Source organism: Methanococcus mangrovi, assembly GCF_054506835.1.
On the sequence record NZ_CP197114.1, the window covers coordinates 920,790 to 1,151,475 of the forward strand.

Genomic DNA, 230,686 nt, shown 5'->3' on the forward strand with positions numbered 1-230,686 from the left:
AGAGACCTTGTAGCGGTTGTTGGGGAAGAAGCATTAACCGAAAGAGACAGATCATTCTTGAAATTCGCTGATGCTTTCGAAAACAGTATCGTTACTCAAGGAGTAGATGAAGACAGAAGCATCGAAGAAACACTTGATTACGTCTGGGATTTATTAACAATATTACCTAGAGAAGAACTCAAGAGAGTTTCCGATGAATTAATTGAAAAATACTTACCTAAAAAATAATTCAGAAGCTGAATTATTCCCATTTTATTAAACTAGGGGGATAGCAATGGCAGACGTAAACCCTACAAGAATGGAACTTCTAAAGTTGAAAGGAAAAATTAAACTCGCACAAAAAGGGCACAAACTCTTGAAACAAAAAAGAGATGCCCTTATGATGGAGTTTTTTGAGATCCTTGATCAAGCTTCTGGAATAAGAGATAAAGTAAATGATGCTCTTTCAAAAGCATACAAAGACTTGATAATGGCTCAAGCAGTAATGGGTACTTTATCAGTCAAAGAAGCTTCATTTGCAGCTAAAAATGATAACATCGACCTAGATGTGGACATGAGAAACATCATGGGTATCGATGTTCCAGTATTTGAAATTTCAAACGTAAAAAGAGACATTTCAAACAGAGGTTACAGCCCTTACGGAGTTTCCTCAAAATTGGATGAAGCTGCAAAGAACTTCGAAGAAGCTTTAGAACTTATTACAGAACTTGCAGAAATCGAAACTTCGATAAAATTACTCGCTCAGGAAATTATCACAACAAAAAGAAGAGTTAACGCTCTTGAATATGTTGTAATTCCAAAAATGAACGCAACCAAAAAATACATCGCTATGCGACTTGAAGAGATGGAGAGGGAAAACTTCTTCAGATTGAAAATCATTAAAGCGAGAATGGACGCTAAAGAAGCTGAAGAAGCATAATTCAACATCGTTGGTGGTTTTATGTTCAGAATTACTGGAAAAATTAAGGAAATTGAAGATAAAATTGAAGGCAAAAAACAGGAAGGGGCTAAACTAGAAATAGTCGGTCAAAAAGTTCCAGTTTTTGCAGCAGAAACTGTTGAAATTAAAGCAGGCGAAATTAAAGCAGTGAATATTAACAAAATTTGCTTGCCTAAAAAAACAGTTTTAATGCCTTCCGCATACATTCAGCATAAATTAGGTAACATGGTATCTTTAGGAGAAGAAACTCCCGTTCCTTTCGAACATGAACGATGTCTCGAATACGCAATCTTTGTTGCAGTAAAAGAAGGAACAATTAAAGAAGGAGAACTCATTGGAACCATTGTAGTACTTCATGCTGAATAATTAAATACCATTAATACTAACTTTTTTTAACTTTTCGATAAAATTTACGTGAAACAATGGATAAAGAAATTTCGCAAATCAGAGATTTGGGAAATCAGCAAACGCAGGACGTTGGCTCGATTTATAAATTTCTGCACAATTTAAAATCCAATTTTAAAAGAAAAACATTAAACGAACTTTTAAAAGAAGATAAACCGCATTTAATAGTAAACGGGCAAAGGCATAGAATTAAGAAAAAAGAACTCGAATTCATAAAAGAAAATATATCTGGCGATATACGTCTTCCAATAATATTAGAAGTTGATTCAAGTTACGATTCAGGAACTGTAAAAATAGAAGGAATCGAAGAAGTGAAGTTGATATCAAAAATTTTAGGAAAAAAGGTCAGCCTTTTTAGCGAAGAAAATGTCCTTTATATTTACAAACCCGAATTAAGGGAAGTTAGACGAAAACTACCAACTACAACACAGTACTTGTTTAGAGTAGGCCTTAATTAGTGATAAAATGCTAAAAAAGAAAAAATATTATGGAAGAGACCCATTAAAGAAACTTATGAATGATCCGGAAAAAAGCGAAAAAATTTATAAGATACTCTTCTTAGTAAATATATGGGTTTGGTTCTCAATGTTTATTGGTGCGGTTATCTTTGTAATATGGGCCTACAAATTCCTATCAGCGTAATTCAGGTGGTTTTATGAACGAATATGTATTGTACTTCACCATGATTTCATTAGTGTTTGGTGCGTTTTCTGCGTTAAAATTAGCATTTAGAAAAGAAACTTCAAACGTACTTATCGGAGAAGGCCTGATGGCTGTAATAATTGCTACATTTTTAGTAATTTTGGCAGAAATATACTCAATTGCATATGTAGAAACTGTAGCACTGTTACTATTAGTATGCGGTCCAATTGGAACGATTGCATTTTCAAAATTTATGAAAAAAGGAAGTTCTGCAGAATTATAAATAAACTGACATTTTTGATATTTTTTGATAAAAAAAGAATTTATTTTTAGGTTTGGTTTTAATTTATTTTTTTAACCAGTTTATGCTGTTGCTTATCCCATCTTTAAATGAATCAGCGCTACTTTTTTTATGCTCAGAATTACTTTTTTGAACTTCTACTTCAACTGCAGGTTCTTCATTTGCTGAAGCTGAAATACTCTGTTCCCTATCTCTTTTTTTCTGTTCTAATTTTTCTTTATCAAGTTCGAAGTCTTCCTCTACCCTTATCACGTGGTCTGCAATATTTTGAATTGCAGTACTAAACCCAGGTTCTGCTCCAACAACAATAATCTGTTTTCCGCGTTCTTTGGCTTTTCGAATTGCAGGTAAAAAATCTGCATCTCTCGTCATGTAGACAATTGTATCAATATTTTTATTAAATATCAATTCAGTTCCTTCAACAGCCATTTCAACATCGACATCTCCTGCAGAGATTCTTGGCTCAAATCCCTGATTTGCAATGGCTTCAATTAATTTATCTGACGCGTATTGGTTTAAATAAACCCTACCAACAACAATATCGCCAAACTGTTCTAATGCATCCCTTACTTTATCGAGATCAACATTGAATTCTTTTCTTAACATGTTTGGTCCATCAATAAGTAAAGCCATCTTATTAGTCCCTTTTTTGCTGGTTTTTACGTAAAATTTCTTTAAGTTGCCCAGTTTTTTCCACATCTATCTCACGACCAAAATTTAAAAAATAATTAAGTAAATAACTTATTCGCATCTAAACTATTTAAATATAAAACTTTTTTTCATATTTTTCCCTAAATTCATCAATATTTTTAGAAGTATTGTCTAATGTAAGGGGAGTTACTGATACGTTTCTTTTATTCCGAACAGCATATACATCAGTTCCTTCTTCTTCATCCATCACAGGATATCCATCAAGCCAGTAGTAATTCCTGCTTCTTGGGTCGGTTCTTTCTTCAACGTGCATCGAATACATTTTTTTAGCGAGTCTTGTAATCTCTACAGGAGTATTTTCCGTAGCATTGTCCGGAACATTTATATTTATCACGTCACACGGGAATTCATCGTCAACAAACTTCTTAAACACGTTTCTAACAACCCTTGCAGCAGTCATAAAATCGATAGGACTTTCGCCTTCTTTAAATTTTAAGTGATCCGTTGTAACTTGAAGCGAACATGCAAGTGATTTTGCACCGTGATGTGCACCTTCGAATGCGGCTCCAAGCGTTCCCGATGTTGTAATTTCGGTTCCAAGATTTTCACCGATATTTATTCCTGAAATTATATAATCTGGAACTTTCTTTAAAACCTGGTAAATTCCAAGAACTACACAATCGGTAGGTGTTCCAGATATTGCGTAGCCTTCAGAACAGTCGGAAAGTTTTGTTTTAGTAATTCTTAGCGGCTCAAACAAACTTATTGCTCTTCCAATACCGCTCTGCTGATTAGTGGGTGCAACAACAGTAACATTTGCATCAAATTCTTCAGTTATTACATTTTTAAGTGCTAAAAGGCCATTTGAATAAATCCCATCATCGTTTACAAGCAATATATCCATTGTCATAAAAAAATCACCATTAATACATTTATCGTCTCACCAATATTTATATAATATCTACCAAATGCTAAAAAAACCCACCAATTGAATTTTATAATTCTAAATTCCCACTAAAAATATAAGTATATACTTAAAGACCCGATATGTGCTTTTAGGCCTATCAATAGGCAAGTTAAAGAGGTAGCTACACGCATACCCCATTTATCTTAATTATATTGCATAATAACAACTTTAGATTTTCACTAAATTTCAATTTAAAACTAAAATTTTATTATATTACTATATTAAATTATACTATTTTTAAACTTCATTTTTTAAAACTTGATTTTCAAAATATAAATAAAGTTAATTTTTTAAAAGTAACATCAAAAGTATATATAGTAGCCGATTTCATATAGTTATTAAAGTTATTTTGATAATGGATTTATGGTGTATTTATGAAAAAAAGGAATATTACAGAATTTCAAATACTCTCAGAAGTTGTTAGAAGACAGCCCCATATAAAACAGAAAGAAATTGCAGACATTCTTGGAATAACCGTTCAAGGTGTTTCTGAACACATGCGAAATCTGATAAAAGATGAACAGATTAAAAATAGGGGAAGAGGAGAATACGTAATAACTGAAAAAGGTATGGCTTCACTAAAAACCTGGATTTCAGATTTTAAAAATTATTTAAACGATGTAAATCAAAATTTATACCGCTACAAGGATGTATGGCCAGCAATTGCTATTGAAGATATAATTCCTGGAGAAACTGTTGGAGTATACATGAAAAAGGGAATTATCTACGTTTCAAAAAATATCGAATCAGATGCAACTGCAAAAGTATTTTATGGCGGAAATTCAGGAGAGGACGTTGCAATACACGAAATTCAGGGCCATATTGAAGTTCAAAATGGAAAAGTCATTGTTTTAAAAATACCATCTGAAGTAATGGGTGGATCGAGAAACGTGGACTACAATATCATAAAAAACGTTTTTGAAGACTATCCCGATGCAGTAATTGCAACTGCCGGAACTGTGGGAACAGTTATAGTAAATAAACTTGGAATCCATCCAGATATCAGATTTGCAGTATCTGAGGGAATTGTTTCTGCGTGCAACCGGGGTTGTAACGTTATTGCAATAATTACTGGAAAAATGGCTGAAAAAATAATAAAAACGGTTGACAAAAATAAAATAAGTTATACTCTTTTAAATGCATCGAAAACGACTGAATCAGACGAACAGCCGATGTTTTCTTAAATTTTTATAATATTTTTAATATATTATTTTAAAAAAAGAAAAAGAAATTTAGTATCCTAATTTTTGGAGTAATGGTTCTGGAGAAATAAAGTTTACGTCCAAAGCTACTTCTTTTGGCTGCATTCCCATTGCAAGACCTAAAAGCTGTGATAAGTGTACAACAGGGAATCCGTATTCCTTACCTAATTTTTCTTTAATTTCGATTTGTCCCCTGTCGAATTGTAACTGACAGAATGGACATACGTTAACTGTAGCATCAGCACCTACTGCTAACATGTTTTCGATTTTTTCTTGTGTCATGCTTAATGCAAGGTCTAATTCTTTAGCTCTTACACCGCCACCTGCACCACAGCACATCATTTTGTCTTTGTAGTCTACTGATTTAGCACCTGTTGCTTCAACGAGTTCGTCGAGCATTGTTGGGTGTTCAGCACCACCGAGACCTTTCGCTGCAGTTGGTTTTAAGAAGTGGCATCCGTAGTGAACTCCGATGTTTACACTTAATGGTTTTACAACGTTTTCTCTGATTTTGTCTACACCAATATCTTTGTAGATTAATTCAGCGAAGTGTCTTACGTGAACAGTTCCTTTGTATTCTTTTCCGATTTCTTTGAGCTGTTCGTTTACCATTGCCAAAGCATCTTTGTTTTCGTGTAACATGTGTGCAGCTTCGAATAATGAACCGTAGCAACCGTTACATACGGTAACTATGTCAGTTCCCATTTCTTCTGCAATTACTAAGTTTCTTGCAGCTAATGTTAACCAGGTCTTTTGGTCGAATGAACCAAATACCCCTGGAGCTGGACAGCAGGATGCACCAGGCATGTCAACTAATTCCACACCTAATTTTTCCATTACTGTTCTTGTAGCTGATTCAACACCAGCGTACCTGTTTGGCATAATACATCCAAGGAAAAACGCGTATTTCATCAATATCACCTATCTTAAATTATGAAACTCGTAAATTATTGTTTTAAACCCATTGTTTTCCAGTCAAATCCGATTAACTCATCGAATTTTAAGTTTTTAGCAAGAGTTCTGATTTCATCCATGTCTTTTTGGCTGAACTGTGCAATTGGTGCTTTTTCAGCAAGACCGATTGATTTTCTTAATTTTGCTGTATCGTCGTTTGCAGGTACTGCGTGACCAGCTTTTAAAACGTATACTGCTGTCATTTTGTGGGGGGTTGCCATGTTTCCTTTTTGAGCAGCTAAGTTCCTGATTGTTTTAATGATTTCAGTTACTTTAACGTCTCTTGGGCATCTTTCGTAGCAAGTATAGCAGGTTGTACATTTCCAGATGTCATCACTGTCTAAAACACTGTCTATACCGAGTAATGCTTGTCTTATTACTTTTCTTGTTCTGTATGCAGTTCTTCTACCGCTTGGGCAGCTTCCTGTACATGTACCGCATTGGTAGCATGATTTTAATGAAGCTACTTCTTTTTCTCCCGGAACAGGGGTTCCAGCTTCAATGATTTTGTTTACAAAACCTTTGTTCAACTCTTCAGCTTTCATCATCCTTAACACCTCGAGGATACTTTGGTTTATATATAATATATTTATTGGTAATCGATATCATATCTTATACTCTTGTATAATACCTTAGTATTTTTAATAGAAATTCGAATATTATTTAAGACGGTGGTATTTTGATTGGGAAAATGGTCAAAGAATCAGAAAAAGGAATTTTAATTGATATTGAAGTTACTACAAACGCTAAAAAAAATGAAATTGGAAAAATTAACGAATGGCGTAAACGAATAGAAATAAGAATTAAAGAACAGCCAATTGAAGGCAAGGCAAACAAGGCAATTATAAAATTTTTAAAAGAAATTTTTAAAAGTGAAGTATTGATAAATTCAGGAACTACCTCATCACAAAAAACAGTACTTATACCAGATAAAACAAAAGATGATGTTGTAAAAATTTTAAAAACGGAAATCAAATCAATTTAATCGTATTTATTAAAGTGATAACATGGAAGACGATATTAATTACACTCTTGCAGCATATCGAATCTGCACCCCCGAAGAAACCTTTGAAAAGATAGAACCGATAATAAAAGAAATTGGCGTTACGAGAACTGCAAGAATCGATGGACTTGATAGAATCGGAATTCCTGTTTTTTCTTCGATCAGGCCATCTGCAAAGAACGGTGCAATCAGCGTATATGCTGGAAAGGGCGCTACTGAAATTCAAGCAAAAGTTTCATCCACAATGGAAGCAATTGAAAGGTATTCTGCAGAATTTGACGAAAATTTAAAACTTGAACTTACAAAAGAGCCTGAAAACCCGGTAAACCTGGATGACTTAATTTTACCTGGCGGAAAAAGTGCAGAATACATGGATACGGATGGAATAGATTGGGTAGCTGGAAAAGATATTATCAGCGGAAAAACCTGTTATGTTCCAATCAACAGCGTCGTTCACCCCCATGATGGAAAAAAACTATTTAGAAGTAATACCAACGGTCTTGCATCTGGAAACTCTGAAGAAGAAGCAGTTTTCCACGCGATGCTCGAAGTAATCGAAAGAGACGCCTGGAGTATCTCAGAACTTTCAAAAAACACATACAGAAAAGTAAACGTTGAAAATGCGAAAAATCCGCTAATTTTTGAACTTCTTGAAAAATTTAAAAAAGCAAAAATAAACATTATCCTAAAGGATTTGACAAGCGAAGTTGGAATTCCTACAGTTGCTGCAATTTCTGATGATGATGTTTTAAAAGACCCTGCACTGTTATGCATGGGCGTTGGATGCCATTTGCACCCTGAAATTGCTGTTTTAAGAGCATTAACAGAAGTTGCACAGAGCAGAGCTACACAAATTCACGGGGCACGGGAAGACACGAATCGGGGGGATGTTGTACGAAAAATAAATTACGACAGGATGAAACGAGCGCATAAAAAGTGGTATACATTCAAAAATGAAATAAATATTGAAGACATGCCAAATAACGCTAAATTAAACCTTAAAAAAGATATTGAAACTGTAAAATCTACCCTAACTCAGTTCGGTTTTGATAAAATCATAACAGTTGAACTAAATAAAACTGAAATCAATGTTTCAAGAGTAATTATTCCAAAAATGGAAATGTACAGTGTTGATAGGGATAGAATTTCACTTTGGATAAAAGATAGAGTTCGAAGAAACCTTGAAAGTAATTTAAACGTAATTTAATCTTTTTTAGTTAATTTAATTAATTTATTTTTATTTAAAAAAGCTTTTTTGAAAAATTATTCAACTGTTTTTAAATTTTAAACTTTTAAAAAACGAGTTTTATTAAAATTAAACATTTTAAAAATAGATTAGATGGACTGAGCGGGATTTGAACCCGCGGCTTCCGCATAGCCAATGCGGCACTCTCCCAGTCTGAGCTATCAGCCCCATTCCAGCTTAATTTTGATTGTTTTTAATATATAAATATTTCCATTTAAAATATTCTTTTAAAAACTTATAAAACTTCTAAAAATCATAAATTTATACGGTACTTTAAAAAATAATTCAAAGGTAGTTTTATGGAAAACATTACGAATTATTTTGACGTTGTTATTATTGGAGCAGGTCCGGCAGGGCTTTTTGCAGCATACGAATTATCAAAACATAGCAAATTAAAAACTATTGTAATTGACCGGGGAAAAGACGTTTTAGATAGATATTGCGCTGCAGACACTCTTAAAAAATGTATAAAGTGTGAACCATGCCAAATACTGTACGGAGTAGGTGGTGCAGGCGGTTTAAGTGACGGAACCCTGAATTTAAGGCCTGATATTGGGGGAAACTTATCCGAAATAACAGGTGACGAAAATTATGCCTGGCAGCTTATTTTTGAAGTTGATAACATCTTTCTGACTCACGGTGGCCCAAAAAAACTATTCAAAGGGTCATTTGAAAAGATAAAAGACCTTCAAAGACATTCCGCACAGAACGGGGTTAGATTTATTCCAATCATTCAAAGACATATCGGCTCAGACCATACGAAAGAATTAATTGCAAATATTAAAAATACACTGCAAAATCAGGGTGTTACTTTTTTATTGAACACCGAGGTTTTAGAATTTGAAATAAATAAGGTATATGTATACATTTCTGGAAAAAAAGAAACAATCAATACCAAATATATAATCGTTGCACCGGGAAGAGGCAGTGCAGAGTGGTTTTTAAAAATTTCAGAAAAAATAGGTTTAAAAGCAAATCACGGGCCAATTGATGTTGGAGTAAGGGTTGAAGTTCCATCAATAATCATGGAATCGATTACAGAAATAAATCATGACCCCAAATTTCATATTTACACCGATACATACGATGATTTCGTTAGAACGTTCTGTACAAACCCGTATGGATATGTAGTCGAAGAAAATTATGGGGACACCATTGGAGTAAATGGGCATTCGATGGCAGACAAAAAAAGTGAAAACACGAATTTTTCATTTTTAACAAGAATTGAACTTACTGAGCCTGTGGAAAATACAACAAGCTATGGAAAAAGTATCGCAAAACTTACAACAACACTTGGAGGTGGAAAACCAATTTTACAGAGGCTTGGGGACTTAAAACGGGGAAGAAGAAGCACATGGGAGAGACTAAAAAAAAGCAGCTTTGACCCGACACTAAAACAGGTTACTCCCGGAGACATTGCAATGGCACTCCCGCACAGGATTGTCACAAATATAATCGAAGGGCTTGAAAAATTAGATAAAGTAATTCCCGGAGTTTCTAACGACCATACATTATTATATGCGCCGGAAATTAAGTACTATGCAATGAAAACAAAAGTAAATTGTGATTTGGAAACAAACATTTCCGATATTTTTGCCGCAGGAGATGGTGCAGGTCTTTCAAGAGACATTACAAATTCCTGCGCAACAGGAATACTTGCAGCTCGTGGAATTCTTAAAAAAGAAGGAGTTTCAGATAAATTTAAAGATGAAACCACCAACTGGCAGGGAAAAATAGAAAATATGGAAATAATGGGATAATATGCTAAAAGTTTACAACACGCTCACGAGAAAAGAAGAAGAATTTAAAACATTAAACAAAAAAGAAGTTAAAATGTACGTTTGTGGCCCAACAGTCTATGATAACACACATTTAGGCCACGGAAGAACTTACGTTTCGTTTGATATAATTCGTAGATACCTTGAACATATCGGCTATACCGTAAACCTCGTTATAAATTTTACAGATATTGACGATAAAATCATTAAAAGATCACAAGAAAAAGGAAAAAATCCAGAAGAAATTTCTGAACAATTTATAAACGTATTTTTAAACGACATGGCTACATTAAAGGTAAAACCTGCGGATATTTACCCGAAAGTTACTGAACACATCCCTGAAATCATATCGTTTATTGAAAAGTTAATTGAAAAAGGTTTTGCGTATAAAACTGAAAATGGGGTTTATTTTGAAGTTAAAAAATTCGAAAATTATGGAAAATTGAGCAATATCACTTTAGAAGATTTATTTTCGGGAGTTAGAATTGAAACTTCTGAAGACAAGAAAAACCCTGAAGACTTTGCACTCTGGAAAACTGCAAAACCGGGCGAACCCTGCTTTAAAAGTCCTTTTGGAGAAGGAAGGCCGGGTTGGCATATTGAATGCTCTGCAATGAGTTCAAAATACCTTGGAGAGCAGTTTGACATACACGGCGGTGGACGAGATTTATCGTTTCCCCACCATGAAAATGAAATTGCACAGAGCGTTGCATATTCTGGAAAAGATTGGGTTAATTACTGGTTGCATACCGGCTTTGTAATGGTTAACGGGGAAAAAATGAGCAAATCATTGGGCAATTTTGTAACTATTGGCAATATTTCAAAAGAGTACAATCCTGAAATTTTAAGGTTTTTCTTCATTCAAAGGCATTACCGAAGCCCGATTGATTATACTGCTGAATCAATGAATCACGTTAAAAATAATCTTGAAAAGATATACAATGTAATTGAAAATATAAGAATTTCCCTTGAAAAATCCGAAAAATCAAGAACGTGGGGAAAAAATGAATTTTTACTCTATGATATTTTAAAAAATTCAAAAAGTAATTTTTATGATGCAATGAATTCAGATTTCAATACTGTTGAAGCTTTAAAAGCAGTTTTTGAAGTTTCTAATGGAGTTAATAAATATTTAAGTTTAACAGAGGTCCAAAGTGAAGGTTTGCTCTTAAAAGCACTTGATTTCTTCAAAACAGTTGGAGAAATATTTGGATTATTTGAAGATTACTTTAAAGAATCATCTGAATCAAATGAAGAAGAATTTGTTAAATTTTTAATTGGATTAAGGTCGGATTTGAGGTTTCAAAAGAATTACGAAATGTCCGATAAAATAAGAGATGGTTTAAAGGATTTAGGCTACCAGATTGAGGATAACCCAAAAGAAGGAACTGTATTTAAAAAAATAAACATTTAATCTGGTACGAAATATTTATAAATTTTTATTTTTGAGTGGTATTTTGGACGAAAATTCCTACAAAACGCTTAAATCTTTTTCAAAAGTTGAACTGGCCTTTAAAGGTTCTCTCTTTATCGGTTATGGAAAACCTGTAAAAAGTGAAATGGAAGCAAAAGAGTTTATAAATGAAATTAAAGCAATTCATAGTGATGCAACACATAACGTTTCTGCATATCGAGTAGATATTGAAAACAACTTTGCAATAAAGTACGATGATGATTTTGAACCACAAGGAAGTGCAGGTAAACCAATTTACAAAGTTATCGAATTAAAAAATCTCCAAAATATTATAATTGTCGTTACAAGGTATTTTGGAGGTGTTAAATTAGGATACGGCGGACTTGTAAAAGCTTACAGCGATACTGCAAATGAAGTTATAAATTCATGCGGAATTTTAGAAGTTTTTGAAAAGTCATATGTAACTTTGGAGTTTGATTATTCCGAGATACAGAAAGTTAAAGATATTTCACAGACTTTTGGAAAAATTGTTGAAGAAAACTATTTTGATGTTGTAAAATTCAAAATAGAACTTAAAAAAGGGCTTGAAGACGAATTTACTAAAAAATTAGTTAATATAACAAAAAATAAAATAAAAATTGATAATTTATAGTTGATTCAACATAAATTAACACAAATCTTTTAGGGGAGTTTAATGAAAAAGCTTTTAATAATTTTCACAATTTTAATGTCAATATTTCCGGCATTTGGATCTGATTTAAGTGATACTTCATTTGAAAACTGTGTTAGCATTACTGCCCCAGCAGTTTCAGTAACTGATGAAGGCTACGTTGGAGCTGCAGTTGATATTGATGTAAAAGTGTCGAAAGGTGAAGGCCACGCGTACATGGACACGCTGCCGCTTACGGATATTGATATGCAAGGGTCAGCCAGAATTGCCTCAAAAGTAGCTTTTGACACTTGCGGGATAAGTCAGGACAGCTACGATGTTTACTATATTATAAGGTCGGATGTTCCAACAGTTGGGGGACCATCTGCTGGTGCAGTGCTCTCCGTTGCAACGATTGCAGCAATTAACAACTGGACACTAAATCAAAACGTCATGATGACCGGAATGATTGGGCCAGATGGAACCGTTGGCCCGGTTGGCGGAATACTTGAAAAAATCAATGTTGGGGCTGAAAAAAACGTCGATTATTTTCTCATACCCTATGGACAGCGCTATCAAATCGATGAAAATAATAATTCTGTTGATTGCGTTGAATACGGTAAAAACCTTGGAATTAACGTCATTGAAGTAAGTAACGTTTATGACGCGGTTTACTACTTTACTAATCATAAAATTAATGAAAACTACGAAAAAAACCCGATTATTGATGATAAATATAATAATATTATGGAAAAACTATCAGAAATTACCCTTGAAAGCGCCAAAAAAAGCCTTGATGATATCAATAATTTAGATTTATCAAAATTAAATTCTTCTGAAAAAGAAGAGTTTGAAGACGATTTAAAAACTGCTTCAAATCTTATTTACCTTGGAAATGAACTACATTCAAACAGCAATTATTATGCAGCAACTTCAAGAAGCTTTAACTCCCTTGTCATCCTTGAAACACTGCAGTCAAAATACAGTTACAGTGACAACGTTTCCGTTAAAAATTATCTCTCAGGGGTAAATGAAAGCATTAATGAAAAGAGGAATTTCCTTTCAAATGTAACATTAACAAAAAATAATGTAGAATATGTATTTTCAGCCAAAAGCCGGGTATATGAAGCATCAGAATTAATGGATGAAGCATTTTACCAGTTTGAAGAAGAAAATTTAAGTTCTGCAATTGAATATGCATCATATGCAAAATTAAGAGCTGAAACCGGAATCTGGTGGCTTGAGTTGGCACCCAAAGAAGAAAATCCCCAAAAAATTGATGAAAAAGACTTAAAATACCTTGCAAGAGAATACCTTGACAATTCAGAAATTGTTGTAGTCTATACCTCAACAGTTCTCTCGGAAGAACTCGCATCTTACCCTTTAACACAGATTGATGATTCAATCAAACTATATAATGAAAAAGAATACCTGCTTTCAATGTCGAAAAGTATTGATGCTTACGTTTATGCTACAACCCTTCTTGATTATGGTACAGATGTTGATTATCTCTCAAATTTGGCGCAAAAAAAGATAAATAAAGCTGAAAATTGCGTTTTAAGTACTGAAAATAATTCGGAATATATTCCGGTTTCTGCACTCAGCTACTTTGAATATGCAGAAAATTTAGACGATAAATATTCAAAAATTCTATATTTTAAATACTCAATAGCATACGCGCAGATGAATATGGACATTTTAAAAGAATTTGATAGTTCTGCCTTAAATTACAGTGAAGAAAACTTAACATCAAACTATTCAGAGAATTTAAATAGTTCATATTTTGGGTATGACTACAAAACCTGCCTTATAAATATCACGTACCTAATCACGGGCCTCGTTTCGGGCATTTTAATAGGTGTCGGGTATCGTAAAAATAATTAAATAGTTCTTTTGCATAATTTATCTTTGGATTATTTCTAAATTTTTTAAAATTATAACAATTATTTAACTTTAGTTAATATACGGTGATATTTATGGAATCTTACTTACACAGCAACGAAATCATTAAAAACTCATTAAAATCAATGAAACTGCCAAAAAAAGTGCGTGTTTTTGATACCACGCTACGAGATGGGGAACAGACTCCAGGAGTTTCTCTAATGCCTGACCAAAAAATAGATATTGCAAAAAATCTAAGCGAAATTGGTGTTGATGCAATAGAAGCAGGTTTTCCGGTTTCTTCAGAAGGTGAGCAGGAGTCCATTAAAAAAATAACGTCTATGGGGTTAGATGCAGAAATTTGTGGACTTGCAAGGGCCGTTAAAAAAGACATCGACATTGCAATCGACTGTGGAGTTGACAGTATTCACACATTTATTGCAACATCCCCCCTACATAGAGAATACAAACTGAAAATGAGTAAAGAAAAAATTATTGATACTGCTATCGAATCAATCGAATACATCAAAGAACACGGTGTAACCGTAGAATTTTCAGCAGAAGATGCAACAAGAACTGAACTCGATTACTTAAAAGAAGTTTATAAAAAAGCAGTTGAAGCTGGAGCTGACAGGATAAATGTTCCTGATACTGTTGGAGTCATGGTTCCAAACTCGATGTCTTACTTGATAAAAGAACTGAAAAAAGATATAAAAGTTCCAATATCAGTACACTGCCACAACGACTTTGGAATCGCTGTTTCAAATTCTGTCGCAGCAGTTGAAGCTGGAGCTGAACAGGTCCACTGTACCGTAAATGGCCTTGGTGAAAGAGCAGGAAACGCATCACTTGAAGAAACTGTGATGACATTAAACATGGTCTATGGAATAGAAACTAATGTAAACACCAAAATGCTTACAAAACTTTCAAAATTAGTTTCACATTATACGGGAATTAAAACACAGCCAAATAAAGCAATTGTTGGCGATAATTCATTTGCACATGAAAGCGGAATTCATGCTCACGGTGTTTTAGCAAATGCTCTAACTTATGAACCAATTGATCCAGAAATAGTTGGAAACAGGCGAAGAATTGTCCTTGGAAAACACAGCGGTGCTCACGCGATAAAATCAAAACTTTCTGAAATTGGCGTTGAAGTTGGAGAAACTGTCTCACAGGAACAGTTCTGCGAAATCGTTGAAAGGGTAAAAGCAATCGGCGATAAAGGAAAAATCGTGACAGATGCAGATGTAATGGCAATTACCGAAGACATTACCAAGAGAACTTTAAAATCTGAAAGAATAGTTGATTTAGAACAGTTTGCAGTAATGACTGGAAATAACGTGCTTCCAACTGCAAGTGTTGCATTGAAAGTAAGAGATAAAATTTATAAAACATCTGAACTTGGAGTTGGTCCTGTTGATGCTGCACTAAAAGCAATTCAAGCCGCAGTTGGTGAAAACATTCGATTAAACGAGTACAACATCAGTGCAATTTCTGGGGGAACCGATGCTATCGCGGAAGTTACAGTTAGACTTGAAAATCAAGAAAAAGAAGTTATTGCAAAAGCTACTGGTGATGACGTTGTTAAAGCATCAGTAGAAGCAGTTATCGATGGAATAAACAAACTCATGAGTTAATTCCATTATTACTTTTTTAAATTATTTAAAAAAATTAAGTTAAGTTTAAAAAATTAAATTAATGTAAGAAAAACAGCGGGATTGTAGAACATATCATTGCCAATCCAATAAATAATGCCACCAATTTTCTATTTTCCACAGTTCCCTCTCCTCAATTCTAAATAAGACTTCTTTTCTAATTTATTCGTACTTATATTTAAACTTTTCAGTAAATTTAAAAGTTCGTTAAGTGCCGCTTCCCGTTTTGAATCATTATCCACAACTTTCTCGATTTCAAGATAATTTCCAACACCGTCAACCTGGTCAAATGAAACTTCAATATCGTTGTTTTTATAAATTTTTCTTACCTTTCTAATCGGGTAAACTGGTTTAAATCCAAGTTTTTCAAAAATATTATGCATCAAATCCATGTCTAAAATTTCTACTTCTATTTCTTCCCTTGTTTTTGAAATTGCATCCAATTTTTTACCCTTATAAGTAACATATATTGTTCCTTCGTTTGAATCGAGATTTAAGGATTTCCTAATTCTAAGCGCTTCATCAGTTACCTGAAAATCCCTATCTATCCCGTTAAAATAGGTATCAACCTGTTCTTTTGTTTCCTTTTCTTCAAATCCCAAACTTATTAATTTTTCGAGTATTTTTTTAGAATCTTCGTCTTCCAAACTGACCTTTATCTCAACTTCAATCATAAAAGCACCACTTTATCAGTTATATCTTTTAAATTTTCTTTTAAATCATTAAATTCAAGATTTTCTATAACTAACCAAACCCTTACTTTACTTCCTTCTTTTTCAAGCGTTGTTGACAAAATATTGCCGTTTATTTCTGAAATTTTGGAAGATATACTTGCTAAAAGTCCTATTTTATCTTCTGCAACGATTTGAACTTTAATCGTAATTAAATTTATCTGTTTTTTCTTTAAAACGTATCTTCCTTCGTTTGTTAAAAAAACCCCTCCTGTTTTTCCCTTTTTAGTCTCGACAAACCCGAGATCTCTTAAGACTCTGATGTATCTATCGATATTTTTAGGGTGGGTTTCCAAAACAGCAGCAATTTCCCGGGTAGTGTTGTACTTTTCAAGCAGTGTAAGTATTTTTTCAGTGAGCCCGTCGATTATCATTATCTTTCCCAACGTATCAAATAACTTAAATAAAATTACACATCTATATACGAATATTCTTTTTCTTAATAGTATCTATTCATTATTCAGTAAAAAGGCGATAATCGTGCTCACCCATGTTGATGAAAATGGCGTAAAAATGGTCGATGTTTCTAAAAAAAAGGATGTCGAGCGAATTTGTACTGCGATTGGTTTTATAAAACTTAAAAAATCAACCATTGAAAAAATTACGAAAAAAGAGCTTATAAAAGGTGATGTTTTAACCACCGCACAAGTGGCTGGGGTTATGGCAGTTAAAAATACCTCAAATATTATTCCAATGTGCCACCCGCTTCCAATTGAATCAATAAAAATCAATTTCGAGATTTTTGAGGATAAAATAAAAGCAGAAGCGAGAGTAAAAGCAACGTACAAGACGGGAATTGAAATGGAAAGTTTAACCGGAGTTTCCGTTGCACTTTTAACAATTTGGGACATGGTAAAAGCAGTTGAAAAAGACGAATTTGGACAATACCCCGACACCCAAATTTACGGAATAGAAGTTACTGAAAAAATTAAAAAAGAATAAACAATTTTTGATTAAATTAAATATTGATTTTAAATCACCTTATCAAGCAATGACACTATATTCATTACAGGAATATCTTTTTTTAAGCCGTGTTCTGTTAGATATTTCTTTAAACTGTCTCTTATGTGGTATTCACAAAATGGACACACAGTAATTACATAATCTGCATCGGTTGCATAAACCATGTTTGCTTTTCTTTTACCGATTGCTTCAGCTACTTCAGGTTTTCCAGACCTTACTCCACCACCTGCCCCACAACACTGGTCAGGAATTTCCATTTCAATGAATTTTAATTTTGGAATGCTATTCAGTATTTTACGGGGTTCGAGGTATACTTTTTGACCGCGTCTAAGGTGGCATGGATCGTGGTATGTTACAGTAATATCTAATGGTTTGTAATCAATTAATCCAACTTTAACTAAAACTTCGGTAATATCCATTACTTTGAATTCTTTTTCTTTGTAATCGTTCTTTAAAGTGCTTCCACAACCTGCACACAAGGTAACTACTGAATCAATATTTAACTTATTAAAAATTTCAAGATTTTGTTTTTTTAAACTTTCTGAAATATCTGTTTGACCTGTCCTGATAAATGGGGAGCCGCAACAGACCTGATTTTTAGGAATAATTACTGAAACTCCGTGTGCATTTAAAACTCTTATTGCACTTTTTCCAATTTCCTGCAATCTAAAATCAACAAGACATCCTGTAAAAAATGCAACTCTCATTTTTTCATTTTCTACAATGTATTCATCTTCAACTTCTTCTAAAAATGAAGTTTCTTCTTTTGGAACTGACCTGTTTTGTGATAACACGTTTTTCCTGACTTCAAGATGGCTGTCTAAATTGTAACCTTTCTTAAATGTTTTTTCCCTCAATTTTTCAACTGCGTTGTGCACAATATCTATTTCTTTTGGGCAGACTTCAACACACCTTCCACAGGTCGTACAGTTGTAAATATTTTCATCGAATGCTTCTTTTTCCCGATCTAACTCATCTTTTGGGTCAAATGCAAATCTTGCAAGCTGTCTCATTAAAGTTGGTCCTGGATAATTTGAATATTTTCTTGCAGGACACATTGCAATACAACTTAAACAATCAATACACCCGCGGATTTTTTTTACATCTTTTAGCTCATCCGGATATATTTTCAATTCATCTAACTCTTTTTCGGTAATTTTCCCGTTCTTTTTTTGAATGTAGTTTCTAAGTGTTCCAATTTTTTTATAGTATGGTTTCCGGTCAACTACGAGGTCTGAAATTACATCAAAACCTTCGAGAGGTTCAATCACCATGTTATCTTCAACTTTGGTTTTACATGCAAGCTTTGATTTTTTATTAACCATTACTGCACAGCTCCCGCACTGCCCTGCTCTACAAGACGACCTGAATTGAATATTTTCGCCGTAATTTTTGTTTATATATTCAAGTGCATCTAAAACAGTGAGTCCCGCCGGAACTTCGAATTTTTTAAAGCCTTCTGTCTTTTTTACAGTAATTGTAAAAGTCTTCACAGGTATCACGCATAAATTTTAAAAATAAAAATTAACTCAAAAATTAATAAATCGTATTTAAAAATTATATGAAAATGGTATATAAAGAAATTGTTAAATTTTAAATTAAATTTTTTATAAAAAATGAAAAAAGAAAATTTAGAACATTCCGATAAGGCCAAGTACAAAGAGCGCGTACAAAAATATCAAAATTAAACCATCTGTTCTTGTAATTTCTGAGAAATAGTTTTTTGTAGATTTTAAATTTAATACGGTTTTTATTTTTTCCTTACTCATCAAAGCCATCAGTAAAAAGACCATCAAGATATTAACTGAGAGCTCAAATTTAACCGCAGGAATTTCGTGAATCATTGCAGCAAGCGCAAGTGCTCCAAACATGTTTGCAATGTTACTTCCAATCACGTTTCCAATAACGATTCCACCAAGTTTTTGCCTTGCTGCAGCAAATGAAACTGCAAGTTCAGGAAGCGACGTTCCAAATGCAACTATTGTAAATCCAATAATCTTTTCAGATATTCCAAAAGCGCTTGCAAGACCTTTTGCACCATCAACAAAAAAATTACTTCCAAAAATTACAAGCAAAAGCCCAACTATCAGGCAAAATATTGCTTTTTTAAAAGTTACACTTTTTTCATGCTCTTCATCGTCCATTTCACCAGATTTTATCGTGTATAACACGTAAACTAAAAGTAAAACGAGTAAAAATACACCATCAAAAAATGAAAACCCGTTGTAGCCAATTAACGTAAAAATTATCGTGTAAATTATGTATAAATAGCCGTTTTTAAGAACTGCTTTATTTTTAATAAATACTGACGAAATAATCAAACTTAAACCAAGCACAAGCCCGATATTTGCAATACAGCTTCCAAGAGCATTTCCAACTGCCAAATCAACTGATCCCGTAGATGCAGCATATGCACTTGTTACAATTTCAGGTAAGGACGTTCCAAATGCAACTATTGTAGCTCCGATTACAAAACTTGAGATGTTAAACTGTTTTGCAACCCTTGAAGCACCTAAAACAAACCAATCGCTACCATATGACAGCATGAATAAACCAACTGCTAAAAAAAGAACTGATTCAATAAGCATATTTTCACCATAAAAAAGAAAAACGTGTTTTAGTAATTTTATTAATAATACACTTGGTAAGATTTAAAGCTTTCTTCTGAATTCAAATTCTCAGAAAGACCCGTTCCGATACCGTATCCAAAACTGTATACCAAATCGTTAAAGTCCAACCCAAATAAACTAACTGATGAAGTTTCGCCGTATTCGTAAACATTGGGATTTGAAATGTTTCCTAATTTTGCAGCTACATTGATTGCATCGCCTTCTGTTCCTACCATATCCACAAGCCCGACTTTTTGAGCTTGAATTCCGCTGTATATTTTACCATCGGCAACTTCTAACGTTTTATTTATTGTCATGTTCCTGTTTTCAGCAACCCATGATACAAACAGGAAGTAGCTTTCATTTACCATAGATTCAAGCATTGCATGCTCTTCTTCGGTCATGGCTCTTGTTGGTGTTCCAATGTCTTTATATTTTCCACCAGTAATACTAGTTGTATTTATTCCAAGTTTTTCCATTAACCCGTAGTAGTGCATTATTTCCATTCTAACACCGATACTTCCAACAAGTGACTGTCTTTCTGCGACGATATAGTCAGTTGATGAAGCAGCCTGATATGCTGCAGACGCACCCATTGTTTCGATGTATGCAACAACAGGTTTTTTTTCAGAAACTTCTTTTATTTTTCGTGAAAGCTTTTCACTTGCAACGACTTCCCCACCCGGCGAATTTATTTTTATAAGTACTGCCTTGATATTGTCATTATTTTCTGCTTCGTCAAGCCATTCCACGTAATCATCTACTCCCGGCTGAGTAGGGCTAAAAAGTCCAGAATCTGAACTTTCAAGGGTTATTGTTCCATCTAAATTAATAAGTGCAATATTTCCCGAAGTCAGGCCGTCAGAAGATGCAAAAATTAAAAACCCGGCTATTAAACTTACAATTATAATAAATGCTGCGATTGAATAGTAATATATCTTTTTCAAAACTACCCCTCCAAAAAAATTAAAAAATAAGTTATAGTATCCTGTAACTTCCAGGATTTGGCTCGTAAATTTCCCCATCTTCTTTCAATTCAGATAAGACGTTATCAAGTTCAACATCTTCGAGTCCCAAATTATCAATTAAATCTTCATACGAAATCCCGTCATTTTCCCGTATGACATCCAAAACTCTATCTTTAATATCCAAATCCCCATAAAGGTCTTCTAAAGCTTCACTTTCAACTGAAAGTTCACTTGACATTTCATCCCGATTGTAAGTTATTGTTTCTTCGTCTTTTACGTAATTTCGAGTTTTTTCGATTTCTAAATTTCTTAGCTCAATCCATTTATCTTTATTATCATTTTTTTTGCTGTAAACTTCGAGTGCAACGTATCTTTCACCATTGTATTCCCCGATTCTTCCAATAATGTCTAAAAAGTCATTTTCTTCGACGTCTAATGATTTGTTTTCAAAATCTTTTACGGAAATTCCATCGAGTTCAAATGAAACGATATTTGATTTGTCGACATTCGTTACAGTTCCAAGTAACCTGACCCTGTGGATTCTTTTTCCATCCAAAATAAGTGATTTTTCAAAAATCTCGTTTTCTGCAAATTCTTCCGGGTGTATTTTGTATGCTACGTATCTAATCACGGTTCTCACCAAAGAATAATAATGTAGGTATAAATTTACGATTTAAAAAAATATAAGCTTAACTAAAAAAATAATTATTAAAATTTATAAATTATTCTTTTTTGTGTTCAACTTCTTCATCTTCGTTTATTATAACTCCGTTTCTCGTTCTTGGCGCAATGTCTTTAATCAGTCCAAGTATATCTTCATTTTCTTCGCAAATAAATTCAAGTTTTATTCCGCCGTGAACATCCTTATCAAAGTTTAAAATTCCTGAATACGCTGCCTGTTTGTTTATATAAAATTTCGTTGCATTTCCAACAATATTTCTTTCAAGAACGTTTCTTGCAGCATCCAGTATTGCCTGACTTCTAAGGAGCTCTTTAAATCTTGAAATATCTTTTGAAACTCCTGAATAAATATTTTCAGCAAGTTCCATTTCTGCATTATTAAATATGTTAGTTACTGCTTTTAAAACCTTATTTTCATCTTCAGTTGGTTTTACTTTTGTTTTTATCTTGATTATCATTTTATCATCCCTATTAAAGAAGAACGTTTTTCATAATGCTTAATGCTCTTTCAATATCTTCATATTTTGTAGCGTATGAAAATCTTACACTGTTTTCCCCATTTTTACCAAATGCAGAACCTGGAACACACAAAATTCCGTTTTGAATGAGTTTTGTTGCTACATCCATCCCGTTTCCATATTCGCTAACATCAGGGAAAATATAAAATGCCCCTTCTGGCTTTTGAACGTTAAATATTTCTTTCATTCCAAAATATATTAAATCTCTCCTTCTTTCAAATTCAGATACCATTTCTGAAACGCAATTTTGGTCCCCATTAAGTGCTTCAACTGCACCAAACTGTGCAAATGATGTTGCACATGCAAAGCCGTACTGGTGGATTTTCATCATGTTTTCGAGTATCTGGTATTTATTATCAAAATTTTCGTTTACTGCTAAATAGCCAACTCTCCAGCCGGTCATTGAATAAGCTTTTGAAAATCCATTAATTAAAATACAGTTATCTGTAAATTCCATTGCAGAATAGTGTTTTTTCCCATAAATTATCTTTTCGTATATTTCATCAGAAATTACACAGATGTTTTTTTCATCTGCAATTTCACAAATTCCTTTAATTTCTTCCTTTGTCATCACGCTTCCGGTCGGGTTTGATGGCGAATTTAAAACAATACATTTTGTTTTGTCAGTTATACTGTTTTTTACAGATTCTAAATTAATTCTAAATTTTTCATCTAAATCAATTGGAACCATTTTTCCTTCACAGAGTTCAGTTAGCCCTTTGTATGAAACAAAACCTGGATCGGGAATTAAAACTTCTTCACCGCGGTTTACAAGCGTAAATAATGAAAGCATGAGTGCTTCAGAAGCCCCGCATGTTGTAACGATATTTTTTTGTGAAACATCTATATTATTATCTTTTTTCAACTTTTCAGAAATTGCAGAAGTTAATTCAGGGATTCCTGCATTTGGAACGTAGTGCGTTTTTCCAGCATCAAGAGCCGATTTAGCAGCCTCTACGATATGTTTTGGAGTATCGAAATCAGGCTCTCCAATCCCGAGATTTATCGAGTTTTCTGTCGCCATGTTGAATATTTTACGAATTTCGGACTGTTCTGTTCCCAAACACCTTTCTGCAATCACAAAATCACCTTAGATAATTATATATAATCAAGAATTATAATGATTAATCATTATTATTACTGTTGTTGATATTATATATGTAATGTATCCGGTTTACTCGTTTAAATTATTGGTGAATCCAGATTAGATGGTAATTGTATTAATAATAACATCTAAACTTTAAAAAAATCTTTAATATAATTGGTGAATTCATGTTTGACGATATTGTACTAATAATTGCGTCTATTGGGATATTGTTAGCATCATTTAGGCTCTGGGTTGAAAAAGACCGTGAAAAAATGGTTTATGCAAGGCTCCATATCACGGGAGTTATCGATATTGCATGTATCGTGATATTGCTTGTATTTAAACAGTATTTGCTTGCTTTAACGTATTTGGTGTTAGTTCCATTCTCAGCACATGCAATAGCTAATGCAGATTACTTTGATGAATTAAAAAAGCAGTAAGGTGTAAAAATGAGTATTTATATTGATTTTTTAATAATGGCACTCGTTTTAATGTCGTACATCGGTGCTTTAATTCAAAAAGACTTAATTAAATGTGTTGTTTTGACAGGACTTGGCGGACTTGGACTTGCGTACCTTTTCAGCTCTTTACTTGCACCGGATGTTGCGTTAACAGAAGCAATTTTGGGTGGCGCCGTTTTACCTGCATTTTTCGCATTTACAGTTAGAAGAACACAAAGACTTGATGAATAAATTAAAAATATAAAACTTTAAAATTTTTTAAAAAGTTTGAAAAAAAGAAACTTCTATTTTTATTATTTTTTGTGATATATTCCACTGTACGTTCCATTTCCATCCTTAACTTCAGAAAAAACAATCTGTGCAATTTTTGCATATTTATACATTGTCACAGGATTCATTACGTGCATTAAATAGCTTGCATAACCTTCGTATCCAGGATCGTGTACTGCAGTATAAAGTGTTACCCCCATTCTAAGAAGCGTACTTCTTGGATATGCAAAACCAGCCATGTTTTCAGGAATATTCATCTTTTCTTTAATTTTTACAATATATATTCCGCATTCAAGGTCGATTTTTTCATCCTTTTCTGAATCAAAAATTAAAACATGCTCTGGAAGCACCCTTTTTTCATTTGAAAAATCAATTGCTCCTTTTCCTTCAATTTTGTAAATTTTATCGAGTTTTAAGTCAACACCGCACTGCTGGAGCTGGCCTTCTTTTAAATCAGATAAAAAATCTTTTGTGATATTTGGTCCAATTATCATGTTAATTCCTCTTTTTAGTAATTACGATTTCGTCCTTTTTATAAACGAAACTTTCCTGTTCAATATCCCTGTCAATTAAGCAGTTTGCGCCAATTAACGAATTGCTGCCAATTTTAACACCTGGCATGAATGAAACCTGAATTCCGGTTTTTACGCAATCTCCAATTATTGCTCCAAGTTTTCTAACACTTTTTATCATATTTCCTTTGATATTTACGATTACAGGCTTATCATCAAACCTCAAATTTGCAGTTATCGTGTTGCATCCAAAATTACAGTTTGCGCCAATTATACTGTCTCCAACGTAAGAAAGATGCGGAATTTTCGTGTTTTCAAATATAATACTTCCCTTAATTTCAGAAGAATTTCCAACAAATGTATTTTTCATCAGAACCGTATTTGGACGGATATATGCTAAGGGTCCAACAATCGAACCTGATTTAATAATTGCTGGCCCTTCAATTACTGAATTTGGTTTTATTACTGCACCTTCTTCAATTATAACGTTTCCAGTAATCGATACATTGTTTTCGATTTTTCCAGAAACTTTTGAAATTATTTTATTTAAAAAGTGATTATTTGCACTTAAAACATCCCATGGATGACCAATATCGTTCCAGTATCCTTTTAACTCAACACCGTGAAGTTTTCCGTTTTCAATTAGTTTCTTCAAAGCATCAGTCAACTCGATTTCTCCACGTTCTGATGGAGCAAGATTTTCTAAAATTCCAAATACACTGTTTTGAAATTTATAAATTCCTGCATTAATAAGATTTGAAGTTATTTCTTCTTTTTTTGGTTTTTCAAGCAAAGTTATTACTTTATTATCATATCCAAGTTCGATTACACCAAAATTTTCAGGATTGTCTACTTTTGATAAGCTAACTGCATTTTCATAAGCTAAAATTTCTTCAATATTATCTTCAAAAAGTATGTCCCCATTTAAAACTAAAAAATCGCCGTTTATGAAATTTTTAGCAGCTAAAACCGCGTGTCCTGTTCCAAGCTGTTTTTCCTGTAAAATATATTCAATTTTTGGGTTTTCCTTAAAATATTCAATAATCTTTTCTTTTTCATATCCTACAACAAGATATATTTTTTCAACGTGGTTTTCAATTTTTTCGATAATATGTTCAAGTATGGGTTTTCCCGCAATTGGAATCATCGGTTTTGGGCGTGATTCTGTTATTGGACATAATCTGGTTCCTTTTCCAGCACATAATACTATCGCATCCATATTACCACCCTAATTTTCAGATATTCCTGATTTAACCATTGAAATTCCTGTTTCCATCAATTCTTTTGCAAAATCTTCATCTTTTGCTTCAACCCTAACTCTAACGTAGCTTTCGGTTCCAGAAGGCCTTATTAATATCCAGCCTTTTTCAAACGAGAATCTAACCCCATCAAGAGTTTCAGGTTTCTTTTTAAATATTTTTTTGCCTTCTTTTGAGACGTAATCCATTACGTTTTGTTTTAAATTATCCGGGCACGATATTTTTTCACGCATGTTGCAGTATGATGGAACTTCGTCAATAATTTCGTACAATTTTTTACCGTAAAATTCCATCATTTCTAAAACTCTGAGTCCTGAAAGAATACCATCGGGAGTTAAATGAATATCCCTGTGTATCCACGTTCCAGAAGGTTCCCCTCCAAAAATGGCGCCTGTTTTTTCAAGTTCTTCAGCTACCGCAACATCACCAATCTTGGTTCTTATTACTTTGGCCCCAAATTCGTTTAAATATTCATCGATTGCCATTGAAGCGTCAACAGTTGTGACAATTTTGTCGGCACCTGTTTTTTGAACGATATATTTACAAAATGCGGCTAAAAGCTTGTCAAAATCAGTAACTCTTCCAAGTTCATCGATTGCAATCATCCTGTCAGCATCGCCATCGTGTGCAATCCCGATATAATTTCTGCCGTTTGAATTTAATCCTTTTACAATATCAACGGTTTCTTTTAAGTTTTTTTCATTTGGCTCAGGCATCCTGCCAACAAATCTTCCGTCACAGTGCGAATTTACAGAAATTACCTTGCATCCAGCTTCGGTAAATATATTTGGAGAGACAATGCACCCTGCTGCATTTGCACAGTCAACAACAACATTAAAATTTGTTTTTATATCTAAATTTTGTAAAATGTAGTCGAAATACTTTTTAACCGCAGTTTTGTCCTCTAAAACACTGCCAATATTATCCCAAGCACATTCTTTAAAATCGCCGTTTTCGATTATTTTTTCGAGTTCTTCTTCCTGTTTTGGGTCAAATGCAGTCCCATTTTTATTAAATAATTTTATACCATTGTATTCAGGAGGATTGTGGGAAGCTGTAATCATAATCCCTAAATCATAGTCCCTTGCAGAGTATCCTAAAACTGGGGTTGGAACCATGCCAATTGTAGTTACATCACATCCGCCATTTAAAAGTCCTGCCGTAATTGCACTTTCAATTAAATTTCCAGTAGTTCTCGTATCCCTTCCAATTACTGCCTTTTTAAAATTCTTCGAAATTGCAAAACCAACCTTGTATGCAATTAACGGGTCTAAATTTTTCATTCGGATTCCGGAAGTCCCAAAAAGTTTCAAGATTTCACCAAGCACAAATTAACGCCTAATCTAATACTTTATATCCTTTTAATTAATCATACATATAAAGGATTTGATTTTTAGGGGTTTAAAATGTTATCGGATTTGATTTTTGAGATTGGAATGGAAACTAATAACGAAGAAATTTTAGATTTTTTAAATGTTTTGGATAGCATTTATAAAAATAAAAACGTGGAATGCAAAGAAAATACCCTAAAAAATTTAGGGATCGGAACAATTGAAAATGATCTTACACTTTACGGTAAAAATTACCCATTATTTAAAATGATTTATTATTTCAACGAAATTCCTCTTTTTAATTCTGAAAAAGAATCGATTTTATTTTTAAAAAATAATAATTTTAATTACTCAAAAACTTATTTGGAACTCAATAATTCTGAAAAAAAGAGATTAAAAGAATTAATTTTAAATTTTGCCGAAAATAAAGTTCCGGATGCATATAAACCCCTCGTAAAAGAGGTAATTTTTGGAGAAACTTATTATTTTTCAAAATACAATATCGAGTTGAAAGAATACGTTTCAAACTTAAATTCTGTTTACAAATTAAAAGAATATAATATTGTTAAAAATTGCATTTTGAAAAAAGAAATACCTCCAAAAAATTTAATTTTAAAATATAAAATGGACCTTTCAAAATCGATTAATCTGTTTAATAAACAATTAAATAACTCGAGAATTAGAAAATTTTCAATAGATTTTGATGGAAAAAATTTTGATTGCCAGTACATCTATTTAAAACAGTCATTATGGGACAAAATTCAGGGCTGGTTTTTTGGCGAAATTAATGGAATTCATTACCCGGCACTTGTAAATATTGCTTATAATAACCCAAAAATTGATTATTTGAAACCATTTTTTATTTTAAAGGATAATGAAAACGAAATAAATGTCACTGCAAGGGTTCCAAAACTTTTATATTTAAAATATGGCCTAACATTAAACCACATTAAATTAAATGGAAATCATACTTACTTTGGAAGATGGAATATTAAAAATTTTAAAAAATTTCTGGACGTGAAAGTTTGAAATCGATTATTTTAGCAGGCGGAAGTGGAACAAGACTTTGGCCGCTTAGTAGAGAATATTTCCCAAAACAGTTTATAAAATTTAAAAAATTAAACCAATCTTTATTTCAAAAAACGTTCGAAAGGAGTTTAAAACTCTCAAATGGTAATTTAGAAGACATCTGCATAGTAACGAATGAAAAGTATAAATTTTTAGTTTTAGGGCAGATCGAAGAATTAGGATTAAACTTTCCAGAAGAAAACATACTTATTGAACCGGTTGCTAAAAATACGCTTCCTGCAATATATTATGGCGTTAAACATTTTAAAAAGCACGGGGAATTTAATATTGCAGTATTTCCATCAGACCATTTAATAGAAAACGAAGAATTACTCCTTGAAACATTTTTAAACTCGGATAATTTAGCAAAAAAATACCTGCTAACTTTTGGAATAAATCCAAATAAACCCCATACTGGATACGGCTACATAAAACCTGGAGAAAAACATGAAAATGGAAATGTAGTTGAAGAATTTAAGGAAAAACCCGACTTAAAAACTGCTGAAGAGTATATTAAAGCAGGATACCTGTGGAATAGTGGCATGTTTTTATTAAATTCGGAACTCTTTGAAAATGAAGTTAAAATCTACGCGCCAGAATTATATAATGCATTTGAAAATTTTGAAAGTGAAGATATTAAAAAAATCTTTGAAATTATTCCAAATATTTCAATAGACTACGGAATAATGGAAAAATCAAAAATAGTTGCTGTTGTTCCCATAACAATTAAATGGAACGACCTTGGAAGCTTTGATGCATTTTACGATGAATTTGAAATTGATGAAAATAAAAATATAACTGAAAATGAAAATATCTGCATAAATTCAAGCGGAAATTTGATAAATACCGCGGATAAAAAAATAGTTTCACTAATTGGTATCGATGATGCCATTATCGTTGATACGAGGGACTCTTTATTAATATGTAAAAAAAATCAGTCTGAAAAAGTAAAAAACATTGTAAATATCTTAAAAACAAAAAATGACGAAAGAGCAGAATTTCACAAACGAGTTTACCGACCATGGGGAATTTATGAAATTTTAGAAGATTCGGAATTCTATAAAATTAAAAAGATTACCGTTCTTCCGGGAAAAAAATTAAGCTACCAGCTCCACCACCACAGGAGCGAACACTGGGTTGTTGTAAAAGGTATGGCAAAAGTTACTGTTGAAGGAAACGAATACTTTGTAAGAAATGGAGAAAGTACTTTTGTAAAATCCGGTTTAAAACATAGGCTCGAAAACCCCGGAAAATTACCTCTTGAACTTATAGAAATCCAGATTGGAGAATATTTTGAAGAAGACGATATAATAAGGTTTGACGATGAATGGGGAAGAAAATAATCCATTAGTTTCGGTTATAATGCCTAATTACAATAATGAAAAATATTTAGCTGAAGCTATCGAATCGATTTTAAATCAAACTTATAAGAATTTTGAGTTTGTTATAATCGACGATTGTTCAACAGATAACTCGTGGAATATAATCCAAAATTACGCTAAAAAAGATAATAGAATCAAAGAGTTTAGAAACGAACAGAACTTAAAAATTGTAAAAACAAGAAATAAAGGTTTTGAATTGATGTCCCTAAATTCAAAGTATATTGCAATTTTTGATAGTGACGATGTTTCAATGCCTGAAAGACTTGAAAAGCAAGTTAATTTCTTGGAAAAAAACTTAGATTACGGGTTGATTGGAAGTCATACTTTGATAATTGATGAAAATTCCAAAATAATTGGATATAGAAAATATGAAACAGATTTTAAAAAAATAATTAAAAATATGGTTAAAAAAAATCAGTTTGCACAACCTTCGGTAATGATTAAGAAATCAGTTTTAAACGAAGTTGGATATTACGATGAAGTTTTTGAAGTATGTGAAGACTACGATTTATGGTTTAAATTTGCAAATAATTATAAAATAGGAAATTTAAACGAAGATCTATTAAAATATCGAATTACTAAAACTCAAAGTAAATCGACCAAATTAAAAAAGACTTTGAGCCATACATTAAAAATTCAGAAAAAATGGCTTTTTAATAAAAAGTTTTTTAGTGTTTTTGGAGTAATTTATTATTGTTTAGGGTATTTAATGTATTTTTTACCCTCAAAATTTGTTTTAAAATTATTTAAGGTTTTGAATTACCGTGAAAACAAAATCGGGCTGGAAAAATGAAAAACGTATTAATCGGCTTAAACTTAGTATCTCTTTTTATTTTAAGCTACATTATTCCAAAGAAAAAAGGCCTCTTCCTTTTTGGTGATGGACATAAAGATTTTGCAGGCAATTCTAAATACCTATTTTTATATTGCAATAAACAAAAGAGGTTTGAATGCCATTATATAGTTGATAATTTTTCAAAAGTCACAGACCATAGTGGGCATTACCATTTTTTGTTAAATAACTCGATCAAAACTTTCTGGTTAATATTAAGGGCTGAATACCTATTTGTCAATGGTATGACTGGAGATTTAAGTATTTCACATTTTTTAGGAAGATTTAATGTAATTAATTTGTGGCATGGCGCCCCCATTAAAAAAATTATGTTTGATGACGAAAAAAGTTTTTTAGTACATCCTAAAAACATTATTGAATTTTTTATGAGAACTTTTTCATTGCTTGAATGTAAAATGATACATACAATTATCGCACCATCAGAATTCTGCAAGAAAAAGTTTCAAAGTGCATTTAAAAATAAAAATGTAGTTACTACAGGGTACCCCCGAGATGACATTTTTTTTGAAAAAACGGATGAATTAATCAGTTCAGTTCTTTCAAAATTAAATGTTCCAAAGGCCTCCAAAATTATATTGTATGCCCCAACATTTAGAGATACTGAATCAGATCTTTCACCATTTTCAGAAAATTTCTTGGAACAACTTAATCATTTTTTAAAAGAATACAATTATTATTTAATCGTTAAAAAGCATCCATTTACAAAAAATATGGATATAAAAAATTATGATAACATAATTGAAACAGGTCCAGAATTTTCAGATATCCAGGAGTTATTACTAATATCCGATATTCTAATCAGCGATTACAGCAGCGTTTATTTTGATTTTATGGTTCAGAAAAAACCAGTTATTAGTTATTTATATGACTTAGAGACTTACCTAAATAATAACAGAAATACTTATTTTAATATTGTCGATAAATTACCTGGACCTTTTGCATATACTGAAGAAGAATTATTGTATGTGCTTAAAAATCTTAAAATCTTGGTTAAGGATAATCATTATAAAAAAACATACATTGGAACATTGAATGAATTTAACGCTGCCTCTGATGGGAATTCTTCAAGAAAAATTATTGAATTACTAAAAAAGGGTTAATATGGACAAAAATGAAAAAATAGTTATTACATATGGAACTTTTGATATGTTTCATGTAGGCCACTTAAACATTCTAAAAAGATCTAAAGAATTGGGCGATTATCTTATTGTAGGGGTAACTTCCGAAAACTATGACAAAAATAGGGGAAAATTAAATGTAAATCAAAGCTTAACAGAACGAATAATGAATGTTAAACGGACGGGACTTGCAGATAAAATAATTGTTGAAGAATATGATGGGCAGAAAATAGACGATATTCAAAAATATAATGCAGATATTTTTGCAATTGGTTCAGATTGGAAAGGAAAATTTGATTATTTAAACGAATATTGTACGGTTAACTACCTTGAAAGAACCAAAGGGATATCAAGTACAGAATTACGCGGCGTCTTGAAAATAGGTATCGTAGGATGTGGTAGAATCGCTGAAAGATTCATACCTGAAGCAAGATTCGTAAGTGGAGTAGACACTGAAAATGTGTATCACCCAAATATCTCAAAAGCGAAATTATTTTGTAAGAAACATGACTTATCATTTTGTACAGACGATTTTAAAGAATTTTTAGATAATATTGATGCAGTATATATTGCCGCCCCCCACCACACACATTATGAATATGCAAAAAAAGCATTGGAAAGCGGAAAACACGTTCTTTGTGAAAAGCCACTAACATTAAAAAAAGAACATACTTTAGAGTTATTTAGAATTGCAAAACAGAGCAACTTAGTTTTAATGGATGCCATAAAAACTGCATACTGCCCAGGATTTAGAAAAGTTATTAATTTGGCAAAAAGTGGGACCATTGGAAAAATTAAACATGTTGAAGCGACATTCACAAAGTTGGTAGGTGAAAATCTTAGAGAATTGAATCCCCAATTATTGGGAGGCAGCGTTACTGAACTATCTTCCTATGTATTACTTCCAATTTTAAAATTATGTGGACTAAATATGAATGATATTTCTTTTTATAGTTACAAAAACTCTGAAAAAGATGTGGATTTATTTACACAGATTAATATGGTATATAATAATTGTATAGGGGTTGGAAAAGTAGGATTGGGTGTTAAATCTGAAGGAGACTTGGTTATCTCAGGAACTAAAGGTTACATATACGTTCCATCCCCCTGGTGGAAAACAGAATATTTTGAAATTCGAATGGAAAATTTTAATGAAAATAAGCGGTACTGTGAATCTTTTGATGGAGATGGGCTACGTTATGAAATTTCGGAATTTGTTAATTTAATTAAAAATAAAAAAAGCTCAACTCATATATTAACTCCGGAAGAATCATTGAAAATAATAGAACTCATTGAAAAATTCCTAAACAATGAAGGGGTAATTTCAATAAATTAAATTTTCAATAATACATATATTTTAAATCCCCGCAGTATCGATCAAACATTATATTAATTACAATATCGAGGATGATTCATGCCAAATAATCCATTATTTTCAATTATAACCTGCACATACAATAGTGAAAAATATGTCAGTGAGTGTATTGATAGCATACTTTCCCAAACATTTACTGATTACGAACATATCTTCATAGATGGATCTTCGAGTGACGATACATTAAAAATTATAAATGAATACAAAAAGAATAACGAAAAAGTACATGTTTATTCGCTACCAAAAAAAGGAATATCTAACGCAATGAATGAAGGAATTAAAAAATCAAAAGGAAAATATATAATCCACCTTCATGCAGATGACCTATTTTATAATCCTGAAGTATTGGAAAAGGTTTCCAAACTATTAAATGATTACGATTGGGTTTATGGAAAATCACAACATATCGACTACGATTTAAAACCCATTGGAATGTATCTCTCAAAATTTAAATTTTTTCAAAGAAGTTCATCCAATAAATTAGGTAAAGAATTAATTAAATGGGTAAATTTTATACCTCACCAGTCAGTATTCATAAAAAAAGATGTTTTCGAAAAGCATGGCTACTTTGATGAATCATTAAAATCCGGCATGGACCCTGATTTATGGATGAGAATAAGAAATGATACTAAATGGGTATTTATTGATGTAATCGTTTCGAAAAGAAGGCATACTGAGGAATCGCAGTCATACGGTAAACAATTTAAAAAAGAAAATGAAGAATGTTTTAAAGTTGTTAAAAAAAGACACTTAAACCGTATTGAGTTCATGATTTCATATTTTATATATAAAATATTAAATAGATGATTAATATTAAATATCAATACGTATTATTAATAATACTTTCATACACTTTTTTAGTACATGTAGCAGTATTACTCCATGAAAAATATTTTAATCGTTCTTCTCCATTTTTAACCATTTTGGTTCTCAGTTCTTTATTGTAATATACTCTTTCCACTGCATCCAATATAGATTTTGGATCGTATGGGTCAAAGTATACTGCAGAATTACCTGCTACTTCAGGAAATGAACTTGTATTACTGCAGACCAGAGGACATTTACAAGCAAACGACTCTAAAATTGGAATTCCAAAGCCTTCATAAAGTGAGGGGAACACAAACAATGCTGCATTAGTGTAACATTCCATTAACATTTCATCGTTTAGATTATACTGAAATACCTTATTTTTAATATTACATTCACCCAATAATTTCAATTCCTGTGAACTAAATCCACCTCCGCCGATACATAATAAATACAAATCTGTCTCTTTAACAAGCAACGGTGAAATTGCTTTCAAAAATACATCAAAATTTTTATATTTCCACCTACTTCCAACATATAATATATATTTTTGAGGTAAATTATTCATTTTTTTAACAGCTGTTTCCGGAACCATAGAACTACCATGGTAAACTACATCGATTTTGGAACCATCTACGCCATATAACTCCATTAAATCTTTTTTAGTATTTTCAGATATTGCAATTATTTTTGTCGCATTTTGCACTAAAATTCGTTTATTTTTTGTTGTTTTATCAATTTTCAAAAATATTTCTTTAAATTTTTCGTGTATCATATCATGAACTGTCAAAACGTAGGGTTTATTTTTTAAATGTTTTAAAAAATAGGTATCATAATAAGTAGGATGGAATATATCAAAATCTTGTTTTTGTATATCTTTTATTGAACAAACTTTATTTAAAGGGGTCATTAACTGTGATTTTCCTCGAAACTCGTATTTCGGAAGAAACTTATTATGGGGCATATTCAAAGAATTTGAAATGTAATGATTATTTGAAAACATTATTGATGTTTTTGTAGTTATGCCAGCCATGTTTTCAAATTCAGTTATCAATTCATAAAAATATCTTGAAATACCGCCATATTTTTGATTTGTAAATGTTTGATGATCATAAAGTATTTTCATTTTTTTCTACTCATTAATAAATAATCAGACCAAGTTTTACTTTTTAATCCAATTTTTAAAACGTTATGTATTCCAAGTACCCTAAGTTTCAAAATTGGTAACAAGAACTTTGGAATTTTCTTTTCAGTCAAAAGATGTAAGCTTCCGATATTTGAATAATTTAATCCATATTTTTTTGCAATATACTTAAAAGTTTTTTTGGAATAGAATGAGACATGTTGGCCATGATCAAGCCCATAATACCACCATTCATCAGGTTTTGGTAATTTTTTAGGCAAAAGTGTCGTACTAAATATAATGTTTCTAGAAATAGAAAGAATTTTTTCTAAGTCCTCAAGAGGGTTTTCAAAATGTTCAAAACTTTCAAAAGTTGTTACTGCATCCACATTACCACATTTCCATTCAAAACCATTTGAAAAAAGATTTTTTGCATACTTGTCTTGCCAGTAAAAATCATAACCAATATCTCTCATTAACCGAACAAAAACGCCATAACCTCCAGCATAATCAACATATTTTCCAGAAGTGTTGAAAAATAAGAATAACAGTATTATGAGTTCATAAGATAAGTGAATATTTCGTCTCATGTAACCAGTATCTGAGGAATTTATTGGTTGAGAGTAAGCTTCATCAATCCAATATGGATTTTCAGTCTGTAAAAATCCACATTCATCGCAGTGATAATATTTAATATCATATTTATTCAATATTTTTGCAGTAAACACTTCATTGCTTTCACAGTTACATATTTTACATTTCACTTTCCCACCAAATACCTTAATTTATATACAATACCATCCAATAGGCCATTTTGAAGAATATACTTAAAGGTATACTCATCTGCATTACAATTTGGCGTTATGAACTCAGGATGTATTAAAGGTAATGAAATTTCATGTCTATTTATATTAGCATTTTTAGAATCTTCATTTTTAGTATGTGTAGCATCTAAACCAAAACCAATATTTGTCACAAGATTTTTGTTTGGCATAACTCCCAAGCCATTATTTGATAATGCACAATAAAACCATTGATAATCCCAAGTATCTACATTTCCGAGATATGCTTCTTTAAATAATTTTATCCAATGACGTTGTGTTTTAGTATGATTAAAAACATTTTTTATTTCAAAATTATTAGAAAATGTTTCAAAGTTTTTCATATCTACGTCGTAACAGTTCCACCGACTTCTCCAAGTTGCCCAACCCCAGATATGGATGTATCTTGAAAAGTAGTAATCCCCAGTGCCCCTTTGAATTCCATTTTGAAAATTGTCCCCAGATATCTGCCATATTCTTAAATCATCCTTATACCAGTTCAATAACTCCTCACAGAACCAGAAAAAACTCTGACTTGGTAGACAGTCGTCTTCTAAAATTATACCCATTTCCTCATTCTCAAAAAACCACGTGATTGCACCACTAACTGCATACTTGCAGCCGAGATTTTTGTCCCTAAAAAGGGTTTTTACCTCACAATCCCAGTCAATACTATCAAGTACATAACCCCGAACAGCATTTACTGTTTCATCTTCGCCCATTCTGTTTTCTCGAGGGCCGTCTGAAGCTAGGTAAAGCCTTGGAGGTTTTGCTTCACGTATTATCTCAAAAACTTGTTTGGTGGTATCAAGCCTATTAAATATTAAAAATAAAACAGGAGTATTTAATGGCTTTTCAGGAACAAATTTTTCATTATTCATTAAATAACACCTTTAAAATATTCAATAGTATTCTTCAAACCTTCTTCGAGATTTATTTTTGGTTCCCAGTTTAATTCATTCTTTGCAAGTGTTATATCGGGTTTTCTTTGCATCGGATCATCTTTTGGAAGTGGATTGTAAACAATTTTACTTTTAGAATCTGTCAATTCAATCACTTTTTCTGCAAGTTCCAGTATCGTAAATTCAGAAGGGTTTCCAAGATTAACTGGACCAGTTAACCCGTCTCTTGAATTCATCATTTTTACAATTCCCTCAATTAAATCAGTTACATAACAAAATGAACGGGTTTGCATACCCTCACCATAAACAGTAATATCTTCATTTTTAAGAGCTTGAACTATAAAATTACTTACAACACGACCATCATTTACACACATATTTGGACCATAGGTATTGAATATCCTGATCACTTTTATGTTAACCAGGTATTGTCTACAATAATCAAAAAAGAGAGTTTCTGCACAACGTTTTCCTTCATCATAACATGATCTAATACCTATTGGGTTAACATTTCCCCAATAACATTCATTTTGCGGGTGAACTTCCGGATCCCCGTAAACCTCACTTGTACTTGCTTGAAGTATTTTTGCACCAGTATTTTTTGCAAGATTCAACAAGTTTATGGCACCTAAAACAGAGGTTCTGATAGTATTGACGGGATCATACTGGTAATGAATTGGTGATGCAGGACATGCAAAATTATAAATTTCATCCACAGTTATATCTACAGGGTTTGTTACATCGTGTTTTATCACTTTAAAATTTGAATTCTTAATTAAATTTTCTATGTTTGATTTATTTCCTGTATAAAAATTATCCATGCAAATTACTTCATTGTCCATTTCGAGTAATTTTTTGCATAAATGACTTCCTAAAAATCCAGTTCCGCCAGTTACAAGTATTTTTTTCATATTATCCACTTTTTAATAAATTTTTAAATATATAACTTAAAACCATGTGTTATCAATATATTCTCCAAATATTTAAAAAGTTAAATGGTCATTAAAAACCCAATTTAAGATATTTATCTTCCTTAGGCGATACTGTTTGAATTTTTATGATTTAAAAAATTACTGGTTAATAAGATAATAAGCATAATTTAACCGAAAAGGTAAAGTCCGACACTGAACCTATTCTTATATAATCTTTTAACAACTATTGATTTTTCTTCAATTGACTTAAATTCTAAATTTACTAAAATACGGGGTTATAACTATACGGCGTTATCTACAAAAAATATGGTATTGACTGTTTTTGCATATACGGAATAGTTTATGTTATATAGATAACAGTATATTTCATTGTTAAAAATATTCTCAAAATCATTTTCTAAAATTTCAATAAGAATTACTTTTGGTCGATATTTTTCAAAATTATTTGACTTCAAAACACGATAATCTAAACCTTCTACATCAATGGATAATAAATCTATCTGCTGATTTTTCGGCAAATAATCATCAAGAATACTTTCTAAAGTCGTTGTTTCAATATTTTTTTCAGATATTATATAATATCCATTTTTACCATCCCTTTGTTCAGATAAATCTTTAGAAAACCCGTTTAAAGCAGGTTCATTGAATGAGTAATATGTTAAAAGTTCTTGCCTGTCTGAAATAGGCTTTTCGATATTTATATCCCTACATCGTATCTTATTAAATCTTTTCATGGATCCTGGCATTGCATCGATATTAATTCCCCTCCATCCCATTTCATATAAAATATACGTGTTAGAAAATCTTTTGGGATGATGGGCACCAACATCTACATAAAACCCCGTTTTTTGAGTTTCAAAAAATCTTCTCAAAATCATATCTTCACCCTCTTGCGAATATGATTTTAAAAAATATCCCCCAAACACTTCATTTTTAATATTGGCTAATTTACGAACTAATAGATCAGGAAATATTGATAAAATAGTCTTTTTTAGAATAATATCACCGTATAATTATTAATTATTTAAATAACTCTTGATATGACTAACCTAAATAGATTTTGTTTATATCCGTAATATTTTCTCAGAGAATAACCAAGACGTATTTTTAAAGTACGTCATAAATCCGTTATCATTTTTTAAATTTTTTATTTTGGTTATCACTGAAAAACCCTATTGAACATTGTATAAATAATAAAATTATTTGATAATTATTTAAAAATCCGCTTTCAAAACTTCTTTAACCCCGTCTTCAAAACTACGAGGATTAAATTTAGGCATTATCTGTTTTAATTTTGAAATATCTGTTCTTTTTTCAAAAACCCCATCAGGTTTTGATAAATCCCAATTTATTTCAACATCAAAATCAAGCACTTTTTTCATAATTTCAATGTATTCTTTTATCGAATAGTCAAATCCTGTTCCAATATTTATAATATCGGGACTGTTATAATTTTCCATCAAATAAATACATGCATCAGCACAGTCATCGACATACAGAGATTCTCTTCTTGGAATTCCAGTTCCCCAGAACGTGAGTTCTTTTGAATTGTTATTCTTTGCATCGACAAATTTTTTAATTAAAGAAGGAATAAAGTGTCCATCTTCAAGGTCATAAGTGTCGTTTGGACCGTACATGTTTGTTGGCATTACACACACTGAGTTTATACCATACTGTTTATTATATAATTCGCATCCAACAATCCCTAAAATTTTAGCGAGAGCATAACCTTTGTTAGATTCTTCTAAAGGACCATTTAAAAGCCTGTTTTCAGAAATTGGTTGTGGATTTTCTTTTGGGTATATACAGGTAGAACCAGTATAAAGTATTTTTGTATCTTTAGAATAATTTTTAATTGATTCTAAAACATTCAGGATCATAACCGAATTCTGGTACAAAAAGTCCGCATTTCTTTTCATGTTACCGTAAATTCCACCAACTAACCCTGCAACCATGAATAAATATTCCGGTTTTTCTGATTTTAAGTATTCTTCAATCTGATTTTTATCCAAAAGATTGACTGATTTACTTGATGGACATTCTATATTTGAATAACCTTGTTTTAAAAGCTGCCTAAAAATCGAACTTCCTACAAGACCCGACCCACCACAAATGGTTATTTTACTATTTTTATCCATATTTTTCACCTAATACAGTTCAAAATTCCCATTTTTCAATAATTCGTAGTCTGATTTTACCATTAATTCGACAAGTTCTTCAAATTTAATTTTAGGTTCCCACTTTAATTCTTTTTTAGCCTTAGCTGGATTTCCCAAAAGTAAATCTACTTCTGTGGGCCTAAAATATTTTTCATTGACTTTGATTATTGTTTTTCCAGTATTTCTATCAATTCCAACTTCATCAACACCAGTTCCTTCAAAATAGATGTCCATTCCAAGGAATTTTCCTGCAAGTTCAATAAATTCCTTAACAGAATGGGTTTCCCCAGTTGCAATAACGTAGTCTTTGGGAACTTCTTGCTGCAGCATTAAATACATTGCTTTTACATAATCTCTTGCATGGCCCCAGTCCCGTTTAGCATCTAAATTACCAAGTTCTAAAACTTCTTGTAATCCCAATTTTATCTTTGCTAATCCAACAGTTATTTTTCGAGTAACAAATGTAAGCCCCCTTCTTTCAGACTCGTGGTTGAATAAAATTCCATTGCATGCAAAAATATCGTATGCTTCACGGTAATTTTTAATTATCCAGTATCCATAAAGTTTTGCAACTCCATATGGGCTTCTTGGATAAAACGGAGTTGTTTCTGATTGGGGAGTTTCTAAAACTTTCCCATACAGCTCTGAAGTGGATGCCTGATATAGTTTAGTACTTTTTTCTAAACCCAAAATTCTGACTGCTTCAAGAATTCTCAAAGTTCCAAGAGCATCGATATTTGCAGTAACTTCGGGAATTTCAAAAGAAACTTTAACGTGGCTTTGTGCAGCCAAATTATAAATTTCATCAGGTTTTATTTTTCCGATTATACTTGTGAGACTTGTAATATCTGTTAAATCCCCATAATGCAAAAAAAGTTTTTTATCAAGGACTTCTGAATTATTGTAAAGGTGATTTATTCTCCAAGTATTTATTGTACTTGATCGCCTAACAAGCCCGTGAACTTCGTAGCCTTTTTCTAAAAGAAATTCTGTTAAATAAGAACCATCCTGACCCGTAATTCCAGTAATTAAAGCTCTTTTCATTCACTTCACCAAAATTTAAGACTTTTTAATTCATTTATATTTAATATTTTTAATACAAGAATTAATAACAAATACAGTATAAAATACACAATACCAGATAATAAAATCAACAGGTAATCATTAAAAATCATTTCTTTTATTACGAATAATGGTATTATCGAAATTAACGAAGAAATTACACATAATATAAATTTTTTAATCGGGAATTTATAATCTAAAAATTTATTTAAATAGCGCGCCTGTAAACCTTGGATTAAAACATAACTCATGGTCGTAGTAAATGCCGCCCCGATTGTTCCAAATTTTGGAATCAATAACAAATTAAAAATTAAATTAAATACTGCACCGATATACAGAATTTTTGTTGAAAGATGCGGTTTTCCAATCCCGTTGAATACATTAAATACAATATTATTCATTGATAAAAATATTATTCCAAAACTTAAAATCGACATTGGAAGTGCCGCAGTTAAATAATTTTCATTGAAAAACAAGTTTATCAAAACTGTCGGGAAATATGCTAAAATTACTGCAAGCGGAACTGAAATTATAAATGAATATGACAGTATATTTTTTAAACCTTCTGAAAGATTCTTTTTCTCCCCCTTTTCCCACATTTCTGTACTCATCGGAAGTAATACCCTACATACTGCTCCTGCAAAATAGCTTAAAACTGTGACAGTTGGCATTGCAACATTCCTATAATCTGCAACTGCATCAAGCCCGGTAAAGTAAGTTAAACATATAGAATCAAGGTACCCCATTATTAAAAATCCTGCACTTCCAAACATTATGGGCATACTATACGAAAAAATATCTTTTAAAAGTTTTTTTGAAACATTAAACTTTTCAGTGAAAAATTCTGGAAATACCTTCGTTAAAAAAATTAACCCGTAAATTACAATCATTAAAATCGATGTAATTGTATAGGCAAGCGCTGGAGAATATGCCTCAAAACCAAAATAAATAAAAATAACGGATAAAATTAAAATACTTGATATATTTAAAAAATTGCAGGTGCTAAATATTTTCTGGTTTTGAAAACCCTGAATAGAATTAAATACCACGCCCTTAATCCCATCAAAAATATAGTATCCAAAAACCATTATTAAAAATACTAAAAAAATTACTGTAACATCTCCAAACTGATTTTGGCTGTTTATGTAATTGTTTATGATTATCGGGGAAAATAAATACATCAAAAATGCTAACAAAACTGCCGCCAAGGTCTGGATAATTAAAACTGAAATTAATGTTGATTTTACCAGATCATTTCTTTTCTGGACTAAAAATTTTGGAATAAAATATACTACTGCATTATTTAATCCAAGACCCCTAAAAATTCCAATCATACCTATTAAATCAAAAATTGCATAAAATAAACCGACTTCAACTTTTGTTAAGGAATTCGCATAAAGTATTCGCACAAAATAACCAATAGGGGCTGCCAAAACTAAAAATAAAAAATTCCAACCTGCCCCTTTGATCATTCTTTCCTTGTAGCTCAATAATATCCCCTAAAACATAAAAATAATATTAAATCTCTTTAATCCCGTCTTTTAATTCAAATTCTGGAGTCCAGCCTAAATTTTTAGCATAATTATAATCAATATATATCTTATAAACTTCGCCTTCTCTTTCTTTTTCGTAAATTGGATTTTTATCAAAACCTGTTATTGAAGAAATAATTTTAAAAAGTTCATTTACTGATGTTTCTTTTCCAGAACCGATATTTACTATTTCATTTTTCCAACCTAATGCCATCAAGTTAGCTCTTGCAACATCTTTAACATTTACAAAATCCCTTGTCTGGTTGCCATCACCATAAATTACAGGTTGTTCTCCTTTTTTCATTTTATCTATAAAAATCGAAATTACACCTGCCTCACCAAGCGGGTCCTGTCTTTCCCCGTAAACATTAGAATACCTTAAAATACAGTACTCGATCCCATAAAGTCTATTATAAAACGTAATATATTCCTCTGCACAAAATTTACTTAATCCATAAGGGGAAAGTGGTTTTATGGCGTGTTTTTCATCAACTGGAAGGTATTCTGGTTCCCCGTAAACTGCACCACCCGATGAAGAAAATATAATCTTTTTTACGCCGTATTCTTTTATTTTTTCTAAAATATTGATTGTTCCAAGAATGTTTGTATTTGCATCGAAACAAGGGTTTTCTACGGATGTTCTAACATTAATCTGCGCTGCTTCATGAATTACACAATCAAAGCCTGTTAAATCTAAATTTTTATCTAAAATATCTCCTTTGATAAATTTTGCAGATTTATTCAGGTTTTTTTCATTTCCCGTACTTAAATTATCTAATATGGATACATCGTGCCCGTTTTCAATTAACATATCGACAATGTGGCTTCCGATAAATCCTGCACCACCTGTTACCAAAATTTTCAAATTTTCACCAGATTTACGGTTTATTAAAAAAATAAGTATATTTTTTATTTATTACATAAGTCCTGAATGTATTCCTTAAATCCATCAATATGCTCAATTCCAAGTTCAACGTTTGCTTCAAGCCATCCTTTAATATCCCCAATATCATACCTTTTAAAATCAACTTCAACACCAATTATTTTTTCTTCTTTTAAAAGAGACTTCATGGCATCGGTAAGCTGGATTTCCCCGCCTCTCCCGGGCTTTGTATTTTTTAAGTGTTCAAATATCTTTGAAGATAATAAATAAGCGCCAGTAATTATCAAATTTGATGGTGCATCTTCCACACTTGGTTTTTCTACAAGGTCGTCTATTTTAAAAATTCCTTTTTCAATTTCGCTCCCAGAAATTACCCCGTATTTATAAACATCTTCTTTTGGAACCCGTTCAAGTGCAATTACTGAACAACCGTATTTTTCGTGGGTTTCAATCAATTTTTTTGGGACATTTCCAGAATAAATGGTGTCGCCTACCATTATAATCACATAATCTTCACAGACAAATTCATCTCCACAAGATACCGCATCTCCAAGACCACTTTGTGTTCCCTGCCTCGTGTAGTAAATATTTGCAAGGTCATCAGTTTCTGAAATTTTTTTCAAATATTCAGTTTTTCCATCTTTTTTTAACCGTTCTTCAAGTTCAAAATTTCTATCGAAGTGGTTTTCTATCGCGTATTTTCCACGGCCTGTAATTATTAATATATCCTCAACTCCAGCATTTGTCAAATCCTCAATTACATACTGGATAATTGGCTTTCCAAGTACTGGTAACATTTCTTTTGGTTGTGCTTTTGTAATTGGAAGAAGTCTTGTTCCAAATCCGGCTGCTGGTATGATGGCTTTTTTTCCCATTAATCGTTCCCCTCGAGTTTTGTACTACTATTATCATTAAAATAATATATAAAATTATGAGGTTTATGAATTGTTTAAATTCACGTAACCTTATAAAATCACAGTACAGAATAGATCACTGGAAGCACGAGTAAAGACACGACTGTCGATACAAAACATGCTGAAGCAACGAGCCTTACATCCAAGTCATAAATTACTGCATAAACTAATGGCATCATTGCAGAAGGCATTGCTGATTGCATTATCGTTACCTGTTTATCTAACTGGTTTGATAAAATACTTTCGGAAATCGGAAATGCCACCAATGGAGAAATTACCATTCTAAATATGGATGCCAAAATTCCGTAAAATATTCCAAATTTTGCAGCTTTTGGAGATAACGAAAGCCCAAGCGATATCATTATTAACGGAATTGTCGCACTTGACATGTATTCAAGCGATTTTATAAAAAAATCGGGAAACATTGATGATTTCACGTGTAATACCACCAATATTAATGTAACGATTGCAGTAAACAATGGTGGAAATGTAAAAACTTCTTTTAAAATGCTTTTTTTAGCACCGCTTAATTTAACTCCAATATATGTTCCAAGAAGCATACTGCAAAAAATTGCTGCCATATCACAAAATATTGCCCTTAACAAACCGGGTTCCCCATAAAACCCAAGAATTACCGGATATCCTAAAAATCCCGTATTTCCAATAGATGCAACAAGTACAAACCCGCCAAGTGATTTGTTATCTAATTTTAAATATTTTCCAACAAAATAAGCCAAAAGTGCACATACTGCTGTTGAAATGAATATTATTATCGGAAGTTTCATAAATTCCGGGAGGTCTGACGGCGTCACATTTGTAAGTAACTGCAAAAATATCGTTGCAGGCATTGCAATATAAATTACTATTTTATTTAAGACCATCCTGTCTTTTTCATCGAGTATTTTAAAATGCCTCGAAATATAGCCCATTAATATCAAAAATACAATAACATACATGATGTCCATAATTATCATCGCTTTAAATTTCCTTGTTTATCTATCTCTCCATTTCTTATTCTCGTAGTCGAAATTGGAATATTATCTTTTGCCAATAAAAAGTCATAAACTTCAATAGTTAAAGGTTTTAGTCCATTTTTAATCCTTATTTTATTTATAGTTTCGGCATTTTCTTTTGTTTCAGGAGTTACGACAATTACGTCATACTTTTCCGAAATCGAGTTTCCATAAATGTCATTAATTACCATTATTTCATAATCAATTTTTTTAGCATCTAAAAACTTTTTTAAATTGTTTTTTCGAATATTTACTGGATTTACATCGTGTTTTTTATATAATTTTATAAATTCATCGCTTGTAATTCCAATGAATAATTTTCCAAATTTTGATGCGTGTAATAATAGATTTTCGTGGCCTTTATGCAGTATATCAAAAGTACCCCCAATAACAACTTTCATCTCAAAAACACCAACACATTTGTAAATTAAAATTAAGTGATATAATATTAAAAAAATAAAAAAGAAAGAATTATTTTTGTTTTCTGATAGATTCAAGAATAATTTTCTGTTCAGTTCTTGCAACAACGTTTCTGATTGTTTCTACTGCATCAATATTTGCAGAAATACTTGTAATTCCCCATTCAACTAATTTTTCAACGATTTGTGGCCTGCTTCCAGCCTGACCGCAGATTGAAGTTTTTACGCCTGCACCTTTACATGATGTTATTACAAGTTCAATTAATTTGAGAACTGCAGGGTGGTTTTCAAGGTAGTATTTTGAAACGTTTTCGTTGTTTCTATCGATTGCAATCGTGTACTGGGTTAAATCGTTTGTTCCAAGGCTTACAAAATCGATTCCTTCTTCGATAATATCGTCAATTATCAAAGCTGCAGCAGGAGTTTCGACCATTACACCAAATTCTACGTCTAATCTCAGTTTTAAACCAACTTCGTTTGCAAGTTCTTTTACTTTTCTTATTTCATCAACGTTTGTAACTAATGGAATCATCACGTTAATGTTTCTATATCCGTCATCTTTTAATTTTTTAATAGCCCTTAATTCACATTTTAAAATTTCAGGCTCATCAAGACCTCTCCTGATTCCTCTCCAACCCATCATGGGGTTGTGTTCATGAGGCTCGTCTTCACCGCCTTTCAAGCCAACAAATTCATCGGTTGGAGCATCAAGGGTTCTGTATGTAACGGGTCTTGGGTAAAATGCATCTGCAACTTTTCTGATACCTTCAGCAAATACTTCAGTTAGTGCATCTTCTCCCTGATCGTTTAAAATTTTTCCAGGGTGAACGCCGGTTCCTAAAATCATGTGTTCTGCTCTTAAAAGTCCAACTCCATCAGCACCGGTTGCAGCCGCTCTTTCTGCAACTTCTGGCATGCTCACGTTTGCTTTTATTTCTGTTGCAGTGATTACAGGAGCCCCAGCATAAACTACTTGAGCAGTTGCTTTTTCTTCAGTCTTGCCCACTTTTCCTTCGTAAACAATCCCTTTTTCACCATCAACAGTGACACATTCATCATTTTTTAAATTTTTCGTAGCCCCTTTTGTTCCAACTACACAAGGCGTTCCAAGCTCTCTTGAAATAATTGCCGCGTGGCAAGTCAATCCACCGTCATCAGTAATGATTGCAGCTGCCTTTTTCATTGCAGGAACCATGTCTGGAGTTGTCATTTTTGTAACTAAAATGTCTCCATCAAGAATTTTTCCAATTTCTTCAATTTCTGAAATAATTTTTACTTTTCCTGATTCAATTCCTGGGGACGCACCAATTCCTTTCAACAAAATTTTTCCTTCAATTTCGTTTGAAGATTTTGATTCTTTTTTATCATTTAATGTTGTAATCGGTCTTGCCTGTAACATGTAAATGTCTCCTTTTTCAATGGCCCATTCAATATCCATTGGCCTTTTGTAGTGGTTTTCGATTGTTTGACCAACATTTTCGAGTTTTTTAATTAACTCTTCTGATAAAACTTGCTTTTCGATTAAATCTTCTGGAGTTTTCACTTCTCTTGTAACCCCGTCAGCATCTTTTATAAACATTGTATCTTTTTTTGCAACATTAATGCTTAAAATTTCCTGAGTATCTTTTGCAACAATATACGTGTCTGGGCTTACCGTTCCGCTGACAACCCCTTCTCCAAGCCCCCAAGCTCCCTCGATTACCATCTGGTTGTAATCTTGATTTATCGGGTTTACGGTAAACATGACACCAGCATGATCTGCATTTACCATTTTTTGAATTACTGCGGCAAGTGCAACTTCAAAATGGTCAAATCCTTTCTCTTCCCTGTAAAAAATAGCTCTTGGAGTAAATAATGATGAAAAACATTCTTGAACTGCTTTTAAAACCTGTTCATCCCCTTTCATATTTAAAAAAGTTTCCTGTTGGCCTGCAAAACTTGCATCAGGCAAATCTTCTGCTGTTGCTGAACTTCTTACTGCAACAAACGTTTCATCGTCGCCGTTCATTTCACACATTTTATTGTATGACTCGATAATGCTCAATTTCAAATCATCTGGCATTTTAACATGTTCAATTGCATATCTAACATCTTTTGATGCTTTGTTCAATTCTTCATTGTTATTCACATCAATATTTGACAAAATTCTTTCGATTTCATCTTGAAGCTTAGTTTCTTTGATAAAGTACCTGTAAGCTTCTGAAGTGACGACAAATGCCGGAGGGACAGGCAATTTCGCATTCCACATTTCTCCCAAAGATGCTCCTTTTCCACCTGCAATATCAACATCATCATTTCTAAGGTCATCAAGCCAAGTTATCAATTTCATGTTGAATCCTCCATTCGTTCAATTCATGTTTCTTCTATCAAAAATAACTATGATTACAATTTCTATTTTATACATCTCAGATATATAATATTTTGTAGGGTTAATTTCGGTCTTGTAATTTAATAATTTTATTTTTTAAAATATATTTAATTTATTCATAAAATAGGAACTAAAATACCAAAATAGAAACATTTATATACATTTGATGTGTAGGGTATATCATAAACCTGGGAGGTGTCTCCTTTGAAAAAATATATAAGTGTTATAATAGGTGCAGTCTTAATTTCGCTAATCGTTGGATTCAGTGGATGCACAGAAAATTCAAACAATTCTAATGGCTCAAATAACGCAGAAGAAGTTCAACAAGTTAGTTTAAAAATTTCGGGTTCAACTACAGTTTTACCTATTGCAGAAGAAGCTGCAAAACAATTCATGAGTGAAAATAACAACTACATGATTGAAGTTACTGGAGGAGGCTCAGGTCTCGGAGTTAAAGAATCCGGTGAAAACTTAAATGACATTGGAATGGCTTCAAGAGAAATCAAATCCTCAGAATTAGAAGCATACCCTGGATTAATCGCATATGGAATTGCAAAAGACGGTGTTGCAATTATCGTGCACCCTGAAAACTCAGTATCAAGTTTAACACAACAACAAATCATTGATATATATTCTGGAAAAATTACAAACTGGAACGAAGTTGGTGGTGAAGATGCACCAATTACAGTCTACACGAGAGATGAAGAAAGTGGTACCAGAGAAGTATTCTTTGAAAAAGCATTGAATAAAGGAAATATCACCAAAAAAGCAGTTGTTGTTGCATCAAACGGTGCAATGAAATCTTCAGTTAAGGCTGACGTTAACGGAATTGGATACCTTTCAATTGGATACCTTGATTCATCAGTTAAAGGCTGTAAATACGAAGGCGTAGTTCCTACCGAAGCTAATGTTCTTGCAGGAACTTACAAAGTTTCAAGAACACTAAACGTTATCACAAACGGTGAACCTTCACAAGAAGTAAAAGCATTCATTGACTTTTTATTAAGTTCAGAAGGTCAACAAATCGTTGTAAATGAAGGATACATCTCTGTAAACTAAATAACCTAAACTTTACTTATTTTTTTAAAAAATTTTATTAATCTTTTCAATTTACAGTTATGGTGAAACAAGATGCATAAAAAAAATATTGGCGAATCAGTCCTTGAAAATATATTGAAATTGAGTGCATTGTTATCAAGCGTAGTTATTTTCGCAATGGTTTTGTTTTTAATAATCAGCAGTCTTCCGGTGTTTTCAGTTGTAAGTCCGTTTGATTTCGTATTTGGACTTGATTGGTCACCAGTTTATGACAGTTATGGAATTTTTCCAATGATTGTCGGCTCATTTTTAGTAACCATACTCGCACTTGTATTTTCAGTACCTCTTGGAGTTGGGTGTGCCATATTTTTAGCAGAACTTGCACCAAAAAAAGTTCAAAATATATTGAGGCCATCAATCGAAATTTTAACCGCGATTCCGTCAGTAGTTTACGGTTTTGTCGGGATGGTTTTGTTAGTTCCATTAATTAGAGATATATTCAATACAAATCCGGGATTCAGCTGGCTTGCTGCATCAATAATTCTTGGAGTTATGATTGTTCCAACAATTACCGTGTTATCAGAAGATGCAATAAACTCTGTTCCATCCCAATTAAAAGAAGGAAGCCTTGCAATGGGTGCTACAAGGTGGCAGACCATAAAAAAGGTAATTCTTCCAGCGTCCCTCAGTGGAATACTTTCAGGCGTTATTTTGGGTATGGGTCGGGCAATTGGAGAAACTATGGCAGTTTTGATGGTTGCAGGAAACTGGCCTCTTATCCCAACATCAATTTTTGACCCCGTAAGGCCATTAACATCACATATAATATTGAATATTAAAGAAGCTGCTTCAGGATGCCCGATTTACTATGCAATGTTTGCAACAGGGCTCGTTCTCTTTATAATGGTTCTTTCGCTCAATTTAATTTCACAGTATATCGATAAAAAGTACAAAATAAAATGGGACTAACCAGGGTGGAACTTTGAATAACTCTAAAAAAGCCAGAATTGAAGAAAATATTATGTTTGGTATTTTTTACCTGTTTGCATTTATTGTAATTGGCATTTTATTCACAATTGTAGGATACGTATTTATTAATGGAATTGGCGCAATAAACATGGAATTTTTCTTTGGGGATTCAAACCCGATAAACGTGATTTTAGGGTCTGAGAGGTGTTTTGATGGAATCTGGAATTCGATACTTGGAACCCTTGCATTAGTCATCCTTTCAATATTACTGTCGATTCCTTTCGGAGTTTTGGGCGCAATATACCTCCATGAGTATGCACCAGACAATAAACTAACAAGGGCCATTAGATTTTCATCAGACAGCCTTGCAGGACTTCCTTCAATTGTATTTGGTATTTTTGGATACGCCCTTGCAATAAAAACTGTTGGCCCATCCCTATTAATCGGGGGACTTACTCTTTCATTCATGGTTCTTCCAATTATCATGCGGGCGACAGAAGAAGGGTTAAAAGCAGTCGCACCAGGACTTAGGGAGGGAAGCCTCGCACTTGGAGCTACAAAATGGCAGACAATATTAAAAGTAGTAATCCCTTCCGCCCTTCCCCAGATGATTACTGGAATTATCCTTGCAATGGGAAGAAGCGCAGAAGAAACTGCTGCAATAATGTTTACAGCCGCTACTGCGTTTTCATTTGGAATCGGATTGTTTAATAGAATTGAGACACTATCATTTAGTTTATACGTGCTTTCAACAGAATATTCTAATTCAGAAGAACTCAAAATGGCATATGGAATTGCACTCGTCTTGATTGCAGTCATGTTAATGCTATTTACAATCGCAAATGTCGTTAAAAATAGATTCAAACTTATGCAGAGCTAAAACTGGTGTGTATCATGAACATTAAAATGAACTCAAAAGATGTAAATTTGTGGTATGGCGAAAAAAAAGCGTTAAATGATATAAATCTGCCAATTTACGAAAATAACATAACCGCACTAATAGGTCCAAGTGGCTGTGGAAAATCCACGTTTCTACGATGTCTTAACAGGATGAATGACCTAATTTCTGGAGTTAAAATTACAGGGAAAATAACTCTCGATGAAAAAAATATTTACGATAGAGATGTCGATGTTGTTGAGCTTAGAAAACGAGTTGGAATGGTATTTCAAAAAGCAAACCCATTTCCAATGAGTATTTATGATAATATCGCATACGGGCCAAAAATACATGGAATTAAAGACAGAAACGAGCTTGACGAAATCGTTGAATGGGCGTTGAAAAAATCTGCATTATGGGAAGATGTAAAAGACGACCTTAAAAAATCTGCCTTAAAACTTTCAGGCGGCCAGCAGCAGCGACTGTGTATTGCAAGAACTATTGCTGTAAAACCTGATGTAATATTGATGGATGAGCCGTGTTCTGCACTCGACCCGATTTCAACGCTTAAAATTGAAGATTTAATGGTCGAATTAAAGAAAGAATATTCAATAGTAATTGTAACACACAACATGCAGCAGGCAAGCCGTGTTTCCGATTACACTGGATTTTTCATGCTTGGAGATTTGGTAGAATTTAACAGAACAGATAAACTATTCGTTGAACCAGAAAACAAAAAAACTGAAGACTATATCAGCGGAAGATTTGGTTAAATAAAAAGTTAAAAATTAAAATTAAAAAATTGGAAAATTAAAGATATTTGGTGGTAAAAATGGTTAGAAATGCATTTTCCGATCAAATGAAAGAAATCGAAAATATGATTAATAAAATGTCTGAAATGTGCGTAAAATCATTAAAAAACTCCATAACCGCGTTTATAACTAACGACATCGAACTTGCAAAAGTTGTTAAAGATGGGGACGATGAAATCGATTTAATGGAAATGGAAATCGAAGAAAAGTGTATTTCATTTATGGCAAGACAACAACCCGTTGCAAGTGATTTAAGGGAAATTATCACGATGATTAAAATTATATCAAAACTTGAAAAAGTTGGGGATATGGCATCAAGAATTGCAAAAATAACAATAAATTCGGAACACAGCACGCTCAGGTCAAAAAACGGGAGCGTTTTAACAATTATGGAAGAAATTCTTGAAAACATGCTTAAAAATTCAATTTTGTCGTTTAGAAACAGGGATTTGGACCTTGCAAAAAAAACTTACCTTGAAGACAGCAAAATCGATGAACTCTACAAGGTTTTGTGCAGGGACATGACAATTAACATGATTGAAAATCCAAAAATAATCAGTGAAGCAAGCGATTTTATCATAATTGGGACCTATCTTGAGAGAGTTGGAAATTTGTGTGCAAGTATTGGAGATAGAGTCGCTTTTATGATTACCGGAGAAAGACTAAAAGAAGAAGAATTTGAAAAAATATTGAAAAAAACTACAAAAAAGTTGGAAAATTAATCATTATACTTTTCATCAACTACAATTTTTACGGGTACAAACGGTATTTTAAGCTCTTTTGATTCGAGCTTTCTATCAACCATTATTAAATCATTTAATTTTTCCTGAATATTTTTTGATATTTTTCTAACAATTTCAGAAGGTGCTGCCGCAGTATAAAGATACGGCTTTTTACCTAACCCCTCTTTATCCATTTTTTCCCTCGATACGTACCCCGTGTTGTACATGTCAAGTATTGATTCCCGAACTGTTGAAGGGTAAATTCCCGTTCCATCAGCAATTTCGTCAACTGTACTTTTGTTATATTTTCGCAAATATATGTAGATTTTCGCCCGAACCTCGCTTGACATTAAATTTGCAAGGTTTTCGATCAGCTTCCTATCTACATTTTCGATAGTATTCACTAATATCGCCCCACTCTCAGGTATACTTTAAAAATTTAACCCGATATAAAATAGCCATTCAAAGCGCCCCCACTTTAAAGGACCTAATAATATATTTCAAAAAAGGGGAATATAAAGTTTTTGTACGGCCAACTAACATTGAAAAAACATTCTTGATTAAATTCGCCTTAATGTCGTTTAGTTTTGAACATTATAACAAAATTAAAAAAAGAAAAAGTTAAATTTCGGAAAATACTTCGTCAAGAGCCGAAATCATTGCGTCAATGTGCTCTTTTTCGACTATTAGCGGAGGTAAAAACCTTAAAACTGTGTCAGAAGTGCAATTTATTAAAAATCCTTTTTCAAACATTTTTGAAACTATTTCTGACCCATTGAACGTTAATTCCAGTCCAACCATCAATCCAAGGGACCTTACTTCCTTTACAAAGTCATATTTTTCTTCTAACGTTTTCAAGCTGTTTTTGAAGTATTCTCCCATTTTAACAGCATTTCCTAAAAGTTCTGAAATTACATCAAGTGCAGCTGCTGACGAAGCACATGCAAGAGGATTTCCACCAAATGTAGTTCCGTGGCTTCCTGGCGTAAATGCACTCGCAATTTCACTTTTTGCAACCATTGCACCGATTGGGAATCCTCCACCAAGACCTTTTGCAAGGGTTACAATGTCAGGAACTACACCGTACTGTTCATATGCAAAAAGGGTTCCAGTTCTTCCCATTCCACACTGTACTTCATCAAAAATTAAAACGATATTATTTTCATCGCATAATTTTCGGACTGCTTTTAAATATTCTTTATCTGCAGGGTGGATTCCACCTTCTCCCTGAACTGGTTCAATCATTATTGCCGCTGTTTCTTCTGAAAGTCCAGCTTTTAATGCTTCTATATCATTAAATGGAATATATTTAAAACCCGTTGGTAAAGGCTCAAATCCTTCCTGATATTTTGGTTTAGGAGTTGCAGTAATTGTTGTAAGGGTTCTTCCGTGGAACGCGTGTTCCATTGTAATAATTTCCCCAGTTTTACCTTTTGTTTTACCGTATTTTCTTGCAAGCTTTATTGCAGCTTCGTTTGCCTCTGCACCGCTGTTGCAGAAAAATGCTTTATCCAATCCACTTAAATTTGCAAGCTTTTTTGCAAGCTCGATTTGTGGGACATTGTAATAAATATTTGAAATATGAATTAGGGTTTCTGCCTGATTTTTAATTGCTTCGACAACTTTAGGGTGGCAGTGTCCAACGTTATTTACTCCGATTCCTGCAAGAAAATCAAGATATTCTTTTCCCTCAGTATCAAATACACTCATTCCACTTCCTTTTACAAGAACCACTGGAACTCTACCGTAAGTATTTATAACGTATTTTTTTTCATCTGAAATAATTTGTTCTTTTTCTAAAGTGCTCATTCTAACCACCAAGTCAATCAAAATCAAATGCGTGATTAAATAAATCATGATTCAAAATTATTTAATAGTACCGAGTTTAAAAATATATTGTTTTTTAAAATAAGTTTTGTATTTTGTCAATTGTCAAATCAATTATTACAAAAATTAAAGAGGATTAAAATGGAGTTTGATTTAACCAATATATCAGGATATTTGACTATTATAAACACGATAATCCTCGTAATTTTAGCATACATAATTATAAAATTGTTAAAACTTGTAAAAAGTAATTTTGAATATTCAAGAAGCTTAACATGTCCTGAAGATAGAATTGAAGTATTAAATGACGAAAAATATTATTATTATGTTTTAAATCGTATAAAATACGCGAAAAAAGAAATTAACGTCATCATGTTTTCGATATACTTAAATCCAAAGATATCAGAATTAATCGATGAACTTGTAAACGCGAGAAAACGCGGGTTAATGGTTCGTGTAATTCTTGAAGAAGAAGTCGGATCAAACATATTGGCCCAGAGCAAGCTTTCAAGCCAGCACATTTTGGTAAAATTCCACGATTCTAAAAAAACACACAACAAATTAATAATTGTGGATGATACCGTAATCGTTGGAAGCCATAACTGGACGGATAAAGCCCTTTTCGAAAATAAAGAATCAGCAATTGCAATATCAAATGAAGAAGTTCTTAAAGAGGAAAAAGAATACTTCGAATCTTTGTGGAGGTCTATCGAATGAAAATAGCCATTTTTTCCAAATTAACTCTCAAAGAAGATGAAATACGAAAAAAACTGTCAAACTTTGATGTAGATGTATTTCCGCCGATAAAACGTGGAGATTTAATGTCTGAAAAAATCATGAAATACGATGTAATAGGAATAATCGATGGATGCTTCCTCCAGAGTACTGCTGTTGCACACAGAGAGATTTTAAATGTTATTAAAAATAAGATTAAAGTATTTGGTGCAGGTTCGATGGGCGCATTGAGAGCGTCAGAACTCGACACTTACGGGATGACCGGCGTTGGCTCAGTTTATAACAGTTACAAAAACGGCGTAATTTCTGACGATGACGAAGTTGCAGTTACATTTGATGATAACTTAAATCAAATCACGTTTTCAATGATAAGCTTTAGGGAAATGATTGATAACGCTTTAAAAGAAAAAATAATAGATGAAAACGATTCAAAACAACTGATTTCTTCAGGAAAAGAGTTATATTATCCACTCAGAACTTTTGAAAACGTTATTGAAAAATCAAAAATAGCCTTAGAAAAAAGGGAAGTCTTGGAAAAATTTCTAAAAAATCAGCCGGATATAAAAAGAAGCGATGCTTTTGAAATGCTCGAGGAAATTATAAAATACATTGAAAAACAGTAATGATTTAAAACAGTTTTTTAATAGTTTATACAAAAAATCTGGTGAAGTCATGAAAATGGAACTTAAGGTAAAACCCATTGAAAACGGAACTGTTATCGACCATATCAGTGGCTCAAAAGCCTTGAAAGTTTATAAAATCTTAAATATCGAAGAAAAACTCCCAATAACCCTTGCACTGAATGTACCGTCAAAAAAAGGGGTTATTAAAGATATTTTAAAAATTGAAGGGCTCGAACTTACAAAAGAAGATGTAAACAAAATTGCGCTAATTTCACCAGATGCAACGATAAACATCATAAAAGAAGGAAAAGTCATAAAAAAATTTAAAGTAGATATTCCAAAGAGAATTGATGGAATTATCAAGTGTACAAATCCAAACTGCATCACGAATAAAGAAAATATCGAAAGCAGATTCTCGATCGAACAGAAAAACACGCTAAAAATCAGGTGCGAATACTGCGAAAAATTTATTAATTCAATCATAATGTCAAAATAAACAAATTACAGTTAAAATACCTACTTTCAAAAAACTTGTGGTGATTTTTTTATGAAACTGCACGAATACGAAGCAAAGGAAATTTTTAAAGAAAATAACATTCCCGTTCCAAAAAGTAAACTTGTAAGCGGAAAAGTTGAAAGTATCGACTATCCAGTTGTTATAAAAGCACAAGTTTTGGTCGGTGGAAGGGGAAAAGCTGGCGGAATTTTATTTGCAGATAATATCGATGACACAAACGAAAAAATTGAATCATTAATTGGAAACACAGTTAAAGGAGAACTCGTTGAAAAAATACTCCTTGAAGAGCAGATAAAAATCGCAAAAGAATATTATGTTGGAGTTGTTGTTGATAGAAACGAAAAAAACAATGTTGTTATCTTTTCAACCGAAGGCGGAATAGATATCGAAGAAGTAGCTTCAAAAACCCCTGAAAAAATAATAAAATTACCACTGAGCCCTGAAAAAGAATTTTTACCTTACCTTGCAAGGGAAATGCTCAAAAAAGCAGGCATTCCAAGTGCAGAAATTCCAAAAGTTGCAGACGTTCTATGCAAAGTTTACAAGGCATTTAAAGACATGGATGGAATTTTAGCTGAAATAAACCCGCTTGTATTTACCGAAGATGGGAAAATCATTGCTGCTGATGCAGTTTTAAATATTGACGATGATGCATACTTTAGACATAATTACGACAAGTTTGAAGAATTTAAAAAACAAGAAAAGTCCGAATTTGCTTACGTTGAACTTGAGGGGGAGATTGCAGTTATTGGAAACGGTGCAGGACTTACCCTTGCAAGCATGGACATTGTAAAAGAATTTGGCGGAAATCCTGCATGTTTCTTGGATATTGGTGGCGGAGCTACAAGGGAAACTGTAAAAAAAGCACTTTTAAAGGCAACTTCAAGGAAAAACGTTAAAGGAGCATTTATTAATATTCTTGGTGGAATTACAAGGTGCGACGAAGTTTCAAAAGGTATTGTAGAAGTACTTGATGAAAAACCTGATTTAAAATTTGCTGTTAGAATGATGGGTACAAATGAAGAAGAAGGAAGAAAAATACTATCTGAAAATGGAGTAAGTTTTGAAAACTCAATGGAAGGAGCTGCAAAAGCACTTACTGAATTAATAAACAGTTAGATGTGATTTCTCGCGTTTAACTAAACTTAACTAAAGCAGAAATTTAAAAAAATAATTATTTTTACATTTTACAAATTTCTTTTAAAAATTGTAATTTTGAAGTATTTTCATCCACTTTTACTTTTATATACCCAGAAACTTCCCATGGCTCTTTTGGATAGCTTTTTTTATCATCAACACTGTATTCTAAACCCATCTTCTTTATTTTACGTACAATATCTTTTAATTTCGGGTTTTGTACTGCAAATTCCTTTGGAACTTTTCTGCCTTCATTTTTAGTCCTTTTTACATCGATATATGCGGGCCATATAATCATTTCTTTCATATTCTCACCGAAATTATCTATCTCACTTGATCCATTTCTCTTTCACAAACGTGTGAATGATTACTATTATAATTGCAACAGATATCGCAGAAATTACCCAAAATCCATAAGGACTTTCTGAAAGAGGCATGTATTTAAAATTCATTCCATATATTCCCGTAATCCACATCGGAACTGCAAATAACGCTGTAACCATTGTAAGAATTTTCATTACCTGATTCATTCTTATATTTTCAATCGAAAGCGACATATCCATCATTGATGATAAAAGCTCACGGTACGTTGTTTCCATGTCTATTAACTGCAAAATATCGTAGTAAAGGTCCTCAAATTCCCACCGGTCTTCCTGAGTTGTTATTGGAAGGTATTTTCTTTTTAAAACTGAAATAACATCCTTGTTTGAGATAAGCGCCTTGTGGAAATATACCAGCATTTTTCTAAGCTGTAATATCTCTTCGGTCATGTTTTTATTCTGTTCCTGAACTATCCTATCCTCTAAAATATCTAATTGGTCTTCGAGGTTTACAAGAATTCTCGAATAGCTTATTGTGATCTGGTTTAATATTGTGTATATAAAAAATCCTTTTCCTTTATCAAGTAGTGTTCTTGGCTTTTTTGTCTTTACAAGATTGTAGAGCCGCCCAATTGACTTGATTTTGTCTGCATGAATTGTTAAAATAATATTATCTTTTACGTAAAGTCCAAAAGAGGTAGTTGTGATGTCTTCTTCGAATAACGGGGCTTTGAAAATAATCGTATAGTATTTATCTTCTTCTTCGACCCTTGGAACTTCCTGTTCATCGAGCCCGAGACTTAATTCATCAATTTCTATATCTATTGTTTTAGAAAGTTCTATCAATTCCACGTCTGACGGGTCGTAGCAGTCGATCCAGATGAGATCGTGTTCACTACGTACTTCGTCCAAATTCAAAACTTCAAAAGACCCTTTAGAGTACCCTAAAACTTCAAGCATAATCTCACAACTATTCTTCAATTACATCTTCTTTGTCTTTTGGTTCGTGAAACAGTACAACAGAAAGCACAATTAAAATGGATACGTATGCTAAAATGTACATCACAAGACTCATGAATTCAACGCTGTAACCAATCAAATAATTTGAAGAAATAATAAACATCTGTCTTAGTATAAACGCCAAAACTACGTTAAAGAAAAGTCTCTTTAAAAGCCGCAATATACTTTTTTCGGTGTGTATCAAATCATCTATGAAGTGAACGAGCACTAAAAGTACAAAACCCAATGTTAACGGGTTTGCAATATTTAAAAGGAATTTTCCAAAAAATACTGTTAAGTTAGGGTCTATAGAAGCACTGTATGAATAGAATATTCCAACGATAAGTATCAAAAGACCTAATATATTTCCAAATGGAGATAATTTTCCTACTTCGAGTCCTTTTTTACTTTCAGTGAATGTTTTTTTGATAGATTCAACTAAGCCTACACCTTCCGATAAAATATAAAGCCCGATAAGTCCGGCAATTATTCTCCACCCAAGGTCTGAAAATATCGCGTACAAAATCATTGCAAAACCAATGGATGTAAATATTAACGGAATGTATTGTGACATCGTCTTTTTTATAAATTCTTGCACAAGATAGTACGTTGATTCGAGAGATTCGTTTTGTTTAATTACGATTCTCTTTTTCCAGACGAAAATATCCTTTAATTCAAGATATTTTAAAACCATTTCGTCTTCTTTCCCATCTGAAACAAGATATATGAAATTAGGTTCGTAAAGGTAAATTAAAAAATCAATCTGTTCCTTAATTTTAATTGCACAGACTTCTGATTCGATATCGATGTCTCCAGAAATCGTTGCAATTTCAACATCTTTTCCTTCTTTTTTTAAGTGGTCGTAGTGCTGAATTCCACCAAGTATGGAGTTTACATCACTGTCTCCAGGGTCAGTTAACCCCAGCTTTACCGCTGCATTGATATTATCCTCCCTACTTAAAATAGGAGTCCTGATATTTGCTTTTCTTCCGACGTCGTCGTCCATGTCAACAACAATAACAAGATACTTTTTATCTTCGGGAACGTTATAATCTTTGCCGATATCCTTTATTGATACCATTATACCACTTTAACACTGAAATAAAGAATAAATATACTTTTTTATTAATTATTTGGCTTTTTTTGTAGATTTTCTGAAACATACAAAAACATTAACATCGTAACTAAAAAACCGTAATTGATGCCGATTTCACACATTGATAACAATACTGCACCATAAATAGAATATATTTTAGTATCGCTCTTTTTATATATTAACTTACTTATTATTCCAAATATTAAGGAAAAAATTAAGCTGAAATAACCCAAATCAAGATAAATCGGGCCAAAAAGTGTTGATGTAATATTATGCCTGTAGCCGTGAATTAGTTCACCAATTAAAGACTCCCCGCCCGGAGTAAATGCTATTTTTCCATATAGTGCAGTAGGGTACATTACAATCTTTTCTAATGTCATTAAATCAAAATAAGCCCTGTATGATAAAATTTCTAAAAAATTAAGACTCCACGATTGACCTGATGACGAAAGAATTGCTTTTGCCATTATTCCTAAAAACAATATAGTAACAATCCCAATAAAAAATATTTTTTTCGCACTTATTTTCTTATTTTTGTAGTTGTAAAGCAAAAATGCAACGACCAAAATCAAAACATTTGCTTTGTATCCCGTTACTGCCAAAATTGCAAAAGATACCAAAAAATACCCAAAATTAAAGAGGCTTGCAAACGTAAGGGCGCCAGAAGAAATTAACCTCAAAGGCTCATCTGAAATTGCCATCCTAACTGTATAATCAGTAATTGGGACGGTTCCATAACTTAAAACCATTGCAAAAAATGAGATCACCCCGATTAAAAACATGATCTTACTTATTTTTTCAGAGTGGTAGTACTTCATAAAAACATGTAAAATTAAAAATACGAGTCCAAAAAAGAGTAGTGCATTTAAAATACTTGCTGAAAGGATAAATACTCCAAAAAACATGGAAAATCCAAGCAAAATTCCAGAAAACATTTTTAAATTTAATTTATCTAACTTAAACTTCTCTTCAAAATTTATAAAAAATGGAATTGAAAATACTGCTAAATTTCCAAATACTACCAAAACCATTTTTAAAAGGGAGTTTATTCCAAATTCTCCAAAATACGGAATTGCAAGTAAAAATATCAAGATATAACCGATAAATATTATAGTTATCGGGTTATCGAGTCCAAGGCCATACTGCTCCCTAAAGTAATTTTTAAATTTTTCAAAATTATTTTTTAGCATTTAAAACCCCCCTGAAAATCCCGTAAAATGTTGAAATTATACCTAAAACATACATTACAACAACATCAAAATCTAAAATTCCTGTTTCAATTCCAACAATTAAGTAAGATACCATTATAGAATAAAATCCAAGATATAACCCTTTTAATTTACCTGAAACCTCGCTTGAAAGCCCCATTAAAAGTCCAAAAATCCCAAAATACGGAATAAGCCCAAGCATTCCAAAATCCATTAAAACAGCACCAAATATCGTCGGTGTAATAGTAACTCCAGTTACCCCGATGCTGTTTGCAATCAGAGTTCTTGGACCGTATTTTGGACCGTCGATTAGCCCGTATGATGAAAATATGGCGTTATGAATAACCCCTTGAAAATTACCGTTGAAATTTTTAACGATAAGGTCAAATATGCTCATAGTAAGGTTTATCCTTGAAGTTATTGGATTTCCTCCGATATTTAATACAAAATGCCTTAAAAATGAAAGTCCAAATACAACTAATGCAAGCCCGATTAATGAATAAATCATGAGTTTATTTTTTATCTTATCTGAATAATACATTGCAAAGATTGTTGAAAGTAATAACACCACAACTTGCGTACGGTAGCCCAAAAGCACAACAAATGCAGAAAATACGCCAGAATATAAAAATATCCGTTTATTACTTAATTTCGAACTTGAAACAAGTATTGCCCATCCAAGTGGAAGAGTGTGTGAAAATGCAGTATAAATAACACTTAAAAATTTTCTCGATGCTGGATCAAACAACGGAACTCCCCGGACCCATAAAAGGTCCATTATCGTAAAAAAAATGCCAAATACCATTAAAAAAAGCCCTATTTTTTCGTGAATTTTATAATTTACATCAAACGGCTTAAATTCCAATTTTTTAAAAATATTTTGGCCCGCAATAAAAGAGAGGTAAAAAAATACTGATGAAAATAATACAATAGCTGCAGAAATTGTACTGACCGTGGACAACAGTACAAAAAGACAGGATATTCCAACAAATATGTGGTGGGGCCCGATTTTTTGAGAATTTATTTCCAAAAACTTCTTCATAATATTACATCCAGGTTATCAATTTTGCATTGTTGTATTCTGCAGTGTTTATTTCGCTAATTTGGTTTTCAACAATTATATTAACTTCAAGATTTGATGTAACTATTTTTTGAGGATTTAATAAACTATCTAAATTTTTTAAGTCCTCTAAATTAAAATCTCCTTTTAATATTAAACCGCCATCTACAAAACTCATTTTTGGCAACGCTGTTTCGTACTTAAAATAATTTATAACGTTCAGCTGCTCTGTTGGTGAGAAAGTTTTTGAATCGATAGCATATGAACCATCAATATCGACTTCAAGAATATTCAAGTCATCGCCGATGTCAGAGTAAATAATATCGCTTATTTCTGAAAATGAAGTTCCGTTTAATGATTCTACGTTATATCTTATTATCGTGTTTCCAAGGGGTACCAAATATATTTTACTTGCCGCAATATCCTCTTTTGATGCAAGTTTACCGCCAACCGTCATTTCTTTGTTGTTATATGCAACTGTTAGCGTTCCACCACTTGCAGATAAAATTTGTACCCTATCTGAGAATTCTGAAGAATCAGCAGTCCATTTTCCATCAATATCTGCATAAAGAGGAAAACCTTTAAGCATTATATTTTCAGAAATCCACGCACATTTGTACATTTCTTCCCCGTCAAATGTATACTCTGCTGATGTCGGGCTTAAAAAGTTATATCCAATTGCAAGGGCAGTAACCAAAATTGAAACTAAAACTAAAAATTCTAAAATTCCTATTTTTTTCATAAATCCAACCCCATTTAAAAATTAAAAATAAAATTAAAAGATTTTAAAATTGTTTAGAATTATAGGACTATAATTTAAATATATTTTGAAAAAATTTAAAAATTATTTTTTATACGCATTAAATACTGTTTCTGCAATGCTTTCTGCATCAAGCTTGTAATATTTCAACAAATCGCCTGCTTTTCCAGATTTTCCAAATTCGTCATTGATACCGATTTTAAAGAGCTTTTTATTTAACCCGTCTTCTGCGATAACTTCAGAAATTGCTCCACCAAGTCCTGCAACGATACTGTGGTCTTCGATTGAAACGATGAAGTCTTTTGAATTTTTAATTGCATCTTTATCAATTGGTTTTATTGTGGCAATTGCAATAACTTGTGCAGATATTCCTTTTTCCAAAAGTATTTTTGAAGCGTTGATTGCTTCTGGGACGAGTTCCCCTGTTGCAATGAGCGTAATATCAGTTCCATCTTTTAAAATTCTTGCTTTTCCAAATTCAAATTTTGCTTCTTCTTCGTTTTCAAAAATTATTTCAGTATTTCCTCTTGGCATTCTTACGTAAACCGGACCTTCGTAAGATGCTGCCCATTTAACAGCGCTTTTTGTTTCCAAATAGTCTGAAGGAGAAATTACAATCATTTTTGGTATTGCCCTCATTATTGCAATGTCTTCTGTCATTTCGTGAGAAGCTCCATCCTCACCAACGGTAATTCCACTGTGAGTTGCACAAACTTTTACATTTAAGCCAGGATATGCGATAGAATTTCTAATCTGCTCCCAAGCTCTTCCTGTTGCAAACATTGCAAAAGTTGATGCAAATACCGTTTTTCCAGTTCTTGAAAGCCCTGCTGCCATACCAATCATGTTCTGTTCCGCAATTCCCGCATTAAAGAATCTTTCAGGGTATTTTTTAGCAAAAACGCTTGTTTTAGTAGAACCTGATAAATCAGCATCCAAAACAACGATATTTTCGTTTAATTCACCAAGTTCTGCAAGTGCTTCACCGTATGCATCTCTCATTCCTTTTTTCGTTCCTTTCATATGATTCACCACAAATAAAAGTCAATACTTTAAAAAATTAAATAAATGGTTAAATTTTAAAAGTTGCAGAATTTCTCAAGTCATTTATTGCTTTTTTAACGTCTTCTTTCCCATAAATTGCTGAAGCCGCAATAATTGCATCTGCTCCTGCTTCAACTGCTTTTGGCGCAGTTTCCAAGTTTATTCCACCATCTACAAGGATTTTTGTATCGTATCCTTCGGTCAATATCTTATTTTTTAAATTATCTATTTTTTTAAGCATCGGGTTTATAAAAGACTGCCCTGAAAAGCCAGGTTCAACAGTCATCACCAAAACACCGTACAAATCTTCCAAAACGTATTCCACGTTATTTATCGGTGTTGAAGGGTTTAAAGCTACGATTGGCTTTGCATCGTGTTCTTTTATCATATCAACAGTTCTAAATAAGTATTTACTTGATTCTGCGTGAAATGCAATCATATCTGCTGCATCTGCCAATTTTGGAATAAATAAATCAGGATTTTCAACCATCAAATGCACATCAATTGGAACATCGGTTATACTTTTTAAATAGTGTGGAACCCTAAGACCCATACTTAAATTCGGTACAAAATGCCCGTCCATTATATCAACGTGAAAAAAATCAACGTTTCCTTCTTCTGCTTTTTTTACTTCCTGTTCCATGTGGCCGTAATCTGCAGAAAGAATAGATGCACCAATCATTACCATTTAAATCACCAATTATTGAAGTTCAGCAAGTGCTTTTTGTAATTCGTCCTTGTTTGGAGCTTTTCCGTGGAATCCAACATTGTTTTCCATGAATGATACGCCTTTTCCTTTTACCGTGTTTGCGACAATCATTTTTGGTTTTCCGTTTTTCATTGATTTTGCAAGCTCCACAGTTTTGATAATTTCTTTGAAGTCGTGGCCGTCAATTTCAAATACATCAAAACCAAATGCAAAAAACTTGGCTTTTAAGTCTCCAAGACACATGACATCTTCAGTACATCCGTCAATCTGGAGTTTGTTTCTATCAACAAAACCGATTAAATTATCTAACTTGTAGTGTGCCGCAGCCATTGAAGCTTCCCAGACCTGCCCTTCCTGGCATTCACCATCCCCTAAAAGAACGAAAACATTGTTTTCATACTTGTTTAATTTACATCCAATAGCAACCCCAACTGATGACGAAAATCCCTGTCCAAGTGATCCGGTATTTACCTCAATTCCAGGAATTTCAATTGTAGGGTGTCCCTGTAAAAGAGCTCCAAGCTGTCTTAAATTCCACAACTCTTCTTCGTTAAAATAACCCAAATCTGCAAGTGTTGTATAAAGTGCAGGACATGCGTGACCTTTACTTAAAATAAACCTGTCTCTTGAATCCAATTTTGGATTTTTCGGGTCATAACTCATTATATTGTAGTAAAGAGCAGTGATAATATCAATTGCCGAAAGAGAACCTCCGGGGTGTCCAGATTCTGCAAGGCCTATCATTTTTACAATGTTGTACCTTAAACTTTTGGATTTAGCAGATAATTCATCAAAATTCAAATTTTGTGTGTTTTTCATTCTTTTCACCGGGTTTAAAAACATAAATTTTTAAATCTGTTTCGTTTTTTCTTCTGATTTTGTTGATAATAGTAATAACGTGAAAATAAAAGTAAAACGTCAATTTTGTGTTTGGATATCCTAAAATATTATTTTTTAAAGGGCATTACTATTACAATCCATTGATAAGATGAATATCATCAGATGCATTTATAAATTTTTTGTATGGTATATCGTAAGTATGTATCTACATCTCACGCCTACTTTAAATATTATTTTCTAAATGTGCCAACCTATTTTAAAACAATCATATTTAAATCATAGAATAAATATCATTATGACACTTAAGTAGTTAATAAATAAGCTGGTGATTTTATGAGTACACTCGATTATTTAAAAATTCTCGCAACGGAAAAAGGAATTTCCGGTAGAGAAGATAATATAAGAGACTACATGAAAAAAGAACTTGAAAAATACTGTGACAGTATTGAAACAGACAAATTTGGAAATTTAATCGCTAAAAAAGGGTCAACGGGCCCAAAAATTATGATTGCATCACACATGGATGAAATCGGACTTATGGTTAAATTCATCGATGACAAAGGATTTTTAAAATTTACAAAAATTGGCGGAATTAACGACCAGATGCTTTTAAACCAGAAAGTTATCGTTCACAGCAATGAAGGCGATATTGTTGGTGTTTTAGGCTCAAAACCACCTCACAAAATGAAAGAAAGCGAAAGAAACAAGTTAATTTCTGCTGAACATATGTTTATCGACATCGGTGCAAAAAATAGAGAAGATGCAGAAAAAATGGGTGTTGAAATCGGTACTGCAATTTCATTCAAGTCTGAATTTGACAACCTTGGTGGAAACGTAGTTTCATGTAAATCATTTGACAACAGGGCAGGCTGTGCAGTTGTTTTGAAAACCATGGAATTAATCAAAGATATGGATTTAAAATGCCAGGTTTACGCTGTAGGAACAGTTCAGGAAGAAGTTGGATTGAAAGGTGCAAAAACGTCTGCATTTGGAATTAATCCTGATGTTGCATTCGCACTTGACGTTACAATCTGTGGGGACCACCCTGGAATTAAATTAGAAGATGCACCAGTTGAACTTGGAAAAGGTCCTGTTGCTACAATTGTTGATGCATCTGGAAGGGGAATTATTACACACCCAACAGTTTTAAGAATGGTAAGAGATGTTTCAAAAGCAGATGAGATACCTGTTCAATACGAAGTTGGAGAAGGAGGAACTACTGACGCAACCGCAATCCACTTAACAAGAGATGGAATTCCAACAGGAGTTATATCCGTTCCTTCAAGATACATACATACACCAGTTGAAGTTATTGACACAGAAGACCTTGAAAAAACAACCGAACTCGTTGTTGCTTGTATTAAAAAAGTACACGAATACTTTTAATTTCAATTAAAAATCTATTTTTTAATTTTTAGGATATTAAAAAAATTTAAAAATTTAAATCAAACGAAAACCGTGAATTTTATGAAACTCGATATTAAAAAAGACTTGAAAAACATTGCATGGCACTGCAGAATGTGCGGCGGCTGCTGTGACTCCCCAAGCGTTTCCAAAAAGGATGTTGCAAACATTGCAGGATTTTTAAAAATTCCATTTGACGAAGTTGTTAAAAAATATCTCGTAAACTTTGATGGAATGACAGGAAGGCTCAAAACGTCAAAAGAAAAATGTATATTCTTAGATGAAAACAATAAATGTAAAATTTATAGAGTTAGACCGATTATCTGTAGATTAAGACCTTATTCAGTTCAAATTAAAGATAAAAGCCTTGTTTTAACATACGATGGCTGGTTTTTAGAAAACTGTAAAGGTCAGTTTATTGGAGAGTTAGAACCTGAGGAAGAATACTACAAACACGCTGAAACCGTTTTAAAGTACCTTGGAGAAGAAAAAAATACTCCTGAAGAATTATTTGAAAAAGCGAAAAAAAGATTGAAAAAAGCTAAAAAACAATAATTTAACAGAATGTTCTGTTTGAAACTGGAATACAGAGTGTTTTTTTGCAGTGGGGACATTCCACTGTTACTTTCCCCATTTCATAATTTTCAGGAAATGGTTTGTCACAGTACGGGCAGTACCACAATTTTTTACCTGTTTTTTCGCATTCCCCAATTTCCCCAACAGTAGGATACTTTTTAAACGTAACGTCACTTTCTTTATCCTGATATTTAAAAAAGAGTTCGATTAAATCCTTGTAAATCTCAATCGCAGACATTCTTATGCATTTTTCTCCGCCACATACTGGACATTCCATACTTTCACCATAATTCATCCATATTTAGTAAAAAATGTAGTTTTATTCTATATAATATATTGTTACATCAAAAGTTTTAAATTTTAAACCCTCAAGGTTATTTTAGTAAATTTCTGGTGTATTTATGAAATCGATAATTTTGGGAATTCTTGCATCACTTTTTTTCGCATCTACTTTCGTTTTAAACCGGCAGATGGATCTTTTTGGTGGAGATTGGGTATTTTCTGCGTCATTAAGGTATATATTTACACTTCCAATCCTTCTAATTTTAATTTACGGCAGAAATAACATTAAAAAAGTAATTTTTGAAATAAAAAGTAACTTTAAAGAGTGGTTTATTTGGAGTAATGTTGGTTTTGTCCTGTTTTACGCGCCACTTACATTTGCAGGTGATTATGGCCCATCATGGCTTATTGCGGGAACCTGGCAGATCACCATTATTGCAGGAATCCTTGTAACGCCATTATTTTACAGCATGATTGAAAATAATGGAAATTTAGAAAAAGTAAGGAACAAAATTCCAAAAAAGTCGCTTTTTATTTCCGGAATAATTCTTTTTGGAATAATTTTAATGCAGTATTCGAGAATAACTTCTGTATCTACAAATGACCTTATTTTTGGATTTTTTCCAGTTATTATTGCAGCATTTTCATATCCATTGGGAAATAGAAAAACTATGGAAATTTCAGGAGGTAGATTAACCACATTCCAGAGGATTTTGGGAATGACGCTTTGCAGCATGCCCGCATGGATTTTACTTCTAATTTATGGGCTTTTTAGATCGGGCATTCCAAATAATAACCAGATTGTCCAATCTTTTATCGTCGCGTTATTTTCTGGAATAATTGCAACCTGGCTTTTTTTCAAAGCAACAGACATTGTCAGAAAAGATATGAAAAAACTTGCCGCTGTTGAATCAACACAGTCTGGAGAAATAGTATTTTCAGTACTTGGTGAACTTATCCTTCTTGGCGGTGCATTACCGGACATTTTTGCAATTTTTGGGCTACTTGTCGTCATATTTGGAATGATTATTCACAGCACTTATTCAACGCGAACAAAATAATCCTCCAAAAATCAGATGAAGCTTAAACTCAAAAAATTTAAAAATTACTAAAAAAGTTAATTTCGAGTTACTTAAATGAAATATTTTCTTTTATTTCGTTTAAAACTGAATTTATAAAATCATCAAGTGGCATATTTAAATTTTCTTCACAGGATTTAACTTGTTCTCTTGAAACGTTCTGCGCAAAACTTTTATCTTTTAATTTTTTCTTGATTGACTTTAGTTCTGCCTGTTTTATGTCCCTGTCAGGCCTCATTAAAACATAAGCCCTAATAATTCCGGAAAGCGCATCAACTGCCCATAATGCATGCCTAATTTCAGAATTTCGCTCAATTTTTAATACATCATTGTGAGATTTTATATCGTCAATTAAATTTTCTGAAATTCCTTCTTTTCTTAAAATTTCTTCACCGATAATGCAGTGTTTTTCAATACAGTTTTCATACTCTTCAATATCGATATCGTGCAAAACACCAGTTACAAACCAGTAATTTTGTTCATTTTCATCTTTTTTAAGATATTTAGCTATTCCAAGCATCCCGTATCCGACAATTAGATTATGGTCGAGATTTGGCTGTTCTTTTACATAGCAATTTAACAGATATAACGCTTTATTATTATCTGGTATCATAATAAGCCTCCAAATAGGTATAAAAATAAAACGTAAAAAAAGTAAATTTATGCGGCAGAGACGATTTTTATAATATCTCCGTCATTTAATTCTTGATCTGCACTGATTCTCAACTTTTTCTTTGCATCAACCGCGTAGATAAACTTCTGACCGATTTCCGTGTGTATTTTAAATGCAAGGTCTTTTGCAGTTGCTCCCTTTTTTACAAGGTACGCATCAGGTAAAACGTTTCCTTTTTTATCACAGAATTTTCCCTCGTCTTCTACGGGGTAAACCACAATCATGTTTAAAATATCAAAATAAGCTATGTTAATTAAATCCTGAATTCCTGTTCCGCCAAATTTATCAAGGTAGTTTTTCATGTAATTTAGGGCATTTTTCTGTGCATCATTTAGGGAAGATGCATCCACAATTTCCATTGATTTTCCATCATATTTTATTAAACCTGCTTTCTGCGCTTTTTTCAGTGCAAGTTCAATTTCTGCAGATGTTGGGATTACCAAAAAGTCTTTAAATTCTTCTTTTAAAATTTCAATGTTTTTTTCTGCGTCAGGGTGATCGGCCTTGTTTGCAGCAATAATCATTGGTTTTGAAGCTTTTCTCAAATTTGTCGAAATTTTTAACAGATCATCTTCTGACCATTTCATAGGGCTTTCGTCAAACTCTTTAATTACCGCAAACACCTGATTTTCTGAAATGTTTAATCCACTTAACTGTTCAGAAAGCGCTTTTAAAAGGTTTTTTTCCTGCTGTGCTTTTCTTGAAAGTCTTTCCCAGTTTTTCGTTAAAATTCCGTGAATCCACATGTCAAGTTCGTTTAACAAAAATTTAACATCCTGTACCGGATCGTTATTTTCAGTAGGATTTCCTTCAAGGTCAGTCTTTCCACTTGCGTCAACTACAAGTATAAACGCATCAGCCTGTCTTAAGTCGTCTAAAAATTTGTTACCCATTCCTTTTCCCTTGTGTGCATCAGGAACAAGCCCTGCAACATCAATAACTTCAACAGGAATATAACGCATTCCAGAAAAACATTTTGAATTGTTTGGAGTACATTTTATATTTAAAGTCTCACAAGGGCATGGCTTTGTAACAAAAGAAGTTCCTATATTTGGGTTTATCGTAGTAAATGGATAATTTCCAATATCTGCAATTTTCTCAGTCATTGCATTGAATGTAGTTGATTTTCCAACGTTTGGCTTTCCAACAAGTCCTAATATCGCCATGCTATCACCGTTTAATTGTTAATTAAAGTTCTATAAAATCCCAAGGTTTTTTTTCGATTTTATTAATGTAATTATTTAAATCAACATTTTTAATAAGTTCCACTGTGTTTTTCGACTCATTTAAAACTTTTGAAAGTTCAAATCCGCCCCTTGCAAGAACTGTCTGTGCAACCATGGAGTTGAATTTTTCAAAATCAACATTCACCTTTATCTTTCGCAAACTCTTTTCGATGTATTTTATCTTCGTTTTTGAAGTCATATCAAATTTAAACTCTTCGAAAGGAGTGTGCGGTTTTGGAATCATCGGGTTTATGCTTACATCTACTTTTCTAACGTTATCTTTTATTTTTTTCGTTAAAGTTAGTATCTCTTCAATATCTTCTTCTGTTTCACCCGGAAAACCTACCATGTAATACAGTTTCACCGTAGAAATACCGTGATTTTTTGCAATCTCGACTGCATTTAAAATATCGTCTTCGGTTACTCCTTTATCAATCTTTTTTCGCAAAACTTCGCTACCTGCTTCCGGCGCAATCGTCAGCGTCTTCAAATTTAAAAATTCAAGCAGTTCCTCTGTAATTGTATCTGCCCGCAATGATGAAGGCGAAATTGATACGTTTTTTTCAGAGATATAGGCACACAAGTCTAATACATGTTTGTAATCGCTTACCGATGGCGCAATTAAAGAAACCTTGTCTGCATCTGTTTTTTTTAAACCTTCATCAACCAGATATTTCAAATCATCAATTTTCCGGTATCTTGGAGGAGCGTAGATACATTTGGCCATGCAAAATTTACAGTTTCTAATACATCCCCTTCCAATTTCAAGAAGATACGCTTTTCCGTAAGCTCCGGATTCGTGAGTAACTTGTGCTATTGAATAATCTTCTATCCCGAGTTTTTTTGGATATATTCTTTTAATTTTTTCATTGTTGTATGTTTTTGGAACAAATACTCCTGAAACTTCAAAATTGCCATTTATTAATTGATACATCGTGTCAGTTCCTTCAATTTCGCCGATAACAAATGCATCAAAAAATTCTTGAAGCGGTAGCGGGTTTGAAATAGCGCAAGGGCCCCCCGCAATAAAAATAGCATTTGGATTTTGAAGTTTTAATTCTTTTACAATTTTTACAACGTTAAAATAGTCGTTTTCATACTGTAAAGTTATCAAAATAGCGTCATTGTTTTTAATTTTCGAGTAATTTTCGATAAAATACGCATTTGCAGAAATATCCGGGTACTTGTTTAAGTGGCTGGTTAAAACATGCACTGCAAGGCATGCAACCCCTCCGCCAAATTTATTTGGATACACGATTGAAACGTTTTTTACCATTTTACCGCCAGAATAAAGAATAAGCTAAAAATTAGTAGTAGTTAAAAGAGATATAAAAGTTTGATTATTTAAAATAAAAAAATTGGTGTCAGCTCGCCCATCTTTCCTCATAAATCAGAAGCTACTCCGTTCATCATCCACCAAATGCATAAAAAGAACATTTCTTTATGCGTCAATTGCACCATTAGTATCTCGGATTCAGTATATAAATGTGATTGTAAGTTTAGATGTTAAATTTGTTTAGATTAGATAATTAATTTTAGCTAATTATTTTAAATAGTTTTCATAAAACCTATTTAAACAAACTACCAAAATACATAACAACCAAAAATTGGAAAAGCGGTCAAACATGAACGAAATTGACATAATCAAAATCATTTCAAAAAATTTAACCTATTCAATGGGCGTTGAAAAAGGAATTGGTGACGATTGCGCAGTTTTTAAATTTGAAAACCAGCACCTTGTCGTTACAACCGACATGATGTTTAAATCAACACATTTTCCAAGTATTTTAACGCCGTTTCAGATTGGAATGAGAGTAGTTACTGCAAATGTATCAGATATTGCAGCAATGTGTGCAAAACCGCTTGGAATGGTAATTTCGATGGGTTTTGATAGTCCCGACAAAAAATTTATCGGTGAAATGTCAAGAGGAATAAATTTTATTTCAAAAGAGTACGAATGCCCAATTGCAGGTGGAGACACGAATAAAGCGCCGGAATTAACACTATCGGGAACTGCTTTTGGAATTACGGATAATCCGATATATCGCGGCGGAATTATCGGTGAAGATATTTGTATTACTGGAAATGTTGGAAAAGTCAATTGCGCTCTAAAAATTCTTGAAATGAAAGATAAAGGAATTATAGGAAATATTGAATTTGAAAAAACAATGTCTGAATTTCCAGGAATAATGAAAAAACTCGCAGAACCAAGAGCACGGGTTAAAGAAGGGCTTTTGTTGAATAAAACAATTACTTCGTGCTGTGATATTTCAGATGGATTATCAAAAGATTTAAGTTATACTGGAAACTTTGAAATTAATTCAAAAAAGCTGTTAAATGCTGTTTCAAAAGATGTTATTGAATTTTGTGAAAAATTTGATATGGATTTATTAAATACGGTTTTAAACAGCGGTGAAGAATTTGAACTCCTTTTTACAACAATCAATTTTAAAAAAGCCTGTGAAAAATTGGAAAAGATAAATTCAGTAACAAAAATTGGAAAAGTAGTAGAATCTGGAAAAACGGTTGATGGAAAATCCATGGAATTAGAAGGATATGTTCACAAGTGGTAAATTGGAAAAGATAAAATAATAAACGGATAAACCATGAACGAAAAACTTAAAAACTATTTTTTAATACTCCTAAAATATTTTGGCTGTTCTCTCTTAATTTACCTCGTTTTATCTCATTTCGAGAGTTACTTAATAAAATTTGTAGCATATCACAGTTACATCTTGTTAAAATGTTTATTAAACGATGCATATATCTTTCAAAATACAATATTCCTTTCAAACGTATCAATTTTAGTAATTGAACCATGCACCGGAATTTTATCAATTTCGATAGTATTGGGTTCTGTAGTCGCCGTTGAAAAGAAATTAAAATATTTAATTTTGGGTTCAGTTTTTTGTGCATTATTAATATACCTTGGAAACATATTTAGAATCGTCATTATAGGAATCCTCGCAAATAATTTTGGAAACGCGCAATATATCCACAACAGCGTTAGTTTAGTAAGCGGTCCATTAATGGCCGTTACTACGATTTTAATATGGTTTAAAATACGCGAAAAACTTATAGATACAAAACTTGACGAATAAAAAATAAATTTATAGAATATTATTTATTATATGGTGGTCTTTTTGGAAAATTTACAATTTATACGGGTAAACACGCTAAAAATATCTTCTAACGACTTAAAAAAACGATTGGAAGAAAAAAATGTGGTACTTGAAGACACGTTTTTAGATTACGTATTTAGGGTAGTAAAATCACCATTTTCCATGGGTTCAACTCCGGAATACCTCTTGGGATATTACTTTTTACAGAGCATTTCATCAATAATTCCATCAATAACACTCAATCCAACAAAAGATGACGATGTACTCGACATGTGTGCTGCACCGGGTGGAAAAACCACGCATCTTGCGCAATTAATGGAAAATGAAGGTTCAATCCTTGCTGTTGAAATAAACAAAAATAGACTGAAAAGTTTAAGGTCAAATCTCAACAGGATGGGATTTAAAAATACGTTAATGATAAACACGAATGCAGTTAATATCGATAAAAAGTTAAGATTCGATAAAATTCTTTTGGATGCCCCATGTACTGGAAACGAGATAAAAGACTGTAATCGAGTAAAAACAAAACGAGATATATTATTCTGTGCAAAAAGACAGGTTGAATTATTCAGAACTGCAATTGAAGTACTAAAAGACGGTGGTGTGTTGGTATACAGTACTTGCTCTCCAGAAATTGAAGAAGACGAAGATATCGTTCGATATATTTTGAAAAACAACAAAAACATGGAACTTATTGAACTAAGCGTGGACGATTTTCCGGGCATAAACATGATTGAAGGCGAAGTTAAGGGAACTTTAAAAGTAATTCCGCCAAATGAGCCATTTTTCATTGCAAAATTTAGAAAAGTTAAAAATTAATTTTTCAAAACTCATTTTATTATATTAATTACTTTTTTAGAGGGATTATGATGGATATTTTTCAGAAATTGCAGAAAGAATTTAATTTAAAAACATTTCAAGTCGAAAACACGGTTAACTTAATTGATGAAGGAAATACAATTCCATTTATCGCAAGATATAGAAAAGAAGCAACAGGTTCACTTGACGACGTTGTTTTGAGGAAATTTTTTGATAGATTGAATTATTTAAGAAATTTAGAAGATAAAAAAGCCCAGATTATAAAATTAATCGATGAACAGGATAAATTAACGGAAGAATTGAAACAAAAAATTGAAAAATCGGAACTTTTAACGGAACTTGAAGATATTTACCGTCCATTTAGGCCAAAAAGAAAAACAAGAGCAACAATTGCAGAAAGTAAGGGTTTAAAACCGCTATCTGAATTAATTTTAAAGCAAGTTTTAGAAAAACCAATTGAAGAACTTGCAAAAGGATTCATTAATCCAGAATTGGAAGTTAATTCAGTAGAAGATGCAATTTCGGGTGCCAAAGACATTATCGCAGAAGAAATTTCAGATAATGCAGACTACAGAAAATTTATTCGTGAAACTACGTTTTCAGAAGGAATTATTGCTGTAAAGGCAAAGAATGTGGATGAAAAATCAGTTTATGAAATGTATTATGAATATTCTGAAGCGGCCCATAAAATTCCTGGGCACAGAATCCTTGCAATAAATAGGGGCGAATCAGAAAAAGTTTTACAAGTAAAAATCGATGCACCTGTTGAATTTATTCAAGATTGGATATTTAAAAATATAATTTTAGAAGACTCGGAAACTTCTGAAATTTTAAAAGATACGGTAATCGACAGCTACAAAAGATTAATTGCACCATCAATTGAAAGAGAAATTAGAAATAGCCTCACAGAAAAGGCTGAAAACGGTGCAATTGAAGTCTTTTCAAAAAATTTAAAACAGTTACTATTACAACCACCCATAAAAAACAAAACAGTACTTGGATGGGACCCGGCATTTAGAACAGGCTGTAAACTTGCAGTAGTTGATGAAACAGGAAAAGTTCTTGATAAAACAGTAGTTTACCCTACAGAACCACACAATAAAATTGCAGAAACTAAAAAAATGGTAAAAGAACTCATAATAAAACACGATATCGACGTTGTCGCGATTGGAAATGGAACTGCTTCGAGAGAATCCGAACATATTGTTTCTGAAATTTTAAAAGAAGTTGTAAAAGATGTATACTATGTAATTGTAAATGAGGCCGGGGCTTCTGTTTATTCTGCGTCTGAACTCGGCTCTGAAGAATTTCCAGAATACGATGTAGGAATTAGAAGTGCAATATCAATTGCAAGAAGGCTTCAAGACCCATTAGCAGAGCTTGTAAAAATCGACCCAAAATCAATTGGTGTTGGCCAGTACCAGCACGATATGAATCAGAAAAAATTATCTGAAAGTTTAGGCGCAGTTGTTGAATCTTCAGTAAACTCTGTTGGCGTTGATTTGAATACTGCATCGGTTTCGCTTTTAAATTACGTATCTGGAATTAATATTGGAATTGCAAAAAACATTGTTGAATACAGAACAGAAAATGGAAAATTCGAATCCCGAAAAGAGCTTTTAAAGGTAAGTAAACTCGGTAAAAAAGCATTTGAACAGTGTGCAGGGTTTTTGAGAATTCCTGAAGGTAAAAATTTATTTGACAATACTGGCGTTCACCCTGAATCATATAAAATTGCAGAAAATTTACTTAATGAGTTAAATATCTCGATAAAAGATATAAAAGAGAAAAAAATCGATAAAATTTCTGAAAAAGTCGATATTGAAAAATTGGCTGAAAAATTGGATTGTGGAATTCCAACACTTGAAGATATAATAAAAGAACTTGAAAAACCAGGAAGAGACCCAAGAGAAGACCTTCCAAAACCAGTTTTAAGAAGCGATGTTTTAGAACTTGAAGATTTAAAAGAAGGAATGATTTTAAAAGGAACTGTCAGAAATATTGTTGATTTCGGAGCTTTTATTGATATTGGAGTTCATCACGATGGATTAGCACATATTTCAGAAATTGCTGACCGATTTATAAAACATCCTCTTGATGTAATCTCTGTTGGGGATATCGTTGATGTTATGGTAATGGACATTGATTTTGACAAAAAGAGAGTTTCACTTTCAATAAAACGTGCAAAATAACTTAAAATAAATAAAAAAATTAAATATTAATCTATTTTTTAATTACTCTTCAATTATTACTTTTTCAATTATTACGTCTTCAACTGGCCAGTTTTGATACTGCCCGTTATTTGCAGTAGCTACATTTTCAATTTCATCGAGAACATCGAAACCATCAGTCATTTCACCAAATACTGCGTAACCGTAATTTTGATCATCCTGATAATCCAAGAATGAATTGTCAACGGTGTTTATGAAGAACTGGCTTGTTGCTGAATCTACAACTGTAGTTCTGGCCATTGCGATAGTTCCCCTTTTGTTTGAGAGTCCGTTTTTAGCTTCGTTTTTGATTGGAGCAAAGGTTTCTTTTTTAGTTCCATTTGCGGTAAATCCACCACCCTGAATCATGAATCCTTTTATTACCCGGTGGAAGATTGTTCCTTCGTAAAATCCTGATTCTGCGTATTCTTTGAAGTTTTCAACAGTTATCGGTGCTTTATCAGGATATAGTTCAAAAGTCATGTTTCCGTAATTCGTCTGAATTGTTGCATAAACTATTTCTCCAGTTTCGTCAGTGTTTGATGAATCAGTTTCAGTACATCCTGAAAAATTAGTTAAAAGAACTATTGATGCTATAATTAATAAAATAGCGTTTTTAAAATCCATATTTTCACCAGAATACTAACTAAAATAAGTATAAAAAAATAATTATTCGATTGTAACTTTTTCAATAATTACGTCTTCAACAGGCCAGTCTTGGAAGTATCCTCTGTTTCCAGTTTTAACTGCTGCAATTTTATCAAGAACTTCAAAGCCGTCGATCATTTCACCAAATACTGCGTAACCGTAGTTTGAGTCATTTTGGTAGTTTAAAAACATGTTGTCAACTGTGTTTATGAAGAACTGGCTTGTTGCTGAATCCACAACGTTGGTTCTTGCCATTGCGATAGTTCCCCTTTTGTTTGAGAGTCCGTTTTTAGCTTCGTTTTTGATTGGAGCAAAGGTTTCTTTTTGAATTCCGTCTTTTGTAAAACCACCACCCTGAATCATAAATCCTTTTATTATCCGGTGGAAAATTGTTCCTTCGAAAAATCCAGTTTCTGCGTATTTTTTGAAGTTTTCAACTGTTATCGGTGCTTTTTCTTTAAATAATTCTATTTTCATTGTTCCAAGTGTCGTCTGAATTGTAGCAATCATCTTTTCACCAAAAAATTATTTTAATTTTAACATTCCTTTGAAATCTAAAGATTCAAATAAACTTAAAGGCATCTTAACGTATAAATTCTTTGCTTTTTTGAATTGTTCAACCGTTTTACTTCGTTTCAAAATAAAACTACTTTGAATAATTTTTTTAAATACAGCATATTTACGATAAATTAAATTATTTTAGGATATAGTACCATATTTACGATAAATAATTTTATTAATTAATACAAAAATTATATAAGTATGATAGACAACATTAATAAAAGTATCCTTAAAAATATTACTCATTTTTTAACATAAATTAAAACAAAAGAGGGATTAGCATTAACAAAAAACTACTGTATCTAATCATCGGGGTAGTAATTGCAATTTTAGCAGTATCTATTGCTACTACGTCAGTTAGCTCGACCCCCAGAGCTTCAAACGAAATCATCGTAAATCAGGTTTATAACGCAGAACCGTCAAGAGGTTTTGATCCACTTCAGGATTGGGGATGTGGTTCGCTTAACAAAGAACCATTAATACAAAGTACATTGCTCAAAACAGGGTCAGATGGCAATTTTACATACGATTTAGCTACAGATTATTCTGTTAGTCCAGATGGATTAACTTGGACGGTAAATATCCGAAATGATGTTAAATTTTCAGATAATTCAAGTTTAACTGCCAAGGATGTGGCATTTACATTTAATCAAGCAAAAATAAGTGAATCTAAACTTGATATGACTAATTTAGAAAAAGCTACTGCTGTAGACGATGACACAGTGGTTTTTAAATTATATAATGTGGATTCAACATTTATTTGGAAGTTAAGATACGTTGGAATTGTTCCAGAAGCTACATACGATGCAGAAACTTACGGTCAAAACCCGATAGGTTCAGGTCCATATGTATTGGTTCAGTGGGATAAAGGGCAGCAGGCAATCTTTGAATACAATGAAAATTACTACGGTAAAGAACCTTACTTCAAAAAAATAACAATTGTCTTTTCAAAACCCGACACCAGTTTAGCTGCAGTAAAAGCTGGACAGTCGGATATTGGGGAAGTTGATGTAATTAATGCAAACCAGGCCGTAGAAGGATACAGACTCGTAAGCCTTTCTGCAGGAATGGCACACGGAATGTCGTTACCAACCTTGAAAGATATTGGTGAAACTACCGAAGAAGGAAACTCTATTGGTAATAACGTAACTTCAGATTTGGCGATAAGAAAAGCATTGAACGTCGCAATAAATAGGGAAGAAATAGTTGAAAATGTATTTAACGGTTACGGGGCACCTGAATACACCGCAGTAGACCAGAGAATTTATGGAAATCCTGATGCTAAAATAAAAGATTCAGATATCAAAGCCGCTAAAAAAATACTTGAAGAAAGCGGATGGGTAGATACAGACGGAGACGGAATAGTCGAAAAGAATGGAACAAAAGCAGAATTCAAACTTTATTATTATTCAGGAGACCAGCTCAGGCAGTCTTTAGCAACTGTGGTAGCTGAACAGGCCAAAACTATCGGAATAAATATAGAACTTATTGGTGCAGACTGGGATACAATATATGCAAAACAGTACAGTTCAGGCTGTTTCTACAGGCAAGGTTCTATAAGCCCGTATGGATGTATATATGCACAGTTCCACAGTAAAAAAGCAGACGGCAGCTATTTAAATCCTAATTTATACAGCAACCCGGTTGTAGACAAATACATGGAAGAAGCTATGAGCAGCCCTACTCAAGAGCAAGCTAATGAATTATGGCAGAAAGCTGCCTATGACGGAACTACAGGCTTTGGTCCTGCAGGAGATGCCCCATGGGTTTGGATAGCTTCAGTAGACTTCCTTTACCAAGTTAAAAATAATGTAGATGTAGGAACTCCCCCAAATGCATTAGGAGCAGATTTATTCATCAACGTTTTAGATTGGAAACGAACAGATGGAACAAATTAATCAATTAAATTGATTGATTAACCATTTTTACCATTAAAAAGATTTTTTTGATAAATACTGGATATGGAACTCATTTCCGGTGTTTTTATTTTTTATGCATATTTAATAAACGGAGGAAATAGGATGGAACATAAAAAATTATTGGGCTTTTTGGGGAAAAAAACCATTAAATTAATAAGCCTTTTAATCGCGGTTTGTTTTGTTAGTTTCTGGCTTATTGACCAGTCTCCAATAGACCCAGTCAGGTCGTATATTGGAGAAATGGCGATAACTCCCGAAAAAAAAGTTCAACTTGAAGAATACTGGGGAGTAAACACACCTCCAGCGGAAAAATTTTTAAACTGGGCAGGAAATATCATCAAGGGAGATTTTGGAACCTCATTAATCTATAAAATTCCAGTTATTGATGTAATCAAAGAGCGGTTCACTGCATCCCTTATTCTCATGGCAACTTCCTGGTTAATTTCGGGTGTTTTGGGTTTTACATTGGGGATAATAGCCGGAATGAAGAAAGGAACGGTAATAGACAAGGCGATAAAAGTTTATTGCTACACTTTAGCAGCTACGCCAACTTTCTGGTTAGCTTTAGTTTTATTGATGGTATTTTCGGTACAGTTAGGATGGTTCCCGATAGGACTGAGTGTTCCAATAGGTGTTACGGCCGATAATGTTACATTGTTAGATAGAATTCACCACTTGATTTTACCTGCATTAACATTGAGTGTACTTGGAGTTGCAAGAATCGCAATGTTTACCCGAGAAAAATTAATTGAAGTTTTATCAAGTGATTACGTATTATTTGCAAGAACAAGAGGTGAAAAAGGATTAAACCTCGTATTAAGACATGGACTACGAAATGTAGCCCTTCCAGCAATTACATTACAGTTTTTAAGCTTCAGTGAATTGTTTGGGGGAGCCATCCTTGTTGAACAGGTATTTTCATATTCAGGAATTGGCCAAGCTGCAGTGGATGCAGGATTAAAATCTGACGTACCCCTCCTCTTAGGCATAGTTATTGTCAGCGCAGTGTTCGTCTTCATTGGAAATACAATTGCTGATATTATCTATGAATTCGTTGATCCGAGGATTAAACAGGAGGATGTACAATGAATAACGAAGTGACGTTTAAAAAAAGATTATTTAAGAGTTTAAATTTAAGACAAAAAACCCTTTTAATAATAGGTACAACCTCGCTGTTATTACTTTCAGTCGTAATTTCAAGCCTGATTTTACACGGTGAATCATTATCTACCGATTTCGCTTCTAAAAATTTATCCCCCTCCTTAGAACATCCCTTTGGAACCGATTGGATGGGAAGAGATATGTTTATAAGAACTATAGAAGGACTTGGTCTGAGCATCATGATTGGAGCCATTGCTTCAACATTTAGTACAGTCCTTGCAGTAATTTTTGGAATTCTTTCAAGTGTCGGAAAAAAAACAGATTTTGTCGTATCCTGGCTTGTTGACCTGTTTCTTTCGATTCCACACACCCTTTTTGTAATTCTTATCAGTATTGGGCTTGGAGGTGGGGCACTTGGTATTACCGTAGGGGTTGCATTAACTCACTGGGTGGCATTGACGCGGGTTGTAAGAGCAGAAATTAAACAGCTTAAAACTCAAGAATACATCCATATTTCAAGAAATCTCGGCAAATCAAAATGGTGGATAGCTTCAAAACATATAATGCCCCACTTAATTCCCCAAATAGTACTTGGAACCATTATAATGTTTCCACACGTAATTTTGCACGAAGCTGCAGTAACATTCTTAGGTTTTGGACTTTCCCCACACCAACCTGCAATTGGGATAATACTGTCTGAATCCATGAAGTACTTATCAGCAGGATACTGGTGGCTTGCATTCTTCCCCGGATTATCCCTGTTAATTGTAGTCCTGTTATTTGACCTGATCGGAGATAATTTAAGAAAATTACTGGATCCTAAAAGTGCCCATGAGTAAAAACCAAATAAAAACCTTTTTGAAAAACTGTGCATACAAAAAATATAACTTTAATGGGATTAAAGGCGTTAAAAATGGAAAATAATACCAAAATACCTCTTGAAAAAGAGTCCGACATGAAAATTGAAAATACTATCACCAAACAAAACACAAAAAATGAAGCTTTATTAAAAGTAGATGATATTTCACTTTCATTTACTCAATATACCGAGGGGCTTAACCAGTTCCAATTACACGTAATCTCCAATTTAAGCGTGGAAGCATACAACGGGGAAATTTTAGCTATTGTGGGCTCAAGTGGATCCGGTAAAAGTCTTCTTGCACATGCAATTTTAGGAATATTACCCTCAAATGCAAAGCTTAATGGTAATATGACATATTGCGGTCAAAAACTTACCCAGAAGAAAAAAGAAGAACTCCGCGGTAAAGAAATAGCACTGGTTCCCCAGTCCGTAAATTATTTAGACCCGTTGATGAAAATATCCAGCCAGGTAATCGGGGACGTTGAAGAAAAAGACGAAAAATTAATGAAAAATCTCCAGAGGGAAATTTTCCAGAGATATGATTTAAAGCCTGAAGTTGACAAAATGCTTCCACACGAACTGTCAGGAGGTATGGCACGAAGGGTTTTAGTGTCTACTGCAATAATAAACTCTGCAAAGCTCATAATTGCAGACGAACCAACCCCCGGCTTAGATGAAAAAACATTGAATGAAACACTAAATTATTTTAGAGAAATGGCGGACAGCGGCTGTGCAGTGATTTTAATAACTCATGACATAGAAGCTGCACTTAAAATAGCTGATAAAATTGCGGTTTTTTATGCAGGAACTGTCTTAGAAGTGGCCAATGTAAAAGATTTTAAAAATAACGGGGAAAATTTAAGACACAGTTACACAAAAGCGCTCTGGAATGCACTTCCTCAAAACGGATTTCACGCAATCCCTGGACACCAACCAATGCAATGTGAAATTATTACAGGCTGTGCTTTTTACGATAGATGTCAAAAAAAATGTGACAAAGGCTCTAAAATCGTACCTCCACTTAAAAAAATTAATAATGGGATAGTGAGGTGTCATAATGCAGCTGAAATGTGAAAACTTAAATTTTAAGTACGCTGACAGGTGGATTTTAAAAGATGTAAACTTATCATTAAATAGCGGTGAAGTTCTCGGACTTATAGGGGACAGTGGTAGTGGAAAATCGACTCTTTGTAAGATACTTGCAAGCTACCACCATAATTATAATGGAAGTGTAACACTTGATGGAAAAAAAATTCCTTCAAAAGGTTATAAACCGGTTCAACTTATTTACCAGCACCCTGAAAAGGCAGTAAATCCAAAATGGAAAATGAAAGATATATTAAATGAAGGATACGAAGTACCAGAAACCCTTTTAGATTCTTTTGGAATAAAAAAGAACTGGTTTAACAGGTGGCCAAACGAACTATCGGGTGGAGAACTTCAAAGATTTGCCCTTGTAAGAGCATTAGGTCCAAAAACAAAATTTTTAATAGCCGATGAAATAACGACGATGGTTGATGCGATTACTCAGGCCCTGATATGGGATACAATACTCGATATATCCAAAAAATTAGATATCGGGGTGTTGGTTGTAAGCCACGACAAAAATCTGATTAAACGGGTATGTTCCGATGTTGTTCACTTGAACGATATTAATAATATATAATTAACTACTCTTTTATTCAGTCTTTCATTATTTTTACGTAAAATTTCCTGTTTCTTGGCCCATCAAACTCACAAAAATAAACTCCCTGCCACGTTCCAAGAATTACTTTTCCATTATTTATTATCAATGTTAAAGAAGGCCCAAAAAACGAACTTTTCAGGTGTGCGTCAGAATTTCCTTCGTAATGTGAAAATCCATAATTTTCAGGAATTTTTTCATGTAAAAATTTAATAATATCTTTTTTTACAGAAGGGTCTGCATTTTCATTGATTGTTATTGCAGAGGTCGTGTGAGGCGTAAAAACTACTACAATCCCATTTTTGACATTTGATTTTACAACTGCATCTAAAATATGTTCAGAAATATCTACTAACGACTCTCTTCTGTCAGTTTTAATTGGATATTCAAAAAACATGGATTTCCCCCATTAACTTGAAAAATTAATATTTGAAAATAGTTTTAGATGTAATAAATAATTTTAAAATATTTAAAATTACAATTTGTACCTTAAAATTGCAGCCATTCCTTTGAAAGCTCTTGAAATCTGGCTTCCTTCTTCCGTATCAGTTGAGACAACAATTATATCCGTATTGTGCACGTTACATAGCTCTGATAAATATTCAATAATATCTTTTTCTTCATCAATATACATTGCCCCACCACAAGTTGGACACGCTTTTGTCTTTAATTGGTCTTCAAACCTGAACAGTTCGTTTGTTTTAACGTTTACTTCCTGAGTATAGTTGCAGTTATTACATTTTACAGTGACTCTTGTAATTCCAATGTCTTCTGTAACAATGAGCGTATCAATTGCACCCATTCCGAGATATTTCATTACCTGAGCTTCACCATAAGCTGAAAGGCCACCATCATCTTTTATAAGTTCTTTAAAGAATCTTTGGATTAAATTTTTCTCTTTCATCAAATCAATATCCCTTAAAAGGTCTGATGCCTTATCCAAAAGCTCCCTTATTCCAAATTCTTCAGTATAACACAAATCAAATGTATCGATGATTTTTTTCTTTAATTCGTGGTGAAGGTAATCTTTTTCAGCAAATTCATTTTTAGTATTTCCAGGACCGCCTAAAAGAAGACCTTTCAATTTTTTCTCTTCTAAAATTGGCATGAATGATTCTGTTGCATATTCCCCAATCCTTACCATGAACTGGTGTGCAGCATCATCAATCAATCTTTCAAGCCTTCTTGCAGACTGACCTCCTGCTTTAAATTTACCCGGAACTCCACTCGTGAGTTTTTTTAATATGGTTATTGTTTTTCCTTTAACAGTACCAATTGTAGCCTCGTTTCTATCGACTAAAATTACACCGTAAACTTCGTTGTCCTGAATGAAGTCTTCTAACGGGTCAGTATAGAATAAAGAATCACACCTGTAAACAAATGTTTTTACAGGTTCAGGAGGTTCGAGTACGTAAACTTCCATTTTTTCAGTTCCCGGGCCGCCTCTTGGAATCATTCCTGCAAATATAATTACTCCCATTTCGAGAGGTTCTTTTAACAGTTTTAATCTCTGCAAAATTACCTCGATTGCAGACTGCACGTTTTTCATTGTCGTTTTGCTTTTGATATTCGAGGATTGGGAAAGCTCCTGCCTTAGATATTGAGAAACGTCAGAAAGCCTCCTTCCTGCAGGAACATAAACGCTTATTAGCTCGGTTCCCTTACCTTTTTTTCCTTTAAGTTCTTTTAATGATTTTTTGAATAAATACATGTCAGTTGATGAATTTCCACTCATATATTCACCTTAAAAATAGTCTTCGCATTTTTATATCGTAATTTCCATAATATATCCCGATTTCTGCAAATTAAGAGAAATGGATTTAAAATCACTTGTAAGCTTGAATTATATTGAATATTTTTAAAAACTATATATAGTTTTCTCTATTATATATTAGATACATGTTTTTGATTTTGATACTTTTATTTTAATTTGAGGAAATATAATGGCGAAACCTAAAAAAACAATACCTGCAAAACTTTCAGACGAAAGAATTGTAATTTACGATAAAGACGGGATATCTCGGTTAAACGAAAAAAGGTACGGAGAACTTCATGAAGATTTTTTGTCGCTTTCATTTGTAGAAGGACTCTACCTCGTATCGAAAAACTGGATATCTTTGAGAGATAAAACAAATAAACTGCTTTCATTTGAAGATTTGCATGATATTGCGCAAAATATTGATAAAAAGTTGTGTATTCGGTATCTTGCATATAAAGACCTCAGAAACAGGGGATATACTGTAAGAACCGGTTTAAAATACGGTTCTGATTTTAGACTTTACGAAAGAAGCAACATTGATGAGATTCACTCGAAATACCTTGTAAAAGTTTTTTCGGAAGAAATTCCTTGCGAAATTTCAGAAATTACTGGATTTGTTAGAGTTGCGCACTCTGTTAGAAAAGAATTAATTATTGCAATAGTTGATGCCGATGGAAGTGTCGTGTACTACAACATGGGATATTTAAAGCTTTAATTACCGGAGGAATAAAAATGGCACATATAATTACACCTGACGGAGAAAAAAAATTACTTTCTGATATTTTAATTGCATTTGGCGTTCAAGAAGAACATGCAAAAATTACTGCTGAAATTTACGCCGAAGCAGATTTAAAAGGATTTACTTCACACGGAATTGGTCGATTTCCACAAACAATAATTGGCCTTGAGACTGAAAACATAAAAACTGACCCAAAAATAAAAATTGAAAGAGAAAGTCCTGCAACTGCAACGATAAACGGGGATTTGGCATTAGGTTACGTTACAGCTGCAATAGCAATGGACCTCGCAATTGAAAAAGCGAAAAATGTAGGAATTGGTGCAGTTGCAACATACAATTCAAATCACTTTGGAATTACCGGACATTACTCAGAAAGAGCTTCAAAAAATGGAATGATTGGAATTGCAATTACGAATACTGAACCTGCAATGGCTCCATACGGTGGAAAAGATAAAATTCTTGGAACAAACCCGATTGCAATCGCACTTTCTGGAAAAAAACATAAATATTCATTGGACATGGCAACAGCATCTGTTGCAAGGGGAAAAATCTTTGAAGCAAAACGCCTTAGAAAAACACTTCCTGAAAATGCAGCGGTAGATATTAACGGAAATATTACAACTGACCCTGATAAAGCACTTGAAGGTAGCATTTTACCATTTGGGGGAATTAAAGGATACGGAATTGCGATGGCTGTTGAAATTCTTTCTGCAATCGGCGGTGCAGAACTTGGAACAAATGTGAAAGGGACAGCCAGAGCTGACGAAAAATGTACAAAAGGAGACTTCTTTATCGCGATAAACCCTGAATTTTTCGGTGAACGAGATGAATTTTTGGATAAAACTGACTTTTTAGTCGATGAAATAAAGAATTCAAAAACTGCTGAAGGATTTTCAGAAATTTTAATCCCTGGAGATGTTGAAGCTAAAACTGCTGAAAGTAAGAAAAATGGTTTTGAAATTGATGAAATACTTTATAAAAAGTTAAAAAGTATCTGTGACAAAAAAGGAATAATTATTGAAAACTACTTAAAATAACCCTTATTTTTACCCCTTTTGATGGAATAATAATTCTAAATATAAAATTATATAAGTAGATTCTTTTTATAAATTATAATAGTATTAACTCACCTTCTCATCCAAGTTTTGGAGGGCATTTTATGAAAGCAGATGCAGTGAAAATTAGCGAAGGAGTCTACTGGGTTGGAACTTATGACTGGGATATAAGGTCATACCACGGCTATACCCTAAAAGGAACTACATATAACGCTTACCTTGTATTTGGGGATGAAAAGGTTGCGGTAATTGATAACGTGTATCCTGGAACTTCAGCCCAGATGTGGGGAAGAATTAAAGATGCTTTTGAAAAAGAAGGAAGAGAATTTAAAATAGACGTAATTGTTCAAAACCACGTTGAAAAAGACCACAGTGGAGCACTTGTTGAAATTACCAAGAAGTTTCCAAGCGCCCCAATCTACTGTACCGAAGTTGCAGTTGAAGGTTTGAAAAAACACTATGCCGGACTTAAAGATGCACCCTTTAAAGTTGTAAAATCGCTTGAAAGTGTTGATTTGGGTGGAAAAACTCTTACTTTCTTAGAAGCTCCACTTTTACACTGGCCTGACAGTATGTTTACACTCTACGGGGAAGCTGGAATATTATTCTCAAACGATGCATTCGGCCAGCACTTGTGTCTTACTAAAAGATTTGACAACGAAATTCCTGAAAATATCCTCATGGATGCAAACCAGAAGTTCTACGCAAATTTAATCACCCCCCTCTCAAAACTCGTCTTAAAGAAGTTTGAAGAAGTAATTTCGTTAGGATTACTTGAAAAAATAAAAATGATTGCACCGTCACACGGTCAGATATGGACTGACCCGATGAAAGTAATCTCAGCGTACCAGAATTTTGCAACAGGACAGTGCAAAAACAAAGCTACAATTGTATACGACACTATGCACTATTCAACTCAAAAAATGGCCCATGCATTTGCAGAAGGACTTTTATCGGAAGGAATTGAAGTTGTAATTTACAACCTCCATACTGATGAAAGAAGTGAAATTGTAAAAGATATTCTTGACAGTAAAGCAGTTTTATTTGGAATTCCAACGATTAACGACCAGCCATTCCCAAGTATTGGGGATATAATGTACTACTTAAAAGGACTTAGATTTGATAGAACCGGATTTAAGAAATTAGCGATTACATTTGGTTCTATGGGCGGAAGGGGCGGTGCAATTGAAAAAATTGCCGGTGACCTTAACAGTTTTGGATTTAACGTTGTGGATGAATACGAAGTATATTACATTCCAGACGAAGAAGAACTTGAAAAATGCTATTCTCTTGGTAATAAACTTGGAAAAAGTCTAAAATCTATTTAATTTATTTTTTTAATAAAATAACTTTTTTTAAACGTTATTTTTAAAATTTAAACATTTTATAATCTTAAAAAAACTGTTTCGAATATCGTCATTTTTTACAAAATTAACGCGGATTTCGTAAGGTTAACCTAATATTTAAGCCCCGTTATAGGTATATTCATGAATTAATAGCAGGTGAACGATATGAAAGCAGATGCAGTGAAAATTAGCGAAGGAGTCTACTGGGTTGGAACTTATGACTGGGATATAAGGTCATACCACGGCTATACCCTAAAAGGAACTACATATAACGCTTACCTTGTATTTGGGGATGAAAAGGTTGCGGTAATTGATAACGTGTATCCTGGAACTTCAGCCCAGATGTGGGGAAGAATTAAAGATGCTTTTGAAAAAGAAGGAAGAGAATTTAAAATAGACGTAATTGTTCAAAACCACGTTGAAAAAGACCACAGTGGAGCACTTGTTGAAATTACCAAGAAGTTTCCAAGCGCCCCAATCTACTGTACCGAAGTTGCAGTTGAAGGTTTGAAAAAACACTATGCCGGACTTAAAGATGCACCCTTTAAAGTTGTAAAATCGCTTGAAAGTGTTGATTTGGGTGGAAAAACTCTTACTTTCTTAGAAGCTCCACTTTTACACTGGCCTGACAGTATGTTTACACTCTACGGGGAAGCTGGAATATTATTCTCAAACGATGCATTCGGCCAGCACTTGTGTCTTACTAAAAGATTTGACAACGAAATTCCTGAAAATATCCTCATGGATGCAAACCAGAAGTTCTACGCAAATTTAATCACCCCCCTCTCAAAACTCGTCTTAAAGAAGTTTGAAGAAGTAATTTCGTTAGGATTACTTGAAAAAATAAAAATGATTGCACCGTCACACGGTCAGATATGGACTGACCCGATGAAAGTAATCTCAGCGTACCAGAATTTTGCAACAGGACAGTGCAAAAACAAAGCTACAATTGTATACGACACTATGCACTATTCAACTCAAAAAATGGCCCATGCATTTGCAGAAGGACTTTTATCGGAAGGAATTGAAGTTGTAATTTACAACCTCCATACTGATGAAAGAAGTGAAATTGTAAAAGATATTCTTGACAGTAAAGCAGTTTTATTTGGAATTCCAACGATTAACGACCAGCCATTCCCAAGTATTGGGGATATAATGTACTACTTAAAAGGACTTAGATTTGATAGAACCGGATTTAAGAAATTAGCGATTACATTTGGTTCTATGGGCGGAAAAGGTGGGTCCCCAAAAATCATTGGTGACGAATTAAAAAAATGTGGATTTGAAGTTCTCGATGATTCTTACGAAGTATACTACATTCCAGATGAAGAAGAACTTGAAAAATGCTACAACGCGGGAAAAAGACTCGGTGCAAAAATTAACTAATTTAAAATATAACTTCAAAATAAAAAAAATTAATAAATATATCTAATTAAATTAATATATTTTAAATATATTATAACATAAAATACACTCTTAAAATACACTTTTTATAGTGGATAAACCTAAAATAAATTTTGAAATTAAAAACAAAAGTAAATTTCAAATTAATAATTCGCGTGGTGAGAATTATGGAGCTTATAAACGAACACAAAATCGGAATTTCAAAAGGTACTGCACTTGAAAAAGAAGTTGGTGGAAACGTTAAAGGAGAATGTGCTGAAGTTGGAATGTACCTTGCAATGGCAAGACAAGCACAAAGAGAAGGACTCCCAGAAATTGCAGAAGTTTTAAAATCAATTGCATTTGAAGAAGCAGAACATGCTTCAAAATTCGTTGAAATGAACGGTGTAATCAAAGCTACATTAAAAGAAAACCTTGAAATGATGTATGAAGGCGAAACAATGGCCAACAACGAAAAAAAGGCCGCTGCTGACAAAGCTGAAAAAGAAGGTCTCGAACACATTCACGATTTCTTTGAAGAAAGCTCAAGAGATGAAGCAAGACACGCTAAAATGTTAAAAGGAATTTTAGACAGATACTTTAAATAATTCTTTTCAACCTTTTAAAACCATACAAATCAAAGATTTGTCGGCACTGTAAAATTGAAAATTTACGAGTGAAGGTTGATCAAAACTCTTTTTATATTTTTTTAAAAACGGTACATAAAAAATAATTTAAAATAAAATTATTTTAACTGTTCTAAAATAATTGCAGGACAGTCTTTCAACCTTTTAAAAAAGGTTGATCAAAACTCTTTTTATATTTTTTTAAAAACGGTACATAAAAAATAATTTAAAATAAAATTATTTTAACTGTTCTAAAATAATTGCAGGACAGTCTTTCAACCTTTTAAAAAAGGTTGATCAAAACTCTTTTTATATTTTTTTAAAAACGGTACATAAAAAATAATTTAAAATAAAATTATTTTAACTGTTCTAAAATAATTGCAGGACAGTCTTTCAACCTTTTAAAAAAGGTTGATCAAAATTTGTTTATTTTAACTGTTCTAAAATAATTGCAGGACATACCTTTTTAATCCCTTTAATTTTCCCAATTTTATTAAATATAATTTCTGAAAGTTCTTTTCCATCTTTTGCCCAGATTTCAGTCATTATCATGTGGTCCCCAGTCGAAGTAAATACTTTTTTTACTTCCTCAAATTTACAGAGCTCCTGTGCAACCGCTAAAAAGTCTTCAGGGTTTGTATCAAATCCGGTCTGGGCAACAACATTGTAACCCATTTTTGGAGTGTCAACCATTACTGAATATCCTTTTATAACCCCTTCTTCTTCCATTTTTTTAACTCTTTTTCTAACTGAACTTTCACTTGTCTTTAATTCCTTTGCAATTTCAGTAAACGGCTTTCTTCCATCCGTTATCAAAAAATCAAGTATTTTCATATCTTTTTCATCCATTGTTTTCACCATTTAACATTCCATAAAAACAGTATTATCATCCTTATTTCATGTTTTTTTATATTGATATCATCAATATATATACGTTATACATTATTATTAAGATAGATATTTGACAAACTTAGAATTTTTTCGGAAACTTTTTTACCGGCATGTTTTTAAATACTGATATGTTTTTATTAAATGATAATTTGGAGAAATCGGTGAAAAAATGGACTTTGTAGCAAAAAATCTTACAAAATTAAGGGAAACTAATCCACTCGTTCAAAACATTACAAATTACGTTGTAATGAACTCTACTGCAAATTCGCTTTTAGCACTTGGTGCTTCTCCAGTAATGGCTCATGCAATGAATGAATTAGAAGAAATGGTTTCGATTGCAAGCTCTTTAGTATTAAATATCGGAACTCTTGACGAATACTGGATTCCTTCAATGGAAAAAGCTGCAAAAATTGCAACTGACCTTAAAAAACCAATAATACTCGATCCAGTAGGTGCAGGCGCTACCAAATTAAGAACAAAAACAGCTTTAAAAATACTCGACATTGCAGATATTTCAGTTTTAAGAGGAAATTTTGGTGAAATTGCTGCAGTTTTAGGGGAACACGGAAAAACAAGAGGGGTAGATAGTGCTGCATATGACAGCAACGAAGCTATCGAACTTTCCAAAAATGCTGCAAAAGAATTCAACACAGTTTCAGCAGTAACTGGCCCAATCGATTACGTAAGTAATGGAAAAGAAATTTACGCGATTTCAAATGGGCATCCAATGCTTTCAAAAGTTACAGGAACAGGATGTGCAAGTACATCAATTATTGGTGCATTTTCCGCAGTTGATGAACCATTAAAAGCTGCCGTAAGTGGGCTTACTGTTTACGGAATTTCTGCTGAAATGGCATTTGGTGAAGCACCATATCCGGGAACATTTCAGGCAAAAGTATACGACTGGTTATACAGAATCGATGAAAAATTAGTTTTAGAAAAAGCTAAGGTGAATAAATTTGAAATTTAAGGATAAATTAAAATTTTACGTAATAACGGACAGTAATTATTCAGACGAAGTTATATCTGTTGAAGAAGCCCTAAAAGGAGGCGCTTCATCCATTCAACTTCGAATGAAAACGTCAAGTACTCGTAAAATGATTGAAGTTGGAAATAAACTTAGAAAATTAACGTCTGAATACGATGCTTTGTTTTTTGTAAACGATAGGCTCGATGTAGCACAAGCCATAAATGCTGACGGAATTCACGTTGGAATTGATGATATGCCTGTTTCAAAAATTAAAGAACTTGCACCTAATTTAATAATTGGGGCATCAGCATACAACATTGATGAAATGAAAACCGCAGAATCTGAAGGTGCTGATTATTTGGGAGTTGGTGCGGTTTATTCAACAAACACGAAACTTGATGCGAGAAATCTCGGACTTGATGGGTTAAAAGATATTTCAAAAATTGCCAAACTCCCAATTGTTGCAATTGGTGGCATTAACCATTCAAACGTCGAAAATGTATTAGAATGCGGAGTATCAGGGGTTGCAGTTGTATCTGCAATTGTTAGTGCAGAAAATATCTTAAAATCCGCTGAAAACATGAACGAGATAATTAAAAAATACCTAAAATAATTATTTTTAAATTTTTCATGTTAATTTTAATATGTAATTTTTTATAAAATGTTTGGACGTTTTCTGGACTATTTTTGGATATTTTGACGATTTTAGTAAGGATAGTGTTAAATATATTTCAAAGCCATTAATAATTAGAACTAAATCTGTTAAAACATAGAACATTAAACGTGAGAGTTATGACCGTAGAAATTATCCTCGACAAAGAAAAATGCACGGGCTGTGGTAAATGCTACAATAAGTGTCCAAAAGGTCCGAGAATATATAGAAAAGACAAAGATGGAAAATACGAAGTATTTGATGTTTCAGACTGTCATAACTGTAAAATATGTGTTGCAGCGTGTCCAGTTGGTGCAATTCAGGTCAACCTAAAAAAATATGTCATTGATAAACAGGTTCACAAACTAATAGAAAAGTTTCACTGATACCAAATTACTTTTTTAAAAACAAAGATACATATAGCAATGTTTCAAAACATTTTTGCCAATACTTATTTTCAAGTTGATTTTAAACACTACGTTTAAAAACTAAAAATTTAAAATTTACAAAAACCAGAGAAATTTACACACCATATTTTTTACGGTGATATTATCCAATCATCAATTTCAGAAAACTTAAAAAATCCAGAATATCCATTTGGATTAAAAAATGATGGCGAAATATTAGATTTATTTGAACCTGCTGTCAAAAAGTGGTGGATAAATAAATTTGAAGCCTATAAATCAATTAATAATGGATATTTTACACCCCCACAAAGACTTGCAATCCCAAAAATTCATTTTGGAAGAAATACCCTAATTTGTAGCCCAACGGGAAGTGGAAAAACCCTTAGCAGTTTTATTGCAATTATAAATGAACTTTTTAAAATTGAAAAAGAAGAAGGGCTAAAAAACAGCGTCTATTGCCTCTATATCAGCCCGTTAAAAAGCCTTGCAAACGACATTCACGTAAATTTAGATGAACCGATAACAGAAATTAAGGAAATTTTAAAAGAAGATGGAAATGAAATTACCGGAATTCGGCATGCAATAAGACACGGCGATACATCAAACTATGAAAAATCAAAAATGCTTAAAAATACCCCGCATATTTTAAATACGACCCCGGAAACTCTTGCAATCATATTAAATTCCCCAAAATTTAAAGAAAAATTAAAAACTGTTCGATGGGTAATTATCGATGAAATCCACGCGCTTGCAGATAACAAAAGAGGAGTACACCTAAGCATAAGTCTTGAAAGACTTCGGGAACTTACAAACCAGGAATTTTTAAGAATCGGGTGCAGTGCAACTGTTGAACCTTTGGAAATGGTTGCAGATTACCTTGGAGGATATTATGACGATGGATACAACCGGCCCGTTGAAATAGTCGATACAAGGTTTGTTAGGGGATACGATTTAAAATTACTGTGCCCCGTTGATGATTTAATCAATAAAACTCCAAAAGAAATTTCTGAAAAACTCTATGAAAAGCTCGATAGATTAATTCAGACCCATGAAAATACTCTGATATTTACAAATACGCGAGGTGGCGCTGAAAGAGTATTATACAATCTTAGAAAACGTTATCCTGGAAAATACGATGAAACGAATAGTGGGTGCCATCATGGGAGTTTATCAAAAGAAAAACGGCTCGAACTCGAAGAAAAATTAAAAACCGGAAACCTAAAATTTGCAACAACCAGCAGCAGCCTTGAACTTGGAATTGATATGCCATATATCGACCTTGTTGTACAGATTGGAAGCCCAAAAAGTGTTAAAACAATGCTTCAAAGAATTGGTCGGGCAGGTCATGGAATTGGAAAAGTTGCAAAGGGTAGAATAATCGCACTTGATAGAGATGAACTTTTGGAGTGCGCTGTTATGCTGAAAAAAGCAATGGATGGATTTATCGATAAAGTGCATATTCCAAAAGGCCCACTTGATGTTTTGATACAGCATATTTACGGGATTGCAATAAACGGATACATCGAACTTGAAAGAGTAAAAAATATCGTTAGAAGAAGCTACAATTACCACGATATTACAGATGAAGACTTTAAAATTCTTATAAATTACATGACTGCATCATACGCGGGAATGGATGAAAAAAGAATATATTCTAAAATATGGTACGATCCAGACACCCAAATGATTGGAAAAACCGGAAAAACTGCAAGAGCAATTTATTATATGAACATAGGGACAATCCCTGACGATTTCAGCTGTGATGTTTATTTAAGGGGAACTACGGTTTGGATTGGAAAACTCGACGAACAGTATTTGGATAGGCTTGAAAAAGGCGATGTCTTTACACTTGGTGGAGAACATCTTAAATTCCAGTACAGACGTGGAAGTAAAGTTTATGTTGATAAAACAAGCGAAAGACCAAATATTCCAAGCTGGTACTCTGAAAGACTGCCTTTAAGCTACGACCTTGGAAGAAACATACTTCTTTTTAAAAAGGAAGCTGTTTCAAAATATAATGCAGGTAGGCTTCTTGACCTCTTGAGTGAATACCCGCTTGATTCGAATGCTACAAAAAGTCTTTACGGACTTTTTAACGAGCAGATTTTGTACAAAGGAAACGACAGTGTCAGCACATTAAATAAAATGGTTGTAGAAGGCCATGTTTTCGACAAAAAAATGCATTACTATTTCCACAGCAATTACGGAAGGAAATTTAATGATGGATTCAGCAGAGCTGTTGCATATGCCTTAAGTAAACAGTATAAACTTGGAGTTTTGGTAAGTATTTCAGATACAGGGTTTTCACTTGAATTTGCGAAAAATCAAAAAGTAGATATTGAAAGTGTAATTAGGTCACTAACTCCTGAAAATATAAAAGACATATTAAAACAGGCCCTTGATGGAACAAACCTCTTGAAAAGAATGTTTAGAATAAATGCGACAAGAAGCCTCATGATTTTGAGAAATTACATTGGACATAAAAAATCTGCAAAAAAACAGCAAGTAAGTGCAGACCTTTTGATAAATTACGCAAAAAGTCTTGACAGATTTGCGCCACTTGAAGAAACTTTACGTGAAATAATTGAAGATTCTCTTGAACTTGACAATATTCGTGAAGTTTTGGGTGAAATTAGAAGTGGAAAATTAAAAATTAATGTAATCGAGGTTCCAATTCCTACCCCCATGAGCTTTGGAATCGCAACACTTACTGCAAGTGATTCAGTTCTTGCGGAAAATAAAAACCAGCTTTTAAAAGAGTTCCACCAGATGGTTATTAAAATGATTGAATACGAAAAGGGAATTTCGCTTGAGGATTAAATATGAAAATAAACGGGCATGAAATCTATTTTAAAGATAATACAGTATTTTTAGAGAAAAATAAAACTTTAATACTTGCAGATGTCCACGTTGGACTGGAAGAATTTATTCGACGAACCGGTGTTTTATTTCCATTGAACGAAAAAAAAGAACTTCTTGAAAGAATTAAAAAATTAATAGTTGAATTCAAACCTGAAAAATTAGTTTTCTTGGGGGATTTTCTTCACCACTTTCAAAAAGTTCCATACAAAGTTTACGAAACAGTTAAAGAATTAAATTCTCTTTTAAAAAACCATGACGTAATCGTAATTCGTGGAAATCATGACATAATGCTCGAATATATACTTAAAGAAAATACGGATTTTAAAATTTTAAGTTATTTGCTTGAAGATAAAATTTTAATGGTTCACGGGGATAAAACATTTGACGTTGATTCTGAATTTAATCTCTTAATAATGGGTCATGAACATCCTGTTTTAGAAATAAATAAGCAGAGATTTCCAAGCTACCTTGAAATCGTTCAGAATGATTTTGAGATACTTGTAGCACCTGCATTTTCAAACATTGCATCAGGTGTCAAAATAAACGAACTTGAAAGCAACTTCATGTCGCCATATTTGAAAAAAGTTAAAAAAGAAGATATTTTTCCAATAGTTATTGGAGAAGAAGTTTTCAAATTCCCCGATCTTTCAAAAATTGAAAAATTCCTTTAATTTTTGATTTTTATTTAGTCTATATTATATTTTTCTATTTCGCTCTTGCGTCACAAATTTCTGCTTCGACTTCTTTTCCATCGATATGCCTTAAAGCTTCTGCTTTTGCGGCCCATATATCTTTGTTATATTCATCTTCATTTACATTTATAACGTAGTTGTAGCAGTCAACCGCTTCTTCGTATCTTTCTAAATTGTAGAGTGCTTTTCCTTTCATGAGCCAGTATTTCGATTCTTCAGGATTTAACTGGATTGCATTATCAAATAAATCTATCGATTCAGTGTAATTTCCAGCATCGTACTGTAAAAGTCCTTCAGAATAATATTTTTCAGGGTCTTGGTCAACACATCCTGCAAAAATTATTGAAATCATAATGCCGAATAATATCAATCTATTTTTCAAAATATCCCTCAATTATTATCAATTTACTACAAAAACATTAATACAAAAAATGAAGCTAAAAAGCAGTAATACCCGAAAATTTTAAGTTTTCCGCCAATTACCATTTTTTTAACAAGATATAACCCCAAAAGTCCCGTTAAAAATGAAATAACAAATCCAAGTAGCTGTTCTGTTGAAAAAGTTATCTTTTGAAGTTCAAGTATTCCTGCACCAAATGTTACTGGAAGGCTCATCAAAAATGAATACTTTACAGCATCTTCTTTTTTCATCCCTAAAAAAAGTGCTGCAAAAAGGGTTGTTCCACTTCTTGAAATTCCAGGAAGTACTGAAAACGCCTGAAATACTCCGATAATCAGTGCATCAAGATAAGGAATAGATTTAATTGTTTTTAAATTTTTATTCAGTTTATCTGAAAGAAGCATTAATATTCCTGTGATTGACAAAAAAACTCCTATCAATAACGTTGATGAAAAAACTGATTCGATAAAATCTCCAAAATATAATCCAACGATAACTGCAGGAATTGTTGATAAAACAAGTTTTGAAGCAATGTTTATATATTCCATATCTTTTTTTGAAATTCCATTTACTATTTCAAAAACTTCAGATTTTACAAAAATTAAGACTGCTAAAAACGTTGCAAGGTGTAAAAATGCAAAATACCCAACATCCGGCGTAACATTAAAAATTGCAGTAAATATTGCGAGGTGTCCGGAACTTGAAATCGGTAAAAATTCGGTAAGCCCCTGAACTACTCCAAGAATTAATTCTTCCATTTTTATATAACCTGATTAGTTTGAGTTTCTATCTTTGAATAGTAATTTTTTAATTAAATACTTTTTTCTGTTACAAATAACTAAATACAAATACTTTAAATTAAATAATAAGTAGTTAGTTACACGATTTTGTTTTATTTGGTGATTTCATGATTATTACGGTAGCTTCTGGAAAAGGTGGCGTTGGAAAAACGACCACGTCTGCAAATTTGGCGGTTGCACTGTCCAAACTTGGCAAAAAAACTATTGTAATTGATGGCGATATTTCAATGGCCAATTTAGGGCTGATATTTGATTTTGAAAAAAAAAGACCCTCCCTTCATGAAGTTCTCGCGGAAGAGTGCTCTGTAAGAGATGCAATTTATGAACACAGGACTGGAACTTTTGTACTTCCTGCAAGCCTCTCTATTGCAGGTTACAAAAAATCAGACCTCGATTTATTCCCTGATGTAATAAATGAAATTGCTGATGAATACGATTACGTAATTATCGATGCTCCAGCAGGTTTAAACAAGGACATGGCAATTCACCTCGCAATTGCAGATAAAATCCTTCTTGTAGTAACTCCGGAACTTTTTTCTATTGCTGATGCGATGAAAATTAAAGAAAGCAGTGAAATGGCAGGAACTAATGTAATGGGAATTGTTTTAAATAGAACTGGAAAAGATTTCGGTGAAATGGGACCAGATGAAATTGAAATGATTTTAGAAGAAAAAATTGTCGGATTAATCCCTGAAGACGAAAATATCAGAAATTCAACCCTTAAAAAAATGGATATAATTGAATACAGTCCAAGAAGCCCTGCTTCAAAAGCATACACCGAACTTGCACTAAAAGTTACTGGAGCATACGTTGATATTGGAAAAATTGAAGAAATTTATAATGAAAGTTTCTTTGAAAAATTAAAAAGAAGCATTTTTTCAAAATTTAAGAAATAATTACTCTTTTTTTTGAATTGTTAAAATATTTAAAAAAACAGAAAAACTAAAAAAATTTATTTTTTGCAATTTCCGCAACTGAATTTGCAGGAAACGTCTGTTGGGTATTCTTCGTTTAAACATGCTAAACAAAGATCATCTCTTCCAATTGCTTCGACCAATCCTTCAATACTTAAGTATGCAACAGAATCTGCACCTATCATTTCAGCTATTTCTTCGTCAGTTTTTGAATTTGCAATTAATTCTTTTGTTGTAGCCATGTCTATTCCATAAAAACATGGTGAAACAATTCTTGGCGACCCGATTCTCAAGTGAACCTCTTTTGCACCTGCTTTTTTAACCATTTTCATGATTTTTCCAGATGTAGTTCCCCTAACGATACTGTCATCAATTAAAATAACTTTTTTATCTTTTAAAAGGTGTTTTACAGGGTTTAACTTCAATCTCACTGCAAGGTCTCTTTCTTCCTGTGTCGGGAGGATGAATGTTCTTCCAATGTACCTGTTTTTGATTAACGCTTCGTAATAGGGAATATCTGCTTCTTCGGTGTATCCTTGTGAGAAGATAATTCCAGAATCGGGAACTGGAGAGACTATATCCACATCTTTTGGATTTTCCCTTGCTAAAATCTTTCCGATGTTTCTCCTTACTGCATAAACGCTTATTCCATCGATTACCGAATCAGGTCTTGCAAAATAAACATATTCAAACATGCATGTAGATGCTTTTTCTTTTGCATTTGGTAATTTGTAGGTGTTAACACCATTTTTATCTACAACAACCATTTCTCCGGGGGCAACGTCCCGTTCAAATTCAACATCAACAAGGTCAAGAGCACAGCTTTCAGAACTGAAATAGTATGCCCCGTCATCTTTTCCGATACACAATGGCTTAAATCCGTTTGGATCCCTTAATGCAATCAATGTATCGTCATAGATAATTAAAAGAGAGTATGCACCGTTTAATTTTTGCGTCACGTTTGTGACTGCAGTAATAATATCGTCAGTTTTTAAAAGTTCCCTAACTAAAAGTTGAGCAATAACTTCAGAATCGGTTGTAGAAACAAAAATATGTCCCTTTTTTTCGAGTTCATGTTTTAATTCTTTTGAATTTACAATATCTCCATTGTGAGCAATTGCAATTTTTCCAAAAGAGCTGTTTACAACAAATGGCTGGCAGTTGTCGCTTATATTTCCACCCGTTGTGGAGTACCTTACATGACCGACGCCGATGTGCCCGTATAAATTTTGTAATTCCCTGTTTGAAAATACTTCTGGAACCAATCCCAATCCCTTGTAGTAGCCTATTTCTTTACCGTTTCCAACAGCAATTCCTGCACCCTCTTGCCCCCTGTGCTGAAGCGCGTAAAGACCATAGTAAACTTTTTTGACAATGTTGCTTTTTTCATGAGAATAAATTCCAAAGATTCCACACATGATTATCACAAAATAAGATTAATCTGAATATAGAAATTATAAAATGTTTGTAAAATATTGATAGAATAACTAAATTGAACTGATATATAAGGTTTACAAAAAAGTTAGTTGAATTTTATTTTAAGTAATAAAAAAGAAAGGGGGTATATTATTTTACTCTGTTTCCTTTTCCGGTAACTTTTTTCCATTGCCATGCGAATCTTTTAATTTTTGAACTTTTACCAAATCCACATGCTGCACATACTTTTTTTCTTACGTGGAATGCTCTTCTTCCACATCTTCTGCATACAATATGGTTTGAACCTTTATTGTGTTTACCTTGGGATGGTGTTCCTTTTGTCATTTACTTCACCGTGTTTATCTTTACCTTATTCCATATATCGAGATCACATAAAAAACTAACTGTTGAATTAAAAGAATTATAATGAAACGTAAAGTACGTTGTCGCCTCTTACAACTAACATTGGGAATTCTTTTTCGTCATCGTTTTCGATTTTAGCGTTTTCTAAAGCAACGTTCATGTGTAAATCGTATGCTTTCAATCTTCCTTTAACAACTTTACCATCTTTTAAGAAAACTGTTACGTTTGTATTGATTGATTTACCTAAAGCGTCTAATGGTCTTTGTGTATCCATCATATTCGCACCTCGCATAATAAAAAAACAACTGCTAATTCTAATTCGTAGAAATAAATAAATAGTTCTGATATATAATACTTTCCAAGTAATTACTTCTTATTTGTCATATGGTGCTATATGGAGGTATAAACATGGCAATGACCCTAGCTGAAAAAATTTTGGCAAAAGCTTCAGGAAATACTCAGGTTTCACCTGGAGACATCGTTATGGCTAAAGTAGAAACCGCGATGGTTCATGATATCACTGGTCCACTTTCGGTAAATACCCTTAAAAAAGAAGGTATTTCAAAAGTATGGGACAATGAAAAAATTGTGATTCCATTCGACCACCAGATACCTGCTGATAGCATCAACGCTGCTGAAAATCATATTTTGATGAGAAACTTTGTAAAAGAACAAAATATCAAACACTTCTACGACATTAGAGAAGGAGTTTGCCACCAGGTTCTCCCAGAAAAAGGCCACATAGTTCCAGGAACTGTTGTAGTTGGAGCAGACAGCCACACCTGTACATACGGTGCATTTGGTGCATTTGCAACAGGTATTGGAAGCACCGACATGGCTGCAGCATTTGCAACTGGTGAATTATGGTTTAAAGTTCCCGAAACACTTTACTTCAACATCAGTGGAGAATTAAAACCAGGAGTAATGTCTAAAGATGTAATTTTGAGCATTATTGGAATGGTTGGAGCTGACGGTGCTACATACAAAGCTGCACAGTTTGCAGGAAGTACTGTGGACAACATGACCATTGCTTCAAGAATGACCATGTCAAACATGGCTATTGAAATGGGTGGAAAAGCAGGATTGATTGCTCCGGACGATAAAACAATTAATTATGTAAAAAATGCGATGGAAGCTAACAACACTGCAAAACCATTCGAATTTATTCTTGGAGATAAAAATGCAGAATTTGAAGAAAAATTCGAAATTGATGTAAGCAACCTTGAACCTGTTATGGCATGTCCTCACAACGTTGACAATGTAAAAACTGTCAGAGAAGTTGCAGGAACTCCAATCGATCAGGTATTCATCGGTTCATGTACAAACGGAAGACTTGAAGATTTGAGAGCTGCTTTAAACGTTATTGAAAAACACGGCGGAATTTCAAAAGACATTAGATTTGTTGTAACCCCTGCATCAAGAAGCATAATGCTTGAAGCTATTGATGAAGGATTAATTAAAAAATTCTACCAGTACGGTTGTGTTGTAACAAATCCATCATGTTCTGCATGTATGGGTGCATTATACGGACTTTTAGGCCCTGGAGAAGTTGGAATTGCAACTTCAAACAGAAACTTCAGAGGAAGAGAAGGTTCATTAGAATCAGACGTTTACCTTGCATCGCCAATTACTGCTGCAGCATGTGCTGTTAAAGGAGAAATTGTTGACCCAAGAGATCTCTAATCTAATTAAAACCTTATTTTTTTACTTTTTTTAAATTTTGAATTTTAGATTAAAAAGAAAAAAGAATTTTTATTTTAATGTCAATTTTTTCAAAATATCAAAAGAACTCAAAGTTCCAACAATTTTATCATTTTCAACAACAGGATACGCAAAAACTTCGTTTTCTATCATTTCAGAGATTAATTCGTTGGATAGTTCATCGTTCGGATTTATCGTTTTAATTTCATCTAAAAAAAGCATTGCTTCTTCTGTTTTGACATGTTTACATCCCGCAAGCAAATCTAATGCAGTAACCCATCCAACAATCTCTTCATCTTCGATTACTGGCGCATAACTTTTTTTATTTTTATATAACAACTGAACTACTTCTCCTACAATATCGCTTGGAGAAACTTTTAAAAAATTTTCGTTCATGACTTCTTTTACAATCATAAAACCACCAAATGGGTAAAAAGAGATTTGAAAGTTATTAAATAGATATTATTTCTTAAATGGTTCCTTTAATACCATTAACCGGTCCGTACAGGTAAAACATGGATCACAGCTTGCAATAATCAATTCTGCATCACTTACATGGTAACCTTTTACAATGTCTTCCATTGCACCAAGGTTTGTTGCAGTTGGAGTTCTGATTTTTGCCTGTCTTACAAGCCCTTCGTCGTCCAACCCATATGAATAGTACTGTTCCCCTCTTTGAGCTTCGGTGTAACAGTTTATTGGCTTAAATTCATGTAATTCGTAATTTGGATTGTAAATCCGTTTATCGGTAGTATCTTTTAACGCACTTACAGCCTGTTTTATGATTTTGATGCTCTCAAAACACTCGTAAAATCTCACAGCAAGTCTTGCAAGGACATCTCCACCGTCAAACAAGATTTCATCAAAGTCGTATGGGTCGTACTCTGGAACCCATCCCATTTTTCTCTTATCGGATTTTACGTTGCTCCCCCTTGCAGTAGGTCCAACCGCGTGGAATTTTGCAGCAGTTTTTCTATCAAGTATTCCAATATCCTTCACTCTTGAAATAATCATCGGGTCATTTAACGTTCTCTCGACTAATTTAGCAAGCCCTTCTTCATATTTTGAAATTTTATCAAGTATGTGGGGAATTTGAGTTTCTGAAATGTTACATCTTGGCCTGATTCCCCCAATTATCGGACAAGAATAGTGAACCCTGCTTCCAGATATTTCAAAAAATATCTGCATTATTGGCTCCCTTAACATGAAACATCTCATTGACATTGTTTCGTGGCCCAATATCTCAAAAGCGTGTCCAAAAAGAAGTGTGTGAGAGTGAAGCCTTTCTAATTCCTCAACAATAACTCTTATGTGGTTTGCGCGTTCTGGAATTTCGATGTTGCATCCGATTTCAGCAACTCTTGCCGCACTCCAGAGGTGAATGTGTGAACATATTCCGCAAATTTTTTCAGACAGGATGCATGCTTTTTCAACAGGTAATCCCTCCATTAATCGTTCTACACCTCTGTGATTTACACCAATAGTAAGTTCTGCATCATTTACTATCTCATCTTCAATAAATAATCTCAATCTGTGGGGTTCAAGCATTGTAGAGTGTACTGGCCCGATTGCAATTTCTCCTTCGTACATGATTTTTCCCTTCCAAAATAGTTAAATGAATCCTAAAATTTTGATAAAATTAAAATTTGAAAATATCATTATCAATTATGATAATTAGTAAATATTCCTCTGCATTTATATTATTAATCATTATTTGTTTTAGGTATTAGCCTCCTGTATAATAGCCGACTCAAATGTGCAAATATATATCAAGTTTTAAAACAAAAATTAAATTATACCGGGGAGGTGAAGTTAAATGGTTTTAAAATCTAGCGAATTTAATCCAGATTTTCCAAAACAGATCATTGAATCTGGAGAATGGATATTTGGGGATAATGCATCTTCTTTTCAAAAATGCTACCAGTGCGGAACCTGTACTGGTGCATGTCCAAGTGGTAGAATAACCGCACTTAGAACGAGAAAATTAATAAGAAGTGCTCTTGCAGGAATAGACAGTATATTATCAGGTGATGACCTCTGGATGTGTACAACATGCTATGAATGCTATGAAAAATGTCCAAGGGAAGTAAAAATAACCGATATTATCAAAATTATAAGGAATATTGCTGCTGAAAAAGGATACATCGCAGAACCGCACAGGAAAACCAGCCTACTTGTTTTTAAAACTGGTCACGCAGTTCCAGTTAACGATGAAATTAAAAAAGCAAGGTTAGCGATAGGATTAACAGAAATACCTCCAACAACCCACAAATACCCTGAAGCTTTAGAAATCGTAAGGGATATTATGGAAGACCTTAATTTCTGTAAAAAAGTTGGAATCTGTAGGGAAACTATGGATTTAGAACCGTTAAATGTTCAAAAATCTAAAGAATAGGGGTGAAATAAGATGAGTGAAACTGATTTTGAATACATGTTTTTTTTAGGATGTATCGCACCAAACAGGTACCCTGGAATTGAGAGTGCAACCTATAAAGCACTTGATAAACTTGGAATAAAACTACACCCATTTGAACAGGCATCTTGCTGTCCTGCACCGGGAGTATTTGGTTCTTTTGATCTAATGACATGGCTTACAATTGCTGCAAGAAATATTGTAATGGCAGAACAGGCCGATTTAGACATTTTAACAATATGTAACGGATGCTACGGCTCACTATTTGAAGCAAACCACATATTACACGACAATGAAAAAGCAAGAAATAGAGTAAACGAAGTCCTATCAAAGCACGGTCTTGAATATACCGGAAAATCAAAAGTACGACACTTGACAGAAGTACTCTATTTCGATTACAGTCCTGAAAAAATTGCCGAAAGAGTAGAAAGACCGCTTGACATTAATGTTGCAGTCCACTACGGCTGTCACTACTTAAAACCAACCGATGTAAAACATATTGAAAGTTCAGAAGTTCCAAAATCACTTGATGGACTTGTCGAAGCAATCGGGGCAAAGTCAATATACTATAAAGACAAAAATATGTGTTGTGGAGCAGGTGGTGGAGTAAGGGCCAGAAACCCTGAAGTTGCACTTGAAATGGCTGAAACCAAAATAAAAAATATAATTGCCGCAGGGGGCGATTGTGTAACCGAAGTATGTCCATTCTGCCATTTACAGTTTGACAGGGGTCAGATTGAAATGAAAGAAACTTTTGGACGGGAATATCAGTTACCAGTTATTCACTATGCCCAATTACTTGGTATGGCAATGGGTATGACGCCAAAAGAAGTTGCACTTGACCTTCACTTTATTCCTGCAAATCCGCTACTTGAAAAGCTTGGATTAAATATGGAATAAAATACTACACACTTTCAAAAAGGAGGGAATTGTATGAAGGAAGGTATTTTTTTCGGAGAAGGAATGAAATTCGTAAAAGAAGACTACCCAGATATTTATGAAGCAGTTGTTGGATTAAATAAAGCAGCATACACTGGAAAAGTTTTAGACTACAAAACTCAGAAATTAATAGCAATTGGTATTGTTGCAGCAACAGGGGATGAAACTGCAACAGAAAAGCAAATAAGAAGCGGAATGGCTGAATTAAAAATTACCAAAGAAGAAATCATTGATGCATTGCGAGTTGTATTATTAACTTCTGGAATGCCCGCGTTTACAAAAGCTATGAAAGTAGTTAGCAAATTATAACTGGGGAGATATAATGAGCTGTGTAAGTGCTCAAACACTTAAAGAAGGAACTGATTTTGAAAAAAAGCATGTTCCAATGATAGAATGTAAAAGTACCGTTAAACCTGACGAAATTTATGAAGTGAAAATTCATACCGCAGGAGTAGAACACCCTATGGAAGACGGGCACTTTATCCAGTTTATTGAATTAAATGTGGAAGAATACCCGCTTTTAAGAGTTCAGTTTACGCAACACTCAAAACCTGATGTTGTTTTAAAAATAAAAGCTCCAAATGAAGAACATAAAGGCAAAACCCTTAAACTTGTTGCGAAAATGTTTTGCAACCTTCACGGGCTTTGGGAATACGAAAAAGAAGTAAAAATTGAATAAAAATTAACCTGACTTGGTGATTCAATGATTACTACAAACCATCCACTTAGTGAAGCACTTAAAGATATTGAAAACTTCAAATTAAGCCTTGCAGATTACTTTAAGGACAAAGATGTATTTCCAATAAAAAATAAAGTTGAACTTGGAAGTGCACTTCCTTGCGGAATTTCAATGCCTTGTGGAGAAATAGAAGCTGGAGAACTCGTTAAATTTGTAAATGATAGCGATTTTCCAATAAAAAATTCAGAAGATTTAGCAATGAAACTTTCTAAAAGCTGCAGTATTAAATAATCCGTATACGAGGGGTTTGTGATATGGATAGCAAATTGAGATATGAAATAGAAGAACAGATCAACAAAGAGTTCTATTCAGCATATTTATACCTTGCAATGTCAAATTATGCAGACTCTAATGGGTTTAAGGGTATTTCGAACTGGTTTATAGTTCAATCTCAGGAAGAACTTGACCATGCTATGAAATTTTATAAATACCTGCATGATATGGGTGAAACCCTTGAATTAAATGCAATTGACAAACCTGAACCAAAATGGAATTCAATTACAGAAGTTTTTGAAAATGGACTTACCCACGAAAAATACGTGACAGGACGAATTCATAAATTGATGGATATTGCACATGATGTAAAAGATTATGCAGCAATTTCAATGCTTCAATGGTTTGTAAATGAACAAATTGAAGAAGAATCTTCATTTAGAAACATTCTTGATAGGTTGAAGTTAACTGGTGGCGACATGAATTACATGATGGTACTTGATGGAGAACTCGGGCAAAGAGTTAGAACTCCGCCACAAAGTGAAAATACAAAAGAAAAAACTGCATAAGGTGAAAACATGGTATGGTGGAAATGTTCAAACTGCGGATACATCTTTGAAGGTGAAGCTGGAAAAGTTCCTGAAAAATGTCCAAACTGCGGGGAAGTCTGTACATTTTATGATGTAAGCTGCTACACCCCAGAATGCGGATTTGAAGGCTACGACCCAAAAATTGCTGGAAGACGACAGGAAGAAAGCAGACTTTGATTACGAATTAATTATTTACCATTTATTTTTTTAGGGGGAGATTTATGAAAGCTTGTTTTTTAATATTCACTTACGATAAAGGGGGAAAACCCTACGTTCCGGTAATATTTCACGCACTTCTTTTTGCAAAAGAAATGAAAGAAAAAGGAGACGATGTAAAGATTATCTTTGAAGGTGAAGCTGTAAAATGGTTTAATGAACTTTTAAAAGCAGACCATCCGTTAAAAACTCATGTTGAAGCATTGAAAAATGATTTTATAGCCTGTGAAGCATGTTCTAACATGTTTGGTGTTTTGGACAGCATTAAAGGAAAAATAAAAATTGAAAATGACCTTCACGGGCATATCAGCCTTAAAAAATATCTTGATAGCGACTACAAAGTTATCGAATTTTAATTATTTACTTTTATTTAACTTTTTTTAGGTGTGTTTTATGGCAGTTACTTTAAAAGATGACATCTACTGGGTGGGGGCAATCGACTGGAACATTCGTGAATTTCACGGCTATGAAACTAAAGATGGTTCCAGTTACAATTCGTACCTTATTAAAGACGAAAAAATTGTTTTGATAGATACTGTAAAAAAATATCTTTTTGATGAATTTTACATGAGAATTAAAAATGTAGTTGACCCTGAAAAAATAGACTACATCGTTGTAAACCACGTTGAAATGGACCACAGCGGTTCTTTAGAAAAAATCATGGAAATTTCAAAAGCTAAAATTATAACTACTGAAAAAGGAAAAGAAAACCTTGAATTACACTACAATACCAAAGATTGGGAATATATAATCGTTGATTCGGGAGATTCTGTTAATATTGGAAAAAGAAATTTAACATTTGTAAAAACCCCAATGCTTCACTGGCCTGACAATATGGTAACATACTGTCCTGAAGATAAAATACTCTTTTCAAATGATGCATTTGGTCAGCACATCGCTTCAAGTGAAAGGTTTGATTTTGAAATTGACTGTCCATTAGATTATGCAAAAGAGTACTTTGCAAATATACTCCTCCCATACAGGACCCTTATCCCAAACGCGGTTAAAACGGTTGATACTCTTGAAACAGATTTAATCTGCCCATCTCACGGAATTATATGGAAAGAAAATATTCAAGAAATTAAAGAAAAATACCTTGAATTTGCATCAAACAACGTTACTAATAAAGCTGTTATTGTATACGACACCATGTACAGCTCAACTGAAAAAATCGGGCTTTCAATTGCGGAGGGTTTAATTAAAAACGGTGTTGAAGTTAAAGTATTTAAAATATCTAAAACTCCGGTAAGTAAAATAATTAAAGAAATTTTAGATGCAAAATACGTGCTTGTAGGTTCTCCAACGCTTAATATTAATTTGTACCCGGAAGTTGCTAAATTTTTAAAATACATGGAAGGATTAAAACCAAACAAAAAAATTGCAGCCGCTTTTGGCTCTTACGGTTGGGCAGAAAGTGCTACAAAACATATTAAAAATACTTTCAACATATTATCTTTTGACACCGTAAGTGACGAATGTTTAACATGTAGATTTATTCCCGATGAAAAACACCTTGAAAAATGCCGCGAATTTGGAAAAAAACTTGCAAAAATGTAAAAATGTAAATTGGGGGGATTAAGTGATGGATAAACCAGCACTTGTTTACACGACATTTCCAAACCTTGAAAATGCGAAATCTATCATTGATTATCTTTTAGAGAAAAAAATGATAGCCTGTGCAAATTTAAGAGAACACGAAGCACACTACCTTGAAGATGGCGACATTGTGGTAAAAACTGAAATTGGCGCAATATTAAAAACTACTGAAAGTAAGTGGGATTCATTGAAAGAAATAATAAATGAAATTCACCCACTTGAAACTCCAGTAATCATAAAAATAAACGTCGATGATTCAAATGACGAATTCAAAAACTGGATTTTAAATATAATCAAATAATTACTCTTTTTTAACGTTTTAACCGGACGAATATGCTAATCTCTATTTTACTTTTGATATACTATAGAAGTGATATATACCTGCACAATCATAATATTTTTAAGTAAATTTTATGGTGATTTAAATGGAATTAAAACTAAAGATAAGCGGAATGAGCTGTCAGATGTGCGTAAAAACTATTAAAAATCTTTTAAGTGAACTTGAAGGAATCATCAGCGTTGAGATTGACTTAAAAGCAGGAACTGGAATCGTAAATTACGATGAAAATATGTTAAATGAAGAAGAAATTTTAAAAAATGAAGCTTTTGAGCTGTACCATGCAGAAAAAATTAGTTAACTACATAATTAATCATTTGGGTAAAATTAGGGGTAATTATGGAAGTAAAGCTGAAAATTTCGGGAATGACCTGCGCAGTATGCGTAAAAACCATTGAAAAATCCATCTCAAAAATGGATGGTGTAAAAAGCATTACTGTAAATTTACTTGATGAAAGTGCAGTTATTAATTTTGACCAGAACACTGTAAGTATTGAAGATATTGGCATGAAAATCGAAAGGCTTGGTTATACTGTCGTTGGAATCGCAGACGAAGTTGAAGAGATGCCAAAAAACGAAGAAGAACTAAAAGAAAAGCTTAAAAAAATAATTTTTGGTGCAGTTTTTTCAATTGTACTATTTTCGATGATGTATCTTGAACTTCCATACAAGCCGTATTTAGCATTTTTAATCTCGATTCCACCGTTAATATACATTGCACTTCCAATTTTTAAAGCCGGAATTAATTCAATCAAAGTCAAGTCTTTAAATATGGATGTCATGTACGCTCTTGGAATGGGGGTTGCATACATATCAGCGCTACTCGTAACAATTGGTATTCTTCCAATGAACTTCATGTTTTATGATACAACAATCATGCTTGCAACACTTTTAACTCTTGGTAGATACTTAGAAGAGCGGGCTAAAGGCAGAACCTCTGAAGCAATTAAAAAATTAATAGGTTTACAGGCAAAAACTGCGAAAATAATTCGAAACGATAAAGAACTTGAAGTTCCGATTGAAGACGTGGTTCTTGGGGATATTGTAGTAATTCGCCCAGGGGAAAAAATTGCAGTTGATGGAACTGTTTTTGAGGGTGTTTCTTACGTTGATGAATCAATGATTACTGGTGAACCCATCCCAAATCCTAAGAAAAAAGGAGATTCTGTAATTGGCGGAACAATAAATAAAAATGGGATTTTGAAAATAACCGCAGAAAAGATTGGAAAGGATACGGTACTATCCCAAATAATCCAGCTTGTTAAAAATGCCCAGATTTCAAAACCAGATATTCAAAATTTAGCCGATAAAGCAGTTTCTTACTTTATCCCTGCAGTATTCACCATTGCACTTCTTTCATCGATATACTGGTTTTTTAACGGGGGAATTCTACTTGCGGTAACCACATTTATTTCTGTAATGGTAATTGCGTGCCCTTGCGCCCTTGGACTTGCAACCCCAACTGCAATCACGGTTGGAATTGGAAGAGGGGCTGAACTTGGTATTTTAATTAAAGACAGCAAAGTATTTGATGTTGCAGGAAACCTCAAATGTATGATTTTTGACAAAACCGGAACAATAACAAAAGGAAACCCCGAAGTTGATGAAATAATTTCAGAGTCTAAAGAAGAAATTTTATTTACTGCAGGTTCCCTTGAAAAAAATTCTGAACACCCTCTTGCCATTGCAGTTGTTAAAAAAGCGGCTGAATTAAATATTTCACTTTCTGAACCTGAAAATTTTGAATCAATAAGTGGAATGGGAATTTCTGGTACGTTGAACGGTAAAAAAGTATTTGTTGGAAACAGGCGCCTCATGGATACATATGACATTAAAATAACTGATTTCGAAAAAGAAATATCATTATTAGAAGAAAAAGCAAAAACCGTGATAATTGTTGCAGTTGAAGATAAAATTACCGGAATAATTGCTGTTTCTGATAAAATAAAAGAAAATGCGAAAACCACAATTCAAAATTTACGTGAAATGGGTATTGAATCCTACATGATTACAGGGGACAACGAAAAAGCTGCTAAAGTTATCGGAAAAGAAGTTGGCATTTTAGAAAATCATGTATTTTCAAATGTTTTACCTGAAAAAAAGGCGGAAATTGTTAAATCAATTAAAGAAAATGTAAGGGGTTACGTTGAATTTATTGGTGATGGAATAAATGATGCTCCTGCCCTTTCTACCGCCGATGTTGGAATTGCAGTTGGAAGCGGAACCGATATTGCAATTGAAAGCGGTGAAGTTGTTTTAATGAATGATGATTTAAATTACGTTACAGGATTTGTAAAATTGAGTAAAAGGGTGTTAAAACAAATAAAATTGAATCTGTTCTGGGCTTTTGCGTATAACTCGATTTTAATTCCTGTTGCTGCAGGCGCCCTTTATTCGTATAATATCAGATTTGAGCCCGAACTTGCAGCGTTTGCAATGACATTGAGTTCATTAACGATTATTGGATTATCCCTACTTTTAAAAAGATACAACCCAGTTAAATAATAAAATTGGCATAAGCCCAAAATAGTCCCAAATTTACATTTTAAAAACAGAACGAATACAAAAAGATAAATTATATGTAAATATATTAACTTGTATGGATTTAAATTATTATTAACATATTATCTTAATATTTGCGAATTAACGGGTGTTTTTATGAAAATCCTTGGAATATCTGGAAGTCCGAGAAAAGAAGGAACGCACTTTGCTGTAAATTACGCGCTTGATTATTTAAAAGAAAAGGGATTTGAGACCAAATACATTTCAGTTTTTCAAAAAAAGATTGAATTTTGCATACACTGCGATTACTGCTTAAGAACTAAGGAAGGCTGTGTTCACAAAGACAGTATGCAGGAAATCTATGACGGTCTAAAATGGGCTGATGCGGTTATATTGGGAAGTCCTTGCTACAACGGAACTGTTTCCGGACAGCTAAAAACCATAATGGATAGATGTAGAGCCATTTTTGCAGAAGATATAGATGTTTTAAGGAATAAATATGGAATGGCACTTTCTGTTGGTGGAGATCGAAACGGGGGCCAGGAAGTTGTATTAAAAACTATTCATGACTTCTACATATTGAATGGAGTAATTCCAGTAAGTGGAGGTTCTTTTGGTTCTAACCTTGGAGCTACGTTTTGGTCACAGGACAATGGCAAAAAAGGAGTGGAAGAGGATTCAGAAGGAATTAGAACTCTTAAAAGAACTCTTAAAAAATTTTACAATTGTTTAAATGAGAAGGGTGAATAAAAATGGTTAAAATAGCTTGGGGTATTACGGGTTGCGGTGACAAAATCGAAGAAATCGTTGAAATGCTTGTTGAATTAAAAAATGAACATGACAACTTCGATGTAGATATCTACTACTCAAAAAGTGCTGAAATGGTACTTAACTGGTATAAATTAATGGGAAAATTAAAAGATACGTTTTATAATACTCGAAAAGAAGTAAATTCAAATTCTCCATTCTTGCCAGGAATGTTACAAACTGGAAAATACGATCTGTTCTTAGTTGCACCTGTAACTGCAAATAGTGTTGCAAAAATAGCACACGGGGTTGCTGACACTTTAATTACAAATTCCGTTGCGCAAGGGGCAAAGGCAATGGTTCCAACATATATCTACCCTCCAGACAATAAAAAAGAAGAGATAGAAACAATTCTTCCCGGAGGCAAAACACTAAAACTATATATTAGAGATACAGATGTAGAAAATGTCAATATTCTTAAGAAAATGCAGAGCATTACGGTATTAGAAACTGTGGATGAGATTAGAGAGGTACTTTTAAAACATATTAAAGGTGATTAAATGCTGCAGATTGAAGACTTATCGGTTAAAGTGGGTGACAAAGAAATCTTAAAAGATATTCACCTTTATATCCAAAAAGGAGAAACTCACGTATTATTTGGACCTAACGGGGCCGGAAAATCCACACTATTAAATACCATACTTGGAAATCCAAAATACAACGTTGTACGAGGAAGTATTTACTTTAAAGGAAAAGATATAACGGACATGCCAATGCACGAGCGAGCACAGCTTGGAATTGGTATCTCTTACCAATCACCGCCTGCAATTTCGGGCGTAAGGCTTGAAACAATGATAAACGCCATTTCAAAAAGAAGTGACGAAGAAATGGAAGAAATGGCTAAAAGATTAAATATAAGACATTTCTACCAGAGGGACTTAAATGTTGGTTTTTCAGGCGGGGAAGTTAAAAGGTCTGAACTATTACAGATTTTTGCACAGAACCCTGATCTCGTGATGTTTGATGAACCAGATAGCGGTGTTGACGTTGAAAACGTGGAGCTTCTCGGTGGAATTATCAACCATTTACTCGATAAGGATAAAAAACCAAGTGAAAGAAATAAATCAGGACTTATCATAACTCACCTTGGATATATCTTAAATTTCATGGAAGTTGATAAAGCCCATGTCCTGTTAGATGGAGTAATTGCCTGTTCAGGAACGCCTGATGAAATTTTAAATGAAATCATTAAAAATGGATACGAGAGGTGTGTTTCATGCTGTCAGAGAAAAAGTTGCAACAAGTAAGGGAAATGGCTGAAAAATATAAAGACGTTCCTGCGAAATTTGGAGAAGATATTGACTTAAGCATGTATCCTACACCAAAAGAAAATCTTTTGAAAGTAAATTCATTAAAAGATTTAAATGAAGACCACAAAAAAGCTCTTGCATACGTTGGAGTAGACGTTGAAGAAAAAAGCACTGTTGGTTCATATGTTCAGGTAAACAGTGATGCAATATACTCGAAAATGTATTCGGATATTATACTTATGCCGATTACTGAAGCGCTTGAAAAATATGAACTTGATGATTACTACTGGAGTGCCGTAGAGATGAGCGACAAATACGGCGCAAGAGTTGCAAAAGAACTTACAGAAGGATATTTTATTCGAGCACCAAAAGGCGTTAAAAAAACAATGCCTCTGCAAACATGTATGTTGATAGGTAGTGAAGAAGTATCCCAAAACGTCCACAACATTATTATCGTGGAAGAAGGAGCAGAATTAAACTTAATTACTGGATGTACTACATCCCCACACATAAAATCAGGGCTTCACCTTGGAGTTTCTGAAATATACCTTGAAAAAAATGCAAAACTTACATTTACGATGATTCACAACTGGGGAGAAAACGTACACGTAAGACCAAGAACTGCAATAAAAATGGACGATGATTCGATATTTATAAACAATTACGTTACAATGATGCCGGTAAAATCTATCCAAAGCTACCCTACCGCATACTGTGAAGGAAAAAATGCTAAAGCAACGTTCCAGACAATCGTATACGGAAAAGGTAACTCAAACTTAGATATGGGCTCAAGAGTCATTCTTTCAGGCGAAAATTCCGCTGCAGACATGATTTCAAGAGTTATCGTTGTAGATAATGCAGAAGTTATTTCAAGAGGCCACCTTATAGGTGCAGAATCAAACGTCAAAGGACACCTCGAATGCAGGGGACTGATTTTATCAAATAACGGACACATTTTAGCAGTTCCAGAACTTGAAGCTGAAAGAACCGACCTTGAATTATCACACGAAGCTGCAGTTGGAAAAATTGCAGAAGACCAGATTCAATATTTAATGTCAAGAGGATTGAGCGAAGACGAAGCGTCTTCTTTGATAATTAAAGGATTCTTAAGTGTTGATATATCAGGACTTCCACCAGAACTTGCAAAATCTGTTAAAGAAATGATGGATATGACACTCGAAAATGCAATGTAAAATTCATATTTCTCTTTTTTTAAATGTTTAAATTGTAACAGTTTACGAAATTTTAAAAAAGATAGAAACTGTTGAAGAAATTTATAAATAATATAGTTTTAATTTGTGTGTTTAAAAGCGGTTGATTTGTTATTTAAGATTGATTTATATTTATTTAGTGGGGAAAAATAAATTAAAGGTGGGGAAATGGAAAAAACGAATAATTTTATTAATGACTATATTAAAACATCTTGGAACACATTTTTTAAAAAAGAATTATCAGAATATTCTCTAATATCTTTAATATTATCTTTTATAACACTCATATTTTTTAAAAATACATTTTTAGATAATTTTGGTTCAATTCTCGGAGTTTTCGCAACTGTTTTATCAATTGTTATATCTACAACATTTATTGTAATTCAGTTAGCTTCGAACACTTATGGTTCAGATATCTGGAAATTGTATTCTGAAAATGACCATATTAAATTTTATCTTTTTATACTTTCAATTTCTTTAATTTTGGGTATTTTACTAATATTTGGGCAGTCTACGCAGGACTATGTTAATTTATTAAACATAAGTGTATTTTTAAATTCTTTTTTAATTAATTGGAATTGGAGGTTTAATGATTATAGCTTGATTTTAATGATATTGGGTTTTATTGAATCATTTATACTATTTTTTAGCATATTACTGGTTCCAAAATATTTTTTTAACTTAATGAGTACATTAAAGCCTGAAAATATTTTAAAAAATATTCTAACATCAATAGATAAAAAAGAACTTAATTTATATAATAATTCAAAATCAAAATATGATTCAGCAGAAGAAATACAAACGTATTCTTTAGATATGATTACAAATATTTTTAAAGTGCTTGTAAAACAGGAACAGTACAAAACTGTAAAAAATTGTATGGATTTGTTATCTGAAAAGTATCTTGAAGAATTATTTAAAAAATACGAATATTCTGAATTAAACGGATTTTTAAATTATTATTCATTACTAATTAGAAATATAGGCGTTAAAAAACACCCGTATGAAGTAGATACAGAAATTAAAATTTCAGCAATAACTTCATTAGAAACAATTGCAATGCGTATGATTGGAAACGATAAAAATGCTTGGAATCAGATGATATTTATCCCCGAAATTGTAGTTTCGAAAATTCATAATTACAACCCCGATGAAGTTTTAGAAGACCCATATATATTTCAAGAATGTTCTTTAAATAACGTCATAACTACCGCAATAGATTCTTTGGAACATATTACGATACAGCTCTTAACATCTGCTTTTAAAGGGTCAGAAGAGGCAAAAAGTAGAATTCCGTATCTATTTAAAAATTTAGCATATATGGCAATTCGTATATTCGATAAAATTGCTGAAGAATCGAAAAATCAAAACAATTTAATCTGGTTATGTTCCGACTTACCCCCTAAAATAATAAATGTACTAAATGAAAACTCCTTTGAGTATATTGAAAAATCAACGGATGAAAACGAAGTTAGTTTCTTAATAAATTCGCTTATTGATTCATATTCTCGAATAATATTTAATAAAAATTATAATCTTGAATTAGATTCTAAATTAATCTTTGAAGAAGAACATAAATTAATGGCTGAATCGATATATCGTTTAATAAATTTGCATGAATTTGAAAATTATATTCAATATATCAAAAATAAAGAAGAATTAATTAAAATTCTTTCTGATGAATATTTTAAAAAATGGATTTCTGAAAACAAATATGAAAATAGGGTTGAAGAAATTAAAATGATACTTTCTGATTCAAAATAATTTCTAAATTCAATATATTTTTTATTAATTTTAATTTGATTTTGTGAAATAATTTATTTTTTTGTCGTGTCTGTATCATGAATTGACTTTTTAAATGGTTTATTTCGTTTTAAAAATTTTAAAATAATGTCTTTTTTGAATCGTGTTCATAAGTTTTAGTTTTTCTTCGTTTTGGAAGTAAACTTCGGTTCTATACAATCTACTGCCTGCGGTATATTTTAATACAAACTTTATATATAGTATGGTAAACGTCGAATTCTACGTAATAGTACCATGATACGAGGTATAGGATTTATATAATAACTTTTTTTATATATAACCAGCTTAAATATAGATAATATTTAAATTTAAATATTCGAGCAATTATGGGATAGTATGGAAAAAAATGATATTTTTATTGTAATTCCGGCATATAATGAAGAAAAAATGATTAAAAATACATTAATCAATTTAAAAAGTCACGGTTATGAAAATATCATTGTAATTGACGATGGAAGCAGGGACGAGACGTCAAACATCGCAATTTCAGAAAATGTAATTGTCTGCAAGCACATCATCAACAGGGGACTTGGTGGAGCACTGAAAACCGGTTTAAAATGTGCGGTAAAATATAATCCAAAAGTAATAGTAACATTTGATGCAGACGGCCAGCACGACCCGGAAGACATTATTAAAGTTTCAAAACCAATAATTGACGGGGATTTTGATGTCGTTGTTGGAAGCAGGCTTATTGATGAAAATGAATTAAAAAATATGCCATTTATTAAAAAAATAGGAAACTGGGGATTAAATTTTATAACATACTTGATGGGAGGACGAATGGTTACTGACAGTCAGGGGGGTCTTCGGGCTTTTTCATATAATGCTGCAGAAATCGTTTCAAAACAGCTCAAAAGCAATAGATATGAAGTATCATCAGAATTTATAGTTCTTTTCGAAAAAAATAACTTGAAATTTAAAGAAGTACCGATAAAAACGATTTACACCGAATATTCGATGGCAAGAGGAACGAATGTCATCACGGGCTTTAAAATTCTCTTCAAATTATTAATTCAAAAACTAATTTAACGGCGATAATCCATGTTCAAGATTAGAAACATAATCACGATTTCAGATTATGTAACGGTTATAAACATTATTTTTGGAATGCTTGCAATATTACTCCACGATTTTCGTTTTGTTTACATTTCAATCGTGTTTGATGCACTCGATGGGATTGTTGCAAGAAAAACAAACACTGTCTCAGATTTTGGCGCAGAACTTGACAGCATTTGCGATGTTGTAAGTTTTGGTGTTGCTCCAGCATATTTAATTTATTATTACTTTGATTCAACTGCCGTAATTTTTGCATCGATTGTATTTTTAATAGGGGGCGCATTAAGACTTGCAAGATTTGGAATACTTGACGTGAAACACTTTATCGGGCTTCCAATTCCTGCCGCTGCATTATTTTTATGCATTCTAACACAGGTGTCTTTAAAATATGGTTTTGGTTCAGAATATTTTATTTCGATTGTTGCAGTAATTTCCGGACTTCTCATGATAAGCGATATTAACTATCCAAAATACCCAAAAAAACCACTATTATTGATTTTTGGTATTTCGATACTGCTTTCGATGTTCAACATTACAGAACCGCTTGCAGCCTGCGCAGTTTTATACGTGCTCTACGGAATACTTAAAATGAAAATGTAAAAAATTATGGAATTAATAATACTATGACAATTATAACAATTTAAGCATGTCCTGAAATATTTCAAAACTTATATATTATTCAAACAACGAATTTTATTTTGTACTTTTTAAAAAATCTTGAGGGGATAATATGGTAGTAATCGGAGAAAAATTTCCGGATGTTGAAGTTACAACCACTCACGGGAAGTTAAAGTTACCCGAACATTTCATAGAATCTGGGAAATGGTTTGTTTTGTTCAGCCACCCTGGAGACTTCACTCCAGTATGTACAACTGAGTTTGTCGCATTTCAAAAAAGATACGACCAGTTTAGAGCATTGAATACAGAATTAATTGGTTTGAGTATCGATCAAGTATTCAGCCACATAAAATGGGTAGAATGGATAAAAGAAAAATTAGACGTTGACATCGAATTTCCAATAATTGCTGATGATAGGGGAGCATTATCAGAAAAACTTGGAATGATAAGCCCGTATAAGGGAAACAATACCGTTAGAGCAGTATTTGTGGTTGATGCCACTGGAACAATACGCGCAATAATTTACTACCCTCAAGAAGTTGGTAGAAATATGGATGAAATTGTAAGGCTTGTAAAAGCACTGCAAACTGCGGATAAAGGGTATGCAACGCCTGCAAACTGGCCAAACAACGACTTTTTAAATGAAAAAGTAATTGTTCCACCTGCAAACAATATGGACACTCGAAAAAAACGACTTGAAGCCTGTAAAAGCGGGGAACTTGAAGGATACGACTGGTGGTTCTGCTACACCGATTTAAAATAATTCTTTTTTATTTTTTTAATCTATATTTTTATTTTTTTAAGTCATAAACCTTAACTTCAAATATCAGTATTATTTTTATAAAATTTGTATGAATAATTATATATATTTGTTTTAAATTATTTTTAAAAATCTATAGTTAAACGGGTGATTCTTTTGAATAGTAAAAAATATCAAAATTCATTTCCACTTCCCTCCGAAAGCCCTGAAAAAATCGATAAAATAATGAGTGAAACCTATTTTGGAGCTCAGAAATTCTACTTGTTAAAAACTGCAATCGAATTAAAAATATTTGATTATTTAACGGACTCAAAAACTTCTGAAGAAATAGCCGCAAATTTAAACCTTGACCCAATTTTAACTGAATTAATGTTAAAATCACTCTATGAACTTGGAATTATTTCGATAGCCTCAAAAAATGGCGAAACTCACTACATCAATACATATGGAAGTGATAATTACTTAAAAACAGATTCAACATATTCAAAAAGCCCTTCAATTTCTGCTTCTTTTAATAGCATTGACAGGTGGACAAATTTATCCGAAATAATGAACGGTTCTAAAAATGAAGTAATGGAAAACGTGTTTTTCCCAGAGATAATCAAAAGAATGGCAAATGACTGCAAATGCTGGGAGCTTCAAAAAACTGTTGAATATGTGTCCAAATTTTCAGAATTTAAAACAGCGAAAAAACTTCTCGACGTTGCAGGAGGCCACGGGCTCTATGCAATAAGCCTTGGAATGTTGAATGAAAATTTAGAAGCGTTTGTTTTTGATTTACCTGACGTTACTCTTGAAACTAAAAAATTCATAGAAAAATACGATGCTAAAAACGTTGATACAATAAGTGGAAACTTCTTTAAAGAAGAGCTTGGAGAAAACTACGACGTAGTTTTTAGTTCATATAATCCTGGCGGAAAAAACCCAAAAGTCGCTGAAAAAGTATATCGAGCCCTGAATTTAGGGGGAATATTCGTTACAAAACAAGCATTTCCAAAATTATCCGCACAGAGTACCTCGGATAACCTGAATAATATGGAATGGAATTTTAACAGCTTTAACAGCACCGGAAAAGGAATTATAAGGTATACCTTTGAAACAGACCTTACTTTTGAAGAATATATTTCATATCTTGAAAAATTAGGGTTTGAAATACTTGAAACAAAACCTGTTTATGAATTAACTGAATTTAAGGAAGAACTGTTTCCAAACATGATCATCGTTGCGAAAAAAATTAAATAATTCTTTTTTAATTTTTAAAACGTTTTTTTACTTTTGACTGCTTTTTTAATTTTTAAAATCTTCTAACTCGGTTAATTCATTTAATTTTAACCCTATTACAATCAAAATATAAAACAAAAATATTTCGTATTACCTCTTTTGAATAGTAATTATTACAGGTTGCCTTTTTATACATTAATTAATCTATATATATTACTTATTCATTATCCTGAACAGGTAATAAAATTTATAAACTGTGTATATACTCGGGTGAAAAAGTGTATAAAAATGGAATTTTGGCAATTATCGTGTCACTGATGATTGCAGTTAGTTTTTCAGGCTGTGTTGACAATACTGCCCAAAACTCAGGCGAAACTGTAACTACTGTCGAAATTGTAGATATGGCTGGAAGAACTGTTGAAATTCCAGAAACCGTTGAAAAAATCGTTTGTAGTGGTCCAGGTGCCCTGAGACTTGTTACATATCTTCAGGCAGTCGACATGGTTGCAGGAGTTGAATCATGTGAACAGACCGAAACAGAAGGTTCCGATATGTTATATTCCATGACCAAGCCTTACACAATTGCAAATGCCGATTACTTTAAAACGCTACCTACAATAGGAACAAAGTTCGTTGATGGACTAAACTGTGAAAATGTAATCAACGTAAATCCAGATGTTATAATACTTTCAATGTCAACAGCAGCAGTTGCAGACGATATTCAAACAAAAACCGGAACTCCTGTTGTAGTCATAAATTACGGTGAATTTGAATCGTTTAAAGATGAAAACATTGTAGACTCATTAACCCTGCTTGGTAAAGTATTAAATAAAGAAGAACGGGCACATGAAGTGGTTGATTTCCTTGCAGATGCTGAAAATGACATAAAAAATAGGATTAAAAATGTTTCAGACAGCGATAAACCTTCGGTATACGTTGGAGGTCTTAATGCAGGCAAAGGACTTCAAGGTATTGAAAGCACATCTGGTTTATACGCCCCATTTGAAGTACTAAATGCTAAAAATGTTGCTAAAAGTCTTGAATCAAAAAAACAGTTGTTTGTAAACAAAGAACAGATTATTGAATGGAATCCCGACGTAATCTTTATCGATGTTGGAAGATATGACTATATAAAAGAAGACTACCATAAAAACCCAGATTACTACAATTCACTAAACGCGTTTAAAAACGGTAATGTTTACACAACTTACCGGTACAAATCATACATGATCGACATTGGTACAGTGCTATCAAACACTTACTACATCAGTACAGTGTTGTACCCAGAAGAATTCTCAGATGTAAATCCAGAAGAAAAAGCTGATGAAATATATACATTTTTAGTTGGAAAACCTGTTTACAGCGTACTTTCAAATAATTATCCCGGTTTTCAAAATATCGACTTTTCAAATCAATAAGTAAAAATAATTTTTCTTTTTTTTTGTAGGCCAAAATACAAATTTACAACTTTTTCATAACTTCTTAAACAAAGCTTTTAAATCGTTTTATCATGTTTTTTTACCATTTTTTTGTCATTTTAAACATTTATTTTTAATTAAAATTTGGCTATGCCACTTAAAAAATTATAACCAAATATGAATAAAAATAGAAAATTATATCTATAATTATTACCTTTTAATTAAAAGTATGATAAATATCGTATTTTTAAATTATTAATAATATCGGGTGAAATTTTGAAAAAAATAGGGGTTTTATCAGCCTTGATTTCATTGATGATTGCACTCAGCTTTTCAGGCTGTGTTGACAACACTGCCGAATCATCAGGTGAAGTTGCTAAAACTGTTGAAATTGTAGATATGGTTGGAAGAACTGTTGAAGTTCCTGCAGACATCCAAAGGATTGTATGTTCTGGACCAGGATGTCTTAGACTCGTAACTTATGTCCAAGCACAGGACAAAGTTGTCGGTGTTGAATCTATTGAACAGGATAATAGCACGGGAAGACCATACCAACTTGCAAATGTTAAATTTTTTAAAACATTACCTATGACTGGAGCAGGTGGTGGAAAAGAAATCGGTGTTGGACCTTACCCTGAGCAAGTTATAAGTGCAACTCCAGAAGTTATTTTTATTACGTATATGGACGCAGATAGGGCTAACGACCTTCAAAAACAATATGGAATTCCTGTTGTAGTCTTAAATTATGGTGATGTTAACTCATTCCATGATGAAAATTTCGTTGCATGTTTAAATTTACTTGGAACTCTCCTCCAAAAAGAAGACAGGGCTCAAGAAGTAATCGATTTCTTTAGAGATGCTGAAAACGACCTTTTAACAAGAACTGAAAATATTGCAGATAAAGATAAACCTTCAGTATACATTGGAGGACTCTGCAACAAAGGTGCTCACGGAATTGACAGTACATCAAGTAACTACGCTCCTTTCGCTGCATTAAATGCAGATAACGTTGCTAGTTCCTTGGGCGTAGAAAAATCGATATTTATAAGTAAAGAACAGCTTTTAGAATGGAATCCAGATATTATATTCATTGATACTGGAAGCTATGAACTCATAAAAGAAGACTACGATAAAAATTCAGAATACTATGAATCTCTTGGTGCATTTAAAAATGGAAACGTGTACACGCAGTTCCCATACAACTTCTACACTACAAACTACGGTACTGCATTAGCTGATGCTTACTATATTGGAAAAGTAGTATACCCTGAACAGTTTGCTGATATCAATATAGAAGAAAAGGCTGATGAAATATACGAATTCTTAGTTGGCGAGGCTGTTTACGATAAAATGGCTGAAAGCTACTGCGGATTTGAAAATATTGACTTTTCAAACCAATAATTTCTTTTTTCTGTTTTTATTCATTAAATAAATTTTATTATTTTTTAGTAATACTATATCTAAAAATATATGTAACAATAATACTACATTTTTTGAAAGATATTAATTCAGGTGGTATGTTGAATAAAAAAATAATATCCATAGTAATAGCACTCATGATGTCGCTTGTTGTTGCATTTTCAGGCTGTATTGGAAGCAACGATTCAGGCACGCAACAGGTAGCTGAAAATGTAGAAATCATAGATATGGTTGGAAGAACTGTTGAAGTTCCAGCGAACGTTGAAAAAATCGTTTGTTCTGGCCCAGGATGCCTTAGATTAATTTCATATATCAACGCAACTGAAAAATTAGTTGGAATTGAAAGTTTTGAAAATACAAACCTCGTTGGAAGACCTTACAGGCTTGCACACCCCGAATTTTCAGAACTTACTGTAATTGGAAACGGTGGACCGCAAGACATTAACGTTGGACCGGATCCTGAAAAGGTATTAAACGTAATGCCAGAAGTCATTTTTATAACATACATGGATGCAGACAACGCTGATGAACTACAAGAAAAAACGGGAATTCCGGTTGTAGTTTTAAGCTACGGCGCACTTGGAAACTTCAAAAATAACGCACTTTTTGATTCACTGACACTTTCCGGAAAAATCCTTGGAAAAGAAAAAAGAGCAGAAGAAGTAATATCGTTTATATCGGGTATTCAGGACGACCTTGATAAAAGAACTGCCGATATACCAGATACTAAAAAACCAACAGTTTATGTTGGAGCAATAGGCAATAAAGGAATTCACGGAATTGACAGCACTGAAGGAGCATACCCTCCATTTGAATCATTAAATACCGAAAATATTGCAAAAACTGCGTCAACTGAACATTTATTCATAAGTAAAGAGCAGTTAATTGACTGGAACCCTGAATTTATCTTTATTGATAAAGGTGGAATTTCAATAGTATCTGATGACTACGAAAAAAACCCCGACTATTATAACTCACTCGATGCATTTAAAAATGGAAATGTTTACGGTATTTTACCATTTAACTATTATACAACAAACATTGACACTGCAATGGCAGATTCATACTACATCGGGTCAGTTCTATACCCTGAGGCATTTTCAGATGTAAATCCCGAAGAAAAAGCTGACGAAATATATGAATATTTAGTTGGAAAAAGAGTTTACTCTGAAATGACTGAAATGTTTGGCGGATTTGAAAATTTAGACATTTCAAATCAATAATTTCTCTTTTTTTATTTTTTTATGATTATTACATCGCGGTTTTGTATTTTTAATATTATTTATTTTAAATTTTTATTAAGATATACTAAAAAATAGAAAATTATATGTAGTAATATCATTATCTTTAAAAATATTACAAAACTCAGGTGGTATTTTGTATAAAAAAATAGGCACGTTAATCATTGCTTCTTTGATGATTTTAACAGTTGCAATCTGTGGCTGTACTGAATCCACAGGTGGCAATACAGTAACTAATGAAGAAATAACTACAATTACAGTTGTTGATGCTGCTGGAAGAACCGTTGAAGTTCCACAAAATCCAGAAAAAATAATTGCACTAAGTTGTGCTTTAAGGGAAGTCGTTTACCTTCAATCACAAGATAAAGTTGTAGGTATCGAATTTAGAGAAGCTGCAAAAAGAACTGATGGAACTTTCCCTTCAGGTTTAGAACTACCATATCTTGCCGCATATCCCGAATTAATGAATTTAACTGTTGTTAACGCAGGTAATACTGTTAACGTTGAAGAAATTGCAAAACTTCAACCTGACGTGATATTTGTTGGAACTTCAGGTGCAGGTAGTGCAGAAGACATTCAAGAGAAAACAGGAATTCCTGTTGTCATTGTTTATGGTGCTACAGTTGGAACTGAAGCCCAGAACGAAAAGTACTATGAAACTTTACGGTTAATGGGTAAAGTTTTAGGAAAAGAAGAAAGAGCTGAAGAATTAATCTCAATAATCGAAGAATATGAAACTGATCTCGCCAATAGGGTAGCAAACATTCCCGATGAAGAAAGACCTACTGTTTACATTGCAGGAAGACCCTACATGGGAGTTCACGGCCTTGATGGAACTGACCCACACTGGCCTTCATTTGAACTATTGAATGTTAATAACGTAGCTTCAGAAGTATCCGATGTCAGTGAAGGAATTACAATAAACAAAGAACAGGTCATTGAATGGAATCCAGAATACATTTTCGTAAGTGAAGCTTCGATGAACCTAATAAAAGAAGATTTAAACGATCCTGCGTACCAAGGATTGAATGCAGTTCAAAATGGAAATATCTACGGAGTTATACCATACTGCTGGTATGGATTTAATAAAGGTACTGGAATTGCAAACGCTTATTTCGTTGGTAAAACCATATACCCAGAACAATTTTCAGATATCGATCCAGAAGCAAAAGCTGATGAGATATACGAAAAATTCCTTGGAAAACCAATTTATTCAACAATAGAAAGCCAGTTTGGTGGATACACTAAATTAGACCTTTCTTAATTTTCATTTTTCGTTTTACTATTCTTTAAATACTATTTAGTGTATTTTCAAAGATTTTTAATATTTTAACTTTTTTGAAGGATTTTTAAGAAATTTAAAAAATATCATGTATTATATCGTATTTTTTTATTTGTAATTTGTAATAGTTACATTTTTACAAATTAAGTAATTTATTTATATTACATGTTCATTTAATTCTAAAAATATAATAAAAAAATTATATGTAATACCAAATCGATACTGGTGAAAAAGTGTATAAAAATGGAATTTTGGCAATTATCGTGTCACTGATGATTGCAGTTAGTTTTTCAGGCTGTGTTGACAATACTGCCCAAAACTCAGACGAAACTGTAACTACTGTCGAAATTGTAGATATGGCTGGAAGAACTGTTGAAGTTCCAGAAACCATTGAAAAAATCGTTTGTAGTGGTCCCGGTGCCCTGAGACTTGTTACATATCTTCAGGCAGTCGACATGGTTGCAGGAGTTGAATCATGTGAACAGGCAGATATAACTAATACGGGCCAACAATACGCCATGGCTAAACCTTACACAATTGCAAATGTTGATTATTTTAAAACGTTACCTGCAATCGGTACACAGTTTGTTGATGGACTAAATTGTGAAAATATCGTTAACGTAAATCCAGATGTTATAATACTTTCAATGTCAACAGCAGCAGTTGCAGATGACATTCAGACAAAAACGGGAATTCCGGTTGTAGTTTTAAATTATGATGAATTCGAATCGTTTACCGATGCTGATCTTGTGGATCCGCTCATGTTCCTTGGTAAAGTGTTAAATAAAGAAAAAAGAGCACAAGAAGTAGTAGACTTCTTTGCAGATGCTGAAAATGATATAACAAATAGAATTAAAGATGTATCCGATAGCGAAAAACCTACCGTATATATGGGGGGGCTTAACGCTGCCAAAGGATCTCACGGTATAGAAAGTACATCAAGTGCATTTGCTCCATTTAACGTTTTAAAAGCTAAAAATGTTGCAAGCGCTCTTGAAGAAAAAAAACAATTGTTCATAAACAAAGAACAGCTTTTAGAATGGAATCCTGACATAATTTTTATAGACATTGCAGGATACCCATTAATAAAAGAAGACTATGAAAAAAACCCAGAATATTACAATTCATTTAATGCATTTGAAAACGGTGACATTTACTTAACTTACAGGTACAAGTCATACATGGTAGACTACGGCACTGTACTTGCAAATACTTACTACATTGGTACAGTACTATATCCCGAACAGTTTTCAGATATCGATCCAGAAGCAAAAGCTGATGAGATATACGAATTTTTAGTTGGAAAAGCGGTTTATGAGGATATGTCTAAAAATTTTAAAGGATTTACTAAAGCAGACTTTTCCTAATCTTTATTTATTATTTTTTTAAAAAATTTATTTTTAGATAATATCAAATACTTATTTATATGTTAAAGTAATACTTATCTGATAAGCGTATTACTAATCCTGGGGATATTGTGGAAAGTACCATTAAAAATTACAAAACTTATACTTTAAAAAAGCTAATATTTGGAGCCATATTAATTTTAGCACTGATAATAATTTCTATATATGCAATCTGTACTGGAGACTTCCAGTTATCAATTAATCAAATTATAAATTCGATTCTTGGTTCAGGAGATGCTTCTTCAAACCTTGTTATATGGAATATCCGACTTCCAAGGATTTTCGCTGCAATACTCTGTGGAATTGGGTTATCCGTTTCTGGAGCAGTGATGCAGTGCGTTTTGAGAAACCCGCTTGCATCCCCGTTTACCATGGGGATTTCTCATGGAGCAATGTTTGGAGCATGCGTTGCAATAATCGCGCTTGGAATAGGTGGTGCTGAAAGTACCGGGCACATTGCAATAAACAATCCATATTCAATATCAGTATTTGCATTCTTTGGATCACTGCTTGGTGTTTGTGCAGTACTGCTTCTTGCTAGGTTGAAGGGATTAAGCCCTGAAGCAATGATTCTTGCAGGTGTTGCAATATCTTCACTATTTACTGCTGCAACAACACTCATACAGTACTTTGCAGACGATATGCAGTTAGCTGCAATGGTTTACTGGTCTTTTGGAGACCTTGGAAGGCCGCTCTGGCCAGAAGTAAAAATTATGGCGCTTGTAACAGCAATTTCACTTATCTACTTTATATATAAAAGATGGGACTACAACGCTCTTGAAAGTGGTGAAGAAACCGCAAAATCTCTTGGTGTAAACACTGACAAAATAAGATTGTCAGGAATGCTTGTTGCATCTCTCGTAACATCTGTCTGTGTTGCATTCCTTGGAATCATCGGATTTGTTGGATTGATATGCCCCCACATAGTTAGAATAACTGTTGGCGGAGATTACAGGTATTTAATTCCATTGTGCAGTATTTTTGGTGCAGTATTAGTCCTTTTAGCAGATACAATTGCACGAACAATAATTTCCCCGATAATCCTTCCAGTAGGGATATTAACATCATTTTTGGGAGCTCCGATGTTTCTATACCTGTTAATGAAGATGTATAAATAAATAGTTCTGGTGAAAACATGATAGTTTCAGTAGATGGAGTTGAATTCAAATACAAAAGTACTGAAATACTAAAAGATGTTAAATTCGAAGTAAATAAAGGAGAAGTCGTTTCGATCCTTGGAATAAACGGGGCTGGAAAGTCAACCCTTATAAAATGTATAAACAAAATTTTGCCACCAAAAAAAGGAACCATAACTGTCGAAAATTTAGATGTAAATAAGATGGATAGACTCGATTTAGCAAAGAAAGTAGGCTACGTTCCACAGAGGTCTGATGGAAACTACATGACCGTATTTGATGCACTGCTTTTGGGAAGAAAACCCCACATAAAGTGGGAAATCTCAAAAAAAGATATTGACATTACAGAACGAATATTAAAATTACTCGACCTTGAAAAATATGCTCTTAGAAATACAAATGAATTAAGCGGTGGAGAGCTTCAAAAGGTAATAATTGGACGAGCCCTTGTTCAGGAACCAAAATTAATACTTCTTGATGAGCCAACAAACAATCTTGACTTGAAAAACCAGCTCGAAGTTATGAGGATACTAAAAGATGTATCAATTTCTCAAAACATCACCTCGATAATTGTGATGCACGATATAAACCTTGCACTTAGATATTCGGACAAATTCTTGATGCTAAAAGATGGAAAAATCTTTGCAGAAGGCGGAACGGAAATAATCAATTCAAAAAATATCATGGAAGTATACGGGGTAAACACTTACGTTCACGAACTAAACGGATATTTAACCATAGTTCCCGAAGAAAGTTATTAATTAAATATATTTTCTCATTACAATTCCATCTGAACAATATTCATCTTCAAAAAAATTTTTTATTCTGTATGCCTCTTTAAAACCAATTTTTTCATAGAGCTTGAGTGCAGGCCCCCAGTTTACTGAAACCGTTAAAATAATGCTCGAAATTTTGTATTTTTTTGAAATCATTTCAATTAATTGATTGAAAAGTAAACTTCCATATCCTTTTTTTCTGTGCTCTTTTAAAACCCCAATTGACGAGATGTAAAGTTCAGACCCGTTAATATTATGCACATTTTTAATATCGTGATCTAAATCAAACATTTTTTCATCAATGTCTTTAAAATATTCCCAGATTTCAGACGAAATATATCCAGAAACTTTTGACTCAACTTCTAACACTAAAAAACCATCCTGAAATGTGGATATCCTGTTTAAAAAAACGTCTCTACTTTCAGAAATGCCTTCAATAAATGAATCATATTCTATGTTCATTATGTCATCGATGTCATTTTTTGTAGCGTTTCTGATAACTATTTTTTCCAAAAAAACACCCCAAATCAGATTATTTTCAAAACAAAACGCAGTTTTTATATAGTACTGTAATCAAGTATCTACTATATATAGAAGAGATAAACCCCTTGAATACAATTGGTGAGATTTTTGGAAAGTATCCAAAACACTATAAAATCATTTATCAATAACAGCAGCAAAATTGCCATACTTGGTATTGGAAACTATTTAAAAAGCGATGATGGATTTGGCGTTTATGTCATTGAATCCATAGTTAAAAATTACTCTAAAACACACGAAAATTTATCGCTTGAAAAAGAAGTAAATTCGATAGATAACAGGTTAACCATAATAAATTGTGGTGTAGTTCCGGAAAATTTCACAGACGTGATTAAAAAAGAAAATCCTGATAAAATTATAATGGTTGATGCCGCACTGATGCATCAGCACCCAGGAACTTTGAGAATTGTAGAAAGCGATGAAATCTCGGAAACCGGATTTTCGACTCACGCACTTCCGCTATCAATAATAATTAAATATCTCAAAACTTATATTGATACCGAAATATTAATTGTAGGAATAGAGCCAACAAATCTCGAATTTGGAGAACCCATATCAGGACTGTTAAAAGAAAAAGCAGATGAATTTTCAAAAATATTAATTGAAGAGATTGACTCTTTTTTATTATAAAACAAGGTGAATTATGTTTTCAGTACAATTTAAAACGACTGATGAATTACCAGAACCCTCCCCTAATCTGATAAATCAGGTTATCGGACAGGATGAAGCGGTCAAAATAGTATTGAGTGCTGTAAAAAATAAAAGACATGCATTACTACTTGGAGACCCAGGTGTTGGTAAATCCATGATGGTAAAAGCTTTCGGTCAGCTTTTGGAACATTCAAGTGATTTTAAACCGTACTCCTTAATTGCAAGACCGAACATGAAAAACTCGGAAAAACCGATAGTCGATTTAATCGAAGGACGAATGATAGAAGAAACAATTCAGATGGAAAATCCTAAATTAATGAGACAGCCTCCAAGCATATTTACACTTTTACTTGGAATCATCGTCTCATCACTTGTGTTAAGCTACATATTAAATGGATTATCCGATCCCTCATCTAAATTTGCAGTAATTGCTGCAATATCTGTAATTGGTTCCCTTTTAGTATTTTTAATACTATTTCTAAATATATTTGGAGCTACAAAAGCTTCCATGCCAAATACAGTTAGCCCTGCGGATATAAAACCAGTTGTGCTTTATGAATGCAAAAAAAGACCGCTTGTTAGAGCAAGTGCATACAACACGACAAAATTACTTGGAGATATTAAACACTGTCCATTGGGCGGAAAACCCCCAATTGGAACACCCCCTCACAAACGAGTAATTCTTGGTGCAATACACGAAGCACACAAAGGTATCCTCTATGTTGATGAAATTAAAACCATGCCTGTTGAAGTTCAGGACTATATTTTAACTGCACTTCAAGATAAACAGCTTGCGATCAGCGGTAGAAATCCAAATTCCAGCGGGGCTTCAGTTGAGACCAACCCGATACCATGCGACCTTACACTGATAATGTCTGGAAACATGGACGATGCAAGCAACTTGAGAGCACCACTGCTTGACAGGATCGACTACAAAGTCGTTTTAAAAAATAAAATGGAAAATAACCAAGAAAACAGGGATAAATTACTCCAGTTTATTGTTCAAGAACTCAAAAACAATAATTTAAGACCTATGACTTATGAAGCATGCTGTGAAATCGTCAGAATGGCACAGCTTCTCTCAGGGTCTAAAAATAAACTTACATTAAGATTAAGGCAGCTTTCAAACATTATAAAAATGGCAAACGACATTGCAACAGGTAAAGACCTTTCAGAAAGCATTGAAGAAATGTCTGAAGAAGTAAAACCAGAAACTCCAAAACCTGTTTCAAAACCTGAAGAAAAGAAAAATACTCAAAAAATCAGGGCTGTTGTTGGAAAGTTAAAACCTAAAAAAACTGAAGAAGTTAAAAAAGAAGTAAAAATTGTTTCAAAAGCTCCTGTTCTTGAAAAAGACGACAGGGTAATTGAACTTGACCATATCAATGAAATTGTAAACACTGGAATATACAGCATGTCAAAACAGGTTGCAATCGATTATTTGAAAAATTTCAAGAGATACAAAAATATCGTTTCAAATGACGAGCCCAAAATTGGAGTAATTCACGGACTCGCAGTTTTAGGTGCAGATGGACTTGGAGATGTTACAAAAATCATTACAAAGATTGTAAAATCAAAACATCCAAGAACAAACCTGTTAAACATTAGTGGAGACCTTGCAAAACACAGCATTACCTTAGCATCGGCACTCTCTAAAAAACTTGTTTCAGATGGAACTTTGAGTATTGCAAAAGCTAAAGGAGGCCTTTCAAAAGAAGACCTTGATTTAGCTGAACATGAAATATATATCCAGTTCAGCCAGTCATATTCAAAAATTGATGGAGATTCTGCAACTGCGGCTGCATGTCTTAGCATAATCTCGGCATTACTAAATATTCCATTAAAACAGGACTTCTGCATCACTGGAAGCCTTGATTTAAACGGAGAAATTCTTGCAATCGGCGGTGTTAACGAAAAAATAAATGCTGCTAAGGAATACGGATTTAAAAGAGTAATCATTCCACAGTCAAACTTTGACGATGTTATAGACCCTGAAGGAATCGAAGTAATTGCAGTTACCCGGCTTGAGGAAATAATTCCTTTGGCATTTGAATTAAATAATGAATAATATAACTTAAAATTATAATTTTCTTTTTTTGGTGATTTTATGGATTTAACTGAATTTATAAAAATATGCCGTTTATTGTACGATCGAAAATACGTTGTAGGTTCTGGCGGAAATGTAAGTGTTAGAGATGGAAATTTAATATATATTACACCTACAGGCTCGATTTTAGGATTTTTAACAAAAGAAGACATCTGTATTGTGGATATGAATGGGAATATCATAAAAGGAAAGCCTACTTCAGAATTGAACATGCATTTAAAAATATACCAAAATAAAAGTTACGTAAATGCAGTAGTTCACACGCACTCCATGTACTGCACTGCATTTTCCGCACTTGATAAAAAATTAAAATTATTCACTCCAGAAGCTGAAATTGTTGTTAAAAAAATAGCATACGTTGAGTATTATCCATGCGGAAGTTTAGAACTTGCAGAAAATGTTTCAGTTTGCACTGAAGACTCAATTATCTTAAAAAACCACGGAATTGTTACACTTGGAAAAGATATAACTGAAGCTTACGTTAAAACTGAAGTCTTAGAAGAAGTTGCACAGTTAAATTACATAATGAATAATTTAAGATAAATCTCTAAAAATTTTAAAATTTTCAAAAAAGTTTAAATTTAAAATTTATTTAAATTCTTTTTTTAATTAATTTTTGATTGTCTCAAGTTCACTTACAATTCCCCATATCTGGGTTCTTGTGTGAATTGGCATATTTGGATCTTCGCTAATATCGTCTAAGTATTGAATTGCAGTTGCACTTCTTACAATTAATTCCTGTTCTTCGTTGTGAAGTGCATCGTTTGCATTTTCTGCCGCTGCACGGATATTTCTTGGGACAGTTGTATCTTCTACGATTTCTTCGAGCATTGCTGAAATATTTTTAAGTTTATCTGCTGGAGATAATTTTTTGGCGCTAAACATGGTTTCACCTCATTGGCCGTGTTTTAAATAAAAAAGAACTGTAAATTCAACTATTGCATAGTATGATTAAATGATATCATATTTAAAGATTAAGGTTATTCGTTTTAAAATTGAAATAAAAAGAGTTTTTATCAAAAAAATCCAGTTATTTCTTAAGTATTTCTACCTTTTTGGAAGTTCCAACAAGTACTTTATCACACCTGCTAAATATTCCGTTCTCTAAAACTCCAGGGATATTATTTAACATAATTTCGGTTTCTTCTGCATCGTCGATACTGATGAATACATCAATAATCATGTTTCCGCTGTCGGTAATCACGGGTCCCATTTTTCCAGAGCCTGTCCTGATTGCAGGTGCAGTATTCATCTTTAAAAGTTTGTTTAAAACTGTAGAATAAGCAAATGGAATTACTTCGAGTGGAACTGGAGTTTTATCCCCTAATGAATCAACCAATTTTCCTTCGTCTGCTAAAACGATAAACTCTTTTGCGTGATAGTCCACAATTTTTTCCATGGTGTGGCATCCACCGCCACCTTTTATGAGTGAAAGGGTGTTTTTACAGACTTCATCTGCACCATCTACTGCAAGGTCGATTTCACCGCACTGGTCAAGTGAAATTAACGGAATTCCAGCAGTACTTGCAACCATTCTTGAATCAAAAGATGTAGGTACCCCGTAAATATATAATTCTTCTTCAACTACTCGTTTTCCAAGTTCCTGAATGAAAAGATTTGCAGTTGAGCCCGAACCAAGTCCGACAACCATTTCATCTTTTACAAGTTTTGCAGCCTGTTTTGCAATTTTTAACTTTAAAGAATCGGAATCTGTGGGCACTTCATCGTTAGTTTTTTTAGTCCTCGCCATAAAAATCACCAAAAATACTTAAAAATGTAAATTTAAAAAAAGATATGATTTTGTTAAAAAAACAAAATTAAAGTTTTTCTACAATTTTTATTGTAAATTGGAGTGTTTCTCCAGCTAATTCGTGGTTGAAGTCAAGAGCGACATCTTCATCAGTAACTTCTAAAATTACCGCAGGTTCTTCACCAGCAACGATTACCATTCCTTCTTCAGGTTCAAAGTCTGCTTCGTCGAATGCTTCGATTGGAACTCTTTCGATTAATGATTCGTCTCTAAATCCGTATCCTTTTTCAGGAGGGATTGTAACGGTTACTTCTTCGCCAACTTTGAGGCCTAAAACTGCTTCTTCAAAGCCTTGGATTAACTGTCCTTCCCCAACAGTAAATTCTAAAGGCATGTATGGCCTTCCTTCTTCGAAAATTCCTTCTTCTTTTGCTACTGCTTCTAAAGAGGTATCGAAAACTTCTCCTTCTTCGAATCTGCCGGTGTAATTCACCCTAATTGTATCTCCTTTGGTAATCAAAAAAATCAACTCCTACTTCATGTGTGACTATCAATCAAATAATCAATATAATATATATATCTTATTATCAGCCGGGTTTATACACTAACTTTGTAAATTGGTCTTTTTAAGGGCATTTTTTTAAATCAAATCAAAAGTTATAAAAATTAAAAAATATCTAAAAAAATTAGAATATAAAAAAGGTGGAACAGTGCTTAGTGTAAATTTAGCTTCATTACCAATTGTTGAAGAAATGATCAGCAGAAAAGAAGACTTAAACATTGAAGTAATTAAATTAGAAAACGGAGCTACAGTACTTGACTGTGGTGTAAACGTAATGGGTAGCTTTGAAGCAGGTAAATTATTTACTAAAATCTGTCTTGGTGGACTTGCACACGTTGGAATAAGCATTTCTGGTTCCCTTGATAACAAACTCGTTTTACCATGCGTAAAAATTAAAACTTCACATCCTGCAATTGCAACACTCGGTGCACAAAAAGCTGGATGGAGCGTAAGTGTTGGTAAATACTTCGCAATGGGTTCAGGACCTGCAAGAGCATTAGCAATGATGCCAAAAGCAACTTACGAAGAAATTGACTACAGAGACGAAGCAGATGTTGCAATTTTATGTTTAGAATCTTCAAAACTTCCTGATGAAAATGTTGCTGACCACGTTGCTGAAAAATGTGGCGTAGATGTTTCAAAAGTTTATTTACTCGTTGCTCCAACAGCTTCAATGGTAGGGGCAGTTCAAATCAGCGGTAGAGTTGTAGAAAACGGAACCTATAAAATGTTAGAAGCTCTTCACTTCGATGTAAAAAAAGTTAAATTTGCAGCAGGTATTGCTCCAGTTGCTCCAGTTATCGGGGACGACTTAAAAATGATGGGCGCTACAAACGACATGGTTTTATACGGCGGTAGAACCTTCTACTACGTTAAAAGTGACGAAGGAGACGACATCGAAAAATTATGCAAATCATTACCATCCTGTTCCGCTGAAACCTACGGAAAACCATTCTTAGAAGTATTCAAAGAAGCAAACTACGATTTCTACAAAATTGACAAAGGAATGTTTGCTCCAGCAATCGTTACAATCAATGATCTCAGAACCGGTAAATTAATGTCATACGGTGAAACAAACGTTGATGTAATCAAAAAATCATTAAAATTCAGCCAATTATAAATTAACATAAAATATAACTATAAATATTAAATTTTAATATCTATTTTTTAAAATATTATTTCGTGTTTTGTTAGAATTTACAAAATTAAAATTACCGCTTTTTAAGGTGTTTTTATGGATTTATCAAATTTAAATGAAAAAGATATGGCCTTGGGCTGTAAATACTGTATAAAAGGAGAAAAATTAGTTTTATATATCACCGGACTCTGCGAAGAATCCTGTTACTACTGCCCGCTTTCAGAAAAAAGGAAAAAAAAGGATGTAATTTTTGCAAATGAAAAGCAGATCAATTCAATTGAAGAAGCTATTGAAGAAGCACATCTTTGTGGAAGTAAGGGGGTAGGAATAACTGGTGGAAACCCGCTTTTAAAAATTGAACGAACAGTTGAATATTTAAAAGCTTTGAAAACAGAATTTGGGAGTGATTTCCACGCACATCTTTACACGACACCAAAATTCGTTAATGAAGAAAATTTAAAATTATTAAAAGAAGCAGGACTTGATGAAATCAGATTGCATTCAACAAAATTATTCAATGATTCTGAAAATTTTGATAAATTAGACTTTATAAACAAATTAAAACTCTGTAAAGAATATATTAAAGATGTTGGCGTTGAAATTCCGGGAATTCCAACCTTTGAAAAAGAAATTTTAGATTTAGCTTTTGAAATCGATAAAATCGGTGTAAAATTCTTAAATATTAATGAACTCGAATATTCTGAAACTAACTACCAATCTTTAATCGATAGAGGCTTTTCTGAAAAAGACGACACAACTTCTCGAATTTCTGGAAGCTTTGAAACTGCAAAATATGTAATTGATAATTTTAAAGGAAAATTGATAATTCATTTCTGCCCTTCTTCATTGAAAGATAGTGTTCAGATGAAAAACCGTCTTATAAACCGTGCAATGAACGTTGCAAAACCTTACGAAGAAATTACCGAAGAAGGCCTCTTGTTAAAAGGAACTATTAATTTTAAAGAATTAAAAGATGTTTCAGAAGTAATTGAAATCTTAAAAGAAAATGAAATGGAGTTTGAGCTTTTAGAAGATAAATTATTCTTAAATCCAGAAGTTTTAGAAGATTTAGTGGAACAATTAAAAGAAAATAACTTTAATTTTAAATTCAGTGCGTATATTTCAGAATATTACCCTACATCCGATAAATTAGAAGTTGAAAGAATCCCACTCGTTACAAAAAAGCCTAATTTAAAATTAAAAAGAAAATAAATACTATTTTAGAAATAATAACTATTTAAACATTTTTTACATTAAAAAACCAGATTTTATTCTTTTTTAAGTGATTTTTTCAAAAAAACTTTGTTTTTTAAAATAAATTTTAAAAGCTTAAAATCCATTAAATCCCAATTATATCGTATTAAATTTATATTATATGACATATAAGTGGGAATACAACATTTAATCTTTTTTTACCGGTTTAATAATTAAAATGAAATTTTTTATCATTTGAATTTATCTTTAAATCTAAATTTTAAGTTTAATCTTTTAATTATCATTTATTATACCTTTATTTTAAAAATGGTAATTTCGAAAGGTTTAAAAAGTTTATTTAACATAGATTTGATTGGGGAAAGTGGAGAGGGGCGTGTAAAATGCCATAAACATTTCATCGTAAAGGGCATAATATTGTAGAAAAAATTTGAAACATTGTTTTGGGGAAAATACTAAGGTATTTTGACTGGAAATTTGTGACTGATTGTGGATATTAAGAAATTTTGAAAACAAGTTAAAATTCGGGGGAATTTTTAGTTTTCAATGGCACTTTAAAATTTGTTTAGGTGACACTCCATATATTAGTCATTTAAATGTAGTGATATGAAACCAGGGGTGGTTTTGTGAATAAAAAATCCTATAGGGCACTGTTATTGACATTAATGATGGTGCTTGCAAATATGGGGGGTTTACCGGTGGTATTTGCAGAAAGTTTTGATGTGCAAATTCAAAGTCCCGATGAATCTTCCGAAGAATACTGCGGAACATATTTGATTTCCGGGTATATTGGACCAGGATTATCCAGTGCGAATAATCTTGAACTGTATTATAAAACAGGTTCGGCCACGTTTGATGGCTCAGACCTTAGTGGTTGGACGTATATAACCACGATTTCGAACATTAAAGATGGAAAATATAAAGATTGGGCATATGACTGGGCTGTGCCAGCAAGCAACAACTACACGATACTTGCCTATGGTTATGTTGGTGATCACCCTTCATCTTCCGTAGACTGGGACCTTGTAGAAGTTGAAATGGTAGAAAGTTGCGAACCCGAACCATGTACTGGAGAAGTTAGTATATCTTCACCGGAAGATGGGGCAGAGTTACCCTGCTACGAGGTTTTAGATGATATCATAAATATTAATGGTGACTACTCAACTACCTGTTGCGACGGTTGCCCATGTACGGATGACTGTGACTGCGAAGTTCTCCTTGAAATAACAGGGGATAATTTCTATGAACTTCTACTTGACGATTCATTGGAATTAAATGACGGTTCTTGGAGTGTGAACTGGAACACCAGTGGAGTTACCTGCGGAACCTATGATATGACGTCAAAATTATACTGTGACGGAAGATTACTTGATACTGACACAATATCCATTGAAATTTATGGAAGAGACAGTATCATAGAAATCGACTACCCTGACGGAGGTACCTTCGATTGCGATGAATATATTTTAATCAATGGTACACTTTGCGACTGCTGTAACTATGCAGATTACATTGAAGTTTACGTTGATAGTGATTTAATAGCCAACATTACTTCAGGATTTGACGATGGAGTTTGGGAAACTAATTGGACCACACCTTCGTCATCAGGATCACACACGATATATGCAAAATTATTTGGTGAGGGTGAAGAATTAGATTACGACTCCACCAGCATTGAAGTATATTGTGAATGTCCGCCATGCGGTGATGTTGAAATAGACATGACTTATCCATACACCTGCGGACCATGCCTCTGTGGACCTATAACATTTACAGGTACATTAACTGGAGACATTGCATGTGTTGATGAAGTAGACATCTATTACATGTTAGAGGATGAATGCGATAACTTTAGCGTAGATGGAATCGCAGACTATGTAACTTCAAAAGAATTAGATCCTCAACTCATGACGGACCTGAGTGCACTATATCTTGAAAACACCTGCCCTCATGGATTAATTTATGCCATAAGTACAGATAACATTGATGCTTGTGGAAATTGGGAAGTTACTTGGAACGGATCTTGTGATTTAATGGTTCCGGGACTTTACAAGTTTGTTGCAGTGGCTGACATTCCAGTTGAAATTCCAAGAGACCTCGACTGCATTGTGGAATGTCCTTACCCATACGACAAAGAATATGCATGCATGAACAACTACAGAACTATCTCAATCGACGACATTTGTGAACTCATTTGTGACGATACTTCGATAGGGGGAACAATTGAAGTTCCATACTGTTGTAATGCAGTTGAATGCGTAACATTATATTACTATGATGATTACCAGTGGAATTATCTTGGAACTACAGATATTAACTGGGCAGACTGTGGTTGTACTTGTGGTTGTGGATGCGATCCATGCGTAAGTGCTTGCTGTGACGTAAAAGATGGAACATGGACATTCTGTTTAGATCCATGCGACCTTCCAAACGGCTGTGTTAATATAACAGCAGAAGCCGTTGGAGCATGCGGACCATTCAACGATACTACAACAGTACTGATCGGAAACGGTGCAGAAGTTGAAATTTGTGAACCAGATTACTGCGACTTACTATGCGGAATGGAAACCATATCTGGTGAAATCTCAATGATGTGTGAACCTGAATGCGGATGTGACGTTCCAGTAAATGTATACATTTCAGCTGATGGAATTAACTGGACAGAATTAAGTGGAGTCATAATAACAGGCACCTGGACCGAAAGTGAATACTACTCATGTATTGATGCTTGCGTAGATACAACCTACAAATCATGGGAAGTATGTTTGCCTACTTGCCAGTATGAAGATGGATGCTACTACATAAAAGCAGCTGTCACGGATTCATGCGGATGTGACTCTTACGACGAAGTTTGTGTAAAAATAAACAATACTGTCGATATCGAAATATTCTCACCTGAAGAAGGAGAATCATGGTACTGTAGTACCGGCGGATTCTATGCAACCGTATCTACACAGTGTTCCGATTTCGATGAAGGTTCTATCGAAGTATATCTCAACGGCGTAAAACTTGATGTATGCCCATGCGGACCAACAATTGAATATATTGATTGCGACTGCTGTGAAACACCAAGAACTCTTGAACTTAACGGTTGCTGCTGTGAATGCCAGAAAGTATACGTCTGGGATCTTGAAGAATGCTTTGAACCTTGCGAACTTGAAGATGGTGAATACACCATTATGGTAAATGCATCCGGCCCATGTGGACCGGTAGCTGAATGTGTTACATTTACCGTGGATAACAGTGCAGAACTAAATATCTTAAACTGTGGATGTGAAGAAGTCTGCGGAATAGTAAACATCACCGGTACTGCATCAGGCTGTATTCAGGACGGTATTGATATATACTACGGATGCGGTGACGAGTGGATATATATCGATACCGTATATCCAGTAGAAGGAGAAATCCCACAGGACTGCAGCTGCGGTTGTGGCGGATGCATTCCTATAGTCGTGAATAATTCAGGACTTTACGTATGGAGTGTCTTGTGGAATACCTGCGACTTGCCTAACGGACCATACACAATACTTGCAAATGCAACAGACATTTGTGAAAATAACGTTAAAAAAGAAGTATGTCTCTATGTAGACAATTCGCTGCCAGTACTTGAGATTACGGGGCCAGGATGCGATGAATCAGTCTGCGGACTTGTAACAATTACTGGTATTGGTGGAAACTGTAACTGTGCGAACGGTTTAGAATTCTACTATGCTTCAAAAGATACATATCCTGATTTAAATGACGTTCCAAATGAAGAATGGACTCAATTTGCATACATCCACTTAGACCCATACGATGCATCAAATGCATGGTGTGAACTTTGTGACTGCGAATATGACACGCACCTCTGGTATGCAAATTTAACCACTTGCAGTTTAGATGATGGATACTACTGGATTAGAGCAGAAGCAATTGGAGATTGTGGCTCACTTGTAAACGAAACTGACTGCATATGGGTAAACAAAACAATTGACCTTGAAATGATTGTTCCTGGACCTGGAGTTAGTGACTTTAGCGGTCAGGAAATCATAAGGGGTAATTCAGAAAATTCAAACTGTATTGATAGAATAGTTTTAGAGTACCACCTATGTGATTCAGATTACGATGAATGGTGGTCTGAACTTGGTGAAGCTACAATTGATGAAAATGGAGATTGGGAATACATCTGGAATACCTGTGAAATACAGAACGGATGCTACTGTGTAAGGGCAGTGGCATACGGAGTTTGTGGAAATAACGCTACTACCGACCCTGCAATGGTGGATGTATTAAATGAAGATGCAGTAATCTCTATTGAAAGCCCTGAAAGCGATACTGAAACAGGACTCTATGGAATAATACCAATTGCAGGTACCCTTGAAGGATGGAAATGCGTTGATGAAATAAATGTTAATGCAAGATTTGTTGGTGACCTTGGAACTACCGACGATGATGGTGAATGGAATTTCGTTGGAGCAATAGAACCTACAGGATACGACTGGAGTATTGGATGGAACAGCTACAACGAAACCAATGGAATATGGGAAATAAAAGCAGATGCAACAGGATTTGAAAGTAGCTACACTGATGACAGTATATACGTTTTATTAAATAACAGCGGCGATGGAATCGGTGCTGAACCTGTATATGCATACTATGCTGAAGGTAGCGAATATATAATTGTAAAATTCAGCGAACCTGTTGAAATAATCGATGAAAATGCTGTCGATGAAACATTTGAATTACTAAACGGTGACTTTGGAACCGGAGCTATAATGTCAGTAATCGATGGAAACAAAGTAAAAATAATACTTGGAAACGATGCAAATATTGACTACATCGGATTATATGGATACGATGAAGGTGCATCAGCAATTGCGCCAAAAGCAGGACAAACTAACCTGTACAGTAATAGCGACAATGCTCCCGTATCAGGGGACTTCGAAGACATTGCAGCTGGAATGGTTGTAGTAACTGACGGAACAGTATTCTCAGTACCTACATTCGTGAACACTGAAATGATGCTTGAAAAAGCGGGAATCGAAGACGGTGCATTCGTACAGTACCTTACTGGAGAATGGGAAGACCTTGCAGATTGCGGATGTGAATTCAGACCATTAATTGGTTACTTATACGAAAACCCTGAAGATGGCGTTTACGAAATGCCAGTATATACTACAAGACAGGGTCAGTTAAGTGAAGTAAGAGTGGAAGTTGCTAATGACTACAACTTATTGGCACTCAACAACAACTTGAAAGAAAACATGTTTGAAAACGCCGATGCTGGTGACTGGCTATGGAGTTTAACTAAATCAAGCACTTCATTCATGTACGTTGGATCAGTATTTGATTCAGAAGGCGATTTAGTTGGAACATACGAAATGTCCAGTGCAAGATTTAAAACAGACGGAACTTACGCAGAAGTAAGTCCATACACAGCATACTGGATACCATATGCTGGAACAGACGGGGATACATTCTACGGTCTTACGATGACCTAAAAATTATCCTCTAATTTTTTAAGGAGGGGGTAATATAATGTCAAAATTAAAAACATTATTTGTTCTATTAATATTATTACCTGTAACCTATGCAATACCTGATGACCCAGACATATTCTACGGAGATGTCTATTTAAACGGAAATTTATTAAATTCTGGAACTTTGAGTGTTTATGTTAATGGAGACTTAACCGATGAAATTACCGTTATTAGCGGGTCTTTCGGGGGGCCAGATATTTTGGATGAAAAATTAATTGCAAGTGGGTACGATGGTGATGATGTCACATTTTCATTAGATGTTTCAGGATACACGATAAATTCAGATTATACAGTCTATCGAGAAGACCTTGACTGTGGAGAGTGTATTGATTATCTCTGCTGTCAAGAATACGTAAAATTAGAATTTAGCGGTTCTGTAACACCAAGTTCCGGAGGGGGCACCACTGGTGGAACTGCGGGTGGTGGTTCTTACTCTGGAGGCGGTGGAGGCATAACTACAACATCTGCTTTGACCTCGACCAATGAAACTGGAACTTCAGGTTCAAGTGGTACTTCAGAGGGTGACTCTGGAACTGGTGATGGTTCAGGAATATTATTATTTGAAAACGAAACTGGAGAACCTCAATCAAATCCTCAGGAAGAAACTAATGATAATAATGAAACTGGTGTTGTTCTGCAGCAGGAAAGTCCATTTGGTGGAATAAACCTGTACCTCGCGATGGCTGCAATATTACTGATATTAATTGCGTTGGCTGCAGCATGGTACCAGTCAAGAGAAAAACCAGAAATTTTGCCTCAGCAATAATTTCTTTAATATCTACTTTTTTTGGATAAGTTTTTTAAAATAGTAATTTAAAGATGAGTGTAGGCACGTTTTGAAATTTTATGTTATTTTCGGGATACTCATGGATATTTCAGATTACGAAAAATACAAAGAAATCTACAAAAAATTAATGAAATCAGAATTTAGAGCTAAATTTCAATTAAATCCTCAAGATAAAGAATATGTTAAAAACAAAGGAATAGATGCTGTTGAAAAACATGCATTTGACTTTATAAATTCAAGAATCAGGCCAGAATTTATAAAAAACGATGGAAAACAGACCCCCGTGAAAGGACACCCTGTATTTATCGCACAGCATGCAACTGCAACTTGCTGTAGAAACTGTATTGAAAAATGGCATAAATTTTCGAAAAACAGGGAATTAGATGATACCGAAGTTGAATATCTTGTTGGACTTATCATGTTCTGGATAAACATTCAGATGATGGATTAACAGGTTTTACGAACGATTTCGATACATTTAAAAAGTAATGAACGTTATAAGATAATAATCTATGACTATGGTGACAACATGAAAAAAATTGTTTTGGTTCTGTCGCTCGTTTTATTAAGCAGTTTTTGCCTCTGCACTGAAAAAACAGACAGCGGAAGTGAAGACCTAAGCGACTATGATAATAATCTGAAAGTACATGTTGGTGAAAATGGAATAATAAATATCCCATTAAAATCAACAATTAATGAATCCTATTCTACAACATTTACGAACACGATAGATTCAGAAATAGCTACGGATTACAAAAGCGGAACGTATAAAATCATATATTTTGATTATGATAAAACAAATATGACTGTAGGGGAAGCCAACGTTGTTTTGCATATTGCTTCGGTAATCGGAACATTTAACACGATTTATCCATACGTGGTAGTAGATGACACAGTCTACAATTCAACAGCAGACATTGAAAAAGTAAAAAATAGCAATATAACACTTACAATAAATATTTCTAAAGGATTAACTCCTGCAAATATTGAAAAATACAATAATACTTATGTAATTGAAGGAAATTCATTGGAAGAACTCGAAAAAGCAGAAACAAGATTTGTAATTGCAATGTTCTCATAATTTAGTTCTCATTATTTTTTATTCTACCATTTTTTCTTAATCGAAATTAAATCTTCGTTTTTTATCGAATTATATAAAAAATTTTGCTTTGAATGTTTTACTTTTAAATAGTTAAACTTTTTTATATTCTAATAACAATAACCTCGGTCATTTAGTTTTTTAATATGGTGAACTTAAATGAAACTACTAAAAAACCTTACTTTACCAATAATTGGAATTTTAGCGTGGGAAGCCCTTGCAATTTACTTAAATAACCCCGTAATCCTTCCAAAAGTTGAAAGTGTTATTTCAATTCTTTTAAATCCGGGTGTAGGGATACTTGGAACAGGAAATTTAATTGAAAACACCATTGTAAGTATTAAACGGGTTTTAATCGGGTTTTTTATTGCAGGCATTTTTGCAATCCCTCTTGGAATTCTCATGGGATATTATTCACTCATAAACGACTTATTTGATATGACAGCAGAACTTTTAAGACCAATCCCGCCGCTTGCATGGGTTCCACTTGCCCTCGCATGGTTTGGAATAGGGGAATCTTCAATGCATTTTATTATTTTTATAGGTGCATTTTTCCCGATTTTAATAAATACGATTTCAGGAGTTAAAAGCGTACCTGTAATCATGGTTGAAGCTGCAAAAACACTTGGCGGCACTACAAAAGATATTTTAAAAAGCGTCGTGGTTCCCGCATCGTCTCCAGATATTTTAACAGGCCTTAGAGTTGGAGCAGGAATTGCATGGATGTGCGTTGTTGCAGCTGAAATGCTTCCAGGAAGTGATGCAGGTCTTGGCTATTTAATAATGTATGCATATTCCCTAAGCAAAATGAACATTGTTGTCGCTTCGATGATTATAATCGGAATAATCGGGATAGTTCTTGATAAGGGGCTTAGATACATCGAAACTAAATATTTCTGCTGGAAAAAAACGATGAAATAAAACATAATTTATAATTAATAATTTAAAACCGGAAAAGATACCATGTCAGTTCTTGAACTTAAAAATCTTACCAAAAAATTTGGAAATGGTAAAAAAGACCTTGTCGCAGTTGATAATGTAGATTTATCTGTAAATCATAACGAATTCGTATCAATCGTTGGCCCGAGTGGTTGTGGAAAGTCTACAATTTTAAGAATGATTGCAGGACTTGAAAATCCAACATCCGGGGGAATTTATCTCGATAAAAAGGAAGTTTTAGGGCCTGATGCAGATAGGGGAATGGTATTTCAACAGTACACCCTGTTACCGTGGAAAACAGTTCTTCAAAACGTTACTTTCGGACTTGAGATTAAAAAAGTTCCAAAAGAAGAAAGAATTGAAACTGCTAAAAAATTTATAAAAATGGTCGGACTTGAAGAATTTTGCGATTCTTACCCGTATGAATTAAGCGGCGGAATGCAGCAGAGGGTTGCAATTGCAAGAACCCTTGCAAATGATCCAAAAATTGTACTGATGGACGAACCATTTGGAGCACTCGATACACAGACAAGAGCAGTTTTACAGGACCATCTGTTAAAAATATGGGAAACTGAAAAAAAGACTGTTGTTTTTGTAACGCACAGTGTTGATGAAGCAGTTTACCTATCAGACCGCGTTGTTATCATGACTGCACGACCTGGAAAGGTAAAAAGCATAATTGATATAGATTTAGATAGACCGAGAAAAAGAACCAGCATAGAGTTCACAAAATATAAAAAAATAATAATTGACGAGTTAAAATCTGAAGTTTTAAAAACATACATTTAACTATTTACAATTTTTTACATCATGTAAATTTATATATTTTAAAAACATATTCTTTTTTAATGAACTATTATTCAAATAATATGAAATTTAATTCATCAAAGTGATACTATGCTGAGGGGAAAGGATGCAACCCTTGCTGCAATAATAAACATAATCCTTGACGAAGAGCCAGAAACTCAGGACGATATTGCAGACAGGTTAAATGTAAGCAGAAGGTATGTAGCAAAACTGCTAAAACCGCTTGTAGACGGTGGGGCAATAATGCACCCTTATGTTGTAAATCTTGAAAAATTAAAAGAATTCGATGAATACATCGAAACTGACCGTTATTTTAAAGAGATTTACGAGACATTTGATAGAATGGGAAATAATGTTATTCAAAATATCGATAAAGTGTTTGATTCGTTAAAAACACATGATTTAGACATTGCTAAAGGCATTATTCTCGAAGATTATGCATTAAACAGGATGGAAGACGAAGTAAATCTCGTAATCAGAATGAAAGCTTCAAAATATATGGATATGAACTGTTTAATGCAGGTATCAAATATTGCCGCAAATATTGAACGATGTGGGGACTACCTTTCAAACATTGCAGAAGAAGTTGTAAATGGACTTTTTGTAGACCCTTCAATAAAAAAAGAAGTTTTTGAGATACAGGAAATAATTTCAAAAATGTTTACCTTTGCCATGGATATGGTTAAAAATAAAAAGATAGGAACTGAAATTTACGAATTAGAGGGAAATCTTCACAAAAAAATCGATATCATGATGGAAAAAATCTCAGAAAACCCTGATGAAAACCTGAAAAATATTAACCAGTTTATCCAATTTGGAATGTTTTTAAAAGATGTAGAAAGATTTGGAGACAGAAGTCTTAAAATATTTGAATTAGGGCGTGAATTCCACTACAATATTCCAAAAAACATTAAAACTCCAGAATACGTTAGGAATTTAAAATAATTTGATTAACTTTATATGACCAAATAATAAAATAATTTTTAACATACAATCTTTTAATGGCTTTTTTAACGAGATATTAATTAAAGGATGAGTTACATAGTGTATTTCATCGATATATTTAAATAATATTACTGCTTATGATGAAAAAACAACTTATGGTGAAATCATGGAATTCTTGGGGAACGAAATGCTTACCGTTGACAGCGGAAACTTAAAAATTGACGGATACGATGCAAGTGAACTTGCTAAATCTTACGGAACTCCACTCTACGTCATGAGCGAAACGCAAACAGTTAAAAACTTTACAAGATACGTTGAATCATTTAAAGAATACTCTGAAAAAACCGGAAAAGAATTCATAATTTCATTTGCATACAAAGCAAACACGAACCTTGCTGTAACAAAACTCCTATCAAAACTTGGATGCGGTGCAGATATCGTGAGTGCAGGGGAATTATACATTGCAAAACTTTCAGGCGTTCCTTCCGAAAAAATCGTATTTAACGGAAACTGCAAATTAAAAGACGAAATTAAAATGGGAATTGAAACTGAAATAAGGGCATTTAACGTTGACAGCATTAGCGACTTAATTTTAATCAATGAAATTGCAAAAGAAATGGGAAAAATTGCAAATGTTGCATTTAGAGTAAATCCAAACGTTGACCCGAAAACACACCCTAAAATTTCAACAGGAATGAAAAAGAACAAATTCGGGCTCGACATTGAAAGCGGAATTGCACTTGAAGCAATTAAAATGGCAGAACAAATGGAAAACGTAAAAATTGTTGGAATCCACTGCCACATAGGTTCACAACTAACCGACATCAGCCCATTTGTCGAAGAAACAAGAAAAATCATGGATTTTGTAGTTTTACTTAAAAACGAAGGAATTAGTATAAGAGATGTAAACTTAGGAGGAGGCCTTGGAATTCCATATGATAAAAATACAAAAATTCCTGTTCAAAAAGACCTATCAAAAGCAGTTCTCGATGTAATTTACGAATATGGGGGAAAAATCGAACTTCCAAATTTAATATTAGAACCGGGAAGAAGTTTAGTTGCAACTGCAGGAGTTTTACTTGGAACTGTCGAACACGTAAAAGAAACGCCTGTTGCAAAATGGATAATGATTGATGCTGGAATGAACGACATGATGAGACCTGCAATCTACGAAGCATATCACGAAATCGTTCCTTGTACTGTAAGAGACGAAAAAGAAGTTGTAAGCGTTGCAGGAGGACTTTGTGAAAGTTCCGATGTATTTGGAAAAGACAGGGAACTCTCAAAAATAAAAGTTAAAGACACAGTTGCAATATTAGATGTTGGAGCATATGGAATCAGCATGGCAAACAACTACAATTCAAGAGGAAGACCTGCAATGATTCTTACAAATGAAAAAGAAGTTTCAGTAATTAGAGCAAGAGAAACCCTTGCAGACTTAATTTCAAAAGATATTGTACCAGACCATCTTTTGTAACTTAAATTTTAAAATATTAATTATTATAATCCCAAAGGCCAATTCTTCCAGCCTTTGCTGTTTTTTCAATTTCTAAAAAATTATCCTTTAATTCAAAATTACTGACATATACTCTTGCAAAACCCGCTTCTATCAAATTTTCGTTAAAATTTTTATTATCTAAATATATGTATGCAAGGTATCTTCCGTATTTATCCTGTTTGTCACTTTTTTTATCAAAAACCACGTAAACCGATTTGTTTTCAAGAGTATCTCGCGTGTAGTTTGTTGCTAAATGCCCCCAGTAATCCAAATATTCAATATCAGAAATTGGAGATTCATAATCGACATAATATTCTGAAACACTATTTTTTTGGTAAGTTTCAGGAGTATCGACCCCTAAAAGCCGAATATTATAATCGACCCCGTTTGAATCAACGTGCACAGTATCACCATCGACTACACGGGTAACTGTTCCAAATAAATGTTCGTGAGAATCTATGAAATCTTTTGAATCATAATTATGATTATCACTTGAAATGCATCCTGAAAACATCAAAACTAATATCGGGGCTAAAAAAACTATCCTTTTCATGATAACACTATAAATCCAGTTCTTTTGAGTAATTTTTTATATCAATTAGTGGAGTTTCTGAAAATGCATCAATTTCTTCGATATATATCTTATTTCCAAAAATCTTTTCAATATTTACAGTGTAAAGTGCGATAGGGTTAGGCCGCATTGGAGACCTTGTGGAAAAAACCCCCCTTACCGGATTTTTAATGTCTCCTCTCGGATGAACCATCAAAGTTTTTCGCTTATGTTCATCATCCGACCTATCAAACCATAAAAAAACTAAAATCTTTGAATTTTCAGTTAAACCATCAATTCCATCTAAAAATTCGTCGTAAATTTCCAAATATGAATTTTCTCCCTCTTTTTTAAACATCCCAATTTCAAAAATTTTGTATTCGCATCCTTTCAAAATTTCAACCCCTTAAATCATATTTTCCAAGTACATTCCCTTCCATATCAATTATAATACATGAAAAATTAATTCCTTCCCACCTTGAAGAAAGCCTTTCGACAACTCTTTTTGAAACTTTCTCAAAAACTTCTGTTAAAATACCTTTTTCAATCAAAATTTCAACTATATCTTCAGTAGTGTTTGATTGAAGTATTTTTTGAAGCATTTCTACATCTTGTGATACTAAAGAAGTATAAGCACAGAGTACTTCGTTTCTTGCATCTGCAATTTTTGAATGGGTATCATAAATTCCCCCTGCAAGTTTTACAATTTTTCCAGCGTGTCCAAAAACCGTTATATCTTTAACGCCTTTTTCTTTTGCTTTATCGAGCATGTAATCCCAAAAATTTGAAACTTCGATAATTTGGTCTTCTTCTGCATTCAATAAGATTTTAGCATGCTTTGTTCCAATATTTCCCGGAACAAATATCAAGTTTTCAAAATTATTTGCTAAAGCTACATCAATTTGAGGTGCAAGAGACTCTTTGTAAGCTTCATTTGACATTGGACGAACGATTCCCGTAGTTCCAAGAATTGAAATACCGCCAATTATTCCAAGTTTTGGATTTAATGTCTTTTTAGCAATTTCATCCCCATTTGGAACTGAAATTTTTACAGTTACACATTCATCATGTTTTAAAAGTGATTTTAAATTATTTTCAATCATTTCTCTTGGTTTTGGATTTATTGCAGGTTCTCCAGGTTTTACCTGTAAACCGGACTTTGTAAGTATTCCAACACCGGTCCCGCCGATAATTTTAACGTTGCTCGATTTTGAACAATTATTATCCATATTTTCAAGAGTAACCTCTATTTTAATATCCATTCCATTTGTAATATCAATATCTTCTCCTGAAAACTTTTCAACTGTTGAAATTGCAGTATTTTCCTGTTTTTTGATATTTTTAATCGGAATAATTAAAGAATCGCCTTTTAAATTTAAAATTTCAACAAAACTTAACTTTTCGTTATTTTTTAAAAAATAGAGTGCAGAATATGCTCCAGCAGCAGCACATGCACCAGTAGTGTATCCAAACGTTTTTTCGAATCTAAAATCAATCTTGCCCATATAAATCACAAAATAATAAACATCATAATAAATGTAAGTTAGTATTCTAAAATTTTTGCATTGCTGAGTTTTTCAAACCCGTTCTTTTTTACAAGATATAAATCTTCAATTCTGACTCCAAAATTTTCCGTATAAATTCCAGGTTCAATCGTGATGACCATTCCTTCTTTTAATATAACGTCTTCCGTTACTTTTGAAGAAATTGCGGGATTTTCGTGAATTTCAACACCAACACCGTGTCCGAGTGAATGTATGAAATACTCTTTAAATTCACCCATGTGTTCTCTTGCAATCAAATCAAGTTCTTTTACCGAAATTCCTGCTTTTAAATTTCGTTCTGCTTCTTTTTTCACAGAATTTACAATATTATAAATTTCCGAATAATTCTTGATACTTTCATTTAAAATTACTGTTCTTGTGATATCTGAACAGTAACCTTCATAAAGGGCTCCGATATCCATTAAAAGTATATTTTTTACAGTATCGTTCGAAGGCATTCCATGAGGAAGTCTTGTTTTTTTATCAGAAATTGCGATTGTGTCAAATGAAGGTCGGATACTTCCATTTTTCTTCATAAAATACTCAATTTCTGCTGCAATCTGGTTTTCAGTTAAATTATCATTTTCAAGTGCCAGATTTGTAGCATATTCAATTGCGTCATCACTTATTTTTGCAGCTTTTTTGATATTTTCAATTTCCGTTTTTGTTTTTGTTTCTCGCATTTCCTCGATTTTTTTAGAAATTAGCTTGTAATCTTTGACAAACTTTAAAAATCGGATTGAAAGGGAGTCTTCAATTCCATCGCAACCTTTAAACGTACTTTCAAAACTTTCATAAATTTCGATATCAAGATTTTTATTCTTGTACTCTTTTGCCATTTCAAAATCGAGTTTTGAAACTTGAAGTGTTGCTGTAGCTTTTTTACTATCAAAAACAAGCATTGAAAAATTTGGAGGATATGTTTCCAAAAAGTAATTTATGGTTTCTTTTTTTGTAATAACTGCTTTTTTTATGTCGTTTTCTTTTAAATATCCTAAAAATTCCCCAAACTTATCCATAAAACCGCCTTTTGAATTAAATAATTCGTTGAATATTAACTTTAAAATTTAGAAAAAGTTATTTTAAATTACTTCAATATTACTTCCAATTGACTTCATTTTATCTACAAAATCGGGAAACGAAATTTTAACTGAATCTTCGCCTTCGATTATTGTTTCCCCGTCTGCCATCATTCCTGCAATTGTAAATGCCATTACAAGCCTGTGATCGTGGTATGTTTTAAGTTTTGCCCCGTTTAATTTATGAACTCCTGTAATGATAAGTCCATCTTTTTTTTCTTCAATTTTTGCGCCCATTTTCGAGAGTTCAGCAGTACATGCTGCAAGTCTATCGCATTCTTTGAGTCTTACGTGTTCCCCATTATAAACAACTGTTTTTCCTTTCGCAAAACATCCCAAAACTGCAATAGTTGGAACTAAATCCGGAATATCTGTTACATCAATTTCAATTCCGGTTAATTTGTAAGGGCCCGTAATTTTAACATTGTCTTCGTTTATTTCTACATTAGCCCCCATTTTCTTAACTATTTCAATAATTTCCCTATCTCCTTGTTTTGAATCTTTGAATACGTTTTTAATTACAATATCTGAATTCAATAAAACTCCTGCTGCAACAAGGTAGGATGCAGATGAATAATCTCCTTCAATTGTATACTCACATGAAGAATATTTTTGATTTCCTTTAATTTTGTATCCTGATTTAGTTTCTTCGTTGATTTTTTCGATTTTAACCCCGAATTTTCCCAAAACATCTATTGTTATGTTTAAATAGGGTTCTGATTTTAATGGAGTGGTCAATACAATTTCAGAATCATTATCACTAAATGGTAGTGTCATCATAAGTGAAGTAATAAACTGCGAACTCATGTCCCCCCGAATTTCAACAACATTACTGGCAATTTTTCCAGATTTAACAACAATTGGGGCAGTCCCATTATTTTTTGTTGAAAAACAGGTCAGTCCAAGCTGTTTTAATGCATCCAAAAGTGGTTGCATAGGCCTTTTCCGGATTGAATCGTCGCCAGTAAGTACAGTATACCCATTTGAAATTTGAGAAGAAATTCCTGTTAATATCCTTAAAGTGGTTCCGCTGTTTCCAATATCAACAATATTATCGGGTGTTTTTAATTTTGAGCCCACAACTACCCATTTTTCATTGCTTAACTCAATTTTGGCACCAAACATTTCACATGCATAAGCAGAAGATAAACAGTCTGCACCGTTTAAAGGATTTTTCAGAGTGGATACTCCGTTTGCAAGTGATGCACAGATAACTGCCCTGTGAGTATAAGATTTTGACGGAGGGGCACTTAAAATTCCTTTTATTTGGGGTGTTTTTTTCACTACCAACATTAAATCACCGAATATAATATTAATATTGAATTAAATAGAGTATATGGTTAGCAATACCAGACTTATGGCTAATATATATTAATAAATATTGATTTACATACATTTACGTACCGCAAAATATATATATTGAAAAAGCGGAAAGCTATTTCCTATATAGTAATGATTTCGGAGGCATGAATATGAATGCTGTTGAACAGGCTATGGAATACATTAAAACGAACAACGTTAAATTCATAAGATTCCAGTTTGTAGACATTCACGGGGAGCCAAAAAACATCGCTTACCCAGTAAAAGCAGGTGCTGCTGGCGAGGAAGAATTATACGACGTATTAAGCAAAGGAGTATACTTCGATGGTTCATCAATTGAAGGATTCGTTGGAATCGAAAGTTCTGACATGATGTTAAAACCTGACCTTAAAACATTGTCAGTACTCCCTTGGAGACCAACTGAAAAATCCGTTGCAAGAGTTATCTGCGACGTATACACCACAACAGGAAAACCATTTGAAGGAGACCCAAGAGGATGCCTAAAAAGAGTTTTAGCTAAGTTCGATGAAGAACTTGGAGGAGAATTCTTTGTAGGTCCTGAACCAGAATTTTTCATATTAAAAGAAGATGCAAGCGGTTCATGGGTTCCAGCAGACGATGCAGGATACTTTGACTTAGAACCTCTCGATAAAGGATGCGACATCAGAAGAAAAATCGTATTTGCTCTCGAAAACTTAGGCTTCCACGTAGAAGCAAGCCACCACGAAGTTGCAGAAGGTCAGCACGAAGTTGACTTCAAATTCGCAGATGCTGTAAAAACTGCAGATAGCGTTGTAACTTTCAAAACAACAATCAAAACACTTGCTGCACAAGAAGGTTTAAAAGCTACATTCATGCCAAAACCATTCTTCGGAATCAACGGAAGCGGTATGCACTGCCACCAGAGTATCTGGTTAAACGGTGAGCCATCATTCTATGATGAAACCGCAAAACACCAATTAAGCGCAACCTGTATGAACTACGTTGCAGGTATTTTAGAACATGCAAAATCAATCGTTGCTGTTACAAACCCAACAGTAAACTCCTACAAAAGATTAGTTCCTGGATACGAAGCACCTGTAAACATTGCATGGGCAAACGCAAACAGAAGTGCAATCATCAGAGTTCCAGCTCCAAGAGGAAAAGGAACAAGAATCGAATTCAGAGCACCTGACCCAGCATGCAACCCATACTTAGCATTCACAGTAATGCTCGCAGCAGGTTTAGATGGTGTAAGAAGAAAATTAGAAGCACCAGAACCAGTTGAAAAGAACATCTTTGCAATGAACGAAGCTCAGAAAAAAGCTGAAGGAATCGAATCAGTTCCTGCAAACTTAAAAGCTGCGCTCGACGAGTTAGAAAACAACTCAGTATTAAAAGATGCATTAGGAAAACACATCTTTGAAAACTTCATTGAAATCAAAAACGCTGAATGGGATTCATTCAGAACCGCAGTTACAGACTGGGAAACACAAAAATACTTAAAAATATAATTACCTTTTTTCAAATTTTTTTACTATTGGTTTATTCAAGTTTTATCGATTATTATCTACGTTGCTTTTTCCAAAAACTATAAAAATAATAAGTTAGTAATAGAACAGAGACGGGAATTTAGGAAAATTTTTGGAAAAATAAATTTTTAGAGTTTTTTCGCGAACGATTTGAAACAAGGCATATAAAACAAAAAAGAGGTAATAACATGGCTTTTAAAGTTGTTGTATCAGATACTAAATCAGGAAAATCATACCAGTTCGAAACAGAATCCACAGCACTTATCGGTAAAAAAATCGGTGACGAAATCAGCGGTTCAGTTGTTGAACTTGAAGGTTACAAATTAAAAATCACAGGCGGTTCCGACAAATGTGGATTTGCAATGAGACACGACATCCACGGCGCTATGAAAATGAGAGTACTCTTAAAAAGCGGACCTGGATACAACGTTAAAGAAAAAGGTCTCAGAAGAAGAAAAAGCTTAAGAGGAAACACGATCTCAAAAGATGTTACCTTAATCAACACCAAAGTTGTAGAATACGGTCCAGCACCACTCGGTGGAGAACCTGAAAGCACAGAATAACTTAACTCTTTTTTTCTCTTTTAAACGGTTAGACTTTTTTAAAGATCATATCTATATAAAGTATTAGCCATAAAGTGATTATAGTTTTAACGTCATTTTTATATTAGTTTCAAGTATTCTTGTAATTTAAAAAATTAAAAAATTGTGCGAGGGATAAAATGGCAGCATCCAATCAATCAGAAGTTAACATTGGAATGGTAGGTCACGTAGACCACGGAAAAACGAGTTTAACAAGAAAATTAACTGGGGTATGGACCGACACACACAGTGAAGAGCTCAAAAGAGGAATTTCCATAAGGCTCGGATATGCAGACTGTGAAATAAAAAAGTGCGAAACATGCGACGAACCAGAATGCTATACCGTTGACAAAAAATGCGACGCTTGTGGCGGTAAAGTAACAGCTTTAAGAAAAATATCATTCGTGGATGCTCCAGGACACGAAACACTGATGGCTACAATGCTTTCAGGAGCTTCACTTATGGACGGTGCAATTTTAGTTATTGCTGCAAGCGAAGAATGCCCGCAACCTCAAACAAAAGAACACCTGATGGCACTTGATGCTCTCGGTGTCGAACATATAATAATTGTTCAAAATAAAATCGACCTCGTAACTGAAGAAGCTGCAATTGAAAATTACAATCAAATTAAAGAATTTACAAAAGGAACTGTTGCAGAAAATGCGCCAATTATCCCTGTTTCAGCACACCACGGTGCAAACTTAGATATACTTTTAAAAGCAATCCAAGATTTTATCCCAACTCCTGAAAGAGACGAAAATTTAAGCCCTAAATTATACGTTGCAAGAAGTTTTGATGTAAATAAACCCGGTTCCGAAATAAAAGACTTAAAAGGTGGAGTTATTGGTGGAAGTATCATCCAAGGCGCTTTAAAAGTTGGTGACGACCTCGAAATAAGACCTGGAATCAAAGTAACCGAAGGAAACAAAACACACTGGGTCCCAATACTAACTAAAATTATATCATTGGGTGTTGGCAATAAAAAATTAAAAACTGCATTACCGGGTGGATTAATTGGTGTTGGAACTGAATTAGATCCAAATTTAACAAAATCCGATGCATTGAGCGGAAGTTTAGCTGGACTTCCAGGAACCCTTCCTGAAACATTAGAAAAAATGGTTATAAAGCCTCAACTCCTCGAAAGGGTTGTGGGTTCCCAAGATGAACTCGTAATCGAACCATTAAAAACAAACGAAGTTTTAATGTTAAACGTTGGAACTTCCACAACTGTTGGAGTAACAGTATCCGCGCGAGCTGATAAAGTAGAGATTAAATTAAAATTACCAGTATGTGCTGATAAAGGCGACAGAGTTGCAATCAGCAGAAAAATCGGATCAAGATGGAGATTGATCGGATACGGAATACTTTTATAACTTTTTTATTATTTTTTAACGTTTAGGTGTATTTTATGGACTATTCAAAACTCCTCTCAAAAAAGGAGAATATATGTTCTAAAATAAAAAATATCGATTTTAACTTCGATTTCAAAAGTTACTGGACTGATTGCGATTTTTCGAGTACTTCTGATGCAATTTTTGCAGGAGGAGATGGAAGTTTCAACAAACTTGATTACATAAATTACTGCCTTTATATCTCAGGTGCTATTTCATACATTCAAAAAACCGATGAAAAAGTAGAAGAATCCATTTCTGCGTGGGATTCAAATATTATTTTACCTTACCGTTACGTTCAAAGCAGACTCAGTCTTTACATGCTCAACATGGAATTAAAAGTTGCGCTCTGGAATTTAAAAAATAGAAATATCGATTATTATCTTTATGACGGTTCCCTCTATTCATTAATCGTTCAAACAAACAATAAAATTTCAATTAACGGGGAAAACGTAGAAAATACTATTTTCAAGTACTACGAACTTTATGGAAAAGAATTAAAAAATAAAATTTTTGAAGAAATTGATTCTAAAAATATTAATTCAAGTGTTGAGCTTTCGAATAAAAATTTTAATGAAGAAGAAAAAATTATACTAGAACAACTTGAATATTTAATATTATTATCCGAAATTTTAAAATACCATGAAAAAATTGTTGGAGTTGCAAAAACTTCAAAAATGAACATTTATTTTAAAGATGCACTTATTCCTGACCTTGCAATATTTTCAAAATGCAAAAAATCAGGATACTCAAAACCCCTCGATCTTGTTGACGAAAAAATAAATAAAAACTTTTACAAAAACGTTGAATACTTTAAAAAGTTTGGAATTGACTTGAAAAAATTGAACTACCAATTCTTAAAACTTGAAAAAAACAGCGGAACTTTGTGTATAACTTCATTTGAAAATTTAAATGAAACTTTCTTTTCAAACTTACAAAAAATATCTGTGTCAGGTTACCCATATATCCTGAAAAAATCACACGAAAACGTAAAAATTGAGAAAAAAGAAATCGAAAAATTCGTAAAACTTCTTGGAATCTATGAAAAAACAGACCGGGACTCAAATTTAGAATATTAACTTTTAAAACTTATTTTTTACTATTTTTAAACATATTTCTGATTTTAATATTATAATTCTAACCTTCTTCGACATATGGCGAATAACTTTATATTTTAAATCGAAATATTTATATAAGAATTAGCCCACATATAGTGCCATGGAGAAAATAGCGATACATATCATGGGAGAAATTGTATTGTCCGAAGATATCGGTAAAGCCATGAAAAAATGGAGAGAAATGTTTGGCATACCGCAGATTGAAACTGCAAGATACTTAGATGTCTCCCCATCAGTAATCAGTGATTACGAAGTTGGCAGAAGAAAAAATCCAGGAGTAAATATCGTCAAAAAATATGTATATGCACTCTTAGAAATTGACAAGGAAAGAGGCGGGCATACAATAAAGGCATTGAGTAAAGTGTTAAATCCAAGCTCGATGAAGGCGATTTTGCAAATAAAAGAATACCAAAATCCAATTGGCGTTAAAGAACTGCTTTCCATAATTGAAGGGAAAGTAATCTGTGGCGAAAACAATCTAAATAACCAACTATTTGGCCATACTGTTGTAGACAGTGTTAAAGCTATTTTGGAAATGAATGGTCAAGATTTTTTAAATCTCTATGGTTGGACAACCGAAAGAGCATTGATTTTTACCGAAGTTTCAGCAGGACGAAGCCCCATGGTTGCAATTCGTGTAAGTAACATCAAACCACGAGTCGTTATATTCAACGGAGTTTCCGAACTAGACAAACTTGCGGTTAAACTTGCCGAACTTGAGGGAATATGCCTCATAGTAACAGAATTGAGTACCGATGAGCTTTTAAAACGATTAAAAGAAATGAAATAATTTTTTTGTTTATATTGTTATTTATTAACAATTGTTCATTAACAAAAAAACGGTGAGCAAATGAAAGAAGTAGGTATTGTAGGATATGGAAGTGACCTTCCAAAATACAGAATAAAGGCTGAAGATATCGCTGGTGCTTGGGGTAAAGATGCTCAGGCAATCAAAAAAGGTCTCGTTGTAAATGAAAAAAGCGTTCCAGGACCTGACGAGGATACTGCAACAATATCAGTACAGGCTGCAAGAAGAGCATTGTCAAGAGCAGGAATTAATCCAAAAGACATTGGTGCTGTTTACGTAGGAAGTGAAAGCCACCCTTACGCAGTAAAACCAACATCAGGAATTGTTGCTGAAGCTTGTGGTGTATCGCCAGACTTTACTGCTGCAGACTTAGAGTTTGCATGTAAAGCAGGAACTGCAGGAATCCAGATGTGTATGGGTTTAGTCGGAAGCGACATGATGGAATACGCAATGGCAGTTGGTGCAGATACTGCTCAAGGAGCTCCAGGAGATGCCCTTGAATATACTGCTGCTGCAGGTGGTGCTGCATACATTATAGGTGCTAAAAAAGAAGAACTTATCGCTAAATTTAATGGAACGTACTCTTACACCACAGATACCCCAGATTTCTGGAGAAGAGAACATGAACACTACCCAAAACACGGTGGTAGATTTACAGGAGAACCTGCATACTTTAAGCACGTTTTAAACGGTGCAAAAGGTATGATGGAAAAAATGGACACAACTGCAAAAGATTACGACTACTGTGTATTCCACCAACCAAACGGAAAATTCTACTTAACTGCAGCTAAAAAATTAGGGTTTACCGAAGAACAGTATAAATACGGACTTTTAACACCGTACTTGGGAAATACCTACTCAGGAGCAGTTCCACTCGGACTTTCAAATATTTTAGACCACGCAAAAGCAGATGACAGGATATTTGTAGTTTCATACGGTAGTGGTGCAGGAAGTGATGCATTTGACATTACTGTAACTGACAGAATTTCAGAAGTAGTTGACAAAGCAATAACCACTGAAAAACTTCTTGAACGGAAAAAATACATTGATTACGCAGTTTACTTGAAATACAGAGGAAAAATTAGAATGTAACTTCATCAGGTGGATAAAATGAAGGATGTAGCAATTATAGGATACGGACAGACTAAATTTGGTGAACTCTGGGAAGAATCATTCAGAAGTTTAATTGTAGAAGCTGGAGTTAAAGCAATTATTGATGCAAACGTTGATGGAGACGACATTGATGCAATGTACGTTGGTACAATGAGTGGCGGTCTTTTCGTAGGTCAGGAACACTCTGCATCGTTAATTGCAGACTATGCGGGATTAAATCCAATTCCATGTACCCGAGTTGAAGCAGCATGTGCTTCTGGAAGTTTAGCATTGAGAAGTGCAGTTTTATCGATTGCAAGCGGTGCACACGATGTTGTTTTAGTAGGTGGTGTCGAAAAAATGACTGATGTCGCAGATGCAACTTCAGCAATCGCAACAGCATCAGACCAGGAATGGGAAGCTTTCGTTGGTGCAACATTTCCGTCACTCTATGCAATGATGGCAAAAAGATACATGCACGAATACGGGCTAACTATTGAACAATTATCAAGCTGGAGTGCTATTGCTCACGAAAATGCAGTTCACAACAAGTACGCGCAGTTTAGATCAAAAGTAACTGTTGACCAGGTTATGAGAGCGTCCCCAGTTGCAGACCCATTAACATTATTACACTGCTCACCAGTTTCAGACGGTGCTTCCGCACTTATCATCTGTGATGCAGAAAAAGCGACACAATATGCTCCAAAAGATGAAATTATATACATAAAAGCATCTACCCAAGCATCAGACACTATTGCATTACACGACCGAAAAGACATGACTACATTAAATGCTGCAAAAGTTGCTTCAAATAAAGCATACAAAATTGCAGGAATTGATGCAAGTAAAGTCGATGTTGCAGAAGTTCACGATTGTTTTGCAATTAACGGATTGGTATTAACTGAAGACCTTGGATTCTGTAAAAAAGGAGATGCTGGAAAAGTTGTAGAAGCTGGAAAAACCAGAATCGACGACGACAGCTTTGTTACAGTAAACCCAAGTGGTGGATTAAAAGCTGCTGGTCACGCATTAGGTGCTACCGGAATCAGACAAGTCGGTGAACTTTACTGGCAGTTAAAACAGGACAAAGAATGTAAAGATAGACAGACCGCAATTAAAAACGGATACGCTATCGCAGCAAACGTTGGTGGAACAGGCGGTACAGTCTGCACACATATCTTATCAAACAAAAGATAATTACTAATTTAAGCAAAAAATGATTTCCGGTGAGATTATGGTAGTAAGAACCTGGAGAAGCATGCAAGAAAGGTACAACCTTATTGGGTCAAAATGTAAAACATGCGGAACCGTTTACTTCCCTGCAAGAAGCGTCTGCCCAGAATGCAGAAGAAAGGGAGAATTAGAAGAGTTTAAATTAAACGGTAAAGGAAAAGTGTACACATATTCAGTAGTGTACGCTGCACCAAAAGATTTCGAAAAACAGTCCCCATACGTAATCGGTATCGTGGAACTTGAAGAAGGTACAAAAATCACATCCCAAATCGACTGTGAACCAGAAGATGTTAAAATAGGAATGCCTGTCGAAGCAGTCTTTAGAAAAATAAGAGAAGATGGATGCGATGGAGTAATTAGCTACGGATACAAGTTCGTTCCAACCGAACAGTAACTAACTACTTTTTTTATCATTTAGTTAAAAACGATTTTTTTAAATTTTAAAAATAATAAATAAAATTGAGGGAGTATTTTTCAAGCTATTTTATAAGTTTTGAAAAATCAAGACTTTCTTCAATTATTTTGGATAATTTATCCATATTTTCATTGAAAACTTTGCCATAGTTGTCATTTTCAATTTTTAATGTATTTTTTTTACTATTTACAAGATTTACAAGATAATTTCTAAATTCGAAATTTTCAAGTATCCCGTGAAAGTAAGTTCCAAAAATATACGAATTTCCAATCATCTTAAAGGAGCCATCATACGAATCCCCACAATTTCCAAAACCTTTTGAAACATATATTAACGGTGTTTCATTTGAAACTGAATATCCTTCATGCAATTCATAGCCCGTCACATCAAAATTTTGATCAAAAATTGATATTGTTCCGGTTGAGTTTTTTATTGCCTTTTTATTTCCAAAAGTCGTTTCCATATCAAATATTTCTAAACCAGAAATTGTTCCGACATCCCCTTCTGAAAAATTTTCATCGATTAACCTTTTTCCAAGTGTCTGGTATCCACCACAGATTCCAAGAACAATTCCACCATTTTCCACAAATTCTAAAATTTTTTTATCCATTCCATGCTTTTTCATCAAATCCATTTCAACGGTGGAACACCGAGTTCCAGGTAATATCAAGATGTCTCCGGTTATATCTTCATTAAAATCGATGTATTTCATTAAACAGTCGCTTGAAAGCGGGTCAACATCTGTGAAATTTGCAATTTTTGAAAATTTAAGGACATTTACTTCAATTGGGCTTTTTAAATTTCCAAATACTTTTTTACCCTGCAAAGCCTGACTGTCTTCTTCGGGAAGTACCAATGTTTCATCATAAGGAATTGTCCCGATAACTGGAATATTTGTCAGTTCTTCAATTTTTTCAAATCCATTTTTTAAAATATCAATGTTTCCCCTGAATTTATTAATTACAAACCCTTTTAAAAGTTTTTTCCAGTTTTCAGGGAGTAACTGAACTGTTCCATAAATTGATGCAAAAACCCCACCTCTATCGATGTCCGAAACTAAAATTGCATCTGCTCCCGAAATTTCTGCAATTTTTAAGTTTGCAATATCGTCTTTTAATAAATTTATCTCACAACAGCTTCCGGCTCCCTCGATTACAACATAATCATAATTTTTATCGAGGTATTCAATACTTTCTTTTATTTTTTCGAGGAAATAATCTTTTTTTAGCCTGTAATCATTATAGTCCATGTCATCATGAGGATTTCCGTGAACGATTACTTGTGACACAAAATTTCCTTTTGGTTTTAATAAAATCGGGTTAAAATGAACTGATGGCTCAGCCCTTGCAGCCATTGCCTGGGTGTACTGCGCTACTGCAATTTCTCCATCTTCGATACTGACTCTCGAATTTAAACTCATGTTCTGTGATTTAAATGGCGCTACTTTGTAACCTTTGTTTGATAGCATTCTGCAAATCCCGGACACTAAAACCGTTTTCCCACTGTTTGAAGAGGTTCCTACGACCATGATAAATTTAGCCATTTTTAAACACCGAGAAATTTTTTAATTTGTAAATTTTTCTTTAGCAAAGGTATGGAAAAACCGAACATATAATAGTTACGATATTTTTAGCATGAATTAATATAAAACTAAAAATTTAAAGTTGAAAAATAATTGTTTAAACTAAAAAATATTAAAATAAAAGTTATTCAACTATTTCAGACATTATTTTTAAAAATTTCTTGTTTTCTTCGAAAGTTCCAATTGAAACCCTGAAATAATATGGTTCAAGCCCTTCAAAGGAATAGCAGTCTCTTACAATTACCCCTCTTTTCAAAAGTGCTTCACAAAATTCGCTCGAATTCATACCATTTTTAACTTTTACAAGCATGTAGTTTGTTTCACTCGGATAAACTTCAAGCTGTTTGAATTTTTTCAAACCATTGTAGATTTCTTCCCTGCTTTCAATTCCTTCTTTTAAACATTTGTCAAAGAATTCTTTATCTTGAAGTGCAGTTATTGCAGAAACTTGGGAAGCCCTTGTTAAACTAAAGATTGGTTTTATTCTCATCATGTAGTCGACAATTTTTTTACTTGTAACCCCATATCCAACTCTCTGCCCTGCAAGGCCAAATACTTTTGAAAATGTTCTTAAAACAAGCACGTTGTCGTATTTTAAAGGCCATTTTGTTAAATCATATTCTTCTTTTGAATATTCGATGTATGCATGGTCAATCATTACAAGTGCGTCTGTACTTTCTACGATTTTTTTAACGTCTTCTGTTGGAATTACGTTTCCAACAGGATTATTTGGCGTACATAAAAATATTGCTTTCGTTTTTTCGGTGATATTACTTAAAACACTTTCTACATCAAGTTTAAATCCATTTTCTTCATCAAATTTTGCCCATTTCACGTTTGCACCGTGAATTTTTGCAGAAATTGCGTACTGTGTAAATGTTGGAATTGGAATGATTACTTCGTCGCCTTCATCGATTAATATCCTCATGATGTTGTCGATTACTTCATCAGCTCCATCTCCGCCAACAATAATGTTTTCGACAGGCATTTTTATGAATTTACTTATTTCTTCCATTAATTCAGGATTTACTGGCTGCGGGTACTGGTGGAGTTTTGAAACTTCATCCATTAATTTTTCAGCAATTTTTGGTGAACAACCCCACGGATTTTCATTTGAGCCCAATTTAATAATTTCTTCTGGGTTTATCCCGTATTTTCTTGCAATTTCTTCTTTTGATTTTCCAGGAACGTATGCTTTAAATTCCTTAACTACATCTCTTACTTTATCATCAATCGACATAAAAACACCCGAAATAAACTAAAAATAAATAAAAAATTAAAGTATTTCATCAGCATTTAATTTTTCCGCGTTGTAAAGCTCTTTTGCACGTTTATATATCAATTCATCAGCAATATCCCCGGTTTTAACAAGCACTACAACTTTTGAAGGAGATATATTTGATATAACCTTTGAAATCTGTTCTTTTGTAATTTTACATTTTTTTTCTATTCCAAGCATGGCTTTTTCAGGAATTTTTGGGTTTACCACTTTCATGTCCTCGATTTCCAAAACCCCTTCTGTTGAAATAATATTTAAATCTGGATTGATGTCTTTTAATGATTTTAAGACCTTTTTATTGCTTACGATATATAATGCCTGCCCATCTAATGACAATGTTTCAAAATCAAATCCAAATCCGCTTAAAACATTGTTAATATGTTTTTGAGCATCGAAAAGAAGTTTTGAAAATTCTTTAGCTGTTTCTTCATCTAAATCGTGATTTGGAGCAAATTTATACAGATATTCATCTGCTTCAAAAAGGGAGTGTACTGCCTTTTTAAACTCTACTGTATCAATTTTTCCAGCTTTTGCATCCGAAAATGTTTTTTTGTTTTCATTTTTTTCAGAATTTTGAGTTATTGAACCTGTTTTTGTTTTCGAAATCGTTTCTATTGCTTTTTTGATTAATTCTTTTGAATACTGTGTTTCTGACATATTATTCCTCAATTATTCCTGTGATTCAAGCCGTTCTAATTCTTTTAAGAGAAGTACCAAAAATACCCCTACATCAGTAACTACGCCAATTGCCTGCGAAGTTCCCCTATCCATTAATTTTGTAACTGTTGAAGGCTGTATATCAACACAGACGGTTTTTATGTACGAAGGCATCAGGTTACCTGTTGCAACAGAGTGCAAAAGTGTTGAAAGCATGATAACCATTTTTTTATCCATTACTAAAGCTCTCATTTTATCCTGTGCAACCATCACGTCGGTTATAACATCAGGAAGTGGTCCATCGTCCCGGATACTTCCTGCAAGAATGTAAGGGACGTCATTTTTTATGCACTGGTACATTATACCTTCTTTTAATACGTTACTTTCAACTGCATCTTTAATGCTTCCTGCATCAATTACAGTATTTATGGCGTAAATATGGTGTTTATGCCCACCAGTTACAGGTTTTGCAGTTTTTATGTCCACACCAAGCGACGTTCCAAATAAAGCTGATTCAATATCGTGTGTTGCAAGGGCATTTCCTGCTAAAATTGCCTGAATGTATCCTAATTCAACCATTTTTGCTAAAGCTGGGCCTCCGCCTGTGTGTATAATTGCAGGGCCACCAACAATTGCAATCCCGCCTTTTCCGGATTTTTTGTAGTCTTCCCTCATTTCATACATTTCTTTTGCAATTCTTCTAATTATTGCTTCTTTTGGCTTTTCAGAAGATACTTCGGAATTCATGAATTCAAAAAGCTGTCCTGCTTCTCTTGATTTTTCTGGAGGGATTACTCGAATACCGTTGTGTCCAACCACTACAAAATCTCCTTTTTTTATTTTTCTCATTACTTTTGTTTCAGCCCTTTTTTCTTCAGGATAAACGACAATTACGGCATCCATTTTTGGATTTTCTACTTCTATCCATTCATCGTTTATTTTCACGTGGGTTGGGTGGTTTGTGGTCGAATAAAATCCATCAGGTAACACACTATCCTTTAAAGCAGGTTTTAAGTCGGCATTTTCAATTTCAGGAATATTTGCACCGACATTTTGAAGTTCCTCTAAAATCTGGTCGAGGTGCTGCTGAGTGTTTCCAGAAATTAGCAATTTTGCGTATGAAGGGTCAGTTTTTTTCTTTCCAATATCAAATTCTAAAACTTTATAGTCCCCCCCAAGTTCTAAAGTCCTGTCAAAAACTTTTGCGAGAATAAAGCTATCAATTATGTGTCCTTTTAATTCAATTTCTCTCATGAACATTAAATCACCCGATAATTCTCTCTAAAATTCAATTATCATTTTCTATGTGCTACATGAATATATAATTTTTTGAATTTATTAAATTTGATAAATTTAGAATTCCCGATAATTTAATAAAATAATAAAAAGGATTATCTAAAAAAAGAGCTGTTTTTCAAATTATCTTCTTTCATCTTTTTCATGAACTTTGGAATGTACTCTGTTGCCGTATCAACAGACATCGGGAGGAATTTGTCTTTTAAATACTTTCTTTTAAGCATTTCTGAGCCAACCCAATCATTAAATCGCTTATCCTGTATGATTACAACCCCATAATCAGTTTCGGTTCTGATTAATCGTCCAATCATCTGTATAACGGTCCTTGCCATTATGTGAAATGAGGTCATTAAAAATGCACTCCAGTAAGCATCTTTTACTTTCCGTGACTTTAAACGCTCTTCAAGAAGAGTTTGTTCCCGTTTTAAAAGTGGCGTTGGAACTGGGAACGGCAGGCTGTCAATTATAACACAGGTGAGTGCATCTCCTGGAATATCCACACCTTCTGCAAATCTCCCGGTTGCTAAAAGAAGTCCCCCATACTTTTGAAAATCTTCTTTTAATTTTTTTGCAGCTTTTCCATCCATCCCAGTTTCATAACAGTATATATTTCCACGATACCCTTCATCTAAAAAGTATTCGTGAGCCGTCTTTAAATCACCAAAACTCTTGAAAAGTATTAAAGTATTTCCTTTCGCAGCTTTTACCAATCTAAACAAATTTTCATTTGCTTTATTTCGCTTTTTATTGTTTGATTGAAAATCTGCCGAATTAAATTTCATATCTTCTCCATCTTGGAGTGCAATTATATTTCGCCTGTCTTTTGAGAAAGGACTATCGAGTAAAAGTGTTTCACTTTTTCCCATTCCGGTCTTTATCGCATGAATATTCAAATCTCCAAGTGTTGCAGAACAGTGAATGACTGATGCATCCCCGTAAAGTTTATTTAAATACGTTGAAACGAGTACCGGTTCACAGAGAATCGAGCCGTTATTTTTATAAACTACGAAATTTCCAGTGATATTTCGAAGATTGCTCAAATTTTCCAAAAATTCAACGAGTGGAACGTCTGAAATTCTCCTATCTGCAATAAACTGAAGTTCAAGAGGAATTAATGCTTTATTATCAATTTTAAATTTCAAATCTTTTTTATCAAGTTCCTCATTTTCTGCTAAATCTTCAATTTTTTCCTTAATTTTAACGATTTCATTGTACCCTTCAAGAAGCGTACCCAAAATTGCCACATCTTCTTTTAATCCAAACGATGTAATCTTAAACCCGTCAAATACAAGTGAATTCTTACAATCTTTTCCAGCAGCATTTTTTACAACGTAATCTTCAACAATTGTCCAGAAAATTTCGTCATCTTCCTCACTGACCCTATCCATATGCACCCTTAATCTTGAATTTGAGTAGTGATATGCCATAAATCTAAGCCGCCTTAAAGCATATTTTGGATTTATCACAATTGTTGCAGCGTTCCTAATACTTCCTTCAAGTTTATGGGCTTCATCGCAAATTACAATGTCAGTCTGTTTCTTTTTATCTATTTCGTCCTTTAAATAGTAATAAATAGTGTTGTTCATCACGATTATGTTTGCATCAAAACACTCTATCTTTGCCTTTTGATAATCACAAATACAGAGCGGGCAGTAAAATTTAATATTTCCATCAAACTCGATTTTTTCTTTTTTTGTACCGCAGACACAGACTGGTTTTTTATTTGGTCGGTAAATACAGGCTTTGTTTAATTGACAGTAAAGCGTGTTTGCTTTTTCTCCTTTTGATTTACAGAAAAAATTCCCCTTTCCCATCATGAAAGATACTTTTAAATTGTGTTTTAATGAATTTAAATCTTCAAAGATTCTTTCCTGCTGGTCAATCGTTTCCGTAAGAATCATTACCCGTTTTCCGCGTTCTGCAAAATAAAGTGCAGGAATTAAATAAGATAAAGTTTTTCCAACCCCCGTTGGAGCTTCAACTACGAGATTTTTTTTATTTGCCACACATTCGTAAATTTTTCCCATTAAAACCTCTTGTTGAGGCCTCATTCCATGATAAGGAAATTTTTCTTTGGAATATTCTTTAAATTCGTAAAAATCCATGGTACCACATAAACTCGAAAAATAGTTTTGAAAATTTAATAAGATGCCACCTTTTATTTATAGGTATTTATCAGTGTCAAAAATACAAAAAAAGAATTTAAATCGTTCAAAATAAAATTTAAAGAAATTTAATCGCTGTAAAGTTTTTTATTATATTCTATTATCATCCTTTCTGCATCAAAATATTCTACAACGTGATTTACTGTATTTGTAGCTTTTTCCCACCATTTTTCAGTATCATAAATCTTTATCGCTTCTTCGAGGTGCTTGTACATTTCGTCTGCTTCATAATCCTCATTGAGGTCTACACCATCTCCAATGGTAAAACTGTCATCAGGATACGCTTTTGCCCATTCAACGTGCCAGCCGTCCATAGTACTCATGTGAATCGATGCATTCATCGATGCAGTCATTCCAGAAGTTCCAGATGCTTCATTTGGCCTTCTTGGAGTATTCAGCCATACATCAGACCCCTGTTTTAAGAGTTTGCTAAGTTTCAGTTCATATCCTGTTAACACGGAAACATTTTTCAATTCCCTTGTTTTTGAAACTATCCAGTTAAATGTAATCTGTGCATTTGAATCAGCAGGGTGTGGTTTTCCTGCCCATATTACCTGGATTTTTCCGGTTTTCAGCAAATTTTTAAACCTTTTTTCGTCTCGAAGTAAAAACGAAGGTCTTTTGTAGTCCGCAAATCTTCTTGCCCAGACAACAGTTAAAATATTTGGATCAAAGAGGCTTCCCGTCTGATCAGCTACTTCTTCAAAAAGCTGTTTTTTTAACTCCATTTTTCGTTCACGGAGCATTTTTACATCTTTTTTTTCCGCAGCTTCTTTTATCTGCTTATCCTGCCAGTAATATTTATCCTGCGCATTTGTAATGTTCATTATGGGCTCTCGATTAGTAACCCAAGCCCACATTTTTTCAGAAGTATCCCTGTGAAGTTCTGAAACCGCATTTGATCGTTTACACATTCTTAACGCAGCAACAGTTAAATTAAATGGGTTTCCCCCGTATTTTTCAGCAGTTTTCGTATCAATACTTCCAAAAAAGCCCATACTTTTTAAAAGATTTATATCCTGTGTTTCATTTCCTGCAGGAATTGGAGTATGTGTAGTAAATAACAGGTGCTCTTTTACATAATCAATTCCATAGTCTTCAAGCATTTTAAACGCGACAGGTAGTGAATGAGCCTCGTTTATATGAAATCGTTTTACATTTTCACATTCGCGGATTACTTTGTATCCTCCAACCCCTAAAACGATTTCCTGTGCAATATGTGTTAAATTATTTCCATCATAAAGTCCGTAAGAGATAGTCCTCGATAAATGGTCGTTTTCTGGAATATCCGTTGTTAAAAAATAAATTGGACATGTATTAAATGTATTTTCTTCTAATTTATACGCTTTAACCCAGATATTAGTTCCATTTACGATTACTGGAACTTTTAAATCAATGTCTGTTAAAAAATCGTAGTACTTCCTTATATTTTCAACTTTCATACGGCCTTCACGGTCCCGCACCTGGTCGTAGTACCCATAGCTCCAGAGCATGGAAACGCCGACTAATGGAATATTAAGACGTTTAGCTGCCCTAAAATGAGATCCTGCTAAAAACCCGAGTCCCCCTGCATAAGTCTTTAAAGACTGATCAATTGCAAACTCCATGCTAAAATAAGCAGTGTCTTTCATTAAATCCCTCAAAATAAAGTTAAAGCGTGAATTCTTGAGTAATATTTATGTTTCTATTTTATATTTATTAAATATATCTAACCCACCCTTAAAATAATTTAAGAAACTATTTTAATGAAGCTGTTATAATCGTTATCGGGTTTTTTGAAAGCATTATATGTCCGGAACCGATTTTTTTACCATAAGAAACCGACACATTTACTAAATCAACAGTATATCCAAGTTCTTCAAATTTATCGACTACTTTTACGCTGTTTTCAAGCACAATAGTATTTACAACTATTCTCTCAATTTTCTTCTCGTTTAAAATTTCTAATATTTGCCCGATATTTTTGGTTCCGCCAATAAATACTTTGTTAAACTCAAATTCTGAAATTAAATCTTCTGCATTTCCGAGCAGAACTTTGCAATTTTCAATATTAAACTTTTTTAAGTTATTTAAAGTTGTATTTTTTGCATTTTCGCTGTTATCGATTGAGTAAACAAATTTTGAACGTTTTGCAATTTCAACGCTCATTCCCCCGCTGCCGCACCCGACATCTAAAACTACATCTTCGGGATTCAAATGTAATTTACCGATACTTACAGCCCTTATTTCTTCTTTAGTTATTGGAACGCCTTCCATTCTAAAAAATTCAGTGTCTTGAATCATTTTTTCACGTTATTTATTATTTGATTAACAAGTTATAAATACTGATTTTAGCTACTTATATATTGCTTAATTTTTAAATATTAACAATTACGGTATAATTACGGTATTTCTATACTTTTATTATTCTCATCATATTTAACAAAAAGGTGAAGTTATGGCTGACGTTTTGACTGAATTGCCGGGAGTAGGCCCATCAACTGCGGAAAAACTAATTGAAGCAGGATACCTCGATTTTATGAAAATTGCAACAGCTACAATTGGTGAATTAACTGATATTGAAGGAATCAGTGAAAAAGCTGCTGCTAAAATGATTATGGCTGCAAGAGATTTGTGTGACCTTGGATTTAAAAGCGGTGTTGAATTATTAAGACAAAGACAGAGCGTCTGGAGACTTTCAACGGGCAGTAAAGAATTAGATGCTGTTCTTGCAGGGGGGCTCGAAAGTCAGTCAGTAACTGAATTTGCAGGTATGTATGGAAGCGGTAAAACGCAGATCATGCATCAATCATGTGTAAATTTACAGATCAGGGAAAAAATATATGCTGACCTTGAAGGAGTTGTTGAAGAAGAACTTGAAAATCCAAAAGCAGTTTATATTGATACAGAAGGTACATTTAGACCCGAAAGAGTTGTTCAGATGGCTGAAGGAGCTGGAATCGATGGCCAGACCGTTTTAGATAACACGTTTGTTGCAAGAGCATACAACTCAGATATGCAGATGTTATTTGCAGAAAAAATAGAAGACTTAATTAAAAGCGGAAATAACATCAAATTAGTAATTATCGACTCCCTTACAAGCACTTTTAGAAATGAATTTACGGGAAGAGGTAAATTAGCTGAAAGACAGCAAAAATTAGGTAGACACATGGCTACACTAAACAAACTTGCAGATTTATACAACTGCATTGTTTTAGTTACAAACCAAGTTGCTGCAAAACCAGATGCATTCTTCGGTGTTGCTGAACAGGCAATTGGTGGACACGTTGTTGGACACGCTGCAACATTCAGATTCTTCTTAAGAAAATCAAAAGGAGATAAAAGAGTTGCAAAATTATACGACTCCCCACACTTACCAGATTCAGAAGCAGTCTTTAGAATTACAGAAAAAGGTATTATGGATTAACATCTTTTAAAAATAAATTTTAATATTTTCTTTTTTAAAAATTAAAAAAATAGAAATTTTCGGTTATTTTTAATTTAAAATTATTTTATCATTCCCATTTCTTTTTGCCGTTTTATTCTCTGAGACAATATACATGGACCGTTTCTTTTTCCGCCAATTGGTACTTTTGGAGTCCCAAGACAGTTCATGCATCTTGCCATGACACTCGCACCAAGAGCAAGTCCGTCTTCAACAAAAATTATGTTTTCTGAAACATTATCCCATATTTCAAGTTCTGAGAGCATTTCAATTATCAATTTCGGCTTTTGGCCAGTAATTCCTGCCCTTCCAGTAATTCCTATTGCAGTGTTTCCATTTATAATTCCTTCTTCGTGTGCAATTCTTATCAATCTTTGAGTGATTTTTGCAGAAACTATGTCAAGTGTGTACATTAAAGTTGGAAGATTTGATTCTTTTAAAATTTTTGCACCGATTTTTTCAAGTTCGGGAATATCGCTTCCATTTTCACCGACATCACAACCGATTAAAAATGTTCCTGCTTTTTCGGCGCTTTCAGGGTTTACTGGAACAGTTCCAAATCTATCCATTCCTTTTGGAACCTCTTTTATGATTACGTGCTCGTGAATTTCTTTTGCATATTTTTCTGCGAGTTCCTTATTTGGACTTCCCTTTTCAGCATGAATATCTAAAACTGCTCCGCCTCTTTTACTCACGAGGTCAGTTCCACGAACAACTGCATCGGAAACTGCACCTGCAAGTCCGCACAAGTTTCCAACAACTTTTGCATAAGGTTCTCCATTGTTTGTAATTCTTCCTGCAAGTGTTGTTCCAAAGTCAATACTAATACAAGGATTCCTGTAGTCCACACCAGTCCATTTACTTCCAATTTTCAATCCTGCGGTTACAAGTTCCCCTTCCATTTCATTTGCAACCACTTCCTTTCCAGTTGGAGGAACTACCCCTGTTACCGCCCCATCAAAAATCAATTTTTCAATTAAAGTGTAGTCTTGAAGTATTTCTGGAAGCTGTTTTTTTGTCATTATTGGCGTCATCTTCCCATTTGGAATTCCTGCCATTCTGCATCCTTCAGCAAGGGATACAATCATTACACCCACTTCTTCAGGAGAAGCGAAACCTGCAGTAACACCCGTACTCCTAACAACGAAGTGAATATCGTTTACAGATAAATGCGCTTTATCCATTGCGCCTTTTAAAACATCTCGAACCATTTCAGAAACTGCTTCTTTCGTAAGCTCAACGTCCCAAATTGTTCTTCCAAAAACCTGTTCTCCTTTTTTCGGAGGCCTTACATCCCTTGTCATCCTGACTTCTTTAGATACTACGTATGTTTTTCCAGAACCCATCTCTGTTGCAGATATAATCGCTTTTGTTGTCGTGTTTCCAAGCTCGACAGATGCAACAGTATAATATGGCAATATATGCTGATTTGGGCCAACCTTCTTTGGATTTAAATCCATTACATCAATACTCTGCGATTTTGCATAGTGAATCTTTGGTGATTTACCAAATATGCCCTTAATTGAATCAAGAAACCCCATGTATATCTCTCCTTAATTTTAAAATGCGTTACAGACATTAAATGATTAAAAAAACAGTATAAATTATGGAAATTTGATTATATAAATATACTATTTTTGAATTTTAATTAATGATACCAAGTATATGTCTGGAACCCCATCAATTCGAACATTAATAGCGACTAAAACCAAAATTATATCAAAATTAACATTTTTTATTAATTAGACTGTGTTTGTTAATTCAAACGGCAATATAAATAATAATATATAAGTATAGCAAATAAAAATACATTATTATCAAATATAATGGAGATAATATGAAAATCCCTACAATCCTTGTAATAATATCATTAATATTACTAATAACTTCTTTTTCAGGATGTACCTCTTCTGGTGGTAAAGAATACGATACAGTAAATCCCGGTGTATTAACAATTGGAATTACGCCAGAAATGCCCCCACAACAATATTATGAAAACGGTGAACTGAAAGGCTTTGACATCGATTTGATGAAAGAAATTGCAAACAATATGGGCTTGAAACCCGAATTCAAAGTTTACGAATATGGCGGTGCAAAAGAGGCACTTTTAAATGGGGAAGTCGATTGTCTCCCTTCAATGACGATTTCACCAGAACGAAAAGAAGAAATGGATTTTTCAAGGGCATATATCCAAACATACGTGGTTGTTGCAGTCTTTGAAAAAAGCCCTTACCACGAAATTACAGATTTAAACGGTAAAAATATTGCAGTTGTAACAGATACATACACTGAAGACTGGGCCAAAGAATATCTTGGAAGTCTTAACACAAATATCAAATCTTATGACTCTGTTGAAGGATTAGTTTCAGACGTAAACTCGGGAAATATTGATGCGGTAGTTACTGATCAGATCCAGCTGGATTACTATTCAGAAAAGTATAATTTTGAATCCAGAATGATTTCTGAAAAAATGACGATTGTTTACTGGGCAATCGCAGTCAAAAAAAATAATCATAATCTCCAAAATGAAATAAACAATGCATTATTTGAATTAGAAGGGGATAAATCACTCTACGAATTAAAAAATAAATGGTACAACTAAGCCATTATCTAATTACTTTTTTATTCCGCTAAATTTTCTTTTTAAAAAATATATAAATACCCCGTCATAAAAACTATTTTGTAGAGGGAATGGGGGAATATTTATGAAAAAAAATTCGATTGCGAGTTTTATCATAGTATTTTTATTATCAATTTCAATTATTTCTGGCTGTATATCAGGTCAGAACACTATAAAAAGAGGCACATTAACGATTGGAGTATGTCCACAGTACCCTCCGACAATATACCAAGAAAATGGAACTTTAATGGGATTTGATTTTGATTTAATGACTGAAATTGCTGAAAGAATGAATTTAAAAACAGATTTTAAGATTTATGATTCCAAATCCGAACTTTTCGATGCTTTGGAAAAGAATGAGGTCGATTGTATAGGGTCGAGAACTGTGAATTATGAAAGAAAAAAATACGTTGATTTCACGAGAGTTTATTATTATGACAACATTCGTGTTGCAGTTATGGAAAATAGTTCTATAAAATTGCTTAATGAGTTAAAAGGTAAAAAATTAGGTATTATTGATGGTAGCATATCTTCAGAAATTGTTGAATCTTATTTAAAAAACGTGGGTTGTGAATGCGTATATTATGATACACCTGAAAATTTAGCCCGTGCAGTACAGGATGGGGAAGTTGATGCAGTAATGGGTCATGAAATGTATATAGAATGCGTATCCAACAGTTACAATATTCCAAAAAGATACTTAGATGAAAAATTATCTGTAAGTTACTGGGCAATCCCAATTAATAAAAACAATCCGAACTTGAGAAACTCGATAAATGATGTGCTCTTAGAAATGGAAAATAATGGAACCCTCGATGAATTAAAACTCAAGTGGTATGGTAAATATTAGAAAAACTTTAAAAGTTTTTTTACTTATTTTCCAAAGAGAACCCTATCTAAAATTGGTTTAACCACTGTTGAAGGGTCGTCCATGTCCCCATTTTCATTTATAAACCCTACAAGATTATTTTTATTGATAAAATCAAAAATCCTGTCCATTTTATCGTTATTTATCAGGTTTAATATTTTTCTAATTTTAATATTCCTATCAATTTCAGAAGCGATTTCGTTTTTCCAGTTTTTTTCATAATTTTTTAAAAATTCAATATCATAATTTCCTTCAAAATACTGGTTTATTGTATCTGCACAGATTTTCCCGCATTTTGCACCATAGTAAAGTCCACCTCCACTTAATGGCTTTACCTGACCTGCAGAATCTCCAACAAGCATTACGTTATGGTTTACAGATTTTGAATAACCGATTGGAATTGCACCACAGATAAATTCGACCGGGTTTGCATTTTTTAAAATTTCTTTTGCAATTTTGTTATTTTCTAAAAAGTCCATTAATTTTTTGTAAGAATTATTTGAATCACACATTCCAACCCTTACTCTATCGTTTCCAAGCGGAATTATCCAGGTAAAAAACTTTTCAGAGTATCGTTTATCATAAATTACGTAAACGAAATCATTATCAAGTTCTGCATTAACAAATTCAATCTGAACTCCAGAAATTATTTCGCGCTTTTTGTCAAGCATATTCAATGATCGTCCAATTGTTGACCTAATCCCGTCAGCTCCTATAATTATTTCAGGAGAAACTTCGAAAGTTTCACCATCGTGCATTATCTCTAATTTATGCCGGGTTTTATCTCGATTTGTGGAATCGTTTGGATTTTTAATTTTTCCGTAAGATTTTAGCAGTACATCCACATTTTTAGAAGCCCGTACCGCAATATCCTTATCCATTACTTTCCTTTCAAAAACTTCTGCCCGAATTTCTTCGTTTCCAACAGTAACAGAACTATTTTTTGAATAAATATGTGCTCCGCGAACTTTATTTACTGAACCTTTTGGATTTCCAAGTTCTTTTATACCATTTTTACTTAAAAGTCCAGCACACTGCAATGGAACCCCAATTTCTTGATGTTCTTCTAAAACGAGAACTTTTTTATTTTTTATATTCTCTCCAGTAATAAATCCAGAAGGCCCACCGCCCACAATTACTACATCGTACTTTTCAAAATCCATTGTATTCCTGAAAAATTTTTTCGAAAGATTAATAGTTTTCAAATCTTATATTAAATATCATTTTAAATATAGTTTCGCTAAAAACTTTTTCAAAAAAATTATAACTGGGATACCGTGATTTATATCGTTGGAATTGGACCTGGAAGCAGGGATTATGTTACAGAAAAGGCATATAATACTGTTAAAACTTCAGATTTTGTTTTAGGGAGTAAAAGGTCGCTTGATATCTTTGAAATTAACGGGGAAAAAATAGAACTTACAGTAAACCTTAAAAACGAACTTTATGAATTTTTAAAAACTTATAAAAACTCAAAATCTAAAAAAAAGGTATCTATACTGTCAACTGGAGACCCTTGCTTTAGTGGCCTTTTAAAAACCATTTTTTCATTTGATTTCATCAAAAAAGATGATTTTGAAGTTATTCCTGGAATTTCCTCAATTCAGATGGCGGCTGCAAAAGCCAAAATATCATGGGAAGACTACAACATTCTCACACTGCATGGAAAAGAAGAAAATTTAAAAAAGCTGTTGGATTGTGTAAACAATAATGAAAAGGTGATTTTTTTACCGAATAATTTAAAAAATGACCTTAAATTCCTAATTGAAAATGGAATTTCGGAAAAAAAAGAACTAACAGTTCTTGAAAATCTTTCATATTCAAATGAAAAAATAATTACCGATAAAATATCAAATTTAATTGAAAATAATTATTCTTACCTTTTAGTATGCATTATAAACTGACGAGGGGATAGTTTTGAAAAAAATAAAGAGTTTGCTTTCAACAATAACATTGTTAATTTTATTGGTGTTATCAACACTATTTTCAGGATGTATTGGAAATGATTACAGTTCTGTTGAAATCGTTGAAAACAGCCCATATCCAGAATTTATCTACGTAAATAAAGACATGTTAAAAATTGCGGTGAATAAAACCTCTGAGCACAAAACCCCTGACTATTTCTTTATTATACTTGATGGTGCGTACCTTGATAAAAATAACTACTCAAAAGTAGCCATTAGAACTCCATTCTGGAGATTTGGAAGCCTATTTGTAAATGACGACATAAAAACAAAAAACGGAATGATATTTCTAAATTCTGATTATGTCCAAAAACCTGACCTAAAATTCAATAAACCGCTTAATTACAACGATATAATTGTATATAATGAAAATTATGGCCTATTTATAGAAATTGGTAATACTTACAATTACGCAGAGATAATTACTGACTATTCAAGCGAAAACAAATATTTCATGGAAAATACCAACAATATTGCAGGTAAAAATATTATAAACCGTACAATTATTGAAAAAGACAGTCTTTTACTTGGAACTTATGTTTTAGAAAGCGGAATTCCAATCGGTGAACTTAATAACAGTGCATTTAACATTAATGTCAGTTCAAAATCTTAAAATCACATTCTTTTAAAAACCAGAACAAAAAGATATAAAAGTAATTTAACGAACTATATAATAACTATATAAAAGCTAAAAAGGGATATCATGGACATAATGCAGTTTGTTCCGGACCTTGGAACCGGATTTATAACGGGATTTGTTGTTGGCTGGGGAATTAAAATGGCCATGAAGGTGGTTATTGCATTAATGGGCCTTTATGTATTCAGTTTAATTTATTTGAGCAATTTAGGAGTAATTTCAATAAATACTGACGCATTGCTTGGACTCGTTGGAAACGTTGAAGGTGCTGTAATGTCTTATGGAAGCTTGGCTGTTGGATTAATCCATTCAGTATCTTTAGGCGGAGGATTTGCAGCAGGTGCGGCAGTTGGGTTAAAACAGGGATAATTTAAAATAAACAAATGAAATAACTAAATTTACAAATTATATTCGAATTTATATTTTTCTAAATTAAAAAAAGTGAAATTATGGACACTCGAATTAGAGATTTTGTAAAAACTGGTGCAGGTTATTTTGCGGTAAATACTTATTATCATCCCAAAAATTCAGTTATTTCTTTTTTAAGATACATAAACATTGAAAAAATTGGAAATCATCTTTTAAAAGATTATGAACTCGATGAAAACGACATAAGGACGCTTGATGGGGAAAGATTCATAAAAGTGGCTGATAGTGTCAAAGCTTACGGGATTTTAAAAGAATACTACCCAGAATATTTGTTTTATGATGAGATAAATGACGTACTTTTACATGCAATCCCGAAAAACGATATTAAAGAAATATTAAGTCCTCAAAAAAGGTTACAGGAAGTATTAAACGAGCAGAATACTGAAGCTGAAAAAAAATGTGCAAAATTAGCAGAAACACTCCATGATTACGGCCTTGAATATAAAAAAATGGGAGTTTCTGGGTCAACTGTTTTAAAACTAAACAATGAAAATTCAGATATCGATTTTGTAATTTACGGGATGAAAAATCACAAAACTGCGAGAGAAATTCTTTCAGTTACTTTTAAAGATGGTGTTTTATCGCCATTATCCGAAGATTTCTGGAAAAAAGCTTACGTAAAAAGAATAAAAGATGGAACATTAACTTACGATGATTTTGTATGGCATGAACAGAGAAAATTAAACAGGGGAGTTATTGATGACGTTATGTTTGATTTACTCGCAACAAGAGAATGGAATGAAATAACTGAAAAATACGGCGACAAAAAATACAAAAATTTAGGATTTATCCAGATTAAAGCAAAAGTAAAAGATGACACGTTTGTTTTTGACAACCCTGCGATATACAAAATTGAAGATGTTGAAATTTTGAATAATGAAAATAATGCAAAAGTTTCTGCCTCTGAAATTGAAGAAGTAGTATCCTTTACCCATACTTATGCAGGTTCAGCTTACACTGGCGAAGAAATAATTGTCCGCGGAAAATTAGAAGAAGTCTCTGGAAAAGAAACTTACAAAAGAGTTGTCGTTGGAACCACGAGAGAAGCGTTTAACGAGTACGTAAAAATTTCTAAATAATTTATTTCTTTTTTTAAGGTGGTAATATCATTGAAATTCCAAATTACGGGAAAATAACTTCTAAAACTGTTGTTTTTGACTTAAACGGAACTTTGGCAGTTGACGGGCTTGTAAGCGAGAAAATAAAAGAACTTTTAAAAGAACTTGGAAAAAGTTATAAAATTGTTGTACTTACAGCAGACACTTACGGAACTTTAGAAAAAGAATTTAACGGCCTTCCAATTGTAGTTGACAGAATTAAAAACGAAATAGAAAAAGTAAATGCTGCTGAAAAATATTCTCCATATATTGGTATTGGAAATGGAAATAACGACTGCATGATGCTTGAAAAAAGTGAACTTGGAATATTAATAATCAGGGAAGAAGGAGCATCGACAAATGCACTTTTAAAATCCGATATTTTAATTAACAACATTGAAGATGCGATAAAACTGCTTTTAAATGAAAAAAGAATTATTGCAACACTTAGAAAATAAAAATTAAAAATAAAATTTAAAATTAAATCTCTTTTAAAATTTCCTCAATTTTTTTAAAGTATTTTTCTTCTTCAGGAATTACAGTAATTTCTTTTGCGGGAAGTGTAATCGATGCCCTAAATCCGCAATCTCGCGCAATTTCTGTTGCTTTTTTATTTATTTTGTATAAATCGTCAAATAATTCAGTTGTTAGTTCGCAATCCGGAGTACAGTATTGAAGACAGCATCCTTCTCTCCAGTAGCCAATTTTATTTCCTGCTTCACTTACCCGTTTTATATCGATATTATAGTGTTTTTGAAGATTAAACACGTCAAAATGTCCAACACGAATTAAAGGCCTAAAAAAATGAATTTTGTATCTTTTTGGAACCTTTGTAAGCTCCATTTTTTTATAAAGTTCAGATTCATCTTTTCTTTTACTTTTGGAATTATTTTCGCGAATATATTGAAAGACTGGACCTGCAATCTTTTCAAGTGCAGTTTCTCCAGTCATGATTATTTTTGCATTTTCTTCTTTTGCAATATTTACCATGTGTGCTTTCATTATGGTTTTGCAAATACGGCAGATGCTTTTTCCTTTCGCACCTTGCGTTTTTTTGGCCAATTCTTCTGTAATATCCGGAAATATTATAGGTACATTGAACTTATCTGCCAATTTTTTTGCTTCGTTTGTTGAAATATCCCAGGCCCATTTGTGGACAAAATGAACACACAAATGAACGTTTAATCCAAGTTCCTTTGCAATCGCAAGTGCAACAGCACTGTCTTTTCCGCCACTGAGCATTACAATTATTTTTTCGTCTTTTAAATTCAGTTCTTCAAAATTATTCAAAATATCTTCTTTTAATTGGTTTAAATGTTTTAAATTCCGATTATTTTGTGTCCAAGGCCTAAATTCAAGATTATTATCCATATAACTCACATATCCCAATTAATTAGTTAAGTTAAATAAAAAATAGACTTTTATACGTTAAAATCTATGTTTTCTACTCCATTGTATACCGTAAATCGATCAATTCTTGCAAAACCGATTAATACAATATCATTTTCTTCTGCTAAAATTACTCCCCTGTCAGTTGAAGGAGATTTAGTGATAATTGCCGGAATTTTAGAATTTACTACCTTTTTAACCATTGCAGTTGGCTGTCTTCCACTTGATGCAAGTATAACATTACTTAAATCAATATTATTTAAAACAGCATATCCCACCACCTTATCTACTGCATTGTGCCTTCCAATATCTTCAAAATAAATTATTTTGTTTCCGAAAAAATCAAAAAGTGCTGCCCAGTGAACTCCGCCTGTTATCTTCCACGTATCTGAAAGAATTGGCATTGTTTCCATGATTTTTTTAATTGTACTTAATTTTAAATCTACATCCTTTTTTTTCACATTTGCTTTTTCTACTTCTTTTGATTCCACACATATTTTTTTGTTTTCTATTTTAATCTTTGAAAAGTTTTCAGGGGACATATATCCTTCTGAAATGGTGTATCCGATTCCTAATTCTTCAATATTTTCAGGAGATACAACCATTGTTTCGATTAATTTTCCATCAAGGTATAATTCGTAAAAATCCTCGGTTACTATCGTGTCTTCTTTTTCTAAAAGCCCTTTTTCTGCACTCCATGAATAAGTTTTAACCTTTGTAACCATTTTAGACATTTCACACACACTCCAAAATCATACCATCAATATTATTATAACTTAAATGATATAGTTGTTTAAATAACTGTGATACCATGAGCTTTGAACGATACAAAAGACAGATTTTGATGGACGATTTTGGAGAAGATAACCAAAAAAAATTATTAAATGCAACTGTAACTGTTGTCGGTGTTGGGGGACTTGGAACCGTTGTTTCACAATATTTAGCTGCCGCAGGAGCTGGAAACTTAAAATTAGTTGATTATCAAGAAGTTGAACTTTCGAATTTAAATAGACAGATATTGCATTTTGAAAAAGATATTGGAATAAAAAAGGTCAATTCCGCAAAAGAAAAGTTAGAAAGCATTAACTCAGAGATAAACATTGAAATTTATCCTGAAAAAGTAAACGAAAATCACATCAAAAATTCAGATGTTATTATTGACTGTCTTGATAATTTTGAAGCAAGATATTTATTAAATAAATTTTCAAATAAATACAAAATCCCGCTGGTTCATGGGGCAATTGAAGACTTAAGAGGACAGGTTACAACAATAATTCCTGATGAAACACCCTGTATTGAATGTATTTTTAAATTAAAAGATGAAGAAAAAAATAAGTCTTTTCCAGTGTTAGGGGTAACTCCAGGAGTAATCGGTTCAATCCAGGCGAGTGAAGCGATAAAATTAATAACTGGAATAGGAACTCCGTTAAAAAACAAATTACTTTCAATAAACATGCGAACAAACGATTATTTCACATTTAATATAAAGAAAAATCCTGAATGCAAAATTTGCGGTGGTTTAAATGATTAGAGTTTCAAAAGAAGATTTTAACATTGACGTTGAAACTAAAACACTTTTAAAAGAACATCCTGAAATCGGGGGCCTTGTAAATTTCGTAGGGGTTGTTAGAAACGTAGGGTACGATAAAGGCGTTGAAAAAGAAGCGGAATTTATTGAATTTGAATGCTATGAAGAAATGGCATCAAAAAAACTTGAAGAATTGAAAAATAAGGCAGTTGAAAAGTTTAACATAATTGATGCTACAGTAATCCATAGGATTGGAACGCTAAAAGTGGGGGATAACATTGTATTAATTGTTGTTGGTGCAAAACACAGAAAAGAAGCATTTTTAGCCTGTGAATATTTGATTGATAGCTTAAAAGAAGAAGTTCCGATATGGAAAAAAGAATTTTCAAAAGACGGTTCCTACTGGGTAGAACAACACTGATTTATTTTAATTTTAAAAAAAAAGGAATATTATGAAATTGTTTCAGGAAAAAATATCCATTAAAGAAACGAATATTCTCCTAAAAGTGGATAATCCAAAATTTTTTAGAATTGCAAAAAATACAATCATTAACGAAAGATTAAACCTTGAAAAGTATATTTTAAGAAATCCCATCTTTTTAACGAGCTATTCACCTGTTGAAGTGTCAGATAACACACCAGAAATTGTAAAGTTAATGGCTGAAGCTGGATTTAACGCGGATGTTGGACCAATGGCCGCAGTTGCAGGAACATTCAGTCAGTTAATTGTTGAAAATTTGATTGAAAACGACTGTAAAAATGTAATTTCTGAAAACGGTGGCGATATCTGTTTAAAATGTGAAAATGATACCACTATTGGACTTTATGCTGGAAATTCATCACTTTCTGGAAATTTAGGATTTAAATTAAAAAAAGAAAAAATGAAAAATGGATATGGAGTCTGTACCTCATCAGGAACGGTTGGACACTCAGTAAGCCTTGGAAATGCTGATTCTGTTACTGTTTTTTCAAAATCTGCGAACATTGCGGATGCAGCTGCAACCTCAATTGGGAATTTCGCAGTTGGAAACAGTGTTGATGCAATAAACAGCTGTCTTGAAAAAGCTGAAACTATTTCCAAAATTGATGGTGTTTTTGTATGTATGGGGGAACATGCCGGAAAAATTGGAAAAATACCCCAATTGATAAAGACTGATAAAAAAGAAGTTTTGGGAAATGTTTTTGAAATGGTTTGAGGTAAAATTATATTATAATTGGTGTAAATCATGAACTCAAAAACAATAAAAGGTATCGTTTTAATTTTTGGAATAATATTTTGCGTAATCCTTACGGGATGTGCAGACTACACGAATCCGTCAAATGAAACTGTTCAGGCCGCCGTTTTAAACGAAGAATACGAAGAAAACGGTGGAAATGAAGGAAATTACGATGGTTCGACTGAAGATGAGTACGGTTATGAAAATAGCTGATCATTAAATTTAAAATGTAAAAAAAGATACTATTTTTAAAATTATTTTAGAAACTTATTCACCATAAGGTGGTCTTTTGAAGGAAATTAAACTAAATCCTGATTCTTTAGAAATTTACGAAAAATCAGCCGCCAATAAACTAAATAAAAACGATTTAATTGAGTTATGGAATTTAGACTTAAATGATTTGCTGGATATTTCATATAACTTAAAAAAATTATTTAACAAGGATAAAATTGATTTATGCTCGATTATGAATGCCAAATCAGGCATATGTCCTGAAAACTGTATATTCTGCTCCCAATCAAAACACAACAGTTCAAAAATAGACACTTATAAATTAAAATCAAAAGAAGAAATTTTAAAAAATGCTACATCGGTTGAAAAATATTCAAACCGCTTTTCAATTGTTGTAAGTGGAAAAACAGTTACAGATTTAGAATTTGAAAATATTCTTGAATCAATTGAAGAAATTCAAACTAAAACGAAATTAAAGGTTTGTGTTTCATTGGGGCTATTAAATAAAGATAAATTAAACGCGTTAAAAGAAAAAAACGTAAGAATCCACAACAACCTTGAAACATCTGAAAATTACTTTAAAAATATCTGTACAAGCCATGAATACAGCGAAAAAATAAAAGTAATCCAAAATGCTAAAAAAATAGGTCTTGAAATGTGCAGCGGCGGTATTTTTGGAATGGGTGAATCGATTGCCGATAGAGTTGATTTATTTTTAGATTTAAAAAAGCTCGGTGTTGATAGCGTTGCTTTGAATCTTTTAAATCCAATTTATGGCACCAAAATTTACGAAAAAATAAATTCTGGAGATATTTCCCCCATTAATCCCACCGATGCATTAAAATCAATCTGTATTGCAAGAATTGCGCTTCCAAATAAAGTAATCCGGCTTTGTGGTGGAAGAGAACATGTTTTAAAAGATATGCAGAAATACTCACTCCTTGCACTTGATGGTTTAATGATTGGAAACTATTTAACCACAAACGGACAAAATATCCAGTTTGATTTAAAAATGATCGAAGAAATGGGTTTTGAGCGATGATAAGCATGAAAATAAGTTTGCTTGAAAAATATAACTCATTAATCGAGTTTTTCAAAAATAAAAAAGTGATTGTTGCATATTCTGGAGGTGTTGACAGCACACTTATCTCAAAAATTGCAAGCGATGCTACACAAACACTCGCCATTACAGTTAATAACGGATTTTTTTCTGAAAATGTAATAACAAAAGCAGAAAATCGTGCTAAAAAATATAATATTCCTCAAAAAACCATAAAAATAGATTATTTAAATGAAATTACCTCAAAAGACTTAAAAAACCGATGTTACAACTGTAAAAAAAGGATTGCTAAAGAACTTAACATAATAAAAAATGAATTAAAATATGATATTATTGTTGATGGAACAATTTACGATGATACTTTTGAAGATAGGCCGGGAATCAGGGCGTTTAACGAAGAAAATATAAAATCTCCCCTTTCGGATTTAAAATTCACTAAAAGCGATATTTTTGAAATTTCAGAATGCTTAAAAATTGATATTCCAAAAAAAGATACCTGTATGGCAACCCGTATTTTATCAGCGCCAATTTCTAAAGAAAATATGGCCAAATCGAATTTAGCAGAAGAGTTTATAAAATCAAACTTCCATATTGAAAGTTATTTAAGGGTGCGCTACCTTGAAAATATTGCAATTATTGAGATAACAAAAGAAGAATCAAAAAAAATATTTGATAATGATTCAATAGAAAGAATAAATACTGAACTTAAAAGAATAGGGTTTGAAAAGGCTGTACTCGACCTCAATTTTAAATAGTCAAATTACGCGAGAACCGGTGATTTTATGGAGATAAATACTGATAAATACAAAAATATTACGAGAAATCTTGAAAGAGAAATGATTAACTTAAATCCGATACAAAGAGGGGGAATACTTCCAACTGAATCTAAAAAAATAATCTACGAATACTGGGATGGGTACAGTGTTTGTGATTACTGTTCAGGAAGGCTCGACCAAATCGAAACTCCCCCTATAAACGAATTTTTAGAAGATATGTCCAAATTTTTAGGAATGGACATAACAAGGCCCACACACGGCGCAAGGGAAAGTAAATACGCTGTTATGAATTCCATCTGTAAAGACGGAGATTATGTTGTTTTGGATGGAAATGCTCACTATACTTCATACGTAGCACTTGAAAGGGCAAAATTAAACTACGAAAAAACTGATATTGAAGAATACCCAACATTTAGAGTAATTCCTGAAAGTTATGCTGAAAAAATTGACATGCTCGAAGACTCTAAAAAAAATATCGGATTAATCCTTTTAACCCATGTTGATGGAAATTATGGAAACGTTGCAGATGTTGAAAAGGTAGGAAAAATTGCAAAATCAAAAGGATATCCATTTTTATTAAATTGCGCATATTCTGCTGGAAGAATGCCAATTGATGGAAAAAAATTAAATGTAGACTTTATAGCAGCATCTGGACATAAGAGCATGGCTGCATCAGGCCCATGTGGTCTTCTTTCAATAAATAAAAAATATGAAGATGACGTGCTTGAAACTTCAAAAGTGAATGTTGTAAAAGAACTCCAGATGCTTGGTTGCACGAGTAGGGGAATTCCAATTTTAAGTTTGATGGCAAGTTTCGAACACCTGATTGAAAGGGTTAAAAATTGGGATTTAGAACTTGAAAAAACAAGAAAAGTGGTTAATGAACTTGAACCATTAGGATTTAAACAGATTGGAGAAAGGCCCAGAAACCACGACATTATAAGATTTGAAACCCCGATTTTAGATGAAATTGCAGAAAAAGATAAAAGAAGAGGGTTTTTCTTCTACGAAGAATTGAAAAAACGAGGAATCGGCGGAATAAGAAGAGGAGTCACGAAAGAATTCAAAATGAGTGTTTATGGATTAACCAGCACCCAGGTTGACTACGTGATAAACAGTATGAAATCAATTATAAACGAATTGAGGTGATTTAATGAGCGTTAAATATGTACTTCCTGCAATTATATTATTACTTCTCGCGAGTGCAGCAGTGTATTTTTCTTCAGTTGGACAGGATACTCCTGAAAAGTACGTATTTTTAGGAGTAACCTTCAGTCAGGGCGGTGTAGAATACCAAGGCTACACGGTTGAAGGTAAAAATATAATCTTTGAATACACAAGAGAAGGCGACTCTTTTACACAACTTGCTAATGTAAAACTTGCCCAAACTGGTGAAAAATATAAAAACATAGAAAATGTATACGTAAAAGTTGATACTAACGGCGAAGTTAAGTACTATAAAGCTGAAATATTCAATGAAACCGAAGAAATGGTAAAATACTACGCAAAAGAAAAATAAAATATATAAAGTTTAAATTGAAAGCATTCTCTCGATTGCTTTTCTTGCATTTTCAATTATTTTAGCATCAAGTGTTATTTCGTATTTTTCTTCCAAAAGACATTTTTCTATCTTTTCTAAAGTTATGTTTTTCATCGATTTACAGAGCGCATCTGATCTCAATGGAATCAGTTTTTTTGATTTTCCTACTCGTTCAAGTTCTATTTTAAGTCTTGATATCATGTCGCATTCTGTCCCAATGATAAATTCATCACAATCCGAATTTAAGATGTGTTTTACCATTCCACCAGTACTCATCACGTAATCTGCAATTTCCTGTAATTTAGAGTCACTTTCCGGGTGAATTAAAAGTTCTGCATTTGGATAGTTTTCTTTTACTGCTTTTGCATCATCAAGCGTAAACATTTTGTGAACATAGCAGTGTCCACCTTTTGGCATTGGAATAATTTTTTTATTCGATCTTTTTGATACATAATATCCTAAATTATTGTCGGGACCAAATAATATCTCGTCTTCTTCGAAAGAATTTACAACCCGGTCAGCATTTGCAGAAGTGCATGTCGCATCAGCGAGAGCTTTTGCAGAAGCGAGAGTATTTACATAAATTATAACTTTTGCATCAGGGTGTTTTTCTTTTGCATCGATTATAACTTCTGGTGGAAGTTGGTGTGCCATCGGACAGTCTGTTTCAACAATTTCTGGAATAAGTACCTTTTTCCCGCTGTTTAGTACTTTTGCGGTTTCTGCCATGAAATCTACACCGCAAAACACAATTATATCTGCATCCGTATCCCTTGCAGCAATGCATAGTTCCAGCGAATCCCCCATAACGTCTGCAATTCTCTGTATCTCTTCAGGTTGGTAATTATGAGCCAAAATTACCGCATTTTTTTCGTTTTTCAGCTTGTTTATTCTTTCAATTATGTCCATAAAAACACCAAAAGTAAATTCGTAATTTTAAATTGATTTATTACTTTTTTTATTAATTTTTTAATTTTACAGTAATTCTTTTTTAATTTTTAAAGATTCAATAACGATTTGTTTTGCCATCTCGTCTAAAGTGTATGGTGTTATTGGTTCCATGTCTTTTATAAATTTACCCGTACCAACTACCAAATGTCCTTTTGTTTCCATTTTTAAAAATTCAACCGGGCCTTTTTCAATCTTCGCATCGCCAATTTTAATTGCTGGCTCAAACCCAAATACCCCGTTAGTTCCAATTGCAACTTTTTTAGTATTTTTACAGTATTCTACAATTTTTTTTCTAATTGGAAGAGTATCCCCACCTGCAAAAACGATTAAAACTACTTCCCCAGTTATTTTTTCAATATTTTCTTCATTGATATCTTCAAAAAACGCTTCAATTTTTTCAGGGAAAAATTTTTTTAAAAAATTCACTTTATATTCCCCAATTTTTGCACCGTGTTTTCTGTGTACTACATCATTTTGATCAATCTTTGCTGCATCAAAAATCTGAATCTTTTCAAATCCGCCCCTGTGAACTTCTAAAAGATCCATTGCTATTCTGAATCCAAGCCTACCGCATCCAATAATAGAAACAGTTCCTTTTGGTTTTAATTTATCTTCAAGTGCTTTAATATCCATAAAAATCACACAAATAAAATATTTATTTAAAATTGACCTTTTTCAATTAAATTTTTCAATTTAACATATAATTATCCTTTATTAATATAAAGATAACGTTAGCAAACCTAACATCTATATATATAAATTACCATTTGAATTTAGAAGAATCATATATATAGATAAGTCGCATATGTTGTATATGACTCACATGAGATGAAATTATGCCAGAACATATACTATCAGGGATCAAAGCAGTAGTCGCAATAAATATGCGAAAAGAAGGAAAACTTCAAAGAGAGATAGCAGAGTTTCTAGAAATGGATCGTTCAATCATCTCCCACTACCTACACGGCAGATATCCATCAGATAAGGTCATGAGAGTCTCTGAAGAGATTATAAATTTACCCAAAGAATACGGTATTCCATTAATTACTTCGCTTGGCGACAACAAGCATATCACTAAAAAGTTAATAGAGCGAATTTATAAAATAAAAATAAGTATTGACATGGAAAAGTGTATTGCATGTGGCAAATGCCTTGAATGTGAATACGGGGCAGTTTCTGTGTATTCCGAAGATATAGGAATATCAATAGACAGGGAAAAATGTATTCTCTGTTGCAAATGCGTTTCTGAATGTCCAGTTGGTGCTTTAAAAATAGTAAAATAACTGAAATTAGGGAGGAAAAACAATGAAAAACTTCAAAAAAGACGAAAATGATGGCGTCATTGAAATTTCAAGAAATGGCGTTGAAAAAAGAGTCTTGAAATGGGAAGACTGCACCTGTGTTGGTTGTGGTATTTGTAGCGAAATCTGTCCTACAAGCGCTATAGAAATGGGCCCATTAGGTGCTATTTTTAAAGGGGAACTCGATGCTCCAAAATTAGATATCTCAGAAAAATGTGTTTTATGTGGTATGTGTGCATGTGCATGCCCATTTGATGCTGTTAAATTAAGCATTAACGACAAACCAATCACCGAAATGTCACAATACCCTAAAATCAAAAGGGGAATTGAATTAAATCAATCCAAATGTGTTTTATGTGAACAGTGTGAATTAGTATGTCCTCAATGTGCTATTGACGTTGAAAGAGAAGTTCCTGAAAGAAAATCCTTAGTATTAGGAGAAATTACAATTAAAAAAGATGCTTGTGTTTTATGTGGAATCTGTGCTGAATACTGTCCTGCTGATGCAATTGAATTAATTCCAAACGACATGAACGCTTTAAGCTTAAATCCAATTGCAGATATTAAAATAGACTTAGATGCTTGTGTATACTGTAAAGTATGTGAAAAAGCATGTCCACACAATGCAATTGAAGCAATTTGCTACAAATGTCCACTTGCAAGCAAAATTAAAAAGCCAGAACTTTACAAAGAAATCAAAGGACAGACAAACATCGACAAAGACCTCTGTGTATCCTGTGGATGGTGTGCAAACATCTGTCCTGCTGATGCAATAACAGTTGAAAAACCATTCGAAGGAGAATTAATCATCGATGAACCTGCATGTAACGCATGTGGTGCATGTATCTCAGTTTGTCCATGTAACGCACTTGTATTCCCACAACCTGAAAAACAGGGAGACAAAGTACCTAATGTTTTAGTTAACCAAGATGTATGTATTCTCTGTGGTGCATGTACGCATTCATGCCCTGTTGATGCATTAACCGTTAAAAGAACAAAAATAAACATGACCGAAGCAAATGCGCCTGCATGGAAAAAAGCTTTCTCAAAATTAATGAAATAATTGGAATATTATAGGTGATTTAATGTATAAACTCGAAGTATATCCTGAAAAATGTCACGGATGCGGAAACTGTGTTGTTGCATGCCCAGTAAATGCACAAGACCCTGATGTATATGGTGGCAAAGGACCAAGCAGCGACGAAAAATTAGTTATGAGAGTAGAAAATGGTGTTGTATCCATCGTAAACGGGGACTTATGCGGTGGATGTGGTGCATGTATTGAAGCATGCCCTGTTGATGCCATTAAATTAGTTATTGTAAAATAACTGAAATTTTAAGCATATCTTATCTATTGTTGGGTGATATTATGAAATTTATGCTAAATACAGGACGAACCATCTGGCAAGGCGAAGCCATTGAAGCTGGAAAAAACCTTGAAATGTACAGAAAAGCTGCAGCAGTCTGCTACATGAACCCAGAAGACATGGATGCATTGGGAGTTAAAGATGGCGATGCAATAAAAGTAACTTCAAAATATGGTGACGTTGCAGTAAATGCAATTACAACAAAAGAACCTGCCCCTATTGGAATGATATTTATCCCAATGGGACCTTGGGCAAACAGGGTTGTTTTACCAGATACTGAAAGTACCGCAATGCCTTCATTTAAAGGGCCTCTCGAAGTAGAAGTTGAAAAAACTGACGAAGAAGTATTATTAATGTCCGATTTAATGAGAAAAGCATACATTGAATAATTGGAATATTGGGTGATCTCATGGAATATATCATAAGAAATGGTACCGTCTTTGACCCTAAAAATAAGGTCGACGGAGAAAAGATGGATATCTGCGTGAAAGACGGAAAAATCGTAGAATCTGTATCAAAAAATGCTTTAGAAATTGATGCAAATAAAAAAGTAGTAATGGCAGGTGGTGTTGATTCACACAGCCACATTGCTGGAGCTAAAGTAAATACTGGAAGGGCCCTTAGACCTGAAGACAGTAAAAAAGATCTCTTTTCAAAAGAAGGATTGAGACAAGGATCAGGATTTTCAATACCTTCGACATTCAAAACAGGATACCAATACTCAGGTATGGGTTATACAACAGTTATCGAAGCTGCTATGCCTCCGCTTGTTGCAAGACACACACACGAAGAATTTATGGATCTACCACAAATCGACAAAGCTGCAATGCCATTATTTGGTAACAGCTGGATGGTACTTGAGTACTTGAAAAACGGCGATTTGAGCATGTGTGCTGCATACGTTGCATGGCTTTTAAGAGTAACAAAAGGATTTGCAATAAAAATCGTAAACCCTGGTGGAACAGAAGCTTGGGGTTGGGGTAAAAACGTACACGGTTTAGATGACGAAGTACCCTACTTTGGAATTACACCAAGAGAAATTGTAACTGGACTTGCAAAAGTAAACGAAATGCTCGGATTACCTCATTCCGTTCACGTGCACCCAAATAACCTTGGTCACCCTGGAAACTGGGAAACTACCATTGAAACGATGGACTGTGTAAAAGATATCAAAGCTAAACCAAAATTCGGTGAAAGAGACACCGTTTACTATAACACTCACCTCCAATTCCACTCATACGGTGGAACCTCATGGAAAGACTGTGTAAGTAAAGGGGTAGAAACTGCAGATTACGTGAACAAACATAAACACGTAATGATTGATGTTGGTCAAGTTACACTTGATGAAACCACAACGATGACTGCTGATGGACCAATGGAATACGATCTTCACATGACAAACGGCCTTAAATGGGCAAACTGTGACGTTGAACTTGAAACCGGTTCAGGAGTTGTTCCATTTATCTATTCACCAAAAGGACCAGTTTACGCCCTCCAGTGGGCTGTTGGTTTAGACATTTTCCTTTACACAAACCCTGAAAAATTAATCTTAACAACCGACCACCCTAATGCAGGACCATTCATAAGATACCCAAGAGTTATCGCTTGGTTACTCAGCAAAGAATACAGAGACGACTGGATTCAAAATAGGGTTCATGCATGGGCTGCAGAAAAAAGCCACATAACTGAAACCGACAGAGAATACTCAATGTATGAAATTGCGCAAGTAACAAGAGCAAATTCATCAAAAGTACTCGGTTTAAGTGGTGACAGGGGCCATTTAGGTGTTGGTGCTAAAGCAGACATTTCAATATATGACATCGCCCCTGAAGAAAAATCAGGTAAAAAGATAGAAAAAGCATTCCTTGAAGCAGCTTATGTTTTAAAAAACGGCGAAATAGTTGTAAAGAATGGAAATGTTGTAAAAGAAGTCTATGGGGATACAATCTTTGTGAACGCAGAAATAAACGAGAACTTAGAAGCAGAACTCTTAAAAGACCTCAACATGAAATTTAGAAAACTCTATTCCGTAAACATGGAAAACTACCCAGTTCAAGATGCTTACGCAAACAGCTGGATGCCAATAAACATCGATGCTACTGAAATACAATAAGGAATCTTATTCAATCTTTTTAAGGTGAAAATAATGAATGAATTAATTCTCAATTTGAAGGGCGATGTATCCGTTCCTATTGAAATGGATAAAATACTTCCAGAAAAAATTCAAGAAATGAATTTGGAAAAAATTTCTGGAATTGAATTAATACAGGGAAACAAAACTGCTAAATTAAGCGAAATCTTTGATGTTGAACTCAAAGAAAGCCCTGTTGCAAAAGTAACTATCAACAACTGCTGTAAAAAAGTTAAAAGAATCGGCGAAAAAATGACGTCTGGTGAAATCGTTGTAAACGGGGACGCTGGAATGTACGTTGGAGTCGAAATGAAAGGCGGAAAAATTACCGTGAATGGTGATGCTGAAAGCTGGGTAGGTCAAAACCTCAAAGGTGGAGAAATCACAATTAACGGAAACGCTGAAAACTACGTTGGTTCCGCATACAGGGGCGACTGGAGAGGAATGAGCGGTGGAACAATTACCATCACGGGTAACGCTGGATCCGAACTTGGAGAATATATGAAAGGAGGAACTATTGTTATCAAAGGTAACACAAAAATCCTCCCTGGAATTCACCAAAACGGTGGTATGATAATTATTGAAGGGGATATTGAAGGAAGAGCTGGTGGGGAAATGATGAAAGGTGCTATCGTAGTTTACGGTAAAATCTTAGAGCCACTCCCTTCATTTAAATTCGAAGGAATAGTTGAAGACCCGCTTGTTAAATTATCTAAAAAAGATGCCGGAACTCAGTTGAAAGGAACATTTATAAAATTCAGCGGAGACTACGTAAACAACAAACCTAAAGGGGAACTTTACGCGGCCATCAAAAACAATCAAAACTTACTCTAATACTTTTTTAATTTTTGAAATTGTTCTATTTTGAATTATTTTTTATACCTCTATTTGTATAGTATCAATTATAATCTAAGGAGGATTACTATGATTTTAGAGTTAAATGGAATTTATGCAGGTCTCCGGTTTTCATCAGCACATATCGTATTTGGACACGACAGCTGCGGAGTAATTCACGGTCATTCTTACTACGTGGACGTAAAACTCTCGGGAGAACCCTCCGGAGAATTTGGGTTTGTCTGCGATTTTAAAATATTAAAGCAGATTGTAAAGGAACTTTGTGGTGAACTCGACCATAAGCTGCTTGTTCCAAGGGACCATGAAAACATGGAATATTCAATGGAAGGCGATTCAATTTATTTAGAATACGTTGAAAAAACTGGAAATGTAAAAAAATACATGTTTCCAATAGATGACATTAATTTACTACCATTAAAATCAACTACTGCAGAAGACCTGTCCATATATTTTGCAAAATTTATCGAAGGCAAACTTAGAACCATGAACCTTGAAAACTCAATCGAGTGGATTGAAACTACCGTGAACGAAGGAATTGGTCAAGGTGCAAGATACATACAATATGTAAAATGATATGGCGTAAACTGTGTAAAAACAAATAAAAATTTATATAAATCATAATCTGTACACTTTTACCATGATTATTTTCTAAACCTGGTGATAACATGAACCTCGAGCTTTCAGTAACTGAAGCCATGAGTACACCGGTAGCCACAGTAACATTGGATACTACGGCTTACGACGTGGCAAATATCCTTAAAGAAAAAGGAATCGGATGTTTAGTGGTATTAAACGATGCTGGAAAACCAGTTGGCATTATAACAGAACGAGATTTAGCACTCGGAGTTGTTTCAAGAAATTTAAAATCAAAAGAAGTAATAGTAGAAGAAATTTCCTCTTCAAAATTAATATCAATCGCTCCAAAATCCACGCTGATGGATGCAGCTCGAAAAATGGACTCGGAAAACGTAAAAAGACTTCCAGTAATTGATGGTGATGAGTTACTTGGAATAGTTACGGTAAGTGACATTACAAAACTATCCCCTGAACTATTCAACATACTTGTCGAAACGAATGAAATTCATAATTCAGAATATTCATATGCAAAAAATGAAGAAATTGAAGGAATTTGTGAAATTTGCGGAAGTACTGACAGTGTAAATTACATCAATGGAAGATATATCTGCAAAAACTGTAATGAAGACTCTGAAGATGAAAACGAGTAACAGTAATTAATTATCTAAAAAAGAGGGATATTTTGAAAATAAAAACCATTGTCGGCGAAAAAAAAGTCGAAAAAGTATACCCTACAACAAAGATTATTGAAGCTCTCGAAATGATGGATAAGGAAAACATCAGAAGAATATGTGTTGTTGACCCGGGAACTGGACGGGTTGAAGGAATTTTGACAAACATGGATATTGTAAACCTTCTTGGGGGAGGTTCTAAATATAACCTTGTAAAATTCAAACACAATCATAACATGCTTTCTGCCATCAATGAACCCGTAAAAGAGATAATGGCCGACAATGTGGTATTAATAAAGGAAAATGCAGAGTTGGATGAGGTAATTGATTTATTTGTCGAAAAAAAAATTGGTGGAATGCCTGTAATCGATAAATCTGGTGTTTTAATTACCACAATTAACGAAAGAGACGTTATAAAATACTTGAAAAATCAAGTAGATGAAAAACTCCTTGTAAAAGACTGCATGAATGAAAATGTGGTTTCTGCAACACCGGGGGAAAGATTAAAGGATGTTGCAAGAACAATGCTTAGAAATGGATTTAGAAGGCTTCCCGTAGTTTCCGAAGAAAAATTAGTCGGGATAATTACTTCAACTGACTTTGTAAAATTATTTGGAAGCGACTGGGCATTTAACCACATGAAAACCGGAAATATTCGAGAAATTACAAATGTAAGAATGCAAGACATTATGAAAACAGATATTGTTTCAGTAACGCCTGATGTCAAGTTAACTGACGCAATCAAAAAGATGAACGAGTTAAATATAGGCGTACTTCCGGTAGTTAATGGAGAAAAACTTATCGGACTGGTTACTGAAAAAGATATTGTGAAATGCATCTACAAAAAATAAAATAAATTATTAACTTTTTTCAGATTTATTATTTTAAACTAGCATTTATTTTTTATAGTGAAATTTACTATTATTTTTCAAATTTGATTATTACATTACCGGTGATGACTTTTGAAAATTAAACCAGAATGCGCACTCTGCATTACACGACAAGTTGTGGATGTTGCAAAGGAAATAACGGATGATAAATCTGAACAGTTTAAAATCATAAGTTGGGGAATTGAAAAAATATCTGAAGCTTATGGAGAATCTTCCGTTCCATCATTTATGGGCACTGAAATTCACAGATATATAAAAGAAATGACTAAAAATAACGATCCTTACAAAAATTTAAAAAACGTTGCAAACGAATTTGCTCTTAAATATTTAAAAGATGTTGAAAAACTACTTGAAAGCAACGATGAACTTGAAAGACTGCAGAATAAAGTAAAATTATCTATTGCCGGAAATGTAATCGACTTTGGCCCGTACAGTACGGGTGTTGACGTCGAAAAAATGGTAAAGGATACCCTTGATGGAAAATTAGATATTGACTTTAGTAACGAACTGTTAAACGACCTTAAAAATTCAAAAAAAATATTTTACACTTGCGACAATGCCGGTGAAATTGTTTTTGACCTCCCACTAATAAAAGAACTTAAAAATTATGTTGAAGTTGTTGTTTCAGTTAAAGGAAGTCCAATATTAAATGATGCCACATTGGAAGACGTTAAAACCGCGGGAATTGATAAAATAACGAGAGTAATTACAAGCGGAACTGATGCAATCGGAATCAGGTTTGAAGAATCTTCAAAAGAATTTATAGATGAATTCAACAGCTGTGATTTTGTTATTGCAAAAGGAATGGGTAATTACGAGAGTTTAACTGAATACGAAGAAAAACATGGAAAATCCGAAAAAATTCCTGTCTATTACATACTAAAAGCAAAATGTGAACCTGTTGCAGAACACATCGGAGTGCACGAAGGCGATAACGTTCTTTTAAGGAAAGAGATAAGTAAAGTTTAAAATTAATAAACGCAAATTAAGATAAAGAAAAAATTTACTCATTTATTTTTAAGGTGGTATTTTGGTAACTTACAAAGACGCTGGTGTGGATATTTATAAAGAAGACAAGGTAATCAGGGCGCTTGCATCCCAGATTAAATTCGAAAGGACTGATGCAATAAAACCTGCTGATTTAAAAGGACACTATGCAGGAGCTATCGAATTTGGAGATTATTATTTAGTGCTCTGTACCGATGGTGTTGGAAGTAAAATGGTTGTTGCGGAAATGGCAAATAAATTTGACACCGTTCCAATAGACATGATTGCAATGAACGTAAATGATGCAATTTGTATCGGAGCTGAACCAGTTGCGCTTGTTGACTACATGGCAGTTGAAGATATCACCGAAGACATCGCTTCCCAAATTGGAAAAGGATTGAATGATGGAATAAAAGAATCAAACATCAATTTAATCGGTGGAGAAACTGCATCACTTCCAAACATGATTAAAGGAGTAGATTTAGCAGGAACAGTTCTTGCAATTGTTAAAAAAGATGAAATCGTATCAGGAAAAGAAGTAAAACCTGGTGATTTAATCGTTGGTTTAAGAAGCAGTGGAATCCACAGTAACGGTTTATCACTTGCAAGAAAAGTATTTTTCGATATCGCAAATCTCGATGTTAACAGCAAATTATCACACGGAAAAACGGTTGCTGAAGAGCTTTTAACCCCTACAAAAATTTACGTAAAACCCGTTTTAGAAATGATTAAACAGGTAAATGTAAAAGGACTCGCACACATTACCGGTGGCGGTTTTAGAAAATTAAAAAGATTAAACAAAGACGTATGCTACAAAATCGATGAATTACCAGAAATTCTCCCAATATTTAAAGAAATGCAAAATTTAGGAAATGTAGCAGATCAGGAAATGTTTAAAACCTTTAACATGGGCATTGGATTCTGTGTAATTGTTGAAAAAGAAGATGCAGAAAAAATAATTGAGATATCAAACCAGTACAACATTCCTGCATTTGTAATTGGGAAAATCGAAGACAGCGTTGAAGTAGATGGCGAAACTAAAAGAGAAACAGTTTTAGTTGAATACAACAACAAAAAAATGATAATGGAATAATTTAAAAGATGAATTTTTAAATTAAGAACATGGGTGAATACTGTGCCTACAATTAACGTAAATAAAATAGATTTGGAACGATTGAGCAACATTTCCCTTTCGGATAACTTAATAGAAGATAAGTTTCCAATGATGGGCGTAGAAGTAGAGGAACTATTCGAAGAAGTTGACAAAAACGGTAAAAAACAAAAAATGGTGCAGTTTTCAATAAATCCTGATAGACCAGATTATTTAAGCGTTGAAGGTCTTGCAAGAGGATTCAGGGGATTTATGGGAATTAACACGGGAATTCAAAACTTCGAAGTACTCGATTCTGACATCAAAATAACCGTTGAAGAAAATAAAACAAGACCTTATGTTGCATTTGCACTCGTTAAAAATGTTTTAATGGATGAATTTGTCCTTGAAAGCATGATTAACCTTCAAGAAAAGCTTCACTGGGCAATTGGAAGGGACAGGAAAAAACTTGCAATTGGAATCCACGATTTCGATAAAGTAAAAGCTCCATTCACGTATAAAGAAATCAAAGGAGACGAAATTAAATTTGTTCCTTTAGGTTATGAAACCGAAGAAATGACACCAAGAGAAATCATTGAAAAACACGAAAAAGGAATAAAATACGCCCACTTAATTCAAGACGATAAATTCCCAATTATTGTCGATGTAAATGGCGAAGTTCTTTCAATGCCGCCAATAATCAACGGAACACTGACAAAGGTAACTCCAACCTCTAAAAACTTACTTATCGACATTACTGGAACTGAACAGGAAGCTGTTGAAGAAACATTAAATATCATAGTGTGTGCACTTGCAGAAAGACGCGGAACCATTGTTTCTGTTGATGTTAACGGTAAAAAATATCCAGATTTAACTCCAAAATCAAGAAAAATTTCTGTCGAATCAATTAACAAAAAATTGGGCATTAATTTAAACCCTGGAGAAATCATACAGGCCATTAAAAAATCCGGCATGGATGCAGTTTACGACACTGGAAATTTAGAGGTAAAAATTCCTGCATACAGAAACGATATTTTGCATAACGTTGATTTAACAGAAGAAATAGCGATAAACTACGGTTATGAAAAATTCGAAGGAAAATTACCATCAGTTGCAACTACAGGCTCAAAAGACCCGCTTGAAAAAAAATGTAGCACGATGTCTGATTTAATGATTGGACTTGGATTCTACGAAGTTATGAATCTTACACTTTCAAATCAGGACTCATTGTTTGAAAAAATGAATTTAAAAGTAGAAGAAAAGGAATATATCGAAGTTTTAAAACCTGCTTCAATTGAACACCGGGTTCTTAGAACTTCAATTTTACCGCTTCTTTTAGAAACGCTCTACATTAACAAACACAACGCTTTACCTCAAAAAATATTTGAAATTGGCGACTGTGTAGTTATCGATGAAAGTGATAGTAAAGCTGACACAAAGTGTAAAAATATCAAAAAAATTGCCGGTGCAATAACACATCCTTTAACGAACTTTAACGAAATAAAAAGCTCAACTGAAGCACTTCTAAGAGAATTTTTTGAAGACTTTGAGTTTGAAAACTACGAACACCCATCATTCATACCTGGAAGATGTGCAAAAATAGTCAAAGATGGAAAAGAAATAGGATTCTTTGGAGAAATCCATCCTGAAGTTATTTTAAACTTCGAACTCGAACATCCAATAGTTGGATTTGAAATAACAATTGAATAAATATTTTAACGTTTTTTAACATAATTTTATTATTGTTTTTTTAATTTTTAGGGGGATATTGGTGCAACTCTTTATTTTAGATGCTGATCCAGTAAAAGCTGCAAAAATGCACTGCGACAAACACGTTGTAAAAATGCCGCTTGAAGCTGCACAGATTTTATCAACTGTTCACCACATCCATAATTCAATTTATCGGGAAAAATGCTATAAAAAAACGCATGAAAAACACCCCTGTGTTATATGGGCTGCAAAAACTCAAAAAAACTACGAATGGGCCTTATCTCTTTTAAAAGCACTTTTATTAGAATACACGTTCAGGTACAAAAGAATACATAAATCCTCTGAAATTTTAAAATATTTGGAATATAACCCTGTAAAATCAGATTTGGATGAATTAACACCTTTTGCTCAAGCCCTGCCAAAAGAATATATTTCAGACAATGCAATAACTGCATACCGTAAATACTATATCGGTGAAAAATCTAAATTTTGCCGTTGGACAAAAAGAAAAGCACCGGATTGGTATTTAAAAGGAATTAACGATATAAATAAAAATAATAACAAAATTTAACTATAATTTTAAACCGCATTTTTTGTTATTTGAACAGACGATACTTTTTTCGATTTCTGAAATTTTTAGTTTCGAACCACATTTCGGACAGAAATAATTTTTATTGCCATTTATAATTTGTATCACTGGATATTTGCAAATCATGAGCCCTGGTTTTGAATTATTAGCGTGTAAAAGGGAATATAATATATTTTCACGTTTATCTTGATTAATTATTGGAGTACCGTAACTTTTTATTTTTCTAACGATTTCGGGGCTGTTTATAACATTATCTAAATTAAAATCAAGTTTTGATGTAGCATTAAATACGGTTATCGGGATTATTTCACTATCATTTAATGAAACTACCTCTTTTAACAAATTTACTGCATTGCTGGTTTCTAAAATGGGATTTTCGATAATATTTTCGTAGCCATCTACTTTTTGAATCCAACTGCCATCTTCGTTATTTTTAATAACTCCGGACATATTTTTTGAATTTATAACAAATACTCCATATTTTGAAACAACGAGATAATCAATAACTTTTGAATCATTATTGCCCCTCAAAATATAGTTTTCTAAAACAGAATACTCTTTTTTATCGAGATTTCTTAAAAATAAACTTACTGGAAAATATTTTAATTTTCCAGTTATCGGTGACAAACTATGTTTTGAAAGCGAAGTTATAAATCCCATAATAATCCCCCATAATCATTTATGTTATTTAAAGCCAGTTTGCAACTTCTTTTGCCCAGTATGTTATTATAAAGTCAGCACCTGCCCGTTTTATGCTTAAAAGAGTTTCATATATCACTCTTTCTCTATCAAGCCATCCTTTTTGAGCTGCTGCTTCAACCATTGAATATTCCCCACTCACGCAGTACCCTCCAACCGGAATATTGGATACATCTTTTGCCATTTTTACAATATCAAGATACGGAAGAGCAGGTTTTACCAAAATTAAATCTGCACCTTCCTGTATATCGAGTGCTATCTCTTTTAAAGCCTCTTTTGAATTTCCAATGTCCATCTGGTAGGATTTCCGGTCCCCAAATTGAGGCGTACTTTCTGCAGCATCCCTGAATGGCCCGTAAAACGCTGATGCATATTTTGCAGCATAACTCATTATTGAAACGTTTTTAAACCCGTTTTCATCCAAAACATTTCTAATTTTTAAAACTCTTCCATCCATCATGTCAGATGGAGCAACAATATCAACTCCTGCTTTTGCATACGATAAAGCAATATTTCCAAGCACTTCAAGAGTTTCATCGTTTAAAATTTCTTCTCCATTGATTATACCGCAGTGTCCGTGACTCGTGTATTCACACATGCAGACATCCGCAATTACCAAAAGGTCATCTCCAAGCTTGGCCTTTACTTTTGAAATAACCTTTTGAACTCCGCCATTTTCATTAACCGCAGAGTTTGCATATTCGTCCTTTTCAGCAGGAATTCCAAACAGGATTACTCCGGGAACCCCTAATTTTGAAATTTCGACGCATTCATTAACAGCAGCATCTATTCCATATCGAAACTGGCCCGGCATTGATAAAATTGGAGTTTTTTCGTCGTCTTTTAAATTTTCGTCTATGAAAATTGGCATTATTAAATCATTTTTAGTTAAAACGGTTTCTCTTACTAAATCCCTGATTTTCTGGTTTTTCCTGAGTCTTCTTGGCCTTACCAACATTTAATCGCCCTGTAATAAATTAATCTTTAAAATTATGTATGATGTGTCGTAATCAAAAAATATGGTTTAAAAGATTATAATAGTTTTTGTTTTCAAATTTAATAAAAAAGCTTAAAAAAGGTAAAGATACCGATAATCGTACTTAGAATTTATCGAGTGTATCTTCTGCAGCGAAAACTATCGGGTCAATTACCATTGAAACTGGTGGTGCATAACAGAATTCCTGATTTGCTAATTCTTCAACAGTCATTCCATTTGAAATTGCAATTGACATTGCATCTACTCTTTCTGCGACTCTTTCTTCTGAAATAATCTGGCAGCCGATTACTTTTTTCGTCTTTTTGTCTGCAACCATTTTTATGTAGATTGGTTTTCCGCCGGGATAGTATCTTGCTCTTGTGAGCGATTTTGAGTATCCTAAAACAACTTCAATTCCATTCATCTTCGCAGCAGTTTCCGTCATTCCTGTTCCGCCGATTTCAAGTTTTCCAATTTTTGAAACCATGCTGTTTAATACAGGTTTACTTTCTGCTTCAAGTTTTACAATTGCTTTAGCAGCCACTTTTCCCTGTCTTACCGCAGTTGTTCCAAATGGTGAAAGAGTGTTTTGCATTGTTATTGCATCGATTACTTCGACACAGTCTCCAACTGCATAGATATTTTCAATTGATGTCTGCATTTTTTCATTTGTAAGAACAGCCCATCTTCCAATTTCACAGCCTGCTTTTTTAGCAAGTTCGATATTTGATCTAACTCCTGTTGACATGATAACCATTTCTGCAGGAATTGTTTCTTCGCCAACCAATACAGCTTCAACTTTTTTGTCCCCAATAATCTTTCCAACAGGTTTTTCAAGGATAATTTTAATTCCCTGCTCTTCTAAATATTTCTGGACAGTTTCTGCCATATCTGGATCAAGTGCTCTTGGAAAAACTTGCGGAACCATTTCAATAACAGTTACATCTAATCCAAGTTCTTTCAATCCAAATGCAATTTCAATACCGATTGCTCCAGCACCTGCAACTACTGCATTTTTAGTACCTTTTGCCCATTCGGTTATTTTTTTACCGTCGTCAATAGTTCTTACTTTAAATACGCCATCTAAATTTACTCCTTCGATTGGAGGTACAAATGGAGTTCCACCTGTTGCTAAAACTAAAGTATCGTATTTAAGTTCTGCTTCAGTTCCATCTTTTTTATAAATTAATTTGTTTTCGCCTGAAACTACGTCTAAAACTTCGGCTTCAACAATTACATCGATTCCTTTTGCTTTGTAATCTTTGGGTGTGTGCATGATAATATTTTCAAAACTTGCAATTTCTTCACCAATTACGTAAGGTATGGCACATGGTGAGTATGCAATGTACTTATCTGAAGTAATTACTGTTACTTTTGCACTTTTATCGTGTTTTTTTATGTTTGATGCAGTTGTAAGTCCCCCTGCACCGCTTCCAACTATTACTACGTCCATGTTTTCACCAAATTGATTAAAAAGTTTGCGCAAATTACGAATAATTCTTAGAATATAGGAGCTTTTTTCAAATATATAAATTTAATTGATAATAACAAAAATCTAAACAAATAGAGCCCTAAAAAAGCATTTTTTTGTTTTTAAACCACGTATTCCAAATTAATGGTTATTAAACTTTCTAAAATAGAGTACAATATATTTAACTAAAAAAGAAAAATTATAAAATTTATTTTATTTCTTCCATGATTTCATTGTATAATGTGAAATCGTAGAGAATTGCATTTATTTCATCAGCATCTTCAAGTCCTGCTAATTGGCCAGTCATTGCACCTTGTTCATCCATAACTTTTACGAATGCAGGTCCAATCGCTTCTAAAGAGCCAATTTCATTTGTAAATTCGATGTTTGGAATTGATAATTCTTCAACTTCCAAATCTGTTCCGAGCCATTCAGCACTTGCGTTTACTGCAAGTTTTGGATTTGCCATGATTTCATTGTTTGACAAGGCCATCAATTTTAAGAATGATTTTAAGCCTTCTCTTTTATTTTCAAGTGCATCGTTTGATGCCACAAATACACAGCAAGGGTGGCTTTCCCACATTCCTTCAGGAGGAATATCCCCGGAATATATTACTGATTTTCCAATTCCTGAAATTGTTAATTGCTCAGGTGTTGGTTCCCATGCAATTACTGCATCTAATTCATTCGTACTTAATAACTGTGGCATTGTTCCTTGGCCTTTACAGTTAATAAGTTGAACCATTGCATCTTCGTTTGGATTTTCTGTGTATGTAATTCCTTCAGCATCTAATGCTGATTTTATCATAACGTATTGGATTGATGTAGGAAGAGGGTGTCCAATTTTTACCTGAACTCCAGATTCTGCCTGTTCTTTTATATACGCTACAAATTCTTCCCAATTTTCAGCAGCAATATCGCTTCTAATAACGATTGCTGAACCTTCAGATTGAGCGGGGCTTACAATTTTTGCACTTGTTCCCTGGTCAATTGAGAATACTGCCGGAGGAACTCCGTTTAAACCAACGTCAACCTGACCCTGTGCCATCAAGGTCATGATTTTTGCTCCGCCTTCAATAACTTTTATAAATTCAACATTTGCTACGAGTTTATCGTTTTCGTAGAGTTCGTAAGTTTTTTTGTTTTCAACTTCTTTTAAATAAATTCCATATCCGTCTTTGAATAAGTCAGGATATTCTGCCGCAACAAATAACGGCGCATCGTGGTCTGATGGAAGGTATGCAACCTTCAAATTAGCAACTTCTCCATCTGAAGTAGTACTGTCAGTACAGCCTGCAAACAAAAGTGCCAATAATAAACTTGCAATTATTACAAATTTTTTGATAAATAACACCTCGAATAATCATTCATAGAAAGTATGTATTTAAATATATAAAATTTACAGTAAAATTTAAATTAGAAATCTCGTAACAAAATTTTAAAAAAGTAAAAATTTGTGTTGAAAACTCAGTTTAAAAGAATTTTCGAGTCGATTGCGCCTTCTCCTCGAAACAGGTTATCATAATCACTGATTTCAAGCCCGACAGTTATAAGGTCGTCAACCTCTTTTTTAAAAGACATTTTTCTAAAATGTTCTCTTTTGTTTAATTCCTGCATATAGCGCAGCACTTCTTTTTCGCGGAATTTTTTGGTTTTTGTATCAAAATCAAAACTATTATTTTTTAATTTTAGTTTGTCGACATCATCAGCATTTTTTGAGAATACTTCAAAATATTTTTCAGAAAAACTATCAAATTTTTTGGTTTTAAAGATATACTTCCCAAGTTCTTCTCTTTCTTCCCAGTATATTTTTGTATTTTCGTCCAATTGTGTTTTTTCACTTGTTTCAGCACCTGAAACGGAAAGTTCTGAAAGCTGGTCGTGGTATAACTCTTCACAGCAGTCCACTGCATGTTTTATAGTTCTTTTGCCTGTTTTTCCAGTTTGGATTCCGTTACAATAGTGCTTTAAAATCAACAGCATTTCTCCATTCCACTTTACCATGAAACTGAATGGAAAGAGTTTGCACATTGCAGGTTTTGAATCGTAGTTCTTTTCAATCTGTATTTTACATAAATTATTTTCAACGAGTCCGCATTTTCCATTCATTAAAGCTAAAACATGGCCATATTCCGAATTTGACGTTTCAATGTACTTTTCATAATCTTTTAATCTCATCATGTCAAAATAACTCAAAAATACTCTCCAGTTCTTACAGCTGCAGCAGTACGTACAGTTAACGCAGGAATATTTTACTCCGTCAAATGTAACTTCAAAGCTCATAAACGCCTCTTGACTCTACAAATCGTCATTAAAAAGTTCATTACTTTCTATAAATTCAGGAATATTTTTTTCTTTTTCAGCAGTCCAAAGTTCATCAAATTTAACGTCTTCACCACCATATTCTCCTTCAAATCTTTTTATTTTAACCATTGCAGGAATTTTTAAACAAGGGCCTATTATTACCGCTTCTCCAACGTTTAAACCGGGAAGCTGCTTTAATAAATCTTCGCTTAGATTTTCTGATGCGTGTTGAACGTGTTTTTGGTCGCTTGGCTCAATTAATTTTGAAATTATAAAGTTGTTGCACTGGGATAGTGACTCTTGGTCAAGGGTTTTTGGCCGTTGTGACACGAGACATATTCCAACACCAAATTTACGACCTTCCCTTGCAATTTTTGAAATCGGAACTTTGGATTTTGTGGGCCTGTTTTGTGGCACAATAAGGTGTGCTTCCTCATATATTATAAATATTGGTTTTGCAACTTTTGTATCCCATAAAACTTTTTTTCTATCCTTTAAAATCTCCCCAGTAAAGTAAGAGATGATTAAATCGGTGCTGCTTTCGTCTAATTCGCTTATATCAACAATATTCACATAATTTTCTTTTATATCATGAATTGGATTGTAATTTATTGCAGTAATTTTATCCTTAAATGTCATTAAGTCTTCAAATCGCATAATTAATGTCAAAATACTGTCAACTTTGCTCTTGAATTCATCCATTCCCATGTAATAATTAAGTTCGTTGATAATCGAGTTTATATATTCATCAACAGTGTTAAAATCAACTTCTTTGTACGTTTCCTTTATTTTTTTCATTGCACGTCTTCCCATTGCCCTTTGAACTGTAGCTTGTGGATCAACTCCAGCAAGGGTCATTAATGCGTCATATGACATGTTGTATACGTTTATTTTTGGTTTTATGATATTTCTTCGAATTGTACTGCTCTTTGCTTCAATTTCAACGTATTCCCTGTGCATGTCAAAAACTAAAACGGTTGCATGAATATTATTTAATTCTTCCAAAAGAACAGAAACGGTATTTGACTTACCCATTCCAGTAATTGCAAGTATTGCCAGGTGCCTTGAACAGAGCTTATTTACATCGAGTTTAACTTTTGAATCTGCTGAAATTAAATTTCCAATTTCAATTGTTCCTTTTGAAAAAATTTCTCCCAAAATCTTTTCAGATGCATTGTAAACTTCGGTTCCAGGTTTTGGGGGAATTCTTGGAATTTGCATATTTTTTACATCGCCCAAAATCTTTATTTTTCCAATTGTGTAATATGAATCGTTATTTTCAAAATATTTCAATTTTTCAAAGTCTTTTATGTTGTAAACTTCTTCAAAAATTTTGCATCCCTGATTAACCGATTCAACCATTCCTAAAATTTCTAAATCGCAATAGTTAATCGATACATAGCTTCCAATTTCAGGCATGTGCTTTGCAAGAAAATTCAACTCAGTGTTTGAGGTTTCACCTATAACGTAGCCCATTAAATTATCCAAAAATACCGCCCTCCGACTAATATAAAATATTTAAAAGTTAAAAATACTTAAAAAAATTAATATTTATTTCAATTTACTTACTGAACTTTTTCTTTGAGTTTTTTCTGCAATGTTGTATTAATTATCTTTCCATCAGCTTTTCCTCTAAGCTGTGCCATGCATCTTCCCATTAAAAGACCCATCGCACCCATTCCTTTTTCATTTACCACAGAAATGTTTTGATTGATTATATCTTCGATTATTGATTCTACCTCTTCAACAGACATTGAAGACATTCCTTTAATTTCTAAAATTTCATCGAGTTTTTTTGCAGGATTTTCAATAAATCCTTTTATAACATCAGGAACTGCTTCTTTTGACATTTTGTCTTCTGAAAGTCCTTTGAAAACTTCATCAAGGTGTTCTTCGGTTAATAAATCAGTATCGAGCCCTTCTCTTTTTATTTCTTTTAATGTAGCTTCAAGAGTCGTTGCAATAAGCGTAGGCTTGATTTTTGAATATTTTTTTGACAGACTTTCGAACAAATCAACGTGGTAGGACATTACCATCTGTTTTGCAAGGTCTTCGTTTAATTCATACTCTTTTACAAACCGTACAAGTTTTTCTTCAGGCATTTCTGGAAGGTTATTTCTAATTACTTCGAGCTTTTCTTCTGTAATTGTAATTGTTGGAACATCTGTTTCAGGATACATCCTTGCAGCTCCAGGAAGCGGCCTTAAGTATGAGGTATTTCCATCATCGAGTGCTTTTCTCGTTTCTTCAGGAATTCCAATCATTGATTCTTTTGCCCTTTCGATTACTGCGTTAAGTGCTCTTTCAACCTTGTTTTTCTTATCAGCAACCAAAACTACAGCATCATTTTCGCCGCAGTTCATGTATTCTTTTAATTTTGTAACTTCTTCTTCAGTAATTCCGTATTTTGGAAGTTCATCAGTGTGGAATAATCCCCCAACTCCACCAAGTACTTTTCCACGGTCTGAAAACTCCGTTCCAAGTCTTCTTCCAGGCTGAACTTCTCTTCCAATCATTCCCGAAAATCCTTTTAATAAAATTGCCCTAATTACACCTTTGTTTTTAAGCGCACTTTTCAAAACTTTTGATTCGGTGTCTTTTAAAAGTTCGGTTATGTCTTTTATTTCATCAAAAACTTCTGCATTTCTTTTCAGAAGTTCTTCTTTAATTTCGTTTAAACTAATCTGTCTTGTAACTTCGTTTTCGATGATTTTTTCAATTAAATCAAGGTTTTGAACCCCCTTAACCTCAATTCTTGCACCGTTCCGAATTGAAATGTTTACATCCTGCCTAATTGTACCAAGACCCCTTTTAACTTTCCCAGTTGCTCTTAAAATGGTTCCAATTCTTCTTGCAGCTTCTTTACCCATTTTTGGAGATGTGATATCAGGTTCAGTTGTAATTTCCAAAAGAGGGATTCCTAACCTATCAACACAGTATTTTGTGTAGTCTTTTCCATCTTCAATCTTTTTACATGCATCTTCTTCTAAACAAAGGCTTGTAACTCCGATATTTCCGTATTCTGTTTCAATAAATCCTTCTTGGGACACAAACATTGTTCTTTGAAATCCAGATGTATTTGAACCATCAATAACCATTTTTCTCATGACTTGAACTTCATCAGCCATTTTCATGTTCATTAAAGTTGAAACCTCTAATGCAGTATCCACTGCTTCGGGAGCAACATCATGCGGTGGTTCATCATCAAGTTCCACTAAGCATGTCGTGTCGTTATAATACTGGTAGATAAATTTCTTTTCCTTTTTTGATTCGAGGAGCGCTGCCTTATCAATGTGGCCCATTTCACTCTGAGAAGGTCTTAAAACCCGTTCAATTTCCCCGTGAGGTTCATCATCCCTTATTTTTGTTGGGCAGTTACAGAAAAGTTTTCTTTTAGTGTTTAACTGCTGGTGTATCTCAAGTCCGACTTTTAATCCAAGTTTTTCGTAATCATAATCCATATTATCACCAAAAATCAAAGTAAATACTAAATAAATCTATTTAAACGATTAACACTCCAGATTAATAGATTCGTTAATTTCTCCGGCAATGTTTTTAGACATTAATTCTTTTGCTTCTTCAAATCCGTAATTTCCAAGCAAGTGCATTAATTTAACAAATGCAACTTCTGAAAGCATGTCTTCGCAAGGTATTACGCCTTTTGCCTGAAGTTCTCGCCCGTTTGAATACACATTCATGTTTACTCGACCATTGATCGTCTGTGTAGTCATTGCAACTAAAACATTGTTTTCATTTGCGTAATCGATTCCTTCAAAAAAGGTTTCAGGGGTGTGTCCAAGTCCAGTTCCTTCCAAAATAATTCCTTTGTATCCATTATCAACGTAGAATTTCAAAATTTCGGAATCAATTCCAGGATAAACTTTAATTAAAGCAACTTTTTCTTCCAAATTTGTGTTTAACACTACTTCTTTGATTTTTGACTTGTCCTGACTTTTTACATCTCTTAAATATGTTACTTTTTTTGTAAATGGGTTAACTTCAGCTATTGGAAAGTTATTTACTGATTTGAATGCATCTCTTCTTGAGGAGTGGAGTTTTCTAACCTTTGTGCCTTCGTGTAAATTGCATACGGTATCCCCTGTTTCCCCGTGCATTAATACATAAACTCCTTTTATTGGTTCAGTTGCTGCCTGTACTGCTGCAATTATGTTTAAGGCTGCATCTGAAGAAGGCCTATCACTACTTCTTTGAGCGCCAACCAAAATAATTGGAACTTCTGAAGTTACCATGAATGATAGTGCTGATGCAGTGTAGTGCATAGTGTCGGTTCCGTGTGCAATAACAATTCCTTCTGCACCGTTTTCGATTTCTTCTTTTATCGCTTCTGCAGTCATTACCCAGTACTTTGGAAGCATGTTTTCACTTAAAATATTCAAAATAACTTTTCCTTTGATGTTTGCAACATCCATTAGTTCAGGGACTGCTCGAATTAAATCATCTGCTGTAAATGCCGGGTGAACTGCTCCTGTTTTATAGTCCACTCTTGAAGCAACTGTTCCCCCAGTTGATAAAATAGAGATGTTTTTTAATTTTGGGTTTTTTTCTAAATTAAGAGGTGGAAGGCCGTATTTTGGTTTGTCTCCTGATTCCAAAATTTCAATATTTTTTATTTTTTTCTTATCGAGTCCAACGTTATATCCACTTTTCATTTTGATTACAACAGTATCCTCGTTTAAAGAAGGCATTACCGTTCCAGAATACGTCGTGTTTTCCAGTTCGAGTTTTACAAAATCACCGATATCCATTTTTCCACCTTTTTTGATAAAAATAATATGAAGATTAAATAAAATACGTCATTATGATATAAAAAAATTAAACTTGGATATTTAAGGAATGATACCTAAATTTCCTCGATGTATTCTTTTACGATTGGAATTAATCTATCTATAGTTTTTGGGGTGTATTTTGGAGATATGCTAAATACAACGTAGTCAAAAGTTCCTTTTTCAATGTAATCTTTTCCAGATATTAATTTAAAAGGAACTTCTGGTTCTAAACATAAAATTTCAGAAGCCAAAATATCAAAAGGCAATATTTTTTTTACTTGTTTTAATTGAATATATCCACTATTTACATCATAACCTTTAAAATGTACCTGCATACGATCTTCCTGTGCTTCGGGATGGTGAACATACGTTATATTTTTTATCCAACGATTAGCAATTGCAAAAACAAGATAATTTCCTTCATATATCTTTTCCGGATCAGTTCTTTTTTCAACGGGATTCTTGAGTAATTCTTCCATAATGTAAACATAAGCATCATCACCTAACCCTAAATCAGCATGGGCATCTATATGAATTACCTCAAAAGGAACTTCGAGTTTATTTTTTTCAATAAGTTCCCTCCAAAAATAAAATGCCTTATGATGTTTTTTTACTATTCTCCCCGGTGTTTTATTATTTTTAGATAAATTACAGTTATTTTCTAAAAATTCTATAAACTGATCGTTATCCCAGGGAATATACTCTTGTTCATTTGGTCGTTTTTTTTTAGGGAAATACATTATTTTATTTAAGAAAAAGTCCAGATCAATATCTAAAATTCGCATATTTTCACCAGTAATGCCCACAATTTAGAACAAATATAAAATTCATGATATAAATAAAAAATCTTAAAAAATAGAAGTGGAATATTATCATTAACTAATTAACATTTATAAAAAAATGTAATTTAAGGTGATTACTTTGAATATTCTGTGCATCGATATTGGAAAAGGAACTCAGGACATTTTGTACTTTGATACTGAAAAAAACGTTGAAAATGCAATCAAATTAATATTGCCTTCCCCCACAACGATTATTTCTCGAAAAATTATGAAATTAAAAGAAGATTTAAGAATTGATGGAAAATTAATGGGCGGAGGCCCTGTTTCATTTGCGATAATGCAGAAATTAAAAAGGGGCTACAATGTAGAGATTTCCGAACAGTGTGCAAGAACCATTAGGGATGATTTAAACGAAGTTAGGGAAAAAGGAATTGTTATAAAAGAGGAAATAAAAAATCCAAATGTAAACTTGGAAGATTTAGATTTTGAAATGTTAAAAACAATATTTTCATCTATAGGGCAGGATTTCTCTCCAGATGTTGTTTGTGTAGCATGTCAAGACCACGGATTTGTAAAGGGACAGAGTGACAGAATTACTCGATTTAAATACTTTGAAAAAAAACTGAATGAAACAAATGACCCGTACGAATTTTATTTTGATAATAAAAAGTATAAAACAGACAATTTTTCACGATTTGAATCCATTTTAAAGACACTTGATGAAAATAACTACAAAGGATTTGTAATGGACAGCAAAATGGCATCGGTCTGCGGTATTTTAAATTATGCGAATGAAAACAATATTAATGAATTTATCGGACTTGACATTGGAAACGGCCACACTTTAGGAGTTTCAATGCAAAATCAAAAAATTAACGGGCTTTTTGAACACCACACTGGATTAATCGATGCTCAGAAATTAAAAGACATTGTTGAAAGAACCTGCAATGGAACTTTGAAAAATGAAGATATATATAACGACAACGGCCACGGTGCATGTGTGAACCTTAAAACTGAACCTGAATCAGTGCTTATTGCAGGTCCAAACCGAGAATTATTTAAAAATTACGGCAATTATGCATACCCTGGCGGAGATGTAATGATTACAGGCTGTATTGGCCTTTTAGATGTTTACCGTAAATTAAGAAAAATTTAAAGTTAGAGGTTAAACCCATGTTTATCATTTCTGTAACTTACAAAAAACCAATAGAAGTCGTTGAAAAATATTTAGCCGAACATATTGAATTTTTAAAGAAAAACTATGAACTTCAAAAATTATTAGCATCAGGCAGAAAAGTTCCAAGAACTGGTGGAGTAATCATCTCAAATGTTAAAACTAAAGAAGAAGTACTCGATATGTTAAAAGACGACCCGTTTTATATCAATGAAATTTATGACTATGAAATAATAGAATTTACTCCTTCATTAACCTCAAAGGAATTAGAATTTTTAAAATAAAATATTAAATGTCCATTTTATTTTTTCAATTCCCAATCTTTTAATCTTATTGTTTTTGCAAGCGTTGTTCCACGTGTTATCTCTTCTTTAACTCGATCTTCCCTTTCTTTTACATCAATTGCCCTGTTTGCAATTTCCATTGCCTCATTTTTTGGAACTACAATAATTCCGTTTTCATCCCCAACAATCCAGTCTCCAGGTTCAACAGTCCTTCCTGCACATTCAATTACGGCATTTATTTCTCCAAAACCTTTTGGTTCTCCGGCAGTTGGAGTTATACTTCTTGCAAATACTGGAATTCCAATTTTTAAAATTTCTTCAACATCACGAACAGCACCATCTATTACAATTGCAACTACACCTTTGGTTTTGCATGAAAGCGTTGCAAGTCCGCCCCAGCAGGCAATTTCAGAACTGCAATTGTCAATTACCAAAACATTTCCTTTTTCACATTCATCTATCGCACTTACAGGTTTACTCCAGTCTCCAGAGTATGTTCTAACTGTAACTGCTGGCCCTGCAAATTTTAAAGGTTTTTCAGAGTTCCAGACTGGTTTTAAACCCCTCATTTCGCCAGTTCTGTGCATTGCATCACTTATATTTGAAGTGCTTACCACATTAAACGCACTGCCAAGTTCATTTTCATTAAATTTCTTAAATTTATCCGTTTTTACAGGTTTTCCAGTTTCGAGACCTATTATAATATCTCTTGCAGTTTGTTCGGGGTCTGCGGACTTGTATAATGTTCCTCCAGCAATAATTATGTCGGCCCCTGCTTCGTATGCTTTTACAGCAGTTTCGCTGTTTAATCCGCCTGCTGCTGCAATTTTTACTTTTTTACAGTTTTCTGCAACTCGTTTTACAAGTTCAACAGGATCAACGTTTAAAACCTGCTGATCAAGCCCCACGTGGATATTTATAATATCCACACCCATTTCTTCGAGTTCTACTGCCCTTTTTATCGGGTCTTCCGTTGCGATCAAATCAGTTCCAACTAAAACTCCGTATTTTTTTCCTGCTTTTACAGCATCTTTTATCATTGAATCAGGACCAACACCTAAAATTAGAATAACATTTGCACCTGCTTTTGCTGCCATTTCAACTTCGGTACTTCCTGCATCCATCGTTTTCATATCTGCAACGATTGTAAGAGTTGGAAAAGTTTTTCTAAGTTCCCGAATTGCATTCATTCCTTCGGATTTTATTAATGGAGTTCCTGCCTCAACCCAGGTAACTCCGCCTGCAACCGCCTCTTTTGCAATTTCTATAGCCCTTGGAAGATCAACAAGATCAAGAGCTACCTGCACAGGAGGTAATTCTGATTTAACCTGCATAATATCGCCCCTTTTATTAAAAAATAAATAAATCTTCGTAAATTAAAATGTTTTAGAAAATATTTGTTAATTTAAAAAAATTAATTATAGAGCTAAATTTTCTTTAGCCCATGAAATTCCAGCGTTTAATATTTCAACGTTTATAGGAATTAATTTAGGTTTTTTTGAGAAAGTCTGTTCTATTGCACCAACAAATACTGATTCAGAAAGTCCAGTATAACCAATTGCAGATAAAACTCCAAGCATTACTGTATTTGCCGCTCTTGAAACGCCCATTTCGGTTGCGATTTTTGAAGCTGGAACTTTTATTGCAGTAACACCGTTTGGAATTTCAAAGTCCCCAATATTTTCATCGTAAATTATTGTTCCGCCAACTTTCACGTCTTTTGCAAAGTTTTCAAGCGATGGTTTGTTAAGAGCAATTAAAACTCCAGGGTTGTACACAACAGGGGATCCGATTTCGTGTCCTGAAATTATAACGGAACAGTTTGAAGTTCCACCCCTTTGTTCTGGGCCGTATGAAGGGTACCATGAAACGTACTTTTGATCCCTGCATGCTGCCTCTGCGAGAGTTAAGCCCATACTTAAAACTCCCTGACCCCCAAATCCTGCGATTTTCACGAGTTTTTCTTCGAAAGAAAGGTCTTCTGAAGGATCTTCTGCACCTTTTGAATCTACTTCAAATATATTATCAAGACATTCTTTTGAAAAGTCGCTTTCTCCCCTATTTAGGGTTTCAACTTCAGCACTTCTATCCCTGAAGTTTTGTAATGGGAATTCCTTTTCCATCTCTTCGTTTATGAATTTTTGAGCTGCATTTGCATCTTGCTTTAAGTTTGTTGGACAGGGTGACAATATTTCAACAAATGCATATCCTTTTCCATCTCTTTGAATTTCAAGAGCTTTTTTAATTGCACGTTTTGCCTTTCTTATGTGTGCAATATCTGAAACCGAAACTCGTTCAATAAAGACTGGAGCTTTTAAACTGCTTAAAAGTTCACACATGTGAATTGGGTATCCTGCAAATCTTGGATCCCTTCCAGTTTGACAGGTTACAGTTTTTTCACCAATAAGCGTTGTTGGAGCCATTTGCCCACCAGTCATTCCGTAAACTGTATTGTTCACGAAAAATACTGCCATTTTTTCTCCACGGTTTGCAGCTTGAATTGTTTCATTTAATCCAATTGATGCCAAATCTCCGTCTCCCTGGTATGACATTACAATTGCATTGTCTTCTGCTCTTGAAACACCGGTTCCTACGGCTGGAGCCCTCCCGTGAGCAACTTGAATATTTCCGCAATCAAAGTAATAGTATGCAAATACCGCACAGCCAACAGGACTGATTAAAACACATCTATCTTGTATCTCAAGTTCATCGATTGCTTCTGCCATTAATTTATGGATTATTCCATGTCCGCAACCTGCACAGTAGTGCGTTGCAGTTGGTGCAGAACCACCCTTTCTTTCAAAGATTTCAGGCATTGCATTTGGCTTTTTCAAAACTTTTTCCGTAATTTCTGTCATTTTAGTTGCCCCCTGCAATTTCTTTAATTTTATCTAAAATCTGGCCAACTTCAATTAAATTTCCACCAAGCCTGTTTACAAGTTCTATTGGCCGTTTACAGCACGTTGCAAGTTTAATATCTTCTGCCATTTGACCGTTGCTCATTTCAACTGAAATAAACGTGCATTTTCTCTCTGCAAGCTTGTTCAGTTCTTTTTCAGGGAACGGATAGAGTGTTTTTGGCCTGAATAATCCTGCTTTTATTCCTTCTTTTCTTGCAATGTCTACAGCAGTTTTTGAAATTCTGCTGCTTATTCCGTATGAAACAAGGATAATTTCAGCATCGTCTAACATATAACCTTCAAAATCCTGTTCATTTTCTTTAATTATTTCATATTTATCCTGTAATTTATAGTTAAATTCTTCGAGCTGTTTAAAATCTAAAAAGATTGAAGTAACCAAATTTTTCCTTGTTTCTTTTGTTCCGCGGACTGCCCAACTTTCGTCGATTTCAGGTTTTATTGCCTGTTCAGGGAATTTCAATGGCTCAACCATCTGACCCAAAACACCATCTGATAGAACAATTACAGGGTTTTTGTACTTTGTTGAAAGTTCAAATGCTTTTGCAGTACAGTCACACATTTCCTGAACTGAATTTGGAGCTAAAACTATATTTTTATAGTTTCCGTGTCCTCCACCTTTTACGGCCTGATTGTAATCAGCCTGTTCTGGGCCGATGTTTCCAAGACCTGGACCTGCTCTTTGCACATTTACAAGAACGCACGGAAGTTCAGAGCCTGCTAAAAATGAGATTCCTTCCTGTTTTAAACTCATTCCTGGACCTGATGTAGCACATAATACTCTTTTTCCAGTTGATGCTGCACCGTAAACCATGTTTATCGCAGCTTCTTCTGATTCTGCCTGAACAAACTTCCTTCCAACCATTGGAAAGTATTTGGAAGCTTCGTGAAGTATTTCGCTTGCTGGTGTTATCGGGTATCCAAAGTAACAGTCACATCCTGCGTACATGGCTCCGATAATAACAGCAGTGTTTCCTTTTACAAGTTGTGTTGCCATATTATCTCCTCTATTCGCACTTTTTAAGCGGGATGTGTACTTCTATTGCTAAAGGTTCTGGGCACGTGTAGTAACAGTTTCCGCAGCCGGTGCATCCTTCGCCAGTGTAAATTACGTAATTGTAACCTCTTTCATTCATGTCTTTACTCATTTTCAAGACGTCTTTTGGACATGCGATTATACATCTTTCGCATGCTTTGCATTCAAGAGTGTTAATTACAGGATAAGGTTTTTTTGTAGAACATTCCATAATTTCATCTGTTTTTTAGGGTTAAATTTCAAAAATAATTTTTCGATTAATGCATTTTAAAAAAAATAATTTTTATGATATTTAATTATTACTTTTTTCTTCATCCTTTTCTCGGATTTCTACACGCCTAATTTTCCCACTGATTGTTTTTGGGAGTTCTTTTACAAAGTCAATTGCCCTTGGATATTTGTATGGGGCGGTGCTGTGTTTAACGTAGTCTTGAAGTTCTTTTTTAAGTTCTTCGCTTGCTTCGTAACCCCCTGTTAAAACTATTGTAGCTTTAACTATCTGGCCCCTTACAGGGTCGGGTACTCCAGTTATTGCACATTCGAGTACTGCGGGGTGTGAAATAAGTGCACTTTCTACTTCGAAAGGACCAATTCTGTAACCAGAACTTTTGATTAAATCGTCGTTTCTTCCAACAAACCAGAGGAATCCATCTTCATCTTTCCATGCAGTGTCACCAGTATGGTAATATCCATCGTACCAGGATTTTTTGGTTCTTTCAGGGTCTTTGAAGTATCCTGAGAAAAGACCGAGTGGTTTTCCATCTTTTGTTTTGAATACAAGTTCTCCTTCTTCTCCAACATCGCATTCTTTTCCATCAGGTCCTTTTATCATCAAATCAAAGATTGGTACAGGTTTTCCCATTGATCCTGGTTTTGGATCCATCCAAGGGAAGTTTGCAACTGAAACAACTGTTTCTGTTTGCCCAAATCCTTCCATTAATCTAAGACCTGTGAATTCCAAAAACTTGTTGTAAACTTCAGGATTTAATGGCTCTCCAGCAGTTACTGCATAATGAAGACTTGAAAAGTCTGCTTTTGAAATATCTTGCTTTATCATGAACCTGTAAATTGTAGGTGGTGCGCAGAACGTTGTAATTTTATATTTTGCAATTTTTTCAAGCATATTTCCTGCATCAAATCTGTCGTAGTCGTAGACAAATACCGCAGTTCCAGTAATCCACTGTCCGTAGAGTTTTCCCCAGATACACTTTGCCCAACCGCTGTCTGCAACAGTGTAGTGAAGTCCATCGTCTTCAACATTTTGCCAGTATTTTGCGGTCGTAATGTGTCCTAAAGGATATTCATGGTCGTGCTGAATTAATTTTGGATATCCTGTTGTTCCCGATGAAAAATAGGCAACTAATACATCGTTATTTGTAGTATCCATTTCTCCAGCAGGCCTTGTAAAGTCTTCTGATGATTCTTCCAATTCTTTTGAAAAATCAATCCAGCTATCATTGTTTAAATTTAAAACACATGCTTTTAAAACGTCTGAATTAATTTCGGATACTGCTTCATCAACGTACTCAGGAACCCCATTTTCACCGATACAGACTATCATTTTTAAGCCTGCTTTTTCAATCCTATACACGATGTCTTTTGTTGTAAGCATGTGTGTTGCAGGAATTGCAACAGCCCCAATTTTATGAAGTCCAAGCATGCAGAACCAGAATTCATACCTGCTCTTTAATGTGAGCATTACAGTGTCTCCCTTTTTAATTCCGTGTTTTAAAAAGAAATTAGCTGCTTTATCACTGTATTTTTTCATATCTTTGAATGTAAAGATTTTTTCATCGTTAGTATCATCACACCAGACTATCGCAACTTTTTCCGGTGCAATTTTTGCATATTCATCAACAACATCAAAAGCAAAATTGAAATTTTCCGGAACTTCTATCTTAAAATTTTCAGAAAAATCTTCGTATGAATCAAATTCAGTCTTTTTAACGAATTTATTAAGTAAAGATACCATAATTATACCTTTTTTTGTTTTTGAGATTAAATAATGATTACTTAAGTTTACATTATAATTGCAAGGAATTTAGCGGTTTTTCCATTTAATGCTTCCATTGCATGGTCATATCCTGCGTCAAAAAACACAGAGTCCCCTTCTTCTAAAATAACTTCATTATTGTGGATGTAAAGTTTCATCGACCCTTCTAAAATATAATTAAATTCCTGGCCAGGGTGTGAGTTTTTGGATGGTTTTTTTCCGTCAGTTCTTGGTTCTACTGTTACAATAAACGGTTCTGCTTTTTTGTGAACGAACTTTTCAGCCAAATTTTCGTATTTGTACTGTTTTCTTCGTTCAACAGAAATTCCCTTTCCTTTTCTTGTAACTGTAAAAATATGCATTTTAGTTTCTTCCCCAGTTAAAAGCAGTCCCATATCAACTTCAAACTTGTGTGCAATTTCGTACAAAACACTTGCAGGAATATCACAGGTTCCTTCTTCGTAATTTTTATACATCTCAGGTGAAATCTGTAAGTGGTCGGCCATATCATCAATTGAAATATCCGAAAGTTCCCTAAATTCACGAACTCTTGCTGCAATTTCTTTCATTTTTTCATTCATGTTCTGCACCTTTAATTAATCAGCTTCATGTTGAATTATTATTCTAAACAAAAAACCCGCATTGACTGTTTAAAATAACTGCTTAATTCCGCTATATATAATGATTGATAATTATAATTACAAAATACTGTCTTTGGGTATATAAATTGTATGACCAATTTTACAGAAATATTATAAATGTTGTAGAAAGATAGTCATAATTATTCGATTTGAAGGTGGGAATTTGCATGAAATAAATTTTAAAAATTTAATCTTTGTAGCACTTCTTGCAATACTTGTAATGACCGTATTTGCAATACCCGAAACCCATATCATTATATCAGCAGACGAATATTCTCCAAAAACGGGAGATATTGTTAATATTGATGTGGAAGTCATTAAAAAGAGTGATTTTGGAACGACTACTGTAGAAATGGTACTTTCAAACGGTACAGCGTATATAAATACTGTTTATGGGCCAAAACCAGAAATTAATACCGAATTTAATGAAAAATACAATATATCAGAAACTTATCTTAAATGGACGTTTAAAAATGAAGATAAATTCGGTTCATCGATAAATATTCTCGTGTTAAATTCTGAAAATAAAACAATAAAAGCAACATCAAAAACAGAATTTTTCGGCTATATTTCAGAGGATTCACGCCAGATAGCTATCCCTTTTAATTAATAATTCAAAGATAACAGATAAAAATCAAAAATTAATTTATAATTTTTTCAAATTTAATTTTTCCGCTTTCAGCTACAAAGTTTCCAATGCATTCTTCATTGGTTTCTGGATAATCGCTTCTAAAATGTGCCCCGCGGGACTCTTTTCTAAGGAGAGCTGAATTTATTACAATTTTTGAAACTAAAACCATGTTTTCAAGTTCCAATTTTTTTGAAAAGTCAACTATTCCGTTTATTAAAACTTTTTTTCGTCCTATCTCATTTATTTTTTCAAGAGCAGTTTTTAATCCTTCTTCATCTCTTAAAATAGAAACAAAATCCCACATTGTCTTTTTTAATTCGTCAATTAAATAATATACATTATCCCCAGAATTTGAATCGTTAAATGACTTCTTCAAATCTTCAATGTATTTTTCAACTGAATTATATACTTTTGAAATATCAATTTTCTCTTCAGCATAATTTAAAGCATTTCTTCCAGCAATCGCACCAAAAACTTGTGTTTCAGCAAGTGCATTTCCACCAAGCCTGTTTGCACCGTGAATTCCACCTGCAACTTCTCCGCATGCAAATAATCCCGAAATGCTTGTTTCACAATTTTCGTTTATTTTAATTCCGCCCATGAAGTGGTGTGCTGTAGGGGCAACTTTCATCGGCTCTTTTCTAATGTCTACGCCAACAAGCATAAACTGTGAAAACATTGTTTCAAGCTTTTCTTCAATAACTTCAGGATTCAGATGGGTTACATCCAAGTAAACTGCACCATCAATTCCCCTACCTTCCTGAATTTCGTTGTATATTGCCTTAGCAACTACATCTCTTGTTGATAATTCCATTCTTTTTGAATCGTAGTTTTTCATGAACCTTTCTTTATTTTTATTGTATAATATTCCGCCTTCCCCTCTAACAGCTTCAGTTACTAAAATTCCTGTTCCAAGCATCCCGGTCGGGTGAAACTGAACCATTTCCATATCTACTAATTCAGCCCCTTCACGATAAGCAATTGCAAATCCATCCCCTACTTTTTGTTTTGGGTTTGAAGTTATCGGATAAATCTGCCCTGCACCACCTGTCGCAAGAATCGTAGATTTTGCATATATTGGATAAATATCACCATTTAATAAATCTAAAAATACGGCTCCGAAACATTTTTTGAGTTTTTTTCCGTTTTCTTCTACTTCATCGACAATTAATTTTATTGCCATTGTGTCTTCTAAAATTTTTATGCGCTCAAATTTATTCAGATACTCCATTAATCCTGCAATCATTTCGTGACCTGTCCTGTCTCCACTGTAGCACGTTCTATTAAAGCTCTGTCCACCAAACGGCCTTTGTGCAAATTCTGCGCTTTCAGACCTATCAAAAATACATCCAAATTTTTCCAAGTTCTTAAATTCTTTTGGTGCATTTTTTATCAAAACTTCAACGAGTTTTTTATTGTTTATATATCCTCCACCCTTCATAGTGTCGGAATAATGTTTTTCAAACGAATCTTCTGGATTTAGTACTGCATTGTACCCACCTTCAGCCATTACGGTACATCCACTTTTTCCAAAAAGGCCTTTTGAAGCAATTACAACATTTTTCTGCCCGCATTCTATTGCTGCCCTTGCTGCAGCACCGCCACCGCCAATTATGAGCACATCTGTTATCATACCATCACCAAATGACGAAATATTATTTTTTTAATTCCTTAAATACCTCAATGTCCTGCATTGTTATAAGACCGTTTTCTGAGACTATTTCAACGAGTTTTGGCATTACTTCGTTTAGTTTTTCCTCGTAATCGATGCATTCAATTACTGCTGGAAGGTTCATGGAGAGCCTCAGTATATCAATTCTCGAAAAACCCCTTGTTCCGTAGCCACAAAATCCCTTAAAAACCGTTGCACCTGCAATTCCATTGTTTTTTAGTGTTTTAATTATTGAATTTATAAGTAGTTCCTTTCCATACTTGTCTTCTTCTTTTAAGTAAATCCTGAGAAGTTTTGCAGTTATTTTTTTCATTACATCACCAGAAAAACATTGATGCGAGTCTTCCAACATATACCATTCCAAGACATCCAAATACATTTAAAATAATGTTTAATCCAACTTTCAAATAATAATCATGTTCTAACATAGTAAAAGACTCATAACTGAATGTAGAAAATGTAGTAAGGGCCCCGCAAAACCCAGTTATTATAAATAACCTGTATTCAGGAGATAACGAACCAAATAATGAAGAGTATATTAAAAAGCCAACAATAAAACTTCCCAAAAGATTTACAATAAGAGTACCTGTTGGAATTCCAAATTTTACCGGAATTATCCCACTAACAAAGTACCGCAATATCGCCCCGAAAAATCCACCAAGGCCGATAAGTAAAATTTCTCTCAAAAAATCACCAGATATTCAGATTAGTTTGCCTAACTAAAAGATTTATATAGTATATAATAAATTATATTGAAAAGTACTTCTTAAAATAATATATAATTTTGGGCCCGTGGTTTAGCTTGGATAGAATACAGGGCTTCGGACCCTGTGGTCGGGGGTTCAAATCCCTCCGGGCTCGTCAACATTTTAAAAATGAAATTTAAGAAGTATTTACACTTTTTTAAACATATTATTGAAAAATTTAAAAGATTACCATTTTTTAAAGATAAAAACTGCTGCAAGGATTATAAAAAAGAATCCTACTGCGTAATTCCACCGAAATTCCTCTTTTAAGTAAATTACTGAAAAAATACTGAATATCACAAGAGTTATTATTTCCTGAATTACTTTTAGCTGTGCTGTCGTAAAGTAGTTTGAACCGATCCTGTTTGCTGGAACCTGTAAACAGTACTCAAAAAATGCAATCCCCCAACTTAAAAATATAACAATCCAAAGTGGGGCCATTTTGTACTTCAAATGCCCATACCACGCAAAAGTCATGAAAATATTTGATAAAACGAGCAATAAAACTGGCAAATACTGTTTCATACCCTACCTTTTTTATATTTTTTAAGTATATAGAATTAAACTGTTTATTAAAATCTTTCGATGGTGTTACTGTGAATAATAATTTAAAAATTAATATCCGACCAACAACAGTTTCAGACGTCTCATTAATCCTTAAATTTATCAAAGAACTCGCTAAATATGAAAACTTAGAAGACAGCGTTCTTGCAACAGAAGAAATAATAAAAGAATCATTATTTGGAAAAAAACAGTACGCAGAAGCTTTAATTGTTGAAGCACGTTCAGAACCTGTTGGTCTTGTTTTATTTTTCCACAATTTCTCAACATTCCTTGGAAAACCAGGAATTTATATCGAAGATTTATATATTAAAGAAGAATTCCGGGGAATGGGACTTGGGAAAAAAATATTTGAATATTTATCAAATCTTGCAAAAGAGCGAAATTGCGGAAGAATTGAATGGGTAGTTTTAGACTGGAACCCTGCAAGAAAATTCTACGAAAAAATGGGTGCAGTTCCCGTGGATAACTGGTTAATTTACAGATTAACAGGGGATAAAATAGATGAATTATCAAAAAATTACTTATCTGACAAAAAAAATTAAAATAATATTTAAAAATTAATCTGTCGTAATTACTTTTTTAAACGTTTTTTCAAGGGCGCTTATAAAATCATCGTAACTTCCTTCGTTTACAACCATGTAGTCAGAAAGTGAAATTACATTTCCAATTGAAAAATTCAATTCTCTTTCGTCCCTTTCAACAAAAGTATTCCAGTCATTTGAATCATCTTCACGGTTTCTACCAGATAACCGTTCAAACCGGGTTTTTGGCGAAGCGTGAATTGCAATAATATCAAGTTCAGCATGTTTCTTAAGATAATTAACTTCATATATACTCCGAATTCCCTCAATTATAACAAAATCTTCACAGTTATATTTTTCATTGACATACTTAAGGCAAGGCACCGCAATTGCCTCTTTTCCATGAATTTCTCGAAGTTTTACCGCAGTATTTCCAACATTTTCGGGATTTAATGTAAGTCCCTGTTTTGATGTTTCGTGCCTTACAACATCACCCATTGAAACGACAGTTATTTTGTATTTTTCTGCCAATTTTGTAATTGCGCTTTTTCCAGACCCAGGCATTCCTGTAATTCCAATTAACTTCATATTATCCCGATTGTTAACATGTTCTAAGTTAATTATTTAACTAACTTCACTTAAAGCATCCATTGCGACATTGTGTGTATTATTAATCGTATTGATATTTGATTCCTGAACCGATTTTGAACTTGTAATCAAGTGGTATCCTAAAAGAATTGCCGCGGTAATGACTGCAAGAACCAGAACTGAAAATTCAAGACTTAATTGACCCTTTTTTGAAAAAAACTTCTTTAAAGCAACAGACATTTTACCACCATTTTATTATATACCTTTAAATTATATAGCTTTGTACCATTTTCATACATTTATAATATTATCTGTAATTTATGGTTTTTATTAGTAATTATTTGGTGAATCCATGATTATTGTGAGAAAATTAAAGAAAAAGAAAGAAGAGATCCAATTTGTTGATTTAACCGATGAAAAGGCATATTACGGGATAATAAGGCCTGCAAATAATAAAATTACCCTCTATAAATGTAGAGAAGAAAAAGCAGGAAATGTAAACCCGATACAACCCTCAAAATTATTAAATTTCGTTAAATCAAACAAAGTTCTTTTAAGTACTGATGAAGAATCGTTAAAATTAGAAGAATTCCTCAAACAAAACAATATTAAATATAAATACATTGATTTATGCCCATTTTGTATTATCAAAGGAAAATTTAGCGAGATTACGGACAAATACAAAATATACAACAGCGAGACCTGCCTTGAATGTGCAATTGACGAAGTAAAACACGAAATCGCGGTTAACGAAGAGTTTATCGAAAAATTACTTAGGAGATTTAAGGATGCGAATAAAGTAATTGAACTTTTCAAGTCTAAAAATCCACTTAAAAATCCAGAACTTACAAAATACGATGTTTTAACTGGAAACACCGACGATGACATAAAAAATTATGGCATTGATGAACTTGAAATTCCTGATTTTTTAAAAAAAATTATTAAAAATAGAGGAATAGACGAATTACTTCCAGTTCAGACTCTTTCTGTAAAAGCTGGGCTTTTAAAAAATGATAATCTTTTAATTACCTCTGCAACGTCATCTGGAAAAACTTTGATTGGAGAACTTGCAGGAATTAAAAACATCTCTGAAAAAAAGGGTAAATTTTTATTTTTGGTACCATTAGTTGCTCTTGCAAATCAAAAGTACGTTGAATTTAAAGATAGATACGAAAAAGAAGGTTATTCTGTATCTTTAAGAGTTGGAATGGGAAGACTTTCCGAAAATAAAGGAAGCGACATCAATTCGAGTATCGATTCTGACATAATAATTGGAACATACGAAGGAATAGACTATTTGATAAGGTCAGGTAAATTAAAAGACGTTGGAACCGTTGTAATTGATGAAGTTCACTCTATGAACATGGATGAACGTGGTGCACGTCTTGACGGCCTTATTGGAAGATTGAGGTACTTATTCACCTGCCAAATGATATATCTATCGGCAACGGTTGGAAATCCAGAAGAACTCGCTTCAAAACTTGGATCAAAACTTGTTTTATACAATGGAAGGCCAGTACCTCTTGAAAGACATTTGATTTTCACCAAAAACGATTATGGAAAGTTAAATCTTGTAAACGATATTGTTAAACAGGAATTTGGTTCAAAATCAAAATATGGGTTTAGAGGCCAGAGTTTAATATTTACATTTTCAAGAAAAAGAGCAGAATACATCTCAAATTATCTAAACACCAAAGGAATAAAGTCAGATTACTACCACGGTGGAATGGAGTATTCTAAAAGGCGAACTGTTGAAGATAATTTTTTAAAGCAGAAAACGATGTGCGTTGTAACTACCGCAGCACTTGCGGCAGGAGTTGATTTTGCAGCGTCCACTGTTGTTTTAGAAAGCCTTGCGATGGGTGGCGACTGGTTAAACCCTTCAGAGTTCCAGCAGATGTGTGGTAGAGCTGGAAGAAAAGGAATGCACGATAAAGGAAAAGTTTACAGCCTCGTTGAAATTGGTAAAAAATATCACGCTAAAATGGAAAATTCAGAGGATGAAGTTTCATTTAAATTATTAAATTCAGAACCTGAAGAAGTTTCTTTGGAATACAGCGAAGATGAAGAATTCGAACAGGTTTTAGCAAACGTCTGTTCAATTAAAAATTACAAAAACAAAGTTACGATTTCCGATGTTTCAAAAGTTTCAGTTCTTGGAAAAAATTTGGGTTTAAATTATGTTTTAGAATCGCTTTTGGGCTTTCAGATGCTTGATTTACAGAATAAAAATATAAATACAACTCGATACGGTTATGCAACATCAGTTTCATTTTTGTATCCAAAAGATGCTGAAAAAATACGGAAAAATTTGCATAAAAACCCTATTGATTTGGTAGTATCTATTTCACCATTTGAAAATGTGTACATTCCAGCAAACTTAAAGAATAAAATCACAAAAACTACAAATACAAATATTCCAACAAGATTTACCGATGCCTTCGAAGTAATAAAAGAAAATTTTGAAAAAATAAAGGATAAAACCCTTAGAGACGAAATACTGCCGTGGTTGATCGAATTTGATGGAATGATTGAAGAGGATATTATTAATTACAATTCCAAAAAAGTTCTTAATTTAAGAATAAACAAAAAAACACCGCTTCAAATATCCAAAGTCATTCACGATACGCTAAATCTTCAAACATATAGCGGAGATATCTATTCATACCTTGAAACTGCGATAAATACGCTTGATGCAGTTGAAAGAATTGGAAATATTTACAATAAAAATATAGCAAAAGAATCTGCTAACTTAAAGAAAAAGATGGAAAATCCATATAAAAATTCCAAAATTAACTAAAATCTATTTTTTTAATTCCAAAATAGGAATAAATATCTTTTTTTGAATTTTCGTTATTAAATGCGTTTTTTTCTTTCGTAAACTTCAGGAATTCATCCAAAAATTCAATACCTCCACCGTAATTTACCGCCCTTGGATGTATTGAAAGGAAATATTTACATTCTGATTCCAAATATTCCTCTTTAGCCAAATCTAATTGATTTGAAGTATTATTTTCTTCAAGATACCAAGTATATTCCTTATTAGTAATATTGTATCCACAAACTGTACTGTTATTTATTTCAAAAGCACATGCGCCAATTATTACTGAAAAATTCTTTTCAAACATTGCTTTTTTCGAATCTTCGGAAACGCCATATCTTGGTGGAAGAATACATGAAATACCATCAATTTTGTAGTAATTTAATATTTCAAGAGATTTTTCTATTTTTTCAACCGCTGTTGTATAATTACAGTCAAATTCCCGACCAATATGGTCATACCCGTGTAATTCAACATTGTATCCTTTTGTTTGAAGATATCGAATATATTTAACGAAATCATGATTTTCTTCCAAGGGATTATCATTTGCGTGGTCAACTATCAAAAAAAGGTATGTGTTTTTAGAATACCCATATTTGCTAATTACCCCATCGATTTCCATTAAATCTTTTAAATAAACGGGGCTAACATCGTGAATTAAAATTATCGGTTCAAAAAGATTTTTTTCATTAACTTTAGAATTATCTTCAAAAGAATATATAGAAAAATTTACGGATAAAGCTAAAATTACTATGAAAAAAATCAGGGTTACAAGTTTCAAAAAATCCCCATAAAAATGATTAATTATATTTGAAAATAGAAGATTTTGAAATATATAAGACCATATCATTTATTAATCTAAATCAATAAATTAATACGTCCAAAATAAAAAGTGCGCCAGTCGGGATTTGAACCCGAGTTACTGGCTTGGAAGGCCAAAGTGATACCAGGCTACACCACTGGCGCACGTTCTAACTTTAGAGATGCGGCCTCCGGGATTTGAACCCGGGTATCGGCCGTGGCAGGGCCGTATGATACCAGTCTACATCAAAGCCGCTATTTTATTCCCTTTCTCACTCATCTCAGAGCATAGTACACATTGTAGTATCTCATATATAAACTTTTCGGTATGATTGGGTGATAACAGACCACTAAAAAAAAATAAAAGAAAATTCAGTAGAAATTCCCATATTAATTTTATATACAAAAAATATTATAAGTACATAGATAAGATTAGATTACTGTTTCGAGAAAATTTGGATTTTGAGACTGGTTGGTCAAACTTCTTTAGGAGGATCATTTATGGATTTAGGAACTACCAAATATATCATATATACCGAACTCATTGCAGACGGTTACGTTGAAAAACACGACGTAATAGGCGCAATTTTTGGTCAGACCGAAGGATTGCTTAGTAATGAACTCGATTTGAGAGATTTACAAAAAAGTGGGCGAATCGGAAGAATCGACGTTGACCTTGAAAATATCAACGGAAAATCTTTTGCCAAAATAACGCTGCCTTCAAGCCTTGACAAAGTTGAAACATCGATACTTGCAGCAACTCTTGAAACGATCGACAGAGTTGGACCCTGTTTTGCCACTGTTAAAATAACAGAAGTTGAAGATATTCGGGTCTCAAAAAGACAGTATATCACAAACCGTGCCAGGTCTATTTTAAGAAAATTAATGGACGAAATGATTGACACCTACGAAATAACAGAAGAAATCAAAGAGTCATTAAGAACAGAAGAAATTATGGAATATGGGCCAGAAAACCTTCCTTGTGGTCCAAATATCATACATTCCGATTCTATTATTGTTGTTGAAGGAAGAGCTGACGTTTTAAATCTTTTAAGATGCGGAATTAAAAATACGGTAGCTGTTGAAGGTACATCAGTTCCAAAATCAATTATGGAACTAACAAAGAAAAAAACAACTACTGCTTTCACCGATGGTGATAGAGGGGGAGAATTAATTTTAAAAGAACTTCTCCAAACTTGCGATATAGACTACGTTGCAAGAGCGCCTTACGGAAAAGAAGTTGAAGGAACCTCGAAAAAAGAAATAATAAAATGTTTAAGGGCAAAAGTTCCTGTCGAACAGATTACTGGAAACAATTGCAATATTTCTGAAATTATTGAATCAAATATTTCCGAAGAAGTAATTGAACCAATAACCCCGAAATACTTTGAAAAGGTTAAAACTCCAGTTGTTGAACCTGTTTTTGAAGAGGAAGTGGTCGAAGAAGAAACAATTATTGTAGAACCAGTGAAAAAAGTAGAAACTGATATTATCGATGTTGATGCAAACAATGAACTTCGATCTGAAAAAAAATTCAGTGGTGTCAAAGAAATAGTCGATAGCATTAAAAATACCGGTAACGTTACGTTTGTTGTTGATGGAACCGAAAAGACAAACACGTTTAAAGAATTTCTAACAAATATCCATGAAATCAAAAAAATGGACTTTTTTGCAGCAGACATGCCAATAAGTCAAAAGATAGTGGATTTACTATATGATAAAACCCCGATAATTGTTGGAAAAGAAATAAATGTTACTAAAAAACCAGTAAATCTTCGATTATTTTCATTTGATGAAATTGTAGCCTAAAAAACAATTTCTTTTTAAATTTAAAGGTGATTGAATGCATAAGGATGAACTCATCCAGTTACACCAGCTCTTGGTTTACATGAGAAAAGATTTGGCGAGAAAATTTGGAGTTGAACTTGAGGAATCATTTAAAGAATATGATGAGTTAAATATAAGGCCCCATCATATCCACAGGACTAAATCAGAACACACCTTTGCTATTTTTTTATTGTCTGGAACCATTGGAAAGATATTATCTGAAAAAGGCAACGTTCCAAGAAGTGTTGCAAGCAGGTTGAACGATACCGGTGAAAAATTAAGTAAAGAAATTGCTAGAAAAAAACGATAATCTTTTTATTTTTGTTTAATTTACTTTTCAGGTGGTTATATGGTAAAAAACCTCATAAATTCTATTGAAAAGCTTGTTTTTGAAAAATCTACCAAAAAATTTGGGGTTTCAAGAATTTTAAAAGAAAACGACGATACACCAGTTTTCATTAAAGACGTGAATGGATACCCAGTTATTGGAAATTTATGCACACGAGACGTTATTGCAAAAAGTCTCGGCATTAAAAAAGAAGATTTAATGAAACACATGGTTGAATCAATCGACAATGAGAAAAAGGGAGAATTCATTATCGATGAAAGTTTAGAAAAACTCTATATCGATGATGATTTAGAAAAAATTCACGATTACCCGATTCCAACATACTACGGAAAAGATGCTGGACCATACCTAACTTCAGGAGTAGTTATCGTAAAAGATAAAGATGAAGGAGTAAACGCATCAATTCACAGGATTTTAGTCAGGCCTGACGGCAACTTGGCAATTAGGATGGTTGAACAAAGACACCTCCATTACATTTATAATAAAAATATTGGAGATGGGGAAGTGGACTGCGCAATTGTTATTGGAGTTCATCCTGCAGTTTTACTTGCAGCTTCAACCTCAGGAGATGTTTCATTTAACGAATTAAAGTACGCTTCTGCGTTAATGAAAAAACCATTAAATTTAGTAAAATGTAAAACCGTTGATTTAGAAGTTCCTGAAGCAGAATTCATTATCGAAGGAAAAATTACGGCAGAAATGGTTGATGAAGGACCATTTGTTGATATTACTGGAACATACGATGTTATTAGAAAACAGCCATTGATTAAAATAACTGCACTTAGGAGAAAAGAAGATGCAATATTCCACGCGCTACTTCCCGGAGGAAGCG

242 protein-coding genes and 4 tRNA genes (2 of these 246 only partly in view) are annotated in these 230,686 nt (G+C 33.4%); 143 read left to right on the top strand and 103 right to left on the bottom strand.

What is annotated here, in order from left to right; all coding sequences use genetic code 11:
- The 6 genes in view from ACS5L2_RS04905 to ACS5L2_RS04930 are tightly spaced (at most 56 nt apart) and all read left to right on the top strand, a layout consistent with a single transcriptional unit that may run on beyond the window.
- Nucleotides 1-228, top strand: partial view of a V-type ATP synthase subunit B gene (locus ACS5L2_RS04905; RefSeq protein ID WP_459200919.1) — the 3' end only. Its footprint begins 1,161 nt before the window's first position; 228 of the gene's 1,389 nt are visible here — the last part of the coding sequence; its start codon lies off the left edge, out of view; it ends in the stop codon at nucleotides 226-228.
- A 46-nt stretch (nucleotides 229-274) separates the two neighbouring features.
- Entirely contained in the window at nucleotides 275-919 is a 645-nt protein-coding gene (locus ACS5L2_RS04910; RefSeq protein ID WP_459200920.1) for a V-type ATP synthase subunit D, read from the top strand.
- A 21-nt stretch (nucleotides 920-940) separates the two neighbouring features.
- Nucleotides 941-1,306 (top strand): DUF22 domain-containing protein, encoded by a 366-nt coding sequence (locus tag ACS5L2_RS04915; protein ID WP_459200921.1) that lies wholly within the window; start codon nucleotides 941-943, stop codon nucleotides 1,304-1,306.
- Nucleotides 1,307-1,362: 56 nt separating this feature from the next.
- A complete protein-coding gene (locus tag ACS5L2_RS04920; RefSeq protein WP_459200922.1) occupies nucleotides 1,363-1,803 on the top strand; it encodes a DUF61 family protein in 441 nt (146 codons plus the stop codon).
- Nucleotides 1,804-1,810: 7 nt separating this feature from the next.
- Nucleotides 1,811-1,987: a hypothetical protein gene (locus ACS5L2_RS04925; protein ID WP_169929111.1), complete on the top strand. Its 177-nt coding sequence runs from the start codon at nucleotides 1,811-1,813 to the stop codon at nucleotides 1,985-1,987.
- Between the two features lie 13 nt (nucleotides 1,988-2,000).
- The gene (locus ACS5L2_RS04930) at nucleotides 2,001-2,270 is read left to right on the top strand and encodes a monovalent cation/H+ antiporter complex subunit F (RefSeq protein WP_459200923.1); all 270 of its coding nucleotides are present in this window, start codon (nucleotides 2,001-2,003) and stop codon (nucleotides 2,268-2,270) included.
- 63 nt (nucleotides 2,271-2,333) lie between these two features.
- Here the strand turns inward: ACS5L2_RS04930 and ACS5L2_RS04935 are convergent, their stop codons facing one another.
- Nucleotides 2,334-2,987 carry a TIGR00288 family NYN domain-containing protein gene (locus ACS5L2_RS04935; RefSeq protein ID WP_459200924.1) on the bottom strand — a complete coding sequence of 218 codons (654 nt, stop codon included), beginning with the start codon at nucleotides 2,985-2,987 and terminating at the stop codon, nucleotides 2,334-2,336.
- A gap of 61 nt (nucleotides 2,988-3,048) precedes the next feature.
- The gene (surE, locus tag ACS5L2_RS04940) at nucleotides 3,049-3,849 is read right to left on the bottom strand and encodes a 5'/3'-nucleotidase SurE (protein ID WP_459200925.1); all 801 of its coding nucleotides are present in this window, start codon (nucleotides 3,847-3,849) and stop codon (nucleotides 3,049-3,051) included.
- A gap of 431 nt (nucleotides 3,850-4,280) precedes the next feature.
- On the opposite strand from surE, the gene ACS5L2_RS04945 reads away from it, so the two are divergent.
- Nucleotides 4,281-5,090, top strand: a complete 810-nt coding sequence (locus ACS5L2_RS04945) for a DUF7839 domain-containing protein (RefSeq protein WP_459200926.1) — start codon at nucleotides 4,281-4,283, stop codon at nucleotides 5,088-5,090.
- 48 nt (nucleotides 5,091-5,138) lie between these two features.
- Here ACS5L2_RS04945 and hdrB (ACS5L2_RS04950) read toward each other — a convergent pair whose 3' ends face one another.
- On the bottom strand, nucleotides 5,139-6,020 hold the full coding sequence (gene hdrB / locus ACS5L2_RS04950) for a CoB--CoM heterodisulfide reductase subunit B (protein WP_459200927.1): 882 nt from the start codon (nucleotides 6,018-6,020) through the stop codon (nucleotides 5,139-5,141).
- A gap of 35 nt (nucleotides 6,021-6,055) precedes the next feature.
- Nucleotides 6,056-6,610 (bottom strand): CoB--CoM heterodisulfide reductase subunit C, encoded by a 555-nt coding sequence (hdrC, locus tag ACS5L2_RS04955; protein WP_459200928.1) that lies wholly within the window; start codon nucleotides 6,608-6,610, stop codon nucleotides 6,056-6,058.
- A 131-nt stretch (nucleotides 6,611-6,741) separates the two neighbouring features.
- On the opposite strand from hdrC (ACS5L2_RS04955), the gene ACS5L2_RS04960 reads away from it, so the two are divergent.
- The gene (locus ACS5L2_RS04960) at nucleotides 6,742-7,047 is read left to right on the top strand and encodes a DUF167 domain-containing protein (RefSeq protein ID WP_459200929.1); all 306 of its coding nucleotides are present in this window, start codon (nucleotides 6,742-6,744) and stop codon (nucleotides 7,045-7,047) included.
- A 22-nt stretch (nucleotides 7,048-7,069) separates the two neighbouring features.
- Nucleotides 7,070-8,272, top strand: coding sequence for a YcaO-related McrA-glycine thioamidation protein (locus tag ACS5L2_RS04965; RefSeq protein ID WP_459200930.1), 1,203 nt, complete (start codon nucleotides 7,070-7,072; stop codon nucleotides 8,270-8,272).
- A gap of 133 nt (nucleotides 8,273-8,405) precedes the next feature.
- On the opposite strand, the gene ACS5L2_RS04970 is transcribed toward ACS5L2_RS04965, so the two are convergent.
- Nucleotides 8,406-8,479, bottom strand: a tRNA-Ala gene (locus ACS5L2_RS04970).
- A gap of 131 nt (nucleotides 8,480-8,610) precedes the next feature.
- Between ACS5L2_RS04970 and ACS5L2_RS04975 the strand changes: the two genes are divergently transcribed.
- From ACS5L2_RS04975 to ACS5L2_RS04995, 5 genes are all read left to right on the top strand, one after another.
- The gene (locus tag ACS5L2_RS04975) at nucleotides 8,611-10,071 is read left to right on the top strand and encodes an NAD(P)/FAD-dependent oxidoreductase (RefSeq protein WP_459200931.1); all 1,461 of its coding nucleotides are present in this window, start codon (nucleotides 8,611-8,613) and stop codon (nucleotides 10,069-10,071) included.
- 1 nt (nucleotide 10,072) lies between these two features.
- A complete protein-coding gene (cysS, locus tag ACS5L2_RS04980) occupies nucleotides 10,073-11,503 on the top strand; it encodes a cysteine--tRNA ligase (RefSeq protein WP_459200932.1) in 1,431 nt (476 codons plus the stop codon).
- 43 nt (nucleotides 11,504-11,546) lie between these two features.
- On the top strand, nucleotides 11,547-12,155 hold the full coding sequence (locus tag ACS5L2_RS04985) for an IMPACT family protein (protein WP_459200933.1): 609 nt from the start codon (nucleotides 11,547-11,549) through the stop codon (nucleotides 12,153-12,155).
- Nucleotides 12,156-12,197: 42 nt separating this feature from the next.
- The gene (locus ACS5L2_RS04990; RefSeq protein WP_459200934.1) at nucleotides 12,198-14,036 is read left to right on the top strand and encodes a S16 family serine protease; all 1,839 of its coding nucleotides are present in this window, start codon (nucleotides 12,198-12,200) and stop codon (nucleotides 14,034-14,036) included.
- 92 nt (nucleotides 14,037-14,128) lie between these two features.
- Nucleotides 14,129-15,673 (top strand): 2-isopropylmalate synthase, encoded by a 1,545-nt coding sequence (locus tag ACS5L2_RS04995; RefSeq protein ID WP_459200935.1) that lies wholly within the window; start codon nucleotides 14,129-14,131, stop codon nucleotides 15,671-15,673.
- A 128-nt stretch (nucleotides 15,674-15,801) separates the two neighbouring features.
- Here ACS5L2_RS04995 and cyaB read toward each other — a convergent pair whose 3' ends face one another.
- Both cyaB and ACS5L2_RS05005 read right to left on the bottom strand, forming a co-directional pair.
- Complete coding sequence (gene cyaB / locus ACS5L2_RS05000) at nucleotides 15,802-16,365, bottom strand: class IV adenylate cyclase (RefSeq protein ID WP_459200936.1); 564 nt, start codon at nucleotides 16,363-16,365, stop codon at nucleotides 15,802-15,804.
- The gene (locus tag ACS5L2_RS05005) at nucleotides 16,362-16,796 is read right to left on the bottom strand and encodes a hypothetical protein (protein WP_459200937.1); all 435 of its coding nucleotides are present in this window, start codon (nucleotides 16,794-16,796) and stop codon (nucleotides 16,362-16,364) included. The genes cyaB and ACS5L2_RS05005 overlap by 4 nt, the downstream gene beginning before the upstream one ends.
- A gap of 106 nt (nucleotides 16,797-16,902) precedes the next feature.
- Between ACS5L2_RS05005 and moaC the strand changes: the two genes are divergently transcribed.
- Entirely contained in the window at nucleotides 16,903-17,364 is a 462-nt protein-coding gene (moaC, locus tag ACS5L2_RS05010; RefSeq protein WP_459200938.1) for a cyclic pyranopterin monophosphate synthase MoaC, read from the top strand.
- A gap of 29 nt (nucleotides 17,365-17,393) precedes the next feature.
- Here the strand turns inward: moaC and tfrB are convergent, their stop codons facing one another.
- The 6 genes from tfrB to ACS5L2_RS05040 all read right to left on the bottom strand — a co-directional run bounded on the left by tfrB (nucleotide 17,394) and on the right by ACS5L2_RS05040 (nucleotide 23,242).
- Complete coding sequence (tfrB, locus tag ACS5L2_RS05015; protein WP_459200939.1) at nucleotides 17,394-18,878, bottom strand: fumarate reductase (CoM/CoB) subunit TfrB; 1,485 nt, start codon at nucleotides 18,876-18,878, stop codon at nucleotides 17,394-17,396.
- A gap of 138 nt (nucleotides 18,879-19,016) precedes the next feature.
- Complete coding sequence (locus ACS5L2_RS05020) at nucleotides 19,017-19,973, bottom strand: calcium/sodium antiporter (protein WP_459200940.1); 957 nt, start codon at nucleotides 19,971-19,973, stop codon at nucleotides 19,017-19,019.
- A gap of 41 nt (nucleotides 19,974-20,014) precedes the next feature.
- Nucleotides 20,015-20,941, bottom strand: a complete 927-nt coding sequence (gene sppA / locus ACS5L2_RS05025; RefSeq protein ID WP_459200941.1) for a signal peptide peptidase SppA — start codon at nucleotides 20,939-20,941, stop codon at nucleotides 20,015-20,017.
- Nucleotides 20,942-20,972: 31 nt separating this feature from the next.
- Entirely contained in the window at nucleotides 20,973-21,590 is a 618-nt protein-coding gene (locus ACS5L2_RS05030; RefSeq protein WP_459202615.1) for a winged helix-turn-helix domain-containing protein, read from the bottom strand.
- 94 nt (nucleotides 21,591-21,684) lie between these two features.
- Nucleotides 21,685-22,101: an RNA-binding domain-containing protein gene (locus tag ACS5L2_RS05035; protein WP_459200942.1), complete on the bottom strand. Its 417-nt coding sequence runs from the start codon at nucleotides 22,099-22,101 to the stop codon at nucleotides 21,685-21,687.
- A 13-nt stretch (nucleotides 22,102-22,114) separates the two neighbouring features.
- Nucleotides 22,115-23,242 (bottom strand): pyridoxal phosphate-dependent aminotransferase, encoded by a 1,128-nt coding sequence (locus ACS5L2_RS05040; protein WP_459200943.1) that lies wholly within the window; start codon nucleotides 23,240-23,242, stop codon nucleotides 22,115-22,117.
- A 191-nt stretch (nucleotides 23,243-23,433) separates the two neighbouring features.
- Here ACS5L2_RS05040 and ACS5L2_RS05045 point away from each other — a divergent pair, with 191 nt between their 5' ends.
- Nucleotides 23,434-23,688 (top strand): cation:proton antiporter, encoded by a 255-nt coding sequence (locus ACS5L2_RS05045; RefSeq protein ID WP_011171017.1) that lies wholly within the window; start codon nucleotides 23,434-23,436, stop codon nucleotides 23,686-23,688.
- A 9-nt stretch (nucleotides 23,689-23,697) separates the two neighbouring features.
- Nucleotides 23,698-23,940: a DUF4040 domain-containing protein gene (locus ACS5L2_RS05050; protein WP_011171018.1), complete on the top strand. Its 243-nt coding sequence runs from the start codon at nucleotides 23,698-23,700 to the stop codon at nucleotides 23,938-23,940.
- Nucleotides 23,941-24,002: 62 nt separating this feature from the next.
- On the opposite strand, the gene ACS5L2_RS05055 is transcribed toward ACS5L2_RS05050, so the two are convergent.
- From ACS5L2_RS05055 to glmM, 3 genes are read right to left on the bottom strand one after another with little or no spacing between them, the layout of a single operon-like run.
- A complete protein-coding gene (locus tag ACS5L2_RS05055; RefSeq protein ID WP_011171019.1) occupies nucleotides 24,003-24,473 on the bottom strand; it encodes a deoxyuridine 5'-triphosphate nucleotidohydrolase in 471 nt (156 codons plus the stop codon).
- Between the two features lies 1 nt (nucleotide 24,474).
- The gene (gene glmU, locus ACS5L2_RS05060) at nucleotides 24,475-25,710 is read right to left on the bottom strand and encodes a bifunctional sugar-1-phosphate nucleotidylyltransferase/acetyltransferase (RefSeq protein ID WP_459200944.1); all 1,236 of its coding nucleotides are present in this window, start codon (nucleotides 25,708-25,710) and stop codon (nucleotides 24,475-24,477) included.
- 9 nt (nucleotides 25,711-25,719) lie between these two features.
- Complete coding sequence (gene glmM, locus ACS5L2_RS05065) at nucleotides 25,720-27,063, bottom strand: phosphoglucosamine mutase (protein WP_459200945.1); 1,344 nt, start codon at nucleotides 27,061-27,063, stop codon at nucleotides 25,720-25,722.
- Between the two features lie 93 nt (nucleotides 27,064-27,156).
- Here glmM and ACS5L2_RS05070 point away from each other — a divergent pair, with 93 nt between their 5' ends.
- The 6 genes from ACS5L2_RS05070 (at nucleotide 27,157) to ACS5L2_RS05095 (ending at nucleotide 33,684) form a co-directional block, all read left to right on the top strand.
- Nucleotides 27,157-28,110: a hypothetical protein gene (locus ACS5L2_RS05070; RefSeq protein WP_459200946.1), complete on the top strand. Its 954-nt coding sequence runs from the start codon at nucleotides 27,157-27,159 to the stop codon at nucleotides 28,108-28,110.
- A complete protein-coding gene (locus ACS5L2_RS05075; protein ID WP_013999514.1) occupies nucleotides 28,107-29,492 on the top strand; it encodes a mannose-1-phosphate guanylyltransferase/mannose-6-phosphate isomerase in 1,386 nt (461 codons plus the stop codon). Before ACS5L2_RS05070 ends, ACS5L2_RS05075 begins: the two co-directional genes overlap by 4 nt.
- Complete coding sequence (locus tag ACS5L2_RS05080; protein WP_459200947.1) at nucleotides 29,473-30,324, top strand: glycosyltransferase family 2 protein; 852 nt, start codon at nucleotides 29,473-29,475, stop codon at nucleotides 30,322-30,324. Before ACS5L2_RS05075 ends, ACS5L2_RS05080 begins: the two co-directional genes overlap by 20 nt.
- On the top strand, nucleotides 30,321-31,484 hold the full coding sequence (locus tag ACS5L2_RS05085) for a CDP-glycerol glycerophosphotransferase family protein (protein WP_459200948.1): 1,164 nt from the start codon (nucleotides 30,321-30,323) through the stop codon (nucleotides 31,482-31,484). The genes ACS5L2_RS05080 and ACS5L2_RS05085 overlap by 4 nt, the downstream gene beginning before the upstream one ends.
- A gap of 1 nt (nucleotide 31,485) precedes the next feature.
- Nucleotides 31,486-32,838: a Gfo/Idh/MocA family oxidoreductase gene (locus ACS5L2_RS05090; protein WP_459200949.1), complete on the top strand. Its 1,353-nt coding sequence runs from the start codon at nucleotides 31,486-31,488 to the stop codon at nucleotides 32,836-32,838.
- Between the two features lie 78 nt (nucleotides 32,839-32,916).
- A complete protein-coding gene (locus ACS5L2_RS05095) occupies nucleotides 32,917-33,684 on the top strand; it encodes a glycosyltransferase family 2 protein (protein WP_459200950.1) in 768 nt (255 codons plus the stop codon).
- Nucleotides 33,685-33,697: 13 nt separating this feature from the next.
- Here ACS5L2_RS05095 and ACS5L2_RS05100 read toward each other — a convergent pair whose 3' ends face one another.
- From ACS5L2_RS05100 to ppsA, 13 genes are all read right to left on the bottom strand, one after another.
- Complete coding sequence (locus tag ACS5L2_RS05100; protein ID WP_459200951.1) at nucleotides 33,698-34,810, bottom strand: glycosyltransferase family 4 protein; 1,113 nt, start codon at nucleotides 34,808-34,810, stop codon at nucleotides 33,698-33,700.
- Nucleotides 34,807-35,571, bottom strand: coding sequence for a class I SAM-dependent methyltransferase (locus ACS5L2_RS05105; RefSeq protein WP_459200952.1), 765 nt, complete (start codon nucleotides 35,569-35,571; stop codon nucleotides 34,807-34,809). The genes ACS5L2_RS05100 and ACS5L2_RS05105 overlap by 4 nt, the downstream gene beginning before the upstream one ends.
- The gene (locus ACS5L2_RS05110) at nucleotides 35,568-36,509 is read right to left on the bottom strand and encodes a nucleotide-diphospho-sugar transferase (RefSeq protein ID WP_459200953.1); all 942 of its coding nucleotides are present in this window, start codon (nucleotides 36,507-36,509) and stop codon (nucleotides 35,568-35,570) included. Before ACS5L2_RS05110 ends, ACS5L2_RS05105 begins: the two co-directional genes overlap by 4 nt.
- A complete protein-coding gene (locus ACS5L2_RS05115) occupies nucleotides 36,509-37,441 on the bottom strand; it encodes a UDP-glucuronic acid decarboxylase family protein (protein WP_459200954.1) in 933 nt (310 codons plus the stop codon). Before ACS5L2_RS05115 ends, ACS5L2_RS05110 begins: the two co-directional genes overlap by 1 nt.
- A 302-nt stretch (nucleotides 37,442-37,743) precedes the next feature.
- Nucleotides 37,744-38,340, bottom strand: a complete 597-nt coding sequence (locus tag ACS5L2_RS05120; RefSeq protein ID WP_459200955.1) for an FkbM family methyltransferase — start codon at nucleotides 38,338-38,340, stop codon at nucleotides 37,744-37,746.
- A gap of 336 nt (nucleotides 38,341-38,676) precedes the next feature.
- Nucleotides 38,677-39,600 (bottom strand): GDP-L-fucose synthase family protein, encoded by a 924-nt coding sequence (locus tag ACS5L2_RS05125; protein ID WP_459200956.1) that lies wholly within the window; start codon nucleotides 39,598-39,600, stop codon nucleotides 38,677-38,679.
- A gap of 9 nt (nucleotides 39,601-39,609) precedes the next feature.
- The gene (gene gmd / locus ACS5L2_RS05130) at nucleotides 39,610-40,665 is read right to left on the bottom strand and encodes a GDP-mannose 4,6-dehydratase (protein ID WP_459200957.1); all 1,056 of its coding nucleotides are present in this window, start codon (nucleotides 40,663-40,665) and stop codon (nucleotides 39,610-39,612) included.
- Between the two features lie 5 nt (nucleotides 40,666-40,670).
- Nucleotides 40,671-42,173 (bottom strand): flippase, encoded by a 1,503-nt coding sequence (locus ACS5L2_RS05135; RefSeq protein WP_459200958.1) that lies wholly within the window; start codon nucleotides 42,171-42,173, stop codon nucleotides 40,671-40,673.
- A 28-nt stretch (nucleotides 42,174-42,201) separates the two neighbouring features.
- Nucleotides 42,202-43,080: an NAD-dependent epimerase/dehydratase family protein gene (locus ACS5L2_RS05140; protein ID WP_459200959.1), complete on the bottom strand. Its 879-nt coding sequence runs from the start codon at nucleotides 43,078-43,080 to the stop codon at nucleotides 42,202-42,204.
- A gap of 44 nt (nucleotides 43,081-43,124) precedes the next feature.
- On the bottom strand, nucleotides 43,125-43,973 hold the full coding sequence (gene galU / locus ACS5L2_RS05145) for a UTP--glucose-1-phosphate uridylyltransferase GalU (protein ID WP_459200960.1): 849 nt from the start codon (nucleotides 43,971-43,973) through the stop codon (nucleotides 43,125-43,127).
- 98 nt (nucleotides 43,974-44,071) lie between these two features.
- Nucleotides 44,072-44,986, bottom strand: a complete 915-nt coding sequence (locus ACS5L2_RS05150) for an AEC family transporter (protein WP_459200961.1) — start codon at nucleotides 44,984-44,986, stop codon at nucleotides 44,072-44,074.
- Entirely contained in the window at nucleotides 44,983-45,426 is a 444-nt protein-coding gene (locus ACS5L2_RS05155; RefSeq protein ID WP_459200962.1) for a phosphopantetheine adenylyltransferase, read from the bottom strand. Before ACS5L2_RS05155 ends, ACS5L2_RS05150 begins: the two co-directional genes overlap by 4 nt.
- A gap of 70 nt (nucleotides 45,427-45,496) precedes the next feature.
- Complete coding sequence (gene ppsA, locus ACS5L2_RS05160) at nucleotides 45,497-47,773, bottom strand: phosphoenolpyruvate synthase (protein ID WP_459200963.1); 2,277 nt, start codon at nucleotides 47,771-47,773, stop codon at nucleotides 45,497-45,499.
- 243 nt (nucleotides 47,774-48,016) lie between these two features.
- Here ppsA and ACS5L2_RS05165 point away from each other — a divergent pair, with 243 nt between their 5' ends.
- From ACS5L2_RS05165 to phoU, 5 genes are all read left to right on the top strand, one after another.
- Nucleotides 48,017-48,871, top strand: a complete 855-nt coding sequence (locus ACS5L2_RS05165; RefSeq protein WP_459200964.1) for a phosphate ABC transporter substrate-binding protein — start codon at nucleotides 48,017-48,019, stop codon at nucleotides 48,869-48,871.
- Nucleotides 48,872-48,943: 72 nt separating this feature from the next.
- Nucleotides 48,944-49,819 (top strand): phosphate ABC transporter permease subunit PstC, encoded by an 876-nt coding sequence (gene pstC, locus ACS5L2_RS05170; RefSeq protein ID WP_459200965.1) that lies wholly within the window; start codon nucleotides 48,944-48,946, stop codon nucleotides 49,817-49,819.
- A gap of 13 nt (nucleotides 49,820-49,832) precedes the next feature.
- Nucleotides 49,833-50,699, top strand: a complete 867-nt coding sequence (pstA, locus tag ACS5L2_RS05175) for a phosphate ABC transporter permease PstA (protein WP_459200966.1) — start codon at nucleotides 49,833-49,835, stop codon at nucleotides 50,697-50,699.
- 14 nt (nucleotides 50,700-50,713) lie between these two features.
- Nucleotides 50,714-51,469 carry a phosphate ABC transporter ATP-binding protein PstB gene (gene pstB, locus ACS5L2_RS05180; protein ID WP_459200967.1) on the top strand — a complete coding sequence of 252 codons (756 nt, stop codon included), beginning with the start codon at nucleotides 50,714-50,716 and terminating at the stop codon, nucleotides 51,467-51,469.
- 59 nt (nucleotides 51,470-51,528) lie between these two features.
- Nucleotides 51,529-52,230: a phosphate signaling complex protein PhoU gene (gene phoU / locus ACS5L2_RS05185; protein ID WP_459200968.1), complete on the top strand. Its 702-nt coding sequence runs from the start codon at nucleotides 51,529-51,531 to the stop codon at nucleotides 52,228-52,230.
- Here phoU and ACS5L2_RS05190 read toward each other — a convergent pair.
- Nucleotides 52,227-52,634 (bottom strand): helix-turn-helix domain-containing protein, encoded by a 408-nt coding sequence (locus tag ACS5L2_RS05190; protein ID WP_459200969.1) that lies wholly within the window; start codon nucleotides 52,632-52,634, stop codon nucleotides 52,227-52,229. The two genes, phoU and ACS5L2_RS05190, sit on opposite strands and share 4 nt — an antisense overlap.
- A gap of 217 nt (nucleotides 52,635-52,851) precedes the next feature.
- Entirely contained in the window at nucleotides 52,852-54,039 is a 1,188-nt protein-coding gene (locus ACS5L2_RS05195) for an acetylornithine transaminase (RefSeq protein WP_459200970.1), read from the bottom strand.
- A 159-nt stretch (nucleotides 54,040-54,198) separates the two neighbouring features.
- On the opposite strand from ACS5L2_RS05195, the gene ACS5L2_RS05200 reads away from it, so the two are divergent.
- From ACS5L2_RS05200 to sucC, 4 genes are read left to right on the top strand one after another with little or no spacing between them, the layout of a single operon-like run.
- The gene (locus ACS5L2_RS05200; protein WP_459200971.1) at nucleotides 54,199-54,774 is read left to right on the top strand and encodes a phospholipase D-like domain-containing protein; all 576 of its coding nucleotides are present in this window, start codon (nucleotides 54,199-54,201) and stop codon (nucleotides 54,772-54,774) included.
- The gene (locus ACS5L2_RS05205) at nucleotides 54,771-55,415 is read left to right on the top strand and encodes a TfuA-related McrA-glycine thioamidation protein (protein WP_459200972.1); all 645 of its coding nucleotides are present in this window, start codon (nucleotides 54,771-54,773) and stop codon (nucleotides 55,413-55,415) included. The genes ACS5L2_RS05200 and ACS5L2_RS05205 overlap by 4 nt, the downstream gene beginning before the upstream one ends.
- A 49-nt stretch (nucleotides 55,416-55,464) precedes the next feature.
- Nucleotides 55,465-55,911 (top strand): aspartate carbamoyltransferase regulatory subunit, encoded by a 447-nt coding sequence (pyrI, locus tag ACS5L2_RS05210; RefSeq protein ID WP_459200973.1) that lies wholly within the window; start codon nucleotides 55,465-55,467, stop codon nucleotides 55,909-55,911.
- Between the two features lie 51 nt (nucleotides 55,912-55,962).
- Nucleotides 55,963-57,051 carry an ADP-forming succinate--CoA ligase subunit beta gene (gene sucC / locus ACS5L2_RS05215; protein WP_459200974.1) on the top strand — a complete coding sequence of 363 codons (1,089 nt, stop codon included), beginning with the start codon at nucleotides 55,963-55,965 and terminating at the stop codon, nucleotides 57,049-57,051.
- 61 nt (nucleotides 57,052-57,112) lie between these two features.
- Here sucC and ACS5L2_RS05220 read toward each other — a convergent pair whose 3' ends face one another.
- The 9 genes from ACS5L2_RS05220 to ACS5L2_RS05260 form a co-directional block, all read right to left on the bottom strand.
- Entirely contained in the window at nucleotides 57,113-57,376 is a 264-nt protein-coding gene (locus tag ACS5L2_RS05220) for a signal recognition particle subunit SRP19/SEC65 family protein (RefSeq protein ID WP_459200975.1), read from the bottom strand.
- A 22-nt stretch (nucleotides 57,377-57,398) separates the two neighbouring features.
- Nucleotides 57,399-58,349, bottom strand: a complete 951-nt coding sequence (corA, locus tag ACS5L2_RS05225) for a magnesium/cobalt transporter CorA (RefSeq protein ID WP_459200976.1) — start codon at nucleotides 58,347-58,349, stop codon at nucleotides 57,399-57,401.
- Between the two features lie 10 nt (nucleotides 58,350-58,359).
- On the bottom strand, nucleotides 58,360-59,469 hold the full coding sequence (locus ACS5L2_RS05230; protein WP_459200977.1) for a DUF373 family protein: 1,110 nt from the start codon (nucleotides 59,467-59,469) through the stop codon (nucleotides 58,360-58,362).
- A gap of 44 nt (nucleotides 59,470-59,513) precedes the next feature.
- Nucleotides 59,514-60,674 (bottom strand): oligosaccharide repeat unit polymerase family protein, encoded by a 1,161-nt coding sequence (locus ACS5L2_RS05235; RefSeq protein WP_459200978.1) that lies wholly within the window; start codon nucleotides 60,672-60,674, stop codon nucleotides 59,514-59,516.
- Nucleotides 60,661-61,734, bottom strand: a complete 1,074-nt coding sequence (locus ACS5L2_RS05240) for an oligosaccharide repeat unit polymerase family protein (protein WP_459200979.1) — start codon at nucleotides 61,732-61,734, stop codon at nucleotides 60,661-60,663. The genes ACS5L2_RS05235 and ACS5L2_RS05240 overlap by 14 nt, the downstream gene beginning before the upstream one ends.
- Nucleotides 61,735-61,738: 4 nt before the next feature.
- Nucleotides 61,739-62,494, bottom strand: coding sequence for a TrmB family transcriptional regulator sugar-binding domain-containing protein (locus tag ACS5L2_RS05245; protein WP_459200980.1), 756 nt, complete (start codon nucleotides 62,492-62,494; stop codon nucleotides 61,739-61,741).
- A gap of 102 nt (nucleotides 62,495-62,596) precedes the next feature.
- Nucleotides 62,597-63,535, bottom strand: coding sequence for a transketolase family protein (locus ACS5L2_RS05250; RefSeq protein ID WP_459200981.1), 939 nt, complete (start codon nucleotides 63,533-63,535; stop codon nucleotides 62,597-62,599).
- Between the two features lie 49 nt (nucleotides 63,536-63,584).
- On the bottom strand, nucleotides 63,585-64,244 hold the full coding sequence (rpe, locus tag ACS5L2_RS05255; RefSeq protein ID WP_459200982.1) for a ribulose-phosphate 3-epimerase: 660 nt from the start codon (nucleotides 64,242-64,244) through the stop codon (nucleotides 63,585-63,587).
- A 12-nt stretch (nucleotides 64,245-64,256) separates the two neighbouring features.
- Nucleotides 64,257-65,084, bottom strand: coding sequence for a transketolase (locus ACS5L2_RS05260; protein ID WP_459200983.1), 828 nt, complete (start codon nucleotides 65,082-65,084; stop codon nucleotides 64,257-64,259).
- A gap of 354 nt (nucleotides 65,085-65,438) precedes the next feature.
- On the opposite strand from ACS5L2_RS05260, the gene ACS5L2_RS05265 reads away from it, so the two are divergent.
- Nucleotides 65,439-66,491 carry a M42 family metallopeptidase gene (locus ACS5L2_RS05265; protein WP_459200984.1) on the top strand — a complete coding sequence of 351 codons (1,053 nt, stop codon included), beginning with the start codon at nucleotides 65,439-65,441 and terminating at the stop codon, nucleotides 66,489-66,491.
- An 81-nt stretch (nucleotides 66,492-66,572) separates the two neighbouring features.
- The gene (locus ACS5L2_RS05270) at nucleotides 66,573-67,064 is read left to right on the top strand and encodes a YkgJ family cysteine cluster protein (protein WP_459200985.1); all 492 of its coding nucleotides are present in this window, start codon (nucleotides 66,573-66,575) and stop codon (nucleotides 67,062-67,064) included.
- A 1-nt stretch (nucleotide 67,065) separates the two neighbouring features.
- On the opposite strand, the gene ACS5L2_RS05275 is transcribed toward ACS5L2_RS05270, so the two are convergent.
- Nucleotides 67,066-67,362: a hypothetical protein gene (locus ACS5L2_RS05275; protein ID WP_459200986.1), complete on the bottom strand. Its 297-nt coding sequence runs from the start codon at nucleotides 67,360-67,362 to the stop codon at nucleotides 67,066-67,068.
- A 124-nt stretch (nucleotides 67,363-67,486) separates the two neighbouring features.
- Here ACS5L2_RS05275 and ACS5L2_RS05280 point away from each other — a divergent pair, with 124 nt between their 5' ends.
- Nucleotides 67,487-68,428, top strand: coding sequence for a DMT family transporter (locus ACS5L2_RS05280; RefSeq protein WP_459200987.1), 942 nt, complete (start codon nucleotides 67,487-67,489; stop codon nucleotides 68,426-68,428).
- 67 nt (nucleotides 68,429-68,495) lie between these two features.
- Here ACS5L2_RS05280 and ACS5L2_RS05285 read toward each other — a convergent pair whose 3' ends face one another.
- The 3 genes from ACS5L2_RS05285 to ACS5L2_RS05295 are packed head-to-tail and all read right to left on the bottom strand — an operon-like array spanning nucleotide 68,496 to nucleotide 71,621.
- A complete protein-coding gene (locus ACS5L2_RS05285) occupies nucleotides 68,496-69,059 on the bottom strand; it encodes an HDIG domain-containing metalloprotein (protein ID WP_459200988.1) in 564 nt (187 codons plus the stop codon).
- A 47-nt stretch (nucleotides 69,060-69,106) separates the two neighbouring features.
- The gene (locus tag ACS5L2_RS05290) at nucleotides 69,107-70,285 is read right to left on the bottom strand and encodes a redox-regulated ATPase YchF (protein WP_459200989.1); all 1,179 of its coding nucleotides are present in this window, start codon (nucleotides 70,283-70,285) and stop codon (nucleotides 69,107-69,109) included.
- A 22-nt stretch (nucleotides 70,286-70,307) separates the two neighbouring features.
- Nucleotides 70,308-71,621, bottom strand: a complete 1,314-nt coding sequence (locus ACS5L2_RS05295) for a B12-binding domain-containing radical SAM protein (RefSeq protein WP_459200990.1) — start codon at nucleotides 71,619-71,621, stop codon at nucleotides 70,308-70,310.
- Nucleotides 71,622-71,970: 349 nt separating this feature from the next.
- On the opposite strand from ACS5L2_RS05295, the gene thiL reads away from it, so the two are divergent.
- The 4 genes from thiL to ACS5L2_RS05315 are packed head-to-tail and all read left to right on the top strand — an operon-like array spanning nucleotide 71,971 to nucleotide 76,478.
- Nucleotides 71,971-72,918: a thiamine-phosphate kinase gene (thiL, locus tag ACS5L2_RS05300; RefSeq protein ID WP_459200991.1), complete on the top strand. Its 948-nt coding sequence runs from the start codon at nucleotides 71,971-71,973 to the stop codon at nucleotides 72,916-72,918.
- A 33-nt stretch (nucleotides 72,919-72,951) separates the two neighbouring features.
- Complete coding sequence (gene artE, locus ACS5L2_RS05305) at nucleotides 72,952-73,446, top strand: archaeosortase family protein ArtE (RefSeq protein WP_459200992.1); 495 nt, start codon at nucleotides 72,952-72,954, stop codon at nucleotides 73,444-73,446.
- A 42-nt stretch (nucleotides 73,447-73,488) separates the two neighbouring features.
- Nucleotides 73,489-74,286, top strand: a complete 798-nt coding sequence (locus ACS5L2_RS05310) for an NOL1/NOP2/sun family putative RNA methylase (RefSeq protein WP_459200993.1) — start codon at nucleotides 73,489-73,491, stop codon at nucleotides 74,284-74,286.
- A 50-nt stretch (nucleotides 74,287-74,336) separates the two neighbouring features.
- Nucleotides 74,337-76,478: a Tex family protein gene (locus tag ACS5L2_RS05315; RefSeq protein WP_459200994.1), complete on the top strand. Its 2,142-nt coding sequence runs from the start codon at nucleotides 74,337-74,339 to the stop codon at nucleotides 76,476-76,478.
- Between the two features lie 42 nt (nucleotides 76,479-76,520).
- On the opposite strand, the gene ACS5L2_RS05320 is transcribed toward ACS5L2_RS05315, so the two are convergent.
- The 3 genes from ACS5L2_RS05320 to ACS5L2_RS05330 form a co-directional block, all read right to left on the bottom strand.
- Nucleotides 76,521-77,123 (bottom strand): peptidylprolyl isomerase, encoded by a 603-nt coding sequence (locus ACS5L2_RS05320; RefSeq protein WP_459200995.1) that lies wholly within the window; start codon nucleotides 77,121-77,123, stop codon nucleotides 76,521-76,523.
- A 42-nt stretch (nucleotides 77,124-77,165) separates the two neighbouring features.
- Entirely contained in the window at nucleotides 77,166-77,654 is a 489-nt protein-coding gene (locus ACS5L2_RS05325) for a peptidylprolyl isomerase (RefSeq protein WP_459200996.1), read from the bottom strand.
- A gap of 310 nt (nucleotides 77,655-77,964) precedes the next feature.
- On the bottom strand, nucleotides 77,965-78,096 hold the full coding sequence (locus ACS5L2_RS05330) for a hypothetical protein (protein WP_459200997.1): 132 nt from the start codon (nucleotides 78,094-78,096) through the stop codon (nucleotides 77,965-77,967).
- A 100-nt stretch (nucleotides 78,097-78,196) separates the two neighbouring features.
- Here ACS5L2_RS05330 and ACS5L2_RS05335 point away from each other — a divergent pair, with 100 nt between their 5' ends.
- The 5 genes from ACS5L2_RS05335 (at nucleotide 78,197) to ACS5L2_RS05355 (ending at nucleotide 83,253) form a co-directional block, all read left to right on the top strand.
- On the top strand, nucleotides 78,197-79,603 hold the full coding sequence (locus tag ACS5L2_RS05335; RefSeq protein WP_459200998.1) for an ABC transporter substrate-binding protein: 1,407 nt from the start codon (nucleotides 78,197-78,199) through the stop codon (nucleotides 79,601-79,603).
- A gap of 123 nt (nucleotides 79,604-79,726) precedes the next feature.
- Nucleotides 79,727-80,713: an ABC transporter permease gene (locus tag ACS5L2_RS05340; RefSeq protein ID WP_459202616.1), complete on the top strand. Its 987-nt coding sequence runs from the start codon at nucleotides 79,727-79,729 to the stop codon at nucleotides 80,711-80,713.
- Nucleotides 80,710-81,564, top strand: coding sequence for an ABC transporter permease (locus ACS5L2_RS05345; RefSeq protein WP_459200999.1), 855 nt, complete (start codon nucleotides 80,710-80,712; stop codon nucleotides 81,562-81,564). Before ACS5L2_RS05340 ends, ACS5L2_RS05345 begins: the two co-directional genes overlap by 4 nt.
- 116 nt (nucleotides 81,565-81,680) lie before the next feature.
- Nucleotides 81,681-82,661 (top strand): oligopeptide/dipeptide ABC transporter ATP-binding protein, encoded by a 981-nt coding sequence (locus ACS5L2_RS05350; protein WP_459202617.1) that lies wholly within the window; start codon nucleotides 81,681-81,683, stop codon nucleotides 82,659-82,661.
- Nucleotides 82,645-83,253 (top strand): ABC transporter ATP-binding protein, encoded by a 609-nt coding sequence (locus ACS5L2_RS05355; RefSeq protein ID WP_459201000.1) that lies wholly within the window; start codon nucleotides 82,645-82,647, stop codon nucleotides 83,251-83,253. The genes ACS5L2_RS05350 and ACS5L2_RS05355 overlap by 17 nt, the downstream gene beginning before the upstream one ends.
- Before the next feature lie 16 nt (nucleotides 83,254-83,269).
- On the opposite strand, the gene ACS5L2_RS05360 is transcribed toward ACS5L2_RS05355, so the two are convergent.
- Both ACS5L2_RS05360 and prf1 read right to left on the bottom strand, forming a co-directional pair.
- Complete coding sequence (locus tag ACS5L2_RS05360) at nucleotides 83,270-83,668, bottom strand: secondary thiamine-phosphate synthase enzyme YjbQ (RefSeq protein ID WP_459201001.1); 399 nt, start codon at nucleotides 83,666-83,668, stop codon at nucleotides 83,270-83,272.
- 78 nt (nucleotides 83,669-83,746) lie between these two features.
- Entirely contained in the window at nucleotides 83,747-85,006 is a 1,260-nt protein-coding gene (gene prf1 / locus ACS5L2_RS05365; protein WP_459201002.1) for a peptide chain release factor aRF-1, read from the bottom strand.
- A 205-nt stretch (nucleotides 85,007-85,211) separates the two neighbouring features.
- On the opposite strand from prf1, the gene endA reads away from it, so the two are divergent.
- From endA to ACS5L2_RS05390, 5 genes are all read left to right on the top strand, one after another.
- A complete protein-coding gene (gene endA, locus ACS5L2_RS05370) occupies nucleotides 85,212-85,745 on the top strand; it encodes a tRNA-intron lyase (protein WP_459202618.1) in 534 nt (177 codons plus the stop codon).
- Between the two features lie 17 nt (nucleotides 85,746-85,762).
- Nucleotides 85,763-86,806 (top strand): L-sulfolactate dehydrogenase, encoded by a 1,044-nt coding sequence (gene comC / locus ACS5L2_RS05375; protein WP_459201003.1) that lies wholly within the window; start codon nucleotides 85,763-85,765, stop codon nucleotides 86,804-86,806.
- A gap of 122 nt (nucleotides 86,807-86,928) precedes the next feature.
- Nucleotides 86,929-88,152: an FprA family A-type flavoprotein gene (locus ACS5L2_RS05380; RefSeq protein ID WP_459201004.1), complete on the top strand. Its 1,224-nt coding sequence runs from the start codon at nucleotides 86,929-86,931 to the stop codon at nucleotides 88,150-88,152.
- 183 nt (nucleotides 88,153-88,335) lie between these two features.
- Complete coding sequence (locus tag ACS5L2_RS05385; RefSeq protein ID WP_459201005.1) at nucleotides 88,336-89,556, top strand: FprA family A-type flavoprotein; 1,221 nt, start codon at nucleotides 88,336-88,338, stop codon at nucleotides 89,554-89,556.
- A gap of 185 nt (nucleotides 89,557-89,741) precedes the next feature.
- Nucleotides 89,742-90,161, top strand: a complete 420-nt coding sequence (locus tag ACS5L2_RS05390) for a ferritin-like domain-containing protein (RefSeq protein ID WP_459201006.1) — start codon at nucleotides 89,742-89,744, stop codon at nucleotides 90,159-90,161.
- 444 nt (nucleotides 90,162-90,605) lie between these two features.
- Here ACS5L2_RS05390 and ACS5L2_RS05395 read toward each other — a convergent pair whose 3' ends face one another.
- On the bottom strand, nucleotides 90,606-91,028 hold the full coding sequence (locus ACS5L2_RS05395) for an AsnC family transcriptional regulator (protein ID WP_104838442.1): 423 nt from the start codon (nucleotides 91,026-91,028) through the stop codon (nucleotides 90,606-90,608).
- 211 nt (nucleotides 91,029-91,239) lie between these two features.
- Between ACS5L2_RS05395 and thiM the strand changes: the two genes are divergently transcribed.
- The 5 genes from thiM (at nucleotide 91,240) to ACS5L2_RS05420 (ending at nucleotide 96,632) form a co-directional block, all read left to right on the top strand.
- Nucleotides 91,240-92,040, top strand: a complete 801-nt coding sequence (thiM, locus tag ACS5L2_RS05400; protein WP_459201007.1) for a hydroxyethylthiazole kinase — start codon at nucleotides 91,240-91,242, stop codon at nucleotides 92,038-92,040.
- Nucleotides 92,030-92,653 (top strand): thiamine phosphate synthase, encoded by a 624-nt coding sequence (gene thiE, locus ACS5L2_RS05405; protein WP_459201008.1) that lies wholly within the window; start codon nucleotides 92,030-92,032, stop codon nucleotides 92,651-92,653. The genes thiM and thiE overlap by 11 nt, the downstream gene beginning before the upstream one ends.
- A 179-nt stretch (nucleotides 92,654-92,832) precedes the next feature.
- The gene (locus tag ACS5L2_RS05410; RefSeq protein ID WP_459201009.1) at nucleotides 92,833-93,078 is read left to right on the top strand and encodes a 4Fe-4S binding protein; all 246 of its coding nucleotides are present in this window, start codon (nucleotides 92,833-92,835) and stop codon (nucleotides 93,076-93,078) included.
- Between the two features lie 177 nt (nucleotides 93,079-93,255).
- Nucleotides 93,256-95,919 carry an ATP-dependent helicase gene (locus tag ACS5L2_RS05415; protein WP_459202619.1) on the top strand — a complete coding sequence of 888 codons (2,664 nt, stop codon included), beginning with the start codon at nucleotides 93,256-93,258 and terminating at the stop codon, nucleotides 95,917-95,919.
- Nucleotides 95,920-95,921: 2 nt separating this feature from the next.
- Entirely contained in the window at nucleotides 95,922-96,632 is a 711-nt protein-coding gene (locus ACS5L2_RS05420; protein ID WP_459201010.1) for a metallophosphoesterase, read from the top strand.
- Nucleotides 96,633-96,666: 34 nt separating this feature from the next.
- Here ACS5L2_RS05420 and ACS5L2_RS05425 read toward each other — a convergent pair whose 3' ends face one another.
- Together ACS5L2_RS05425 and ACS5L2_RS05430 are read right to left on the bottom strand one after the other, a co-directional pair.
- Complete coding sequence (locus tag ACS5L2_RS05425) at nucleotides 96,667-97,035, bottom strand: tetratricopeptide repeat protein (protein ID WP_459201011.1); 369 nt, start codon at nucleotides 97,033-97,035, stop codon at nucleotides 96,667-96,669.
- Nucleotides 97,036-97,061: 26 nt separating this feature from the next.
- On the bottom strand, nucleotides 97,062-97,811 hold the full coding sequence (locus ACS5L2_RS05430) for an undecaprenyl-diphosphate phosphatase (RefSeq protein WP_459201012.1): 750 nt from the start codon (nucleotides 97,809-97,811) through the stop codon (nucleotides 97,062-97,064).
- Nucleotides 97,812-97,960: 149 nt separating this feature from the next.
- Here ACS5L2_RS05430 and minD point away from each other — a divergent pair, with 149 nt between their 5' ends.
- Nucleotides 97,961-98,749: a cell division ATPase MinD gene (gene minD, locus ACS5L2_RS05435; protein WP_459201013.1), complete on the top strand. Its 789-nt coding sequence runs from the start codon at nucleotides 97,961-97,963 to the stop codon at nucleotides 98,747-98,749.
- A 56-nt stretch (nucleotides 98,750-98,805) separates the two neighbouring features.
- On the opposite strand, the gene purF is transcribed toward minD, so the two are convergent.
- The 3 genes from purF to ACS5L2_RS05450 form a co-directional block, all read right to left on the bottom strand.
- Nucleotides 98,806-100,185, bottom strand: a complete 1,380-nt coding sequence (gene purF, locus ACS5L2_RS05440) for an amidophosphoribosyltransferase (protein ID WP_459201014.1) — start codon at nucleotides 100,183-100,185, stop codon at nucleotides 98,806-98,808.
- Between the two features lie 148 nt (nucleotides 100,186-100,333).
- Nucleotides 100,334-100,528, bottom strand: coding sequence for a 50S ribosomal protein L37e (locus tag ACS5L2_RS05445; RefSeq protein WP_012194254.1), 195 nt, complete (start codon nucleotides 100,526-100,528; stop codon nucleotides 100,334-100,336).
- Nucleotides 100,529-100,604: 76 nt separating this feature from the next.
- A complete protein-coding gene (locus tag ACS5L2_RS05450; RefSeq protein WP_459201015.1) occupies nucleotides 100,605-100,823 on the bottom strand; it encodes an LSm family protein in 219 nt (72 codons plus the stop codon).
- A gap of 131 nt (nucleotides 100,824-100,954) precedes the next feature.
- Here ACS5L2_RS05450 and ACS5L2_RS05455 point away from each other — a divergent pair, with 131 nt between their 5' ends.
- Nucleotides 100,955-102,229, top strand: a complete 1,275-nt coding sequence (locus tag ACS5L2_RS05455; protein ID WP_459201016.1) for a 3-isopropylmalate dehydratase large subunit — start codon at nucleotides 100,955-100,957, stop codon at nucleotides 102,227-102,229.
- 69 nt (nucleotides 102,230-102,298) lie between these two features.
- Here the strand turns inward: ACS5L2_RS05455 and ACS5L2_RS05460 are convergent, their stop codons facing one another.
- Nucleotides 102,299-102,661, bottom strand: a complete 363-nt coding sequence (locus tag ACS5L2_RS05460; RefSeq protein ID WP_459201017.1) for a CBS domain-containing protein — start codon at nucleotides 102,659-102,661, stop codon at nucleotides 102,299-102,301.
- 48 nt (nucleotides 102,662-102,709) lie between these two features.
- Complete coding sequence (locus ACS5L2_RS05465; RefSeq protein ID WP_459201018.1) at nucleotides 102,710-103,837, bottom strand: hydrogenase large subunit; 1,128 nt, start codon at nucleotides 103,835-103,837, stop codon at nucleotides 102,710-102,712.
- A 226-nt stretch (nucleotides 103,838-104,063) separates the two neighbouring features.
- Between ACS5L2_RS05465 and hdrC (ACS5L2_RS05470) the strand changes: the two genes are divergently transcribed.
- The 28 genes from hdrC (ACS5L2_RS05470) to ACS5L2_RS05605 all read left to right on the top strand — a co-directional run bounded on the left by hdrC (ACS5L2_RS05470) (nucleotide 104,064) and on the right by ACS5L2_RS05605 (nucleotide 129,181).
- A complete protein-coding gene (gene hdrC / locus ACS5L2_RS05470; protein ID WP_459201019.1) occupies nucleotides 104,064-104,642 on the top strand; it encodes a CoB--CoM heterodisulfide reductase subunit C in 579 nt (192 codons plus the stop codon).
- 12 nt (nucleotides 104,643-104,654) lie between these two features.
- Nucleotides 104,655-105,560 carry a CoB--CoM heterodisulfide reductase subunit B gene (hdrB, locus tag ACS5L2_RS05475; RefSeq protein ID WP_459201020.1) on the top strand — a complete coding sequence of 302 codons (906 nt, stop codon included), beginning with the start codon at nucleotides 104,655-104,657 and terminating at the stop codon, nucleotides 105,558-105,560.
- 33 nt (nucleotides 105,561-105,593) lie between these two features.
- Nucleotides 105,594-105,908 carry a carboxymuconolactone decarboxylase family protein gene (locus tag ACS5L2_RS05480; RefSeq protein ID WP_459201021.1) on the top strand — a complete coding sequence of 105 codons (315 nt, stop codon included), beginning with the start codon at nucleotides 105,594-105,596 and terminating at the stop codon, nucleotides 105,906-105,908.
- Between the two features lie 13 nt (nucleotides 105,909-105,921).
- On the top strand, nucleotides 105,922-106,278 hold the full coding sequence (locus ACS5L2_RS05485) for a class II SORL domain-containing protein (protein ID WP_459201022.1): 357 nt from the start codon (nucleotides 105,922-105,924) through the stop codon (nucleotides 106,276-106,278).
- 24 nt (nucleotides 106,279-106,302) lie between these two features.
- Nucleotides 106,303-106,569: an MTH865 family protein gene (locus tag ACS5L2_RS05490; RefSeq protein WP_459201023.1), complete on the top strand. Its 267-nt coding sequence runs from the start codon at nucleotides 106,303-106,305 to the stop codon at nucleotides 106,567-106,569.
- 23 nt (nucleotides 106,570-106,592) lie between these two features.
- The gene (locus tag ACS5L2_RS05495; protein WP_459201024.1) at nucleotides 106,593-107,120 is read left to right on the top strand and encodes a ferritin; all 528 of its coding nucleotides are present in this window, start codon (nucleotides 106,593-106,595) and stop codon (nucleotides 107,118-107,120) included.
- A gap of 9 nt (nucleotides 107,121-107,129) precedes the next feature.
- Entirely contained in the window at nucleotides 107,130-107,318 is a 189-nt protein-coding gene (locus tag ACS5L2_RS05500) for a rubredoxin-like domain-containing protein (protein WP_459201025.1), read from the top strand.
- Between the two features lie 44 nt (nucleotides 107,319-107,362).
- A complete protein-coding gene (locus tag ACS5L2_RS05505) occupies nucleotides 107,363-107,713 on the top strand; it encodes a DsrE family protein (RefSeq protein ID WP_459201026.1) in 351 nt (116 codons plus the stop codon).
- 37 nt (nucleotides 107,714-107,750) lie between these two features.
- Entirely contained in the window at nucleotides 107,751-108,914 is a 1,164-nt protein-coding gene (locus tag ACS5L2_RS05510; RefSeq protein WP_459201027.1) for an FprA family A-type flavoprotein, read from the top strand.
- Nucleotides 108,915-108,939: 25 nt separating this feature from the next.
- The gene (gene cutA, locus ACS5L2_RS05515; RefSeq protein ID WP_459202620.1) at nucleotides 108,940-109,254 is read left to right on the top strand and encodes a divalent cation tolerance protein CutA; all 315 of its coding nucleotides are present in this window, start codon (nucleotides 108,940-108,942) and stop codon (nucleotides 109,252-109,254) included.
- 124 nt (nucleotides 109,255-109,378) lie between these two features.
- Nucleotides 109,379-109,591 carry a heavy-metal-associated domain-containing protein gene (locus ACS5L2_RS05520; protein ID WP_459201028.1) on the top strand — a complete coding sequence of 71 codons (213 nt, stop codon included), beginning with the start codon at nucleotides 109,379-109,381 and terminating at the stop codon, nucleotides 109,589-109,591.
- 38 nt (nucleotides 109,592-109,629) lie between these two features.
- Nucleotides 109,630-111,795, top strand: coding sequence for a heavy metal translocating P-type ATPase (locus ACS5L2_RS05525; protein WP_459201029.1), 2,166 nt, complete (start codon nucleotides 109,630-109,632; stop codon nucleotides 111,793-111,795).
- A gap of 153 nt (nucleotides 111,796-111,948) precedes the next feature.
- A complete protein-coding gene (locus tag ACS5L2_RS05530) occupies nucleotides 111,949-112,542 on the top strand; it encodes a flavodoxin family protein (protein WP_459201030.1) in 594 nt (197 codons plus the stop codon).
- Nucleotides 112,543-112,544: 2 nt separating this feature from the next.
- A complete protein-coding gene (gene afpA, locus ACS5L2_RS05535; protein ID WP_459201031.1) occupies nucleotides 112,545-113,099 on the top strand; it encodes an archaeoflavoprotein AfpA in 555 nt (184 codons plus the stop codon).
- Nucleotides 113,100-113,846, top strand: coding sequence for an ABC transporter ATP-binding protein (locus tag ACS5L2_RS05540; RefSeq protein ID WP_459201032.1), 747 nt, complete (start codon nucleotides 113,100-113,102; stop codon nucleotides 113,844-113,846).
- Nucleotides 113,816-115,042 (top strand): SufB/SufD family protein, encoded by a 1,227-nt coding sequence (locus ACS5L2_RS05545; RefSeq protein WP_459201033.1) that lies wholly within the window; start codon nucleotides 113,816-113,818, stop codon nucleotides 115,040-115,042. Before ACS5L2_RS05540 ends, ACS5L2_RS05545 begins: the two co-directional genes overlap by 31 nt.
- A 186-nt stretch (nucleotides 115,043-115,228) precedes the next feature.
- Nucleotides 115,229-116,824, top strand: coding sequence for a hypothetical protein (locus ACS5L2_RS05550; protein ID WP_459201034.1), 1,596 nt, complete (start codon nucleotides 115,229-115,231; stop codon nucleotides 116,822-116,824).
- A gap of 375 nt (nucleotides 116,825-117,199) precedes the next feature.
- Nucleotides 117,200-117,892 (top strand): glycosyltransferase family 2 protein, encoded by a 693-nt coding sequence (locus tag ACS5L2_RS05555; protein WP_119721107.1) that lies wholly within the window; start codon nucleotides 117,200-117,202, stop codon nucleotides 117,890-117,892.
- 12 nt (nucleotides 117,893-117,904) lie between these two features.
- Nucleotides 117,905-118,519, top strand: a complete 615-nt coding sequence (pssA, locus tag ACS5L2_RS05560; protein WP_459201035.1) for a CDP-diacylglycerol--serine O-phosphatidyltransferase — start codon at nucleotides 117,905-117,907, stop codon at nucleotides 118,517-118,519.
- Between the two features lie 130 nt (nucleotides 118,520-118,649).
- On the top strand, nucleotides 118,650-119,300 hold the full coding sequence (locus ACS5L2_RS05565; RefSeq protein WP_459201036.1) for a peroxiredoxin: 651 nt from the start codon (nucleotides 118,650-118,652) through the stop codon (nucleotides 119,298-119,300).
- A 153-nt stretch (nucleotides 119,301-119,453) separates the two neighbouring features.
- Nucleotides 119,454-120,539, top strand: a complete 1,086-nt coding sequence (locus ACS5L2_RS05570) for a methyltransferase family protein (protein WP_459201037.1) — start codon at nucleotides 119,454-119,456, stop codon at nucleotides 120,537-120,539.
- Between the two features lie 257 nt (nucleotides 120,540-120,796).
- Nucleotides 120,797-121,936, top strand: coding sequence for an iron ABC transporter substrate-binding protein (locus ACS5L2_RS05575; RefSeq protein WP_459201038.1), 1,140 nt, complete (start codon nucleotides 120,797-120,799; stop codon nucleotides 121,934-121,936).
- Between the two features lie 276 nt (nucleotides 121,937-122,212).
- Nucleotides 122,213-123,337, top strand: a complete 1,125-nt coding sequence (locus ACS5L2_RS05580; RefSeq protein WP_459201039.1) for an iron ABC transporter substrate-binding protein — start codon at nucleotides 122,213-122,215, stop codon at nucleotides 123,335-123,337.
- A gap of 119 nt (nucleotides 123,338-123,456) precedes the next feature.
- Nucleotides 123,457-124,578, top strand: coding sequence for an iron ABC transporter substrate-binding protein (locus tag ACS5L2_RS05585; protein WP_459201040.1), 1,122 nt, complete (start codon nucleotides 123,457-123,459; stop codon nucleotides 124,576-124,578).
- Nucleotides 124,579-124,732: 154 nt separating this feature from the next.
- Complete coding sequence (locus ACS5L2_RS05590) at nucleotides 124,733-125,860, top strand: iron ABC transporter substrate-binding protein (protein WP_459201041.1); 1,128 nt, start codon at nucleotides 124,733-124,735, stop codon at nucleotides 125,858-125,860.
- A gap of 251 nt (nucleotides 125,861-126,111) precedes the next feature.
- Nucleotides 126,112-127,245: an iron ABC transporter substrate-binding protein gene (locus tag ACS5L2_RS05595; RefSeq protein WP_459201042.1), complete on the top strand. Its 1,134-nt coding sequence runs from the start codon at nucleotides 126,112-126,114 to the stop codon at nucleotides 127,243-127,245.
- Nucleotides 127,246-127,355: 110 nt separating this feature from the next.
- On the top strand, nucleotides 127,356-128,402 hold the full coding sequence (locus ACS5L2_RS05600; RefSeq protein ID WP_459201043.1) for a FecCD family ABC transporter permease: 1,047 nt from the start codon (nucleotides 127,356-127,358) through the stop codon (nucleotides 128,400-128,402).
- Nucleotides 128,403-128,419: 17 nt separating this feature from the next.
- Complete coding sequence (locus tag ACS5L2_RS05605) at nucleotides 128,420-129,181, top strand: ABC transporter ATP-binding protein (RefSeq protein ID WP_459201044.1); 762 nt, start codon at nucleotides 128,420-128,422, stop codon at nucleotides 129,179-129,181.
- Here ACS5L2_RS05605 and ACS5L2_RS05610 read toward each other — a convergent pair whose 3' ends face one another.
- Nucleotides 129,182-129,709 (bottom strand): GNAT family N-acetyltransferase, encoded by a 528-nt coding sequence (locus ACS5L2_RS05610; RefSeq protein ID WP_459201045.1) that lies wholly within the window; start codon nucleotides 129,707-129,709, stop codon nucleotides 129,182-129,184.
- A 117-nt stretch (nucleotides 129,710-129,826) separates the two neighbouring features.
- Here ACS5L2_RS05610 and hycI point away from each other — a divergent pair, with 117 nt between their 5' ends.
- The 3 genes from hycI to fucA are packed head-to-tail and all read left to right on the top strand — an operon-like array spanning nucleotide 129,827 to nucleotide 133,037.
- The gene (hycI, locus tag ACS5L2_RS05615; RefSeq protein WP_459201046.1) at nucleotides 129,827-130,366 is read left to right on the top strand and encodes a hydrogenase maturation peptidase HycI; all 540 of its coding nucleotides are present in this window, start codon (nucleotides 129,827-129,829) and stop codon (nucleotides 130,364-130,366) included.
- Nucleotides 130,367-130,379: 13 nt separating this feature from the next.
- The gene (gene lonB / locus ACS5L2_RS05620) at nucleotides 130,380-132,455 is read left to right on the top strand and encodes an ATP-dependent protease LonB (protein WP_459201047.1); all 2,076 of its coding nucleotides are present in this window, start codon (nucleotides 130,380-130,382) and stop codon (nucleotides 132,453-132,455) included.
- A gap of 39 nt (nucleotides 132,456-132,494) precedes the next feature.
- Nucleotides 132,495-133,037 (top strand): L-fuculose phosphate aldolase, encoded by a 543-nt coding sequence (gene fucA / locus ACS5L2_RS05625; protein WP_459201048.1) that lies wholly within the window; start codon nucleotides 132,495-132,497, stop codon nucleotides 133,035-133,037.
- Nucleotides 133,038-133,103: 66 nt separating this feature from the next.
- Here the strand turns inward: fucA and ACS5L2_RS05630 are convergent, their stop codons facing one another.
- The 3 genes from ACS5L2_RS05630 to ACS5L2_RS05640 form a co-directional block, all read right to left on the bottom strand.
- Nucleotides 133,104-133,379 (bottom strand): UPF0147 family protein, encoded by a 276-nt coding sequence (locus ACS5L2_RS05630; protein ID WP_459201049.1) that lies wholly within the window; start codon nucleotides 133,377-133,379, stop codon nucleotides 133,104-133,106.
- Between the two features lie 145 nt (nucleotides 133,380-133,524).
- Entirely contained in the window at nucleotides 133,525-134,244 is a 720-nt protein-coding gene (gene rpiA, locus ACS5L2_RS05635) for a ribose-5-phosphate isomerase RpiA (RefSeq protein WP_459201050.1), read from the bottom strand.
- Between the two features lie 67 nt (nucleotides 134,245-134,311).
- Nucleotides 134,312-134,764 carry an FKBP-type peptidyl-prolyl cis-trans isomerase gene (locus tag ACS5L2_RS05640; protein ID WP_459201051.1) on the bottom strand — a complete coding sequence of 151 codons (453 nt, stop codon included), beginning with the start codon at nucleotides 134,762-134,764 and terminating at the stop codon, nucleotides 134,312-134,314.
- A gap of 190 nt (nucleotides 134,765-134,954) precedes the next feature.
- Here ACS5L2_RS05640 and mch point away from each other — a divergent pair, with 190 nt between their 5' ends.
- The 10 genes from mch to lysA all read left to right on the top strand — a co-directional run bounded on the left by mch (nucleotide 134,955) and on the right by lysA (nucleotide 148,729).
- The gene (mch, locus tag ACS5L2_RS05645) at nucleotides 134,955-135,926 is read left to right on the top strand and encodes a methenyltetrahydromethanopterin cyclohydrolase (RefSeq protein ID WP_459201052.1); all 972 of its coding nucleotides are present in this window, start codon (nucleotides 134,955-134,957) and stop codon (nucleotides 135,924-135,926) included.
- Between the two features lie 114 nt (nucleotides 135,927-136,040).
- Complete coding sequence (locus ACS5L2_RS05650; RefSeq protein ID WP_459201053.1) at nucleotides 136,041-137,156, top strand: radical SAM protein; 1,116 nt, start codon at nucleotides 136,041-136,043, stop codon at nucleotides 137,154-137,156.
- A gap of 626 nt (nucleotides 137,157-137,782) precedes the next feature.
- Nucleotides 137,783-142,636: a hypothetical protein gene (locus tag ACS5L2_RS05655; protein WP_459201054.1), complete on the top strand. Its 4,854-nt coding sequence runs from the start codon at nucleotides 137,783-137,785 to the stop codon at nucleotides 142,634-142,636.
- Nucleotides 142,637-142,673: 37 nt separating this feature from the next.
- The gene (locus ACS5L2_RS05660; RefSeq protein WP_459201055.1) at nucleotides 142,674-143,441 is read left to right on the top strand and encodes a hypothetical protein; all 768 of its coding nucleotides are present in this window, start codon (nucleotides 142,674-142,676) and stop codon (nucleotides 143,439-143,441) included.
- 100 nt (nucleotides 143,442-143,541) lie between these two features.
- Nucleotides 143,542-143,913, top strand: a complete 372-nt coding sequence (locus ACS5L2_RS05665; RefSeq protein WP_459201056.1) for a DUF4186 domain-containing protein — start codon at nucleotides 143,542-143,544, stop codon at nucleotides 143,911-143,913.
- Between the two features lie 78 nt (nucleotides 143,914-143,991).
- Entirely contained in the window at nucleotides 143,992-144,543 is a 552-nt protein-coding gene (locus ACS5L2_RS05670; protein WP_459201057.1) for a hypothetical protein, read from the top strand.
- 177 nt (nucleotides 144,544-144,720) lie between these two features.
- Nucleotides 144,721-145,482: an ABC transporter permease gene (locus ACS5L2_RS05675; protein ID WP_459201058.1), complete on the top strand. Its 762-nt coding sequence runs from the start codon at nucleotides 144,721-144,723 to the stop codon at nucleotides 145,480-145,482.
- Nucleotides 145,483-145,524: 42 nt separating this feature from the next.
- Nucleotides 145,525-146,289: an ABC transporter ATP-binding protein gene (locus ACS5L2_RS05680; protein WP_459201059.1), complete on the top strand. Its 765-nt coding sequence runs from the start codon at nucleotides 145,525-145,527 to the stop codon at nucleotides 146,287-146,289.
- Nucleotides 146,290-146,397: 108 nt separating this feature from the next.
- A complete protein-coding gene (locus ACS5L2_RS05685; RefSeq protein WP_459201060.1) occupies nucleotides 146,398-147,252 on the top strand; it encodes a PhoU domain-containing protein in 855 nt (284 codons plus the stop codon).
- 166 nt (nucleotides 147,253-147,418) lie between these two features.
- The gene (gene lysA / locus ACS5L2_RS05690) at nucleotides 147,419-148,729 is read left to right on the top strand and encodes a diaminopimelate decarboxylase (protein ID WP_459201061.1); all 1,311 of its coding nucleotides are present in this window, start codon (nucleotides 147,419-147,421) and stop codon (nucleotides 148,727-148,729) included.
- 16 nt (nucleotides 148,730-148,745) lie between these two features.
- Here the strand turns inward: lysA and ecnA are convergent, their stop codons facing one another.
- The 5 genes from ecnA to aroA all read right to left on the bottom strand — a co-directional run bounded on the left by ecnA (nucleotide 148,746) and on the right by aroA (nucleotide 153,216).
- Complete coding sequence (ecnA, locus tag ACS5L2_RS05695; protein ID WP_459201062.1) at nucleotides 148,746-149,303, bottom strand: calcium-activated nuclease EcnA; 558 nt, start codon at nucleotides 149,301-149,303, stop codon at nucleotides 148,746-148,748.
- 7 nt (nucleotides 149,304-149,310) lie between these two features.
- Nucleotides 149,311-149,658: a tRNA (N6-threonylcarbamoyladenosine(37)-N6)-methyltransferase TrmO gene (tsaA, locus tag ACS5L2_RS05700; RefSeq protein ID WP_459202621.1), complete on the bottom strand. Its 348-nt coding sequence runs from the start codon at nucleotides 149,656-149,658 to the stop codon at nucleotides 149,311-149,313.
- A 40-nt stretch (nucleotides 149,659-149,698) separates the two neighbouring features.
- The gene (gene cbiD / locus ACS5L2_RS05705; protein ID WP_459201063.1) at nucleotides 149,699-150,805 is read right to left on the bottom strand and encodes a cobalt-precorrin-5B (C(1))-methyltransferase CbiD; all 1,107 of its coding nucleotides are present in this window, start codon (nucleotides 150,803-150,805) and stop codon (nucleotides 149,699-149,701) included.
- 38 nt (nucleotides 150,806-150,843) lie between these two features.
- Nucleotides 150,844-151,863, bottom strand: a complete 1,020-nt coding sequence (locus ACS5L2_RS05710) for a M24 family metallopeptidase (protein WP_459201064.1) — start codon at nucleotides 151,861-151,863, stop codon at nucleotides 150,844-150,846.
- Nucleotides 151,864-151,926: 63 nt separating this feature from the next.
- Nucleotides 151,927-153,216 (bottom strand): 3-phosphoshikimate 1-carboxyvinyltransferase, encoded by a 1,290-nt coding sequence (aroA, locus tag ACS5L2_RS05715; RefSeq protein WP_459201065.1) that lies wholly within the window; start codon nucleotides 153,214-153,216, stop codon nucleotides 151,927-151,929.
- Nucleotides 153,217-153,395: 179 nt separating this feature from the next.
- On the opposite strand from aroA, the gene glnA reads away from it, so the two are divergent.
- The 8 genes from glnA to ACS5L2_RS05755 all read left to right on the top strand — a co-directional run bounded on the left by glnA (nucleotide 153,396) and on the right by ACS5L2_RS05755 (nucleotide 161,371).
- A complete protein-coding gene (gene glnA, locus ACS5L2_RS05720; protein WP_459201066.1) occupies nucleotides 153,396-154,736 on the top strand; it encodes a type I glutamate--ammonia ligase in 1,341 nt (446 codons plus the stop codon).
- A gap of 206 nt (nucleotides 154,737-154,942) precedes the next feature.
- Nucleotides 154,943-155,317, top strand: coding sequence for a 30S ribosomal protein S6e (locus tag ACS5L2_RS05725; protein ID WP_459201067.1), 375 nt, complete (start codon nucleotides 154,943-154,945; stop codon nucleotides 155,315-155,317).
- Between the two features lie 158 nt (nucleotides 155,318-155,475).
- A complete protein-coding gene (gene eif2g / locus ACS5L2_RS05730) occupies nucleotides 155,476-156,708 on the top strand; it encodes a translation initiation factor IF-2 subunit gamma (RefSeq protein WP_459201068.1) in 1,233 nt (410 codons plus the stop codon).
- Between the two features lie 35 nt (nucleotides 156,709-156,743).
- A complete protein-coding gene (locus ACS5L2_RS05735) occupies nucleotides 156,744-157,805 on the top strand; it encodes a DNA double-strand break repair nuclease NurA (RefSeq protein WP_459201069.1) in 1,062 nt (353 codons plus the stop codon).
- 139 nt (nucleotides 157,806-157,944) lie between these two features.
- Complete coding sequence (locus ACS5L2_RS05740; RefSeq protein WP_459201070.1) at nucleotides 157,945-158,634, top strand: helix-turn-helix domain-containing protein; 690 nt, start codon at nucleotides 157,945-157,947, stop codon at nucleotides 158,632-158,634.
- Nucleotides 158,635-158,694: 60 nt separating this feature from the next.
- Complete coding sequence (locus ACS5L2_RS05745) at nucleotides 158,695-159,744, top strand: hydroxymethylglutaryl-CoA synthase (protein WP_459201071.1); 1,050 nt, start codon at nucleotides 158,695-158,697, stop codon at nucleotides 159,742-159,744.
- Between the two features lie 18 nt (nucleotides 159,745-159,762).
- Nucleotides 159,763-160,941, top strand: coding sequence for a thiolase domain-containing protein (locus tag ACS5L2_RS05750; protein WP_459201072.1), 1,179 nt, complete (start codon nucleotides 159,763-159,765; stop codon nucleotides 160,939-160,941).
- Nucleotides 160,942-160,978: 37 nt separating this feature from the next.
- Nucleotides 160,979-161,371 carry a Zn-ribbon domain-containing OB-fold protein gene (locus ACS5L2_RS05755; RefSeq protein ID WP_459201073.1) on the top strand — a complete coding sequence of 131 codons (393 nt, stop codon included), beginning with the start codon at nucleotides 160,979-160,981 and terminating at the stop codon, nucleotides 161,369-161,371.
- Between the two features lie 85 nt (nucleotides 161,372-161,456).
- Here the strand turns inward: ACS5L2_RS05755 and cobQ are convergent, their stop codons facing one another.
- The 7 genes from cobQ to cbiT form a co-directional block, all read right to left on the bottom strand.
- On the bottom strand, nucleotides 161,457-162,935 hold the full coding sequence (gene cobQ, locus ACS5L2_RS05760) for a cobyric acid synthase CobQ (RefSeq protein WP_459201074.1): 1,479 nt from the start codon (nucleotides 162,933-162,935) through the stop codon (nucleotides 161,457-161,459).
- A gap of 163 nt (nucleotides 162,936-163,098) precedes the next feature.
- Nucleotides 163,099-164,214, bottom strand: coding sequence for a histidinol-phosphate transaminase (hisC, locus tag ACS5L2_RS05765; protein WP_459201075.1), 1,116 nt, complete (start codon nucleotides 164,212-164,214; stop codon nucleotides 163,099-163,101).
- Nucleotides 164,215-164,250: 36 nt separating this feature from the next.
- The gene (locus ACS5L2_RS05770; protein WP_459201076.1) at nucleotides 164,251-164,910 is read right to left on the bottom strand and encodes a DUF2100 domain-containing protein; all 660 of its coding nucleotides are present in this window, start codon (nucleotides 164,908-164,910) and stop codon (nucleotides 164,251-164,253) included.
- A gap of 12 nt (nucleotides 164,911-164,922) precedes the next feature.
- Entirely contained in the window at nucleotides 164,923-166,170 is a 1,248-nt protein-coding gene (locus ACS5L2_RS05775; RefSeq protein WP_459201077.1) for an ornithine cyclodeaminase, nickel-pincer nucleotide-dependent, read from the bottom strand.
- A gap of 131 nt (nucleotides 166,171-166,301) precedes the next feature.
- Complete coding sequence (locus ACS5L2_RS05780) at nucleotides 166,302-168,311, bottom strand: ATP-dependent DNA helicase (RefSeq protein WP_459201078.1); 2,010 nt, start codon at nucleotides 168,309-168,311, stop codon at nucleotides 166,302-166,304.
- 128 nt (nucleotides 168,312-168,439) lie between these two features.
- Nucleotides 168,440-170,002, bottom strand: a complete 1,563-nt coding sequence (gene glgP / locus ACS5L2_RS05785; protein ID WP_459201079.1) for an alpha-glucan family phosphorylase — start codon at nucleotides 170,000-170,002, stop codon at nucleotides 168,440-168,442.
- A 106-nt stretch (nucleotides 170,003-170,108) separates the two neighbouring features.
- Complete coding sequence (cbiT, locus tag ACS5L2_RS05790; protein WP_459201080.1) at nucleotides 170,109-170,654, bottom strand: precorrin-6Y C5,15-methyltransferase (decarboxylating) subunit CbiT; 546 nt, start codon at nucleotides 170,652-170,654, stop codon at nucleotides 170,109-170,111.
- Nucleotides 170,655-170,808: 154 nt separating this feature from the next.
- On the opposite strand from cbiT, the gene radA reads away from it, so the two are divergent.
- Nucleotides 170,809-171,777 (top strand): DNA repair and recombination protein RadA, encoded by a 969-nt coding sequence (gene radA / locus ACS5L2_RS05795; RefSeq protein ID WP_459201081.1) that lies wholly within the window; start codon nucleotides 170,809-170,811, stop codon nucleotides 171,775-171,777.
- Nucleotides 171,778-171,857: 80 nt separating this feature from the next.
- Here the strand turns inward: radA and ACS5L2_RS05800 are convergent, their stop codons facing one another.
- Nucleotides 171,858-173,336: a methanogenesis marker 14 protein gene (locus ACS5L2_RS05800; RefSeq protein WP_459201082.1), complete on the bottom strand. Its 1,479-nt coding sequence runs from the start codon at nucleotides 173,334-173,336 to the stop codon at nucleotides 171,858-171,860.
- Between the two features lie 296 nt (nucleotides 173,337-173,632).
- Between ACS5L2_RS05800 and ACS5L2_RS05805 the strand changes: the two genes are divergently transcribed.
- Together ACS5L2_RS05805 and ACS5L2_RS05810 are read left to right on the top strand one after the other, a co-directional pair.
- Entirely contained in the window at nucleotides 173,633-174,397 is a 765-nt protein-coding gene (locus ACS5L2_RS05805; RefSeq protein WP_459201083.1) for an ABC transporter substrate-binding protein, read from the top strand.
- A 103-nt stretch (nucleotides 174,398-174,500) separates the two neighbouring features.
- Nucleotides 174,501-175,265, top strand: coding sequence for an ABC transporter substrate-binding protein (locus ACS5L2_RS05810; RefSeq protein ID WP_459201084.1), 765 nt, complete (start codon nucleotides 174,501-174,503; stop codon nucleotides 175,263-175,265).
- A 23-nt stretch (nucleotides 175,266-175,288) separates the two neighbouring features.
- On the opposite strand, the gene ACS5L2_RS05815 is transcribed toward ACS5L2_RS05810, so the two are convergent.
- Complete coding sequence (locus ACS5L2_RS05815) at nucleotides 175,289-176,446, bottom strand: geranylgeranyl reductase family protein (RefSeq protein ID WP_459201085.1); 1,158 nt, start codon at nucleotides 176,444-176,446, stop codon at nucleotides 175,289-175,291.
- Between the two features lie 114 nt (nucleotides 176,447-176,560).
- Between ACS5L2_RS05815 and ACS5L2_RS05820 the strand changes: the two genes are divergently transcribed.
- The 5 genes from ACS5L2_RS05820 to ACS5L2_RS05840 all read left to right on the top strand — a co-directional run bounded on the left by ACS5L2_RS05820 (nucleotide 176,561) and on the right by ACS5L2_RS05840 (nucleotide 179,868).
- The gene (locus ACS5L2_RS05820) at nucleotides 176,561-177,187 is read left to right on the top strand and encodes a cobalt-precorrin-7 (C(5))-methyltransferase (RefSeq protein ID WP_459201086.1); all 627 of its coding nucleotides are present in this window, start codon (nucleotides 176,561-176,563) and stop codon (nucleotides 177,185-177,187) included.
- 13 nt (nucleotides 177,188-177,200) lie between these two features.
- Entirely contained in the window at nucleotides 177,201-177,860 is a 660-nt protein-coding gene (locus ACS5L2_RS05825; protein ID WP_459201087.1) for a hypothetical protein, read from the top strand.
- A gap of 90 nt (nucleotides 177,861-177,950) precedes the next feature.
- A complete protein-coding gene (locus ACS5L2_RS05830) occupies nucleotides 177,951-178,253 on the top strand; it encodes an FUN14 domain-containing protein (protein WP_459201088.1) in 303 nt (100 codons plus the stop codon).
- A gap of 80 nt (nucleotides 178,254-178,333) precedes the next feature.
- Complete coding sequence (locus tag ACS5L2_RS05835) at nucleotides 178,334-179,392, top strand: nucleotidyltransferase domain-containing protein (RefSeq protein WP_459201089.1); 1,059 nt, start codon at nucleotides 178,334-178,336, stop codon at nucleotides 179,390-179,392.
- Nucleotides 179,393-179,418: 26 nt separating this feature from the next.
- Nucleotides 179,419-179,868 (top strand): HAD family hydrolase, encoded by a 450-nt coding sequence (locus tag ACS5L2_RS05840; protein ID WP_459202622.1) that lies wholly within the window; start codon nucleotides 179,419-179,421, stop codon nucleotides 179,866-179,868.
- Nucleotides 179,869-179,890: 22 nt separating this feature from the next.
- On the opposite strand, the gene ACS5L2_RS05845 is transcribed toward ACS5L2_RS05840, so the two are convergent.
- Both ACS5L2_RS05845 and ACS5L2_RS05850 read right to left on the bottom strand, forming a co-directional pair.
- Nucleotides 179,891-180,781: a phosphoadenosine phosphosulfate reductase domain-containing protein gene (locus tag ACS5L2_RS05845; RefSeq protein ID WP_459201090.1), complete on the bottom strand. Its 891-nt coding sequence runs from the start codon at nucleotides 180,779-180,781 to the stop codon at nucleotides 179,891-179,893.
- A 50-nt stretch (nucleotides 180,782-180,831) separates the two neighbouring features.
- Nucleotides 180,832-181,533 (bottom strand): formate dehydrogenase accessory sulfurtransferase FdhD, encoded by a 702-nt coding sequence (locus ACS5L2_RS05850; RefSeq protein WP_459201091.1) that lies wholly within the window; start codon nucleotides 181,531-181,533, stop codon nucleotides 180,832-180,834.
- A 77-nt stretch (nucleotides 181,534-181,610) separates the two neighbouring features.
- Here ACS5L2_RS05850 and ACS5L2_RS05855 point away from each other — a divergent pair, with 77 nt between their 5' ends.
- From ACS5L2_RS05855 to ACS5L2_RS05890, 8 genes are all read left to right on the top strand, one after another.
- The gene (locus tag ACS5L2_RS05855; RefSeq protein WP_459201092.1) at nucleotides 181,611-182,330 is read left to right on the top strand and encodes a HesA/MoeB/ThiF family protein; all 720 of its coding nucleotides are present in this window, start codon (nucleotides 181,611-181,613) and stop codon (nucleotides 182,328-182,330) included.
- Nucleotides 182,323-182,748, top strand: coding sequence for a molybdenum cofactor biosynthesis protein MoaE (locus ACS5L2_RS05860; RefSeq protein ID WP_459201093.1), 426 nt, complete (start codon nucleotides 182,323-182,325; stop codon nucleotides 182,746-182,748). The genes ACS5L2_RS05855 and ACS5L2_RS05860 overlap by 8 nt, the downstream gene beginning before the upstream one ends.
- Before the next feature lie 31 nt (nucleotides 182,749-182,779).
- The gene (locus tag ACS5L2_RS05865) at nucleotides 182,780-183,523 is read left to right on the top strand and encodes a UPF0280 family protein (RefSeq protein WP_459201094.1); all 744 of its coding nucleotides are present in this window, start codon (nucleotides 182,780-182,782) and stop codon (nucleotides 183,521-183,523) included.
- A gap of 30 nt (nucleotides 183,524-183,553) precedes the next feature.
- A complete protein-coding gene (locus tag ACS5L2_RS05870; protein WP_459201095.1) occupies nucleotides 183,554-183,757 on the top strand; it encodes a hypothetical protein in 204 nt (67 codons plus the stop codon).
- Nucleotides 183,758-183,833: 76 nt separating this feature from the next.
- Entirely contained in the window at nucleotides 183,834-184,817 is a 984-nt protein-coding gene (bioB, locus tag ACS5L2_RS05875; protein ID WP_459201096.1) for a biotin synthase BioB, read from the top strand.
- On the top strand, nucleotides 184,814-185,590 hold the full coding sequence (gene larE, locus ACS5L2_RS05880) for an ATP-dependent sacrificial sulfur transferase LarE (RefSeq protein ID WP_459201097.1): 777 nt from the start codon (nucleotides 184,814-184,816) through the stop codon (nucleotides 185,588-185,590). The genes bioB and larE overlap by 4 nt, the downstream gene beginning before the upstream one ends.
- Before the next feature lie 27 nt (nucleotides 185,591-185,617).
- Nucleotides 185,618-186,760: an O-phospho-L-seryl-tRNA:Cys-tRNA synthase gene (gene pscS / locus ACS5L2_RS05885; protein ID WP_459201098.1), complete on the top strand. Its 1,143-nt coding sequence runs from the start codon at nucleotides 185,618-185,620 to the stop codon at nucleotides 186,758-186,760.
- A gap of 4 nt (nucleotides 186,761-186,764) precedes the next feature.
- Complete coding sequence (locus tag ACS5L2_RS05890) at nucleotides 186,765-187,130, top strand: hypothetical protein (RefSeq protein WP_459201099.1); 366 nt, start codon at nucleotides 186,765-186,767, stop codon at nucleotides 187,128-187,130.
- Between the two features lie 12 nt (nucleotides 187,131-187,142).
- Here ACS5L2_RS05890 and nadA read toward each other — a convergent pair whose 3' ends face one another.
- Nucleotides 187,143-188,060, bottom strand: a complete 918-nt coding sequence (gene nadA / locus ACS5L2_RS05895; protein WP_459201100.1) for a quinolinate synthase NadA — start codon at nucleotides 188,058-188,060, stop codon at nucleotides 187,143-187,145.
- 66 nt (nucleotides 188,061-188,126) lie between these two features.
- The gene (locus ACS5L2_RS05900; RefSeq protein ID WP_459201101.1) at nucleotides 188,127-188,735 is read right to left on the bottom strand and encodes a ThiF family adenylyltransferase; all 609 of its coding nucleotides are present in this window, start codon (nucleotides 188,733-188,735) and stop codon (nucleotides 188,127-188,129) included.
- Nucleotides 188,736-188,938: 203 nt separating this feature from the next.
- Here ACS5L2_RS05900 and ACS5L2_RS05905 point away from each other — a divergent pair, with 203 nt between their 5' ends.
- The 13 genes from ACS5L2_RS05905 (at nucleotide 188,939) to ACS5L2_RS05965 (ending at nucleotide 200,251) form a co-directional block, all read left to right on the top strand.
- Complete coding sequence (locus ACS5L2_RS05905; RefSeq protein WP_459201102.1) at nucleotides 188,939-189,385, top strand: 4Fe-4S binding protein; 447 nt, start codon at nucleotides 188,939-188,941, stop codon at nucleotides 189,383-189,385.
- Between the two features lie 22 nt (nucleotides 189,386-189,407).
- On the top strand, nucleotides 189,408-190,466 hold the full coding sequence (gene fwdF, locus ACS5L2_RS05910; protein ID WP_459201103.1) for a tungsten-dependent formylmethanofuran dehydrogenase subunit FwdF: 1,059 nt from the start codon (nucleotides 189,408-189,410) through the stop codon (nucleotides 190,464-190,466).
- 22 nt (nucleotides 190,467-190,488) lie between these two features.
- Entirely contained in the window at nucleotides 190,489-190,731 is a 243-nt protein-coding gene (locus ACS5L2_RS05915; protein WP_459201104.1) for a 4Fe-4S binding protein, read from the top strand.
- A 41-nt stretch (nucleotides 190,732-190,772) separates the two neighbouring features.
- Nucleotides 190,773-191,159 (top strand): tungsten-dependent formylmethanofuran dehydrogenase subunit FwdD, encoded by a 387-nt coding sequence (fwdD, locus tag ACS5L2_RS05920; RefSeq protein ID WP_459201105.1) that lies wholly within the window; start codon nucleotides 190,773-190,775, stop codon nucleotides 191,157-191,159.
- Between the two features lie 20 nt (nucleotides 191,160-191,179).
- On the top strand, nucleotides 191,180-192,883 hold the full coding sequence (fwdA, locus tag ACS5L2_RS05925; RefSeq protein WP_459201106.1) for a tungsten-dependent formylmethanofuran dehydrogenase subunit FwdA: 1,704 nt from the start codon (nucleotides 191,180-191,182) through the stop codon (nucleotides 192,881-192,883).
- Between the two features lie 33 nt (nucleotides 192,884-192,916).
- The gene (gene fwdC, locus ACS5L2_RS05930; protein WP_459201107.1) at nucleotides 192,917-193,735 is read left to right on the top strand and encodes a tungsten-dependent formylmethanofuran dehydrogenase subunit FwdC; all 819 of its coding nucleotides are present in this window, start codon (nucleotides 192,917-192,919) and stop codon (nucleotides 193,733-193,735) included.
- 90 nt (nucleotides 193,736-193,825) lie between these two features.
- Nucleotides 193,826-194,329: a 6-carboxytetrahydropterin synthase gene (locus ACS5L2_RS05935; RefSeq protein WP_459201108.1), complete on the top strand. Its 504-nt coding sequence runs from the start codon at nucleotides 193,826-193,828 to the stop codon at nucleotides 194,327-194,329.
- 92 nt (nucleotides 194,330-194,421) lie between these two features.
- Entirely contained in the window at nucleotides 194,422-194,982 is a 561-nt protein-coding gene (locus ACS5L2_RS05940; RefSeq protein WP_459201109.1) for a CBS domain-containing protein, read from the top strand.
- Between the two features lie 32 nt (nucleotides 194,983-195,014).
- Entirely contained in the window at nucleotides 195,015-195,854 is an 840-nt protein-coding gene (locus ACS5L2_RS05945) for a CBS domain-containing protein (protein ID WP_459201110.1), read from the top strand.
- Nucleotides 195,855-195,965: 111 nt separating this feature from the next.
- On the top strand, nucleotides 195,966-196,862 hold the full coding sequence (locus ACS5L2_RS05950) for a damage-control phosphatase ARMT1 family protein (protein ID WP_459201111.1): 897 nt from the start codon (nucleotides 195,966-195,968) through the stop codon (nucleotides 196,860-196,862).
- 61 nt (nucleotides 196,863-196,923) lie between these two features.
- Nucleotides 196,924-197,973 carry a phosphoribosylformylglycinamidine cyclo-ligase gene (purM, locus tag ACS5L2_RS05955; protein WP_459201112.1) on the top strand — a complete coding sequence of 350 codons (1,050 nt, stop codon included), beginning with the start codon at nucleotides 196,924-196,926 and terminating at the stop codon, nucleotides 197,971-197,973.
- A gap of 42 nt (nucleotides 197,974-198,015) precedes the next feature.
- Nucleotides 198,016-199,680 carry a phenylalanine--tRNA ligase subunit beta gene (gene pheT / locus ACS5L2_RS05960; protein ID WP_459201113.1) on the top strand — a complete coding sequence of 555 codons (1,665 nt, stop codon included), beginning with the start codon at nucleotides 198,016-198,018 and terminating at the stop codon, nucleotides 199,678-199,680.
- A gap of 61 nt (nucleotides 199,681-199,741) precedes the next feature.
- Nucleotides 199,742-200,251: a pyrimidine dimer DNA glycosylase/endonuclease V gene (locus ACS5L2_RS05965; protein WP_459201114.1), complete on the top strand. Its 510-nt coding sequence runs from the start codon at nucleotides 199,742-199,744 to the stop codon at nucleotides 200,249-200,251.
- On the opposite strand, the gene ACS5L2_RS05970 is transcribed toward ACS5L2_RS05965, so the two are convergent.
- The 9 genes from ACS5L2_RS05970 to ACS5L2_RS06010 all read right to left on the bottom strand — a co-directional run bounded on the left by ACS5L2_RS05970 (nucleotide 200,252) and on the right by ACS5L2_RS06010 (nucleotide 211,291).
- Nucleotides 200,252-200,929 carry a nuclease-related domain-containing protein gene (locus tag ACS5L2_RS05970; RefSeq protein WP_459201115.1) on the bottom strand — a complete coding sequence of 226 codons (678 nt, stop codon included), beginning with the start codon at nucleotides 200,927-200,929 and terminating at the stop codon, nucleotides 200,252-200,254.
- Between the two features lie 28 nt (nucleotides 200,930-200,957).
- Nucleotides 200,958-201,926: a porphobilinogen synthase gene (gene hemB / locus ACS5L2_RS05975; RefSeq protein WP_459201116.1), complete on the bottom strand. Its 969-nt coding sequence runs from the start codon at nucleotides 201,924-201,926 to the stop codon at nucleotides 200,958-200,960.
- Nucleotides 201,927-202,068: 142 nt separating this feature from the next.
- On the bottom strand, nucleotides 202,069-203,397 hold the full coding sequence (locus ACS5L2_RS05980) for an FAD-dependent oxidoreductase (RefSeq protein WP_459201117.1): 1,329 nt from the start codon (nucleotides 203,395-203,397) through the stop codon (nucleotides 202,069-202,071).
- A gap of 226 nt (nucleotides 203,398-203,623) precedes the next feature.
- Nucleotides 203,624-204,769: an ABC transporter substrate-binding protein gene (locus tag ACS5L2_RS05985; RefSeq protein ID WP_459201118.1), complete on the bottom strand. Its 1,146-nt coding sequence runs from the start codon at nucleotides 204,767-204,769 to the stop codon at nucleotides 203,624-203,626.
- 113 nt (nucleotides 204,770-204,882) lie between these two features.
- The gene (locus tag ACS5L2_RS05990) at nucleotides 204,883-205,698 is read right to left on the bottom strand and encodes a YkgJ family cysteine cluster protein (RefSeq protein ID WP_459201119.1); all 816 of its coding nucleotides are present in this window, start codon (nucleotides 205,696-205,698) and stop codon (nucleotides 204,883-204,885) included.
- Between the two features lie 15 nt (nucleotides 205,699-205,713).
- Nucleotides 205,714-207,207, bottom strand: coding sequence for a helicase HerA domain-containing protein (locus tag ACS5L2_RS05995; protein WP_459201120.1), 1,494 nt, complete (start codon nucleotides 207,205-207,207; stop codon nucleotides 205,714-205,716).
- A gap of 77 nt (nucleotides 207,208-207,284) precedes the next feature.
- Nucleotides 207,285-209,180: a Glu-tRNA(Gln) amidotransferase subunit GatE gene (gene gatE, locus ACS5L2_RS06000; protein WP_459201121.1), complete on the bottom strand. Its 1,896-nt coding sequence runs from the start codon at nucleotides 209,178-209,180 to the stop codon at nucleotides 207,285-207,287.
- A 48-nt stretch (nucleotides 209,181-209,228) separates the two neighbouring features.
- Entirely contained in the window at nucleotides 209,229-210,485 is a 1,257-nt protein-coding gene (gene gatD, locus ACS5L2_RS06005) for a Glu-tRNA(Gln) amidotransferase subunit GatD (RefSeq protein ID WP_459201122.1), read from the bottom strand.
- A gap of 95 nt (nucleotides 210,486-210,580) precedes the next feature.
- Entirely contained in the window at nucleotides 210,581-211,291 is a 711-nt protein-coding gene (locus ACS5L2_RS06010) for a peptide arginase family protein (protein WP_459201123.1), read from the bottom strand.
- A gap of 136 nt (nucleotides 211,292-211,427) precedes the next feature.
- Here ACS5L2_RS06010 and ACS5L2_RS06015 point away from each other — a divergent pair, with 136 nt between their 5' ends.
- On the top strand, nucleotides 211,428-212,444 hold the full coding sequence (locus tag ACS5L2_RS06015) for a DUF1786 domain-containing protein (RefSeq protein WP_459201124.1): 1,017 nt from the start codon (nucleotides 211,428-211,430) through the stop codon (nucleotides 212,442-212,444).
- A gap of 17 nt (nucleotides 212,445-212,461) precedes the next feature.
- Nucleotides 212,462-212,746, top strand: a complete 285-nt coding sequence (locus ACS5L2_RS06020; protein WP_459201125.1) for a YciI family protein — start codon at nucleotides 212,462-212,464, stop codon at nucleotides 212,744-212,746.
- 17 nt (nucleotides 212,747-212,763) lie between these two features.
- On the opposite strand, the gene ACS5L2_RS06025 is transcribed toward ACS5L2_RS06020, so the two are convergent.
- The 6 genes from ACS5L2_RS06025 to ACS5L2_RS06050 all read right to left on the bottom strand — a co-directional run bounded on the left by ACS5L2_RS06025 (nucleotide 212,764) and on the right by ACS5L2_RS06050 (nucleotide 219,274).
- Nucleotides 212,764-214,080, bottom strand: a complete 1,317-nt coding sequence (locus ACS5L2_RS06025; RefSeq protein WP_459201126.1) for a bifunctional hexulose-6-phosphate synthase/ribonuclease regulator — start codon at nucleotides 214,078-214,080, stop codon at nucleotides 212,764-212,766.
- A gap of 84 nt (nucleotides 214,081-214,164) precedes the next feature.
- Entirely contained in the window at nucleotides 214,165-215,604 is a 1,440-nt protein-coding gene (locus ACS5L2_RS06030) for a 2-oxoacid:acceptor oxidoreductase family protein (RefSeq protein ID WP_459201127.1), read from the bottom strand.
- A gap of 1 nt (nucleotide 215,605) precedes the next feature.
- Entirely contained in the window at nucleotides 215,606-216,661 is a 1,056-nt protein-coding gene (locus ACS5L2_RS06035; RefSeq protein ID WP_459201128.1) for a 3-methyl-2-oxobutanoate dehydrogenase subunit VorB, read from the bottom strand.
- A gap of 10 nt (nucleotides 216,662-216,671) precedes the next feature.
- Nucleotides 216,672-216,911, bottom strand: a complete 240-nt coding sequence (locus tag ACS5L2_RS06040; RefSeq protein ID WP_459201129.1) for a 4Fe-4S dicluster domain-containing protein — start codon at nucleotides 216,909-216,911, stop codon at nucleotides 216,672-216,674.
- A gap of 81 nt (nucleotides 216,912-216,992) precedes the next feature.
- Entirely contained in the window at nucleotides 216,993-218,672 is a 1,680-nt protein-coding gene (locus ACS5L2_RS06045) for an AMP-binding protein (RefSeq protein WP_459201130.1), read from the bottom strand.
- 47 nt (nucleotides 218,673-218,719) lie between these two features.
- The gene (locus ACS5L2_RS06050; RefSeq protein ID WP_459201131.1) at nucleotides 218,720-219,274 is read right to left on the bottom strand and encodes a helix-turn-helix domain-containing protein; all 555 of its coding nucleotides are present in this window, start codon (nucleotides 219,272-219,274) and stop codon (nucleotides 218,720-218,722) included.
- Nucleotides 219,275-219,497: 223 nt separating this feature from the next.
- Here ACS5L2_RS06050 and ACS5L2_RS06055 point away from each other — a divergent pair, with 223 nt between their 5' ends.
- A complete protein-coding gene (locus tag ACS5L2_RS06055; RefSeq protein WP_459201132.1) occupies nucleotides 219,498-219,944 on the top strand; it encodes a hypothetical protein in 447 nt (148 codons plus the stop codon).
- Nucleotides 219,945-219,975: 31 nt separating this feature from the next.
- Here the strand turns inward: ACS5L2_RS06055 and tfrA are convergent, their stop codons facing one another.
- The 3 genes from tfrA to crcB are packed head-to-tail and all read right to left on the bottom strand — an operon-like array spanning nucleotide 219,976 to nucleotide 222,323.
- Entirely contained in the window at nucleotides 219,976-221,598 is a 1,623-nt protein-coding gene (gene tfrA, locus ACS5L2_RS06060) for a fumarate reductase (CoM/CoB) subunit TfrA (RefSeq protein WP_459201133.1), read from the bottom strand.
- Between the two features lie 22 nt (nucleotides 221,599-221,620).
- Entirely contained in the window at nucleotides 221,621-221,950 is a 330-nt protein-coding gene (locus ACS5L2_RS06065) for a DUF190 domain-containing protein (RefSeq protein WP_459201134.1), read from the bottom strand.
- Between the two features lie 4 nt (nucleotides 221,951-221,954).
- Nucleotides 221,955-222,323: a fluoride efflux transporter CrcB gene (gene crcB / locus ACS5L2_RS06070; protein WP_459201135.1), complete on the bottom strand. Its 369-nt coding sequence runs from the start codon at nucleotides 222,321-222,323 to the stop codon at nucleotides 221,955-221,957.
- A gap of 100 nt (nucleotides 222,324-222,423) precedes the next feature.
- Between crcB and ACS5L2_RS06075 the strand changes: the two genes are divergently transcribed.
- Nucleotides 222,424-222,498 (top strand) — tRNA-Arg (locus ACS5L2_RS06075).
- 71 nt (nucleotides 222,499-222,569) lie between these two features.
- Here ACS5L2_RS06075 and ACS5L2_RS06080 read toward each other — a convergent pair.
- Entirely contained in the window at nucleotides 222,570-222,908 is a 339-nt protein-coding gene (locus ACS5L2_RS06080) for a DMT family protein (protein ID WP_459201136.1), read from the bottom strand.
- Between the two features lie 71 nt (nucleotides 222,909-222,979).
- Between ACS5L2_RS06080 and ACS5L2_RS06085 the strand changes: the two genes are divergently transcribed.
- Nucleotides 222,980-223,489: a GNAT family N-acetyltransferase gene (locus tag ACS5L2_RS06085; protein ID WP_459201137.1), complete on the top strand. Its 510-nt coding sequence runs from the start codon at nucleotides 222,980-222,982 to the stop codon at nucleotides 223,487-223,489.
- 15 nt (nucleotides 223,490-223,504) lie between these two features.
- Here the strand turns inward: ACS5L2_RS06085 and ACS5L2_RS06090 are convergent, their stop codons facing one another.
- Together ACS5L2_RS06090 and ACS5L2_RS06095 are read right to left on the bottom strand one after the other, a co-directional pair.
- Entirely contained in the window at nucleotides 223,505-224,056 is a 552-nt protein-coding gene (locus tag ACS5L2_RS06090; RefSeq protein ID WP_459201138.1) for an AAA family ATPase, read from the bottom strand.
- Between the two features lie 36 nt (nucleotides 224,057-224,092).
- On the bottom strand, nucleotides 224,093-224,296 hold the full coding sequence (locus ACS5L2_RS06095; protein WP_459201139.1) for a class III signal peptide-containing protein: 204 nt from the start codon (nucleotides 224,294-224,296) through the stop codon (nucleotides 224,093-224,095).
- 112 nt (nucleotides 224,297-224,408) lie between these two features.
- Between ACS5L2_RS06095 and ACS5L2_RS06100 the strand changes: the two genes are divergently transcribed.
- Nucleotides 224,409-226,856: a DUF5814 domain-containing protein gene (locus ACS5L2_RS06100; protein ID WP_459201140.1), complete on the top strand. Its 2,448-nt coding sequence runs from the start codon at nucleotides 224,409-224,411 to the stop codon at nucleotides 226,854-226,856.
- Here ACS5L2_RS06100 and ACS5L2_RS06105 read toward each other — a convergent pair.
- From ACS5L2_RS06105 to ACS5L2_RS06115, 3 genes are all read right to left on the bottom strand, one after another.
- Entirely contained in the window at nucleotides 226,849-227,658 is an 810-nt protein-coding gene (locus ACS5L2_RS06105) for a DUF2334 domain-containing protein (RefSeq protein ID WP_459201141.1), read from the bottom strand. The two genes, ACS5L2_RS06100 and ACS5L2_RS06105, sit on opposite strands and share 8 nt — an antisense overlap.
- Before the next feature lie 112 nt (nucleotides 227,659-227,770).
- A tRNA-Gly gene (locus ACS5L2_RS06110) sits at nucleotides 227,771-227,843 on the bottom strand.
- A gap of 18 nt (nucleotides 227,844-227,861) precedes the next feature.
- A tRNA-Gly gene (locus ACS5L2_RS06115) sits at nucleotides 227,862-227,934 on the bottom strand.
- 245 nt (nucleotides 227,935-228,179) lie between these two features.
- Here ACS5L2_RS06115 and dnaG point away from each other — a divergent pair.
- The 3 genes in view from dnaG to ACS5L2_RS06130 are tightly spaced (at most 39 nt apart) and all read left to right on the top strand, a layout consistent with a single transcriptional unit that may run on beyond the window.
- Nucleotides 228,180-229,487 (top strand): DNA primase DnaG, encoded by a 1,308-nt coding sequence (gene dnaG, locus ACS5L2_RS06120; protein ID WP_459201142.1) that lies wholly within the window; start codon nucleotides 228,180-228,182, stop codon nucleotides 229,485-229,487.
- 34 nt (nucleotides 229,488-229,521) lie between these two features.
- Complete coding sequence (locus ACS5L2_RS06125) at nucleotides 229,522-229,815, top strand: UPF0058 family protein (protein WP_459201143.1); 294 nt, start codon at nucleotides 229,522-229,524, stop codon at nucleotides 229,813-229,815.
- A gap of 39 nt (nucleotides 229,816-229,854) precedes the next feature.
- Nucleotides 229,855-230,686 carry the 5' portion of a UbiD family decarboxylase gene (locus ACS5L2_RS06130; RefSeq protein WP_459201144.1) on the top strand. Its footprint extends 446 nt past the window's final position, so 832 of the gene's 1,278 nt are visible here — the first part of the coding sequence; its start codon is at nucleotides 229,855-229,857; its stop codon lies off the right edge, out of view.

Bases quoted from the DNA above. Each gene is read 5' to 3' on its own strand.
- ACS5L2_RS06090 (WP_459201138.1), bottom strand. From the start codon at position 224,056: ATGAAGTTAATTGGAATTACAGGAATGCCTGGGTCTGGAAAAAGCGCA.
- rpe (WP_459200982.1), bottom strand. From the start codon at position 64,244: ATGGTAATGATTGGTGCATCTATTCTTTCTGCAGATTACGGCCACATG.
- ACS5L2_RS05265 (WP_459200984.1), top strand. From the start codon at position 65,439: ATGAGTACACTCGATTATTTAAAAATTCTCGCAACGGAAAAAGGAATT.
- ACS5L2_RS05460 (WP_459201017.1), bottom strand. From the start codon at position 102,661: ATGATTGTAAAAGAAGTCATGAACGAAAATTTTTTAAAAGTTTCTCCA.
- ACS5L2_RS05500 (WP_459201025.1), top strand. From the start codon at position 107,130: ATGGTATGGTGGAAATGTTCAAACTGCGGATACATCTTTGAAGGTGAA.
- lonB (WP_459201047.1), top strand. From the start codon at position 130,380: ATGTTTTCAGTACAATTTAAAACGACTGATGAATTACCAGAACCCTCC.
- ACS5L2_RS05780 (WP_459201078.1), bottom strand. From the start codon at position 168,311: ATGGATTTTTACGAATTTAAAGAATATTCCAAAGAAAAATTTCCTTAT.
- fucA (WP_459201048.1), top strand. From the start codon at position 132,495: ATGGATTTAACTGAATTTATAAAAATATGCCGTTTATTGTACGATCGA.
- ACS5L2_RS05685 (WP_459201060.1), top strand. From the start codon at position 146,398: ATGCTGAGGGGAAAGGATGCAACCCTTGCTGCAATAATAAACATAATC.
- ACS5L2_RS05195 (WP_459200970.1), bottom strand. From the start codon at position 54,039: ATGAGCACTTTAGAAAAAGAACAAATTATTTCAGATGAAAAAAAATAC.
- ACS5L2_RS06045 (WP_459201130.1), bottom strand. From the start codon at position 218,672: ATGGTATCTTTACTTAATAAATTCGTTAAAAAGACTGAATTTGATTCA.
- ACS5L2_RS05390 (WP_459201006.1), top strand. From the start codon at position 89,742: ATGGAGCTTATAAACGAACACAAAATCGGAATTTCAAAAGGTACTGCA.
- ACS5L2_RS06100 (WP_459201140.1), top strand. From the start codon at position 224,409: ATGATTATTGTGAGAAAATTAAAGAAAAAGAAAGAAGAGATCCAATTT.
- ACS5L2_RS05710 (WP_459201064.1), bottom strand. From the start codon at position 151,863: ATGGATAAGTTTGGGGAATTTTTAGGATATTTAAAAGAAAACGACATA.
- thiL (WP_459200991.1), top strand. From the start codon at position 71,971: ATGAACGAAATTGACATAATCAAAATCATTTCAAAAAATTTAACCTAT.
- ACS5L2_RS05490 (WP_459201023.1), top strand. From the start codon at position 106,303: ATGATTACTACAAACCATCCACTTAGTGAAGCACTTAAAGATATTGAA.
- ACS5L2_RS05970 (WP_459201115.1), bottom strand. From the start codon at position 200,929: ATGGGATTTATAACTTCGCTTTCAAAACATAGTTTGTCACCGATAACT.
- ACS5L2_RS05125 (WP_459200956.1), bottom strand. From the start codon at position 39,600: ATGGATAAAAATAGTAAAATAACCATTTGTGGTGGGTCGGGTCTTGTA.
- cyaB (WP_459200936.1), bottom strand. From the start codon at position 16,365: ATGATTGAAGTTGAGATAAAGGTCAGTTTGGAAGACGAAGATTCTAAA.
- ACS5L2_RS05230 (WP_459200977.1), bottom strand. From the start codon at position 59,469: ATGGTATCAATAAAGGATATCGGCAAAGATTATAACGTTCCCGAAGAT.
- ACS5L2_RS05650 (WP_459201053.1), top strand. From the start codon at position 136,041: ATGGATTTATCAAATTTAAATGAAAAAGATATGGCCTTGGGCTGTAAA.
- nadA (WP_459201100.1), bottom strand. From the start codon at position 188,060: ATGGACATAATTGAAAGAATAAACAAGCTGAAAAACGAAAAAAATGCG.
- ACS5L2_RS05520 (WP_459201028.1), top strand. From the start codon at position 109,379: ATGGAATTAAAACTAAAGATAAGCGGAATGAGCTGTCAGATGTGCGTA.
- ACS5L2_RS05530 (WP_459201030.1), top strand. From the start codon at position 111,949: ATGAAAATCCTTGGAATATCTGGAAGTCCGAGAAAAGAAGGAACGCAC.
- ACS5L2_RS05070 (WP_459200946.1), top strand. From the start codon at position 27,157: ATGTTATCGGATTTGATTTTTGAGATTGGAATGGAAACTAATAACGAA.
- ACS5L2_RS05845 (WP_459201090.1), bottom strand. From the start codon at position 180,781: ATGGATAATAATCTTGAATTTAGGCCTTGGACACAAAATAATCGGAAT.
- ACS5L2_RS05775 (WP_459201077.1), bottom strand. From the start codon at position 166,170: ATGTTCATGAGAGAAATTGAATTAAAAGGACACATAATTGATAGCTTT.
- ACS5L2_RS05055 (WP_011171019.1), bottom strand. From the start codon at position 24,473: ATGATAATTGGACCAAATATCACAAAAGATTTTTTATCTGATTTAAAA.
- lysA (WP_459201061.1), top strand. From the start codon at position 147,419: ATGGAATTCTTGGGGAACGAAATGCTTACCGTTGACAGCGGAAACTTA.
- gatE (WP_459201121.1), bottom strand. From the start codon at position 209,180: ATGGATTATGATTACGAAAAACTTGGATTAAAAGTCGGACTTGAGATA.
- thiM (WP_459201007.1), top strand. From the start codon at position 91,240: ATGGACTTTGTAGCAAAAAATCTTACAAAATTAAGGGAAACTAATCCA.
- ACS5L2_RS05550 (WP_459201034.1), top strand. From the start codon at position 115,229: ATGGAAAAAACGAATAATTTTATTAATGACTATATTAAAACATCTTGG.
- ACS5L2_RS06030 (WP_459201127.1), bottom strand. From the start codon at position 215,604: ATGACAGAAATTACGGAAAAAGTTTTGAAAAAGCCAAATGCAATGCCT.
- ACS5L2_RS05150 (WP_459200961.1), bottom strand. From the start codon at position 44,986: ATGATAATTATGGACATCATGTATGTTATTGTATTTTTGATATTAATG.
- ACS5L2_RS05200 (WP_459200971.1), top strand. From the start codon at position 54,199: ATGGAGTTTGATTTAACCAATATATCAGGATATTTGACTATTATAAAC.
- ACS5L2_RS05770 (WP_459201076.1), bottom strand. From the start codon at position 164,910: ATGTCAGAAACACAGTATTCAAAAGAATTAATCAAAAAAGCAATAGAA.
- pscS (WP_459201098.1), top strand. From the start codon at position 185,618: ATGGAGATAAATACTGATAAATACAAAAATATTACGAGAAATCTTGAA.
- ACS5L2_RS05735 (WP_459201069.1), top strand. From the start codon at position 156,744: ATGGACTATTCAAAACTCCTCTCAAAAAAGGAGAATATATGTTCTAAA.
- ACS5L2_RS05450 (WP_459201015.1), bottom strand. From the start codon at position 100,823: ATGATGGATACACAAAGACCATTAGACGCTTTAGGTAAATCAATCAAT.
- comC (WP_459201003.1), top strand. From the start codon at position 85,763: ATGGCACATATAATTACACCTGACGGAGAAAAAAAATTACTTTCTGAT.
- ACS5L2_RS06040 (WP_459201129.1), bottom strand. From the start codon at position 216,911: ATGGAATGTTCTACAAAAAAACCTTATCCTGTAATTAACACTCTTGAA.
- tfrA (WP_459201133.1), bottom strand. From the start codon at position 221,598: ATGATAACAGATGTGCTCATAATTGGCGGTGGCGGTGCTGCAGCAAGG.
- ACS5L2_RS05240 (WP_459200979.1), bottom strand. From the start codon at position 61,734: ATGAAGAAGTTTTTGGAAATAAATTCTCAAAAAATCGGGCCCCACCAC.
- ACS5L2_RS05295 (WP_459200990.1), bottom strand. From the start codon at position 71,621: ATGGTAAAAAACGTTTCAATCGTGTATCCAAATAAATTTGGCGGAGGG.
- hdrB (WP_459200927.1), bottom strand. From the start codon at position 6,020: ATGAAATACGCGTTTTTCCTTGGATGTATTATGCCAAACAGGTACGCT.
- sucC (WP_459200974.1), top strand. From the start codon at position 55,963: ATGAAACTGCACGAATACGAAGCAAAGGAAATTTTTAAAGAAAATAAC.
- ACS5L2_RS05350 (WP_459202617.1), top strand. From the start codon at position 81,681: ATGAAAATTGAAAATACTATCACCAAACAAAACACAAAAAATGAAGCT.
- pyrI (WP_459200973.1), top strand. From the start codon at position 55,465: ATGAAAATGGAACTTAAGGTAAAACCCATTGAAAACGGAACTGTTATC.
- ACS5L2_RS05485 (WP_459201022.1), top strand. From the start codon at position 105,922: ATGAGCTGTGTAAGTGCTCAAACACTTAAAGAAGGAACTGATTTTGAA.
- galU (WP_459200960.1), bottom strand. From the start codon at position 43,973: ATGGGAAAAAAAGCCATCATACCAGCAGCCGGATTTGGAACAAGACTT.
- ACS5L2_RS05870 (WP_459201095.1), top strand. From the start codon at position 183,554: ATGAACTCAAAAACAATAAAAGGTATCGTTTTAATTTTTGGAATAATA.
- ACS5L2_RS05745 (WP_459201071.1), top strand. From the start codon at position 158,695: ATGAAAGAAGTAGGTATTGTAGGATATGGAAGTGACCTTCCAAAATAC.
- fwdF (WP_459201103.1), top strand. From the start codon at position 189,408: ATGAAAAACTTCAAAAAAGACGAAAATGATGGCGTCATTGAAATTTCA.
- ACS5L2_RS05100 (WP_459200951.1), bottom strand. From the start codon at position 34,810: ATGAAAATACTTTATGATCATCAAACATTTACAAATCAAAAATATGGC.
- ACS5L2_RS05740 (WP_459201070.1), top strand. From the start codon at position 157,945: ATGGAGAAAATAGCGATACATATCATGGGAGAAATTGTATTGTCCGAA.
- ACS5L2_RS05665 (WP_459201056.1), top strand. From the start codon at position 143,542: ATGGATATTTCAGATTACGAAAAATACAAAGAAATCTACAAAAAATTA.
- cbiD (WP_459201063.1), bottom strand. From the start codon at position 150,805: ATGGGCAAGATTGATTTTAGATTCGAAAAAACGTTTGGATACACTACT.
- ACS5L2_RS05465 (WP_459201018.1), bottom strand. From the start codon at position 103,837: ATGTACGAAGGAGAAATTGCAATCGGGCCAGTACACTCTACAATGCTT.
- prf1 (WP_459201002.1), bottom strand. From the start codon at position 85,006: ATGAGTGGAAATTCATCAACTGACATGTATTTATTCAAAAAATCATTA.
- ACS5L2_RS05455 (WP_459201016.1), top strand. From the start codon at position 100,955: ATGGCAATGACCCTAGCTGAAAAAATTTTGGCAAAAGCTTCAGGAAAT.
- ACS5L2_RS05855 (WP_459201092.1), top strand. From the start codon at position 181,611: ATGAGCTTTGAACGATACAAAAGACAGATTTTGATGGACGATTTTGGA.
- cysS (WP_459200932.1), top strand. From the start codon at position 10,073: ATGCTAAAAGTTTACAACACGCTCACGAGAAAAGAAGAAGAATTTAAA.
- ACS5L2_RS04925 (WP_169929111.1), top strand. From the start codon at position 1,811: ATGCTAAAAAAGAAAAAATATTATGGAAGAGACCCATTAAAGAAACTT.
- surE (WP_459200925.1), bottom strand. From the start codon at position 3,849: ATGACAATGGATATATTGCTTGTAAACGATGATGGGATTTATTCAAAT.
- ACS5L2_RS05120 (WP_459200955.1), bottom strand. From the start codon at position 38,340: ATGATTTTGAGAAGATTTTTTGAAACTCAAAAAACGGGGTTTTATGTA.
- ACS5L2_RS05360 (WP_459201001.1), bottom strand. From the start codon at position 83,668: ATGTTTTTTGAATATCCAATTAAAACTGACAGAAGAGAGTCGTTAGTA.
- ACS5L2_RS05260 (WP_459200983.1), bottom strand. From the start codon at position 65,084: ATGAAAAACACACAAAATTTGAATTTTGATGAATTATCTGCTAAATCC.
- purF (WP_459201014.1), bottom strand. From the start codon at position 100,185: ATGTGTGGAATCTTTGGAATTTATTCTCATGAAAAAAGCAACATTGTC.
- ACS5L2_RS05035 (WP_459200942.1), bottom strand. From the start codon at position 22,101: ATGATAATCAAGATAAAAACAAAAGTAAAACCAACTGAAGATGAAAAT.
- ACS5L2_RS05245 (WP_459200980.1), bottom strand. From the start codon at position 62,494: ATGAAAAAAATAGGAATTTTAGAATTTTTAGTTTTAGTTTCAATTTTG.
- eif2g (WP_459201068.1), top strand. From the start codon at position 155,476: ATGGCAGCATCCAATCAATCAGAAGTTAACATTGGAATGGTAGGTCAC.
- ppsA (WP_459200963.1), bottom strand. From the start codon at position 47,773: ATGAAATTGATAACTTGGCTTGATGACCTTAGAAATGATGATGTTGAT.
- gatD (WP_459201122.1), bottom strand. From the start codon at position 210,485: ATGGATATCGGTGATTTTGTAAAACTCGAACTGGAAAACACGACGTAT.
- ACS5L2_RS05115 (WP_459200954.1), bottom strand. From the start codon at position 37,441: ATGAAAAAAATACTTGTAACTGGCGGAACTGGATTTTTAGGAAGTCAT.
- ACS5L2_RS05660 (WP_459201055.1), top strand. From the start codon at position 142,674: ATGTCAAAATTAAAAACATTATTTGTTCTATTAATATTATTACCTGTA.
- ACS5L2_RS05830 (WP_459201088.1), top strand. From the start codon at position 177,951: ATGGACATAATGCAGTTTGTTCCGGACCTTGGAACCGGATTTATAACG.
- ACS5L2_RS05290 (WP_459200989.1), bottom strand. From the start codon at position 70,285: ATGGCGATATTAGGACTTGTTGGAAAGCCAAACGTTGGAAAATCAACT.
- ACS5L2_RS05320 (WP_459200995.1), bottom strand. From the start codon at position 77,123: ATGGATTTTAAAAACGCTATTTTATTAATTATAGCATCAATAGTTCTT.
- ACS5L2_RS05325 (WP_459200996.1), bottom strand. From the start codon at position 77,654: ATGATTGCTACAATTCAGACGACACTTGGAACAATGAAAATAGAATTA.
- fwdC (WP_459201107.1), top strand. From the start codon at position 192,917: ATGAATGAATTAATTCTCAATTTGAAGGGCGATGTATCCGTTCCTATT.
- ACS5L2_RS05280 (WP_459200987.1), top strand. From the start codon at position 67,487: ATGAAATCGATAATTTTGGGAATTCTTGCATCACTTTTTTTCGCATCT.
- ACS5L2_RS05275 (WP_459200986.1), bottom strand. From the start codon at position 67,362: ATGGAATGTCCAGTATGTGGCGGAGAAAAATGCATAAGAATGTCTGCG.
- hdrB (WP_459201020.1), top strand. From the start codon at position 104,655: ATGAGTGAAACTGATTTTGAATACATGTTTTTTTTAGGATGTATCGCA.
- ACS5L2_RS05110 (WP_459200953.1), bottom strand. From the start codon at position 36,509: ATGAATAATGAAAAATTTGTTCCTGAAAAGCCATTAAATACTCCTGTT.
- artE (WP_459200992.1), top strand. From the start codon at position 72,952: ATGAACGAAAAACTTAAAAACTATTTTTTAATACTCCTAAAATATTTT.
- ACS5L2_RS05250 (WP_459200981.1), bottom strand. From the start codon at position 63,535: ATGAAAGGAACGAAAAAAGGAATGAGAGATGCATACGGTGAAGCACTT.
- ACS5L2_RS05800 (WP_459201082.1), bottom strand. From the start codon at position 173,336: ATGGGGTTTCTTGATTCAATTAAGGGCATATTTGGTAAATCACCAAAG.
- ACS5L2_RS05090 (WP_459200949.1), top strand. From the start codon at position 31,486: ATGGACAAAAATGAAAAAATAGTTATTACATATGGAACTTTTGATATG.
- radA (WP_459201081.1), top strand. From the start codon at position 170,809: ATGGCTGACGTTTTGACTGAATTGCCGGGAGTAGGCCCATCAACTGCG.
- glmU (WP_459200944.1), bottom strand. From the start codon at position 25,710: ATGGATGCGATAGTATTATGTGCTGGAAAAGGAACCAGATTATGTCCA.
- minD (WP_459201013.1), top strand. From the start codon at position 97,961: ATGATTATTACGGTAGCTTCTGGAAAAGGTGGCGTTGGAAAAACGACC.
- ACS5L2_RS05345 (WP_459200999.1), top strand. From the start codon at position 80,710: ATGAATAACGAAGTGACGTTTAAAAAAAGATTATTTAAGAGTTTAAAT.
- ACS5L2_RS06095 (WP_459201139.1), bottom strand. From the start codon at position 224,296: ATGTCTGTTGCTTTAAAGAAGTTTTTTTCAAAAAAGGGTCAATTAAGT.
- ACS5L2_RS05505 (WP_459201026.1), top strand. From the start codon at position 107,363: ATGAAAGCTTGTTTTTTAATATTCACTTACGATAAAGGGGGAAAACCC.
- afpA (WP_459201031.1), top strand. From the start codon at position 112,545: ATGGTTAAAATAGCTTGGGGTATTACGGGTTGCGGTGACAAAATCGAA.
- ACS5L2_RS05815 (WP_459201085.1), bottom strand. From the start codon at position 176,446: ATGGATTTTGAAAAGTACGATGTAGTAATTGTGGGCGGTGGGCCTTCT.
- hdrC (WP_459201019.1), top strand. From the start codon at position 104,064: ATGGTTTTAAAATCTAGCGAATTTAATCCAGATTTTCCAAAACAGATC.
- ACS5L2_RS05095 (WP_459200950.1), top strand. From the start codon at position 32,917: ATGCCAAATAATCCATTATTTTCAATTATAACCTGCACATACAATAGT.
- ACS5L2_RS04920 (WP_459200922.1), top strand. From the start codon at position 1,363: ATGGATAAAGAAATTTCGCAAATCAGAGATTTGGGAAATCAGCAAACG.
- ACS5L2_RS05980 (WP_459201117.1), bottom strand. From the start codon at position 203,397: ATGGACGTAGTAATAGTTGGAAGCGGTGCAGGGGGACTTACAACTGCA.
- ACS5L2_RS05750 (WP_459201072.1), top strand. From the start codon at position 159,763: ATGAAGGATGTAGCAATTATAGGATACGGACAGACTAAATTTGGTGAA.
- ACS5L2_RS05315 (WP_459200994.1), top strand. From the start codon at position 74,337: ATGGATATTTTTCAGAAATTGCAGAAAGAATTTAATTTAAAAACATTT.
- tsaA (WP_459202621.1), bottom strand. From the start codon at position 149,658: ATGTTTAAAAAAGAGGGAGAAAATTCATATTTGGAAATTTACGACGAA.
- ACS5L2_RS04915 (WP_459200921.1), top strand. From the start codon at position 941: ATGTTCAGAATTACTGGAAAAATTAAGGAAATTGAAGATAAAATTGAA.
- ACS5L2_RS05385 (WP_459201005.1), top strand. From the start codon at position 88,336: ATGAAAGCAGATGCAGTGAAAATTAGCGAAGGAGTCTACTGGGTTGGA.
- ACS5L2_RS06010 (WP_459201123.1), bottom strand. From the start codon at position 211,291: ATGCGAATTTTAGATATTGATCTGGACTTTTTCTTAAATAAAATAATG.
- ACS5L2_RS05380 (WP_459201004.1), top strand. From the start codon at position 86,929: ATGAAAGCAGATGCAGTGAAAATTAGCGAAGGAGTCTACTGGGTTGGA.
- corA (WP_459200976.1), bottom strand. From the start codon at position 58,349: ATGCTTGAAGTTTTAGGGTACTCTAAAGGGTCTTTTGAAGTTTTGAAT.
- larE (WP_459201097.1), top strand. From the start codon at position 184,814: ATGATAAGCATGAAAATAAGTTTGCTTGAAAAATATAACTCATTAATC.
- ACS5L2_RS04965 (WP_459200930.1), top strand. From the start codon at position 7,070: ATGGAAGACGATATTAATTACACTCTTGCAGCATATCGAATCTGCACC.
- ACS5L2_RS05270 (WP_459200985.1), top strand. From the start codon at position 66,573: ATGAAACTCGATATTAAAAAAGACTTGAAAAACATTGCATGGCACTGC.
- ACS5L2_RS05755 (WP_459201073.1), top strand. From the start codon at position 160,979: ATGGTAGTAAGAACCTGGAGAAGCATGCAAGAAAGGTACAACCTTATT.
- ACS5L2_RS05865 (WP_459201094.1), top strand. From the start codon at position 182,780: ATGAAATTGTTTCAGGAAAAAATATCCATTAAAGAAACGAATATTCTC.
- aroA (WP_459201065.1), bottom strand. From the start codon at position 153,216: ATGTTGGTAGTGAAAAAAACACCCCAAATAAAAGGAATTTTAAGTGCC.
- hdrC (WP_459200928.1), bottom strand. From the start codon at position 6,610: ATGATGAAAGCTGAAGAGTTGAACAAAGGTTTTGTAAACAAAATCATT.
- ACS5L2_RS05420 (WP_459201010.1), top strand. From the start codon at position 95,922: ATGAAAATAAACGGGCATGAAATCTATTTTAAAGATAATACAGTATTT.
- ACS5L2_RS06050 (WP_459201131.1), bottom strand. From the start codon at position 219,274: ATGAATGAAAAAATGAAAGAAATTGCAGCAAGAGTTCGTGAATTTAGG.
- cutA (WP_459202620.1), top strand. From the start codon at position 108,940: ATGGATAAACCAGCACTTGTTTACACGACATTTCCAAACCTTGAAAAT.
- ACS5L2_RS05630 (WP_459201049.1), bottom strand. From the start codon at position 133,379: ATGTTTAGCGCCAAAAAATTATCTCCAGCAGATAAACTTAAAAATATT.
- ACS5L2_RS06125 (WP_459201143.1), top strand. From the start codon at position 229,522: ATGCATAAGGATGAACTCATCCAGTTACACCAGCTCTTGGTTTACATG.
- ACS5L2_RS06080 (WP_459201136.1), bottom strand. From the start codon at position 222,908: ATGAAACAGTATTTGCCAGTTTTATTGCTCGTTTTATCAAATATTTTC.
- ACS5L2_RS05850 (WP_459201091.1), bottom strand. From the start codon at position 181,533: ATGTCTAAAATGGTTACAAAGGTTAAAACTTATTCATGGAGTGCAGAA.
- ACS5L2_RS05915 (WP_459201104.1), top strand. From the start codon at position 190,489: ATGTATAAACTCGAAGTATATCCTGAAAAATGTCACGGATGCGGAAAC.
- ACS5L2_RS05675 (WP_459201058.1), top strand. From the start codon at position 144,721: ATGAAACTACTAAAAAACCTTACTTTACCAATAATTGGAATTTTAGCG.
- cobQ (WP_459201074.1), bottom strand. From the start codon at position 162,935: ATGGCTAAATTTATCATGGTCGTAGGAACCTCTTCAAACAGTGGGAAA.
- ACS5L2_RS05155 (WP_459200962.1), bottom strand. From the start codon at position 45,426: ATGAAAGTTGTTATTGGGGGTACTTTTGATATACTGCATAAAGGCCAC.
- ACS5L2_RS05005 (WP_459200937.1), bottom strand. From the start codon at position 16,796: ATGATAATCGACGGGCTCACTGAAAAAATACTTACACTGCTTGAAAAG.
- ACS5L2_RS06065 (WP_459201134.1), bottom strand. From the start codon at position 221,950: ATGAAAAAAATAACTGCAAAACTTCTCAGGATTTACTTAAAAGAAGAA.
- hisC (WP_459201075.1), bottom strand. From the start codon at position 164,214: ATGTCGATTGATGATAAAGTAAGAGATGTAGTTAAGGAATTTAAAGCA.
- ACS5L2_RS04930 (WP_459200923.1), top strand. From the start codon at position 2,001: ATGAACGAATATGTATTGTACTTCACCATGATTTCATTAGTGTTTGGT.
- ACS5L2_RS05480 (WP_459201021.1), top strand. From the start codon at position 105,594: ATGAAGGAAGGTATTTTTTTCGGAGAAGGAATGAAATTCGTAAAAGAA.
- ACS5L2_RS05835 (WP_459201089.1), top strand. From the start codon at position 178,334: ATGGACACTCGAATTAGAGATTTTGTAAAAACTGGTGCAGGTTATTTT.
- gmd (WP_459200957.1), bottom strand. From the start codon at position 40,665: ATGAAAAGAGCTTTAATTACTGGAATTACGGGTCAGGATGGTTCTTAT.
- fwdA (WP_459201106.1), top strand. From the start codon at position 191,180: ATGGAATATATCATAAGAAATGGTACCGTCTTTGACCCTAAAAATAAG.
- ACS5L2_RS05235 (WP_459200978.1), bottom strand. From the start codon at position 60,674: ATGCTAAAAAATAATTTTGAAAAATTTAAAAATTACTTTAGGGAGCAG.
- phoU (WP_459200968.1), top strand. From the start codon at position 51,529: ATGGTTAGAAATGCATTTTCCGATCAAATGAAAGAAATCGAAAATATG.
- glgP (WP_459201079.1), bottom strand. From the start codon at position 170,002: ATGAAAGACACTGCTTATTTTAGCATGGAGTTTGCAATTGATCAGTCT.
- ACS5L2_RS05680 (WP_459201059.1), top strand. From the start codon at position 145,525: ATGTCAGTTCTTGAACTTAAAAATCTTACCAAAAAATTTGGAAATGGT.
- ACS5L2_RS04945 (WP_459200926.1), top strand. From the start codon at position 4,281: ATGAAAAAAAGGAATATTACAGAATTTCAAATACTCTCAGAAGTTGTT.
- ACS5L2_RS05805 (WP_459201083.1), top strand. From the start codon at position 173,633: ATGAAAATCCCTACAATCCTTGTAATAATATCATTAATATTACTAATA.
- ACS5L2_RS05900 (WP_459201101.1), bottom strand. From the start codon at position 188,735: ATGGATATTAAAGCACTTGAAGATAAATTAAAACCAAAAGGAACTGTT.
- ACS5L2_RS05355 (WP_459201000.1), top strand. From the start codon at position 82,645: ATGCAGCTGAAATGTGAAAACTTAAATTTTAAGTACGCTGACAGGTGG.
- ACS5L2_RS05495 (WP_459201024.1), top strand. From the start codon at position 106,593: ATGGATAGCAAATTGAGATATGAAATAGAAGAACAGATCAACAAAGAG.
- ecnA (WP_459201062.1), bottom strand. From the start codon at position 149,303: ATGAAAAGGATAGTTTTTTTAGCCCCGATATTAGTTTTGATGTTTTCA.
- ACS5L2_RS04910 (WP_459200920.1), top strand. From the start codon at position 275: ATGGCAGACGTAAACCCTACAAGAATGGAACTTCTAAAGTTGAAAGGA.
- cbiT (WP_459201080.1), bottom strand. From the start codon at position 170,654: ATGATTCAAGACACTGAATTTTTTAGAATGGAAGGCGTTCCAATAACT.
- ACS5L2_RS06025 (WP_459201126.1), bottom strand. From the start codon at position 214,080: ATGCAGGTTAAATCAGAATTACCTCCTGTGCAGGTAGCTCTTGATCTT.
- ACS5L2_RS05890 (WP_459201099.1), top strand. From the start codon at position 186,765: ATGAGCGTTAAATATGTACTTCCTGCAATTATATTATTACTTCTCGCG.
- ACS5L2_RS05940 (WP_459201109.1), top strand. From the start codon at position 194,422: ATGAACCTCGAGCTTTCAGTAACTGAAGCCATGAGTACACCGGTAGCC.
- ACS5L2_RS05395 (WP_104838442.1), bottom strand. From the start codon at position 91,028: ATGGATGAAAAAGATATGAAAATACTTGATTTTTTGATAACGGATGGA.
- fwdD (WP_459201105.1), top strand. From the start codon at position 190,773: ATGAAATTTATGCTAAATACAGGACGAACCATCTGGCAAGGCGAAGCC.
- ACS5L2_RS04990 (WP_459200934.1), top strand. From the start codon at position 12,198: ATGAAAAAGCTTTTAATAATTTTCACAATTTTAATGTCAATATTTCCG.
- ACS5L2_RS05050 (WP_011171018.1), top strand. From the start codon at position 23,698: ATGAGTATTTATATTGATTTTTTAATAATGGCACTCGTTTTAATGTCG.
- ACS5L2_RS05810 (WP_459201084.1), top strand. From the start codon at position 174,501: ATGAAAAAAAATTCGATTGCGAGTTTTATCATAGTATTTTTATTATCA.
- ACS5L2_RS05605 (WP_459201044.1), top strand. From the start codon at position 128,420: ATGATAGTTTCAGTAGATGGAGTTGAATTCAAATACAAAAGTACTGAA.
- ACS5L2_RS05725 (WP_459201067.1), top strand. From the start codon at position 154,943: ATGGCTTTTAAAGTTGTTGTATCAGATACTAAATCAGGAAAATCATAC.
- ACS5L2_RS05510 (WP_459201027.1), top strand. From the start codon at position 107,751: ATGGCAGTTACTTTAAAAGATGACATCTACTGGGTGGGGGCAATCGAC.
- ACS5L2_RS05045 (WP_011171017.1), top strand. From the start codon at position 23,434: ATGTTTGACGATATTGTACTAATAATTGCGTCTATTGGGATATTGTTA.
- dnaG (WP_459201142.1), top strand. From the start codon at position 228,180: ATGGATTTAGGAACTACCAAATATATCATATATACCGAACTCATTGCA.
- pssA (WP_459201035.1), top strand. From the start codon at position 117,905: ATGTTCAAGATTAGAAACATAATCACGATTTCAGATTATGTAACGGTT.
- ACS5L2_RS05935 (WP_459201108.1), top strand. From the start codon at position 193,826: ATGATTTTAGAGTTAAATGGAATTTATGCAGGTCTCCGGTTTTCATCA.
- ACS5L2_RS05340 (WP_459202616.1), top strand. From the start codon at position 79,727: ATGGAACATAAAAAATTATTGGGCTTTTTGGGGAAAAAAACCATTAAA.
- ACS5L2_RS04975 (WP_459200931.1), top strand. From the start codon at position 8,611: ATGGAAAACATTACGAATTATTTTGACGTTGTTATTATTGGAGCAGGT.
- ACS5L2_RS05330 (WP_459200997.1), bottom strand. From the start codon at position 78,096: ATGATTTCGTTTGAAGCTCTGGGGGTCGAGCTAACTGACGTAGTAGCA.
- hemB (WP_459201116.1), bottom strand. From the start codon at position 201,926: ATGTTGGTAAGGCCAAGAAGACTCAGGAAAAACCAGAAAATCAGGGAT.
- ACS5L2_RS05905 (WP_459201102.1), top strand. From the start codon at position 188,939: ATGCCAGAACATATACTATCAGGGATCAAAGCAGTAGTCGCAATAAAT.
- ACS5L2_RS05080 (WP_459200947.1), top strand. From the start codon at position 29,473: ATGAATGGGGAAGAAAATAATCCATTAGTTTCGGTTATAATGCCTAAT.
- ACS5L2_RS04935 (WP_459200924.1), bottom strand. From the start codon at position 2,987: ATGTGGAAAAAACTGGGCAACTTAAAGAAATTTTACGTAAAAACCAGC.
- ACS5L2_RS05860 (WP_459201093.1), top strand. From the start codon at position 182,323: ATGATTAGAGTTTCAAAAGAAGATTTTAACATTGACGTTGAAACTAAA.
- ACS5L2_RS05410 (WP_459201009.1), top strand. From the start codon at position 92,833: ATGACCGTAGAAATTATCCTCGACAAAGAAAAATGCACGGGCTGTGGT.
- pstC (WP_459200965.1), top strand. From the start codon at position 48,944: ATGCATAAAAAAAATATTGGCGAATCAGTCCTTGAAAATATATTGAAA.
- ACS5L2_RS05670 (WP_459201057.1), top strand. From the start codon at position 143,992: ATGAAAAAAATTGTTTTGGTTCTGTCGCTCGTTTTATTAAGCAGTTTT.
- glnA (WP_459201066.1), top strand. From the start codon at position 153,396: ATGAATGCTGTTGAACAGGCTATGGAATACATTAAAACGAACAACGTT.
- ACS5L2_RS05220 (WP_459200975.1), bottom strand. From the start codon at position 57,376: ATGAAAGAAATGATTATATGGCCCGCATATATCGATGTAAAAAGGACT.
- ACS5L2_RS05430 (WP_459201012.1), bottom strand. From the start codon at position 97,811: ATGGAAGAATTAATTCTTGGAGTAGTTCAGGGGCTTACCGAATTTTTA.
- ACS5L2_RS05285 (WP_459200988.1), bottom strand. From the start codon at position 69,059: ATGATACCAGATAATAATAAAGCGTTATATCTGTTAAATTGCTATGTA.
- ACS5L2_RS04995 (WP_459200935.1), top strand. From the start codon at position 14,129: ATGGAATCTTACTTACACAGCAACGAAATCATTAAAAACTCATTAAAA.
- ACS5L2_RS05205 (WP_459200972.1), top strand. From the start codon at position 54,771: ATGAAAATAGCCATTTTTTCCAAATTAACTCTCAAAGAAGATGAAATA.
- ACS5L2_RS05565 (WP_459201036.1), top strand. From the start codon at position 118,650: ATGGTAGTAATCGGAGAAAAATTTCCGGATGTTGAAGTTACAACCACT.
- ACS5L2_RS05990 (WP_459201119.1), bottom strand. From the start codon at position 205,698: ATGAGCTTTGAAGTTACATTTGACGGAGTAAAATATTCCTGCGTTAAC.
- ACS5L2_RS05020 (WP_459200940.1), bottom strand. From the start codon at position 19,973: ATGCTTATTGAATCAGTTCTTTTTTTAGCAGTTGGTTTATTCATGCTG.
- ACS5L2_RS06020 (WP_459201125.1), top strand. From the start codon at position 212,462: ATGTTTATCATTTCTGTAACTTACAAAAAACCAATAGAAGTCGTTGAA.
- ACS5L2_RS05540 (WP_459201032.1), top strand. From the start codon at position 113,100: ATGCTGCAGATTGAAGACTTATCGGTTAAAGTGGGTGACAAAGAAATC.
- ACS5L2_RS06035 (WP_459201128.1), bottom strand. From the start codon at position 216,661: ATGGCAACACAACTTGTAAAAGGAAACACTGCTGTTATTATCGGAGCC.
- ACS5L2_RS05545 (WP_459201033.1), top strand. From the start codon at position 113,816: ATGCTGTCAGAGAAAAAGTTGCAACAAGTAAGGGAAATGGCTGAAAAA.
- ACS5L2_RS05085 (WP_459200948.1), top strand. From the start codon at position 30,321: ATGAAAAACGTATTAATCGGCTTAAACTTAGTATCTCTTTTTATTTTA.
- pstB (WP_459200967.1), top strand. From the start codon at position 50,714: ATGAACATTAAAATGAACTCAAAAGATGTAAATTTGTGGTATGGCGAA.
- ACS5L2_RS05555 (WP_119721107.1), top strand. From the start codon at position 117,200: ATGGAAAAAAATGATATTTTTATTGTAATTCCGGCATATAATGAAGAA.
- ACS5L2_RS05445 (WP_012194254.1), bottom strand. From the start codon at position 100,528: ATGACAAAAGGAACACCATCCCAAGGTAAACACAATAAAGGTTCAAAC.
- rpiA (WP_459201050.1), bottom strand. From the start codon at position 134,244: ATGGCGAGGACTAAAAAAACTAACGATGAAGTGCCCACAGATTCCGAT.
- ACS5L2_RS05525 (WP_459201029.1), top strand. From the start codon at position 109,630: ATGGAAGTAAAGCTGAAAATTTCGGGAATGACCTGCGCAGTATGCGTA.